Genomic DNA, 174,226 nt, shown 5'->3' with positions numbered 1-174,226 from the left:
GAAGGCCTCCGGTCAGTGAAGCGGTTCCTAGACAGCTCCACTTCACAACCGGAGGCCTTCGCCTGTCTCAACGACAGGCCGATATCAACTCACCGGTGACAACGTCCCCGGGCATCACAACTAGGGCGTGTCTGACAATTCCCGCTCGTCGCGAGCGGCGGTCGGGTGCGCGCGATGCAAGGCGGAGGAGGACGGTCGTAGCCTGCTACGGCCGACGACGACAACGCGGCAGCGTGCTTGCCCGGGCGTCGCGCAGCAGAGCACGGGCTTGTCAGACACGCCCTAGCCGCGACTCCACCGACGCAGCTGGGCGGCAACGGCCTCCAGCGTCATGTGCCCCTGCGCGACGCTGCGGACGAAGACGTCGCCGTCCTCCGGAGAGGAGGCGGCGACGTCCTCGTCGTTGAGAATGAGGAAGTACCGCATGGCCACCCAGGCAAGGCGCTTGTTCCCGTCGATCAGGGCGTGGTTGCGGGCCAGTGACTCGAGCAAGGCGGCCGCCTTGGTCCAGGTGTCGGCATAAGCGTCCTCACCGAATGCGCTGGCCCGCGGACGCGCGAGCGCTGACTCGAGCAAGCCCACGTCCCGAACCAGGACATCTGCCGGGGCCACGGCGGCCTTGGCCACCGCCATGAGGTCTTCCAGGTCGAGGTAGACCGTCACTTGGCCAGCAGGTCGAGCAGCGCGGCATCTTCGGCAACGATCCGCCCGAGCACGGCCTCGCGTGTCTCCGCCTGCCGGCGTGCCGCGCTCTCGATGGCGCGGACGGCAGCCTCTTGCTTGCTGATGTGTTGCGCATCCGCCAATGCTTGGAGGGTCGCGTCCTGTTCCTCGGTCAATCGCAATGTCATGGCCATGGATCGATGATACCGCCGTGATACCACTCGTTACCGGTCGAGCGTCCAGTCGACAGGGTCGGCACCCTGCGCGACGAGGGCGGCGTTGGCGCGGCTGAAGGGGCGCGATCCGAAGAAGCCGTTCGACGCCGAGAGCGGCGACGGGTGGGCGGATTCGACGAGGGGAACGTCCCCGAGCAGCGGGGCCAGGTTGCGGGCATCGCGTCCCCAAAGGATCGCCACGAGCGGACCGCCGCGGGCGGCCAGGGATCGGATGGCCTGCTCGGTGATGGCCTCCCATCCCTTGCCGCGGTGCGAGGCCGGCTTGCCCGGCGCGACGGTGAGCGACCGGTTGAGCAGCAGCACCCCGTGGTCGGCCCACGCCGAGAGGTCACCGTGACTGGCCGGCTCGATGCCGAGATCGACCTGCAGCTCCTTGTAGATGTTGCGCAGCGACGGCGGCAGCGGGCGGACGTCCCGGTCGACGGCGAACGACAGCCCGATCGCGTGCCCCGGTGTCGGGTAGGGATCCTGCCCGACGATGAGCACCCGGACGTCGACGAAGGGCCGGGTGAAGGCCCGCAGCACGTGCTCGCCCGCCGGCAGGTAGGTCCGTCCGGCCGCGATCTCGGCCCGCAGGAAGTCGCCCATCGCGGTGATGCGGTCGGCGACCGGCGCCAGCGCCTGGGCCCAGCCGGGATCCATGATCTCGGTCAGCGGTCGTGCGGTCACGGCCGCTCCAGGGCGAGCTCCGGGACGCCCGGCGGAACGAAGCCCATGACCTGGCCGAGGAAGGAGAGCGCGGCCTGCAGGCTGTCGACGATCGTCTCGTGGCGCCGGAAGCCGTGCGACTCCCCCGCGTAGGCGCGGTAGGCGTACGGCAGGCCCTTGGCGACGAGCGCGTCGCGGAACCGCTCGGCCTGCGACGGCGGGACGATCGGGTCGTCCAAGCCCTGTAGCAGCAGCACGGGGCAGGAGAGGCCGTCGACGTTGTTCAGCGGCGCGCGCTGCTCGTAGAGCTCCCGCGCCTCGGGGAGCGGTCCGATCAGGCCGTCGAGGTAGCGCGACTCGAAGTCGTGGGTCTCCTGCGCGAACTGCAGCAGCTCGGCGACGCCGTAGTAGGAGATGCCGCAGGCGAAGACGTCGCTGGCTGTGAGCGCGCTGAGCACGGTCCAGCCGCCGGCCGAACCACCCTCGATCGCGAGCCGGGCCGGATCGGCGATGCCGGCGGCGGCGAGGCCTTCGACGGCGGCGACGGTGTCCTCGACGTCGACCACGCCCCACTGGCCGAGCAGCCGGTCGCGGTATTCGCGGCCGTATCCGGTCGAGCCACCGTAGTTGACGTCCACCACCCCGATGCCGCGGCTGGTGTAGTAGGCGACCTGCAGCGACAGCGACGGAGTCACGCTGGAGGTCGGCCCACCGTGGACCAGCGCGACGAAGGGCGGCAGCTCACCGGCGGGCGCCTCGTAGTCGGCGTTGCGGGGGCGGTAGACCACCGCATGGACCTCGCGACCTGACCGGCCGGTGAAGGTGTGCTGTTCGGCCTCGGGCAGGTAACCCGGCGCCGGCAGCGCCTCGACGTCCAGGCCGAGCCGGACGTCGCGCAGCCGGCCGGTGGGCAGGTCCAGCTCCCGCAGTCCGGACGGCACCCCCGCGCCGCCGGTGGTGAGCAGCACGGTGTCGCCACGGCCGCCGGAGAGCCCGATGGCCGCGTGCGCGCCGAGATCCAGGTCCCGGTACTCACCGCTCGCGGGGTCGAGCAGGGCGAGCGTGTCGGTGCCGAAGCGCCGCACCGTGAGCAGGCTGCCGTCCGGCCGGAGCGAGTACCAGCGCGTACCCAGGCTCCAGAGCGGACCGCCGATCTCGGCCGCGACCGGCGCCACCGGGCTCGCCTCGCCGCCGACGACCGGGACGGTGACGAGGTTCCAGAATCCGCTGCGGTCGGTGAGCGCGTAGAGGGTCTCGCCGTCGCGCCACTCCGGCTGCAGCACGGACTCCGTCACGCTCCCGAGCAGGGTGCGCGGCGGACCGGCCACGCCGTCGACGAGGTCGGCCACCCGCAACTCGGTGCCGTCCCACGGCATTTGCGGGTGCTCCCACGCGATCCAGGCCAGCCTGGTGCCGTCGGCACTCGGGCGCGGGTAGGCGAGGAAGTGCGAGCCACTCACGATCGAGCGCGGCTCGCCGCCGGCCAACGGCACCACCGCGATGTCGCGAGTCAGTGAGCCGTCGGCGGCGTGTCGCTCGCGCACGCACCAGATGTCCTCGCCGCGCAGCTGCAGGTCGCCATAGCGCCAGGCGCCGGGTGCGGGCGGCTCGGGCGTGATCGCCACCGGGGTGCCACCCGGTTCGTCGAGGCGGTACAGCCGCTGGTCGGTGAACTCGGCGAAGACCAGCAGGCCACGGTCGTCGGCGGTCCAGGCGCCGCCGCCGTACTCGTGGACCCGGCTGCGCGCGTTCCACGGCGGCGGCAGGACGTCCTCGGCGCCACCGCCGGCGGCCGCCCGCCGGACCGCGTACCGGCCGCCCTGGTCCGGACGCAGCTCCGACCACCAGATGTCGTCGCCGACGTAACCGCCGCCGCCGACCGGGTGGCCGACCGAGGCGAGCGCGTCCGCCGAGATGGGCGAGCGCCAGCTGCCGTAGGGCGCGACCGTCATGATCCGACCGCCTCCCGGATCCGCGCGACCGCCTCGGCGACCGCGACGTTCTCGCGGCTGTCGGTGCGGCGGTCCCGCAGTTCCACGACACCGTCGGCCAGTCCCTTGCCGACGATGACGATGGTGGGGACGCCGAGCAGCTCGGCGTCCTTGAACTTCACGCCCGGTGAGGTCTGCCGCCGGTCGTCGAAGAGCACCCGGGCGCCACCGGCCTCGAGCTCTCCGGCGATCCGCTGCGCCTCGGCGAAGACGGTGTCGTCCTTGCCGGTCGCGACCACGTGGACGTCCGCGGGCGCGACCGAGCGCGGCCAGCAGAGGCCCTTCTCGTCGTAGGTCTGCTCGGCGATCGCGGCGACCGCACGGGTGACGCCGACGCCGTAGGAGCCCATGGTCACCGTCACCGGCTTGCCGTTCTGGTCCAGCGCCTGCAACCCGAAGGTCTCGGCGTACTTGCGACCGAGGGCGAAGACGTGCCCCATCTCGATGCCGCGGGCGATCTCCAGCGGCGACTGGCAGCGTGCGCAGCGGTCGCCGTCGCGGATCTCGACGGCGCCGATCTCCCCGTCGGGGGTGAAGTCACGGCCGCGGACGACGTGGGCGGCGTGCTTGCCGGGCTCGTTGGCGCCGGTGATCCACTCGCTGCCCTCGACGACCAGCGGGTCGACGAGGTATCGGATCTCCAGGTCGGCGAGCACCTGCGGTCCGATGTAGCCCTTGACCAGGCCGGGGGCCTTGGCCAGATCCTCGGGGCCGGCCTGCTCGACGAGCGTCGGCTCCAGCTGGCCGCCGAGGCGCTTGAGGTCCACCTCGCGGTCACCGGGGACGCCGACGACGAGCAGCTCCCATTCCTCGGCTCCGGGGGCGAGGGTCCGCAGCACGACGTTCTTGAGCGTGCTCGACGCCGACGCCTCGATGCCCAGCTCGGTGACCTTGGCGACCAGGGTGTCGATGGTGGGGGTGTCCGGGGTGTCGAGCACCTGCTGGGCGGGGTGGTCCTGCGGATCGACCGGCTCGGGCGCGGCGATGACGACCGCCTCGGTGTTGGCCGCGTAGTCGCAGTTCGTGCACTGCACGAAGGTGTCCTCGCCGGAAGGTGCAGGGACGAGGAACTCTTCGGAGGCCGACCCACCCATGGCACCGGAGACCGCGAAGACGATCTTGTAGGTCATCCCCATGCGGGTGAAGATCCGCTCGTAGGCGTCGCGGTGCGCCCGGTAGGACGCCTCGAGCCCCTCGTCGGTGAGGTCGAAGGAGTAGCTGTCCTTCATGACGAACTCGCGGCCGCGCAGGATCCCGGCGCGCGGCCGGGCCTCGTCGCGGTACTTGGTCTGGATCTGGAACAGCGAGAGCGGATAATCCTTGTAGGAGGAGTACTCGCCCTTGACGAGCAGCGTGAAGAGCTCCTCGTGGGTGGGGGCGAGCAGGTAGTCGGCGTCCTTGCGGTCCTGCAGCCGGAAGAGCGTGTCGCCGTAGTCGTTCCAGCGACCGCTCTGCTCGAAGATCTCGCGCGGGATCAGGGCCGGGAAGTGCACCTCCTGCGAGCCGATGGCCGCCATCTCCTCGCGGATGATCGCCTCGACACGAGCCAGCACCTGCATGCCGAGCGGCAGCCAGGAGTACATGCCGGGGGCCACCCGGCGGACATATCCGGCGCGGACCAGCAGCTTGTGGCTCGGCACCTCGGCGTCGGCGGGATCGTCGCGCAGGGTGCGCAGGAACAGGGTCGACATTCGTAGCACCCGCTCAGGCTAGTGGGACGGGAATGCGCTTGCGCCGCGCGAGAGGCTGGCCTCATCGGCACGGCGCCACGGGCGCCGATCGGGACGACAGCGAGGAGGTGCCCCCTGTGACGACCACAGCCCGGGTGGCCCTTCGGTCCGCCCCCGTCCTCACGCACTGACCCGGCCACGGGCAGCGCGTCCTGCCCCTCCCGGAGATCGCAGTGCCCTACGACCCGACCCTGTACCACGACCTCGCCGACGACCCCGACTACGAGACGCCACCGTTCTCGACCTGGCCGCAGGCCCACCACGGCCCCGAGCCCCGGCCGGAGTGGGTCGTCACCGACAACAACGCCCTCGACACCGACCTCGGCGTCCTCAAGACCGGCAAGGAGGCCGACGTCCACCTGCTGCGGCGGGCGCTGCCGAAGACGGACGGCGTCCTGCTCGCAGCCAAGCGCTACCGCACCACCGAGCATCGGATGTTCCATCGCGACGCCGGCTACCAGGAGGGTCGCCGGACGCGCCGGTCCCGTGACCAGCGCGCCGTCGCCCGCGGCACCGGGTACGGCCGGGAGGTCGCCGCCGGCACCTGGGCCAATGCCGAGTTCGCGGCGCTGGCTCAACTCTGGGCCGACGGCGTCCCGGTGCCGTACCCCGTGCAGCTGCTCGGCACCGAGCTGCTGCTGGAGTTCGTCGGAACGCCCGACGGGGTCGCCGCGCCGCGGTTGGCACAGTGCCGGCCGACGACCGCCGAACTCGCCGACCTCTACAGCCAGTGCGTCGACGCCATGATGCGGATGGCCGCCGCCGGGTACGCACACGGCGACCTGTCGCCCTACAACCTGCTGGTCCACGACGGTCGGCTGATCGTCATCGACGTCCCGCAGATCGTGGACCTGGTCATCAACCCGCAGGGCGCGGCCTACCTGGAACGGGACTGCCGCAACGTCTGCACCTGGTTTGCCGCCCGGGGTCTGGACTCCGTCGAGTTCGACCACCTCTTCGGCGACCTCATGGCCGAAGCGGTGCGACGCTGGTGACCCGGGTAGCGTCACAGGCGTGGCGACGAACAGCGACGCGGCAGATGCGCAGTACGACCTCATCATCATCGGCTCGGGATCGGCGAACTCGCTGATCACGCCCGAGCTCGACACCTGGAAGATCGCCCTCGTCGAGGAGGGGATCTTCGGCGGGACGTGCCTGAACGTCGGCTGCATCCCGACGAAGATGTACGTCTACCCCGCCGATGTCGCGGACAAGGCCGCGCACAGCGGCCGGCTGGGCCTCGCCGAGGCGACACTGGACGCGGACTGGCCGGCGATCCGGGACCGCGTCTTCGGCCGCATCGACCCCATCTCGCGCGGCGGCCGGGACTACCGCGCGACCGGCACCGAGAACGTCACGCTCTACGAGGCACACGCGGAGTTCGTCGCGCCGAAGACGATCCGGCTCTCGACCGGCGAGACCATCAGCGGCGACCGCATCGTCATCGCCACCGGATCGCGGCCGGTCATCCCGCCGCCGATCGCCGAGGCCGACGTCCCGTTCCACACCTCGAACACCATCATGCGCATCCCGGAGCTGCCGCGGCGCCTGGTCATCGTCGGCGCCGGCTACATCGCCGCCGAGTTCGCCCACGTCTTCACCGCCTTTGGCACCGAGGTCACCGTGGTGTCACGCTCCAGCCTGTTGCGCGAGCAGGACGAGGAGATCAGCCGCCGCCTCACCGACCTGGTCCGCGACGCGTGGGACCTGCGGCTCGGCGTCGACGTGACCGGAATCTCGGGGACGACCGGTGACATCACCGTCGAGCTCTCCGACGGCTCGTCGGTGCACGCCGACGACGTCCTCGTGGCGGCGGGGCGGGTGCCCAACACCGACCGGCTCGGCCTGGACAAGGCCGGCGTCGAGCTGCACCCGGACGGCCGGGTCAAGGTCGACGAGTACCAGCGCACGTCGGTGGCGGGGATCTTCGCCCTCGGCGACGTCTCCAGCGACTACCAGCTCAAGCACGTCGCCAACCACGAGACGCGGGTGCTGGCCCACAACCTCGCCCACCCCGACGACCTCCGCGCCTCGGACCACCGCTTCGTCCCCTCGGCGGTCTTCACCCACCCGCAGCTGGCCTCGGTGGGGCTCACCGAGCAGCAGGCGCGGGCCTCGGGGCGGCGGTACGTGTCAGTGGTCCAGGACTACGCCTCGGTGGCCTACGGCTGGGCGATGGAGGACACCACCAGCGTCTGCAAGCTGCTGGCCGACCCGTCCACCGGGCAGCTCCTCGGTGCCCACATCATGGGCGAGCAGGCCTCCACCCTCATCCAGCCGATCATCCAGGCGATGACCTTCGGACTCGGCGTGACGGAGATGGCCCGCGGCCAGTACTGGATCCACCCGGCCCTCACCGAGATCGTCGAGAACGCGCTGCTGGCCCTCGACCTGGACTGAGCGCTGAGGGCGGCCGGATCGTCCGACGCGGGAGGGGCCGGCTGGCCCTACGCTGCAGGGGTGGGCAGCAACTACCGCCTGACGACGCTCGGGACCAACACCGAGCTGCTCGAGCTGCCCTTCGACCTGCCGCTGGCCGAGTGGCCCTACGAGCGGTTCGTCCACGTCCCCCGCGGCATCTCGCGCCACGTGGTGCGCTTCGTTGAGCTCGCCGGCGAGGTCTTCGCGATCAAGGAAGCCACCGACCGCTACGTGCTGCGCGAGCACCAGCTGCTGCGACAGCTCGCGGAGCACTCCGTCCCGGTCGTCGAGGCCTACGGCACGGTGACCGAACGCATCGGCGCCGACGGCGAGGAGCTGGGCGGCCTGCTCTTCACCCGGCACCTGCAGTTCTCGCAGCCCTACCGATCGCTCTTCACCGGCCGCAGCCTGCCGCACCTGCGACAGCGCCTGATGGACGCGCTGGCGGCGCTCTTCGTCCAGCTGCACCTGGCCGGCTTCTACTGGGGTGACTGCTCGCTGTCCAACGCCCTGTTCCGGCGGGACGCCGGCGCGCTCGCCGCCTACCTGGTCGACGCCGAGACCGGTGAGATCCACCCCACCCTCTCCCCCGGCCAGCGCGACCAGGACCTGGACATCGCCACCCTCAACATCGTCGGCGAGCTGCTCGACCTGCAGGCCGCCGGCGTGCTGGACGCCAAGATCGACGCCGTCGAGACCGCAGCCACGCTGCGCCCCTGCTACGACTCGCTCTGGCAGGAGCTCACCAGCGAGGTCGTCGTCCCCGCCGGCGAGAATTTTCGCATCCACGCGCAATTGCGGCGGCTCAACGAGCTCGGCTTCGACGTGGGCGAGCTGACCATCAAGACCGAGCCGGACGGCCTGCGGGTCCGCTTCGGCACGCAGGTGGTCGAGCCAGGTCATCACCAGCGCCGACTCTTCGAGCTCACCGGGCTGCGGGTGCAGGAGAATCAGGCCCGGGCGCTGCTGGGCGATCTCTCCCGCTTCAAGGCCAAGTGGGAGTCGGGCACAGAGGGCTCGGTGCCCGACGACCTCGCCGCCCGCCGCTGGTTGGACGAGAAGTTCTACGGCACGCTCGGGCTCGTCCCGCCGGAGCTGCGTGTGAAGCTGCCGGACGCCGAGCTCTTCCACGAGATCAACGAGCACCGCTGGCTGCTGTCGGAGAAGAACGGCCACGACGTGGGACGCGCCGCGGCCGTCGCCTCGTACGTCGGCACCGTCCTCGCCGACCTGCCGGACACGCGGGTGGATCTCTCGCAGGGCCCGCCCACCGAGGAGTTCACCCCTATCTTCGACTAGCGTCGGCAGCGTGAGCGACACCTACACCGGCGAGGTCGAGGTCGGCGGCGGCATGGACGTCCGGCGGTTGCCGGGCCTCACCATCGCCAAGCTGGCCGTGGGCCCGATGAACAACAACGCCTACCTGCTGCGCTGCACGCAGACCGACGAGGGGCTGCTCATCGACGCGGCCAACGAGGCCGACCGGCTGCGCGAGCTCGCCGAGTTCGAGGGTCCGGCCGTCTCGGCGATCCTCACAACCCATCGCCACCAGGACCACTGGGAGGCGCTCGCCGAGACCGCGGAGTTCGCCGGCGCCGCGGTGTACGCCGGTGCCGACGACGCCGACGAGCTGCCCGTGGCCGTCGACGAGCGGCTGCGCCACGGCGACACGGTCACCGTCGGCGACGCCGAGCTCGAGGTGATCCACCTGCGCGGCCACACGCCGGGGTCGGTGGCGGTTCTCTACCGCGACCCCGAGGGCACCGGCCACCTCTTCACCGGCGACTCGCTCTTCCCCGGCGGGGTGGGCAAGACGTGGTCCGGCGAGGACTTCGTCTCGCTCGTCGACGACGTCGAGACCCGCATCTTCGGCGAGCTAGCCGACGACACGTGGTTCTACCCCGGCCACGGGAACGACTCGACCCTGGGCGCCGAGCGTCCGCATCTGGCGGAGTGGCGGGCGCGGGGCTGGTAGCCCGGTCAGGGGCGCCCCGAGGCCCTGGTCTGCCAGACCGTCGCCGACACTGCCGCCCTTGGAAAGTTTCGGCCGGATCTGGTCGGCCAAACAAGGCGACCCAAACCTGTGTGCAAGGTCTGCAGCCCGAGATGGGGGATGGCGTAGCCACCCATGACCTTCGGTTTGCCATGGACCTCTGGACTTCGACGGCCGGCGTCATAACGTGCCGTCCGAGACTGGCATGCCTGCAAGATGCTGACGGTCTGGCAAGAGCCTTCGTACCCTGATCAGGAGGACATCTACGCGCCCTGAAGATTGGCTGCTGGTGGAGCAATGTCGAACAGGAGGGGTGAAACGGCCACTCTAGAAATCGTCATTATCCGACTCGTTTTGCCAGCGAACAATCAAAACTTCAGGCATGACTTCTGAAATGAAGTTCATCAATATTTCGTCCTTCATGGGATTCATTTTCTCGGACGTGGAGGCTAGCGTGAATGTCAACCTGCGCTTGCTGACCGCATAACTTGTGCCCACAATTTCGAGGCCCAAATCCCTCGCCTTCGCCCGGATCTCCCGAATCGCACGACCGCGCTGCTGTTGCTCGAATTCTCTCATCGGGGAGAAATCCATCGACTCAGATTTCTCGGTTCGTTCGAGATTGCGAACGATTGTCAGCAGCTCGTCGAGCTTCTCGCTGTCGGAGCGCGTTGCTGGCCGGGTCGTTTTCCCAGACCCTCGAACTTGCTCAAGTTTCGGCGCCAACTTGGGCCACCACAGATCGAATTGTTGCCTCAACGTGTCGTCATCGAGTTTGTGTTCAGAATGCACGTTGAGCGTCTTGACCAACTGCCAGGTTCCTTCTTCGTCAGCGACGCAAGCATTGAACTGGCCTAACGGTGGTTGCAAGTCGCCTGCCGTTCGGAAGTCAAGCAAGTACGGGATCACCCGACCCTCATCGCCCAAGTGCCGCGACATTGCACCGGCTTCGAACATAAGCCACGGCGCGTTCGCGTTTCCTGGAGTCACACAAAAAATGCCAATGGTTCGATCGTTGAGAGACTTGCTGATCTCTTCTAGCCATTTCGTGCCTCGCTCCATGTCAACCGAGATCCAGGGGTCCGCGCTCTGGATGACGCCCTTCAACCACGGTTTCAAAGCTTCGGCAGTCTTCTGACTGCGCTTGCCAGACCAGCTAAGGAAAATCTTCACGCCGCAAGGATGACAGTGCTGGCGCTCACTCACCAGTAGTCGGTGCGGTGCATGCACTGAGACGGGCAACATTGCCGGACTGATCTTCACTTCGACACCTACCCGTCTAGGGCTTTTATGTCGACGAATCCCAGCAGCGGGTCCGCCCGACCGTAGTTCTTCCGTGGGACCCGGCCGTAGCTCAGCAACGGCCACCGGCAGCGCCCGTCAGTCCGCCCCCGGCAGCGCGGCCGAGAGCGCACCGAGCCACATCGCGGTGAGATGGTCGACGACGCGGTCGCGGGTCATCGGCAGCCGGCCGGCAAGCACGGCCTCGATGACGTCGGCGGAGCCTCCCATCAGGAAGAGCGCGGTCGCCCGCGCGTGGCGGCGCTGCGCGAGGCCCATGCCGTGCAGCAGCGGCAGCGTGTCGATGGTGACGTCGGCGAGCTCGGTGACGAGCTTGTGCCGCCGCTCCCGCAACGGTCCGTGGCCGGCGGCGGCGACGAGGAGCAGGTTCGCCAGCCGCGGGTCGTCGGCGACGACGCCGTAACCGGCGGCGACCGCCGCCCGCACCTGGGCGGCCGCGTCGTCCGGCGGTGCCGCCCGCAGCGCCGTCACGGCGGCGACGGCGACCGCGTCGGTGACCGTGTCCACGGCGGCGACGAGCAGCGCGTCCAGATCCGGGAAGCTCTCGTAGAAGTAGCGCGGCGTCAGCCGCGCCCGCGCGCAGACCGAGCGGACGCTCACCCCGGCCAGGCCGTCGACGAGGAGCGCGTCGGTAGCGGCGGTGATGAGCTCGACGCGGCGCTGTTCGCGGCGCTCGTCGGCCGATCGTCCGCGGTACGGGCGACTGGCGGCCACGGCGGCTCCTTCCGGGAGAGATAATTGACAACGGTCGTTGTCAGACTATGGTCGGGCCGCAGATCGCCGCAACCTTGCGGACGACCGGCCGGCGAGAGGTTCCGACCCATGACCGTCACCACCGCGAACGCCATGCCCGGTCACCGCGGGCTCCCGCTGATCGGCGACACCGTCGCCTTTGCCACCGGCAGGATGACCGCGTCACTGCGGAACGTCGAACGCTACGGCCCGGTGTACTGGAATCGGGCCCTCGGCCGAACCTGGGTCAACACCGAGAGCCCGGAGGCGTGCGGGGCGGTGCTGCAGGACCGAGACCGCGTCTTCGACGCCAGCGGCTGGTCGCTGCTCATCGGGCCCTTCTTCCGGCGCGGACTGATGCTGCTCGACGGCCAGGAACACCACGCACACCGGCGGATCATGCAGGGCGCCTTCACCGCGCAGCGGTTGGCCGGCTACCTGGAGCCGATGAACGAGACGATCGACCGGGGGCTCTCGGCGTGGCAGCCGGGCGAGCGCGCCTTCTACCCGGCGATCAAGCAGGTGACGCTCGACGTCGCCACCCGCACCTTCATGGCCGCCGACGCCGACGCCGAGGCCGACCGGCTCAACACCGCCTTCGTCGACGCCGTCCGCGCCGGCACCGCCCTCGTGCGCGCCCCGGTGCCGGGGCTGCGATGGGCCAGGGGACTCACCGGCCGGCGGATCCTCGAGGAGTACCTGCGGCCCCGCATCGCCGCAGCCCGCGCGAGCGACGGCACCGACCTGTTCACCGCCCTCTGCCATGCCCGCGACGAGGAGGGCGCCGGCTTCGACGACGACGACATCGTCAACCACATGATCTTCCTGCTCATGGCCGCCCACGACACCGCGACCATCACGATGACTGCGATGTCCTACTACCTGGCACACCACCGGCAGTGGCAGGACCGCGCCTATGCCGAGTCCCTGGCACTGGGCGAGCACGTCGGCTACGACGAGCTGGAGCGCCTCGTGGCCCTGGACCTGGTGATGAAGGAGTCGCTGCGCCTCGTCACGCCCGTGCCGGGGCTGGTGCGGCGCGCCCGGGAGGAGACCGAGCTCTGCGGTTTCCGGGTCGCGGCCGGTAGCTACGTCGCCGTCCACCTCTGGGGCCTGCACCACCAGCCCGACGTCTGGCCGGAGCCGGAGCGATTCGATCCCGACCGCTTCGCCGAGCACCGGCGTGAGGACAAGGTCCATCGCTTCGCCTACCTGCCCTTCGGCAACGGCGTCCACAAGTGCATCGGCATGTTCTTCGGCGGCATGGAGGTCAAGGCCGCCATGCACCAGCTGCTGCGGCGGTATCGGTTGGAGGTGCCGGACGGTTACGAGATGCCACTGGACTGGTCGTCCCTGCCGCGACCCCGCGACGGGCTGCCGGTGACCCTCGTACCCCGCTGATCTTGGGCGTGCGTTCGAGTCGAGCGGGCCGCGCCGTCCGCTCTGGCACGGATCGTCCCGATCCGCGCGCCGGGACGGGCAGCCCTGCCCGTCGCGCCGGCTTGACGGCTCGTGACCGCGCTGCGAAGCATGATCGTCGAGACCGGGCGAGGAGGAGCACGACAGCGATGAGCAACGACGGATACGGCGAGCCGCAGTACCCGGCCGACCCGTACCCCGGCCCCGCCGGCTCACTCGGTGCAACCCCCCTCCCGCCGGCGAAGCCGCCGCTGATCCCACCGTCGCAGCGCGGCATCTTCGCCGCACTCGGCGTCGTCGTGATCGCGGGCCTCGTCGTCATCGTCCTGGCCGTCACCGGCGTCTTCTCCAGCGACCCGGCCAGCGGGAACTCGCCCCGGACCGCGGTCGAGGACGCGCTCTACGCCAGCAAGCGGCAGAACCTCGACGACCTCAAGCGCGTGGTCTGCGCCCGCGACCTCAGTAACCCCGAGCTCAGTGACGTCGTCGGCGACGAGCACGCGCAGAGCTACTCCATCGGCGAGGTGAGGCAGGCCGGCGACCGGGCCACGGTCGACGTCCGGGTGACGACGAGCAAGAACACGACGTCGACCTCGCTGCCGGTGCTGCGGGAGCAGGGCAGCTGGAAGGTCTGCTTCAGCGAGATCGACGACCCGACCGGCGGGTCGAGTTCGGGGGCGTCCTCCGGCCCGACCTCGGGATCGTCGTCGCCGGCGCCGACCTCGGACTCCCCGTCGGTCTCGGTCTCCACGCCGACCATCAACTTCTGCGCGTCGGCCAAGGACGCCGTGACGACGGCCAAGTACTTCGCCAGCTTCGTCGGCCTTGACCTCGTCACCCAGGCGGCGACCTGCGTCTACGAGAACGGCATCAGCAGCAGTGACCTGCGCGCCCTCACCGGCGACCTCTACTCCCCCGAACAGTTCACCAGCAGCGGGTCGACGTACTCGTTCCGCTCCGCGACCGGGACGAGCACGCTGGACGTGGTCGTCGAGAAGAAGTCGGACGGCAAGTACTACGTCGTCGCGGCGCGCAAGCGCTGAAGCACCGCCCGCGACCGCACGGGTAGCCTGCCCGTCGTGACTCGCGGCGCGCTCTCCTCCGTGCCCGCCGCCGGCAACCGGCGCGCGACGCCGATGCCGGCGCAGCTGAAGTTCTTCCACGGGCCGATGGACTGCGGCAAGTCGACGCTGGCACTGCAGATCGACCACAACCACGCCCGGCAGGGCCGCCACGGCCTGTTGCTGGTGCGCTACGACCGGTCGGGCGGGGCCACCATCACCACCCGGGTCGGGCTGGCCCGGGCCGCCATCGAGCTCATCGACGACACCGACATCCGCCGGCTCGTCCGCGAGCACTGGGCAGCCGGCCGTCGGGTCGACTACCTCATCGTCGACGAGGCCGGCTTCCTCACCACCGAGCACGTCGACCAGCTCGCCGAGCTCGCCGACGACTTCCACGTGGACGTGTACTGCTTCGGGCTGGCCACCGATTTCCGCACGCAGCTGCTCCCCGGCGCCAAGCGGCTCTTCGAGATCGCCGACGAGACGATCCCCGTCCATGTCGAGGTGCTCTGCTGGTGCGGCCGGCCGGGCGTCCTCAACGCCCGCGTGGTGGACGGCGTCATCGCGCGCGAGGGCGACACGGTGGTGGTGGCCGACACCGCCGCCGCCGACCACAGCGAGGCCGCCGGGGATCACGTCGAGGCCGATCCCGAGCGGGCACCCGAGGTCCATTACCAGGTGCTCTGCCGCACCCATCACCGTCGCGGCGACCTCGGGACGTCCGCGCCGGGACGCGGTCAGCTCACTCTCGACGACGCCTGACGCCGGCTGCCGCGACGACGTGCGCGACCACCGACGCCGTGGCGCCGACGGCGAGCGCCACCGGCACCGCGCCACGAGCCCGGCCCGACCTGATGCCGGCCACCACCACCGCGGCGTCGACGGCGTCGGAGGCGGCGCTGCCGAGCAGCCACGCCGGCGCGTCGTCGCCGGCTCGCGCCGTCCCCACGGCGAGGGCGCCGTCGCGAACGCCGAGCATCCGGGTCAGCCAGGTGACGCGTCGTGCGGTGGCGGTGTCGGCGCCGAAGAGACGGGCGACGGGGACCGGGGCGGCGAGGCAGGCCGCAGCCACCACCGCCCGGGCGGCGCCGAGTTCCGACGCAGTCGGCCAGCGCAGGTCCGATCGGGCCACCGTTTGCCCCCTATATGTCCGATTTTGGCCGCATCTGCTCTGGCACATGCCTGAGCAGCGCTGGGCGGAGCGGGTGTTAACACCCCGACCATAGGGGAATCATCACCGGACCTGGCACGTTGGCCAGGTGTCGGCACATCGCACGAGCGAGGAGGTGCCCGAGATGGCAGATCGAACTTTGCGGGGCAGTCGGCTCGGCGCGGTCAGCTACGAAACCGAGTACGGCGCGGAGCCTGCACCCAGGAACGTCGCCGCCTACAGGTGCGAACGTGGTCACGAGTTCAGCGTCCCGTTCTCCGAGGAGGCCGAGATCCCCGCGACGTGGGATTGCCGCCTCGACGGCAGTACGGCGAAGCTGATCGACGGCCCGGAGCCCGAGGTCAAGAAGACGAAGGCACCGCGTACTCACTGGGACATGCTCATGGAGCGCCGCACGATCGCCGACCTGGAGGAGGTCCTGGCCGAACGCCTGGACGTCCTGCGGGCGCGGCGCGGCCAGAAGAGCGCCTGACCGCACCACCCATCATGACGAGAGCCGCCCCGGCCGACCGGGGCGGCTCTCGTCGTCTCCGGGGTCGTCTCCGCCGGCCGGCTACGCCTCGCACTCTCGGCCGCCCAGCGCCGTCTCAGAAGAGTGAGAGCTGCTGGTTCGCCGGCTTGGGCGCAAGTTTCGGTGGTCGCCGAGGAGGTGCCGTGGGCCACCAGCGGCGCTCGGCGTCGGTGCCGGCGCCCGTGTCGGCATAGACCGGGGCCGGCGGCTCGGCATCGACCTCGGCCAGCACCCGCACCGCGGCGGCGGCGGAGTAGGTGAGCCCGAAACTGCGGTACACCGCCTCGACCTCCCCCGCAGGCAGCGGCAGCACGCCGGGCCCGGCGTCGAGGTCGAGGCCGAGCTCGAGGTCGGCGTGCATCGTCATGACCTGGCAGTTCAGTGACCACGCCTCCCGGGCACCGGGGGCCGCGAGCCGGTTGCCCGCGCCGCCACCGAGCCGGCGACGGACCTCGTCGAGGTCGGCGAAAGCCGCGGTCGCAGTACCGAACTCGGCCAGCAGCCGCGCGGCGGTGCGTGGTCCGACGCCGCGCACACCCGGCAGGTTGTCCGAGGGATCGCCGCGGAGCGCGGCGAAATCCCGGTACTGCTCGGGTCGCACACCGAGCAGCGTCACCAGCCGCTCCGGGGTCATCAGCGGGGAGGCCTCCACCCCACCGTCGATGATCCGCAGCACCGAGGTCGAGTCGTCGATGAGCGCGAAGGCGTCCCGGTCGCTGGTGACCACCACCGTGCGCAGGCCGCGCCCGCGCGCGAACGCCGCCGCGGAGCAGAGCACGTCGTCGGCCTCGAGCCCGGCGGGGACGACGACGGCGACCCCCAGATCGCGTAACGCCGTCGCCGCCGTGGCGAGCTGGCCGACCAGGGACTCCAACTTCTCACCGCGGTTGGCCTTGTACTGCGGCCACCGCTCCCGGCGCACCGAGGCATCGGGGTCGTCGAAGCCCACCACGACCGCGACCGGACGGATCCGGTCGACGGCGTGGACGAGCTGCGTCAGCAGTCCCCGGACGGCCCAGGCGTCCCGCCCGGTGTGGGCCTGCGCATGGAAGCTCCGGTGCACCAGCGAGTTGCCGTCGACGGCCAGGACGACGCCCGGCTGCGCTGCACTCACGAGCTCCACTCTGCCACCGGCCGCCGACACCGCGGCCACGCGACCCGCTTCCCGGCTGTGACTTTTGGGTAAGCCCCGGCTGAATAGTTAGCCAAGTGAACAAAAGCGGGGTTCGGACGGATGAGTGAGCAGCGGGCGCACTGGCAACAGCGCAACGTGACGAAGGCGGCGGTGCTCACCGCCGTGGGTGGCGTCCTGTTTGGCTACGACACCGGCGTGGTCGGGGGCGTGTTGCCGAACATCTCCGACGAGTTCGGCCTGGACTCCCCCTTCACCAAGGGGCTCGTCGTCGCCATCCTGCTCGCCGGCGCCGCGGTCGGCGCACTGGTGGCCGGCCGGGTGGCCGATCAGCTCGGCCGGCGTCGAGCCATCCTGCTGACGAGCATGGTCTTCGTCGTCGGCCTGCTGCTCTCGGCGCTCGCGCCGTCGCTCTGGGTCTTCTGGATCAGTCGCTTCCTCATCGGTGTCGGTGTCGGCTCCACCTCCTTCGTGGTGCCGCTCTACATCGGCGAGATCGCCCCGCCCGCGCGGCGCGGCGCGCTGGTCTCGCTGAACCAGCTCTCGGTCACCATCGGCATCCTGGTCAGCCAGCTCGTCGCCTACGGCCTCGCCGGCCACGGCGACTGGCGGGTGAGTGTCGGGCTGGCGCTGCTGCCGGCGATCGTCCTCGGCGCCGGCGTCGTCCGGGAGCCGGAGAGCCCGGCCTGGCTGCTGCGCCAGGGCCGCGAGGACGAGGCGCGGAGCGTGCTGCACCAGTTGCGCGAGACCGACGCCGAGGTCGACGACGAGATCACCGACGTCCGCCAGGGCGCACGGGAGGAGCGGAAGGGGTCGATCCGGGACCTGCTGGCTCCGGCGCTGCGACCTGCCCTGCTGCTCGGGGTGATCCTGGCGATCGTCCAGCAGATCACCGGCATCAACACCGTCATCTACTTCGCGCCGACGGTGCTGGAACAGTCGGGTCTGGGACAGTCGGCCGCCCTGCTGGCCCTGGTCGTGGTGGGCGCGACCAACGTGATCATGACCCTGGTGGCGATCCGCCTCCTCGACCGCGTCGGTCGCCGGCCCCTGCTGATCTGGGGCATGTCGGTGATGGTGATCGGGCTGGCCGCGTTGGCGGTCACCTTCGCCGTCGGCATCAGCGGTGGCGGCGCGGTGATCGCCACCGTGGCGCTCGCCGTCTATGTCGGCGCCTTCGCGGTGAGCCTGGGCCCGATCCTGTGGCTGCTCATCGCCGAGATCTTCCCGTTGCGGGTGCGGGGGCAGGCCGCCTCCATCGCGACCATGGCGAACTGGGCCGCGAACCTGGTGGTGGCGGTCTCCTACCTGTCGATCATCTCCGCGATCGGCGAGGTCGGGACCTTCGCGCTCTACGGGGCCATCACGGTGCTGTCGCTGGTCTACGTCGTCGCCAAGGTGCCCGAGACCAAGGGACTCAAGCTCAGCGAGATCGAGGCCGAGCTGGCCCCGAAAACGGAGCCGCGGGTGCCCACCGCCGCCTGACAGTGGTGATCCGTCAGTCGGTGCGGCGGTTGCGGAAGCGCTCCCTGCGGTACTCGATGCCCCAGCGCGTCACCCGGACCAGCGCCTCGCGCACGATCTCGCCGCTCATCTTGGACTCGCCGCGCTCGCGTTCGGTGAAGGTGATCGGCACCTCGACCACCCGGTAGCCGGCGCGCAGCGCGCGGGTGGCGAGGTCGATCTGGAAGCAGTAGCCCTGCGACTCGACATCGCGGTAGCCGATGCCCTCGAGCACGCCACGGCGGAAGGCGCGGTAGCCGCCGGTGACGTCCTTGACCGGGACGCCGAGCGCCACGCGGGAGTAGAGGCTGCCGCCGCGAGAGATCATCCGGCGCTGCCAGGGCCAGTTGACGACGCTGCCACCGGGCACCCAGCGCGAACCCAGGACGAGGTCCGCCTCGGTCAGCGCGGTCAGCAGCCGGGGCAGCTGCTCCGGCGCGTGCGAGCCGTCGGCGTCCATCTCGACGAGGACGTCGAAGCCCGCCGCCAGCCCCCACCCGAAGCCGGCGATGTAGGCCGCGCCCAGTCCGGCCTTCTCGGTGCGGTGCAGCACGTGCACGTGGTCGTCGACGTCGGCCATCGCATCGGCGAGCTTGCCGGTGCCGTCCGGGCTGCCGTCGTCCACGACCAGGATCTCCGCGGCCGGCACCGACTCACGGACCCGTCCGACCACGATCTCGATGTTCTCGTGCTCGTTGTAGGTCGGGATGATCACCAGCACCCGCCAGGGGGCGGGCTCGGAAGCGGACGTCACGCGGGCACCTTCTCATCCTGTTCGGGCGGGACTGTCGATTGGTCGGTTCGCCGTCGTCGCAGGCCGTCGACCCCGACGGCGAGCGCTCCCAGCAGGGCCAGGGCGGTGAGCGCGTACTCGGGCCAGGCCCCGATCCGAGTGGCGAGGGTCTGCGAGCTGCGTACCGGGACGGTGTCGAGGAGCACGGCGGAGGTGAAGAGCGCCCCGGAGCGTTCGCGGATGTCGCCGTCCGGCCCCACGACGGCCGACTCACCGGAGGTCGAGACCTGCACGGTGCTGCGACCGTGCTCGACGGCGCGCAGCTGGGTCATGGCCAGCTGCTGGTAGGTCTCGGCGGTGTAGCCGAAGGTGGCGTTGTTGGTCTGCACGACGAGCAGCCGGGCCCCGGCGGCGACCGAGGACCGGACCAGGTCGTCGTAGGCGACCTCGAAGCAGATGACGTCCCCGAGCGGCACCGGGCCGCCGCGGAGCAGGCCGTTGCCGCCGCCGGCCACCATGTCGGTGACGTTCTTCGCGTCCGAGCTGACGAACTCGGCGGCGGCGCGCAGCGGGATGTACTCGGCGAAGGGCACCGGATGGCGCTTGACGTAGCGCGCGCCCGGTCCTGTGGTCGGCGACCAGAGGATGCCGGCGTTGCGGCGGTGATGGGCGCCGGGTCCCTGCAGGATCGCCCCGACGAGCACCGGCGCGCCGACTGCCTTCACCGCGCGGTCGATCTCGCGGTAGGCGGCGCGGTCCCGGTAGGGGTCGATGTCCGAGGAGTTCTCCGGCCAGAGCACCAGGTCGGGACGCGCGACGGCGCCGCTGCGGATGCGGGCCGCGAGGCCGAGCGTCTGCCGGACGTGGTTGTCCAGGACCTCGCGGGCCCGGTCCTGGAAGGCCAGGCCGCGGTTGGGCAGACCACCTTGGATCACGGCGATCCGCAGTCCCCGGTCGCCGGCCGTGTCGGGCGAGAGCACCGCGCCGGCCGCCACCCCGAGCAGCGGGACAGCCACCAGCACGGCACCCCCGCTGACCAGCGTCCGGGCACGCAGCGGCCAGACCGCGAGGGCCGCGGCGGCGAGGCCCGCGCCGGCCACGGCCACCACGAAGGTCACCAGCGGGGCGCCGCCCAGCGCCGCGAACCACTTCAGCGGCGACTCGGCCTGACTGAAGGCCAGCCGGCCCCAGGGGAAGCCACCGAAGGGCAGCCGGTCGCGCAGGAACTCCTGCCCCACCCAGGCCGCACCCACCCACAGCGGCCCACCGGGCAGCCGGGCCAGCAGGGTCAGCGCGGCACCGAGCACCGCGAAGAAGGCCGCCATGGCGGCGCCGAGGAGCAGCCACGGCGCGGGGCCGACGTAGATGCCGGTCCAGTGGATCAGCGGCAGCATGAACGCCAGGCCGTAGAGATAGCCGAGCCAGGCACCGGTGCGGGCGCGGCGACCGTCCACGGCGACCGAGAGTCCGGCGACGGAGACGAAGGCGGCCGGCCACCACCCGAACTCGGGGAAGGCGAGCACGCCCACTGCTCCCCCGCCGACCGCCGCCAGGGCGGCCCAGCGCGCGGCGAAGGGCGCCGACGGGGCCGGACGCACCACCCGTGACCCGGTGCGGGGCGCCGCAGCGTGGCCGGCGTCGCCGCGCAGCCTGTCCCTCACCACCGTCACCGGGTCAGTATCGCTGTCGCGCTCCGATCCCGGCTGCCTCGCTCGGGCAGTCCTCATCACCGGTCGGCAGCGCCGTGGATGGTGGTGCCCCGCAGGACCGTCTGCCGGCACCGCGGCAACGGACCCTCGGCGGCGACGTCCGGCAGGCCGCTCGGTCTGGTCGGCAACCCGGCCGCCGACCAGACCGCGTACGTCGCGGGCGCTCCGACGGCCAGCACGCCCTCGCCGGCCCGGCCCGCGGCGGCCCAGCCGCCCCGGCTGTGCGCGGCGAAGGCGGCCTCGACCGGCAGCGACGCCGCCGGATCGTGGTGCGTCGCCGCGGCCCGGACCGCCGCCCACGGACCGAGCTCGGTGACCGGGGAGTCCGACCCGAAGGCCAGCGGCACCCCGACGGCGGCGAGGTCGCCGCAGCGGTTGAGCGCCAGCGCTCGCTCGCTGCCGTCGGCCGCCCGTCCCAGCCGCTCGGCGTACATGCCGTCCGCCCCGCCCCAGAGGGCGTCGAAGACCGGCTGCATCGACGCCACCAGCCCGCTCGCCGCCAGCCGGCCGGGGTCGCGGACGTACTCGGCGTGCTCGATGCGGTGCCCCGCGCCGGCGGAGCGCCCCAGCCGGGCCGAGGCGAGCTCGTAGGCCGAGAGCACCTGGTCCACGGCGGCATCGCCGATGGCATGGAACCCGGACTGCATCCCCGCGGCGACGCAGGCCTCGATGTGCGCGGCCAGTGCCTCGATGTCGAAGCGGACCCAACCGGTGTCGTCCCGATCGGCGTAACGCTCGTGCAGCGCCGCGGTGCCCGAGCCCAGCGATCCGTCGCAGAAGAGGTCCCCGGCCGCACCGACAGCACCGAGCTCGCGGGCCCGTTCGACGCCGAAGAGCTCGCCCCAGTAGCCGACGACCTCGCAGACGTCGCCGGCCGCGGCGAGGGCGAGCAGCCCGGTGAGGTCCTCCTCATGCGAGATCGAGGGGCCGGCCATCTCGTGGACGCTGGCGATCCCCAGGGCCGCCGCCTGGCCCAGCGCGGCCCGCTGCGCCTCCTCACGCTGGCTGCGGGTCAGCGCCGCGAGCGCGGCCCGCCGGACCGGGTCGTGGGCGTCCGGCTCGCCCACCCAGCCCTCGCCCCGGAACCCGGCCAGCTGCCGCACCCCCGGAACCGTCGCCAGCAGCGCCGACGACGCGATCGCGGAGTGGATGTCGACCCGCGCCAGGTAGACGACCCCGCCGTAGGCGGCCCGGTCCAGCTCCGCCGCGGTCGGCGGTCGGTGCTCGGGCCAGTCGGCCTCGTTCCAGCCACCGCCGAGGATGGGACGGCCGCCGTTGCGTCGGGCGGCACGCTCCACGGCGTCCAGCACCTCGCGCAGCGACCGGGCGCCGCGCAGGTCCAGGCCGGTCGTCGCCAACCCAGTGTCGGTGGTGTGGACGTGGGCGTCGACGAAGGCCGGCGTGACCAGATCGCCGGCGAGGTCGCGGGTCACCGACACGTCGGCGTAGCCGTCCGCGCCGTCCTCGTCGCCGAGCCAGACGATGCAATCGCCGTCGACGAGCATCGCGGTGACGGGGGCCGGATCGGATTCCGGCCGACCGGTGTGGATACGGCCGTTGCGCAGCAGGGTCGCCATCCGAGCGAGTCTGCCAGCGCGGCGGTAGCGTTTGCGGCACAATCCGAGCAGGTCGGCGAACGGAGGGCGATGGTCGCCAGTATCGAGGACGTCGCACGTCGTGCGGGGGTCTCGATCGCCACCGTGTCGCGGGCGCTGCGCGGGCTTCCCGACGTCGCCGCCGCCACCCGGGACCGGGTGCTGGCCGCCGCGGCCGATCTGGACTACGTGGCCTCACCCTTCGCCGCCCGGCTGGCCAGCGGCCGTACCACCACCGTCGGATTGGTGGTGCCGTTCGTGAACCGGTGGTTCTTCTCCGAGGTCATCGCCACCGTGGAGGGGGCGCTGCGGCGGGAGAACTTCGACCTGCTGCTGTACAACCTCGGCGATCCCGGCGGCCGCAGCCGCTTCTTCGACGTCATGCCGATGCGTAAGCGAGTCGACGGCGTCATCGTCGCGAGCCTCGACCTGGACGAGCCGGAGTTCGACGCCCTCGCCGACCTCAACCTCCCCGTCGGCCTGCTCGGCATCGAGCGGGAGGGGACGCTCTCGGCCGGGATCGACGACGTCGCCGCCGCCCGTACCGCCGTCGACCACCTCACCGGGCTCGGCCACCGGCGGATCGGTCTCATCGGCGGCGACACCGACGACCCGATGCGCTTCACCCCGCCGCTGCACCGCCGCGCCGGGTACGTCGCCGCCCTCGAGGCCGTCGGGGTGGCACCGGATCCGGAGCTGGAACAGCTGGGCTTCTTCACCGTCGACGGCGGCATCGAGGCTGCCCAGCGCCTGCTGGACCTCCCCGAGCGGCCGACGGCCATCTTCGCCGAGAGCGACGAGATGGCCTACGGCGCGCTGCGCGCCATCGACGACGCCGGGTTGCGCGTCCCGGACGACGTCTCCGTAGTCGGCTTCGACGACCAGCCGTTCTCCTCGCTCGCCCGACTCACCACCATCCGACAGCCGGTCGCCGAGCAGGCGCTGGACGTCACCACGCGGCTGCTCGCCCTCATCGCCGGTCGCGACGCCGACCCCGACCGCAGCCCGGCGGTGACGCTCCCCACCGAGCTCGTCGTCCGTGCCTCCACGCAGGCACCGGGGTCCGCGCCGTGAGCCTGATGCTGGTCGACGCGGCGGGACTGTACTTCCGCGCGTTCTACGCCGTCCCCGAATCGGTGACGGCCCCGGACGGCCGCCCGGTCAACGCAGTCCGGGGTTTCCTCGACATGGCGGCGTCGCTGATCGAGAAGCGCCGCCCGACGCGCTGGGTGGCCTGCCTGGACCTCGACTGGCGGCCGGCCTTCCGGGTGGAGCTGATCCCCAGCTACAAGGCGCACCGGGTCGCCAAGGACGGTGGCGAGGAGGTGCCCGACACCCTCTCGCCGCAGGTGCCGCTGCTGCTGGACGTCCTCACTGCCTTCGGGCTGGCCTGCGCCGGCGCCGAGGGGTTCGAGGCCGACGACGTCATCGCGACCCTTGCCGAGCGCGACACCGACATCGTCGAGGTCGTCACCGGCGACCGGGACCTCATCGCGCTGGCCACCGACCGTGTCACCGTCCTCTACACCGGACGTGGGCTGGCGAAGATGGAGACCCTCGGCCCCGCCGAGGTCCAGGCCAAGTACGGCATCCCCGCCGCGAACTACGCCGACTTCGCCGCGCTGCGCGGCGATCCCAGTGATGGTCTGCCCGGTGTCCCCGGCGTGGGTGAGAAGACGGCGGCCGCTTTGGTGGCCCGCTTCGGGACCGTCGAGGAGATCGTCGCCGCCGCCGAGGCCGGGGACGACGGCTTTCCCGCCGGTGCCGCCGCCAAGATCCGCAAGGCGCTGGACTACCTCGCCGTCGCGCCCGCAGCGGTCCGGGGCCGCACCGACGCGCCGGTGGCCGAGGTGGAGGACGCACTGCCTGTCCGGCCCCGCGACGAGATCCGTCTCGACGCCCTGGCCGAGCAGCTCGGCATCCAGAACTCGGTGGCCCGGATGCGGAAGGCGATCGACGCCGCACTGACGTGATCGCCGGCGCGACTGCTCAGCCCGTGCCCTCGTAGGTGTACTCGCCGTTGTCCTTGTTCTGGATGGTGACGGTGAACTTCTTGCCGCCGCCTGCCGTGCACTGGAACGTGGCGTCGTCGCGCGTCATCTCGAAGTCCTTGCCGCCGTTGCAGGAGACGTCCTCCGAGCCGGTCTGCCGGGCGATGGTGTCCTCGACGGCGGTGTGCGACAGGCTCTTGTCCCGGCCGATGAGCAGTACCGCCACCACCACGGCCGCCGCGATGACGACCACGGCCGCGCCGAGCGAGATCCAGAGCCCCTTGCGCGACTTGGCCGGCGCCGGAGCGGCGTAGGGGGAGCCGTACTGGCCCTGCCCGTACTGGCCCTGCCCGTACTGGCCCTGCCCGTACTGGGCTGCGCCGTACTGACTGCCCCCGTACTGGCCACCCCCGTACTGGCCACTGCCGTACTGCTGTCCGCCGCCGTACTGGTCGCCGCCCGGCTGGCCAGAGCCGTACTGACCGCTGCCGTATTGACCACTGCCGTATTGGCCACTGCCGTACTGCTCTCCGCCGCCGTACTGATTGCCGCCGTACTGCTGTCCGCCGTACTGGCCGCTGCCGTACTGTCCGGCGCTCGGCTGGCCGCTGGCGTACGGGTCGGCACCCGGCTGCGAGCTGCCGTACTGGCCGTACTGACCGCCCCCGTAGTGGTTGCTCCCCTGGTACCCGCCGTACTGGCTGTCGCCGTACTGGTTGCCAGCGGAACCGCTGCCGTACGGGGCGTCCTGCTGCCCGTGGCCGGGGGTGCCGAAGGTCTGCGTGGACTGCGAGGTCTGCGCGCCGTAGCTCTGGCCGCCCCCACCCGCGGGCGGCTCGTAGGCCGACGTGGGCTGATGCGCGTCCTGCTGCTGCGGGTTGCCGGAGGCTACGCCAGGGGCCGCGTCGGGACCTGGCTGCGGGGAGGGGCGGTCGTCGCTCCGGGCCGCGTCACCGGGCCGGTTGATGTCTGCCGAGCCGGGGCTGCTCCAGGTGGCGTCGCCGTCGTGGCGTCCACCGCTCTGCTCACTCATCGTCGCCTGCACCTCACGTGTCGTCGCTGCCGGACCACGCTATCGCTTCCACCCGTCTGGCGGATTCGGGAGTGCTGATCCCGCTGAGCGGGACCGGCGCTCCCGGATCGGGGTCAAGGCTGCATGCTCTGGGCCACCACACCGTGCCGGACCGCGGCGGCGGCCTGCCGCGCCGTGGTCGCCACCCCGCTACCGCCGGACGCCGGGGCGGAGGCGAGCTGGTCGAGCAGGTCGAGAAGCTGCTTGCACCAGCGGATGAAGTCCCCCGCCGACAGCTCGTTGCCGCGCTGCGAGGCGGCCTCCAGCACCTTCTCCAGCCGCTCGTGCCGGGCCCAGCGGTACACCGCCCAGACGAAGCCCTGCTCCGGGCGGCGGCTGGCCGGAAGCTGCCGTGACCCCTCATCGTCGGCCAGCTCGCCCCAGAGTCGTTCGGTGGCCGCGAGGGCATCGCGGATCGCCGGGGTCGGCAGCTTGTCGACGAGCAGCTCGTCGCGCCGCGGTTCGTAGACCAGGGTCGAGACGACGGCGGCGAACTCCGCGGCGTCCAGACCCCGCCAGGCGCCGTGGCGCAGGCACTCGGCGGCGAGCAGGTCGGACTCCGACCAGATCCGCGCAAGCTGCCGCCCGGCCGGCGTGGCGTTCTCGCCGACGAGGTAGCCGCGCTCGGTGAGGAGCTCGGCGATGCGGTCGAAGCTGCGTCCCAGCGACCCGGTCCGGCCCTCGATACGCTGCCGCAGCCCTTCGTTGTCCCGGACGAGACGGCTGTAGCGCTCGCCCCACCGGGCATGCTGCTCGCGATCGGTGCACTGGTGACAGGGGTGGGCCCGCAGCGCGCGCCGCAGCCGCAGCACCTCGGCGTCCTCGTCGGTACTGGAACCGCCCCGTCGCGGCCGGCGACCCTCCGGCGGCGGGATGTCCAGCGCCCGGATGCTGGAGGCGAGATCCTGGCGCTCCCGCGGCGAACGGGGGTTCACGTGCTTGGGCACCCGCACCGAGCCGAGGACGTCCACGGCCTCGGGGAAGTCGACCAGCGAGAGCCGTCCCGACCAGCGCGCCTCGGTGACCACCAGGGGTCGGGGGTCGTCCCGCGGCTGCACGCCGGGGTCCAGGACCACCGCGAGCCCCGAGCGCTTGCCGCGCGGTACTCGGATCACGTCGCCGCGCCGCAGCGTCTCGAGCGAGGCCGCGACGGCACCCCGACGCTGCGCGGCGCCCTCGCGCGCGAGCAGCGCCTCGCGGTCCGACAGCGCACGCCGCAGCTCGGCGTACTCGGCGAAGTCACCGAGATGGCACTGCATCTGCCGGGCGTAGTCGCGGGCGGTCTCGTCGTTGCGGCGGATCTGCGCGACGAGTCCGGCGACGCCGCGGTCGGCTTGGAACTGGGCGAAGGAGGCCTCCAGCAACCCTCGCGCCTCGGAGCGTCCCATCTGGTCGACGAGGTTGACGGCCATGTTGTAGGACGGACGGAACGACGAGCGCAGCGGATAGGTGCGGTTCGAGGCAAGACCGGCAACCCGCTGCGGGTCGACCTCGGGCGACCACAGCACGACGGCGTGACCCTCGATGTCGATGCCGCGGCGTCCGGCCCGTCCGGTGAGCTGGGTGTACTCCCCCGGCGTGATGTCGGCGTGCGTCTCGCCGTTGTACTTGTTCAGCCGCTCCAGCACGACGGTGCGCGCGGGCATGTTGATGCCCAGCGCCAGGGTCTCGGTCGCGAAGACCGCCCGCACCAGGCCCCGGACGAAGAGCTCCTCGACGGTGGCCTTGAACGCCGGGATGAGCCCGGCATGGTGGGCCGCGACACCGCGGCGCAGCGCGTCGCGCCACTCCCAGAACCCGAGGACGTCGAGATCCTCCGGCGGTACCGAGTCGGTGAGCTGGTCGACGACCTCGTCGATCTCGTGGCGCTCGGCCTCGTTCGTCAGCCACATCCCGGCGGCGACGCACTGTTTGGCGGCGGCGTCGCAGCCGGCGCGGCTGAAGATGAACGTGATCGCCGGCAGCAGCCCCTCGCGGTCGAGCCGCGCGATCACCGACGGCCGGTCCGGCGGGTGCCAGCCACGCGGCCGGTGTCCGCCGCGCCCGGGCCGACCCCGGTTCGGCAGCGGGTCCAGGTAACGGGTGCGGTCGGCGACATGGCGCAGCAGGCCAGGGTCTAGCGTCGTGCCGTCGCCGCCGAAGAGGTCGAACATCCGCGGTCCCACCAGCACGTGCTGCCACAGCGGGACGGGACGCTCCTCGTGGACGATCACCCTCGTCTCGCCGCGGACCGTGACGAGCCACTCGCCGAACTCCTCGGCGTTGGAGACCGTGGCCGACAGCGACACCAGCCGCACCGCCGCCGGGAGGTGGATGATCACCTCCTCCCACACCGCGCCGCGGAAGCGATCCCCCAGATAGTGGACCTCGTCCATCACGACGTAGCCGAGGCCGGCGAGGGCGTCGCTGCCGACGTAGAGCATGTTGCGCAGGACCTCGGTGGTCATGACGACCACGGGAGCGCCGGCGTTGATCGCGTTGTCGCCGGTCAGCAGCCCGACCTGCGACTGGCCGTACCGGTCGACGAGGTCGTGGTACTTCTGGTTGGAGAGCGCCTTGATCGGGGCGGTGTAAAAGCACTTCTGCCCGGCGGCGAGGGCCAGGTGAACCGCGAACTCACCGACGATCGTCTTACCCGCGCCGGTGGGGGCGCAGACCAGCACCGAGTGGCCGTCCTCCAGCGCCTCGCACGACTCGGCCTGGAACGGGTCGAGCTCGAAGGGATACCCCATCCGGAAGTCCGCGAGCACGGGACGGCTGCGCCGACGCCGAGACGCGGCGTACCGCTCGCTCGGCGATGCCATGACTCCAGCGTAGGCATGGGGTGGGCATCGGCCGGCCGGGCCACGCCGGAACCGGCTCCGACCCGTCCCTCCCCCGCGGGCGCGTGGCGGGTCAGGTGATGTCGGACCAGGCGTCCCGGCGGGCGCCCGGCGCGGCGCGACCCTCCGGTGCCCGGTCCAGGGCGGCCGGGAACGGGTCGATGACGGAGGGGACGTCGTCGTCGGGGTGCTCGGCGGCGCGCTCGGCCGCCTCCAGGGCCTTGCGCTCGGCCTTGCGCTTGTCGTGGACGTGCGCGACGAGTACGGCGATCTCGAAGAGGATCACCATCGGGATCGCCATCGCGCACATCGTGAACGGGTCGGGCGTCGGGGTCGCCACGCCGGCGAAGAGGAAGATCAGGAAGATCGCGGGTCGCTGCGACTTCTTCAGCAGCTTCGCCGGCAGGGCACCGGCGAAGTTGGCCATGACCAGGATCAGCGGCAGCTCGAAGGCGGCGCCGAACATGACCAGCATCAGCGTCACGAAGCCGATGTAGTCGGTGACCGTCAGCTGCGCCGCCGTCCCGTCGCCGGCGGCCTCGAGCAGCAGCTTCAGCCCCTTGCCGAGGACGATGTAGGCCAGCGACATGCCGGCGGCAAAGAGGAGCGTCGACAGCGCGATGAACCACAGCGTGTACTTCCGCTCGTTCTTGCGCAGGCCCGGCGTGACGAAGGCCCAGATCTGGTACAGCCACAGCGGGCCGGTGAGCACCGCACCGGTGATGACCGAAACCTTCAAGCGGGTGGTGAGACCGTCGAGCGCGCCGAGGTAGATGAGGGTGCACTGGCCGTCGCTGTTGGTGTACCGATACTGCTTCGGCACCCCGCAGTACGGGTCCTTGAGGATGTCCAGCACCGTCGGGTACAGGAACCAGCCGACGACGCCGCCGACGGCGACGATGACGAGGATCGCGACGATGCGGCGGCGCAGCTCGCGCAGGTGGTCCATGACCGACATGCGGCCGTCGGGTGTCTTGGGCGGCCGGGGTTTCTTCACCTTCTTGCGCCGGGTGGTCGCGGCATCCTTGCCGCCGCGCGACGCCGTGGACCGGGCCATCACCGACTCGGCGCGGCCGCGGCGAGCCGGGTCTGGACCTCGGCGAGCTGCTCGTGCAGGGCAGCCAGGTCCCCGTTGAGCGCCGTCAGCTCGGCCAGGTCACGCTGCAGGCGCTTGGCCTTCCAGCTGACCTCGTAGGCGCAGTAGCCCAGGACGACGAACGCCACGACGGCGGCAGCGGCCCAGGCGACGATCGGGATCCAGCCCATGGGCAGCACTGTACTTCGCGCCGATGACGATCTCCGGTGGCGGCTCGGCTCGCCGCTCAGGTGTACGCGGCCAGCGCGCGGGCGGCGTTGTCGCGGACGTCGTCGGCCAGCCAGCGCGGCTCGAGCACCTCCACCTGTCCGGCCGAGCCCAGCACGAGGGCGCGGACCCACGCCGGGTCGGCCACCCGCAGCGCCACCACCAGCGACTCACCGTCCTCGGTGACCGACTCGGTCGGGTAGTAGTCGCCGACCCATGCATAGGCCGGGCCGAGGCGCAGGTCCACCAGCAGATGCTCCGACGCCGGCTGGAAGACGCCCTCGGCGAGGTCGCGCAGCTCGATGTCGTCGGGCACCTGCGCCGGCTCGTCCAGCAGCCGCGCGTCGTCGATGCGGTCGGCGCGGAACATCCGCATCCCCTCCGCCTGCCGGCACCAGGCGTCGAGGTAGGTGTGGCCGTCGGCGGTGATGACCCGGACCGGGTCGACGACACGCTCGCTGGTCTCGTCGCGGGTGGCGCTGTAGTACCGCAGCCACAGCGCCCGGCCGCTGGCGACCGCGCGCTGCAACAGCGGGACGAAGCGCTCGTCCTCGTCGAGTTCGACGGCGACGGTCTCGTCCGGCACCGCACCGCCGGCCGCGGACTCGACCTTGGCCAGCGCACGCTGCACCGCGTCGGTGTCGGCCAGGCCGGGGGTCTCGGCCAGCGTCCGCAGCGCGACGACCAGGGCCAGCGCCTCCTCCGTCGTCAGCCGCAGCGGACGGGACATGCCGGCGTCGAAGATCACCGACACCGACTCGCCCTCGAAGGAGAGGTCGATCAGCTCGCCGGGGCCGTGACCGGGCAGGCCGCACATCCACAGCAGCGTGAGGTCCTTGCGCAGCTGCTTGTCGTCCACGCCGAAGTCGGCGGCGGCCTGCTCGACGCTGATGCCCGGCCGCGCCTGCAGGTACGGGACCAGGGCCAGCAGCCGGGGCAGCCGCTCCTCGTTGCTCGTCGCCGCCATCACCGCACCCCCGCCGCCGCGCGCAACCGGCTCACGACGGCCTCGACGAGCTCCGGCGGTTCGAGGACCCGGGCGCTCGACCCGGCCGCGGCGAGGACGCGGGCGAGCCAGCTGACCTCGGTGAAGCTGATCATGAGCACCTCGGCGCCGTCGGGACCTCGCTCCACGGCATCGTCGGCGATCCGGCGCAGCTGGCCGGCTCCCGGCCCGGCGACCCGAACCCGGGCGGTGCGGGTGTCCTCCGGGGAGCGGCCGGCGACGAGGCCGAGGAGGTCGACCTGCTCCGGCCGGACGAAGGCGTCACCGGCACCGACGGTCCGGACCTTCCCGACGATCCGGGAGAGCCGGAAGCTGCGGGGCTCGCCACGGTCGCGGTCGAAGCCGGCCACGTACCACCGTCGCCGCCACGACAGCACCCCCCACGGTTCCAGGGTGCGCTGCACCGGCTCGTGGTCGGCCGGCTTCTGGTACTCGAAGCGGACGACGGTCGCGGTGCGCGACGCCTCGAGCAGCGGCGGCAGACTCGGATCGCTGGCGTCCAGCTGCGGGACCGCACCGGGGGTGTCAGCCTCGCTGACGTCGGTGCCGGCGGCGCGAAGCTTGATCAGCGCCTGCCGCGCCGGCTCCCCCAGCGTCGCCGACTGCCAGAGCCGGGCGGCCAGACCGACGGCGGCGGCCTCGTCCGCGTCGAACTCGATCTCGGGCAGCTCGTAGTCACCGCGACGGATGCGATAGCCGTCCTCGGTGTCGAAACCGGAGTTACGGCCGGTCTCGAGCGGGATGCCGAGCTCGCGCAGCTCGGCCTTGTCCCGCTCGAACATGCGCTTGAAGGCCTCGTCGGTCGCCTTCGAGCCGTCGGCGGACTCGTAGCCGGGGACGGCGTGCCTGATGCGCTCGGCGCCGAGGAACTGGCGGGTGGCGAGCAGGCAGATCACCAGGTTGACGAGTCGTTCCGCACGGCGAGCTGCCATGTCCTCGAAACTAAGGCCTGCGGTTGCTCGCCGCCGTCGCGACACCCCCGCTGCCATACCGGCAATTCTGCCGGACGCGTCGATCCCGTCGTCACATCGAGGCGATGAGCTTCTCCACGCGCTCGTCCACGCTGCGGAACGGGTCCTTGCAGAGGACGGTCCGCTGCGCCTGGTCGTTCAGCTTGAGGTGCACCCAGTCCACGGTGAAGTCCCGGCGCCGCTCCTGAGCACGCTTGATGAAGTCGCCGCGCAGCTTGGCGCGGGTGGTCTGCGGCGGCACCGACTTCGCCTCGAAGATCGACAGGTCGGAGACGACCCGCTCGACTGCACCCTTGTTCTGCAGCAGGTAGTAGAGACCGCGGGTGCGGGAGATGTCGTGGTAGGCCAGATCCAGCTGCGCGACGCGGGGCGAGCTCAGCGGCAGGTCGTGCTTGGCCCGGTAGCGCTCGATGAGCTGGTACTTCGTCGCCCAGTCGATCTCGCGGTCGATGAGCGAGAGATTCTGCGACTCGATGGCGTCCAAGGTCCGGCCCCAGAGTTCCAGCACCCGCTTGGACGACTCGTCGCCGGCGGCGTCGGCGTCACCGTGCCGCGCGACGAAGTCGACAGCACGCGAGTAGTACTCGCGCTGGATCTGCAGCGCCGAGGCGCCGCGTCCGGCGGCGAGCCGGACCGGACGGGTGCCGGTGAGGTCGTGGCTGATCTCGCGGATCGCCCGGATCGGGTTCTCCAGCATCAGGTCCGGGAACTGCACCCCGTGCTCGATCATCCGCAGCACCAGATCGGCGGAGCCGACCTTGAGGAAGGTCGTCGACTCGTTCATGTTCGAGTCGCCGACGATCACGTGCAGCCGGCGGTAGCGCTCGGCGTCGGCGTGCGGCTCGTCGCGGGTGTTGATGATCGGCCGGCTGCGGGTCGTCGCCGACGAGACGCCCTCCCAGATGTGCTCGGCGCGCTGGCTGACGCAGAAGACCGCGCCCCGCGGTGTCTGCAGCACCTTTCCGGCCCCGCAGATCAGCTGTCGCGTCACCAGGAAGGGGATCAGCACGTCGGCCAGCCGACTGAACTCGCCGTGGCGGCCGACCAGGTAGTTCTCGTGGCAGCCGTAACTGTTGCCGGCGGAGTCGGTGTTGTTCTTAAAGAGGTAGATGTCGCCGGCGATGCCCTCGTCGTGCAGCCGCTTCTCGGCGTCGACGACCAGCCCCTCCAGGATCCGCTCGCCGGCCTTGTCGTGCGCGACGAGGCTGCTCAGCGAGTCGCACTCCGCGGTGGCGTACTCGGGGTGGCTGCCGACGTCCAGGTACAGCCGTGAGCCGTTCTTGAGGAAGACGTTGGACGAGCGCCCCCAGGACACCACCCGCCGGAACAGGTAACGCGCCACCTCGTCCGGGGAGAGTCGGCGCTGACCGTGGAACGTGCAGGTCACGCCGTACTCGTTCTCGATGCCCATGATCCGCCGCTGCACGAACCCAGCCTATCCGCGTCGCGGGCTCCGCGCCGGTACTTCGCCGAGCCGGCGTGAACCGTCCGTGAGGGCGGATTTGTTCGTTCTGGACACTTTTGCGCGGCCCGGGTGAGGGTGACCGGACATCCGCTGCACCCAGCCCGCAAAGGAGCGGCACCATGACGAGCACCCCCGACCGTCCCTCCCCCGCCACCGGCCAGGTTCCCCGCCGTCATCTCCTCGGCGCCGCCGCCGGAGCCTCGGCTCTCGGCGCCGCCGCCGCCGTGGGACTGCCGGCCCTGGTCGGGTCAGCACAGGCGGCGCCACCCACCCGGCCAGAGCCGCCGTCGGGATCCGGCGGCCGCAGCCGGCTCGACCCGCCGCTGCCGGCCGACGAGCGCACGCCCGGCCACGGCCGTCTGGACCGGGCCGGCGAGCGGCGGATCGACGCGCTGCTTCGTCGCATGACACTCGCCGAGAAGCTCGGCCAGCTGCAGCTGGTCAACACCGCGGAACTGGCCAGGACCGGGCTCGCGGGCGCCGGACCTGTCGGCGGCCTCTTCAGCGTGACCGACTCCGCGGTGCTGGACGAACTGCAGCACCAGGCGGTCACCAAGACCCGGCTCGGCATCCCCTTGATCTTCGGGCTGGACGTCATCCACGGCTATGTCACCAACTTCCCCATCCCCCTCGGCACCGCCAGCAGCTGGGACCCCGAGGTGGCGCGCACCGATGCGCGCATCTCCGCCGCCGAGGCCCGCGCCTCCGGCCAGCACTGGACCTACGCGCCGATGATGGACGTGACCCACGAGCCGCGCTGGGGGCGCATCGCCGAGGGCAACGGCGAGGATCCGTATCTCACCGCACAGTTCGCGGTGGCGAAGGTCGAGGGCTACCAGGGGGACGACTACAGCGCCCCGGATCGGCTCGCGGCCTGCATGAAGCACTACGTCGCCTACGGCGGCACCGAGGGCGGCCGGGACTACAACACCGTCGACGTCTCGCGGCAGCGGCTGCACAACCTGTACCTGCCGCCGTTCCTGGCCTCGGTACGCGCCGGCGTGGCGACCGCGATGGCGTCCTTCAACACCATCTCCGGCGTACCGGCCCACGGCAACGCCTACGCCCTGCGCGAGGTGCTCAAGGATCGCTACGACTTCGACGGCTTCGTGGTCAGCGACTACACCGGCATCCAGGAACTCATCAACCACGGTCTCGCCGGCGGCGGGGCCGACGCCGCGGCGGCCGGACTGACGGCCGGGGTGGACATGGAGATGGTCTCCACCAACTACGTCGACTACGGCAAGGCGCTGCTCGCCGCCGGCCGGGTGACGCAGCGCCAGCTCGACGACGCGGTCCGCCGGCTGCTGCGGATCAAGCTCCGGCTGGGCCTCTTCGAGCGGCCGTACACGGACCCGAAGCGGGCCGTCACCACCATCAGCGGTGCGCACGCCAGGGCCGCTCGCACGGCTGCCAGCCGCTCGATGGTGCTGCTGCGCAACGCCGACGACACCCTGCCCTTCGGAGCCTCGGTGAAGCGCATCGCCCTCATAGGCCCGCTGGGGCGGGCGACGACGGACCTCAACGGCACCTGGGCCGGGCTCGGCCCCGTGACGCCCCCGGTGACGATCGAGCAGGGGCTGCAGGCGGCCGGCAAGACGGTCAGCTACACCAAGGGCTGCGACGTCACCGGGGACGACACCTCCGGCCTCGCCGCCGCTGTCGCCGCCGCCAGGGCCGCCGATGCGGTCGTCCTCGCCGTCGGCGAGACCGCGGAGATGAGCGGCGAGGCCGCCGCCCGCAGCGACATCGGCCTGCCCGGCGTGCAGTCGCAGCTGGTCGCCGCGGTGGCGGCGGTGGCGCCGAAGACGGCCGTGGTGCTGATCAACGGCCGACCGCTCACCATCGGCGATGTGCTGGCCGTGGCCCCGGCCGTCCTCGAGGCCTGGGCACCGGGCTCGCAGGGCGGCAATGCCATCGCCGACGTCCTCACCGGGGCGGTCAACCCCGGCGGCAAGCTGCCGGTGTCGTTCCCTCGCGCGGTGGGTCAGGTGCCGATCTACTACAACCACGAGAACACCGGACGCCCCGCCGATCCGGACAACAAGTACACCTCCAAGTACCTGGACCTGCCGAGCGGACCCCAGCTGGAGTTCGGCTTCGGGCTGTCGTACACGACCTTCGCGGTCTCGGGGCTGCGACTCAGCTCCCACCGGCTGTCCCGGCGGGACGGGAAGATCACCGTCAGCGCCACCGTGCGCAACACCGGCTCGCGAGCCGGCGACGAGGTCGTCCAGCTCTACCTCCGCGACCCGGTCGCCTCGATCGTGCAGCCGGTACGGCGGCTCCGCGGCTTCGAGCGGGTGACGCTGCAGCCGGGCGAGTCGCGGACGGTCCGGTTCACGCTGACCCCGAGCGATGTCGGGTTCTACGACGCCGACGCCCGCTTCGTCGTCGAGACCGGGACGATCGAGATCCACGTCGGCACCAGCTCGGACGACACGCCGCTCACCGACGAGATCAAGGTCGTCTGATCGAGCCCTCGCGCATCGCTTTACAAACTGATGCCTCGTGTCTAACGTCTGGATGCATCGAACGTCGATGTCAACCAACGGAGGTTGCGGTGCGCGAGGGATCTCTCTCCGGAAGTCTTGACCAGGTGTCGGTGGCACGACCGGACTGGCGCGACGGCAAGCGCTACCTGTGGCTGCTCGGCACCGTGGTGCCGCTGTGGCTGTTCCTGGGCTGGGGCCTGGTGAACCTCACCGGTCTGAGCGTCTTCTGGTGGACCGGCGCGATCGTGTTGTACGTCCTCATCCCACTGCTGGATCTCGCCATCGGCGACGACCCCACCAACGCCCCCGAGGAGGCACTGGCCTGGCTGGAGCAGGACAGGTACTACCGCTGGGTGACGTACCTCTTCCTGCCGTGCCAGTTCGTCGCCTTCTTCGCCGCTTTCTGGCTGATGACGCGCCACGGCGGGCTGCCGGTGATCGACAAGATCGGCATCATGGTCTCGCTCGGAATGCTCAACGGCGTCGCCATCAACACCGCCCACGAGCTCGGCCACAAGCGCGAGCACCTGGAGCGCTGGTTCGCCCGCATCGCGCTCGCGCCCTGCGGCTACGGCCACTTCTTCATCGAGCACAACCGCGGCCACCACGTCCGGGTCGCCACCGCCGACGACCCCGCCTCCAGCCGTCTCGGCGAGTCGTTCTGGGGGTTCTGGCCGCGCACTGTCGCCGGCAGCGTCGTCAACGGCTGGCGGTTAGAGAAGGTGCGGCTGCGCCGCATGGGCAAGCGGACCTGGACGCTGCGCAACGACGTCCTCAACGCCTGGGCGATGACGGTCGTGCTGTGGGGCGTGACGATCGCGCTCTTCGGCATCGGCGTCCTGCCCTACCTGCTCGGGCAGGCGGTGCTGGCCTTCAGCCTGCTCGAGGCGGTCAACTACCTGGAGCACTACGGCCTGCTGCGGCAGACCACCGAGCGCGGCCGTCCCGAACGGGTCACCCCGCGGCACAGCTGGAACTCCAACCACCTGACGACGAACCTGTTCCTGTACCACTTGCAGCGACACAGCGACCATCACGCCAACCCGACCCGGCGCTACCAGTCGCTGCGCCACTTCGACGAGTCGCCGCAGCTGCCGGCGGGCTACGCGGCGATGATCCTGCTCGCCTACGTCCCGCCGCTGTGGCGCCGCGTCATGGACAAGCGGGTGCTGGCCCACTACGGCGGCGACATCACGCTGGCCAACATCCACCCGCCCAAGCGCGACGAGATCCTGGCGAAGTACGGGGCGGGCGCGGCACCGTCCTCGCTCGCGGCGTAACCGCCGAATGGCACTCTGGACCCATGGCCAGCTACACGTGTGAGGTCTGCGGCTACGTCTACGACGAGTCCCGCGGCGAGCCCCGTGAGGGATTCCCGGCGGGCACGGCGTGGGACGACGTCCCCGACGACTGGACCTGCCCTGACTGCGGAGTCCGGGAGAAGGTCGACTTCGTCCCGGCCGCGGCCCCGGCGTGAGCGCCCGGCAGCCGTACGCCACGGCGGCCCGTGCGCTGCTGCGCGAGACGATCGTCGGCGCCGTGGACGAGCTGACCCGCACCCGCGGCTGGGCCGCCACCACCATGGCCGACGTCGCCAAGGCGGCCGGCGTCAGCCGGCAGACGCTCTACAACGAGTTCGGCTCACGGCCGGCGCTGGTCGAGGCCTACGTCGCCCACGAGATCGACGTGATCATGGACGAGGTCGGCAAGGCCGTCCGGCTTCACGACGACGACGCGCACCTGGCGCTGCGCAGCGCCTTCGAGCTCTTCCTGAAGCTCGCCTCGGACGAACCCATCGTCCAGATCGTGGTCGCCGACGCCGAGACCGACTCACTGCACCGGCTGCTGACCAGCATCGGGCAGCAGCTGGCCTCCGAACGCGTCGCCACCCTCATCGTGGAGATCTGGCCGCAGGTGGGTGAGGCCGACGCCCGGTTGGTGGCGACCTCGCTGGTCAGGCTTGCGATCAGTCACGCGCTGGTCCCGGACCCGGACGCCGACGCCGACCCCGGCGTGGTCGCCTCGGGGGTGGGACGCATGCTCGCCCCGTTCGTCGACCAGATCCTCGGCCGGGACGGCTGAACCGGCTCAGGGGTTCAGCTGCAGGACGGGGCTGCCGTCGGCGAGCGTGATCTGGACGGCCGAGATGTCGGCCCGCGGCACCTCGGTACCGCCGGTGAACTCGGTGGGCTCCTCGCCGAGGGTCCAGCCGCCGGCGTCGAAGCGCTGGTGGTCCCGGTCGATGACGACCAGCTTGTAGGCGGTGCCGCGCTTCAGGCTCTCGGTGTAGCGGCACTGCAGCCTGATCTCGGTGCCCCAGCGCCGTGCGACCAGGGTGGCCGAGGCCGAGACCGGCACCGATCGCACCGGGGTGAAGGCGCGCGCCGTCCCCGCCTCGGGGGCCGTCCCGCCCGTGGTGTCCGAGCCCGGCCAGACCGCGACGAGCACCGCCGCGGCGCAGGCCGCCGCAGCCACCGCGACACCACCGAAAAGCAGGCCCCGCCGCCGGCGCTCCCGGCCGGCGCGGCGCAGCAGTCCGGGAAGCAGCGTCTCCGGCAGCACCGTCTCGGGCAGCACCATCTCGGGCAGCACCGTCTCGGGGGAATCCTCGTCGAGGCCGGCACCCGGTTCGGCTGCGGCGTCGCCGAGCAGCGCCAGCGTGCCCCGCGCCTCGGCGACCCGGTCGCGGCAGGCGTGGCAGTCCAGCAGGTGCTCCTCGAAGGCACGCCGCTCGTCGGTTTCGAGGGCGTCGAGGACGTAGGCGACGTCGTCGTGCAGGAACGGGTCGGGGCGTGGTCCGCTTGCGCTCATCGCACCTCCCCCAGCTCGTCGAGGGCCAGACGGAGCGCCCGCAGCGCGTAGTGCGTCCGGGACTTGATCGTGCCCGGTGGGACGCCCAACGACGCAGCCGCCTGGGCGACGCTGGAACCTTGGAAGTAGCACTCGTGCAGCACAGCACGATGCTCGGGCGAGAGCGTCCGCAGCGCGGTCATGAGCACATGACGGTCGACGGTGTGGTCGGAGGCGTCCGGGACGGGCTGCTCGGGCAGCTCGTCGGTGAGCCGCTCGTGGCGGCTGCGCGCGGTGCGCCACTCGTCGATGACGATGCGGCGGGCCACGGTGAAGAGCCAGCCGCGGGGCGAGCCCGCATCCCGGCTGAGCACCGTGGGGTTGCGCCAGGCCCGCAGCAGCGTCTCCTGCACGATGTCCTGCGCCCGCGCCCGGTCACCGTTGACCAGGCCCATCGTGTAGCTCCAGAGCGCCGGGGCGTGCTCGTCGTGCAGCGCCCGGAGCAGGCTGGCGTCGGTGTCGCCGCCCCGTGTCGTCGCCGCCATGCCGTCCAGTGTCTCGTGCGGACGCGGGTCGGCCAACGCCGTAGCCACGCCGGATCCGCCCACGTCCATCCATACGTGTCGGCTGTGCGATCGGTTCACGTGAACCGATCCGGTGAACCGGGACGGCGTTCCCTGCGTTGTCGCAGGTATGGCCCTTGATCCCGCAGTCACCCGTCGTTCCCTGCTCGTCGGCGGTGCCACCGTCGCCGGCGTCGCCGTCCTCGCCGCCTGCTCGGGTGGTTCCTCGGGCGACGGCAACGGTGCCGAGTCGGGAGCGGAGTCCGGCACCGGCTCGGCCACCGCACCGTCCGGCGCGGCCCCGAGCACGGGCTCGGGTACCGCCGTTGGTGCCGCGTCGAGCGGCTCGTCCGGCGGCGCCTCGTCCACGGTGCTCGCCACCCTCGCCGATCTGAAGGTGGGACAGCCGGAGACCGTGGACCTCCCCGGTGGCAAGAAGGGGCTGCTGACCCGGGTCTCGCAGACGGCGGTCGCCTGCTTCAGCACCGTCTGCACCCATCAGGGCTGCACGGTGAAGCCGGACGGCACCACGCTGGCCTGCCCGTGCCACGGCTCCACCTTCAACGCCGAGACCGGCGCCGTCACCGGCGGTCCCGCACCGTCGCCGCTGCCGCGCATCGACGTGAACATCGTCGACGGCAAGGTCGTCCCGGTCTGAGAGCTCCGGTCCGAGGGCTCGCGTCAGCGAGCTCCGGTCAGTCGGTGGGGGGCGTCGCGTCGTCCACCGGCGGCGCCGGGGACTCCGGCTCGCCGGCTGGCGCCGCCTCGGGCAGCAGCGCAGTGAGCGCGGCGCCGGAGTAGCGGCGGAACTTTCGCTTGCCGCGGTTGCGGTCCAGCACCGCGACCTCGAGCTGAGCGGCGCCGATCTCGCGGCTGCCGTCGGCTGCGCTGGTCAGCGCCCGGACCGTCGAGGCGAGCGCATCGGGCAGCGACTCCCCTGCGACGTAGACCTTCTTCACCTCGGCGGTGAGGGTCTCGGCGTTGCCGCCCATCACCAGGAACTCGGGCTCGTCGGCGATGGTGCCGTCGTAGGTGAGGCGGTAGATCTGGTCCTCGGCCGGCGTCTCGCCCACCTCGGCGACACAGATCTCCACCTCGTAGGGCTTCTGCTGCTCGGTGAAGATCGCGCCGAGGGTCTGCGCGTAGGCGTTGGCCAGCCCGCGGGCGGTGACGTCACGGCGGTCGTAGCTGTAGCCGCGCAGGTCGGCGAGCCGGATGCCGGCGACACGGAGGTTCTCGTACTCGTTGTACTTGCCGACGCCGGCGAAGCCGATGCGGTCGTAGATCTCGCTCACCTTGTGCAGCGCGGAACTCGGGTTCTCGGTGACGAAGAGGATGCCGTCGGCGTAGGTGCGCACGACGGCGCCGCGGCCACGGGCGATGCCCTTGCGCGCGAACTCCGAGCGATCGCGCATGATCTGCTCGGCCGAAGCGTAGAACGGCATGCTCATGCGTGTAGTCCCCTCAGCTGCCCGGACGGGCTTCGCGCTCGGCGATGATCTGGCGGACGACCCCGTCAAGCTCGTCGTCCGGGATGCGGGTCGTGCCCTCGGCAGTGGCGGTCATGACGACCGGGTAGATGCGCCGGGTGATGTCCGGACCGCCCGTGGCCGAGTCGTCGTCGGCGGCGTCGTAGAGGGACTCCACCGCCACGCGGACGACCTCGTCACGGGTCATGTTCTCGCGCCACAGCTTCTTCAGCGCGCCGCGGGCGAAGAGCGAACCGGAACCGACGGAGTGGAAGTACCGCTCGCGGGAGCAGGAACCGGTGACGTCGTAGCTGAAGATCCGCCCCGCGGTCGCCGGGTCGGCGGCTTCGGGGTCGTAACCGGCGAAGAGCGGCACGACGGCCAGGCCCTGCAGCGCCATGCCGAGGTTGCCGCGGATCATGGTGGCGAGCCGGTTGGCCTTGCCGTCCAGGGTGAGGTCGGTGCCCTCGATCTTCTCGAAGTGCTCGAGCTCGACCTGGTACAGCCGCACCATCTCCAGCCCGAGACCGGCGACACCCGCGATGGCGATGAGGGTGTAGTCGTCGGCGGCGTAGACCTTCTCGATGTCACGCTGCGAGATCAGGTTGCCCATCGTCGCGCGCCGGTCACCGGCCATGACGACGCCGTCGGCGTACTGGGCGGCGACGATCGTGGTCGCGTGCGTCACGGGAACTCCCGGCGGCGGGGCTGCGGGGAGCAGGCCAGGCGCCGCGGCGGAGAGGAAGTCGGCGAAGGACGACGATCCCGGCGCGGTGGCGTACCGCAGCACGCCCGCGTCACCCATCCCGTCGAGACGTCCGGTTCGATCGATCGTCACCCTCGCTCCTCACGCGTCGGCTTTGACTCGACCCTACCCGGGGGCGGCGACGCCTCTCGGGCGGCCGGGTCCTCGATGCGCGTGCCGGAGCGGGGGCTGGCTTACTGGCCGCCCTTCTGCACGAAAGCCCTGACGAAGTCCTCGGCGTTCGTCTCGAGCACGTCGTCGATCTCGTCGAGGATCGCGTCGACGTCCTCGGTGAGCTTCTCGTTGCGCTCGGCGACGTCGGAGTTGGTCTCGACCGTGGCCTCGACCTCGTCGTCCTGCTTGCGCTGGGACCGTGACTGACCGCTCTCGTGGGTGGGCATTGCAGCCCCTCTCTGTGACGTGTCCCGCCACCCTAGCTCGCGACAGGGACACCGCACCTGCCGCCGCCCCGGGGTGTCGATCGCCACAGCGGGGTAGACCGGCTCGCATGGCACGCATGCTGATCGGCCCGGTTCTGCGCTACGTCGGCCGGACGGAGGCCACGGTGTGGGTCGAGGTCGACGAGCCCTGCGACGTGGAGGTGCGCGCGGGTGAGCGGAGCGTCCGGGAACGCAGCTGGAGCGTCGAGGGACATCACTACGCCCTCGTCGTCGTCGACGGTCTCGAGCCGGGCACCACGACGCCCTACGACGTCCGGCTGGACGGCGAACAAGTCTGGCCCGACCCGCGCTCGACCCGACCGCCGAGCAGCATCCGGACCGAGGCCGACGACCGGCCCGTCCGGCTGGTCTATGGGTCGTGCCGTTACGGCCGCGGCGCCGTCAAACTCGCCGACAAGCACTTCGATCCCGACTCGCTGGCCGCGTACTCCCGTGCGCTCGCGACGGCCGCCGATCCGCAGTGGCCGGACGCGATCATCATGCTCGGCGACCAGGTGTACGCCGACGAGACTTCCGAGGCCACGCAGCGGCGCATCCGGGCCCGGCGCGACGTCAGCACCGGTGCCGGCGAGGAGATCGCCGACTTCGAGGAGTACACCTGGCTCTACCTGGAGTCGTGGACCGATCCCGACGTGCGCTGGCTGATGTCGACGGTGCCGTCGTCGATGATCTTCGACGACCACGACGTGCGCGACGACTGGAACACGTCCCACCAGTGGCGTTCGGAGATGCAGCAGACCGACTGGTGGCAGGAGCGCATCGTCGGCGGGCTGTCGTCCTACTGGGTCTACCAGCACCTGGGCAACCTCTCCCCCGCCGAGCTGCGCGACAACGAGCTGCTGCAGCTGATCCGCAGCTCCGACGAGGCGGACGCGACCTGCGCGCTGCGCGATTTCGCGACGCGCGCCGACAGCGAGGCCGACGGCCACAAGGGTGCACGCTGGTCCTATCGGCGCGACTTCGGCCGCGTTCGGCTGTTGATGATCGACTCGCGCTGCGGCCGCATCCTCGCCGACGGCGCCCGGTCGATGGTCGACGAGGACGAGTTCGCCTGGATCACCGAGCAGGTAGACGGTCGCGAGCAGGCCTACGATCACCTGCTCGTCGGGACGTCGCTGCCGTGGCTGCTGGCCCGCGCACTGCACGACATCGAAGCTTGGAACGAGGCGCTCTGCTCCGGGGCCCGTGGTCCCCGCGTCGCTCGCTGGTCGGAGAAGCTGCGTCGTGCCGCCGACCTGGAGCACTGGGCCTCCTTCCATCAATCCTTCGAGCGACTCGGCCGGCTCATCACCGCGGTGGCCGCCGGGGAGCGCGGGCCCGCGCCGGCCACGGTCTGCATCCTCTCCGGCGATGTCCATCACGCCTACATCGCCGAGGCGCGGCTGCCGGCGGAGGTCTCGTCGCGGGTCTTCCAGCTGACCTGCTCGCCGCTGCACAACTACGTGCCGACGTACATGAAGGTCACGTTCCGCATCTCGTGGAGCCGTGTCACGGAGCGGGTCGTCCGGTTCCTGCTCGGTCTCGTGCTGCGCGTGCCCCGCTCGGAGATCGTCTGGTCCCGCCTCTCCGGCCCGTTCTTCGGCAGCGAGATCGCGGAATTGGAGCTGACCGGCCGGCGGGCCGAGACGGTGCTGCGCCGATCGGCCGCGGAGACCGATCCCGACGAGCTGCGACAGGTCGACCGGCAGCTGCTGGCCGGGTGACGCCTCACCGCGCCAGATCGGCGACGAACTCCCCCAACTGGCTCAGGTTGCGACACTCGGTCATCGGCACGATGCGGCCGTAGTCCGACGCCCGCGAGTCCCCGGTGTCCCAGGCGGCGCGGCGTTCCGGGTTGAGCCAGTGCGCGTGCTTGGCCCGGCCGGCGAGGTCGGCGAGAACGGGCAGGGCGAGACCACCGTAGTTGGAGCGCGCGTCGCCGAGGACGAGCAGCGAGGTCCGCGGTCCCACGGCATCGGGGAACCGGCCGGCGAAGAGCTCGATCGCGCGGCCGTAGTCGGTGCGTCCCAACAGCCAGGTGACGTCGGCCTCCGCGGCGAGGTTGGTGACCGTCTCGACGACATCGGCGCCGGGACGGAAGAAGCGCGTGATCTCGTCGAGCTCGTCGACGAAGCCGAAGGCACGCAGCCGGCTGAACTGCTCGCGCAGCGCGTAGACCAGCAGCAGCGTGAAGTGGGCGAACGAGGTCACCGACTCGCTGAGGTCGCAGAGCACCACGAGATCGGTCTTGAGCGGACGGCGCGGCCGGTGCCGGGTGGTCATCGGCACGCCACCGGTGGAGAGCGCGCTGCGCATGGTGGCCCGGAAGTCCAGCTGGCCGCGGTTGCCGTGGCGTTCGTCCTGCGCGAGGCGCGCGGCGAGGCGACGGGCCAGCGGCTGGATCTCACGACGCATCGCTGCGAGATCGGTGCGCGTGGCCCCCAGGAAGTTGACCTTGTCGACGGCGGGTCGAGCCGCGGTCCGCGCCACCCGGGCCGCGTCGGAGTCCTCGGCGAGCCGGCGGGCGACATCGGCTCCGACGCGTTGCCGGAACCGCTCGGTCCGCTCGGTGATCATGGTCCGGGCGCGCCGTTCGGCCAGCCCGCCCTGCTCGCCGCCGGTGAGCACCTGCCGCAGCAGCCCGGCCATCAGCGTCTCCGGCGAAACCCGGCTCAGAACGGCGAGCTGGGAGTAAGTGGTGCTCCCGCGGCCACGGCCGGGCACGACCCCGAACAACTCGACTGCCTCCCGCGCGACGGTGTCGAGCAGTCGCTCGTCGCCGTCGCGCAGGTAGTCGGCGAGATCCTCCCGGATCCGGTCACGATCTGCGTCCTCGAGCGGACCGCGCGGCGCCGCCTCGGGCGGCGGCGGCGCAGGCGGACGATCCGAGAGCGGCCGCACCGAGGCGCCTGTCACCGCGGGGTAGAAGACGTCGAAGACGGCGTCGAAGACCGGTCGGTGCAGCTGCCGCTTCACCATGGTGCCGGCCAAGGCGGCGCGCAGCGTCTCCCGGTCGCCCAGCTCCACCACCGTAGCCGCGCGTATCGCGTCGATGCTCTCGGCCACCGACACGATCACCCCGGCCGCGCGCAGCGCCGCCACGAAGGCGACATGCCGTTCCAGCAGCGTGCGCGGGGTCTGCGCCGCCGCGGCAGGCGGGACGGCCGGCGGGGTCACGAGGTCAGTCCCAGCTCCTTGGTGGCGCGGGTGTGGTCGGAGTGGTGCTTGAGCACCACACCGAGGGTCTGCGCGATCGCGGCCTCGTCGAGGTCGTCGATCTCCAACGCCACCAGGGTCCGGGCCCAGTCGATGGTCTCGGCCACCGAGGGCAGCTTCTTCAGCTCCATCGACCGCAGCGCCGCCGCGGTCCGCACCACCTGCTCGGCCAGCTCCGCCCGGACGTCGGGAACCTGCGAGACGATGATGTCTCGCTCCCGCTCGGCCGCCGGGTAGTCCAGGAACAGGTAGAGGCAGCGGCGCTTCAGGGCCTCCGAGAGTTCCCGGCTCGCGTTGGAGGTCACCACCACGAAGGGCGTGGCGGTCGCGGTGACGGTGCCGAGCTCCGGGATCGTCACCTGGAACTCGGACAGCACCTCGAGCAGCAGCGCCTCGACCTCGATGTCGGTCTTGTCGGCCTCGTCGATGAGCAGCACCGTCGGCCCGTCCCGGCGGATCGCGGAGAGCAGTGGGCGGGTGAGCAGGAACTCCTCGGTGAAGATGTCGTCGTGCGTCTGCCGCCAGGTCGCGGTGGCGTCGCCGTCGCGGCCCACCTCGGATTGGATCCGCAGCAGCTGCTTGCGGTAGTTCCACTCGTAGAGCGCCCGCGCCTCGTCGAGCCCCTCGTAGCACTGCAGCCGGATGAGTTCGGCCGCGTGGGCCTGCGCGATCGACTTCGCCAGCTGGGTCTTGCCGACACCGGCCGGCCCCTCGACCAGCAGCGGCCGTTCCAGCCGGGCGGCGAGAAAGACGGTGGTCGCCGTCGCGGTGTCGGCGAGATAGCCGACCTCGGCGAGCGCCGACTGCACGTCGGCCGGGGAGCTGAACACGTCCCTCATCCTCCCCGAGAGCTCTCGTCGCTCCCTCGGCGGGCGGCCCGCCCGCGCTCACCTCGGGACACGCACGCCGTCGGCGATCCGGGTGAGGGTCTGCTGCGACCAGCGGGTGGTGTCCAGCCGAACGGTCACGGCCACGCCGCGGCGCACGAACCAGAACACCTCGTCCGCGCTGCGCCAGCCGGGGTGGCCGTTCACGCGCACCCGCCGGTAGAGGGCTTCGGCCGGGGGTCGCTCCTGGTAGGCGATCACCCAGTCGTGCGTCGTCTCGGGGTCGGCCAGCGGGGATCCGCGCAACACGTCGACACTCAGGTCCACCCGCCACCCGGTGCGGCTGCGAGACTCCCAGTCGCGGGAGACGAAGGCGACGTCGTCGAACTCGTAGGCGAAGTCGCTCGGGGCGCCGAGGCCGTCGGGAAGGTAGCCGACCCGAGCCCCGCCCACCGTGGTTCCGGTGGGGAGAGCCGATGCACCGGCGGCGGGAACGAGCGCGGCGCCGGCCATCACGGGTGAGCCGGTGGCGGCGGCAGCGGTGCCCACCGAGGCGAGGGCGAGGAGGGCAGCGACAGCACGACGCGGCGAACGGGACATGGGCATCTCCAAGCAGTGTGATCGGCCGCTCCCTGCGGCCGGGCAGTCCCCACCCTGAAGGAGGTCCGGCCGACCTCGCCGCGCGCTGATGCCCGCTGTGGACGACACGCCGAGCTGTGGATCGAGCCCGGCCACATGTCGGCGTTCGGTGCTATCCCTGACCCCACCCATTCCGGGGCGGGGGCCGGTCGGTGGCAGCACAAGCGGCGCGGCAGGAGTTCCACCCCGGGGCCGGCGGGCATGCGGGCACGCTCTGCCGCCGACCGTCAGTACCCGAGCTCGTGCAGCCGGTCGTCGTCGATGCCGACGTGGTGGCCCACCTCGTGGACCACGGTGGTGCGGACCTCGGCGACCACCTCCTCCTCGGTGTCGCAGGCAGCGAGAGTGGCGAGCCGGAAGATGGTGATCTGATCGGGCATCAGGCCGGCGTAGTCCGACATCCGCTCGGTGAGCGGGACCCCCTCGTAGAGTCCGAAGAGACCCGGATCGTCACCGTCCTCGACCTGCACCACGACATTGCGCAGCAGGCGCGCGAATTCGGCCGGAAGCGTGTCGAGCGCCTCGCCGACCATCTCCTCGAAGCGCGCGCGGTCGATCTCGATCACGAGCGCCTCAGGTCGACGCCTTCGCGCACTGCGGGCAGAGGCCGAAGAGCTCGACGGTGTGGTCGACGTCGATGTAGCCGTGTTCACGGGCGACGTCGCCGGCCCAGCGCTCGACCGCCCGACCCTCGATCTCCACCGTCCGTCCGCAGCGCCGGCAGACGAGGTGATGGTGGTGGCCGTCGCCGGGGTCGCCGCAGTAGCGGTAGGTGGCCTCCCCCTCGGGCGTGTGGATGACGTCCACGACACCGTCGTCCACCAGCGACTGCAGGTGCCGGTAGACGGTCGACAAGCCGACCGTCTCACCGTCACCACGAAGCACGGCATAGACGTCCTGCGCGCTGCGGAAACCCCCGGCGCGCTGCAGCGCCTCGCGTACCGCTCCGCCCTGCCGGGTCGCCCGCTGCCTCGTCGCCGCCATCACCCCACCTTAGCGGTAATGATTACGAACAGTGCCTAAGCGAACTCGCTGACCGGGGGGCAGGCGCAGACCAGGTTTCGGTCGCCGAAGGCGCCGTCGATGCGACGGACCGGCGGCCAGTACTTGGACCGCTTGTCCACACCCGGCGGGAAGGCGGCGAGCTCGCGCGGATACGGCGAACTCCACTCGCCGGTGACGCACTCGGCGGTGTGCGGCGCGTTGCGCAGCGGGTTGTCCTCGACCGGCCACTCCCCCGCCGCGACCCTGTCGATCTCGCCCTTGATGGCGATCATGGCGGCGACGAAGCGATCGAGCTCCTGCTGGTCCTCGGACTCCGTCGGCTCGACCATGAGCGTCCCCGCCACCGGGAACGACATCGTCGGGGCGTGGAAGCCGTAGTCGATCAGCCGCTTGGCGACGTCGTCGACGGTCACGCCCGTCGCCTTGGTGATGCCGCGCAGGTCGAGGATGCACTCGTGCGCCACCAGGCCGTGGGTGCCGGTGTAGAGCACCGGGAAATGCCCGGCGAGCTGCTTCGCCACGTAGTTGGCGGCGAGGATCGCCGCCCCCGTCGCTGCGGTCAACCCGGCGCCACCCATCATCCGGATGTAAGCCCAGGTGATGGGCAGGATCGCCGCCGAACCCCACGGCGCGGCCGAGATGGCACCGCAGCCGTCGACCGGACCGGCGCTGGCCTGCAGCGGGTGGTTGGGCAGGTACGAGGCGAGGTGTGCGCGCACCGCCACCGGCCCGACACCGGGACCGCCACCGCCGTGCGGGATGCAGAACGTCTTGTGCAGATTCAGGTGCGAGACGTCGGCGCCGAACTTGCCGGGGCGCGCCAGGCCGACCATGGCGTTGAGGTTGGCGCCGTCGACGTAGACCTGGCCGCCGGCGTCGTGCACCAGCGCGCAGATCTCGCCGATGTGCTCCTCGAAGACACCGTGGGTGGAGGGGTAGGTGACCATGATCGCGGCCAGCCTGTCGGCGTGCTGCCCGATCTTGGCGCGGAGGTCGCCGAGATCCACCTCCCCCTGCTCGCCGCCGGTCTTGACGACGACCACCTTCAGGCCGGCCATCACCGCCGACGCCGCGTTGGTACCGTGCGCCGACGCCGGGATGAGGCAGACGTTGCGTTCGTGGTCGCCGCGCGCCTGGTGGTACTGGTGGATCGCGAGCAGCCCGGCGAACTCGCCCTGGGCGCCGGCGTTGGGCTGCAGCGACACCGCGTCGTAGCCGGTGATCTCGCAGAGCCAGCGCTGCAGGTCGTCGATGAGTTGCGCGTACCCGTCGAACTGCCCCTCCGGCGCGAACGGGTGGACGTTGGCGAAGCCGGGGTTGGTGACCGGCTCCATCTCGGTGGTGGCGTTGAGCTTCATCGTGCAGGAGCCGAGCGGGATCATGCCGCGGTCCAGCGCGTAGTCCCGGTCGGAGAGCCGCCGCAGGTACCGCAGCATCGAGGTCTCGGAGTGGTGCGAGGTGAAGACCGGGTGCGTCAGGAACTCCGAAGTCCGGTTCTCGACGCTGTCGACGGTCTCGTCGAGGGCTGCGACGTCCGCGCTCACCCCGAAGGCCGTCCAGACCGCCTCGACGTCGGCACGGGTGGTCAGTTCGTCGCACGCGACACCCACGGTGTCGGCGTCGACGAGACGCAGGTTGATCCCGGCCTCGACCGCCGCGGCGACGATCGCGTCGGCCCGACCGGGGACGGAGGCGGTGACGGTGTCGAAGCGCGGGACGTCGGCGACGGCGACGCCCCCCTCGGCCAGCCCCGCCGCGAGGATCTGCGCGAACCGGTGGACACGCCGCGCGATGGACCGCAGCCCCTCCGGACCGTGGTAGACGGCGTACATCGACGCCATGACGGCCAACAGCACCTGCGCGGTGCAGATGTTGGAGGTGGCCTTCTCACGACGGATGTGCTGCTCGCGGGTCTGCAGCGCCAGCCGGTACGCCGGCGCGCCGTCGGCGTCGACCGAGACTCCGACCAGACGTCCGGGCAGCTGTCGCTCGAGCCCGGACCGCACGGCCAGGTACCCCGCGTGCGGGCCGCCGAAGCCCAGCGGCACGCCGAAGCGCTGCGTCGTGCCGACGGCGATGTCCGCACCGGCTTCGCCCGGCGAGGCGAGCAGGGTCAGGGCCAGCAGGTCGGCAGCGACGATCGCCTGCGCCCCGCGCTCGTGGGCGGCGGCGACGAGCGGCGCCAGTTCACGGACCCGGCCGGACGCGCCCGGGTACTGGACCATGACGCCGAAGACGCCGTCGAGGTCGGCCGGCAGCGGCTGGTCGAAGTCATGCGTGACGACCGTCAGCCCGAGCGGGACGGCGCGGGTCCGGACGACGTCCAGCGTCTGCGGCAGCACGTCGGCATCCACGACGAAGGTGTCGCCGTTCTTGGCGGCGCGATGCGCCAGCGCCATCGCCTCGGCGGCCGAGGTGCCCTCGTCCAGGACGGAGGCGCCGCAGACCGGCAGTCCGGTGAGGTCCTCGACCATGGTCTGGAAGTTGATCAGCGCCTCGAGCCGGCCCTGGCTGATCTCGGGCTGGTACGGCGTGTACGCCGTGTACCAGGCCGGGTTCTCCAGGACGTTTCGCCGGATCACCGGCGGCGTGAGCGTGCCGTGGTAACCGAGCCCGATCATGGACGTCAGCACCCGGTTGCGCGAGGCCAGCTCCCGCAGCTCCGCGGCAGCCTCGGCCTCGGAGACCGCCGCCGGCAGCGCCAGCGCCAGCTTCTCCCGGATCGAGGCCGGCACCGCGTCGGCGAGCAGATCGTCGAGCGTCGTGTAGCCGAGCGTCTCGAGCATGTGCTGCCGACTCGTGTCACGGCTGGTGCCGATGTGTCGATCGGCGAAGGCGTCGGCGTGTTCGAGATCGGACAGCGACGGACGGGGCTGGCTCATCAGACTCCGCAGGGCCGGGCCGGACGCGCGGTCGGGTGACCGGAACGCGCCCCCGTCTGTCGCGCTCGGCCCTGCACCGCGGCCGTGCCCTTCAGAGTGGCCTGCGCCGCGCGGTCCTGGTGCCTGAGAGGTTCCGGGGATGTTGCCCCTTCGGCGCCGGTCGTCTGCGATGACGCCGGCTCTCCCGCGTGGGTTCGATCAGCCGGCTACGACGTTACCAGCGAACCCGCCGTCCGGCAGGTCAGCCCGCGACTCCCCGACAGCGATTCCGAGCAGGCAGGCACGACCGGAGGCACCGCACGGTGATGCCAACCCGCAGCAGTGGCCCTAAGCCGTGGCAGAGCGCCGCTGCCGGCGCTGCGACAGCTCGTCGGCGGCGGTGGTGGTGACGACCTCGTCCTCGGCGCCGGCCCGCTCGCTGGGCAGGTGCTCCAGCGAGCCACGCAGCTCACGCAGCGCACCGCTGACGGCGATGCCGAAGACGCCCTGGCCGCCCTGCAGCAGGTCGACGACCTCTTCCGACGAGGTGCACTCGTAGACGGTGGTGCCGTCCGACAGCAGCGTCACCCGCGCCAGGTCGTCGACCCCGCGCTGACGCAGTGTCTCCACGGCGACGCGGATGTTCTGCAGCGAGACGCCGGCGTCGAGGAGCCGCTTGACGACCTTCAGGACGAGGATGTCCTTGAAGGAGTAGAGCCGCTGACTGCCTGATCCGGAGGCGCCTCGGACAGTGGGTACCACCAGTGAGGTGCGCGCCCAGTAGTCCAGCTGCCGGTAGGTGATGCCGGCGGCGGCGCAGGCGGTGGGGCCGCGGTAACCGACGCTCACCGCACCCTCGGACGAGGGGTCGTCGACGGCCGCGAACAGTGCTTCCTGCACCGGCATCTCGTCCATTGCGCATCCTCATCCGGCGGGAATCCGCCTACCGTGACCACTGTGGAGTGCCACCGCCGGAATTCCACTGCGGTGATTCGCCTGCTGCGACGGTAAGCGTGGGGGGCAGCTGTGGTCAATGCGACGCGCCGCGTTGCCTAACCCTCAACTGGAGGTCGAGCTCACGATCCCCCGCCCGAGGCGAAGTCCTCGGGAGTGATGGTGTCGAGGAATTCGCGGAACTTCTCCACCTCGTCCTCCTGCTCGTCCGGGATCTCGATCCCGGCGGCGTCGAGCACCGCGTCGGAGCCGAGGATCGCGACGTCGGAGCGCAGCGCGAGCGCGATCGCGTCGGAGGGGCGGGCGCTGACGGTCACTCCACCACTGAACCGCAGCTCGGCGTAGTAGATGTCGTCGCGCATCTCGGTGATGTGGACCGCCTCCAGCTGCACGCCAAGGGCGGAGATGACGTCACGCAGCAGGTCGTGGGTGAGCGGCCGGACCGTCTGCACGCCCTGCTGCTGGAACGCGATCGCCGAAGCCTCGACGGCGCCGATCCAGATCGGCAGGTAGCGCACGCCGTCCTCCTCGCGAAGCAGGACCACCGGCTGGTTCGCGGGCAGCTCGACCCGGACCCCGACCACGCGCATCGGATGCACGATTCGACCTCCTGTCTCGGCTGCTCACCGCTCGCGACCTGCGTGATGCTCGTTTCGACGCTACACGCCCGGGACCACCGCGGGGCTGCTCCCGGTGGACGGTCAGGGACCGCCGACGACCTCGCGCAAGCCGATCTGCACCAGCGCCGCGTGCAACCGGACCGAGAGCGCAGCCAATTCGCGGACGGTCTCCTCGGCCCGGGCACGTGCCTCGCCGCCACGCTGCTTGCCCATCGGGCCGACGACCTGGGCGAAGAGCCCGACCTCACGTTCGGCGGCGGTACGGAAGGCGCGCAGGTGGCGTCCCTCGAGGCCGAAGTGGGCCAGATCGGCGACGATCTTGGCCACGGCGAGGGCGTCGTCGTCGTAGTGACCGCCCGGCAGCGCCTTGATCAGCCCGAACTGCTCGAGCTCGCGCAGCTGCTCGGAGCGCAGGCCCGCAGCGTTCTGCAGCTCGTCGCGCGACATACGCATGGCGGCCGGGGCCGGGCGGAAGTGCTCGGCAGTCGGGGCGTTGTCCTCGATGGCGGCGATGGCGACGTGCGACGGCCGCGGGGTGGCGGCGCCGTCGGCAGAACTGGTGGTCGTCCCCGGCGGGACCAGGCCACGGTCGATCGCGTCCAGCTGGTCCTTGATGACGCGCAGCGGCAGGTAGTGGTCCCGCTGCTGGGACAGGACGTAGCGCAGCCGCTGCACGTCACCGGCGGCGAACTTGCGGTAGCCCGACGGCGTCCGCTGCGGGTGGACCAGCCCCTCACCCTCGAGGAAGCGGATCTTGCTGATGGTGAGGTCGGGGAACTCGACCTTGAGGCTGGCCAGGACGTCGCCGATGGTGAGTGTCGCCCGGCTGACGGACGTATCGCCGGAGGCTGCGCCGAGGGGGGTCACGCGTTGCTCGCCCCGGCACCGGTGCGGACGGCGGCGGTGAGGTAGACGAGACGGAACTTGCCGATCTGCACCTCGTCACCGCCGGAGAGCGGTGCGGCGTCGATGCGCTCACGGTTGACGTAGCTGCCGTTGAGCGAACCGACGTCGTGGACGGTGTAGCCGCTGCCCTCGCGGCGGAACTCTGCGTGACGGCGACTCACCGTGACATCGTCCAGGAAGATGTCGCTGTCCGGGTGGCGACCCGCCGATGTCACGTCCTGGTCGAGCAGGAATCGGCTGCCGGCGTTAGGGCCGCGCTTGACCACGAGCAGGGCGGAGCCGGGCGTGAGCGCGTCGACGGCGCCCTGGTGGGGCTCGACGCTGAACTCGGAGTCGGTGTCGGGCAGCGACCCGGTGGTGGGGTTGATCGTCGAGGTGACGTCGGCCCCGCCCGAGGCCGCGACCGGGAGCGCAGCGCCGCAGTTGCTGCAGAAATGGCTGCCGGCCTGGTTCTCGGTGCCGCAGGCGGTACAGAACACGCGTCAACCCTTCGTGTCGGTGACGGACGATCGCAGGGAACGCCGTTGCAGGTGCATCGGGACTTGCTCGGGACTTGCACTGGTGAAGCGGTGCCGGCCCGTGGCCAGCGTCGCACGAGCCTAGGACGGGCTCGCGGCGAGGGTCAATCGAAGGATGAGACTTCGATCAGCCGGCGAGGGTGCCGTAGGCGGCCGCGTCGAGCAGGTCCTCCAGCTGGCCGTCGTCGGTGACCTCGAGCTCGAAGAGCCAGCCGTCGCCGTAGGGCCCGGAGTTGATCAACTCGGGGTCGTCGTCCAGCGCCTCGTTGCGCGCGGTGACGGTGCCGCTGATCGGCGCGTAGATGTCCGAGACGCTCTTGGTCGACTCGATCTCGCCGACGGCCGACCCCTGCTCCACCGTGGCACCCACCTCGGGGAGCGAGACGTAGACGACGTCGCCGAGCGCTTCCTGCGCGTAGTCGGTGACCCCGACACGCACCGTGGTCGACCCGTCCGACGAGCGCACCCACTCGTGCTCCGCGGTGTACTTCAGGTCGTCCGGAACCTCGGACATGGCGGCTACCTCCGAATGTTGTGATGCCGTCGTCGTGCTGTCCTGTGCTGCTGCGCAGACCCTACCCACCGCGCACGACCACGCCCCGTCCGGGCGCGCCTCACCGTGGCTTGGCGTAGTCGGGGCGGGGCAGTGCCCGGGTGACGCGGATGGTGACCTTGCTCCGCTCGTCGACCGTCAACTCGCCACCGGCGGCACGCACCGCCGCCGCGATGCCGCCGGGGATGTTCAGCGCGGTGTCGAGAGTGGTGGGGTCGCCGATGGCCTGCACCCGGTAGGGCGGGGTGAGCGTCGTGCCGTCGACACTGACGGCTCCGGCGCTACCGCCGAAGTAGGTCGTGGTGCTGACCCGCAAGGACGTCGTCGCGTCGCCGAACTGGATGGCCTCGGCACCGGCGCCTCGCAGTTCCTGGACCACGTCGAGCAGGTCCTCGCCGGAGAGGCTGCCGCGGGGGTCGGTGACCGCAACGACCACACCGGGGCCGGTGGCCGGCAGCGTCCCCAGCAGCACCCCGAGCGAGCGCGCCTCCTGCTGCGCCTGCTGCCGTGCCACGGCGGAGCGGTCGTCGCTGTCCTTCAGGCGGCGCAGGGTGTCCTGCAGTTCGCCGATCTGCTGTCGTAGCCGGGTGGAGCGCGCGTTCTGGTTGTCCAGGATGCCGATCAGATCGTCCTCGCGCAGGCCGCTGAGACTGTCCGCGGAGGAGTTGGCCTGCACCTGGACGGCGATGGCGAAGCCCAGCAGCAGGGTCAGCACCCCGATCACCGCGGCAGAGGCGTGCCTGCCGGAGAGCCAGGTGCGCGGCGCGGGGCGGACCGGGTCGACCTCGGCCTGCTCCTCGGCGTCGTCTTTCTGCTCACCCATGCGCAAAGACCTCAGGCCCGGAACACCAGGCGACGGATCGCCGCGGCGTTGCCGAAGATCCGGATGCCCAGGACGACGACGACCGCGGTGGACAGCTGCGCACCGACGCCGAGCTTGTCGCCCAGGAAGACGATCAGCGCGGCGACGAGGACGTTGGAGATGAACGACACCACGAAGACCTTGGCGTCGAAGATGCCGTCCAGCCGGGCCCGCACGCCACCGAAGACGGCGTCGAGCGCCGCGACCACCGCGATGGGCAGGTACGGCTCGAGCCAGGTCGGCACCGTGGGCCGGAAGATGAGGCCGAGGACGATGCCGACGACCAGCGCGACGGCGGCGATCATCGGCTGGGTCCCGAGCTCGGCGAGGCGGTGGCGCTCGGCCGGGACTTCGCGGCGGTCGACGGCGCCGGCGAGGCGTAGCGCAGCGTGAAGGCGGCGCTGGCCGGCACGGTCACCTCGCCCTTGTTCTCGAAGGAGAAGCGGATGCCGGAGGCTCCGCGCAGCGTCTGGTACTTGCTGGCCACCGTGCTCTGCGCGAAGTCCACGGCGAGCTGGTCGCCGTTGCCGATGGCCGTGATCGTGTAGGGCGAGGTCAGCGGCTGGAAGTCCACGAGCACGGCCTCGCCGGCGAAGCGGATGGCGCTGGTCGGGGTGAGCCGGACGCCGTTCACCGCGATCGCCTCGGCGCCGTCGGACCAGAGCTGGTTGACCACTGCGCGCACGTCACGGTCGGTGAGGATATGCGTGGCCGCGATCGGGACCGAACCGCCGCGCCCGTTCTGCGCCGTCGGCGAGGGTGCCGGCGGCTCGCCGAGGGTGACGACCAGACCGGGGCCGCGGGCGGCAACCTGGCCCGCCGCCAGCTGCGCCCGCGCCAGCGAGCGCGCCAGGGCGCCCGAGGACGGCAGCGCCGAGGCCTGCAGCCGGTCGAGCTCCTTCTCGCCGCGATCGAGCTCGGCGGCCAGGCCGTTGGCGGTGTCGCGGGCATCCCGGACGCGGTCGGCGAGACGGTCGTGCACCTGCTGGGCCTCGGGCGCGCCGCGGTTGGTGTGGATGTAGGCCACCACCAGCAGGAAGCCGATGAGCAGCGCCCCTGCCGCGGCCAGCGGCGGATCGACGATGCGTCGCCGGGATTCTGCGCGCCCCTCGGAGCCGCGCTGCTCGCGTCGGCGCGCCGCGGCGGCGTAACCGGGGTCCAGGGTGTTCGTCGCCAGGTCGATCAGCAGCTGCGCGGAGACGAACCCCGGCGGTCGCGGTGGCTCGGGACGTGAGGCGGGCGGCGCACCGTCGGCCTCGCGGTCGGTGCTCACGCCGACGCCCGTACCGGATTGCGTATCAGCCCGGTCACCTGCCGCAGGTAGACCGCGCCGGCCCAGAGGTAGAGCGCCGTGCCCCAGATCGTGAAGGCCCACGCCGCCGCCCGCGCGATGTCGGCCAGCAGCCCGTGATAGGTCCCGAGCAGCAGCAGCGGAAAGGCGTACAGCAGGCAGAACGTCGCGGCCTTGCCCAGGTAGTGGACCTCCGGCGGCGCGTAGCCGGCGCGACGCAGCAGCGGCAGCGCCAGACCGAGGACGAGATCCCGACCGACGATGACGACGGCCAGCCAGAGCGGCACGATGTCGCGCAGCACCAGACCCGCCAGCGAGGCGAGGATGTAGAGCCGGTCGGCGGCGGGGTCCAGCAGTGCCCCGACGCGGCTCATCTGGCCCAGCCTGCGGGCCAGCACTCCGTCGAGCCAGTCGGTGAAGCCCGAGACCGCGAGGACGAGCAGCGCCCACAGGTCGGCCTCCGGCCCCAACAGCAGCCAGAGGAAGAGCGGCACGCCGAGCAGCCGCAGCACCGACAGCAGGTTGGGGATGGTCCAGATCCGGTCCGTGGTCCCGGCGGGGAGAGCTTCGGCCGTCACCCGACCTCCCGACCTGCTGCCTTCACCCGCCGTGCTGCCGACGGTGCGGTCCTGCCGAAACATCGATCTTGTCGGGACGACAGGATTTGAACCTGCGACCCCTTGACCCCCAGTCAAGTGCGCTACCAAGCTGCGCCACGTCCCGCGACGTGTTCACCATACCGGTCGCCTCGTGAGCGGTTTCAGCGCGGCTTCTTCTCCCGGACCCTGACCGAGATCTCGATCGGCGTCCCGGTGAAGTCGAAGTCCTCGCGCAGCCGACGCTCCAGGAAGCGCCGGTAGCCGGCCTCGAGGAAGCCGGTGGTGAAGAGGACGAAGCGCGGCGGCCGGGTGTCGGCCTGGGTGGCGAACAGGACCCGCGGGGCGCGACCGCCGCGCGCCGGCGGCGGGGTCTGCGCGACGACGTCGGTGAGCCAGCTGTTGAGCCGGCCGGTGGGGATGCGGCGGTCCCACGACTCCAGCGAGGTGCGCAGTGCGTCGGCGAGCCGGTCGACCGCCCGCCCGGTGCGCGCCGAGACGTTCACCCGCGGCGCCCAGGTCAGCCGGGCCAGGTCCCGCTCGATCTCCCGCTCGAGCTGGAACCGCCGGTCCTCGTCGACGAGATCCCACTTGTTGAAGGCGAGCACGAGCGCGCGGCCGGCCTCGACCACCTCGGCCACGACCCGCTGATCCTGCTCGGTCAGCCGCTCCCCCGCATCCAGCAGGACGACCGCCACCTCGGCCGCCTCGATGGCGGCGGCCGTCCGCAGCGAGGCGTAGTACTCCATGCCTGAGGCCTGGTGCACCCGTCGGCGCAGTCCCGCGGTGTCGACGAAGCGCCAGGTCTCGCCGCCCAGCTCGACCAGGCTGTCGACCGGGTCGACCGTCGTGCCGGCGACCGAGTCGACGACCGAGCGGTCCTCGCCGGTGAGCCGGTTCAGCAGGCTGGACTTGCCGACGTTCGGCCGGCCGACGAGGGCCACGCGGCGCGGTCCGCCGACCTCCTCGCGCTCGCGGGGCGCCTCGGGCAGGGCCTCGAGCAGGACGTCGAGCAGGTCGCCGCTGCCGCGGCCGTGCAGACCGCTCACCGGGTGCGGCTCCCCCAACCCCAGCGACCACAGCTCAGCGGTGTCCGGTTCGAAGCGCTCGTCGTCGATCTTGGTCGCGACGAGGACGACCGGTCGCTTGCCGCGGCGCAGCGTCTTGGCGACGGTGAGGTCGGTCTCCGTGGCGCCGGTACGACCGTCGACGACGAACATCACGACGTCGGCCGTCGCCACGGCACGTTCGGCCTGCGCCGAGACCATCGCCTGCAGGCCCTGCGCGTCGGGCTCCCAGCCGCCGGTGTCGACGAGCGTGAAGCTCCGGCCGTTCCACAGCGCGTCGTAGGCGATGCGGTCGCGGGTGACACCGGGGACGTCCTGCACCACGGCCTCGCGGCGGCCCAGGATGCGGTTCACCAGGGTGGACTTGCCGACGTTGGGGCGCCCGACGACCGCCACCACCGGGGTGGTCGGCTCGGTGTCGCTGCCGGACCCGGGCGAGGTCACGACCCCACGGTCATCTCGTACAGCCGCTGCACCACCTGGTCGATGTCGAGCTCGGTGGTGTCCAGTTCGACGGCGTCCGCGGCCTGCGCGAGTGGGCTCGCGGCGCGGGAGGAGTCCAGCCCGTCGCGGCGGGCGATATCGGCGGCGATGGCCTGCACATCGGCGTTGAGCTCCCCGGCCCGGCGCCGGGCGCGCGCCTCGGGGCTGGCGGTGAGGAAGACCTTCGGCTTCGCGGTCGGCCAGACGACCGAGCCGATGTCGCGCCCCTCGACCACGATGCCGCCGTCGCCGATGAGCTCGCGCTGCGCGGCCACCAGCTGGGCGCGGACCGCGGGCACCGCGGAGACTGCCGAGACCGCTGCCGTCGTCTCGCCCGAGCGGATGGCCTCGTCCACCGGCTCGCCGTCCAGGGTCACCGACGCGCGCTCGGGGTCGGTGGAGATGTCGATGGCCGCCTTCTCCACCACCTCGGTGATGCCGACGCCGTCGTCCAGCCCGACGCCGGCCCGCAGCACCGCCACCGTCGCGGCGCGGTACATGGCACCGGTGTCGAGGTAGCGGGCGTGCAACCGGGACGCCAGCCGGCGGGCGACGGTCGACTTGCCGGTGCCGGAGGGACCGTCCAGCGCGACGACTGCGGTGAAGTCCTGCTCGTCCGTGCTCACGCCGGAAAGTCTACGGATCGGGCTGGCTGCCCTCGGCGAGCCGGTGCAGCCCGACGAGCTCGTCACGGGTCAGCTCACGCAGCGTGCCGGGGCGCTGCGTGCCCAGTCGTACCGGACCGATGGCGGTCCGGACCAGGCGCTGTACCGGATGCCCGACGTGGGCGAGCATGCGCCGGACGATGTGCTTGCGCCCCTCGTGCAGCACGATCTCGACGATCGCGTGGCCGCCGTGGTCCTGGATGACGCGGAACTCGTCGGCCCGCGCCGGGCCGTCGTCGAGCACCACACCGGCCAGCAGCGACCGGGACGCGGCCCTGGGGAACGGCGCCGCGACGGTGGCCAGGTAGGTCTTCAGCACGCCGAAGGACGGGTGCATGAGCCGGTGGGCCAGATCGCCGTCGTTGGTCAGCAGCAGCAGGCCCTCGGTGTCGGCGTCCAGCCGCCCGACGTGGAAGAGCCCGTCGGCCTCGATCTCGGGGTGCTCGCGCAGCAGGTCGCCGAGGCTGGGACGTCCGCGCTCGTCGCTCATCGTGCTCACCACGCCCCGCGGCTTGTTGAGGACGAGATGCACCAGGTCGCTGCGCACGATCACCCGGTCGCCGTCGACGTGGATCACCGCGGTCTGCGGGTCGACCCGCGCCCCGAGCTGCGCGACCTCGCCGTCGACGGTGACGCGGCCGTCGGCGATGAGCTCCTCGGCCTTCCGGCGGGACCCGATCCCGGCACCGGCGAGCACCTTCTGCAACCGGATCCCCTCGGCCGCCTCGCTGCCGGGCTCAGGCATCGTCGCCGAGCGCGCCGTCCACCCCGTCGAGGGAGTCCAGCGCGGCGAGGTCGGGCAGCAGTGGGGCCAGCGAGGGCAGCTCCTCGACGCTGGTGAGGCCCATCTTCTCCAGGAAGAGCTCGGTGGTGCAGAAGAGGCCACCGCCGGTCTCCGGGTCGCTGCCCACCTCCACGACCAGGCCGCGGGCCAGCAGCGTGCGGACGACACCGTCGACGTTGACGCCGCGGATCGCCGACACCCGGGCCCGGGTGACCGGCTGCTTGTAGGCGATCACTGCCAACGTCTCCAGCGCGGCCTGCGACAGCCGGGAGCGCTGGCCGTCGCGCAGGAAGTGCTCGACGACGTCGGCGTGCTCGGCGCGGGTGAAGAGCCGCACCCCGCCGGCGATCTCGCGGACCTCCATGCCGGCGTTGCGCTCGTCGTAGGACCGGCGGATCTCGTCGACAGCGGCGCGGACGGCATCGGTCGTCTGCTCGAGACTCGCCGCCAGGGCGGTGACCGTCACCGGCGACTCGCTGACGAAGAGCACCGCCTCGACCGCCGAGCGCAGCTGCTCGGGGTCGGCGAGCCGCGCCGCCAGCACGCCCGGCAGCCGGGACTCGTCCTCGCCCTCGACAGGTACGTCGATGTCCGCGGCCACCACCTCGGCCTCGGCCGCCGGAGCGATGGCGTCCAGCGGGTCGGTGACGGGCGGCGGGTCGGGATGCGTGCTCACGTCGGTCTGTGCGTCGGTCTGTGCGTCGGTCACTGGTACTCCTCGTCCGCGGCGGTGGCCACGGGATCGTCGGTGGCATCGGCGCTGCCGGTCCAGCGCACCCGCAGCTCCGTCAGCGCCTCCACCTGGTCGAAGCTCACCGAGCCTTCCCGGTAGAGCTCCAGCAGACCGAGGAACCGCGCGACGACCTCCAGGGTCATCTCGCAGTCGGCGACGAGCGCGCGGAACGTGGCCGAACCCTGCCGGCGCAGCCGCTCCCGCATGAGCTGCATGTGCTCGGCCACGCTGACCTGCACGTTGTGGACGTGGTCGGTGCCGACGACCGGCACCGGTTTCGGCGCGAGCGCGCCGGCGGCGATGATGGCGAAACGCTCCGGGCTGACGCCGATGTCCACTTCGGGCAGCAGGTTCGCGAAGCGCTCCTCCAGCTCGACGGCCCGGCCGTGCCGCTTGGCCTGCCGCTGCTCGAGCTCGTGCAGGTGGGCCGCGGCCAGCTTGTAGGCGCGGTACTGCAGCAGCCGGGCGAAGAGCAGGTCACGCGCCTCGAGCAGCGCGAGGTCCTCTTCGTCCTCGACCTCGGCCGCCGGCAGCAGCCGCGCCGCCTTGAGGTCCAGCAGCGTGGCCGCCACCACCAGGAACTCGGTGGCCTTGCCGAGGTCCCAGGTGTCCATCCCCGCCAGGTAGCTGATGAACTCGTCGGTCACCTGGGACAGCGCGACCTCGGTGACGTCCAGCTGCCGCTTGCTGATGAGGTTCAGCAGCAGGTCGAACGGACCCTCGAAGTTGTCCAGCCGGACGCGGAAGGCGCCGTCGTCCGGCGTCTCGCTCGCGCCGGTCTCCGTCGGCGTCAGCTCGGCCAGGGCGACGGCGGTGTCGCCGTCGGCGTCCATCGGCAGCGTGGTGTCCGAGCTCATGAGCGGGCGATGACCTCGCGGGCCAGCGCGCGGTACTGCTTGGCCCCCGTGGACGAGGAGGCCCAGGAAGTGATCGGCTCACCGGCCACCGTCGTCTCGGGGAAGCGGACCGTGCGGGTGATCACGGTGTCGTAGACCTTGTCGCCGAAGGCGTCGAGCACCCGCTGGAACACCTCGCGGCCGTGCAGCGTCCGGCCGTCGTACATCGTCGCGAGGATGCCGTCGAGCTGCAGCTGCGGGTTGAGCCGGTCCTGGACCTTGTCGATGGTGTCGATCAGCAGCGCCACGCCGCGGAGGCTGAAGAACTCGCACTCCAGCGGGATGATCACCCCGTGCGACGCGGTGAGGGCGTTGACGGTGAGCAGTCCGAGCGAGGGCTGGCAGTCGATGAGGACGAAGTCGTAGTGCGGCAGCACCGGCGCCAGCGATCGGGCCAGCGTCTGCTCGCGACCCACCTCGGTGACGAGCTGGATCTCCGCGGCGGAGAGGTCGATGTTGCTGGGGAGCAGGTCCACGCCGGGTACCGAGGTCTTGCGGATGACGTCGTCGACGCCGACCTCGCGCTGCATCAGCAGGTTGTAGCTGGTGACGTCCAGCTGGTGCGGCTGCACGCCGAGCCCGACGGAGAGGGCACCCTGCGGATCGAAGTCGACCAGCAGCACCCGGCGGCCGACCTCGGCGAGGGCGGCTCCCAGGTTGATGGCCGACGTCGTCTTGCCGACGCCACCCTTCTGGTTGCACAGCGAGATGACGCGGGCGGGGCCGTGCCGCTCCAGGGGCGCCGGCTCCGGGACCTCGCGCTTGACCCGGGCAACGGCGGGATCGACGGCCTTCACCCGCTCGACGGCGAAGAGCGCGTCACCCTCGGGACCGCCGGGCGTCGTGTCGCTCACTGCCCGCTGCCCCCTCGGTGCGTCCCTGTCCACCCGGCCGGCGCCGGGGCTGATCGGACGCCGACGCTACACCGCGGCCGGGTCATCCCGTGCTGCCGCGTCCGGCCCGCGGGTGGGCGCTGGCGTACACCTCGCGGAGCGTGTCGACGGTGACCAGCGTGTAGATCTGCGTCGTCGTGACCGACGCGTGGCCGAGCAGCTCCTGGACCACGCGGACGTCGGCGCCGCCCTCCATCAGATGGGTCGCGAAGGAGTGCCGGAGCGTGTGCGGTGAGACCTCGGCGGTGATGCCGGCGCGCTCGGCCGCGGTGCGCAGCACGACCCACGCCGACTGTCGCGACAACGGACCGCCGCGGGAGTTGAGGAAGACCTTCGGCGTCCCCCGCCCGGCCGCGACGAGGTCCGGGCGGGCCCGGCTGAGGTAGGTCTGCAGCGCGCGGGACGCGTACGACCCGACCGGCACCCGACGGTGTTTGCCACCCTTGCCGCGAAGCAGGACGGTGCCCCCCACGGTGCCCGCGTCCGGACCGAGGTCCAGGTCGTCGACATCGAGACCGACCGCCTCCGAGATCCGGGCGCCGGTGCCGTAGAGCACCTCCAGCAGCGCCCGGTCGCGGCGCGCCAGGGCCGTGTCGGCGTAGCCGGCCGCGTCCAGCAGCCGCTCCACGTCCTCCAACGGGATGGCCTTCGGCAGCCGGCGGGGCGGGGCCGCGGGACGGACCTCGCGGGAGACGTCCACCTCGACGAGCCCGTCGCGCAGCGCGAAGCGGTGCAGGCCCCGGACCGCGACCACCGCCCGCGCCGCCGAGGAGGCCGACAGCGGCGAGTGGTCCTCGTCGCCCTGCCGGAGGTAGGAGAGGAACCCGCCGACGGTCTCGGCCTGCACCTCGGCCAGCGACTCGTGGCCGCCCGCGGCGAGGTAGTCGACGTAGCGCAGCAGATCGCGACGATACGAACTCAGGGTGTTCGCGGCGACGCCGCGTTCGACGGCGAGGTGGTCCAGGTAGGTCAGGACGACGTCTGCCGGGGCGGTGCGGGTGACCCGCGCGACCATCAGCGGCGCCAGGGCGCGTCGGCCGGCCGCAGGTCCCGCCAGTCCGTGGCCCGGCCGTGGACCGCCGCGAGCAGCCCGGCGACCGCGATCGAGTTCGTGATGCCGCCGGTGAGCGCGCGCCGGACGGCCTCGCTCAGCGACTCCCGCTCCACCGTCATGGACGCCTCCTCGTGCTCGCGGACGAAGTCGCTGTCGGCCTCGCGCAGGTCACGGGCGAGGAAGACCCGGACCTTCTCGTCGGTCATCCCCGGCGACGAGTGCAGGTCGACCAGTGTGTCCCAGCGAGCCGCCTCGAGCCCGGCCTCCTCCACCAGCTCCCGCCGGGCGGCGGCCAGCGGCTCCTCCCCCGCCACGTCGAGCAGCCCCGCCGGCAGCTCGTCGAGCCGGGCCCGGACCGGGTGCCGGTACTGGTTGACGAGCACGACCCGACCGTCGTCGTCCAGCGCGACGATCGCGACGGCGCCGGGGTGGCCGACGATCTCCCGCGTCGCGACCGAGCCGTCGCTCATCCGGACCTCGTCACGGCGAACGCTGATCACCCGGCCGTCGAAGAGCGTCTCGGAGGAGAGCACCTCGTAGTCGTCCTGCTCCCCCACGGATCAGTCCTCGGCCGCGTCGGTGTCGGGGATCTCGACCGGCAGCCGCTCGGCGGCGCTGTAGGCCAGCGCTGCCTTGACGAAGCCGGCGAAGAGCGGATGCGCCCGGGTGGGACGGCTCTTGAGCTCCGGGTGGGCCTGGGTCGCGACGTAGTAGGGGTGGACCTCGGCCGGCAGCTCCACGAACTCGACGAGGCGCCCGTCGGGCGACTCGCCGGAGACTACGAGGCCGGCCTTCTCCAGATCCGGCCGGTAGTCGTTGTTGACCTCGAAACGGTGCCGATGCCGCTCCGAGACCGAGGTGGAGCCGTAGGCGAGCGCGACCTGCGAACCCGCCACCAGCGTCGCCGGATAGGCACCGAGGCGCATGGTCCCGCCGAGATCCGCCTCGCCGGCGACGGCCGCGACCTGGCTGGCCATCGTCGCGATCACCGGGCTGGGGGTGTCGGGGGCGAACTCGGCGCTGTTGGCGTCGGTGATGCCGGCGAGGTTCCGCGCGGCCTCGATGACCATGCACTGCAGTCCCAGGCAGAGCCCCAGGGTCGGGATGCCGCGCTCGCGAGTGTGCTTGAGCGCGCCGACCTTGCCCTCGATGCCGCGGATGCCGAAGCCGCCGGGGATGACGATGCCGTCGAGTCCGGCGAGGGCGGCCGCGGCACCGGCCGGGGTCTCGCAGGAGTCCGACGGAACCCACCGGATGGCGACCTTGGCGCGGTTGGCGAAACCGCCGGCGCGCAGCGCCTCGACGACCGACAGGTAGGCGTCGGGGAGGTCCACGTACTTGCCGACGAGGCCGACCGTCACCTCGGCCCGCGGCGTGTGGACACGGTCGAGCAGGTCGCCCCACACCGTCCAGTCGACGTCGCGGAACGGCAGGTCGAGGCGCCTGACGACGTAGGCGTCCAGGCCCTCGGCGTGCAGCACCTTCGGGATCTCGTAGATGGACGGGGCGTCGACGGCCGCCACGACCGCCTCGGCGTCGACGTCGCACATCAGCGCGATCTTGCGCTTCACCCCGTCCGGCAGCTCCCGGTCGGCGCGGCAGACGACGGCGTCGGGGGCGATGCCGATGCTGCGCAGCGCCGCCACCGAGTGCTGCGTCGGCTTGGTCTTCAGCTCGCCGGACGGCGCGAGGTAGGGCACCAGCGAGACGTGCAGGTAGAAGCAGTTGTCCCGGCCGACCTCGTGACGCACCTGGCGGGCGGCTTCGAGGAACGGCAGCGACTCGATGTCGCCGACCGTCCCGCCGATCTCGGTGATGACGATGTGCGGTGCCAGGCCGTCCGGACCCGGCTCGGCCATCGCCCGGATGCGGTCCTTGATCTCGTTGGTGATGTGCGGGATCACCTGCACGGTGTCACCGAGGTACTCGCCGCGGCGCTCCTTGGCGATCACGCTGGAGTAGACCTGGCCGGTCGTGACGTTCGCCGAGCCGACGAGGTCGGTGTCGAGGAAACGCTCGTAGTGCCCGATGTCCAGGTCGGTCTCGGCGCCGTCCTCGGTGACGAAGACCTCGCCGTGCTGGAACGGGTTCATGGTGCCGGGGTCGACGTTGAGGTACGGGTCCAGCTTCTGCATGGTGACCCGCAGCCCACGCGCCTTGAGCAGCGTGCCGAGGCTGGAGGCCGTCAGGCCCTTGCCGAGGGAGGACGCCACACCGCCGGTGACGAAGAGATGCCGTGTCGTATGAGAGCCCTGAGGCGATCGATCCACGGACGTTCACGCTAACACGACGTCGCCGATCACGAGGACGGCACGCGCGACGCGCGATGGCGCCGTCGGGTTGCGGAGGTCCCGGTCAGCTCGGACGTTCGTCGACGACGTCGCCCTCGACGACGGGGACCTGCCCGTCCGGCCCGTCCAGGACGGCGGTCGCCGCCGTCACCCGGTAGGCCTCGTCCGCGGTGAGCAGCCCCGTCGCGTGCATCTGCCGGATCAGGCGTGCCCGGGCGTAGGAGTTGGGCGCGAAGGGTGCGGCGGCGCTGACGACCACCGTGGCGAACTGCCGGGCGGTGGCCACGGCCTTGGAGTCGGGGCGGACCGAGGTCACCACCTCGACCTCGCTGCGGGGCCGGATCAGCGGGGCGATGGTCTCGGACACCTCGGCGAGACGCTCGCGTACGAAGGAGGCGAGCGCGCTGAGGGCGGCGGGTGGTGTCGGAATGTCCATGGGCGGACTCCCCACGTTAGCGAGCCGGAGTCGGGAAGAGCGCGTCGGCTCCCTTTCCGGTGCCGTAGTCGCCGAACTGGGACTTCAGCGCCGCCGCGAGCGCCAGCGTCGTCGACACCTGGCCGAAGGAGGTGTTGGCGTCGTCGACGGTGGAGAGACGGTTGGCACCGGTGCCGCCGTCGCGGACGCTGGCGACCAGGCCACCGTCCGTGGCCGAGGTGCCGTCACCGGCCACGACGACCTTGCCACCGCCGGCGACAAGGGCGTCGACGAGGTCCTTCTGTCCGTTGGCGGCGTAGCTGTCGGTCTTCAGCTTGCCGCGGCCCAGCACGACCACCGTCGTGCTCGGGGTGACGCCGCTGCCCTCAACCGCCACGAGGCGACGCTCGGCGAAGGCGGTGACAACCTGCTTGGCGTCGCCGGCCTGCCCCTTGCCCAGCAGCACGTAGCTCAGCAGCGAGGCCCCCAGCTTGCCGGCGTCGTTGGTCTCGGGAGCGTTCCACGTCACCGGCCGCACCGGCCCGGTGGCGAGCGAGTTGATCTCGTCGCCACGACTGGAGTCCAGGTAACCCTTGGTGATGTCGAGGTCGCCGCTGACCTTGCCGCCGGCGGCCGCGATCTGCTCGCTGACGCCGTCGCGCATGCCCGGCGTCGTCCCCGGCAGACTGATGAGCAGCACCGAGGTGCCCTTGAGGGTGTTGGCGACCAGCTGCGAGCCATAGGTGGTGGCGAACTCGCCGGCGTCGTCGACCTGGCCCTGCAGCGTCTTCACCTCGGCCGCGAGGTCGTCGCGCTGCGTCTTCACGTCGTCGAGCTGGTTGCGCAGGTCCTTGGTGATGGGTCCGTTGAGGGCGGTGGTGCCGACGACGATGCCCAGCGCGAGTGCGAGGAAGACCGCGACGATCGAGACGATGTGGTAGCGGAACGAGATCACGAACTACTCCGGAACGGCTAGGAGAACAGGTTGCCGACCCAGTCCACGGCGCGATCCACGTCGTCGGACAGGGTGGTCAGATAGGTGCGTCCGGCGTCGGACACGGCAAGCGCCGCGGTGACCGCGACCAGGGCAGCGATGACGAGCAGCAGCAGCGCCGCGGCCGAGATGCGGTTGCGGTAGAGCCGGTTGACGGTGGCCGCGTCCACGAGCTTGGTGCCGACCTTCAACCGGGTGAGGAAGGTCGACGCCATCCCGGCGCGGCCCCGGTCCAGGAACTCGGTGAGGTCGGTGTGACTGCCGACCGCCACGATGAGCTCGGCGCCCTCGGCGTCGGCGAGCAGCAACGCGGCGTCCTCGCTGGTGCCCGAGGTCGGGAAGGTGGTGGCGGCGATGCCGAGGTCCTGCACCCGTAGCAGCCCCGGCGCGCGACCGTCGGGATAGGCGTGGACGACGACCTCGGCTCCGGTGCCCAGGGCAGTGTCGGAGACGGCATCCATGTCGCCGACGATGAGGTGGGGCTTGTGACCGGCCTCGACGAGCGCGTCGGCACCGCCGTCGACGCCGACGAGCACCGGCTTGTACTCGCGGATGTAGTGCTTCAGCGACTTCAGGTCGCGCTCGTAGTCGTGGCTGCGCATCACGACGAGGACGTGCCGGCCGCGCATGTCGGTGCGGATCTCGGGGATGCCCTCGCCCTCGAGCAGCATGCGGCGCTCACGGGACATGAATTCGCCGGTGTTGACGGCGAAGGCCTCGAGCTGGGACGTGAGCCCCGCCTTGGCCTCGAGCATCAGCGCCTCGACGGTCTCGATGTCCTGCGCGGTACCGGTCACGACGGGGTTCTCACCGAGGTACAGCGTGTCGCCGTCGATGCGGACCTTCGCGCCCTCCTTCACCGCCGCGAAGACCTCAGCGCCGACGTTGTCCAGCAGGACAACACCGTGCGAGACGATGAGCTGCGGTCCCAGGTTGGGGTACCGGCCGGAGATGCACGGCTGGGCGTTGACGATGACGGCGGGCTTGGCCGCCAGCAGCGTCTCGGCGGTGGCGCGGTCGAGGTCGACGTGGTCGATGATCGCGACGTCACCGGGGTTGAGCCGTCCGGCGAGACGGGTCGTGGCCCGATCGAGCCGGGCGACCCCGCTGACACCGGGCAGCGTCTCGTTGCGACGGCGCAGCGTGGCGAGCTTCATGGGCACCGATGCTGCCACCGGGGCGGCGCCGCGCCGGGTTGCGCCACGCGGTTCCCCGGTACTTGTGAGATCGGTATGTGCGCCGCGCGGTCGGGGTCAGTGGCCCGCGTCGGCGAGCAGCTCCGCGGCGTGCTCGCGCGCGGTGGCGGTGTCGGAACCGGCGAGCATGCGCGCCAGCTCGCCGACCCGATCGGCAGCGGTGACGACCCGGACGTCGCTGGCGGTGACCCCACCGTCGGCGGTGTCGCCGGGCTTGTCGACGACGATGTGCCGGTCGGCGAAGGCGGCGACCTGGGCGAGGTGCGTGACGACCAGCACTTGGCGCTCCTGGGCGAGCCGGGCCAGCCGGCGCCCGACCTCGACCGCGGCACGGCCGCCGACCCCGGCGTCCACCTCGTCGAAGACGAGCGTCGCGACCTGGTCCGGTCCGGTGGCGGCCGCGACCAGGCAGACCTCGACGGCCAGCATCACCCGCGAGAGCTCACCGCCGGAGGCACCTCGGGCGATGGGCAGCTCGGGCGCGCCCGGATGTGGGCACAGCAGCAGTTCCACCTCGTCGACGCCGTCCGCGGTGGCGCCCACCGCTGCCCCGTCGACCGTCAGCTGCACACCGCCTGCCGGCGGGCGCGGCCGGACCTCGACCCGTACCGTCGCGTTCGGCATGGCGAGCCCGGCGAGCTCCGCGGTGACGGCGGCGCCCAGCTCGGCGGCGGCCTCCCGCCGGCGTGCCGAGACCCGGGCGGCCTGCGCCGCCGCGGCGGCGGCGGCCTCGTCCTGGCGGGTCCGCAGCGCGGCGAGGGCCTCGTCGGAGACGTCGATGTCGGCCAGCCGGGCACGCGCCGCGTCGGCCCAGCGCAGGACGGCGTCGAGGCTGGGTTCGGGCTCGTCGCAGTACTTGCGCACCAGCGCGTTCAGCGCCGCCCGCCGCTCCTCGATCTGCTCCAGCCGGGCCGGGTCGGCATCCAGGCCGTCGGCGTAGGCACCGAACTCCGCCCCCAGATCCGCGGCGAGGGCGCCGAGTCCGGTGAGGCGTTCGGCCAGCGCGTCGAGGTCGGTGTCCTCACCCTGCGTGGCGACGAGCGCCCGACCTGCGACGGCGAGCAGTTGTGCGACGTCCACGGCCTCCGGCGACGGGTCGGCCGGGTCGCCGAGCAGGGCGTCGTGCGCGGTGCGGGCGGCAGTCGTCAGCGCCTCGGCGTGACCCAGCCGGGCGGCGAGCCGGTTGAGCTCCTCGGCCTCGCCGGGCTCGGGGGCCACCGCCTCGATCTCGGCGACGCCGTGGCTGAGCAGGTCGCTCTCCCGCCGCAGCTCGGCCGCCCGTTCGGTGCGCTCGCGCAGCTCGGAGTCGGCCCGGCGCCAGGCCTGGTAGGCCGCCCCGTAGGCGGTGAGTTCCGTGCCGGCGAACTGGTCGAGGGCCGCCCGCTGCGCCGCCGGACGCACCAGCCGCAGCTGGTCGGACTGCCCGTGCACGGCGATCACCTGCTCGGCGAGCTCCCCCAGCAGCGAGATCGGAGCCCCGGCTCCCCCGACGTAGGCGCGCGAGCGTCCGCCGGAGTTGACGACGCGCCGCAGCACGACCTCGGCGGTCGGGTGTCCGTCACCGGCCGGGTCGGGACCGTCCTCGTCCAGCTCGCCGCCGGCGTCTCGGACGCGGTGCGCAGCAGCGGAGGCCGCCGGCACCACCAGGCGCCCCTCGACGCTGGCCTGCTCGGCCCCGGTCCGCACCCGAGCCGGGTCGGCCCGGCCGCCGAAGAGCAGCAGCAGGCCGGTGACGACCATGGTCTTGCCCGCACCGGTCTCACCGGTGACGGCAGTGAGACCGGGCCCGAGCGGGAGGGTGGCGTCGTCGATGACACCGAGGCCGCGAATGCGCAGCTCCGCCAGCCCGCCGATCGGAGCGGATCCGACCTCGGAGTCGGGGCGGCGCCGGGTGGTGGTGCGCTGTCCCCGACCGGACGGCGCCGCGCCCGGCGAGGCGGACCGCGCCGTGCCGCGCGGGGCGCGGGTCTGCTTGCCGGTGGCCACAACGCTGCAGGCTAGCTGTCACCGGTGACAAGCCGGCGCGGCCGTCCACAGCTCAGGACGGTGGTGTCGGCCACGGCCGCCGGCGGGATGTGGCGTCGCGCGCCGGCAGCCGGACGTCAGCTGTCCGCGTCGTCGCCCTCGCCCGGCGGTGACGACGCCTCGCGCAGGCTGCGCACGGGGAGCTGGAACTTCGAGACCAGGCGGTCGGTGAAAGGGGTGTCGTCCAACCGGACGACCTTCACCGGCAGCGCTCCCTTCCGCACCCGCACCCGGGCCCCGGCCGGCACGGCGAAGGAGCGCCGCCCATCGCAGCTCAGGATCGCCTCGTGCTCGGCACTCACCAGGTCGATGTCGATCACCGACCGCGGCGCCACCACGACCGGTCGGGCGAAGAGGGCGTGGGCGGCGTTCGGCACGATGAGCATCGCGTCGACATCGGGCCACATGATCGGTCCGCCGGCGGAGAAGGCGTAGGCCGTGGAGCCGGTCGGGGTGGCGCACATCAGCCCGTCGCAGCCGAAGCGCAGCATCGGCCGCTCGTCGACGGCGACGGAGATCTCGAGCATGCGCTCGCGGTTGGTCCGTTCCAGCGACGCCTCGTTCAGCGCCCACGCCCGGTGCTCGACGGCGCCGTCGAGGATGATCTCGGCCTCGATCGTCACCCGTTCCTCGACCCGGTACTCACCGGCGACGAGGGCCGCCAGCCGGGCGTCGAGATCCTGCGGCTCGGCCTCGGCGAGGAAGCCGACGTGGCCCAGGTTGACGCCGAGCATCGCCACCCCCGCCGGCCGGGCGAGCTCGGCGGCACGCAGGAAGGTCCCGTCGCCGCCGAGGGCCAGGACGAACTCGCAGCCGTGTGCCGCCACCAGCGCATCGTGTGCCGAGACATGGCCGCCGCTGCACGAGCCCGCCTCCTCGGCCAGCATCCGGACGTCGAACCCGGAGGCGCGCAGCTGCGCCGCGGCACGTTCGGCCAGGGCCACGATGCGACCCCGCTCGGTGTGGACGACGAGCAGGACGGCGCGGGTCTCGGTCATGCGGGTCGACCGTTCATGTCTGCTGCTCCGTCCGAGGTCACGATCGCGTGGATTCCGTCGGCGTCGAGGGTGGCGGGCACGCCGTGTCGCAGCCACAGGAAGAATTCCACGTTGCCCGAGGGCCCCGGCAGCGGACTGCGCACCACGCCCTGCACGGTCCAGCCGAGGTTTGCCGCCACGCCCGCGACGTGCACCACCGCGTCGGCGCGGTGCTGTGGATCTCGGACTACCCCCTTGGCCCCCAACCTCTCCTTGCCCACCTCGAACTGCGGCTTGACCATCGGCAGCAGATCGCCGTCGGTGCGGGTGCAGGCCGCCAGGGCCGGAAGCACGATCGGCAGCGAGATGAAGGAGAGATCGGCGACGGTGAGGTCGGCTGCCCCGCCGATCGTCTCGGGCTGGAGTGTGCGGACGTTGGTGCGGTCGTGGATCTCGACCCGCTCGTCGGTGCGTAGTGACCACGCCAGCTGGCCGTAACCGACGTCGACGGCGACCACCCGGTCCGCGCCGGCGCGCAGCAGGACGTCGGTGAATCCGCCGGTGGAGGCGCCGGCGTCCAGACAGCGCCGCCCAGCGACCTCGATGCCGGGGAAGGCCGCCAGCGCACCCGCCAGCTTGTGACCGCCTCGCGAGGCGTAGTCCGGATCGTCGTCGTCGGCCACCACCCGCACGGAGGCATCGCCGTCCACGGAGGTCGCGGGCTTGGTGGCCGTCACGCCGTGCACCTGGACCCGACCGGCGCCGATCAGCTCCACGGCATGCTCACGCGACCGGGCCAGGCCGCGCCGGACCAGTTCGGCATCGAGCCGGGCGAGCCGTCGCGCCATGTCGCCTCCCTCTTCTCGCGCTCCCGGATGTCGTCCCCGTATCGGCCGCTGCCGGCCCGCGGCCGCCCTGAGCCCGGGGTCCTCAGGCGTCGTCGATCTCGGAGAGTGCCTGCTGCAGCGAGGCATGAACCCGGCCGAAGGCGTCCGGGTGTTCGGCGAGCGGCCGCTGCGCCACGCCGTCCAGCTCGGCCAGCGCGGCGGCCACGGCGGGGTTCTTCGCTGCCGGTCGCGCAGCGGACGACGTCCCCGGCGTCGGCGGGCCGGGGCGTGGCGCGCTCGCCGGTGACGGGACATCGAGATGTGCCGGGCGCGGGCCGGGCACACCGCCGGGCAGACCGCCGGATCCCGCCGGCGGGCCGGGCCGGGGCGCCGACGCCGGTGACGGGGCGGCGCCGGGACGGGGCCCCGGTGTCGGCGCCGAGGTCGGTGACGGCGCGGCGGCCGGACCCGACGGACCCGGCACCGCCGGTACGCCGGCGTCGGGCTCGCGACGATCGTCAGCCGCGGCAGCGCGGTCGTCTCGCGGTTCCACAGGCTTCCTCTCCCGTCGACGTCATGGCAGCGGATCCGACCGTACCCGCCAGCCGGCTCGGCAGGTGCTCAGGCGAGGCCGAGACGGGCCAGCGCCGCGTCGGCGGCCTCGTCGGCGGCGACCACGGACTCCGGCGCCGCCGCGTGCTCGGGCTGGTGCGCTCCCCACCACGCTGCGCTCAGCGCGCGCACCGCGTCGAGGTCGTCGCGGTCGAGACGCCCCGGACCGGTGGCGGATCCGGGCTCCGCTTCGGCCGAACCGGCAGGCGGCTGCGCACCCGAGCCGAGCCGCAGCCCGCTGTCCGACGCCGTGACCTCCCACCGGCCGCAGCGTGAAGTCCCCTGCTGCTGCGTCGGCGCGGTGTGGGTGTCGAGCAGCGCCGAGACGTCGGCGCCGAGGTAGCTCGGCCGCAGCGCGGACGGCGCCGCCAGCAGATCCGGCACGTCCGTCACTCCGGAGAAGACGAGCAGGCTGGGACAGCCGACCGCGTTGGCACCCTCGATGTCGGTGTCGAGCCGGTCGCCGACGACGATGGGACGCTCGGCCCCGGTGCGGATCATCGTCTCGCGATGCATGGTCGGGTCGGGCTTGCCGGTGATGACCGGCTCCTTGCGCGTCGCCAGCCGCATCGCCGCCACCAGCGAGCCGTTACCGGGCAGCGGGCCGCGGGGCGAGGGGACCGTCGGATCGGCGTTGGTCGCCACCCAGAGCGCGCCGTTGTTGATCGCGACTGCTCCCTCGGCGAGCAGGGCCCAGTTCATCTGCGGCGAGTAGCCCTGCACCACCGCTGCGACCCCGTCACCCCAGCTGTCGGTGGCGACGAGTCCCCGCTCGGCGAGCGCCTCGTAGAGGCCGGTGGTGCCGAGGACGAGGACGGTGGCACCGGCCGGCAACTGCTCGGAGAGATAGCGCGCCGCTGCCTGCGACGACGTGATGACTTCCGACGCGTCTGCCACGATGCCGAGCTCGGTCAGATGCTCCGCCACGACCCGGGGTGGCCGCGCCGCATTGTTGGTGACGAAGGCGAGCTGCATCCCCGCGGAGCGGGCGCGGCGCAGCGCTTCCGGAGCGCCCGGCACAGCGTTCTTGCCGACGTAGACCACGCCGTCGAGATCGAGCAGTGCCACATCGTGGGCCTCTGACAACGCGATCTCGCTGTTCTGCAACGTGGCACTCACGGACTGGATGATTCCACGGCGCGGGATTTGCGTACGATCGCCCACCATGACCTCGGCAACCGACAATGACGTCTCCACCGGTCTGTCCCTGGCGCCTTTTCGTGGACTGCGCCCCACGGCGGACGGGCCGGAGCTGGCCCGTCGGCTCTGCCCGCCGTACGACGTCATCGATGCCGCGAGGCGGCAGGAACTGCTGGCGGCGGACCCGGCGAACGCGGTGGCCGTCATCCTCCCGGAGCCGAGCGAGGCCGGTTACCGAGACGCGGCGCAGACCTTGCGGCAGTGGGTCACGGACGGGCTGGCGGTCGTCGACGAAGCGCCGGCGCTCTACGTCTACGAGCTTCGCGAGTCCACCGGCCATGTCACCCGGGGTCTGCTGGGCGCCGTCGAGCTGCGGGACCCCGCCGACGGCGTGATCCTGCCGCACGAGAACACGATGGCGGGGCCGGTGGCCGACCGCCTGGCCGTGATGACGGCGACGGAGACCGACCTCGAACCCATCTACCTCGTCTACGAGGGCGGCGGGGCGGCATCACGACTCGTCGCCAGCGTCGGCGACGCCGGCGTCATCGCCGAGGCGACCACCGATGACGGCACCACCCACAAGCTGTGGCGCATCACCGACGCCGAGACCCATGTCGCCGTCGCCGGTGATCTGGGAACGCGTAGTGCGCTGATCGCCGACGGTCATCACCGCTACGCCACCTACCGCGAGCGCCAGCGCCGCCACGCCGCGGACGGCGCCGGACCGTGGGATCGGGGCCTCGCGCTACTGGTCGACACGAGCGAGTACGGGCCGCAGGTCCACCCCATCCACCGCACCATCTCCGGCCTGGACCTGCCCACCGCGATGCGGGCGTTGGCGGGAGTGGCGGAGGTTCGCGAGGTCGTGGATGCCGAGCGCGGCCTGGCCGAGCTGGCACAGGCAGACGGCTTCGCCATGGTCCTCACCGACGGCGAGGCCTTCCGGCTCGTCGTCGACACACGTGGTGCGCTCCGGTCAGCGGCCACGCGGCCGGACGACGACCCCGTTCTCGCCGCACTGGACGTCACCGTGCTGCACCGCGGCGTAGTCGAACGCGTGTGGGGACTCAGCGACGACGTGGAGACCGTCGGGTACGCCCATGATGTGGACGAAGCCATGGCGCAGGCCGCCCGGGTCCACGGCATCGCCGTACTCGTCCGCGCTACCCCCGTGACCGACGTCGCAGCCGTTGCTGCCGCCGGCGCTCGCATGCCGCGGAAGTCGACACTCTTCACGCCGAAGCCCGCCTCCGGCCTCGTGATGCGACGCCTCTCCGACCAGCGCTGAGCGGACAACCTGGACGACGGAGCCGCCGACCGAGCCACCGGCGGAGGGATCAGAGCAGCGCGGCTGCGCGGTCCACAGCGTCCAACTCCCCTTCGGGGTCGATCGCCGCGGAGGCGGCGAACCAGCTCGCGGCCTCCTCACGTCGCCCGGCGGCTTCGAGGGCATCGGCGTACGCGTACCAGAGCCGCATCGAACCGGGCCTCGGGCTCTCCCGGTCCAATCCACCGCGGGCCAGCACAGCCAAGGCCGCGTCGAGCTGCCCCAGATCGCGACGAGCGCCGGCAACGACGATGAAGAGCTCGATCCGGGCTTCCCGGTCCAGCTTCGCCACCTCGGGGTCGCTCAGCAGCCGAAGTGCCTGCGCCGGACGGCCCAGCGCCCGCTCGCAGTCAGCCATCACCGCGAGATTCCTGGCATCGCCGGTGATCCTGCGCGCCGTCCGCAGCTCTGTCAGCGCCTCGGCGTATTCGCCGGCGTGATAGGCGGCAACGCCCACCGCTTCACGAACAGCGCCGACTCTCGACGCGCGAGACCGCGCAGCCCTGGCCAGCTCCAGCGCACGAGGCGCGTCGTCCTCGAGCGCCTCGCCTGCAGCGACGAGGTACTTGCCAACAGCATCAGCATTGACCTTGCTCAGCGAGCGCAGCTCAGCACGGACCGAACGATCCAAGAGCATGACGTCCGCGTCCTCCGGCACCGGAGGCAAGCCATCGCGCAGCGCGCGATCCGAGCCTTGACCTCGGTCGCGAGACGCAAAGTCACGGCGTTCGGGACGCGGGCCACGGCCGACCTGGTCGCGCCCCCGGCCGTCCGGTCGAGGCCGACCATCCTGCCTCGACCGTTCGCCCCGTCCGTCACGATCATCGCGACGGGGACGCCCAGCCCCGCCGAACCGATCACTCCGAGCGGAACCTTCGTGGCGGTCACGCGCCGGACGACCGGACGAGCCGTGCGCCGAACCCGCGCCGCGGGAACCGCGACCGGCGCCGTCAGCTGCTCCTCCACCGTCACGGCCGGCCCCGCTCCGCGTACCGAACCCGCGGGAGTCACTCCCCCGACGGAACCCCTCCCCAGAGGAACGCGGCGGACCCCCGCGCTTGCCGCCCCGAGGAGCACTTCCCCCGGAGCTACTGCCACCGGAGCGGTACGGACGAGGTGAGCCACTGGAGGCGCGGTCTGACATAACTATCCATCCCTGATCAAGACTGTTAAATGCGACGAGGGCCGTTCGGAAAATCCGAACGACCCTCGTCGTCAAAGTGTGTCCGGCGACGTCCTACTCTCCCACGCAGTGGCCCGCGCAGTACCATCGGCGCTGAGAGGCTTAGCTTCCGGGTTCGGGATGGGACCGGGCGTTTCCCTCTCGCTATGGTCGCCGAAACTCTATGGAGATATGGTCCGCACCGTCTCGCAAAGAGACGGGGACCGTACCTCGGGAACCGCACAGTGGACGCGTAGCAGTGCCGACCGAAGTCGACAAAGATTGTGTGTGGCAAGTCCTCGGCCTATTAGTACCAGTCAGCTGCACGTGTTACCACGCTTCCACTTCTGGCCTATCAACCCGGTGGTCTAGCCGGGGGCCTTACTCCATAAAGGATGGGAGATCTCATCTTGAAGCGAGCTTCCCGCTTAGATGCTTTCAGCGGTTATCCCTTCCGAACGTAGCTAACCAGCAGTGCTCCTGGTGGAACAACTGGCACACCAGAGGTTCGTCCGTCCCGGTCCTCTCGTACTAAGGACAGCCCTTCTCAAATCTCCTGCGCGCGCGGCGGATAGGGACCGAACTGTCTCACGACGTTCTAAACCCAGCTCGCGTGCCGCTTTAATGGGCGAACAGCCCAACCCTTGGGAGCGACTCCACCCCCAGGATGCGACGAGCCGACATCGAGGTGCCAAACCATCCCGTCGATATGGACTCTTGGGGAAGATCAGCCTGTTATCCCCGGGGTACCTTTTATCCGTTGAGCGACACCGCTTCCACTTGCCAGTGCCGGGTCACTAGTCCCAGCTTTCGCTCCTGCTCGACATGTCTGTCTCGCAGTCAAGCTCCCTTGTGCACTTGCACTCGATACCTGATTGCCAACCAGGCTGAGGGAACCTTTGGGCGCCTCCGTTACATTTTGGGAGGCGACCGCCCCAGTCAAACTACCCATCTGACACTGTCCCTGATCCGGATTACGGACCTAGGTTAGACACCCAATTCGACCAGAGTGGTATTTCAACGTTGACTCCACGAACACTGGCGTGCCCGCTTCACAGTCTCCCACCTATCCTACACAAGCCGAACCGAGCACCAATATCAAACTATAGTAAAGGTCCCGGGGTCTTTCCGTCCTGCCGCGCGTAACGAGCATCTTTACTCGTAGTGCAATTTCGCCGAGTCCATGGTTGAGACAGTCGAGAAGTCGTTACGCCATTCGTGCAGGTCGGAACTTACCCGACAAGGAATTTCGCTACCTTAGGATGGTTATAGTTACCACCGCCGTTTACTGGCGCTTAAGTTCTGAGCTTCGCACCGAAGTGCTAACCCGTCCCCTTAACGTTCCAGCACCGGGCAGGCGTCAGTCCGTATACATCGTATTGCTACTTCGCACGGACCTGTGTTTTTAGTAAACAGTCGCTTCTCGCTGGTCTCTGCGGCCGGCCAACGCTCGGGCAGTAAATGCCGTCACGCCAACTGGCCCTCCTTCTCCCGAAGTTACGGAGGTATTTTGCCGAGTTCCTTAACCATGGTTCACTCGATCACCTTAGTATTCTCTACCTGACCACCTGTGTCGGTTTGGGGTACGGGCCGCTCAGAGCTCGCTAGAGGCTTTTCTCGGCAGCATAGAATCATCGAATTCGCCGCAATCGGCTATGCGTCACGTCTCAGGCTGATGTCGCGCGGATTTACCTACACGACGCCCTACACGCTTACCCCGGTGTTACCACTGACCGGTACGACTATCTTCCTGCGTCACCCCATCGCTTGACTACTACCAGTTCGGGTCGCGCGATCCACCATGTCAGAGTCGAAACTCATCTTGGCTTCTGGCGCTTAGCATTGCTGGGTTCGTCATGGGCGCTCTTCTGCGGGTACGGGAATATCAACCCGTTGTCCATCGACTACGCCTGTCGGCCTCGCCTTAGGTCCCGACTTACCCTGGGCGGATTAGCCTGGCCCAGGAACCCTTGGTCATTCGGCGGAGGAGGTTCTCACTCCTCATTCGCTACTCATGCCTGCATTCTCACTCGTGTGCCGTCCACGGCTGGGTTACCCCGCCGCTTCCTTCGGCACACGACGCTCCCCTACCCATCCATGCACCTGGCCGGCAGTCCGTAGACGGCCGACGGGCTATAGCATGAATGACACAGCTTCGGTGGTGTGCTTGAGCCCCGTTACATTGTCGGCGCAGAATCACTTGACCAGTGAGCTATTACGCACTCTTTAAAGGGTGGCTGCTTCTAAGCCAACCTCCTGGTTGTCTGTGCGACTCCACATCCTTTCCCACTTAGCACACGCTTGGGGACCTTAGCTGGTGTTCTGGGTTGTTTCCCTCTCGACTACGAACCTTATCGCCCGCAGTCTCACTGCCGCGCTCTCACTTACCGGCATTCGGAGTTTGGCTGATTTCGGTAAGCTTGTGGGCCCCCTAGACCATCCAGTAGCTCTACCTCCGGCAAGAAACACGCGACGCTGCACCTAAATGCATTTCGGGGAGAACCAGCTATCACGAAGTTTGATTGGCCTTTCACCCCTACCCACAGCTCATCCCCTCAGTTTTCAACCTAAGTGGGTTCGGTCCTCCACGCGGTCTTACCCGCGCTTCAACCTGGCCATGGGTAGATCACTTCGCTTCGGGTCTAGATCACGCGACTCAACGCCCTATTCAGACTCGCTTTCGCTACGGCTGCCCCTCACGGGTTAACCTTGCCACGTAACACTAACTCGCAGGCTCATTCTTCAAAAGGCACGCTGTCACGACTTTGCGCAAGGCAAAGCGACGCTCCAACGGCTTGTAGGCGCGCGGTTTCAGGTACTATTTCACTCCCCTCCCGGGGTACTTTTCACCTTTCCCTCACGGTACTTGTCCGCTATCGGTCACCAGGGAATATTTAGGCTTAGCGGGTGGTCCCGCCAGATTCACAGCGAATTTCACGGGCTCGCTGCTACTTGGGGTAACGCAAAGGAGGCGTCGAGTTTTCGTCTACGGGGGTATCACCCTCTGTGCCGGACCTTCCCAAGTCCTTCGACTAACTACGACGCTTTTTTACTCCTCGTTGGTTCGGCAGAACCAACACTGCGGCCCCACAACCCCACATACGCAACGCCTGCCGGCTATCACGCGTATCTGGTTTGGCCTGTTCCGCTTTCGCTCGCCACTACTCACGGAATCGCGGTTGCTTTCTCTTCCTGTGGGTACTGAGATGTTTCACTTCCCCACGTTCCCTCCGCATGCCCTATGTGTTCAGGCATGGGTAACAGGACATGACTCCTGTTGGGTTTCCCCATTCGGAAATCCTCGGATCAAAGCTCAGTCGGCAGCTCCCCGAGGCTTATCGCAGCCCCTTACGTCCTTCTTCGGTTCCTGGTGCCAAGGCATCCACCGTGCGCCCTTATTAACTTGGCCACAAAGATGCTCGCGTCCACTGTGCAGTTCTCAAGGTACGGGCGACCACGTGCGGTGGCTCATCGCGTACACCATGCGGTGCCGTTCGATGACCGACGTGGTCGGACGTTCGGCTCGGTCCAAAGACCAAAGCCGGAGGGTCGGTTACCCGCTCCCTCAGGACTCAACAGCGTGCCTACGCCAGCGCGAAAACGACTCAGAGGTTCCTGCGACCGAAGTCGCTGTACTGACCGGACGTCACTCGAACTGAGCGAACTAGTTAGTGTTCCACCCTTGAGCCACTCGCGCAGGACGTTCGCCTGCGAACGAGTGTTGGACCGAACTCCGTAGAGCCGGCCTTAGTGCTCCTTAGAAAGGAGGTGATCCAGCCGCACCTTCCGGTACGGCTACCTTGTTACGACTTCGTCCCAATCGCCAATCCCACCTTCGACGGCTCCCTCCACAAGGGTTGGGCCACCGGCTTCGGGTGTTACCGACTTTCGTGACGTGACGGGCGGTGTGTACAAGGCCCGGGAACGTATTCACCGCAGCGTTGCTGATCTGCGATTACTAGCGACTCCGACTTCATGGGGTCGAGTTGCAGACCCCAATCCGAACTGAGACCGGCTTTATGGGATTCGCTCCACCTTGCGGTATCGCAGCCCTTTGTACCGGCCATTGTAGCATGTGTGCAGCCCTGGACATAAGGGGCATGATGACTTGACGTCATCCCCACCTTCCTCCGAGTTGACCCCGGCAGTCTCCTATGAGTCCCCGACATTACTCGCTGGCAACATAGGACGAGGGTTGCGCTCGTTGCGGGACTTAACCCAACATCTCACGACACGAGCTGACGACAGCCATGCACCACCTGTGCAAGGCCCAAAAGGACCCCGTATCTCTACGAGATTTCCCTGCATGTCAAGCCCAGGTAAGGTTCTTCGCGTTGCATCGAATTAAGCCACATGCTCCGCCGCTTGTGCGGGCCCCCGTCAATTCCTTTGAGTTTTAGCCTTGCGGCCGTACTCCCCAGGCGGGGCGCTTAATGCGTTAGCTGCGGCACAGACCACGTGGAATGTGGCCCACACCTAGCGCCCAACGTTTACGGCGTGGACTACCAGGGTATCTAATCCTGTTCGCTCCCCACGCTTTCGCTCCTCAGCGTCAATATCGGCCCAGAGACCCGCCTTCGCCACCGGTGTTCCTCCTGATATCTGCGCATTTCACCGCTACACCAGGAATTCCAGTCTCCCCTACCGAATTCTAGCTTGCCCGTATCGGCTGCAGGCCCGGGGTTGAGCCCCAGGTTTTCACAGCCGACGCGACAAGCCGCCTACGAGCTCTTTACGCCCAATAATTCCGGACAACGCTTGCACCCTACGTATTACCGCGGCTGCTGGCACGTAGTTGGCCGGTGCTTCTTCTGCAGGTACCGTCACTTTCGCTTCGTCCCTGCTGAAAGAGGTTTACAACCCGAAGGCCGTCATCCCTCACGCGGCGTCGCTGCATCAGGCTTTCGCCCATTGTGCAATATTCCCCACTGCTGCCTCCCGTAGGAGTCTGGGCCGTGTCTCAGTCCCAGTGTGGCCGGTCGCCCTCTCAGGCCGGCTACCCGTCGTCGCCTTGGTAGGCCGTTACCCCACCAACAAGCTGATAGGCCGCGGGCCCATCCCTAGCCAGTAACCCTTTCCACTGCTGCAGATGCCTGCAGCAGTCGTATCCGGTATTAGCCCCGGTTTCCCGGGGTTATCCCAGTGCTAGGGGCAGGTTGCCCACGTGTTACTCACCCGTTCGCCGCTAGGACATCCCCCCGAAGGGAGAGCCTCGCTCGACTTGCATGTGTTAAGCACGCCGCCAGCGTTCGTCCTGAGCCAGGATCAAACTCTCCGTGAATGTTTATAGACACCAGCTAGAGAGCTGGAATGTCGACACAGAAAGTCGCCGTTCCTGAAAAACGGCTTCAATCACTGGTCATACGAGCTGACTGTTTAGCTTTGCCCGAAGGCATTGCTGAACGGAATTATCTTGCTCGATGTACCAAAGGAATCTCTTCCGTGACCGCGAACGATCACGAGACGAGAGTTATAAATATGGCACTAACTTTCGGCACGCTGTTGAGTTCTCAAGGAGCGGATGCGCACCGTCCGCGGCCGCTAGGCCGGTTCCGGGGCAACCCGAGATACATTAGCTGGTTGGTTCCGCACAGTCAAACACGACCTGCACCACCCAGACTCCCACTTGGTCGGGGCGCAGATAACATCCTGCCTCGTGCTTGGGGGAACTCCATCAGCCCGGCTCCACCAGCGTCCCGCGGCCTCTCGGCCTCGGCCCGCTTCGGTGTCTCCGTCGCGCTGACAGAGAGAACATTAGCTAGCGGGCCTCGCAACGTCAAATTCCTGGTGAAGACGCGTCGAGGCCTTAGATTTCGGGGGTTCCAGCCCTGATGCACCCCGATCTGATCGGCCGGAAGCCAGATCCGACTTGTGTGACGCCGACCACTCAAGGCTGAAAACCCCGGTTTTGCTGGGCCCCAGGACCTCACACCAGTCGTACGAGGCGTCGCTTGCCGTTGCTCAGGACCGCGTCCACGAGCTGCTCGCGCGCCAGGTCGTAGTGCCCGGAGGGGATGGCGACGCCATCGACCTTCACAGCCCCCGCATCGATCGCGCGCCGCGCTTCGCTGGAGCTGCCGGCGATCCCTGCGGCGACCATGAGCGCAGGGAGGTGCACCGGGTCGTCCGTCCCCAGCGGATGTTCCGGCACATCGGTGGGGATCTCGCGGCGCTTGAAGATCGCGTCGAAACGGCTCTCGGCGGCCGCGGCCTCGTCCGGGCCGTGGTAGAGCGCGACAACCTCGCGGGCCATCCGTCGCTTCGCGCCGTTGGCTCTCGCTCCCCCGGCGGCCACCTCGGCCTCAAGTTCGGCTACCTCGCGGGGATGGAGGGCGGTACAGAGCCGTGCGTAGAGCCCCACCACCGAGTCCGGGATGCTCATCAGCTTGCCGAACTGCTCGGCAGCCGGCTCCGCGATCGCGACGTAGTTGCCGAGCGACTTGCCCATCTTCTCGACGCCGTCGGTCCCCACCAGCAGCGGAACCGTGAGCACGGCCTGCGGGGCCTGACCGCGGGAGCGTTGCAGCTCCCGTCCGACGAGGTTGTTGAAGGTCTGGTCGGTGCCGCCCAGCTCGATGTCGGCGCGGATCTCCACCGAGTCGATCCCCTGGAGCAGCGGGTACACGAACTCGGAGAGGCTGATGGGCTGGTTGGACTTGAAGCGGCGCGCGAAGTCGTCACGTTCCAGCAACTGAGCCACCGTCACTTGCCGCGTGTAGCCCAGGATGTCGGCGAGACTCATGGTGCCGAGCCAGTCGGCGTTGTTCACGACCTCGGTTCGCTCCGGATCGAGGATGCGCATCAGCTGGTCGAAGTAGCCGCGGGCGTTGGCGATCACGTCGTCGGCGGACTGAGCCACCCGGGTCGCCGTCCGTCCCGACGGATCCCCCACCTGACCGGTGAAGCCACCCACCACCAGGACGGCCGTGTGACCCAAGTCCTGGAACTGCCGCAGCTTGCGCAGGACGACAGCGTGGCCGAGCGTCAGGTCCGTCCCCGAGGGGTCGATGCCGAGCTTGACCCGGAGGGGCCGATTCTCGCGCCGCGCGGCGAGAAGGCGCTCCTTCAGGCCGTCGGCGGGGAGGATCTGAGCGGCCCCGGAGGCCAAGATCTCGTAGGCATCGTCGAGGTCGTCCGGCAGGGAATCAGGCTGTTCGGTCGTCACACCCCTCAGTCTGCCGGGCCTCGAGGCGCCCGTCTCCGTCCACCCGCTTTGAAGGCCGACACCGACCCGGCATCGGCGAGCCAGAACCGCCAAGGACGCTCGGTGGCAACCGAGATCCCGACCCGCGGTCCGGTGGCGACTCCGTGCGGACGCCGGGAACGGACGTCGGACAACCGCACCGGCGACTCGGGGTCGGTCAGGTCCCGATCGTTGTCCGCTCCGGTGAGACCGAGACAGTTCGCCAGCCGGGCGGGGCCGCGGGCCAGATCCACGTCACGACGGCAGGCGGGGCGGCGTGCCCGGGCGACGTCGTGACCGGCGACGACCTCGCCGGCCCGGAGCAGGACGGCCGCCGCAGTGCCGTCCGGGCCGCAGACGACGTTGGCGCACCAGTGCATGCCGTAGCTGAAGTAGACGTAGAGCCGCCCCGGCGGTCCGAACATCACCGCCGTCCGCGGCGTCGGTCCGCGAAAGGCGTGGGAGGCCGGGTCGTCCCGACCCTCGTACGCCTCGACCTCCGTCAGCCGCACGGCCACCGTCGCGCCGCCGAGCTCCGAGGTCACGACGGCGCCGAGAAGGCGCGGCGCCACCGTGACAGCGGGCAGGGCGAGCCGGTCGCCGACGTCAGCCACCGGCGCCCGGCGCCGCCCCGGTGTCAGTCGACACCGGACTCCAACGCCGCGTGGTCGAGCGCGGTCTCGTCGACGGTGCGGTCCGGCGTCCCCTCGGTGGGGTACTCGGTGACGTGCTTGGCCTCCCCCGCCGGCAACGAGCCGAAGAGGGTGCCGTGCTCGACGAGCACCTGCCCCTCGTCCAGCGGCTGGGTCGCGTAGAGCTCCAGTTTGGTGCGCGAGTCGGCGATGTCGAGGTTGCGCATGGTGAGCTGGCCGATCCGGTCGGCGGGACCGAAGGCGGCGTTCTCGGTGCGCTCCATGGACAGCTTGTCCGGGTGGTAGCTGAGCGCGGGGCCGCGGGTGTCGAGCACGGTGTAGTCCTCGCCGCGCCGCAGTCGCAGCGTCACCTCGCCGGTGACGAGCGAGGCGATCCACCGGATGATCGACTCGCGGAGCATGAGCGACTGCGGGTCCAGCCAGCGTCCCTCGTAGAGGAGCCGGCCCAGCCGCCGTCCCTCGCCGTGGTAGTTCGCAATCGTGTCCTCGTTGTGGATCGCATTGAGGAGCCGCTCGTAGGCGATCCAGAGCAGCGCCATGCCCGGTGCCTCGTAGATGCCGCGGGACTTGGCCTCGATGATCCGGTTCTCGATCTGGTCGGACATCCCAAGGCCGTGGCGGCCGCCGATGCGGTTCGCCTCATGCACGAGAGCGACCGGGTCGTCGTAGTCGGTGCCGTTCACGGCGACGGGACGGCCGCGTTCGAAGCGGATCCGGACGTCTTCGCTGTCGATGCTCACGGACGGGTCCCAGAAGCGCACACCCATGATCGGCTCGACGGTCTCCAGCGAGACGTCCAGATGCTCCAGCGTCTTGGCCTCGTGCGTCGCGCCCCAGATGTTGGCGTCCGTCGAGTACGCCTTCTCCGAGCTGTCGCGGTAGGGCAGGCCGTGCTCGGTGAGCCACCGGCTCATCTCCGCGCGCCCGCCGAGCTCGGCGACGAAGTCGGCGTCCAACCACGGCTTGTAGATACGCAGGTCCGGGTTGGCCAGCAGCCCGTAGCGGTAGAAGCGTTCGATGTCGTTGCCCTTGTAGGTGGACCCGTCACCCCAGATGTGAACGCCGTCGTCCTTCATGGCTCGCACGAGGAGCGTGCCGGTGACGGCACGTCCCAACGGCGTGGTGTTGAAGTAGGCACGGCCGCCGGACCGGATGTGGAAGGCGCCGCAGGTGAGCGCGGCCAACCCCTCCTCCACCAGCTCCTTACGGCAGTCCACGGCTCGGGCCAGCTCGGCGCCGTAGGCCATCGACCGCGCCGGGACTCCGCTGATGTCCGGCTCGTCGTACTGACCGATGTCGGCGGTGTAGGTGCAGGGCACCGCGCCCTTGTCGCGCATCCAGGCGACGGCGACGGAGGTGTCCAGACCGCCGGAGAAGGCGATGCCGACGCGCTCGCCGACGGGCAGGGAGCTCAGAACCTTGCTCACGAGATGTCGATGTCCTTCAGGTCGTGTGCGGGTGGGGTGGTGTGGGGCAGCGTCAGGAGGTGGTCGGCGAGCGCGCGGCCACCGAGCGGATCGCGCGCTACCACCAGGATGGTGTCATCACCGGCGATGGTGCCGAGGACGTCGGGCAGGCCGGCGCGGTCGAGCGCGGACGCGAGGTAGTGCGCGCCACCGGGCCTGGTGCGCAGGACGACGAGGTTGGCGCTCACCTCGGCACTGGTGAGCAACTCCCCCACCAGCCGGGCCAGCCGCTGCGGCGTGGCGTCGCCGGCCGAACGCGCGGTGAGCGGCGAGCCGTCCTCCGGGACGACGTAGACCGGCAGGCCGCCGTCCGGCGTCCGGAGCTTGACGGCACCGAGTTCGTCGAGGTCTCGCGACAGCGTCGCCTGCGTCACGTGCACGCCGGCGGCGTCCAGCAGTGAGGCGAGTTCCGCCTGCGATCGGACCTGCTGGGACTCCAGCGTGGCCACGATGCGGGCGTGCCGCGCCGCCTTCGACGTCACCGGGCGGTCACTGACCGTCATGATCGTTCCAGCAGGAAGGTCAGCAGCGCCTTCTGCGCGTGCAGCCGGTTCTCGGCCTCGTCCCAGACCACCGACTGCGGCCCGTCGATGACCTCGGCAGCGATCTCGCTGCCCCGGTAGGCGGGCAGGCAGTGCAGCACGATGGCGTCCGCGGCCGCGCGGGCGACCGCGGCCTCGTCGAGGGCGTAGCGGCGGAAGGGAGCCTGTCGGTCGTCCTTCTCCGCCTCCTGTCCCATCGAGACCCAGGTGTCGGTCGCGACGGCGTCCGCGCCGTCGAGGGCGGCGTGCGGATCCTCGGTGACGAGGACGCTGCCACCGGTACCGGCTGCGATCCTCGTCGCGGCATCGACGATCGTGGGATCGGGCTGGTACCCGGCCGGGCCGGCGATCCGGACGTGCAGTCCGGCCGCCGCCCCGCCGAGCAGGTAGCTGTTCGCCATGTTGTTGGCCGCGTCGCCGAGGTAGGCGAAGGTGAGGCCGGCGAGGCGCTGCTTGTGCTCGCGGATCGTCAGCAGATCGGCGAGGATCTGGCAGGGGTGGAAGTCGTCAGTGAGGGCGTTGACCACCGGCACGGGGCTCAGCTCCGCCATCTCCTCGAGACGGTCCTGACCGTAGGTGCGCCAGACGATGGCGGCGACCTGCCGCGAGATCACCCGCGTCACGTCCGCGACCGACTCGCGTGTACCGATGTCGGCGAGGCGGCCGTCCACCACGACGGGCGAGCCGCCCAGCTCGCTGACGCCGACCGAGAAGGAGAGCTGCGTGCGCAGCGTCTGCTTGTCGAAGATCAGCGCGACGCTGCGCGGACCGGCGAGGGGCCGCCGGGCGAAGCGATCAGCCTTCAGCTCGTCGGCGAGGTCGAGCACGCCGAGCAGTTCGTCGGGCGAGAGGTCGTCGTCGCGCAGGAAGTGTCTAGGCATGGGCCGACTCCGTCGCGGTGACCTCGGCGAGGGCGGCGGCGAGCAGGGGAACGGCCTCGTCCACCTCGGCCTCGGTGAGGATGAGCGGCGGCGCGAGGCGGAGGGCGTCGGGTCTGACGGCGTTGACCAGCAGGCCCCGCGCCCGGGCCGCGGCCTCCACGGCGGCAGCCCGGTCGGCGGTGAGGGCGAGGGCGCGCCACAGTCCCGAGCCACGGACACCCGCGACGAGAGGGTCGGCGATGCCGCTCAGCCGGTCGGCGAGGTGCTCACCGACACGCTTGACGTTGTCGAGCAGGTGGTCCGAGGCGATGGTCTCCAGGACGGCGAGCGCCGCGGCGCAGGAGACGGGACTGCCCCCGAAGGTGCTGCCGTGGTCGCCGGGCGCAAAGAGCTCGCCCGCCGCGCCGATGCCGATACAGGCACCGATGGGCAGGCCACCGCCCAGGCCCTTGGCGAGGGTGATGACGTCCGGTCGGACGCCCTCGGCCTGGCTGGCGAACCAGTGTCCGGTACGGCCGATACCGCTCTGCACCTCGTCGACGATCATGATCGCCCCGGCGGCGTCGCAGATATCGCGCACTTCTGCGAGAAATCCGGTGGGGGGTGGGACGACGCCACCCTCGCCCAGCGTCGGCTCGACGATGACGGCCGCTGTGGCGTCGCTGACGGCAGCCCGCAGCGCCTCGCTGTCGCCGTAGTCGACGAAGGTCACCGGACCGGGCAGCGGCGCGAAGGGCTCACGTTTGGCGGCGTTGCCGGTGACGGCGAGCGCCCCCATGGTGCGGCCGTGGAAGCTACGGTGGCACGACACCACCTCGCCGCCGGGACGGTGTTTGCGGGCCAGCTTGAGCGCGGCCTCGTTGGCCTCGGCGCCGCTGTTGGCGAAGAAGACCCGGCCGGGCAGACCCAGCAGTTCGACCAGCCGTTCGGCAAGCCGCACCCCCGGCTCGTGCATGGCGAGGTTGGAGGTGTGCGCCAGCGTCGCAACCTGCCGCGACACCGCGTCGACCAGGGCGGGATGCGCGTGGCCGAGCGCGGAGACCGCGATGCCCCCGACGAAGTCCAGGTACTCCGCGCCGTCGACGTCGGTGACGCGGACCCCACGGCCGCTGGCCAGGGCCAGGGGCGGGGTGCCGTAGTTGTTCATCATGACGGCCTGCCACCGTGCTGCGGTGCTCATGCGTGTGCTCCTTTGCTCGGCAGAACCATGGTGCCGATACCGCTGCTGGTGAAGATCTCGAGCAGCAACGCGTGCTCGACGCGGCCGTCCAGCACGTGGGCCCGCGGGACACCGCCCTCGACTGCCCGCAGGCAGGCCTCCATCTTGGGGACCATGCCGCTGGCCAGGCCGGGCAACAGCACGGCCAGGGCCTCGGCGTCGATCTCGCTGATGACCTCGCTGCTGTCGGGCCAGTCCGCGTAGAGCCCTTCGACGTCGGTCAGCACGATGAGCTTCTCGGCCTCGAGACCGACCGCGACGGCCGCGGCCGCGGTGTCGGCGTTGACGTTGTAGGTCAACCCGTCCAGTCCCCGGGCGACGGTGGCGATGACGGGGATCCGGCCGGCGTCGAGCAGGGCGTGGATGGCTGACGGATCGACGGCGACGACGTCCCCGACCTGACCGATGTCGACGGGCTCGCCGTCGACGACGGCGTGGCGGCGCTCGGCGGTGAGCAGGCTGGCGTCCTCACCGGAGAGTCCGATGGCGAAGGTGCCGTGGTCGTTGAGCAGATTGACGATCTCGGCGTTGACGTCGCCGGTGAGGACCATGCGCACGATGCGCACCATCTCCGGCGTGGTGACCCGAAGCCCGCCCTTGAACTCCGACGCCATGCCGAGCCGCGCCAGGTGTTCGGTGATCTGCGGCCCGCCACCGTGGACGATCACCGGCTTGAGACCGGCGTAGCGCAGGAACATCACGTCCTCGGCGAAGGCCTGCTGCAACTCGGGGCTGGTCATGGCGTTGCCGCCGTACTTGACCACGATGATCTTGTCGTGGAACCGGGAGAGCCACGGCAGGGCGTCGACGAGGGTGGCCGCCTGGTGCCGGGCGCGTTCGATGTCGCGGGTCATGAGCTGTAGGCCGAGTTCTCTTCGACGTAGTCGTGGGTCAGGTCGTTGGTCCAGACGGTGGTGCCGGCGTCGCCGGCGTGCAGGTCGATCGCGATGCTGACCGCACGGCCGGTGAGGTCCACGCCTTCGCGGGGCTCGCCGGCGGCACCGCCGCGGCAGATGCGCACGCCGTTGATGTCGACGTCGACCCGATCGGGCTCGAAGGTGGCCGTCGTGGTGCCGATGGCAGAGAGGACCCGTCCCCAGTTCGGGTCGTTGCCGAAGAGCGCGCACTTGAGCAAATTGCTGCGGGCCACCGCGCGTCCCACCTCGAAGGCGTCGGCCTCGCTCGCCGCCCCGCGGACGTCGATGGTGATCTCCTTCGATGCGCCTTCGGCGTCGGCCAGCAGCTGCAGGACGAGATCGTGGCAGATCTCGTCGACGGCCTCAGCGAGTTCGGCCTCCTCGGCCGTGATCCCGCTGGCTCCGCTGGCGAGCAGCAGGACGGTGTCGTTGGTGGACATGCAGCCGTCGGAGTCGATGCGATCGAAGGTCCGCGGCATCGCGGCGCGCAGGATGCGATCCAGCGTCGCGGCATCGGCCACCGCATCGGTCGTGATGACGCAGAGCATCGTCGCGAGGGCCGGGGCGAGCATGCCGGCGCCCTTGGCCATGCCGCCGACGGTCCAGCCGTGGCGGGTGACGCAGGCCGTCTTGGCGCGGGTGTCCGTGGTCCGGATCGCCTCGGCGGCGTCGTCCCCGCCCCCGGCGCTGAGCCCGGTCGCGGCCGCGTCGACGCCGCTCAGCAGCTCTGGCATCGGCAACCGGACACCGATGAGACCGGTCGAGCAGACGGCGACGTCGACGGCGCTGAGCGACAGCACCTCCGCGACGTGCTCGGCGGTGCGGTGGGTGTCGGCGAAGCCGTCCGGGCCGGTACACGCGTTGGCACCACCGGAATTGAGCACGACCGCGCGAAGCCGGCCGTCGGTGAGGGCCTGCTGCGACCAGACCACCGGTGCGGCGCGAAAACGGTTCGCGGTGAAGACACCGGCGGCGGCGTCGAGCGGGCCGTCGTTGACGACCAGCGCCACGTCCGGCGCACCGGTGGTCTTCAGCCCCGCCGCGACGCCTGCGGCACGGAAGCCCCGGGCTGCGGTCACGCTCACGGCGCCACCCCGTCCACGGCGAGGCCGGCCGTCTCGTCCAGGCCGAGCATCAGGTTGGCCAGCTGCAGCGCCTGCCCGGCCGCGCCCTTGCCGAGGTTGTCCAGGGCGCTGGTGACGATGATGCGGCCGGTGTCCCGGTCGATCACCGCCTGCAGGTGGGCGCTGTTCGATCCGAGGGTCGCCGAGGTCCGAGGTTGCCGGCCCTCGGGCAGCACGTGGACGAAGGGCTCGTCGGCGTAGGCGTCGAGCAGTACCGCCCGGACCTCCGCCGCGCTCGGCCGACCGACGGGGCGCAGCGCCACCGTCGCCAGGATCCCCCGGGGCATCGGCAGCAGCGTCGGGACGAAGGTGAGGCCGGTGAGCCCCGTCGCCTGCTTGATCTCCGGCGTGTGCCGATGCGCACCCACCTTGTAGGCGGTGTGGTCCCCCATGACCTCGCTGCCGAGCAGGTTCACCGCCGCCGCGCGCCCTGCCCCGGAGGTCCCGCTGGCCGAGGTGACGACGGCATCGTCGGGATCGGCTATCCCGGCCGCGACGAGCGGGGCCACGGCGAGGATCGCGGTCGCGGCGTGGCAGCCGGTGTTGGCGACCTGAGTGGACGAGACGATCTGCTCCCGCTGTCCGGGGAGCTCGGGCAGGCCGTAGGTCCAGGCCGGCGCGTACTCGCCGCCGTAGTAGCGGGCGTGGGCATCGGGGTCCGTGAGCCGGTGGTCCGAGCCGAGGTCGACGACGCGGACGCCCGCGGGCAGCTCCGCCGCCAGTGCTGCCGAGGCGCCATGGGGCAGGGCGAGGAAGACGAGATCGGCGTCGGCCAGGACGTCCGCCGACGTCGGCGCGAAGGTCAGCTCGGCCAGCGAGCGCAGATGGCCGTGGACATCGCCCACCCGTTGACCGGCGTTGCTCTGCGCGGTCACGGCGGCGATCTCGAGGCCGGGGTGAGCCGAGACGAGGCGCAGCAGCTCGCCCCCTGCGTACCCGCTCGCGCCGGCGACGGCGATCCGGAATCCCATACGCAGGATTATGCAGTACCCCGCAACTTCATACGCGAGCGGGTCGGGCCAGGATGTACCGGTGACCCCGCCCCCGCTGGCCGAGCGCCTGCGTCATCTGGAGCAGGAGGCGGTGGCGCGGCTTCAGCCCGCCGTCGCCGACTACGTCGCCGGCGGTTCCGGAGACGAGATCAGCCTCGACGCCGCGGAGTCAGCATGGCGACGGCACCGCTTCGCGCCCCGGGTGCTGCGGGACGTCTCCGCTGTCGACACCCGGGTGTCGCTGTTCGGTGTCGAACTGCCCTCCCCCGTGGCGGTGGCCCCGGTGGGGTACCAGCAGCTGCTGCACCCCGACGGCGAGGCCGCCGTCGCAGCCGGTGCCGGGGCGCACCTCGTGGTGACCTCGGCGCGGGCCGATGTCGCGGTGGCGACGATTGCCGCAGTGCGGGCGGGACGGCCGTGGTGGCAGCAGCACTACGTGACCGCCGACCGGGGCGTGGGCGACGCGCTCACCGACCGGGCGGTCGCGGCTGGGGCGACGGCCGTCGTCCTCACCGGTGACACGCCGTACGTCGCGGCCAAGCGGCGTCAGGGGCGGCTGCGTACGCTGCCCCCCGGCGCCGAGCAGGCCCCCGCCACGCTCGCCGACATCGACCGGCTGGCCTCGCGCACCGGGCTCCCGGTGCTGGTCAAGGGGGTGCTGCGAGCCGACGACGCCCGCGCGGTGGTCGACGCCGGCGCCGCGGGGATCGTGGTGAGCAACCACGGCGGCCGGCAGCTGGACCGGGCCGTGGCCCCCGCCGATGCCCTCGCCGGCGTCGTGACCGCGGTGGGCGGCGAGGTCCCGGTGCTGGTGGACGGTGGAGTGCGCAGCGGCCATGACGTGCTCGTCGCTCTCGCCCTCGGCGCCACCGCCGTCCTCGTCGGACGTCCGATCGCCTGGGCCCTCGCCGCCGGTGGGGCCGACAGGATCCGGGACGTCCTCGACGCCTACACCGCCGAGACGGCCCACGTCATGGGCCTGGCGGGGTGCGCGAGCAGGTCCGAGGTGACCCTCGACCTCCTCGTCGGGTGATCAGCGCAGCCGCGCGCCGTGGCGCTCGACTGCGGCGGCCACCGCCGCGTCGCGAGCCGATGTCGCCTCCTCGACGGTGAGCGTGCGGTCGGGCGCACGGAAGCGCAGCGCGTAGGTCAGCGACCGCACCCCGGAGCCGAGCCGGTCGGCGTCGGCGTACACCGCGAAGAGCCGGACGGACTCCAGCAACGGTCCCGCGGCGTCGCGCAGCGTGGCCGCGACGTCCCCGGCCGCGACGCCGTCGTCGACGACCAGGGCGACATCGAGCAGCACCGGCGGGAAGGCCGAGATCTCCGGAGCCCGTGCCGGCGCCGGGACATCGAAGGCGTCGAGATCGAGCTCGACCGCGCAGGCGCGCTCGGGCAGGTCGAGCGCGGCGACCACCCTCGGATGGAGCTCACCGGCGTGTCCCACGACGGTCTCGCCGAGGCACAGCTCGGCGCACCGGCCGGGATGCCAGGGGGCCAGGGTGGCCGGACGCACCGTGAGTTCGGCTCGCGCCGCGGTCGCGACGGTGCGCGCGAAGGCGATGGCGTCGGACCAGTCCGCCGGGCGGGCCTCGCCCCACCACCCGCGCGGCTCCCGGTTCCCGGTGAGGACGGCCGCGATGTGGGTGGGCTGATCCGGCAGTGCGGCGTCCAGCGCGGCGATCTCCTCGTCGCTCGGTCGCGCCGCGATGCCGGGGAGGGCGGGCGGCGCAGCAGCCGGCCGCGGGAGGAAGACCAGACCGGTCTCGAAGAGCGCGAGATCCCGGCAGCCGCGGCCGAGGTTGCGTGCCGCCACGCCGAGCAGCCCGGGCAGCAGCGAGGTGCGCAGCTCGGGCTCGTCGTCCGAGAGCGGGTTCACCAGTCGAGCGGCACGGCGCCGCGGGTCGTCAGCGGCCAGACCGAAAGTGTCGTGGACAGCCGGTGAGACGAACGGGTACGCCAGCACCTCGGTGTACCCGTCGCCGGCGACGGCCCGGGTGACGGCGCGACGCAACTGCTGCCGTCCGGTGAGCCCGCGACCGGCCGGCGCCGACGGCAACAGGGACGGCAGGCGGTCGTACCCGGCGAGGCGGACGACCTCCTCGATGAGGTCGGCGGGGACGAGCAGGTCCGGACGCCAGCTGGGCGGCTGCACCTGCAGCACCTCGCCACCGTCGACAGTGCAGCCGACGGCCTCGAGGTGGGCGACGACGTCCTCGCGCGGGATCGACATGCCGGCCAGCTGCTCGGAGCGCTGCCAATGCATCGTGATCAGGGGGGCGGGTGGGACCTCGCCCACCACGGTGTAGCCCGCGACGTCGGTAGCGCCGCCGTGCTCGACGAGCAGCCGCACGCACCGCTCGAGCGCCGAGCCGGCGATCTCGGGGTCCACACCGCGCTCGAAGCGGCGGGCCGCCTCACTGGGCAGCTTGTGGCGACGGACGGTGCGCGCGACCACATCGGGCAACCAGGTGGCGGCCTCGAGCAGGACGGTCGTGCTCTCGCTGCCGATCTCCGTCGACGCCCCGCCCATGACGCCGGCGAGCGCCACCGGCCCGGAGTCGTCGGTGACGACGACATCGGTGGCGGCCAGCGTGCGGGTCTGGTCGTCCAGCGTGACGAGCTTCTCGCCCGCGGTGGCGTAGCGGACGCCGATGCCACCGCGGAGCTTGTCGCGATCGAAGGCGTGCAGCGGCTGTCCGGTCTCGAGCATGACGTAGTTCGTCACGTCCACGGCCAGCGAGATGGACCGGATGCCGCACTGCCGCAGCCGGGTGGCCATCCACTCCGGCGACGGGGCCGCCGGGTCGAGGCCGGTGACGGCGCGCGCCGAGAACCGCAGGCAGGCAGCCGGGTCGATCGTCACCTCGCCGGCACCGCCGTCGACGGTGGGCAGTGGCAGCGTGACGTCCCGGAAGGGCACGCCGAGTGCCGCCGCCGCCTCACGGGCCAGGCCACGGATCGACATCGTGTAACCGCGGTCGGTGGTGACGGCGACGTCCAGCACGGCGTCGGTGAGACCGAGCAGCGGCAGCGGGTCGTCGCCGGGCTCGGCACTGCCCGCCGGCAGCACCAGGATGCCGTCGTGGTCGTCGCCGATGCCAAGCTCGCGGACCGAGCAGATCATGCCGTCGCTGACGTGGCCGTAGGTTTTGCGCGCGGCGATCGCAAATCCACCGGGCAGCACGGCACCGGGCAGCGACACCACCACGAGGTCGCCGGGGCCGAAGTTGTGGGCGCCGCAGACGATGCCGCGGGGAGCACCGTCGACGTTGTGGGCGCCGACGTCCACCTGGCACCAGTTGATCGTCTTGCCGTTCTTCTGCGGCTCCGGCTCGGCCGAGACGACGCGGCCGACGACGATGGGACCGCTGAGCTGGTCGGCGCCCGATTCGACGCTCTCGACCTCCATGCCGACGCCGATGAGCGCGTCGGCGAGCTGGCGCGGGGTCAGTCCGGCGGGCAGGTCGACGTACTCGGCGAGCCAGCTGATCGGCGCCTTCATGCTTCCACTCCGAACGCCTGCGTGAATCGGAGATCGCCCTCGACGATGTCGTGCATGTCGGCGACGCCGCTGCGGAACATCAGCGTCCGCTCGATCCCCATGCCGAAGGCGAAGCCGGTGTAGCGCTCGGCGTCGATGCCGCAGGCGGCGAGCACGCGCGGGTCGACCATGCCGGAACCGCCCCACTCGATCCAGCCCTCGCTGCTGCAGGTGCGGCAAGGGCGGTCGGGGTTGTCGACGGAGTCTCCCTTGCAGACGAAGCAGAGCAGGTCCAGTTCGGCCGACGGCTCGGTGAACGGGAAGTAGTGCGGGCGCAGTCGGGTCACCATGTCGGGGCCGAACATGGCGCGGGCCATGTGGTCCAGGGTGCCCTTGAGGTGGGCCATCGTCAGGCCCTCGTCGACGGCCAAACCTTCGAGCTGGTGGAACACCGGGGTGTGGGTGGCGTCCAGCTCATCGGTGCGGAACACCTTGCCGGGGCAGACGATGTAGATCGGTGGTTCCTTGGCCAACATGGCGCGGATCTGCACCGGCGAGGTCTGCGTCCGCAGCACCACGCCCGAATCAGCGGAGCCGACGTAGAAGGTGTCGGAGAGCTCGCGCGACGGGTGCTCCGTCGGCGTGTTCAGGGCGTCGAAGTTGAACCAGCTGCCCTCGGCCTCCGGTCCCTCGGCTACCTCCCAGCCCATCGCGACGAAGACGTCGCTGATGTGCTCCATCACCGTGGTGAGCGGATGGCGGGCACCGGCGGGACGGCGGTCGGTCGGCATCGTGACGTCCACGGCCTCCTCGACGAGGACGCGGGCGTCGCGCTCGGCTTCGAGCTCGGCCTCGCGGGCGACGAGCGCCTGCTTGACGCGACCGCGGGCAGGGCCGAGGCGCTTGCCTGCGGCAGCGCGCGCGGCCGGGGGCAACGCCCCGATCTCGCGATTGGCCAGGGCCAGCGGCGAGCGGTCCCCGGCGTGGGCCAGGTTGGCCGCCTTGAGCTCGTCGAGGGTGGTGGCGGCGGAGATCGCGGCGAGGGCGGCCTCGACATTGGCGTCGATGGCGTCCTGCTGCAGGGCGGCGACCTCGACCGGGTCGAAGTTCTGACTGGTCATCTGTCTCTCGGGTGTCGGGCGGACACGCCCGGCTGTCAGCTCAGGCGCGCGGACGGAGAGCGGCCGCAAGCCGCGCGGCGAACAGCGCGTCGGACCGGGTCATGCCTGCAGCCTATCGCGGGGTGTCGGGCGGGTTCACCGGCACACGAACCAGTCGCCGAGTGGTCGATTTCTCGCCCGAGTGGCCGCGACGCGGCGACCACTGGGGACCGAAATCGACCACTCGGCCTGGGGTGGCGAGGGTCGTTCACGTGGCGAGGGTCGTTCACGTCGCGAGGGCGGCGTAGCGGCCGGCGTCGGCCAGCAGGCTGTCATGGGTGCCACGCTCGACGATGCGGCCGTGATCGACCACGGCGATCTGGTCGGCGTCGCGGACCGTCGAGAGCCGGTGGGCGATGGTGATGGTGGTGCGTCCGCGGGACAGTTCGTCGAAGGCGAGCTGCACGGCGCGCTCGGTCTCGTTGTCCAGGGCGCTGGTGGCCTCGTCCAGGACGAGGATCTTCGGGTCCCGCAGCAGCGTGCGCGCGATCGCGAGCCGCTGCTTCTCGCCACCGGAGAACCGGTAGCCGCGCGAGCCCACCATGGTGTCGTAACCGTCCGGCAGTCGCGAGATCAGCTCGTGGATCTGTGCTGCCTTCGCGGCCGCCACGATCTCGTCGTCGGTGGCGTCCGGCTTGGCGTAGCGCAGGTTGTCGCCGACGGTCGCGTGCAGCAGGTAGGTGTCCTGACTGACGACCCCGACCAGCGCCGCGACGTCGGAGAGTCGCAGGTCGCGCAGGTCCACACCGTCGACGGTGATGCGGCCGCCGGTGGGGTCGTAGAGGCGCGAGGTCAGCGCGGCGAGTGTGCTCTTGCCGGAGCCGGTCTCACCGACCAGGGCCAGTGTCGTGCCGGCGGGGACATCGAGGTCCACGCCCGCCACCGCGGCCGAGTCGCTGCCGGGGTACTCGAAGGTCACCGACTCGAAGCGGACATGGCCCGCGACGGTGTCGAGGTCGAGGTCGACCGGCTCGGCCGGGTCGGCGACGTCGACGGGCAGGTCCAGGTACTCGAAGATGCGCGCGAAGAGGGCCAGCGAGCTGGTGACCGTCACGCCGACGTCGAGCAGCCCCATCAGCGGCATGAACAGACCGGACTGCAGCGTGGTGAAGGCGATGATGGTGCCGATGCTCATGGAGCCGGCGGTCATGGGCAGGCCGGCGCTGAGGTAGATGACGGCGGGAATCGCGGCGAAGAGCACCCGCATCACCGCCATCCGCCACCGGCCGGCGAGATCGGAGCGGAGCTCCAGGTCGATGAGCCGCGCCGACGAGGCGGTGAAGCGGTCGATGAGCGCGGGGCCGGTCCCCATCGTCTTGGCGAGCTGGACTCCGCTGATGGAGAGCCCCTCGTCGATGGTGACGTTGAGGTCGGCGAGCTCGGCCTGGCGCTGCGCCGTGACCTGCCGGCGCATGCGGGCCACGCGGCGGGTCAGCAGGATCGACGGCGGCATGACCACGAGGGTGATCAGCGACAGCTGCCAGCTCAGCGCGACCATGGCGACCGCGGTCGCGACGACCGTCGTGAGGTTGGCGGCGATGCTGGTGGCCGTCGACGTGACGACCGACTGCATCCCGCCGATGTCGTTGGTGATCCGTGACTGGACCTCGCCCGTACGGGTGCGGGTGAAGAAAGCCATGGACTGCCGCTGCAGGTGACCGAAGACGTCGACGCGCAGCGTGTGCATGACCTGCTGTCCGACCTTGGTGCTCACCCAGGTCTGCACGACGCCCAGCACGGCGGTGATGCCGGGGACGGCGACCATCCCGGCGGCAAGCCAGACGAGCAGCGTGACGTCCTGCCGCGGCAGCGCGGTGTCGATCACGGCCTTGAGCAGGAACGGCGACGCCATGCCGAGCACGGCGGCAACCACGATGATCGCGGTGACCAGGCCGAGCTGGGCGCGATACGGACGGAACAGTCCGCCGATTCGGCGCAGCGAGACGCCGCGCGCCTGCGCCTTCTCGGCGGCGGTGGGCTTCTTGGCGGGGCCACCGGGGCGACCACCACCGAACATGGGGCTCGTCATACGCAGACGACCTCTCTCTCGGGACTCGGGGACATTGCTGAGGTTACCTCACAATGAGGCTGAACAACAATGTTCGGTAGGCTGTTCCCATGGCCGACCGGGATGCCGAGCTCGAGGCGCTCACCAATGCCTTCTGGAGCGTCGCCCGCCGGATGCGTCACGGCACGCAGCAGACGCTGGCGCCCTTCGACCTCTCCCCCGCCCAGTCGCGCGCGCTCGGCACGCTGATGCGGCGCGGCTCGATGCGGCCGGGCGCCCTGGCCGACAAGCTCGGCATCGCACCGCGCTCAGCCACCGAGGTCGTCGACGCCCTGGAGTCGCGCGGACTCGTCGAACGGACACCGGACCCGTCTGACCGGCGGGCAACGTTGGTGGTGCCGACCGACGCGGGCCGCGAGCTGATGTTCAAGATCCGCGAGGCGCGGATGGCCGAGAGCGACGAGCTCTTCGCCCGCCTCAGCGCCGCCGATCGTGCCGAGCTGATGCGGATCCTGCTCGCGCTGGAGGACTAACCGGCGCGGGTGGCCACCCGGCGCAGCTCGGCGCAGAGGTCCTCGCCGGCGGCGAGCAGTCCCGGCCGCAGCGAGTGGTCGACCAGCAGAGCACGGAAGGCGTCCGGCACGGTGACGTCGTGGTCCGGGCGGTGGACGACCTCGATCCGGTCGCCGGCACTGATCGTGCCGGGAGTGATCACCCGCAGGTAGGCGCCGGACCGGCCGTCCTCGGTGAACCGGCGCAGCCAACCGCGCACCTGCATCGCCTGCCGGAAGGTCTGACACGGAATGCGTGGCGCGGTCACCTGCAGCTCGACCGCCCCGATCCGCCACCGTTCGCCGAGGACGGCGGCATCGACAGCCAGCCCCTGCGTCGTGAGGTTCTCGCCGAAGGCTCCGTCGGGCAGCTCCCGGCCGAGGACGTCCTGCCAGTGGTCCAGCACCTCGCGGGCGAAGGCGTAGACGGCCTGGTCGTCGCCGCCGTGATGGCGCTGATTGCCGATGCGATCCCCGACGAGTCCACTGCCGAGACCGCCGCGCTTGGGACCGGGCGCGCGCACGTCGACCGGTCCGGCGACCGATCGCTTGCCGATCCCGGTGTCCTTGCCCCGCGGCTGCGCGACGAAATCCGGTGCGAGGTTGACGGAACGGACGATCACGACGGCGACCGGTGGGCGCGGGCGCTGGCATAGAGGCAGACGGCCGCGGCGACGGCGAGGTTGAGGCTCTCGGCGCGGCCGTGGATCGGGATGCGGACGCCGGCATCGGCGGCGGCCAGCACCGGCTCGGGCAGGCCGTGGGCCTCGGTCCCGAAGAGCCAGGCGGTCGGTCGCCGGAGCGTCCCGTCGTCGGCGAGCGCGTCGAGGTCCTGCTCGGCGTGTCCGGTGGTGGCCAGCGTGAGCAAGCCGGCCGCGGAGGTGTCCGCGACGACGTCACCCACCCGCGCCTCCACTACCGGCAGATGGAAATGGCTGCCCGCGGCGGCGCGCACGACCTTTCCGTTGTACGGATCCACGCCGCCGTCCAGGACGACGGCGTCGGCTCCGGCGGCGTCCGCGGTCCGGATGACGGTGCCGAGATTGCCGGGGTCGTTCGGCTCGACCAGCACGGCCAGCAGTCGCGGCCGGCCGGCGAGGACGTCGCCCAGCGTGGTGGTCGGCCGGGCGCAGACAGCGATCAGCCCCTGCGGGGTGACGGTCTCCGACAGCGCGGCGGCGTCCTTGACCGAGATCTCCGCTGCATCGGCGGTGAGCTCGGGGTGGCGATCCATCGCCTCGGCGGTCGCGAAGCTCTCGAGAACTGCGTCCGCGGCGAGCGCCTCGCGGACCGCCTGCGCCCCTTCGACCAGGAAACGCCCGGTCTCGCGCCGCGCGGTCCGTCGGGTGAGACGGCGCGCGGCCGCGAGCCGGGCGTTGCTGCTACTGAGCAGTTCAGGCAGCCGGGGACTGGGCGGCGGCGCCGCCGATGCCCTCGGCCTGGACCGCGGCGCGGCTGATCTCGACCAGCGCGGCGAAGGCGGCCGGGTCGCTGACGGCGAGCTCGGCGAGGACCTTGCGGTCGGTCTGGATGCCGGCCAGCCGCAGACCCTGCATGAAGCGGTTGTAGGTCATGTCGTTGGCGCGGGCCGCCGCGTTGATGCGGGTGATCCACAGCTGGCGGAAGTCGCCCTTGCGCTGCTTGCGGTCGCGGTACTGGTAGGTCGACGAGTGGAGCAGCTGCTCCTTCGCCTTGCGGTAGAGCCGCGAGCGCTGGCCGCGGTAACCGCTGGCTGCTTCGAGGGTCGTCCGGCGCTTCTTGTGGGCGTTCACTGCCCGCTTGACGCGTGCCACGGTGTGTTCCTTGCTCTCGGGCGTCGCACGCGGAGCGCGCGACGCGGGGGTTCAGCGGGAGACGGTCTACAGACCGAGCAGCTTCTTCACGCGACGGGTGTCGGCGGCAGCCACGGGGCTCGTGCCGGTGAGACGACGCTTGTGGCGCGACGTCTTGGACTCGAACTTGTGCTGGACGTTGGCGCGCTCGCTGCGGATCTTGCCGGTGCCGGTCACCCGGAAGCGCTTCTTCGTCCCGCTGTGGGTCTTGTTCTTGGGCATGAGGGTTCCTTCGTCGGTGGTACTGGTGCTCGGGTCTGCTACTCGGCGGGGGCCGCGTCGGCCGGTGCCGGTGCGGCATCCGGGCGCGGCATCTTCACGGCCTTGGTCGATCGGTGAGGCGCGACGACCATGACCATGTTGCGCCCGTCCTGCTTGGGCGAGGACTCGACGAAGCCGAGCTCCGTGATGTCCTCGGCGAGACGCTGCAGCAGCCGGAAGCCGAGCTCCGGGCGGGACTGCTCGCGGCCACGGAACATGATCGTGACCTTGACCTTGTCGCCGGCCTTGAGGAACCGCTCGACGTGACCCTTCTTCGTCTCGTAGTCGTGCGAGTCGATCTTCGGCCGCAGCTTCATCTCTTTGATGACGGTCAGCGTCTGATTACGGCGGTTCTCGCGGTCCTTCTGGGCCGCCTCGTACTTGAACTTGCCGTAGTCCATGAGCTTGCAGACTGGCGGACGCGCCATCGGTGCGACCTCGACGAGATCCAAGTCCGACTCGGCGGCGAGTTCCAGGGCCTTGCCGATCGGCACGATGCCGACCTGCTCGCCCTCGGGACCGACGAGGCGTACTTCGGGAACACGGATCCGGTCGTTGATCCTGGCTTCGGAGCTGATGGGACCTCCTACGGTCTGTCTGTGGGGTGGCGGTGCCCGTCCATGTGAAAGGCCCCGCTCGCTGGTGCTCGCGGGGCCCTCGTGGACTTCCGACCGGTCCTGGCACGCGTCGGCGTACCCGACGTGCCGGCACGGCCGGACGTCGTGGACCGGACCCGGCGCGCCGGTGATGCTGCGGCTCGGGTGGGAGGCTGGAGGGCTTCCGCTTGCACACCCTGTCGGTGAAGGCAGGGCTGGTCGCGTCCCAGCATAGCCGATCACCGGGCTGACCCCAATTCCCCGCCGCAGAGTTGTCGTACCCCGTGGGCAGGATGTCGGCATGCACTCCTTCTCACCCGCCACGCAGGCCTGGCTGGACGGCGCCTTCGCCGCGCCGACAGCGGCCCAGACGGGCGCGTGGGACGCGGTCGCCGCCGGCGATCACACCCTCGTCGTGGCCCCGACCGGCTCGGGCAAGACGCTCGCCGCCTTTCTCTCCGCGCTGGACCGGCTCGCGGCCGAGGCCGCCCCCGAGGATCCGCAGCGGCGCTGCCGAGTCCTCTACATCAGCCCCCTCAAGGCGCTGGCCGTCGACGTGGAGCGCAACCTGCGCGGTCCGCTGGCCGGGATCCGCCAGGCCTCGGCGCGGCTCGGCCTGCCGGAGCCGGAGGTGTCGGTCGCCATGCGCTCGGGCGACACGCCTGCCGACGAGCGTCGGCTCTTCGCACGACGGCCGTCCGACATCCTCATCACCACCCCCGAGTCGCTCTTCCTGCTGCTCACCTCGGCCGCGCGGGAGTCACTGCGGGGCGTGGACACGGTGATCGTCGACGAGGTCCACGCCGTCTGCTCGACCAAGCGCGGGGCGCATCTGGCCGTCTCCCTCGATCGGCTCGACCGGCTGCTGGACCGCCCGGCCCAGCGCATCGGGCTCTCGGCGACGGTGCGGCCGGTGGACGAGGTCGCCACCTTCCTCGCGGGCGGGCGGCACGTCACGATCGTCCAGCCCGAGTCCACGAAGACGGTCGAGCTCCAGGTCGTGGTCCCGGTGGAAGACATGTCCGCGATCGGCGAGCCGAACGACGATCTCACCGGTGCCGCCGCCGGATCGCAGCGCCGGACCTCGATCTGGCCCCACGTCGAGGAGCGGGTCCTCGACCTCGTCCAGGACCACCGCTCCACCATCGTCTTCAGCAACTCCCGTCGGCAGGCCGAGCGGCTGACCTCCAGGTTGAACGAGCTGGCCACCGAACGGGCAGGCCTGGAACCAGCGACGGACGCCTCGCCGGCGCAGCTGATGGCCCAGGCGGGTTCGGGCAACCCGGCCGGGGAGATCACGGTCGCCAGGGCGCATCACGGGTCGGTGTCGCGGGAGCAGCGCTCGATCGTGGAGGAGGAGCTGAAATCCGGACGGATCCCCGCCGTCGTGGCCACCTCGTCCCTCGAGCTCGGCATCGACATGGGTGCCGTGGACCTGGTCGTGCAGATCGAGTCGCCGCCGTCGGTGGCCGCCGGGCTGCAGCGCGTGGGTCGCGCCGGGCACCAGGTGGGCGCGGTGTCGCGGGGCGTCATCTTCCCCAAATTCCGCGGGGACCTGCTCGAGTGCGCGGTCGTCGCCGAACGGATGCGGGACGGACAGATCGAGTCCATGCGCTACCCCCGCAACCCTCTCGACGTGCTGGCCCAGCACATCGTGGCAATGCTCGCGCTCGAGCCGATGACCGTCGACGAGGTCGAGGAACTCGTCCGGCGGGCAGCGCCGTTCGCCGGGCTGCCGCGCTCCGCCCTCGAAGGTGTGCTGGACATGCTGGCAGGCCGCTATCCCTCCGACGCTTTCGCCGAGCTGCGCCCGCGCATCATCTGGGATCGCGTCACCGGTGAGCTCACCGCCCGCAAGGGGGCGCAGCATCTCGCCGTCACCAGCGGCGGGACGATCCCCGACCGGGGACTCTTCGGCGTCTTCCTCGCCACAGGCGAGGGTCCCGGCCGACGGGTCGGCGAGCTGGACGAGGAGATGGTCTACGAATCGCGGGTGGGCGACGTCTTCCTGCTCGGCTCGTCGTCCTGGCGCATCGAGGACATCACCCACGACCGCGTGCTCGTCACCCCGGCGCCCGGCGAGGTCGGCAAGATGCCGTTCTGGAAGGGCGATCAGCCGGGACGACCCGTCGAGCTCGGCCGCGCGCTCGGCGCCTTCCTGCGTGAGCTGGCCAGCTCTCCCGCCGATCAGGCGACCGCCCGCGCCAAGGCTGCGGGGTTGGACGAGTGGGGAACGTCCAACCTGCTCGCCTATCTCGCCGAACAGCGCGAGGCGACGCATCACCTGCCCGACGACCGGACGGTGCTGGTCGAACGCTTCCGCGACGAGCTCGGCGACTGGCGGCTGGTCATCCACTCGCCGTTCGGCGCGCCGGTCAACGCGCCGTGGGCGCTGGCCATCGCGGCCCGGCTCCGGGAGCGCTACGGCCTCGAGGTCTCGGCGATGCACAGCGACGACGGGATCGTGCTGCGGCTCCCCGAGACCGACGCCGAGCCGCCCGGTGGCGACATCGCGATCTTCGAGGCGGACGAGATCGAGGCCATGGTCACCGGAGAGGTCGGCGGCTCCGCGCTCTTCGCCTCCCGGTTCCGCGAGTGCGCGGCGCGCTCGCTACTGCTGCCCCGCCGCGACCCACGCCGCCGGACGCCGCTGTGGCAACAGCGCCAGCGTGCCAGTCAGCTGCTCCAGGTCGCCGGCGAGTACGGCGACTTCCCGGTCGTGCTCGAGGCCATGCGCGAGTGCCTGCAGGACGTCTTCGACGTCCCCGGCCTGGTCGGGCTGATGCGCGATGTCGCCTCGCGCCAGGTCAAGCTGGTCGAGGTCGAGACACCGTCCGCCTCGCCCTTCGCACGGTCGCTGCTCTTCGGCTACGTCGGCGTCTTCCTCTACGAGGGCGACGCGCCGCTGGCCGAGCGACGGGCGCAGGCGCTGTCGCTGGACTCGGCACTGCTGGCCGAGCTGCTGGGCGCCACCGACCTGCGCGAGCTCCTCGATTCGGAGGCGATCGAGCAGGTCGAGGCCGAGATCGCCCGTCTCGCCGAGGATCGCCACGCTCGTGGTCCGGACGGCGTCCACGACCTGCTGCGGGCCGTCGGCGACCTGACCACGGCCGAGGCGGTGGCGCGCGGTGCGACACCGCAGGATCTCGCCGCGCTGGAGGAGGGCCGGCGCGCCATCCGGGTCCGCATCGCCGGCGACGAGCGCTGGCTGGCCATCGAGGACGCCGGCCGCGTTCGCGATGCGCTCGGCTCCGCACTGCCCGTCGGGGTGCCCGAGGCCTTCACCGAGCCAGTGAAGGACCCTCTCGGCGACCTGGTCTCGCGGTACGCGCGCACCCATGGTCCGTTCGTGGCGGCCGACGTCGCGGCGCGGCTGGGGCTCGGTGTCGCGGTGGTGTCGTCGGTGCTGGCGCGACTCGGGGCGTCGGGGCGGCTCGTCCAGGGCGAGTTCCGTCCGGGGGGCATCGCCACGGAGTGGTGCGACGCCGAGGTGCTGCGCGCGATTCGTCGCCGCTCGCTCGCCGCGCTGCGCAAGGAGGTCGAGCCGGTCCCGCCCGAGGCGCTGGCACGCTTCATCCCGTCCTGGCAGGGGCTGGGCACGCGATCGTCCCGCGGCGTCGACGGGCTGCTGCGCGCCGTCGAGCAGTTGGCCGGCGTCGCGGTGCCGGCGAGCGCGCTCGAGACGCTGGTGCTGCCCAGCCGCGTCACCGGCTACTCCCCCGCCCTGCTCGACGAGCTGACGCTCTCCGGCGAGGTGGTCTGGGCCGGGGCCGGATCGCTGGCCGGCAAGGACGGCTGGATCACCCTCGCGCCGGCCGATCTGGCGCCGCACATCCTGCCGGCGCCCGACGAGGTGGACGACCCGCTGGCACGGTCGCTTGCCGACGCCCTCGGCAGGGACGAGGCGCTCTTCTTCAAGGCCCTCGTCGACCGCGCGATGGCCACCGCCGAGACGTTCGAGAACGACGAGGCCGTCATCCGCGCGGTCTGGGACCTGGTCTGGGCCGGCGTGCTCACCAACGACACCCTCGCTCCGATCCGCTCCCTGCTCGACGGTGGCAGGCGCACCGCGCACACCCGCAAGCCCCGCGCCCCGCGGAGCCGATACGGCCGCCACGGCGGTCTGACCGCGCCGGGCGGCGGTCCGAGCAAGCAGCGCCCGACGCCCTACGGCATGGGCGGCCGCTGGTCGGCGGTGCCGCCGCGTGACGAGGACCCCACCCGACGCGCGCTGGCGGCCGCCGACGTCCTGCTGGACCGGTACGGGCTCGTCACCCGCGGGTCAGTGGCCGCCGAGCGGGTGACAGGCGGTTTCGCCGCCGTCTATCCGGTGCTGAAGGCAGCGGAGGAGTCGGGTCGCGCCCGCCGCGGGTACTTCGTCGAGGGGCTCGGCGCGGCGCAATTCGCTCTCCCCGGCGCCGTCGACCGGCTGCGCGGCGAGGCACGGCCGCTGGACGCCCGCGCCGCCGAGGGCGTCACCGCGCTGGTCCTCGCCGCCACGGATCCCGCGAACCCGTACGGAGCCGCGCTGCCGTTCCCGCAGGCCCCGAGCGGCGACGACGGCAAGCGCGGTCACCAGGCGGCGCGCAAGGCAGGCGCGCTGGTGGTGCTGGTCGACGGCGCCTGCGTCCTCTACGTCGAGCGGGGCGGACGGACGCTGCTCTCCTTCACCGAGGATGCCGCCGTGCTGCAGCCGGCGGCCGACGCGCTCGCCCTCGCCGTGCGCGACGGGGCCCTGGGACGGCTACAGGTCGAGAAGGCCGATGGCGCCCCAGTGCTCGCCTCGACCCTCGGCGACGCGCTCACCCGGGCCGGCTTCCGGCCAACCCCTCGCGGTCTGCGGCTCCGCGCGTGACGACCGACCTGCGCACGGTCGAGGGCCGTCGCGTGTTCCGGAGCCACGGTCCCGGCCGAGGGAGGTGCTCGTCGTGCCCGAGGGCGACACCGTCTGGCTGACCGCGCATCGGCTGCACAAGGCGCTGTCCGGGCGCGCGTTGACGACGTCGGACTTCCGCGTGCCCGCTCTCGCCACCGTCGACCTGCGGGGGCGCACCGTCTCCGACGTGATCTCGCGGGGTAAGCACATCCTGACGCGCCTCGACGGCCCTGGCGAGCAGCTCACACTGCACAGCCACCTGCGCATGGACGGCTCGTACTACCTCTCGGCGCGCGGCAAGCCCACACCGCGTCGTCACCCCGACCACATGATCCGCGTACTGCTCGGTAACGACGAGTGGTTGGCGACCGGGTACCGCATCCACGACCTGGCGCTGGTCGGCCGCGCCGACGAGGGGACCTTCGTCGATCACCTCGGCCCCGACCTGCTGGGACCGGACTGGGACACCGAGCGGGCGCTGGCGAACCTCCGGTCCGAGCCCGACCTCACCATCGGCGAGGCCCTGCTCGACCAGACCAAGCTCGCGGGTGTCGGCAACATGTACAAGGCCGAGGTGCTCTTCATGACCCGGGTCCACCCGTGGACCAGGGTCGACGACGTGGCCGACCTGCCGGCCGTGGTGGCCATGTCGCAGCGCGTCCTGCTCATGAACCGCGACCATCCCGAACAGTCGACCACCGGCTACACGCAGCGTGGCCGCGAACACTGGGTCTACGAACGGGGCGGTCAGCCCTGCCTGCGGTGCCGCACCACAATTCGGCGACGCGATCAGGGACTGCCGCCCCGGCACCGCGGCACGTACTGGTGTCCCACCTGCCAGCCTGCGCCGCCACGGGAGGGGCGCTCGGTCTGAGCGGCAGGCGAGTCGGCGGGTCGGGTGAGCGACAGGCGCGCGTCGGGTCTGAGCGGCAGGCGCGCGTCGGGTCTGAGCAGCCGCGCGTCGGCGGGTCGGGTCTGACCGGCAGGCGCGCGTCGGGTCTGAGCAGCCGCGCGTCGGCGGGTCGGGTCGGAGCGGCAGGCGCGCGTCGGGTCTGAGCAGCCGCGCGTCGGCGGGTCGGGTCTGAGCGGCAGGCGCGCGTCGGGTCTGAGCAGCCGCGCGTCGGCGGGTCGGGTCTGAGCAGCGGGCCCGCGTCGGTGGGTCGGGTCTGAGCAGCAGGCGCTCGTTGCCGGATCGGACGTGAGCGCCGTCGGTCAGCGGCGGCGGGCGGCGCGCAACTGCCGGACGATGCGCCGCTGCTCCGCCTCCTCCCAGGCGCGGAGCAGACGTATCTGAGCCCGGATCTGCTCGTCCAAGGTGGCGCGGGCACCGATCAGCACCTCACCGGCCTCGTCGACATTGCGTCGGGCTGCCTCACGCAGCTGATGCAGGGGCGCCGCGGCGGCGGTGAGTGCCTGACGGATGTCGGCCAGCCCCGCGGCGGTCTGTTCGAAGGCGGCGAGATCGGGGTCGGCGTCGCGTCGGGCGTCCTGCGCGGCCCGCCGGGCAGCCGCCTCGGCGTCCTCCGCCTCTGCAGCCGCGGCGGCCAGAGTCGCGAGCTGCTGCTCGCAGGCCCGCCGGACCTCGGCCTGGCTCACCAGCGCGCGACCGGCGGCCGACGCAGCGAGGCGGCGTTGCTCGTCCAACCGGACGATGGCCTCCCGAATACCAGCCCGGACCACCTCGGCCGAGGGGACGCTGCGACTGCGGCGGCCGAACACGGGTGGCGGTACCTCGGTGTCTGTAGGTCGGTGGACGACGACGGGCCAGCGGTGGGTCGGCGTCAGTGAGTCGGTGTCGCCGGTTTCGGTGGCGGACAGGACCGGCGCAGCACCGCCGGGAGGCGACGCGGAGACAGCTCAAGCAGACCGAGGGGCCGCCGGCGCCGTCATCCCCGCACCGGCAGCGCCGGAAACCCCAGCGTCGGAAACCCCAGCGTCGGAAACCCCAGCGTCGGAAACCCCAGCGTCGTGAGCGCCAGCGCTGCTGAGGGCACCGTCCGGGACGGCGGCGGCAGGGGCAGCCACCGGCAACCCGGCCACGAGCACCGCGACGTCCTCGGCGATCCGGTCGGGCGTCGCCGGGGTCAGCAGGAACGACGCCAGCCAACGCAGCACCGTCTCCGTACCGCCGCGACCGGCCTCGCCGAGAAGGTCGGCGACGCCGTCGCGGGCCAGCTGCCAGGCCGGCTGCGCCACGTCGATGCGGGCGAGCGAGGCGAGCGCGGCCGGCTCCACCGCGGCCAGGCCACGGACGACCTCGTTGCGCGAGATGTCGCGCGCCGCCCCGGCGAGGGCGTCGGCGAGTGGCTGGGCGCGGTGGGCGTCGATGAGCTGCTGCACCTGATCCAGGACCAGGGCGGCGAGAACGGCGTCGCGGGTGCGGAAGTGGTTGTAGAGCGTCGCCTTGGCGACACCGGCGAGCGTGGCGACCTGCGCCATCGCGATCTTCGTCCCGGTGGCAGCGACCGCCCGGCCGGCACCGAGCAGCAGCGCGGCGCGGGTGCGACTCATCGCGTTGCCGGCACGGGTACGGGTCCCGGTGACCCGGACCGGAGCCGCCGAGGCACCCAACCTGGCGGCCTCGTCCGGCCGCCCGTCCACGGGGGCCAGCTCGGCGGCGACGGTGGGCCGGAAGAGCGTGTCGAACAGCGGGCTTGCCGAGGTGGTCATGCGAGCCTCCAGGCCGGGCGGACGACGGCGCCGTGTGAGGCGGAAGCTACCCCCGGTGCGGTGCACACCGCCGGATCTCCTCCGGCCCGTCGGCGGATCTGGTGCTCATGTTACTGATGTGACGAAAGGTGTCGTCAGGCGGCGACGGTGGGGAGCCTGCGCACCCGGCTCGTCGTCACGGTTCCGCCCGGCACGACGGCCGTCGACGCGGCCGCGCCTGATCCGACGGCACCGGCCGCAGCATGCGACACCGCTGCGCTCGGCACGGTGGGCTCGCCGCTCCCCGATCCACCCACACCGGTGGGGACCGGCGCCGCGGCGATCCGCGCCGGGCCGGGAATGGCGGCGACACGATGGGCGTAGGCCAGCTTCTCCTGGCGGCGAAGCGTGTCGCTGACCTCGGTGAAGAGCTCGGAGAGCTCCACGTCCAAGGCGCCGCAGATCGCGGCGAGAAGCTCCGAGGAGGGCTCCTTTTGGCCTCGCTCGACCTCCGACAGATAACCGAGGCTGACGCGGGCCGTGGCGGAGACCTCGCGCAGGGTCCGCCGCTGGCGCATGCGCAGGCCGCGAAGCGTCTCCCCCACGACCTGCCGAAGCACGGGCAGCTGTGCGGTCATCGGACCCACTCCCTCGCTCGTCGATCTCCTCGTCCGTCACTCACCGTACCGGCGAGGGACCGCGGCGAGGCGATGCCCGGACGGGGTCCGCTGTGGGCGAACAGTCTGATGCCGGTGGCCACCATGCACGATCAACGAGCGGCGACGACCGAAGATTCCCGGCGCAGCCGCAGGGCGCGAGCCACATAGTCGAATCCCGTGGCGAGGGCGACCACGATGGCGGCGACCATCACCACCCACGCGATGCCGTGCAGCCAGCCCCACGGCGGCAGCACGAACAGCCCGATGGCGACGCCTTGGAGCAGGGTCTTGATCTTGCCGCCGCGACTGGCCGGGATGACGCCGTGGCGGATGACCCAGAAGCGCAGCAACGTGACGCCCAGCTCCCGGGCCAGGACCACCACCGTCACCCACCAGGGCAGATCACCGAGCAGCGACAGCCCGACGAGGGCAGCCCCCACCAGCGCCTTGTCGGCGATGGGATCGGCCAGCTTGCCGAACTCGGTGACGAGGTTGCGCTTGCGGGCGATGTCGCCGTCGACGGTGTCGGTGATGCACGCGAGGGCGAAGACTCCCCAGGCCACGACCCGCCAGAAGGTGTCGTGACCGTCGGAGGCGAAGAGCATGCCGACGAAGACCGGGACAAGCGCCAGCCGCAGCACCGTCAAGGCGTTGGCGATGTTCCACGCCGACACGTGGTCCGGGGGGTCGCCGATCGGATCCTGTTGCAGCGGCGGCAGCTGCGCCTCCGCCGCGGCGCGTGCCCGGGCGGCAGCGTCGGCGTACCGCTCAGCCCGCTCGGCGTAGCGCTCCGCGCGCTCGGCCCGCTTGGCCGCCCGCTCGGCCGTACGGTCGCTCGTCGGATCGACCATCGCCTCCCTCGCGTGGTCGAGAGCCGCGCGAGGATTGGTGGCGGTGTCGCCAGCGCTGCCGGTGGCGGAGCGCAGCGCGACCTCGTCCGCCGCGTCGTGAGGCGCGCCGACGGACGGATCGGGCGGGGTCACCAGGGCTTTCCGGAGATCTGGGCGATCAGGTCCGCACCCTCGGAGTCGATGACGAACGCCGGCACGATCATGCCGCGGGCGTACTCGCCGCCCTCGCCGACGAGTCGCACCGAACCGTCGACCTCCGGCCCCTGGTGGGCCGCCCGTCCGATGATCTCCAGCCCCTCGGGCGTCTCGTCCAGCTCCTCGACGAGCACCTCGACGCGGGTGCCGACACGGTCTTCGGCGCGCTGGCTGACGAGCTCGTCGGCCAGGCTCTGGATGCGCTCCTTGCGGGCGGCGATCTCGTCCGGGTCGATCTTGTCGGTGAAGTCGGCGGCCTCGGTCCCGTCCTCGTCGCTGTAGCCGAAGACACCGATGGCGTCCAGCCCCGCCTCGGAGAGGAACGCCTCGAGTTCGGCGACATCGTCCTCGGTCTCGCCGGGGAAGCCGACGATGAAGTTGCTGCGGGCGCCGAGGTCCGGGGCGAGCGCCCGCGCGCGCCGCAGCAGGTCCAGGAACGGCTCGGTCCCGCCGAAGCGCTTCATCCGTCGCAGCACGGTCGGGCTCGCGTGCTGGAAGGAGAGGTCGAAGTAGGGCGCGACGCCGGGCGTGGCGGCGATCCGCGACGTGAGATCGGGGCGCATCTCGGCCGGCTGCAGGTAGGAGACCCGGACTCGCTCCACACCGTCGATCGCGGCCAGGTCGGGCAGCAACGCCTCGAGCGCCCGCAGGTCGCCGAGGTCCTTGCCGTAGGACGTCGAGTTCTCGCTGACCAGGACGAGCTCTCGGACGCCGGTGGAGGCGAGCCACGCCGCCTCGCCCAGCACGTCGGCGGGTTTGCGCGAGACGAACGAGCCGCGGAAGGAGGGGATGGCGCAGAAGGTGCAACGCCGGTCGCAACCGGAGGCGAGCTTGAGATACGCGACGGGGTTGTCGTCCAGGCGGCTGCGGGCGATCGTCGGACCCCAGGCGTGGCCGGGGACGGCGACCTCCTCGACCGCCGGCTGCCGCTGGACGGGCGATACCGGCAGCAGCGTTCGCCTGTCGCGGGGCGTGTGCGCCGCGACCGGACGGCCCGCGGCGACGTCGTCGAGGCGGGCGGCGATGTCGGCGTAGCTGTCGAAGCCCAGCACCGCGTCGGCCTCGGTCAGCGCGTCGGCCAACTCCGTGCCGTACCGCTCGGCCAGGCACCCGACGGCGACGACCTTGCGTCCCTCGTCGGCTGCTGCCATGACGGTGTTGATCGAATCCTGTTTCGCCGACTCGATGAAGCCGCAGGTGTTGACCACGACCACGTCCGCGGTGTCGGGGTCGTCGCTCAGCGCCCAGCCGCCGGCGCCGAGGCGGCCGGCCAGTTCTTCGGAGTCGACCTCGTTGCGCGCACACCCGAGGGTGACGAGCGCGACACTGCGTTCGGCCGATGACACGAGTTGCAGGTTACTCGCGCCATGGCCGGGTCTGTTCCATTGCAACACTCGACGACCGTCACCGCGTTCTTCAGCCGTGAATGCGATGACGATGTCCGCGGCCGGGCGCGCCGGCCAGCCGTCGACGGCGGGGGGCCAAGCAGTGCATGGTGAGATATCAAGTGACACGCTCGCGCATTTCGCCCGGCAGCACGGCCTCGCGCTGCTGCGGTTCGCCTATCTGATTAGCGGTGACCGGCATCGGGCCGAAGACCTGCTGCAGGACGTTCTGCTGGCCATGTACCGCCGCTTCGGCGACCAGGTAACGGTCGCCGATCCGGCGGCGTATGCGCGGCGGGCCCTGGTCAATGCCAACGTGAGCTGGGCACGCCGAGCGGCGAGTGGTGAGATCGCCGTCGCGGAGTTTCGCGATGACATCCGTGGTGCCGCGTGCCGGGACCCCGGCTCCGGTCCTGCCGAGCGGGACGCGCTCTGGCAGGCGCTGCGGTGTCTGCCGGAACGGCAGCGGACCGTCTTGGTGATGCGCTTCTACCTGGATGCCAGCGACCACGACATCGCGCGCACCCTCGACTGCCGTCCCGGCACCGTCCGCAGCCTCGCGTCGCGCGGGCTCGCGGCGCTGCGCTCATCGACCCTATGCAACGGAGCGACCTCATGACAGCCGATCTGAGTATCGAGGACCAACTGCGCGCCATGCTGCGCGAGCGAGCTGCCGACATCGAGACAGTCCCGCAGGCCGTGCAGCCGGAGATTGCCGACGACGCCGACGGGGCGCTCCACCTCGGTGCGCCCACCGCGCGCTGGCGGCCGTCCGCCCACCGGGGCCGGGCTCTCGCCGCCGCGGCGGTGGTGGCGCTGGTTGCGGTGGGGGTCGCCGTCGCCCTCCCCGACCACGACCGCGGCCGTCCGGTCGGCCGCACCCCCGATGCAACGAACGCCACGCTGGCGCCGACCGCGACGGTCACCGAGTGCAGGGCGGACCTGCCTCACGGCTGGGAGGCGCTCTCCGAGGGGCTGGGCGGCGGCGACCAGATCAGCGATGTGCCGCTCGCCGTCCGCGGCGACGGGGCGGTTCTCGTCGCACGGGACACCGGCGGATCACGCTCGGTGGAGCTGCTGACCGGCAGCGCCACCGACACCGTGCTCCGACTGCCCCGTTCGTCGGACCTGCTCGCGGCCTTCGGGGGCTTCTGGGGAAGGAAGGCGATCATCGGACTGGTCCGCTCCCCCGCCGGCAGCAACGGTGCCGGCATGCCACTGATGCAGATCCGGGTCGTGGACCTCGCCACTTCCACCACCGTTCATACGATTAGCACCATGACCGACCGGGACTTCATCGACGGCGGTCGATCGAGCGACACCATGGCGGTCACGAACAGCAGCGTCTACTGGGACAGTCGGGTGCGGTACACCGCTCGCACCAATTCGGTGCTCTCCTACGATCTGAGGACGGGAGCGACCAGCACGCTGCGTTCGGGTGCGCGCGTTCGCCTGTTCCCGTCCGCCGGTGGCCTGGCCGCCGGCCCCGCCGACGGGTCCGGCCGCTTCGACATCCTGGTCCCGGCGGCGGACGTTCCCGCCGACGTCCGTGCCGTCACCGACGAGCGCAGTCGAGTCACCCTCAGCACCGATGGCACACGCTGGGCATGGTATTCCGCCGGCAACGGCCGCCTCGGCTGGTACGACGGCACTCGTCTGCGCTGGATCACCGGCAAGAACACCCCGACAGTCCAGGACGCACCCGGCAACGTCACCGTCGTTGGTCGGTACCTCATGTTCCGCAGCGGCCGTGACGGGGGCAGGTCGGTCGTCGTAGACGCGACGACGGGCGCGACCGCGACGCTGCCGAGCAGGATCGGGATCGTCGGCGGTGCGGGGACGCAGGTCGTGACCGGCATCGACACCGGCAAGGACAACGGTGTCGTCGGCCGGGTCGACACCGCCACGTTGCCGGTGCCGACGTGCTGAGTTACCGAGGTGCTGCGTTGCCGAGCCATCCCGCCGTAGCCGGATACAGGGTCACTACGATGGCCACGTGCCGATCGTCCGCCGTGCCCGCACCGCGGATGTGCCGCAAATCAAGGCCCTGGTGGACATCTATGCCGGCTCCGGGCGCAAGCTGCTGGCCAAGGAGCTCGGCACGCTCTACGAGGACGTGCAGGAGTTCCGGGTCGCCGAGATGGATGACCGCGTCGTCGGCTGCGGTGCACTGCACGTGCTGTGGTCCGATCTCGGCGAGGTCCGCACGCTCGCCGTCCACCCGGACTACGTGAAGCACCGCATCGGCACGGCCGTCCTGGGCGAGCTCATCGCGCAGGCCCGCGAGCTGGGGCTGGCGCGGCTGTTCGCGCTGACCTTCCACACGTCGTTCTTCGGCCGCGCCGGCTTCACCGAGATCGAGGGCACGCCGGTCGATCCGTCGGCCTACGAGGCGCTGCGCCGCTCCTACGACCCCGGCGTCGCCGAGTTCCTGGGCCTCGAGTACGCCAAGCCGAACACGCTCGGCAACACCCGGATGCTGCTGCATCTGCGGTGACGATCGCCGCCGCTCCGGGCGTGTCTCACGTGTCACAGCAGTAACTGTCGATAGCGTCCCTGTCACAAGGAGGTGAGGGTGATGGCCACTCTGGACCGGATCGATCCGCCGTTCACGGCGTGGAGTCCCACGGCTGCGGGTATCGCGACCGAGGACGAGGTGTACGTCGGCCGACACCGCAAGCCCGGCAGCGTGAAGCGGCTCTCCTTCACCGCGATGTTCCACACCGGTAAGCACCGCGCCCGCTGACCCACTCCCCCGCTCGACCCCCGGCCACCTGCCACGCAGGTGGCCGTTCTGCTGTCTCAGCTGTCCCTCGCCGTCCGCCGAGACGAGACGGGGCGGCCATCGGGTGGGCGACACGGCCATGCTGCGGCGGCAGTGGCGATGCGGCGACGGCCCGGCACAGCGACGGCTGCACCGGGCCACCACGTCGGCGCGGGGGACGCCGGAGGGAACGGCTACTCGGTACCGGTGCCGCGCATCGCGTCGGCCGCGTCGTGGTCGGCCAGACCCTCGTCCTCGTCGGGGGTCACCAGGTCGGCAGCACTGCCGCCGTTGCGCAGCGTGTACATGAGGCCGGCGAGCTCGTCGGGCGTCACCAGGACGTCGCGCGCCTTCGAGCCCTCGGAGGGTCCGACGATCTCGCGCGACTCCATGAGGTCCATCAGCCGGCCGGCCTTGGCGAATCCGACGCGCAGCTTGCGCTGCAGCATCGAGGTCGAGCCGAACTGGGTGGAGACGACGAGCTCGACGGCGGAGAGGAACAGATCCAGGTCGTCGCCGATCTCCTCGTCGATCTCCTTCTTGGCCGCCTGCGGCGCGGTGACGTCCTCGCGATAGGTCGGCTGCAGCTGCTCCTTGCAGTGGTCGACGATGGAGCTGATCTCGCTGTCGGTGACGAAGGCGCCCTGCATACGGGCCGGCTTGGAGGCACCCATCGGCAGGAAGAGCGCGTCGCCCTTGCCGAGCAGCTTCTCCGCCCCCGGCTGATCGAGGATGACGCGGGAGTCGGCGAGCGAGGAGGTCTTGAAGCCGAGCCGAGACGGCACGTTGGCCTTGATGAGGCCGGTGACGACATCCACGGACGGTCGCTGGGTCGCGATCACCAGGTGGATGCCGGCGGCGCGGGCGAGCTGCGTGATCCGCACGACCGAGTCCTCGACGTCGCGCGGGGCGACCATCATCAGGTCGGCGAGCTCGTCGACGATGACGAGCAGGTACGGGTAGGCCTGGTAGACGCGCTCCGAGCCGGGCGGGGCCTTGAGCTCGCCGTTGTGGACCTTGCGGTTGAAGTCGTCGATGTGGCGCACGCCCGAGGTCTCCATGTCCTCGTAGCGCATGTCCATCTCGCGGACCACCCACTGCAACGCGTCGGCGGCCTTCTTGGCGTTGGTGATCACCGGAGTCACCAGGTGCGGGATGCCCTGGTAGGCCGCGAACTCGACCCGCTTGGGGTCGATGAGCACCATGCGGACCTGGTCCGGGGTGGCCCGGGTGAGCACCGACAGGATGAGGGTGTTGATGCAGGACGACTTGCCGGCACCCGTGGCGCCCGCGACGAGCAGGTGCGGCATCTTGGTCAGGTTGGCGACGACGAAGCCGCCCTCGACGTCCTTGCCGAGCGCGACCAGCATCGGGTGGTTGTCCCGCTGGGCCACGTTGCTGCGCAGGACGTCACCGAGCATGACGACCTCGGGGTCGGTGTTCGGGATCTCGACGCCGACGGCGCTCTTGCCGGGAATCGGGCTCAGAATGCGCACTTCCGCGCTTTTCACGGCGTAGGCGATGTTGCGGGTCAGGTTGGTGATCCGCTCGACCTTGACGCCGGGGCCGAGCTCGACCTCGTACCGGGTGACCGTCGGGCCCCGGTTGAAGCCGGTGACGGCGGCGTCGACGTCGAACTCGCTGAAGACCTGCTGCAGCGAGGCGATGACCTCGTCGTTGGCCTTGGTGTGCTCTAGGTGCGGCGGGCCGGCGGCGAGGTCCTTGATGGACGGCAGCGTGTACATGCCCGCTCCGCCGGCGAGCTCCAACTGCACCGGACGGTCGATGGGCGGGAGCTCCGGTTCGGCAGGCTTGGCCACCGTGCGGGGCTTGCGCGGCTTGACGATCTTGGTCTCGGGTGCGATCTCACCGGGGTTGTCCAGCTCCGGGACACCGGGGATCTCGGAAGTCGTGGTGTCGGCGTCCGACTCCGGCGGCGGGGTACGGCGGCGACGCGAGGGACGTGCCGGGGCCGCGTCGACGCCGGCGGCGTCATCGACGTCGAGCTCCTCCTCCGACGGCTCACCGTCGGCCCCGGCTCGGAAGCCGAGCAGGGTGGCGGCGTAGTCGACGAGGACGCCGACCGGGGTGGCGGTCACGACGAGGATGCCGAAGGCCCCCAGCAGCGCCAGGATCGGCACGGCGATGATCGGGCCGAGCCCATTGCTGAGCGGGGTCCCGACCACGAAGCCGAGCAGCCCGCCGGCCTCCTCTCGGCCGGCGAGCTCGGCCGGGTTACCGGCCCAGACGTCGAAGAGGCCGACGACCGAGAGGGTGACGGCGACGCAGCCGACGACGACGCGGCCGCGGCCCTCCGGCACTGGCGCCTGGCGCAACAGATGAACCGCCGCACCGACGAGGACCAGCGGCAGCAGGATGGCGCCGTTGCCGATCAGTGCCCGCGTCGCGGTGTCCAGGGCGGCGCCGACCGGCCCGGCGGCGTTGAACCAGACCGCGACGGCCAGGATGGCTCCGAGCGCGAAGACGGCCAGCCCGACGCCGTCCCGGCGGTGCTCGACCGGCAGGTCACGCGCGGTGGCGGCGTTGCGTCCCGCTGCGCGGAACAGACCGCCGACCGCAACGGCTATCGCCCGCCAGATCGCGGCGAGCCCCCGGCCGAGAGCTGCCAGCGGGGACGACCCCGAGCCCCGGCCGCCGCCAGCCGTCGACCGGCGCGAGGTGGCACCGCGCGAGCCGGCTCCCGCTGTCTTCCGCGCGGCGCCCTTCCGTGCGGCGGCCTTGCGCGCCGGCGCCTTGCGAGCAGTGCCGCGCCCGGCGGCCGGCATGCGACTGGTGCTGTCGCCGGCGCCGCGGGACGAGCGGCGCGGGCGCGTCTCGGTAGAGCTGTCCACCCTCCTAACCTAACCGTCAGGTTGAGGGTTGCCCCGGAGGCTCGCGGCCGGGCGCGTCCGCTCAGGTGATGCGCAGCCCCGCAGCCGTGAGGTCCTCACGCAGGTGGCTGAGCTCGTGCTCGGTGGCGTCGGTCAGCGGCAACCGCACCGGGCCGACATCCATGCCCCGCAGCCGCAGCCCGGCCTTGACCAGGATGGTGCCAGCCGTGCGGAAGACACCGGTGTAGATCGGCAGCAGCTGCCGGTGCAGCCGTAGCGCCTCGGCGGTGTCGCCCCGCTCGAAGGCCGCAATGAGGTCGGCGGTCTCGTTGCCACAGAAGTGGGTGGAGGTCCCGATGACGCCCGCGGCACCGACGGCCAGCAGCGGCAGCGTCATGGCGTCCTCGCCGCTGTAGTAGACGAGGTCGGTCTCGGCCATGACCTTGGCGGCGGACACCGGGTCGTTCTTGGCGTCCTTGACCCCGACGATGTGCTCGTGACCGGCGAGCTCGAGCAGGGACTCGGTGAGGATCGGGATGCCGGAGCGGTGCGGGATGTCGTAGAGGAGCACCGGGAGGTCGGTCGCGTCGGCCACCGCCCGGAAGTGCGCGACGACCCCGGACTGCGGGGGCCGCGAGTAGTACGGCGTCACGCAGAGCAGGCCGTGCGCGCCGGCTTTGGCGGCGGCCTGCGCCAGATGGATCGAGTGGACGGTGTCGAAGGTGCCGACGCCGGCCACGACGTGGGCGCGATCGCCGACGGCCTCGACGACGGCGGCGAGCAGGTCGGCCTTCTCCACGTCGGTCGTCGTGGGCGCCTCACCGCCGGTGCCGCTGATGACCAGGCCGTCGTTGCCGCCCTCGTCGACCAGGTGGCGTGCCAGCTGCTGCGCCTTGTCGAGGTCCAGCGCTCCCGAGACGTCGAAGGGGGTGACCATGGCCGTGAGGACACGACCGAAGGGGCGCTGGGCGTCGAGTGGCACGGCTGAGAGTTTACCGGCGAGACGATCGGTGTTTCAGCCCTCGCTGACCATCGGGCTCGAGGCGACCTCGGTGCCGTCCGGCAGCGCGGTGATCTCGAAGTCGGCGAAGGCGTTGCCGGCGATGCGCTGCAGCTCCCGCAGGCAGGCGATGGCGAGGGCGCGGATCTCGACGTCGGCGTGCTCGGAGGCGCGCATCGCGACGAAGTGGCGCCACGCGCGGTAGTTGCCGGTGACGACGATGCGGGTCTCGGTGGCGTTGGGCAGCAGCGCCCGCGCCGCCTGCCGGGCCTGCTTGCGCCGCAGCGTGGCGTGCTCGACGTCGGCGAACTTCTTCTCCAGCCCCTCGAGGAGCTCGGTGTAGGCCGCGACGGCGGCCTCGGACGCCGCGACGAACTTCTCGTGCAGCTCCGGGTCGTCGGCGATGACGTCCGGCTCCACCATGGCGGCGTCCTTCTCCGGGACGTAACGCTGGGAGAGCTGCGAGTAGCTGAAGTGCCGGTGACGGATCAGCTCGTGGGTCAGCGAGCGGGAGATACCGGAGAGGTAGAAGCTCACCGACCCGTGCTCGAGCACCGACAGGTGTCCGACCTCGAGGATGTGCTGCAGGTAGCCGGCGTTGGTCGCGGTGGCGGGGTTGGGCTTCTTCCACGACTGGTAGCAGGCCCGGCCAGCGAACTCGGCGAGCGCCTGACCGCCGTCGGCGTCGGTCTCCCACGGGACGTCGGCCGGCGGCTCGAAGTGCGTCCAGGCGATGGCTTGGACCTTGAGCGGGACGATGTCGGGCACGGCGGACTCCGGGATCGACGGACGGGGAGCGGGTGCGAGCCTAACCCGCCGCCAGGGCGGAGCCGGCCTCCGCCACGGCATCGGTCAGCGCGGCGGCCAGATCACCCCGGCCCATGACCTCGATCCGGGACAGCCCGAGCCACGTGGCGGTCTCCCCCAGCTCTGCGGCGAGCTCGCGGGCGGTGTGACGCGGGTCGTGGCCGGGTTCGAGCCAGGCGCTCTGCACCCGCAGGACATCCTGCTGCCGGTCGGCCTTCAGATCGACCCGTCCGGCCAGGCTCTCGTCCAGCAGGAACGGCAGGACGTAGTAGCCGTACCGCCGCTGCGCCTCCGGCGTGTAGATCTCGATGCGGTAGTGGAAGTCGAAGAGCCGTAGCGCCCGGTCGCGGAACCAGACGACAGGGTCGAAGGGTGAGAGCAGGGCGCGGGCGCGCACCGCACGAGGGATGCGCGCGTCGTGCCACAGGTAGCTCGGCGGCCAGCCCTCGACCGTCACCGGCAGGAGCTCGCCGGCCTCGACAAGCTCGGCGACGGCACGCTTGGTGTCGCTGTGGGAGAGCCGGTAGTAGTCGCGCAGATCCGGTTCGGCGGCGACGCCGTGCGCCCTGGCGGCGAGCCGGACCAGCTCGCGCTTGGCGTCCTCGGGCTCGGGAGTGGGGGCGGCGAGGACCTCCGGCGGGATGACCCGCTCGGTCAGGTCGTAGTAGCGCTCGAAGTTGACCCGCTTGGCCGTGGTGATCTCGCCGGCGAAGAAGAGCCATTCCAGGGCAGTCTTGCCGTCCGACCAGTTCCACATGTGCCCCGGTCGCGGCGCCGGTCGCGGGATCTCGGTGTCGCTGGCGACCACGGGTCCCTTCTCGGCTACCAGCGTCCGGACGTCGTCGATGAGTGTCGGGTTCTCGCGGGCGATGCGTCGGATGCCGGGCCATGGCTCCACGTGAGCGCGCGCCATCCGCCAGCGCACCAGCGGGTGGTGCTCGACCGGCAGCAGGCACGCGGCGTGCGCCCAGTACTCGAACATGGCCGGCCGGACGCGCCGCGCGGTGTAGCCGGTGTACCGGTCCAACAGCTCGTGCGGATAGGCCCCGAGCCGGGCGAAGACCGGCAGGTAGTGGCTGCGCGAGAAGACGTTAACCGAGTCGATCTGCAGCAGTGACATCCGGTCGACGGCACGACGCAGATGGCGGGTGTCCACCCGCCCCGGCGGCACCGGGTCGGCGAATCCCTGCGCGGCCAGCGCGATACGACGGGCCTGCGCCAGCGTGAGCCGGCGGGTCGGAGCAGGGACGCGGGCGACCATGAACGCGACCCTACGACCGGGCTCCGACAACGGCCGGCCCCGTCCGCGGGGCCGGTGGTGGCCGGGTCGGCCGGGCCGCGGGGTTGGCCCCACGCCCGCGCGGTCGGCCCCACACCCGCGCGGCGAAATGGTCCGCCGGGCCGCGCTCGCATGGGGCCAACCCCGGCCGGGGCGGCCCGGGCCAACTCCTGCCGGGCCGCGCTGGCATGGGGCCAACCCGGCCGAGGCGAGCCGGGGGGTCCCGGCGTCGACCGGGGACCCCTCCCCCGTCTTTCGGGCTGCTCGTCGGCGGGATCGTCCCTAGGGTCGTGCGCATGACACAGCCACCCGCCGAACCGCCGGAGCAGCCGTCGCCGGGCGGCGCACCGCAGCCGGACCAACCGCACCAGCCCGAGCACGCCTCGGGCCCTGCCGGCGAGCAGTCCGGCCACGGGCATTCCGGCTATGCCCCACGCGGTGACGGACGGGACGGTCAGGGTCAGCCGGGCTACGGCGGTGCCGGCTCATCGCCGGACGCCCCACCCGGATACGGCCCGCCGGGCCCGTCGCCGTACGGCCCCTCTGGTGACGGCTAATCCGGCTACGGCTCCCCGGCTTATGGGCCACCCGGCTACGGCTCCCCGGCTTATGGGCCACCCGGCTACGGTCCCCCGGCTCACGACGAACCCTCATACGGCCCGCCGGGGTACCGCCAGGGCCCGCCCGGTTACTACGAGGGCCTGCCCGGCTATGGGACCGGCGGCTGGCCTCAGCGCGATGCCGGTTCCCCGTATCCCGGCGACGGCCAGCCGTGGCCGGCGGGTGCACAGCAGGGGCCGTCGGCCTCGGCGGGGTTGCGGATCGACCTCGGCGCGCGGGCACGGCAGCGTCCGCTGCCGCGAGCCGGCGCGTCACTCGCCGCGGTGGGCGGTGGGCTGCTCGTGCTCGGGGCGCTGGTCTGGGCCGGTGGCTATCTCGTCGAGGGTCTCTTCGGCGGCCTCTTCTCCGACCGCGGCGACCGCCCGAGCGCCGACCACAAGTACCTGGGGGTCGGCCTTTTCCTGGTGCTGGCCGTGCTGGCCTTCGCGGTCCTGATCAGCGTGCGCCGGGGCCCGGTCGCGTCGGCCGCGACCGTGGTGGCGGCGACGACGGTCCCGTTGGTGATGCTGTTCCTCACCGTCGACGTCGGTCCCGAGCCGTTCAGCGTCGATGCCGTCTTCCTCGTCTCGATCCTGGTGTGGCTGGTGGCGTACTTTCTGGTTCCCGGTGCCCGGGGACGGACGACGTTCCTCGCCGCCTCGCTGATCGCGGTGGCGGGCTACATCGGTCTCAAGGTGGTGGGCGACGACGCCTTTCGCTTCGCGGTCAGCAGCTCGTTCGGCTCGTCGCGCACCCCGGAGCCGGAGACGCTAGGCAGCGGCGTCGTGGGGCTCGCCCTGGGGCTCGGCTACTACGCCGCCGCACTGGTCCTGGACCGTCGCGGCCGGCACGGTGTTGCCACGGCCTTCGTAATCGCCGGCTTCGTCGACACCCTCGGCGGGATCACGGCCTTGGGCAACGATGCCGGCGTGGCCGGCACGGGCGTCGTCCTGCTGCTGGTGGGCGCCGTCCTCGCCTGCTACGGCGGCTGGGCCGAGCGGCGGTTCACCACCTGGGTCTGGGCCGCCGCCGTCGGCATCGGCGTCGTGATGCTCGTCTTCGACATCGCCTCCTTCGACAGCTATGTCGCCGCCGGCGCGACGATCATGGCGGCGGGCGTGGCGGTCGCGGCGGCAGCGGTTCCCTCGCAGCCGCGCGGGGTGAGGCTCCCGACATCGAGCAGGCCCCCTCCGCCGGGGCGGCAACCGCGACCTGACGCGGCTGCGGTTAGGGTCGGGCCGTGGCAGATGTCAGTGTGCGCACGGCCCGACCGGACGACGCCGACGAGATCGGCCGCATCCAGGTGACGACCTGGCAGACCGCGTATGCCGAGGTTCTGCCCGCCGCCGTCATCGACGCTCTCGACCCCGAAGCGGCGGCGCAGGCATGGCGCGCGGCCACCGAGGCCCCCCCGTCGCCGCGACATCACGTCCTCGTGGCGCTGGAGCAGCAGTGGCGTGTCGGCTTTGCCGCACTGACCCCTGCCGACGAGCTGCAGCCCGAGGATCCGCGACCCGACACCACAGGCGCCCTCGCTGCGCTGCTCGTCGAGCCGCGATGGGGCCGCCGGGGCCACGGCTCGCGGCTGCTGGCCGCCGCGGTGGACCATGCCCGCACCGACGGCGCGACGGATCTGATCATGTGGATCCCCGAGGCGGACGCGGCGAGCAAGGCTTTCCTGGAGTCCGCCGGCTGGGTCGCCGACGGCTTGGTCCGTGCCCTGGACACCGGCGCCGGCGAGCTGCGCGAGATCCGGCTGCGGACCGAGCTGGACGCCGCGGGGTGACGAGGCACGGTCGCGCCGGCAGTGGCGTGGCGGCCGCCCTTACCGCGACGCTGGTCCTGCGCCAACCACCCGCTACCGGCAGGATGTCCGCATGAGGTCTGTCTGTACGCGAGACAGGCTCACCGGACTGGCGTCCGGCATCTTGACACTTGCGTTCCTCAGCCAGGCGATCTGGCTGTCATGGCAGGACGAGCGCGCCTGGCGCTGGCTACGAGTGACCGTCGCCGTTCTGGCCGTCGTCGCCGTTGCTTCTCTCCTCGTCCTCTACCTGCCGAGGATGTGGCGGCGAAATCGGGCTCGAGGGGACTCCTGAAGATGGCGTTCACAGGTATCCCGGCCGTGGCGCTGGACTTCTACGAGGACCTGGAGAACGACAACTCCAAGGGCTTCTGGACGGCGAACAAGCACGTCTACGACGAGGCGGTGAAGGCGCCGATGACGGCGCTGGCCGCCGCGCTGGAGAAGCAGTTCGGCCCGGGCAAGCTCTTCCGGCCCTACCGCGACGTCCGATTCAGCAAGGACAAGACGCCGTACAAGACGCACCAGGGTGTCTGGTTCGACGAAACGTCGGTGTACTTGCAGGTCTCCGCGGCCGGACTCTTCCTGGCCGGTGGCTACTGGCGGACGTCCAGCACGCAGGTGCAGCGGTTGCGGCGGGCCGTGGACGACGACATCGCCGGGCCCGCGCTTGCCACGATCGTCGCCGGTCTGCGACGCAAGGGCTGGCAGGTCGGCGGCGAGCAGCTGAGCCGGGTGCCGTCAGGCTTCGACTCCGGCCACGTCCGCGCCGACCTGCTGCGGCACAAGACGCTGACGGCGGGCAAGGAGCTCGGCTTCCCCGACTGGCTGCACACGGCCGAGGCACGGACCAAGATCGCCGCGCAGTGGCGGACCTTGGCGCCGTTGACTGCCTGGCTCGACACCCACGTCGGCGCGGACTGAGCGACCCGCAGGCGGCTTCAGAGCGTCTCGAGGAAGTCGGCGAGATCGGTCCAGAGCGCGATCCGCAGCGGCAGCGGCATGCCGTTGTTCGCGCCGGACGGTCCGGGCAGGACGAAGGCGGGAATGCCCCCGACCGTCCACGACAGCTCGCCGTACCCGCGGGGTAGCCGCTCCCCTGCCGCCCGGGCGTAGGACGAGGCGGCCGTCTTGCTGACGAAGGCCACCGCCGGCGGTTCGGCTTTGCGCAGTTTCGCGTGAAAACTGCGCAGGTCGAAGACGGGTGGTTCGCCCTTGACGGCGTGCTCGGTGCGGACGAGATCGGTCAGCCCGACGCCGTGGTCGGGAAGCTCGCGATCATGCTCGGGGCTCAGCTCGGTCGGCGTGAAACCGGCGGCGTGGAGCAGCGTCCAGAACTTGTTGCCGGCACCGTCGTAGTAGTGCTGCCGCTCGGCCCGGTGCCACGCCGCGATCGTGCCGGCGATGACGACGCGCAGGCCGGGCCGCAGCAGGTCGGGGAGCACGCGTCAGAGGTCGAGCAGGGCTTCCAGGCCGACCGTGAGGCCGGGGTGCGACATGACCTGCCGGACGCCGAGCAGCACGCCCGGCATGAAGGAGACCCGGTCCAGCGAGTCGTGCCGGATCGTCAGCGTCTCGCCTTCGGCGCCGAGCACGATCTCCTGGTGCGCCACCATGCCGGCGATGCGCAGCGCGTGCACCCGCACCCCGTCGACATCGGCGCCGCGCGCACCGTCGCGGGCCTGCGTCGTCGCGTCGGGGGCGGGCGACATGCCTGCCTCGGCCCGCGCGGCGGCGATGAGCTCCGCCGTCCGGACGGCGGTACCGCTCGGAGCGTCGGCCTTGTTGGGGTGATGCAGCTCGACGACCTCGGCCGACTCGTAGAAGCGGGCCGCCAGCTGCGCGAACTTCATCGACAGGATGGCACCGATGCCGAAGTTCGGCGCGATGAGGACACCCACCTGCGGCGCGTCGGCCAGCCAGCCCCGGATCGTCTCCAACCGCTCGGCGGTGAAGCCGGTGGTGCCGACGACGCTGTGGATGCCCTGGTCGATGGCGAAGCGGATGTTGTCCATGACGACGTCCGGGTGCGTGAAGTCGACCAGCACCTGCGAGCCGGCGTCGGCGACGCTGAAGAGCCAGTCACCGGCGTCGACCATCGCGACGAGATCGAGGTCGTCGGCTCCGTCGACCGCCCGGCACACCTGCTGTCCCATGCGGCCGCGCGCACCCAGCACACCGACCCGGACCGGCTCGCTCACTCTGTCATCCTCTCGAGCCGCGTCCGCGGCCGCTGACGTGCCGGCATCTCAGCCGACCGCACCGTCGAAGTCGTGCGCACCGAACGGTCCTACCACGGTCAGGCACCGCGGTCGCGACAGCACCTCGCGCGCGACGTCGGTGGCGTCGGCGACGGTCACCGCGTCGATCTGGGCGAGCACCTCATCCAGCCCCTGGACGTCGGCGTAGGCGAGCTCGCTCTTGCCGATGCGGGTCATCCGGGATCCGGTGTCCTCCAGGCCCAGGACGAGTCCGCCCCGCAGCTGTCCCTTGCCCCGCTCGACCTCGGCGGCGGTCAGCGCGCCGCCGGCGACGGCGTCGAGCTCGTCGCGCATGATGGCGAGCACCTCGTCGGCCTTGCCGGGCTGACAGCCGGCGTAGACGCCGAACTGCCCGGCATCGGCGTACCCGCTGCTGTAGGAGTACACCGAGTAGGCCAGACCGCGTTCCTCCCGCACCCGCTGGAAGAGCCGTGAGCTCATCCCGCCGCCGAGCGCGGAGGAGACGACACCGAGCGCGAAGCGGCGCGGGTCGTGCCGCGACAGACCGTGGCAGCCGAGCAGGATGTTGGCCTGCTCGGTGTCGTCGGCGACGACCCGGACCGCCTCGGTCGGCCGGGCCGGCGGGCGCTGCGCGCTGGGCCGGCATGCCTGCGGCTGCTGCTGCGGGTCGAGCCGATCGCCGAAGGCCTGCCGGACGAGGCGGACCACCGCCTGATGGTCGACGTTGCCCGCGACCGTCACGACCATGGCGTCGGGCGTGTAGCGGCGCCGGTAGTAGCCGGCGATGCGGCGCTGTGTCAGGTCCCGGATGGACTCCTCGGTGCCGAGGATGGGGCGTCCCAGCGGGGTGTCGCCGAAGAGGGCGGAGGAGAACTCGTCGTGCACCAGATCGCTGGGGTCGTCGTCGCGCATCGAGATCTCCTCGAGCACGACGTCCCGCTCGACGTCGACGTCACGGGCGGCGATGGTGGCGTTGAGGACGACGTCGCAGACGATGTCCACCGCGACGGCGAGGTCCCGGTCGAGGACCGTCGCGTAGTAGCAGGTGTGCTCCTTCTCGGTGAAGGCGTTGAACTCCCCGCCGACGTCGTCCATCGCGGTGGCGATGTCCAATGCGGTGCGGCTGGCCGTGCCCTTGAAGAGCAGATGCTCCAGGAAGTGGCTGGTCCCGGCCTGGGCCGGGGTCTCGTCCCGCGACCCGGTCGGGACCCAGACGCCGACGCTGGCGCTGCGGACCCCGGACATCGCCTCGGTGACGACGCGCAGCCCGCCCGGCAGAACGGTGCGGGTGAGGGTGCCCCCGCCGGTGGCGTGCGCGAGGCGGCGCGTGACGGCGCGCGGTGCGGATGGCATCAGTCGATCCTACGGGCGCAGCGTCGCCCCGATCAGCGCGGCAGCCAGGCGTCCGGGGCCTCGTTGAGCCGGGTGACGTGCTCGGGCAGCTTCCCGTCGAGCACCTGGGCCAGCGTGGTCTCGTCCAGGACGAGCCGCAGGCTGGAACGCACCGCCACCCACACCTCGGGGAGATGCTCGGCGACGCCGGCGTAGGCGGTCTCGTGCGGTCGCAGTCCCCGGACCTCGGCCAGCGGCCCGTCGACCGCGCGCAGGATCGAGCCCAGCGTGATCTCGGCCGCCGGCCGGGCGAGCGCGTATCCGCCCTCCGCGCCGCGCTGACTGCGCACCAGCCCGGCGCGCCGCAGTTCGCCGAGGATCGCCTCCACGAACTTGCGGGGCATCCCCTGCTCGGTCACGACCGTGTCGATCTTCACCAGGGCGGGCTCGCGCGCCGCCAGGCTCAACAGGGCACGGACGGCGTAATCGGTCTTGGCCGAGATCTGCACCCCGCCATCATGCCCAATCAGGTAGGGAACGAGACAAGCGACCCGCCGGTCTCAGTCGGCGAGCACGCCCTGCCGCTCGGCCGGCACGTGCTCGGCCGACCGTCCCGCCGCGAGCAGCCAGACCCTGGCACCCTCCTGCAGCCGCAGCGATTCGCTCTGCCCGCGCGTCAACTGCGCCCAGGTGCCCTCGCCAGCGCCGGGCGTGTCGAGCTCGGCACGGATCTCGAAGCCGACGCGCTGGATCCGGCTCACCGTTGCCTCGATCGCGTCGCCGGCGGGGGCGGTGAGGATCTCGATGTCGTGCGGCCGCACCAGCCGGCCGTCCAGCCGGGTGACCGGGCCGAGGAAGGACATCACGAACTCGTTGGCGGGCTCGTCGTAGAGCTCGTCCGGGGTTCCCACCTGCTCGATGCGGCCGTCGTTGATGACGACGATCTCGTCGGAGACCTCGAGGGCCTCCTCCTGGTCGTGGGTGACGAAGACGGTGGTGACGTGGACCTCGTCGTGCAGTCGGCGCAACCAGTCCCGCAATTCCTTGCGGACCTTGGCGTCCAGCGCGCCGAAGGGCTCGTCGAGCAGCAGCACTTTCGGCTCGACGGCGAGCGCGCGAGCCAGCGCCATCCGCTGCCGCTGTCCACCGGAGAGCTGGGCGGGGAGTCGGTCGGCGAACTGCTCGAGATGGACCAGCTCCAGCAGCTCCCGGACCCGGCGCTTGATTTCGTCCTTGGGCCGCTTGCGGATCTCCAGACCGAAGGCGACGTTGCGCTCGACACTGAGGTGCGTGAAGGCCGCGTAGTGCTGGAAGACGAAGCCGACGTCACGGCGGCGGGCCGGCAGCGTGGTGGCGTCGACACCGTCGATGTGGACGGTGCCGGTGTCGGCGCTCTCCAGCCCGGCCACGATGCGCAGCAGTGTCGACTTGCCGCCGCCACTGGGCCCCAGCAGGGCGGTCAGCGCCCCGGAACGCACGCTCAGACTCACGTCGTCGAGCGCGACGAAGTCGCCGAAGCGCTTGCCCACGCCTGCGATCTCGATCCCCATCAGGATGTCCTTCCCCGGCGGCGGATCAGCGCCGCGATCACGATCGCCACCACGGCGATCAGCATGAGCACGAAGGCGACGGCGTACGCCGCGTCCGGATTCTGGTCGGCCTCCAGATAGGTGCCGACCCGGACGGCGGCCGTCTCGTTGTACCCGGCGACGCCGCCGCTGGTGACGACGAGCACCGCGCCGTACTCGCCGACGCAGCGGGCGATGCAGAGCACGATGCCGTAGGTCAGGGCGATGCGGATGGTCGGCAGCGTGATGCGGCGGAACCGGGTGAAGGCGTTGGCACCGAGGGAGGCCGCGGCCTGCTCCTGCTCCAGCCCCGCCTGCGCCAGCACGGGGACGATCGCCCGCAGCACCAGCGGCAGCGAGACGAAGACCGTGGCCATGATCAGGCCGGGACGTGCACTGGAGAAGTCGGTGCCGACGACGTCGGCGAACCAGCCACTCGGGCCGTAGACCAGCAGCAGCGCCAGACCCACGATGATCGGCGAGATCGCCACCGGCAGGTCGAGGAAGGCGTCCAGGAACCGCTTGCCCGGGAAGCGGTGCCGCACGATGAGGATTGCCAGCGCCACGCCGAGGACGGTGTTGATGACCACCGCCCAGGCCGCGACGATCAGCGTGTTCTGGAAGGCGGTCTGCGTGTCGGGGTCCGACAGGGTGTCGAAGAACTGCTGCAGTCCCGGCTGGAAGGTGCGGTAGGCCAGCACCGCCACCGGGAAGAGGACGAGCAGTCCGACGTAGAGCACCGCGATCAGCCGCAGCACGCGGCCCGCGCCGGTGGTCCGCCGGCGCACCGGGGCCCGGCGTGCCTTGCCGGTGACGGTGCCGGGGGTGACGAGATCAGCCACGACGCGCCGCCGTCCGCTTGACGATCTCGAGCAGCAGCAGCACCACGATCGCGACGACGAGCAGCACGAACGCGATGGCCGCCGCCTGCTGGGTGGCGGCCTCGGCGTTGTCGGCGACCTGGAGCTTGCCGTAGATGATCGCCGAAGCGATCTGGTTGCCCCTGGTGTTGCTGGAGATGAAGACCAGCGAGCCGTACTCCCCGATGGCGCGGGCGAAGGAGAGCGCCGCGCCCGAGAGCGCCGCCGGCAGGATCTGCGGCAGCACGATGCGCCGGAAGACGGTGGCGTCGGAGGCACCGAGCGAGGCGGCAGCCTGTTCGGCGTCACGGTCGAGGTCCAGCAGCACCGGCTGCACGGTGCGCACCGTGAAGGGCAGCGTGACGAAGAGCAGGGCCACCAGCAGGCCCGGCGCCGTGCCGCGCAGGGTCACATCGATCGGACTGTCGTCGCCGTAGAGCGCCAGCATGACGATGCCGGCGACGACGGTGGGCAGCGCGAACGGGATGTCGATGATCGTCTCGACGAGTCCGGCACCGCGGAACCGCTCGCGGACCAGCACCCACGCCACCAGCGTGCCCATGACGGCGTTGATCACCGCGACGGCGGCAGAGAGCCAGAGCGTCAGCCGTAGCGCCTCGGCGGTCTGCGGCGAGGTGATGGCGTCGACGAAGTCGCCGAAGCCGGCCCCGAAGGCCTTGCCGACCACGGCGGTCAGCGGCAGCAGGACGAGCAGGCAGAGCCAGAGGACGGAGACACCGAGCGACAGGCCGGACCAGCCGCCGAGCGGCAGTCCCGTCTTGGCACGGCCCGAACGCCGACGCGCGACCGTGCCGGCCGTCCCGTCGACGTCGTCGGGAGCGGCCGGCACGTCGCCCTGCGAGGGGGCGAGGGTCACGTCAGCTGGACCCCTCGATCTTGGTGTCGATGCCGTTGTCGCCGAAGAACTTCTCGTTCACGGACTTCCAGCCGCCGAGCTGATCGACGGTCACCAGCTTCTCCGGCGTCGGGAAGGGGTTGCTCGGGTCGTTGGCGCCCTTGACGGTGCCGACCTTGACCCCCTCGGTGACCGGGCGGAAGCCGGTGCTGGCGAAGATCTGCTGACCCTCGTCGGTGAGGACGAACTTCAGGAAGTCCTTGGCCGCCGTCGAGGCCTTCTTCGTCACCGCGGCCGGGTTCTGGATGAGCACGGTCTGCGGCGGGACGATGTAGTCCAGGTCCGCACCCTTGGCCCGGGCGGTGATGGCCTCGTTCTCGTAGGAGATGAGGACGTTGCCGGTGCCGGCCTCGAACTGCTGCGTGGCGACCGAGCCGCTCTGGGCCTTGCTGACGATGCGGCTGTAGAACTTCTTCAGGTACGCGGTGGCCTGCGCCTCGGTGCCGCCGGAGGCGGTGACGTGCGACCAGGCGGCGAGGATGTTCCACTTCGCCGATCCGGACGACGCCGGGCTCGGCGTGACGATCTTGACGCCGGACTTGGTGACCAGGTCGTCCCAGTTCTTGATGCCGAGCGGGTTGCCCTTGCGGACGACGATCACGACGACGGAGTCGGAGACGATGCCCTTGGTGGGGCCGCTGTTCCAGTCCTCGGCGACCTTGGCCGGCACCAGCTTGGTCATGTCCGGCTCGACCGAGAAGCCGACGTAGTCGGCCTTCTGCCCGCCGGCGACGTTCTTGCTCTGCGTGCCACTCGGACCGTACGAGGCGCGGATCGTCACGCCCTTGCCGGCGCTCGTCTTCTTGAAGGCGGTGGCGAGCGCGTCGTAAGCCGGCTTGGGCACGGAGTACTCGACGAGGTTGATCGACTTGGCCGACGACCCGGAGTCACCACCACAGGCGGACAGTCCCAGCGTCGCGGCGGAGGCCAGGGCGGCCACGGCCACCCATCGGCGCGAGCGGGTACGGGTCAGCGTCATCGGCTCTTCCTTCAATGTCTGCCGAAATGGCAATGTCGATCGGACTTATAGAGATTACCAAGAGACCGGCAGGTAGGCCCTGCTACCGGCACCACGGCGTCACGATGCGACATGCCTCACGCCGACACGCGGGACGAAACCGGACGACCGGTACACGGGTGACGGTCGAGGCGGTAGTGATCGTCAGGTCGAGGCGGTGAGGTCGGACTCCGGCGACGCCACGGCGCGCGGGCGATGCAGCGTCTCCGGCGCCCGCGCCACCAGCGCCACCGGAACGAGGCAGACGACGGCGCTGAGGACGAACGTCGGTGCGTAGCCACCCTGGTCGGCCACCCAGCCCGCGACGACGGGACCGAGCACGGACCCCAGGTCCCCGGCCATCTGGAAGACCGCCACCACCGTGCCGCCGCGGCCGGCGACGACATCGCCCATGATCGCGCCCGGTGCGACGGAGTCCGCGGCGCCGGCGACACCGAGCAGGACGGAGGCGACGAGCAGCCCGCCGAGGAACGAGAGCAACGGCAGCAGCAGGAAGGCCGTCGCCGCCACCAGCAGCCCCACCACGACCACCGGTCGCCGTCCCCGGACGTCCGCGACCTTGCCGACCGGCAGCAGCAGCGCGCCGCTGACCAGGCTGGTGACGAGGAAGGCGGCGTAGGCCCAGGCGTGGTCCAAACCGAGATCGTCGCTGACGTACTGCGGCACGATCGACGTCCGCGCCCCGATGATCGCGAAGGCGCCGGCGAAGGCGGCGGCGAGGGCGCCGACATAGGCCCGATCCCGCAGCGCCGCGCGCAGCGTCACCGGCGACTCGCGCACACTCTGCCGGGCAGCCAGCTCGCTGCCGCGGAGCGCGCTCAGGCCGAGGACGCCGGCGACGACAAGCGTGCCCGCGTAGAGGAAGAACGGGGCCCGCAGCGAGAAGGTCGCGACGGTGCCGACGGCGGGACCGGCGATCATGCCGAGCAGAAAGGATCCGGCCCAGACGCCCTGCGCGCGGCCGCGCTGGTGATCCGGGGTGACCCGCACCAGCAGGCTCACCGCGCTGACGCTGAACATGATCGACCCGACGCCGCCCGCGCCCCGCAGCAGGAGCAGCTGCCAGTAGGTCTGCGACAGTCCGGCCAGCAGGCTGGAGACGGCCACGATGCCGATCCCCGAGGCCAGCAGCAGCCGCTCCCCCACCGCGTTGACCATCCGCCCGACGAACGGCGCCATCAGCAACCGCATCAGCGCGAAGGCGCTCACGACGAGCCCGGCCAGGGTCCGGCTGACGCCGAATTCGCGAGCGAAGAGCGGCAGCGCGGGGGCGACCAGGCCGAATCCGAGGGCGACCATGAAGGCCACGCCCGTCAGCGCGCGGACCTCTACGGGGAGTTCGCGCAGCGACGCCCCGATCCGCAACCGCACCCCGTCACGATAGGCGAGGCCTTGCACGAACGCAGTTGTGGGCTTCCGGAGCATGGAGGTCACCAAGCTCGCCGTCTTCGCCCCACACCCTGCGCCAGATCGTGAACGTCAAGGGCGACTGACCCGCGGGTTACTGCGCTTCCCCTGTCGTGTGGTCGATTCTGCGCGGCACAAACGACCACACGACAGGGGAAGGTGGAGACGACGAAGGGCCGGGACGCGCGCAGCGCGTCCCGGCCCTTCCTCGAAGAGGATCAGCTGGTGGCGGGAGCCTCAGCCGGAGCGTTGTCTGGGGTGGCCTCGGACTTCGCCTCCTCGTCGACCAGACCCAGCGAGATCTTGCCGCGCTGGTCGATCTCGAGGATCTCGACCTGGATCTTGTCGCCGACGTTGACGACGTCCTCGACCTTGCCGATGCGCTTGCCGCGACCCAGCTTGCTGATGTGGACGAGACCGTCCTTGCCGGGGAGCAGCGAGACGAAGGCGCCGAAGGCGGCGGTCTTGACGACCGTGCCGAGGAAGCGCTCGCCCACCTTGGGCATCTGCGGGTTGGCGATCGCGTTGATGCGGTCGACGGCGGCCTCGGCCGACGGTCCGTCGGCGGCACCGACGTAGATCGTGCCGTCGTCCTCGATGGTGATGTCGGCGCCGGTCTCGTCCTGGATGGCGTTGATCATCTGGCCCTTGGGGCCGATGACCGCGCCGATCTTGTCGACCGGGATCTTCACTACGGTGACGCGCGGGGCGTACGGGCTCATCTCGTCCGGGCCGTCGATGGCCTCGGCCATGACGTCCAGGATGTGCAGGCGCGCGTCGCGGGCCTGCTTGAGCGCGGCGGCGAGCACCTCGGACGGGATGCCGTCGAGCTTGGTGTCCAGCTGCAGCGCCGTGACGAACTCCTTGGTGCCGGCGACCTTGAAGTCCATGTCGCCGAAGGCGTCCTCGGCACCGAGGATGTCGGTGAGCGCCACGTACTCGGTCTTGCCGTCGACCTCGTCGGAGACCAGGCCCATGGCGATGCCGGCGACCGGCGCCTTGAGCGGGACGCCGGAGTTCAGCAGCGCGAGCGTCGAGGCGCAGACCGAGCCCATGGAGGTCGAGCCGTTCGAACCGAGGGCCTCGGAGACCTGACGGATCGCGTACGGGAACTCGTCGCGGCCCGGCAGCACCGGCAGCAGCGCCCGCTCGGCGAGCGCGCCGTGGCCGATCTCGCGGCGCTTGGGCGAGCCCACTCGGCCGGTCTCACCGGTCGAGTACGGCGGGAAGTTGTAGTTGTGCATGTAGCGCTTGGTGCGGTTCGGCGAAAGCGTGTCGAGCTTCTGCTCCAGGCCCAGCATGTTCAGCGTGGTGACGCCCAGGATCTGGGTCTCGCCGCGCTGGAAGAGCGCCGAGCCGTGCACCCGCGGGATGACCTCGACCTCGGCCGAGAGCGTGCGGATGTCGGCCAGACCGCGGCCGTCGATGCGGACCTTGTCGCGCAGGATGCGCTGCCGGACCAGCTTCTTGTTCAGCGCGCGGAAGGCGGCGCCGATCTCGCTGTAGCGGTCCTCGAAGCGCTGACCCAGGGTGTCCTTGACGGACTCCTTGATGTCGTCGAGCTTGTTCTCGCGCTCCTGCTTGTCGGCGATGGTGAGCGCGGTCGCGACCTCGGCCTCGACCTCGTTGCGGACCGCGTCGTAGACCTCGTCGGAGTAGTCGAGGAAGACGGGGAACTCCTGGACCGGCTTCGCGGCGCTCGCCGCGAGGTCGGACTGCGCCTTGCAGAGGGCGGCGATGAACGGCTTGGCCGCCTCGAGACCCTCGGCGACGACCTCCTCGGTCGGCTTGGTCGCGCCACCGGCGATGAGCTCGATGACGCCCTCGGTCGCCTCGGCCTCGACCATCATGATCGCGACGTCGCCGTTGTCCAGCGTGCGGCCGGCGACGACCATGTCGAAGGAGGCGCGCTCCAGCTCCGAGTGCGTCGGGAAGCCGACCCACTGACCGTCGATGAGGGCGACGCGGGTGCCGCCGACCGGGCCGTTGAACGGCAGGCCAGAGATCTGCGTCGACGCGGACGCCGCGTTGATGGCGAGCACGTCGTAGGCGTGGTCGGGGTTCAACGCCATGACGGTGATGACGACCTGGACCTCGTTGCGCAGGCCCTTGATGAAGGTGGGGCGCAGCGGCCGGTCGATGAGGCGGCAGGTGAGGATCGCGTCCTCGGACGGACGACCCTCGCGGCGGAAGAACGAGCCGGGAATGCGGCCCGCGGCGTACATCCGCTCCTCGACGTCGACCGTCAGGGGGAAGAAGTCGAAGCCCTCGCGGGGCTTCTTGCCGGCCGTGGTGGCCGACAGCAGCATGGTGTCGTCGTCCAGGTAGGCGACGACGGAACCGGCGGCCTGCTTGGCCAGCCGGCCGGTCTCGAACCGGATGGTGCGGGTGCCGAACGTGCCGTTGTCGATCACGGCCTCGGTCTCGAACACACCGTCTTCGTGAACCTCTGTCACAGAGGTCTCCTCTCGTACGTGCCGGAGCGCACAGGCGACGTACGAGCGATTCACACCGCTGACCCCACTGGGGCCCGGTGCCGGTCTTCGATCGAAGCGGTCGGGGATCGTCCCCGCCCGCCACTACCGAGGACCGGCGTCAGTGCTCGGATGTCGCTGGTGGACGCGCGTGCGTCCGGCGATCGGTTGGTGTTTGTGCAGTTGTCCCTACGAAGAGAGGGAGCGACCCGTCCGGGTCGCTCCCTCTTCCACTACCGGCGCAGGCCGAGACGCTCCACGATGGAGCGGTAGCGGTTGATGTCGGTCTTCATGAGGTAGTTCAGCAGCCGGCGGCGCTGACCGACGAGCAGCAGCAGGCCACGACGGCTGTGGTGGTCGTGCTTGTGCATCTTGAGGTGCTCGGTGAGGTCACTGATGCGCCGCGACAGCAGCGCGACCTGGACCTCGGCCGAACCCGAGTCGCCGTCCTTGGTGCCGTACTCGGCGATGATCTGCTTCTTGACATCCTGGGCCAGGGGCACGGACGACTCCTCGTGATCTCGGTGCAGGCGCGCTCCACCGGTCTGAACCACGGTGGATGGGTGAACGCGCATGCGTCTGCGGGCGTCATGAACACGCCTCGTGGGCAAGGTTACCAGGACGCCCGGTGTGCGCCTGCCACCGCGCCGGGTATGTCCGTCTGCGTGAAACCGTTCGTCCTCACGCAGGATTCGCCGCTGTCGCCCGCTGACGCCTGGCAGCGCATCACCGACTGGCCCGCGCACGGTCGACACGTGCCCTTCACGACCATGCGGGTGCAGCCGCCGGGACCGAGTTCGGTGGGAACGGTCTTCACCGCGCGGACCGCACTGGGTCCCATCGGCTTCGACGACCCGATGGCGATCACAGTCTGGGAGCCGCCGGCCGACGACCGGCCGGGTCGCTGCCGGCTGGAGAAGCGCGGTCGACTGATCCACGGCTGGGCCGAGATCACCGTCTCGGCCCGCCCCGGCGGCTCCCGTGCGACTTGGACAGAGGTCGCCCGGCCCCGGGGGCTGCCTCGCTTCGCCGATCCGCTGGCCCGCGTCTCGGCGCGGCTGCTCTTCGGCCGGGTGCTGCGCAAGTTACTGGCGGGCTGACCCACGCGCGTCGGCCGCCGCCCGCGCCTTGCCGACGCCGACCAGCACCGTCGCCACCACGACCGTGCCGGCGAGGAGGGCGACGACGTAGCCGGCGAAGTCGGCGTCGCCGTAGCGCAGCGGGATGTCGTAGGCCGAGAGGTCGGCGGCGTTGTAGTAGACGAGATAGGCCAGCGGGAAGACGAGCCAGGTCAGCACCGACCACCACGAAACGTTGAGCAGATTGCGCCCCACCAGCACGACGTCGAGGGTCACCGCGATCGGCGTGATGAGGTGCTCGAACTGCGAGTGGACGGTGCCGAAGTCACTGTCGAGCAGCGCGGCGTAGACCACGAGCACCAGCAGCAGGGTCACCGCCAGCGCCCCGCGCCACCAGGGCGAGCGGGGCTCGTGCCAGCGGCGGCCGGTGACCAGGGGGTAGAGCAGCAGGCCGAGGTAGATCACCGCGGTGGCGAGGCTGGCCTGCTGGCTCAGCTCGCTCAGGGCCTCACCCAGCCCGCGACCCCGCACCGCTCCGATCACGCCGATGGCGCCGCAGGCCACGATGACGGCGCGCCAGAGGGCGGTCCCGGCGAGCGACCGGGCGTCGGCCGGCCGCCGGTGGTCGATCACGGCCCGGCCAGCTCGCGGGTGCGCGCGACGTCGGCGTCCATCTGGGTGACGAGCTCCTCGACCGAGTCGAACTTCGTCATCCCGCGCAGGTGGTGGGTGAACTCGAAACCGAGGTTCTCGCCGTAGAGGTCCCCGCTGAAGTCCAGCACGAAGGCCTCGACCCGTCGCTGCCGCACGTCGAAGGTGGGGTTGGTGCCGACGGAGATGGCGGCGGTGCCCAGCGCCGCGCCGGCGACAGTGCGACCCCACTCGTCGAGCCGGACCACGCGGCCGGCGTAGACACCGTCGGCGGGGACGGCGGCCCACTGGTCGGTGCGCAGGTTCGCCGTCGGGTACCCCAGCTCGCGGCCCCGCTGGTCGCCGCGCTCGACGACACCGTCCACCCGGTGCGGCCGTCCCAGCACGGCGGTGGCTGCGGCCATGTCACCGGCCTGCACGCAGGAGCGGACGTAGGTGGCGCTCATCGGGGTGTCGCCCTGCTGCAGCAGCGGGACGCCGTGCGCCGAGAAGCCGAAGGTGCGGCCGAGGCGGGCCAGCATCTCGACGTCGCCGGCCGCCCGATGGCCGAAGCGGAAGTTGTCCCCCACCACCACCGCCGAGGCGTGGAGCCGGTCGACGAGGACGTCGTGGACGAAGCCGTCCGGCGGCTGCTGCGACAGCTCGAGGGTGAACGGCAGGGCGAGGAAGACATCCACGCCCAGCTGCTCCACGAGCTCGGCGCGGCGCACGATGCTGGTGAGCACCGGCGGATGCGAGCCGGGGCGCACCACCTCGGCCGGATGCGGCACGAAGGTGATGAGCGCGCTCGGCACCCCACGTTCGGCGGCCAGCTCGACCGCCTGACCGATGATCGCCGCGTGACCGCGGTGCACGCCGTCGAAGACGCCGATCGTGACCACGCAGTGGCCCCAGCCGCCGGGGATTGCCTCGAGTCCGCGCCATCGCTGCACGGCCTCAGGGTAGCGACGGGCAAGCTGGAGGCGTGGCCGACTCGTCCCGCCCTCGTCCGGATGCCGTGACCTGGCTGGGTCACGCCGGGACGACGATCGATCTGGACGGCACCCGGCTGGTGACCGACCCGATCCTGCGCGACCACGTCGGCCCGCTGCGCCGCCACGGTCCGCCTCCGTCCGAGCAGGCCTGGCGGCGGCCGGACGCCGTCCTGATCTCCCACCTGCACCACGACCACCTGGACCTGCCCTCGCTGCGGCGGCTGGGCACGGACGTGACGATGGTGGCCCCAGCCGGGGCCGTCCCGCTCTTCCACGGCTTCGCCGATGTCCGAGAGGTCGATGTCGGCGACGAGTTGCGGGTGGGCTCGCTGGTCGTCACCGCACTGCCGACCCGGCACCCCGGCGACCGGGTCGGGTCCGGGTTGGTCGCCCCCGCCCTCGGCTACCTGATCCGCGGCACCCGACGGATCTGGTTCGCCGGGGACACCGGCGCCTTCGCCGGCATGCGGGACCTGCGCGGCGAGGTGGATCTCGCGCTGCTTCCGGTGGGCGGCTGGGGACCGTCGCTGGGACCGCACCATCTCGACCCGCGGCAGGCTGCCGGGGTGGCGGGGCTGGTCGCCGCACGGGCGGCGGTGCCGATCCACTGGGGGACCCTGCTCGTGCCGGGGCTGCGGCGGCTGCGCCCCGACCTCGCCGTCCGTCCCGGTGAGCTGTTCGCGCGGTGGGCGGCTCAGGTCGCCGGCGAGACCGACGTGACCGTACTCCCGCCGGGTGGGTCCACCGGGATGCCGTAGCTCACCGACCGGAAGTGGTCGTAGAGCGTGATGATCAAGGTCAGCAGCAACAGCAGGAAGAGCGCCGAGAGCCGGTCGACGGTCACCGCCGGCCGCAGCAACACCAGCACCTCGAAGATGACCGCGTTGATGACGACACCGATGGCGAAGCGCACCGGCAGGACGGGCGGGATCAGTCGCCGCTCCTCGAGCAGCTCGGTGACGCCGGCGTTGAGGACGACGGTGACGACGACGCCCAGCGCCAGCGCCCCCGCGCCGGCCGTCGTGGGCAGGATGTGTCCGAAGATCACCACCACCAGCGAGATCAGCACCGCCTTCTCCCCCGTGGTCCAGAGCAGCGTGCGCAGCCCCTCGGGCCGGGTGTCGGGTCGCTTGCGGGCCTGATGCCGGTCGACGCTCGTGGTAAACGGCCAGTCGGGGGGCGGCACCCGGCGCCGGGCACGAGCGACGATGGCCGACCCGGCCCCACCCGCCGCCACCGCGACCAGCGCGGCGAGGAGCGGGTGTGCCGTCACCTCGTCGGTGACGTCCAGATGCAGCACGTGGATCCACGTCTCCTGCGGCAGCTTGACCACCACCACGATGACGGCAGCCAGCCGCAGCAGTTGCCGGTCCGACAGCCGGGTCGGACGCCACCGGGTGCGGACCGCCTCGTAGGCGATGACGAAGTACTCGAAGGCGTTCGGGAAGATCAGCAGCAGCGGGCTCCAGCCGCTGTACTCGAAGGCGACGGTGCCGACCAGCCGCCAGTACCAGAGCACCCGACCGATGCCGAACGCGACGTCGTCGTGCCAGTTGCGCATCGTCGCGGTGTAGGCGATGACGAGGTAGTAGACGTCCAGCGCCTTGTCGTAGCTCTGGTACTCGGCCAGGACAGCCGAGACGTCGAACCACTGGAAGACCGTCTGGTCGATGCCGTCAACCACCAGAGACGCCAGCAGGGCGGGTAGCGGGAAGCGCGGGATGAACAGCGGGACGGCCAGGCGCAGCACGACCACGGCCGCGAAGACCACCTGCTGTTCGAGTGTCATGACCGCAGGGTCAACCGCCTGCCCGAAACGCCGGGGCGAGGGCGAGGGGGCTGTCCGGCCAGCGTTCGTCCAGCGCCGCCAGCAGGTTCGTGGCGAGCTCCGCGGCGGCGGGCAGCACCGCGTTGGCCGCGACGCGCCGCAGCCGGTCCAGCACGAGCGCGCGTCGCTGCGGCGACGGACGGTCGAGCTCCACCTGGTGGTCCAGCTCGGGTTCCGGGCCGAGGGCGAAGTCCAGGGAGAACGCCGCGCTCATCAGGCACCAGCCCACCGCGGCGGCCTCGACGTCGGCGACGAAGCCGTCCTCGGCGACCGCCGGCAGCTCGGCGGCAGCGATCTCGCGGTAGCGGGCCATCGCCCGGTCACGGACCTCGGCCGGGATCGCCCACGAGCACCAGCAGGTCGGCCACGGCACGAGCAGGTAGGCGACGTCCCAGGCGATGTGCGCCCACTGCGCGCCCTCGAAGTCGACGAGCACGATGCGCTCGCCCACGCGCACGTTGTTGTCCGGACAGGCGTCGGCGGGGGTCAGCGCGGCCAGGGGCGAGTCGGGGCTGAGCCGATCGAGCAGACCGGTGAACTCGGTCAGCGCGCCGGTCGGGATGGTGACGCCGAGGGCGCCGCAGTGCCGGTCGAGGAGCCGCTCGGCCTCGCGCACGTGCTGCGGCAGCCAGGACTCGGCGAGGTCGTCGCCACGCCGGGCGAGCTCCGCGGCAAAGCCCTGCCGGCTGCCTCGGGTGGCCAGGTGCAGTTCGGCGACCGCCTCCGCCCAGCCGACCACGGCGGCGGCCGCGTCGACCGGGTCGTCGCCGAGCAGGGCGTCCGCCACGCTGCTGCCCTCGCCGAGATCCTCCAGGACGAGCAGGTCCTCGGCGGCGGCGAGCACTGCGGGGACCCGGACGGCGCCGGGGACGCTGGCCAGCGCGGCGGGCTCCCGGCGCCGGCCGTCCCCGTCGAGGTAGCGCTTGAGCACCAGGCCCCGCTGCGCGCCGTCGCGGTCGGTGGCTCGCAGCCGCAGCACGGTGCTGCGATCACCCGAGGCCAGCGCGCCGACGACCTCCAGCTCCTCGCCGGGGAGCAGGTCGCGCACGTCGGCCAGGTTCCGGTCCTCGAGGTCATCGCTCACTGCTCAGTCCTACCCGAATCCGGCGCGGCGACGCGGGAGGCGACCTATCCGGCGGCCGCGAAGACCAGTACCGGACGGGCCCGGCCGTCGGCCTCGCGCAGCAGCGCCACGGCGCGGCCGTCGCCCGTGATCGCGCCGTGGACACCGTCGATCCCGCGACCGTCGAGGCTGCGGCCGAAGGAGAGCTCGCGGGCCTCGTCCTCGTCGATCCGGCGCACCGGCAGCGCCGTCCGGACGGCGTCGGCCAGCGGCAGCACCACCGGGTCGGGGAGGTCGGCGAGCGCGTCGAGGGTGCGCGCGCTCTCCAGGCCGAAGGGACCGACCCTGGTCCGCCGCAGCGCCGTCAGGTGCCCACCGGTGCCGAGCGATCGGCCGAGGTCACGGGCCAGCGCGCGGATGTAGGTCCCCGAACTGCACTCCACCGTCACGTCGACGTCCAGCAGCTCGTCGCGGCGTCGCAGCTCGCCCGCCTCGAAGCGGCTCACCGTGACGGGGCGGGCGGCGAGCTCGACCTGCTCGCCGTCGCGGACCCGGTCGTAGGCGCGTCGACCGTCCACCTTGATCGCCGAGACGGAGCTCGGCACCTGCTCGATCGTCCCGGTGAGGGGACGCATCGCCGCCCTCACCTGCTCGGCGGTGACGGCGGCGGCCGAGGCGCCGCCGACGATCTCCCCCTCGGCGTCGTCGGTCGTCGTCGCCGCCCCCAGCCGGATCGTCGCGGTGTAGGCCTTGTCGGTGAGGACGAGGTGGTGCAGCAACCGGGTGGCGGCGCCGACACCGACGACGAGCACCCCGGTGGCCATCGGGTCCAGCGTCCCGGCGTGGCCGACCTTGCGGGTTCGCGCGATCCTGCGCATTCTCGCCACCACGTCGTGGCTCGTCATGCCACCGGGCTTGTCGACGATCACCAGACCGCTGGTCACGGGAGGGGCGGGAGCGCGGGACACGAACCGACCCTAGTGACCCGTGACGAGCCAGGCGTCTCCGCGGACCCGGTGGAGCATGCCGACCAGCCGCACCAGGACGAAGGCGGCCAGCCCCGCCCAGACGCCGGCGATGCCCCAGTCGAACCGCAGCGCCAGCACGTTGAGCGGGGCGAAGGCCAGCACCGCGGAGAGCACCGTGATCGTGCGCAGGAAGCGGACGTCCCCGGCACCGATGAGCACGCCGTCCAGGGCGAAGACGACACCGGCGGCGGGGAGCATCGCCACGAAGAACGGCCACAGGATGTGCGCTTGCGCGACCACGGCCGACGACGAGGTGAACAGGCCCGGGATGAGCCAGGCGAAGGCCCCGAAGACGGCGGCGAGGAGCAGGCCGGCGTAGAGCCCCAGTCGCGCGACCTGCCACGACATCGCCCGGGCCGCGCCGACATCCGCACCACCGAGGGCGGCGCCGACCAGCGACTGTGCCGCGATCGCGAAGGAGTCCAGCAGCAGCGCGGTGAAGTTCCACAGCTGCAGTCCGATCTGGTGGGCGCCGATCTGCGCGGTCCCCATCCTGGACGCCACCCCGGCGGCGGTGAGAAAGGCGACCTGGAAGGCGGCGGCCCGGATCACGAGGTCCCGGCCGACGACGGCCTGGGCGCGGATGACAGTCAGCTCCGGTCGCAGGCTCACCCCGGTCCGGCGCAGGGCGGCCAGGAAGAGTCCGGCGCCGACGGCCTGGGCGGCGACATTCGCGACGGCCGAGCCGACGAGCCCCCATCCGGCGGGATAGACGAGCAGCGGGCAGAGCGCGGCCGAGAGTCCGTTCGCGGCGAGGACGATGACGACGGGGGCGCGGGTCCGCTGGATGCCGCGCATCCAGCCGTGGCCAGCCAGCACGAGCAGCACGCCCGGCAGCCCCAGTACGGCGACCCGGAACCACTGCTCGGCCGCGCGTTGGATCTCCCCGTCGCCAGCGAGCAGGCCGGTGAGCGGGCCCGCGAGAAGCCAGCCGACGACGGCGACCACGGCGCCGATCGTGGCGGCCAGCCAGGATGCCTGCACCCCCTCGCGGACCGCGCCGGCGGTGTCACCGGCGCCGTAGGCGCGGGCCGCGCGGCTGGTGGTGCCGTAGCCGACGAAGGTGCCGACGACGGTCAGCAGCGTCATCAGCGCGGCCCCGACGCCCAGGCCGGCGAGGTCGCGGGCACCGAGGTGACCGACGACGGCGGTGTCGACGAGCAGGTAGAGCGGTTCGGCGGCGAGCACCCCGAAGGCCGAGGCCGACAGCGCCAGCAGCCGGCGGGTGGGAGCCGTCGCGGCGGTGCCCGTGCCGGCGAGACGGTCAGACACCGGCGTCGGCGATGTCGGTGACCTGCCAGGCACCGCCCACCAGCAGCACGTTGACGCGTAGTCGCTGATCGGCGACGACACTGGTCCTGCCGTTCTCGGTGCGGCTGCCGGTGGCCGCCACCAGCACGATGACCCGGTCACCGCGGGCCTGCTCGATGGCGACGGCGGTGGCGCGGCCGGTGAGGTCGTAGCCCCCCTGCCGCACCCGGCGGGCCGCGGCGGGCAGCGAGGCCTGCAGCTCCGAGCGCAGCGGATCACCCGTCGCGGCCAGCGCCGCCGCCTCGTCGGAGTCGAGCGAGTCGCGGCGCAGGGTCAGCGCCGCCACCACGTGACGGCGCGCCGTCTCGGCGGCGTCGGCGACGCGGGCGGAGCCGGCGGGCACACCGGCATTGGCACCGGCGTCGAGCCGACTGATGAGGTAGCGACTGCCGACCCGCTGCATGGTCGCGGTCAGCGTGAGCGCGCTGTCCTGCGGGTCCGAGTCGCCCCGGACCACCGTCTGCACGCCGAAGATCAGCACCTTCGCCGTCCGCAGGTCCGACGACATCTCGCCGATCCCCGCGGCCGTCTGCCGGAAGGTCTGCACGATCCGTTGCGCCCGGGCCTGCCGGCCGAGGCTCCCCTCGATCGCGGCGCGGTACGCCCGGCGATAGGCACCCGTGGTGACCCCGTCGGCCGCGCGGAGGGCGAGGTCCAGCGAGCGGTAGTCGTAGGTCGTGACGGCGCCGACGCCGGCGGCGGCACCGGCCACGAAGGCCCGCGCAGCTGCGGCTGCCGAGCCTGCGGTGCCGGTCCTCGCGGCGGCCTGCGGCGTCGCGTCGTGACGGCGCAGCGCGACGACCGAGGCGATGATCGCGATCGCCGTGAGCGCGACGGCGACGACGAGCAGGACCGGTCCGCGCAGCCACCATCGCGGCGGGGCGTCGCGGGCCTCCTGCGCGCGCCGGGACGACCGGGTGGCGGGGGCGGCGGCGCCCGGACGCGGACGGCGCCGCGGCTCGACTGACGCCTGGTCGGTCCCGGCGTCGGCCGCGGAGGTGGTCCCGGAGTCGGCCGCGGCGTCCGTCGCGGTCTCCGTCGCGGCGTCGGCCCGGTGGTCGCTCACTCGTCCTCGTCGACGACCCGGGGCTTGCGGTACGGGTCTGCCTCCCCGGCCGGGACAGCCCCCTTCCGGGCCGCCTCCAGCTTCGCGTCCTCGGCCGCGGCGCGGGCGAGCAGATCCTCCAGCTGCCGGGCGTTGTCGGGCAGCGCATCGAGGGTGAAGGTCAGGGTCGGCGTGAAGCGGACGCCGGTCTGCCGTCCCACCTCGCTGCGCAGCACGCCCTTGGCCGACTCCAGCGCGGCGGCCGAGGCAGCGCGGTCGTCCTCGTCGCCGAGGACGGTGTAGAAGACGGTAGCGTCGTGCAGGTCGCCGGTGACGCGGACGTCGGTGATGGTCACCATGCCGAGCCGCGGATCCTTGATCTGCCGCTCGATCACCGTGGCCACGATCTGCTTGATGCGCCCGGACAGTCGCCGAGCGCGCGCCGCGTCAGCCATGACGTTCTCCTTCTCCGCGGAATCGAACTAGTTGAGGTCGTCGTCGTCGAGCACTCGCGTGCGGGTCGACAGCAGCTCCACCTCGGGGCGCCCGGCCACGAGGCGCTCGCACGCCGTCAGCACCTCAACGACGTGCACGCGGTCCCCCGCCACCAGCGACGCCGACACCTCGGCGCGCCGGTGGAGATCCTGATCCCCCGTCTCTGCCGCCGAGACCCCGTACTTGCGGACCAGCTCCGCCACGATCGGCCGCACGACCGACCGCTTCTCCTTCAACGACCGGACGTCCCCGAGCAGCAGGTCACAGGTCAAGACGCCCACCACCACCGCACTCACCCACTCTCGGGTTGGACAACCACGTCATGACGAGCGGAGCGCAGTCGGTGGCGTGCCGTCCGCGAGCCTGGATGGGCCTGGCCCCCCGAGCGAAGCGCGGGGTGGTTGCGAGCGGACGGCACGCCACCGACGAAGCGAACCTCAGACGCGCGGCTTCTCGCGAAGCTCGAACGTCTCGATCACGTCGTCGATCTTGATGTCGTTGTACGACCCGAGACCGATACCGCATTCGTACCCGTCCCGGACCTCGGTCGCGTCGTCCTTGAACCGCTTGAGCGACTCGACGGTGAGGTTGTCGGCGACGACGGCGCCGTCCCGGATCAGCCGCGCCTTGGCGTTGCGGCGGATCAGGCCGGTACGCACCAGCGAGCCGGCGATGTTGCCGATCCGCGGCACCCGGAAGACCTCCCGGACCTCGGCGGTACCGAGCTGCACCTCTTCGTACTCGGGCTTCAGCATGCCCTTGAGCGCAGCCTCGATCTCCTCGATGGCCTGGTAGATGACCGTGTAGTACCGGACGTCGACACCCTCGCGCTCGGCCGCCTCCCGCGCCTTGCCCTCGGGCCGGACGTTGAAGCCGATGACCACCGCGTCGGAGGCGACCGCGAGGTTGATGTCGTTCTCGGTGATCGCACCGACACCGCGGCCGATGACGCGCAGGCTCACCTCGTCCTTGGCGTCGCCGAGGTCGATGTTGACCAGCGACTCCTCGAGCGCCTCGACCGAACCGGCCACGTCGCCCTTGATGATGAGGTTGAGCTGCTCGACCTTGCCCGCGGCGAGCGCCTCGGTCCAGTCGGCCAGCGACACCCGCCGGCTGCCGGCAGCCAGCTGCGCATTGCGCTCGCGGGCCTGACGACGGTCGGCGATCTGCCGAGCGACGCGGTCCTCCTCGACGACGAGGAAGGAGTCGCCGGCACCGGGCACGGAGTTCAGACCCAGCACCTGGACCGGACGCGACGGAGTCGCGACGTCCACGTTGTCGCCGTTCTCGTCCAGCATGGCGCGGACCTTGCCGTAGGCGTCCGAGGCGACGACGGAGTCGCCGACCCGCAGCGTGCCGCGCTGCACCAGCAGCGTGGCGACCGGACCGCGACCGCGGTCGAGCCGGGCCTCGATGACGATGCCCTGCGCGTCCTGCTCGGGGTTGGCCCGCAGGTCGAGCGCCGCGTCCGCGGTGAGCAGCACGCCTTCGAGCAGGTCGTCGATGTGCTGGTTGGCGCGGGCCGAGACATCGACGAAGAGCGTGTCGCCGCCGTACTCCTCGGCGACCAGCCCGTACTCGGTGAGCTGCTGGCGCACCTTGGACGGGTTGGCGCCCTCCTTGTCGATCTTGTTCACCGCGACGACGATCGGGACGTCGGCAGCCTGGGCGTGGTTCAACGCCTCGATGGTCTGCGGCATGACGCCGTCGTCGGCGGCGACGACCAGGACGACGATGTCGGTGGTCGCCGCACCACGGGCACGCATGGCGGTGAACGCCTCGTGACCCGGGGTGTCGATGAAGGTAATCGGACGGTCCTGGCCCTCGTGCTCGACGTGGACCTGGTACGCACCGATGTGCTGGGTGATGCCGCCGGCCTCGTCCTTCATGACGTTGGTCTTGCGGATCGCGTCCAGCAGGCGCGTCTTGCCGTGGTCGACGTGACCCATGACGGTGACGACCGGCGGGCGGGCGATGAGGTTCTCCTCGTCGCCCTCGTCCTCACCGAAGGAGAGGTCGAAGCTGTCGAGCAGCTCGCGGTCCTCGTCCTCGGGGCTGACGACCTGGACGGTGTAGTTCAGCTCGGCACCGAGCAGCTGCAGGGTGTCCTCGTTGACCGACTGCGTTGCGGTCACCATCTCGCCCAGGTGGAACATGATCTGGACGAGCGAGGCCGGGTTCGCGTTGATCTTGTCGGCGAAGTCCGACAGCGAGGCACCGCGGGGCAGCCGCAGCACGTCGCCGTTGCCGCGCGGGACCTGCACGCCGCCGATCGACGGGGCCAACATGTTGTCGAACTCCTGGCGACGCTGCCGCTTGCTCTTGCGGGCGCGGCCGGCGGGGCCGCCCTTGCGGCCGAAGGCGCCGGCCGTCTGGGCACCGCGACCACCACGGCCGCGGCCACCGCCGCCACCGGAGCGGAACGGGGCGCCACCCGGACCACCGGGACCGCCACCGGGGCCACCGCCACCGGGGCCGCCGCGGAATCCGCCACCGCCGCCACCGGGACGACCGCCGGGACCACCCGGACGGCCACCGGGACCACCCGGACGGCCACCGGGGCCACCCGGACCACCACGACCGCCGGGGCCTGCCTGCCGGCCCGGCATCATGCCGGGGTTCGGGCGGGGCGGCATCATGCCGGGATTGGGGCGCGGACCGCCGGGGCCGCCACCGCCGGGCGCGGCCGGGCGGGGACCGCCGGGGCCGCCCTGGCTGCCACCGGGCGTACCCGGCTGCTGCGGGGCACGAGGCGCGGCGGGACGGGCGGGGGCGTTGGCGCCCACACCGAAGGGGTTGTTGCCGACGCGCGGGCCGGGACGCGGTCCCGGCGCGGCCGGACGCGGCGCCGCCGGGGCGGGAGCCGACGCCGCCGGCTGCTCGGGAGCAGCCGGGGCAGCGGGAGCGGCCGGTGCGCTCGGCACCGGCGGAGCCGGGGTCCGGGCTGCGGCCGGAGCCGGGGTCGCCGCCGGGGCGGGCGCGGCGGGAGCGGGCACGGCGGGCTGCGCCGGGCCGGGCACCGGGCCGGGCGTCGCCGCAGGCGCGGCCGGAGTCGCCTGCTGCGCGGGGGCAGCGGCGGGCGACGGCGTCGCGGCAGGCTGCTCGACGGGTGCGGTCGCCTTCTTGGCGGGCGCCTTCTTCGCCGGCGGAGCGGCGTCGGGGAAGGCCTCGCGGAGCCTGCGGGCGACGGGTGCTTCCACGGTGGACGAGGCGCTCTTGACGTACTCGCCCATGTCGCCGAGCTTGGCGAGGGCTTCCTTGCTGGTGATTCCGAGCTCTTTCGCAAGAGCTGATACGCGGGTCTTGCCGGGCACGTGTCTCCTTCGATGAGACCGTGCGGCGACACCGCGCGGTCCCTTAGTGGGTGGACCTACTCATTGCTGGCGCTTCATCGAACGCTCATTGCTCGTATCTCCTACGGGTTTTCGCCGCCGCACCGAACGTGTCGGCGTCGCTTCCGTCTGACGTCTCCGCAACGTACTCGCCCACCCGCGTCGCGCTCACCGTCGCGGGCACCCGAAGGGCCCTGGCGAATGCGCGGCGCCGAACGGCCAGTTCGACACACGACCCGTCGGGGTGCACCCAGGCACCTCGTCCGGGACGTCGCCGTCGCGGATCGGGCACCAGCTCGAGCGGGTCAGAGGCCGTCGGGCTGCTGTCCCGTGCCACGACGACACGGAGCAATTCCTCGGCCGGCACCCGTCGGCGGCACCCCACACAGGTGCGAATAGGGCCTTCGCGTAACGCCATTGCCCCATTGATCCCCTGTGAGACGCCGTCGACCACGCGACGACCGTCGTTCAGTCTACTCCCCGGCGTCGGGCGTGTCGGACACCGCCGCGTCGGCGCCGGACGGCTGGTCACCGGGGACCTCGCCATNGACCACGCGACGACCGTCGTTCAGTCTACTCCCCGGCGTCGGGCGTGTCGGACACCGCCGCGTCGGCGCCGGACGGCTGGTCACCGGGGACCTCGCCGTCACTGTGGATGTCGATGCGGGCGCCGGTGAGCCGTGCCGCCAGCCGAGCATTCTGACCCTCGCGACCGATGGCGAGGGAGAGCTGGAAGTCCGGGACGACGACCCGCACCGCCATCACGGCGGGGTCCACGACCTCGCTCTGCAGCGCGTGAGCCGGGGAGAGCGCGTTTCCGACGTAGGTCGCCGGGTCGGCGTGCCAGTCGATGATGTCGATCTTCTCGCCGTGCAGCTCGGCCACCACGTTGCGGACGCGCTGGCCCATGGGACCGATGCAGGCCCCCTTGGCGTTGAGACCGTCGACCGACGTCCGGACGGCGATCTTGCTGCGATGGCCGGCCTCGCGCGCCACGTTGACGATCTCGACGCTGCCGTCGGCGATCTCGGGGACCTCGAGGGCGAAGAGCTTGCGTACCAGGTTCGGGTGGGTGCGGCTCAGCGTCACCTGGGGGCCGCGCATGCCGCGGGCGACGCCGACGACGTAGGCCCGCAACCGGGAGCCGTGCGGGTACTCCTCGTTCGGCACCTGCTCGGACTGCGGCAGGATCGCCTCGACCTTGCCGATGTCCACCACGACGACGCCGCGCTGGTTGGCCTGCGCGTCGGCCTGGACGATGCCGGTGACGATGTCGCCCTCCCGGCCGGAGTATTCACCGAAGGTCTGGTCGTGCTCGGCGTCGCGGAGTCGCTGCAGGATCACCTGACGGGCCGTCATGGCCGCCACCCGACCGAAGTCGGTGGGCGTGTCGTCGTACTCCTCCTCCAGCTCGCCGTCGGCGGTGAACTCCTGCGCCCAGACGATCACCTCGCCGCTCTTGCGGTCGATGGCGACGCGGGCGTGCGGCATCGAGTGCGGCGTGTGCTTGTAGGCGGTCAGCAAAGCAGTCTCGAGCGCGTTGATCAGCGTCTCGAAGCTGATCTCCTTCTCGCGCTCGATGCTGCGCAGCGCAGTGAGGTCGACGTTAACCATGTTCGGCCTCCGTGGGATCGGCGGACCGCTCGTCGGCCACGCGGTTGAACTCGACCTGCACCTTGCCGCGGCCGAGGTGGGGCCAGGGCACCGTCTGCTGCCGTCCCTTGACCTCCAGCGTGACGCCATCGTCGTCACTGGCCAGGACCCGCCCGGTGATCGCCTTCCCGTGAGCCTCGGTACTGACGAGCCGCCCGCGGGCGCGACGCCAGTGGCGTGGCTCGGTCAGCGGCCGGTCGACGCCGGGCGAGGTGACCTCGAGCGTGTAGGAACCCGCCAGCGCCCGGGCGAGGTCACCGTCGGCCTCCTGACCGGTGTCGAGGGCGTCGGAGACGACGCGGCTGACCTGCGCGACGGCATCCAGGTCGATCCCGCCGTCGGCGTCCACCACCACGCGCACGATGCTGCGGCGGCCGGCTTGGGAGACGGCGATGTCCTCCAGGTCGTAGCCCGCGGCAGTGACGAGCGGATCGAGGAGGTCCAGCAGACGTCCGCGGAGTGCGGCCCCGGACGCTCCGGCTGACGCGGGCGGCGGCATGGCAACACTCCTTCTGTGACGGCCGGCGGGAACCGGGCCTGTTGTGCAGTGCCGGGGAAGTTTATCGGCAATCGGAGCGGCGCGAGACACCCCCGCCGACCCGAGCGGCACCGGCTCGGGCGTCTGCCAGGATTGGCTGGTCATGGGTGAGGCCACGGGTGAGACGGACGCGCCGCGCGACGACGAGCGCCCGCCCCGGCCTCGGCCCGCTCCCCCGGTTGCACCGGACTCGCCCGACTCGCCGGCAGCGGCTGCGGTGCCGCCTGACCCGCCGACCGACCCGCCGACCGGGACGGCGCCCGACCCGACGCCCGACCCGACGCCCGACCCGACGCCCGACCCGACGCCCGACCCGCCGACCGGGACGCCGACCGGGACGCCGACCGGGACGCCGACCGGGACGGCGACCGGGACGGCGACCGGGACGGCGACCGGGACGGCGACCGACCCGCCGACCGACCCGCCGACAGGGACGGCAGGAAAGCCGTCGGGGCACCATCCGGGGGAGTCGGCGGTCGAGACGACCGCGCCGCTCCCGGTCACCCCGACCGGCCCGACCGGCCCGACAGACCCGGCTGACCCCACGGACCCGGCCGTCGGCGAGACCTCCGGACCGCGCCATGCCGCCCCCGAGGCCGAGCGCGGCAGGCATCCCCGACGCTGGTTCCTGGGTGGCGCCGCCGCCGTCCTGGTCGCCGGTGGCGCGGGCGTGGCCGCAGCCGTCGTCCGCTCCCCTTCCCGGCCGGACCGCAACCCTGCCCCGGCTGCGCTGCTGGCGGCGGTGGCGGCCGAACGGGCGCTGCTCGCCGACCTGGACGCGACGACCGGCGGCGACGAGCAGGTCCGATCGAGGCTCACCCAGGTACGCGCCGACCACGCCGCACACCTCACGGCGCTGACCGCCCTCGTCTCGCGCTACGACTCGCCGCGGCAGCAGCAGAGCGGCGTGACTTCGGCCCCGGCGACACGCTCGTTCGCCGGCGGCACACCCCGAACGCTGGCGCAGCTGCAGGCGGCGGAGCAGCGCGCGGCGACCGCGGCGGCGTCGCATGCGGCCGCCCTCTCCGGCCGACTGGCCACCCTGCTCGCGAGCATCTCGGCCTGCGAAGCCGGTCACGCGGAGCTGCTGTCGTGAACGCCGTGACCGACAACCTGCAGGCCGCCCTCGCCGCCGAGCACCGGGCCGTCTTCGGCTACGCGCTGCTCGGACCGCGCCTGAGCGGGACCGATCGCGACCGGGCAGCGTCCGACTACGCCGCCCACGAGAGCATCCGCGACGAGACCGAGACGCTGCTGGCCCGGCGCGGGGTGACCCCGGTGGGGCCACGACCCGACTACCCCGATCTCTTTCCTGTCGCCGACGCCGCCGCGGCCCGGACCGTCGCCCGCCGGCTGGAGGACACCACCGCCGCTGCCTGGCGCGCCGTGTATGCCGCCGCCGCGTCTGGCGCCGCGGCACGGTCGGTGAGGTCCGAGGCGCAGCGCCGTCTCACTGCAGCGGCGGTCCGCTCGGTGCGCTGGCGTGCGGTGATCGACCCCGACCGCGCCACCACCCCGTTCCCCGGCATCTGACGGCGCGATCCGGGAGCGCCGATCCCGCCTGGCGGGACTACCGCTCCCCGATCGGCGGGCGGGTCAGAAGAGGATGGTGCTCAGCGTGCCCACCTCACGCATGCCGAGCCGGTCGTAGAGCCGGCGAGCAGGCGTGTTGAAGTCGTTCACGTAGAGGCTCACCGTCGGCGCGAGGGTGAAAGCGTGCGCGAAGACGGCCGCCAGAGCGGGGGCGGCGAGACCGCGGCCGCGCAGATCCGGCCTGATCCAGACGCCCTGCACCTGGCAGGTGTGTCGCGAGATCGCGCCGATGTCGGCCTTGAAGACGACCTTGCCGTCGAGGTCGAACCGGGCGAAGGCGCGCTGCTCCCGGATGAGACCGCCGAGCCGGCGGCGGTACTCGCCGCTGTGGCCGCCCGCCCGGAAGGGAGAGACGCCGAGCTCCTCGGTGAACATGGCTGCCGCGGCCGGCAGGTACGCGTCCAGCTCGGCGGCGAGCACCGGGCGGACACCGGCGTCCACCTCGGTCGGGGCGGCCGCCGCGTCCAGGACCAGCAGCGGCTGCCGTTCGCGCACGACCCGCGGCTCCTCCCAGGAGTGCCGCAGCTCGGCCCAGAGCCCGGCCACGCTGTCGCGGGGGCCGACGATCGAACTGCAGACCCGCGCCTCGGCCGAGAGGCGCCGACCCAGCAACTGCCACGCCTCGGCGTCCCCGGCGACGGGGAGCAGGTTGCCGCCGTGGAAGGCGGCTGCGGCCAGACGATCCTGGTCGTCCCTGATGCCGAGGACGGTGCCGCCGAGACGTCGCGGCGACAGTGACGTCACCGCGTCCAGCCGGTGGGCAAGCACGACGTTGACGATCGGGTCCTGCTCCACCAGGCGGCGCAGCTCGTGACGCTGGGTGTCGGCGAGCATGCCCACGGTCCGCGCCGGTCGGGCTGGCGGGCTGTCGGCGCCGGTCGCCGCAGCCGCCGTCCGAGACGGTCGACGTAGCAGTGAGCTCACATCGAGGACGCTACGGCACGTCCGGGGGCGGCTGCGGCATGCTCAGCCACCACTCACGGTGCCGACCGCCTGGTACTCAGGCGCCCCTGCCGGTGGAGTTCTGCAGACGCTCGATCTCCTCACTGGCCTCGGCCTTGGTGAGGTCGTCCTTGACCTCCTCCCCCGCCTCCTGCGCCAGCGTGTGCAGGTAGGAACGCTGCGGTCCGGTCATCGGCTCGTCGCCGGTCACCCACTCCTCGGTCGGCTTCTCCGCCTGCGGCGTGGCGTCGTCCTGGTCGGCCATGGTGCCTCCTCGTTCGAATTCGGTGTTCGAACGGAGCCTGCCCCGTTGCCGTCGTCCCTAACCGGTGGAAGGCGGCCCGAATCCCGAGTCGTCCCCGGGGAGTCAGGTGACGGAGACGCTGGGCTCACCGGAGGCGACGCCAGCGGCGCCCATCTCCTCGGCCATTCGGAGCGCCTCCTCGATGAGGGTCTCGACGATCTGGGATTCCGGGACGGTCTTGACGACCTCACCCTTGACGAAGATCTGCCCCTTGCCGTTGCCGGAGGCGACACCGAGATCGGCCTCGCGGGCCTCGCCCGGACCGTTGACGACGCAGCCCATGACCGCGACCCGAAGCGGCACCTCGATGCCTTCGAGGCCGGCCGTGACCTTGTCGGCGAGCGTGTAGACGTCGACCTGCGCGCGACCGCAGGACGGGCAGGAGACGATCTCGAGACGGCGCTGCCGCAGGTTAAGCGACTCCAGGATGGCGAGGCCGACCTTGACCTCCTCGACCGGCGGCGCCGAGAGGGAGACGCGGATGGTGTCGCCGATGCCCTGGCTCAGCAGCGCACCGAAGGCCACCGAGGACTTGATGGTCCCCTGGAAGGCCGGGCCGGCCTCGGTGACACCGAGGTGCAGCGGGTAGTCGCAGGCCTGCGCGAGCAGCTCGTAGGCGCGGACCATCACCACCGGGTCGTTGTGCTTGACCGAGATCTTGAAGTCCCGGAAGTCGTGTTCCTCGAAGAGCGCCGCCTCGTTCAGCGCTGACTCCACCAGCGCCTCGGGCGTCGCCTTGCCGTACTTGGCGAGCAGTCGCTTGTCCAGGGATCCGGCATTGACGCCGATCCGCAGCGAGACGCCGGCGTCGGCGGCGGCCTTGGCGATCTCGCCCACCTTGTCGTCGAAGGCCTTGATGTTGCCGGGATTGACCCGGACGGCCGCGCAGCCGGCGTCGATGGCGGCGAAGACGTACTTGGGCTGGAAGTGGATGTCCGCGATCACCGGGATCTGCGACTTCGCGGCGATTGCCGGCAGCGCCTCGGCGTCGTCGGCCGACGGGCAGGCGACCCGAACGATGTCGCAGCCGGCGGCGGTGAGCTCGGCGATCTGCTGCAGCGTGGCGTTGACGTCGGCCGTCAGGGTCGTGGTCATGGACTGCACCGACACGGGGGCGTCGCCCCCGACGGCCACCGAGCCGACCCGGATCTGGCGGGACTTTCGGCGGGGTGCGAGAACCGGCGGCGGGGCGGTGGGCATGCCGAGATTGGTGGTCACGTCTGTTAATTATCCCCTTCGCAGGATGCCGGCGGTCAGGAGCCGAAGAGTTCGATCGGACTCACGATGTCGGCGTAGAGCGTGAGCAGCGTGAGGACGATCAGGATCGAGGCGATGCCGTAGATCACCGGCAGCATCGAGGCGGTGTCGACGTAGATCTGTTCGCGCACCGGCGTGACGCGTTGTCCGTCGGCGCCGAAGACCGGCGGGGCCGACCGGGACCGCAGCCGGGCCCAGCCGCGGCGGATCGCCTCCACGATCGCGCCGGCGACGTGTCCGCCGTCCAGGGGTAGCAGCGGCAGCAGGTTGAAGAAGAACAGCAGCAGGTTGACGCTGGCCAGCAGGCCGAGCAGCGAGACGATCTTGTCCTTGGTGGTGATCTCGTGCGTCTCGGCGAGCTCGCCGCTGATACGGCCGATGCCGACGACACCGACAGCGCCGGTGGGATCGCGCTTCTCACCCTGGAAGACGGTGCCGAAGAGATTCGAGATCTTGTGCGGGTAGCTGGCCAGGGCGTCGAGGCCCTGCTTGATCTGGCTGCCGATCTCGCCCGGCACCTCGGTCAGCGACAGCGTGTCGTAGTAGCGCGGGATGACCGGCTCGACACCCAGGTAGCCGGTGGTCGCCAGCTTGGTGCCGCCCGAGCCGTCGGCGACGCGCTTGACGTTGCGCACCGGGGTGATGGCCAGCTGCCTGGTGGCACCGTCCCGCTCGACGGTGAGCGTCAGCCTGCGGTCGGCGGCCGGCTCGATGCGAGCCACGAAGGCGTCCCAGCTCGTCACCCGGGCGCCGTCCACGGCGAGCACCTTGTCGCCGGGCTGCAGCACCTTGTAGGCGGGCGCCTGCGACCCGGCGGGGCACTTGTTCGGGTCGACGTTCGTCGCGTTCGCCGAGACGACGCACTTGGTGATGGCGTTGATGGTGAGCGTCGGCGGCCGCTCCTTGGAGATGCCGATAGTGGTGAGGATGATGACGGTGAGCACCAGGTAGATGAGCAGGTTCATCGACGGCCCGCCCACCATGACGATCATCTTCTTGCCGGGGGTGAGCCGGTAGAACTGGCGGTCCTCGTCGCCGGGGGTGACCTCGGAGCGGCTGACCTGGCGGAAGTCCTCGACGGCGCTCGCCAGGCGCCGGGGCCAGCGTGAGCGCTTGCCGTCGGCCCGCGGCGGGACCATGCCGATCATGCGGATGTAACCGCCGAGCGGGATCCACTTCAGGCCGTACTCGGTGTCGCCCCGCTTCCGCGAGAACATCGTCGGACCGAAGCCGACCATGTACTGCGTCACCTTCACGCCGAACTTCTTGGCCGGCACCATGTGCCCGATCTCGTGCAGCGCGATGGAGAGCAGCAGCCCGAAGGCGAAGACGAGCACGCCCAGCGTGTAGAGCAGCCATGACGGCATGTCGGGCCTCGGTTTCCCTTCGTGCGTCGGACGTCCCGTGCGGTCAGTCCGGTCGCCGGCCCGCCACCAGCGCCTGCGCGCGGCCACGGGCCCACTGTTCTGCCTCTTCGACGTCAGCCACGGTACCGGGATCACCCACGGCGTCGTGGCGTTCGCTCAGCCACTCGTCGACTACATCGGCGATGGTGTCCACGATCTGAAGGAAGCCGATGCCGCCGTCGTGGAAGGCCGCCACCAGAAACTCGTTGGCGGCGTTGTAGACGGCCGGGGCGCAGCCCCCGACGGCACCGGCTCGCTTGGCCAGGGCCACGGCGGGGAAGGCGACCTCGTCGAGCGGTTCGAAGGTCCAGCTCTGCGCGGTGGTCCAGTCGACGGGCGCAGCGGCGCCGGCAATGCGATCGGGCCAGCCGAGCGCGAGGGCGATGGGCAGCCGCATGTCCGGCGGCGAGGCCTGCGCCAGCGTCGAGCCGTCGTCGAACTCGACCATCGAGTGCACGACCGACTGCGGGTGGACGACGGCCTCGATCCGGTCATACGGGACGTCGAAGAGCAGGTGCGCCTCGATGATCTCCAGGCCCTTGTTGACCAGCGTGGCCGAGTTGGTGGTGACCAGGCGACCCATGTCCCAGGTGGGGTGGGCCAGGGCCTGCTGCGGCGTGACGTCCGCCAGCTCGGCGCGGGACCGGCCCCGGAACGGACCTCCACTGGCCGTCACCAGCAGCCGCCGGACCTCCGCCGCGCGGCCGGCCCGCAGGCACTGCGCAAGGGCGGAGTGCTCGGAGTCCACCGGGACCAGCTGGCCCTCACCGGCGAGCCGGGTCACGAGCGGACCGCCGGCGATGAGCGACTCTTTGTTGGCCAGCGCGACGACGTGACCGGCCGACAGCGCGGCGAGGGTGGCACGCAGCCCCTGCGCGCCGGCGACGGCGTTGAGCACGGTGTGGCAGGGCCGGGCGGCCAGCTCGGCGGTGGCCTCGGGACCGACGTGCAGCGAGGGCGACGGCACGTCGCCGGGCCAGACGGCGTCCAGCTGCTCGCGCAACGCGTCGACGGCGTCGGCGCGGGCGATGCCGACCGCAGCGACCCGCAGCCTCGCGGCCTGCCGGGCCAGCGCGGCCACGTCCGACCCGCCCGCCGCGATCGCGACGATGCGGACCCGGTCGGGAGCCAGCGCGGCGATGTCGATCGTCTGCGTGCCGATCGAGCCGGTCGAACCCAGCAGGACGACCTCACGGGGACTCACCCCCGCATCCTCGCACCGGCCCGCAGTGCCAGGACCACCACCGGCGGCCAAAGGGCCTGCTGCGCGGCGACGAGGCGTTCCCAGAGGCCGCCGACCCCGCCGTCGACCCGCGCGTAGAACATCGTCAGCAGCACGATCGACAGCGCCGTGACGGCGAGCGCCACCTCGGGTCGCACCGCCCACGACCAGCCACGGCGGGCCGTGGTGGCCGGCCACAGCGCGAGCAGCAGGAACGTCGCGCTCGCCGACCAGCCGTGCAGGGTCGAGCCACCGGCGTGAGTCGGGAACGCCGCCACCAGGAGCGTCGTGACTCCCGCCAGCGCGAGCACGCCGCGGCTGGCCGGTCGCAGCGCGGTCAGTCCCGCCGCCGTCACCAGGTAGGCGAGGCCGAGCAGGATCAGCGCAGTGGTCATCACCCAGCGGTGGGGTGCGCCCGTGGCGGCCAGATCGCTGATCGTGTTGCGGACAGCGCTGAAGTCGTCGGTGCGCAGTGCCTGCGCCAGCGTCCACCCGCCGATGAGGACGACCGGCGCCGCGAGCGACGACAGCACCGCCCACCACGGCGGACGCGCCGCGGCCGTCCGGCTCATGCGAACAGCGACTTGCCCCACCAGTCGCCCGGCCCGCTCAGACCGGGCGGGCAGGCCCAGAGGCCGCTGCCGGTGTGCCGGATGTACTCGTTGAGCAGGTCCGAGCTCCCGAGCCGCCGCTGGATCGGGATGAACTGCTTGCGCGGGTCCTTCTGGAAGGCGATGAAGAAGAGCCCGGCGTCCAGCAGACCGGTCTCCGGATCGATGCCGTCGGTGTAGCTGTAGCCCCGACGCAGCAGCATCTGCCCGTCGTTGGAGGCTGGCGCGGCGAGCCGGATGTGGGCGTTGGCGTCGATGACGAGCTGCCCGTTCCGCTTCGCCGCCAGCTCGACGGTGTCGAACTCGTGCTTGCCGGTCAGCGGGGCCCCGGAATTCTTGGTCCGGCCGAAGACCTTCTCCTGGTCGGCCAGGAAGTCGGTGTCCCAGGACTCGATCAGCATCCGGATGCGACGCGCCACCAGGTAGCTGCCGCCCTCGAGCCACGGCTGGTCGGTCTCCTCACCGACCCAGACGAAGCGATCCATCTGGTCGAGGTCCTCGTCCTTGACGTTGTTGGTGCCGTCCTTGAAGCCCATGAGGTTGCGCGGCGTGTCCTGGGCCTTCGAGGTTGACGAGGTCCGGCCGAAGCCGAGCTGGGACCACCGCATGACGGCGGTACCGCGGGCCAGCCGGGCGAAGTTGCGGATGACGTGGAAGGCGACCTGCGGGTCGTCGGCGCAGGCCTGCACGCAGAGGTCGCCACCGCTGCGGCTCGCCTGCAGCGTGTCACCGGGCAGCGCCGGGAGGTCGACGAGGGCGGCCGGGCGCTTGTCGGCCAGCCCGAAACGCTCGTCGAACAGCGACGGCCCGAAGCCGACGGTGATGGTGAGGTTCGATCCGGACAGCCCCAGTGCCTCGCCGGTGTCGATCGGCGGACGCTCCGGGGAGACCTCGACGGCCCCCACCTGCAGACCCTTGGTCAGCTGGCTGGCCGCGGCTGCCCACGTGCCGAGCATGACCTGCAGGCTCTGCGCGTCGGTCGCGGTGACATCGAAGGCGGCGAAGGCGAGGCGATCCTGCGCGGGGGTGGCGATGCCGGCCTGGTGCTTGCCGAAGAACGGCACGTACCCGGCCGAGGCGCCCGTGCTGCCGGAGCCGCCGTCGCCACCGGGCGCGGCGCCGGCCTCGGTGGCGCGGGCGATGCCGAAGCCGGCACCGCCCGCGGCGACGACGCCAGCGGTGCCGAGGGCGGTCCCCAGGAAGCGACGCCGGTTGGGTCCGCGACGCCCGTCGTCGCCGCCGATTGCCGATTGCCTCATGACGTCGTGCTCATGATCAGGCGTTCGCCACCTTGCTCGAGACCTTGGACAGCGGCTCCTGCACGTTCTTCACGGCGGCGGCGAAGCCGCGCTTGTCCGCGGCGGTGAGCTGGTTGTAGAGCTTGTAGCCGGACGGGTTCGCCGTGGTCTTGTACTTGTCCAGCAGTGCGCTCAGGGTGGCGAAGCGGCTCTGGATCGTGGTGCTCAGCGTCTTGTCGATGGTGTCGAGGGCCGGCTGCAGCTGGGCGAAGGCCTGCTCGGCGCCCTCGACGTTGGCGGCGAAGTCGAGCAGGTCGACGCGCGAGTAGCGCTCCTCCTCGCCGGTGATCTTGCTGGCCGCGACCTCGTCGAGCAGCCCCTGCGCGCCGTTGGCGAGCTCGGTCGGCTTGTAGGTGAGCTTGGCGGTGAGTCCCTGCAGGCGCTTGATGTCGGCGACGAGCTTGTCGCCGTAGTCGCCCATCCCCTTGAGGCTCTTCTGCTGAAACAGCGACTTCTCGATGCGGTGGAAGCCGCGCCACTGCGAGGCCGGGACGTCGCCCTCGCGGATGTCGATGTCGGCGTCGATCGAGTCCTTGCCGATGACGAAGGACTCGGCGACCGGCTCGATGCGCTCGTAGAAGGGCCGAGCCGCCATGTAGGCCTGCTGCGCCGCAGCGAGATCCGTGCCGTGCAGCGCCGTGTTGAACTTCGCGACGGCCGTGACCAGCGCCGACACCTGGGTGTTGACGTAGTTGGCGTAGCCCTTGGTGCCCTGCGCGAGCAGCCCGGCCACGGTGGTGTCACCGCCGCCGGCGGCCTTGCCGGTGACGGTGAGCGGGCGCTTCTCCGGCGTCGCGCCGGGGCAGTACAGCTGGTAGGTGCCGGCAGTGAGCTCGACGGTGAAATTGCCGCTGAAGCCCGGCGGCAGGTTCTCCTTCTCCCCCACGATGCGCTCACCGGCGAGGATCTCGACCTCGCTGACGGCGGCGGCGTCCTGGTTCTTGACGTTGACCGTGACAGCCCCGGCCGCCAGCGTGGTGTGGTCGGCGACGCAGCCCTTGGCCTGGGTCACCACGACGTTGGTGACCTTCGACGTGCCCGAGGCCTGCGTGGCCGACGAGGTGCCGTTCGAGCTGCCGTTCGAGCCGGTGTCGCCGGAGGACGAGCAGGCGGTCAGCGACACCGCGACGGCGGCGCCGAACGCGAGGGTGATCCCGGCGGTGCGGGGGCGGGCGGTGAGGGTCATCGTCGTCTTCTCCGTGCGGCTCGGTCCACTGAGGCGAGGTGAGCCTAACCTAACTGATTCCTACCGTCGGACCAGGTCCGGCGCGGTCCGTGCCGGGACGGCCGCCGGGACCGGACGACGCGTCCGGCCGCGCAGCGCGAAGCCGATCACGACAAGCAGCGCCAGGATGGCGACCGCGATGCTCCAGCCCGCCACAGTGCGCAGCAGCGCACGCCGGTCCAGGGCGTCGTGATCGCTGCGGGCGGCGCGTTCGGCCGCCGCGACGACCCCGGCCGGCAGCGAGCGCGTCGCCGTCGCCACGGGGCGGGCGAGGGCGGCGTTGTTGCTGGGGGTGCCGGCCGTGGCCGTGACGACCTCGCGCCAGGTGAGGTCCAGCACGCGCGAGGTGCGGTTGTCCAGCCAGGCGGTGACGGTGATCTGCGCGTCGTAGCTGAGGGGGATCGTCCCGCCGCGGGTCTGGATGCCCACCGGCACCCGGCCGCCGTTGAGGGCCGCCACCGTAGCCGGGCTCAGGGCGGTGGGGCGACCGGCTGCGGCCGTGCCGGGCATGGTCGTGACGTAGCGCGTCGCGGGGATGTCGGTGGGGTTGCGGCCCCCGTCGGTCGCCTCGAGGCGCAACGCGACGGTCTCGGCCGTCGTCCCGGCGACCGGCTCCTGCCGCTGCGTACTGACCGTGGCGAGCTGCGCGTCGCGCTCGACGACCCGGGCACTCACCCGGCCGGCCTGCGTGATCGGGTCAGCCGGCGGCGCGTCGGGCGCGAGCAACGGCAGCACCAGCGCCGCCAGCGCCGCGACGACACCGACAGCGATCCCGCCCCGGACGACGGCCCTCGTCGGGACCGCGCGGCCGGGTGGCCAGACGACATAGATGCCGACGGGGACGAGGTAGGCGAGCCAGGCCAGGACCTCGACGAGCACCGGACGCGGCTGCAGGCCGAGCATGCCGGTGAGCAGCGACGCCTGGACCGTGCCGGGTTCGACCAGCCAGGTGAGGTCCACGACCCGCGACTGCCCGATGTCCAGCCAGCCCGCCTCGTGGGCGGTGTGGAAGGCGTTGACGACGAGGCCGGCAGCGACCAGGACGAGGACGAAGCCGGTGACGCGGAAGAACTTGGAGAGGTTCAGGCGCACGCCGCCGCGGTAGATGCCGTAGCCCAGGCCCACCGCGATGGCGATGCCGAGGACGGCCCCGACACCGGCGCTGGCCCCGGCGGAGGTCTCGTTGAAGGCGGCGAGCAGGAAGACGACGGTCTCGAGTCCCTCGCGGATGACGGCCAGGAACGCCATCAGCACCATGGCCCGGCCGACGTTGCCGGCGCCACCCATGGCGTCCCCGGCGAGCCCCTCGAGCTGGCCCTTGAGGTTGCGCGAGTTCCGGCGCATCCAGACGACCATGTAGGTCACCATGCCGACGGCGAGGACCGCGATGACGGTCTCGAGCCCCTCCTGCTGCCGCTGCGGCAGGTTCTGCGAGTAGAGCCGCAGCGCGATCCCGGCGGCGAGGCAGAGGACGATGGCCAGTCCCACGCCGAGCATCACCCAGCGGAGCAGGTCGCGACGGCCCTGCTTGCGCAGGAAGGCGGCGATGATGCCGACGATGAGCGCGGCCTCGAGGCCTTCGCGCAGGCCGATCACGAAACTGGGGAGCATGCGCTCGACTTCCTCACTGACACTTAGGTAAGGCAGGCCTTCGCAGACTAACCGAGAGGACGGGCGTCTCCGCAAGCCGCAGTCGCTACGGTGACTTGGTGATTTCGCAGGGTGCCGGCGGGGACCTCGTGCCGGATCTCGTGCTGGACCTCAACGCCGACCTCGGTGAGGGGTTCGGCGTCTGGCGCCTCGGCGACGACGAGGCGCTGCTCGACCTCGTCACCAGCGCGAACGTCGCCTGCGGCTTCCACGCCGGGGACCCGCTCACGCTGCGCCGGGTCTGCGCCGGTGCCGCCGCACGCGGCGTCGCGATCGGGGCCCAGGTCTCGTACCGCGACCTCGCCGGATTCGGGCGGCGGCGCATGGACGTGGCTCCCGACGAGCTCACCGCGGACGTGCTGTACCAGTTGGCCGCCCTCGACGGCATCGCGCGCAGCAGCGGCAGCGCCGTCACCTACGTCAAGCCCCACGGTGCGCTGTACAACACCGCCGCCGACGATCCCGAGCAGGCCCGGGCGGTGGCTGCCGCTGTCGCGGCCTACGACCGTGACCTGCCGCTGCTCGGGCTGCCGGGCAGCGCTCTGGCGGCGGCCGCCGCCGAGGCCGGGTTGCCTTTCGTCGGCGAGGCCTTCGCCGATCGCGGTTACACGGCGCAGGGTCGTCTCGTCGGTCGCCGGCAGGCCGACGCGGTGATCACCGACGCGGCGTCGGTGGTCCGGCGGGCACTCGGCCTCGCCCGGCACGGTCACGTGACGGCGACCGACGGCACATCTCTCGACGTCGCGGCGCGCTCGCTCTGCCTGCACGGCGACACGCCCGGAGCCGTCGCGCTGGCGCGGGCGGTGCGCGCCGCGCTGACCGACGCCGGCGTCACCCTCGCGCCGTTCGCGCCGCCGCCCGGAGCCGTCCGGCGATGACCACCCCGGAGGCGGCCGCCGGCACCCGCGTGCTCCCCTACGGCGAGGCGGCCGTCCTCGTCGAGACCGACCGGCCGTTGGCCTACGCGGCGGCGGTACGGGGCGCGGCCCCCACCGGGCTGCGCGACGTGGTCCCGGCGGCCGGCACCGTGCTGGTCTGTGCCGATCCCGGCACACTCGCCGGCGTGGTGGCGGCCCTGCAGGGGCTCGACCCCGTCGACGCGTCGGCGAGCCTCGCCGCGACGGAGGTGGTGTTGGACGTCGTCTACGACGGGCCCGACCTCGCCGCCACCGCAGCGGACCTCGGCCTCGCACCCGACGGGTTGGTCCGGGCCCACGCCGCGGGGGTCTACACCTCCGCCTTCTGCGGCTTCGCCCCGGGCTTCGCATACCTCACCGGCCTGGACCCGGCGCTGCATGCCGCACGGCTGGCCGAGCCACGCACCCGGGTGCCCGCCGGTGCCGTCGGCATCGCCAGTGAGTTCACCGGCGTCTACCCCCGCCCCTCCCCCGGCGGCTGGCGCCTGCTCGGCCACTGTGCCGCGGTGCTCTGGGACGCCGACCGGGACCCGCCGGCCCTGCTCGCGCCGGGCACGACGGTGCGGTTCCGACCGGCATGACGCTGCTCGATCTCCTCTCCGCCGGCCCGTCGACCCTCGTCCAGGACGTTGGGCGCGCGGGCTGGGCCCACCTCGGCGTGGCCCGCTCCGGCGCCTTCGACCTCGCCGCGCTGCGGGCGGCGAACCGACTCGTCGGCAACCGGGCGGACGCCGCCGGGCTGGAGATCACCCTCGGCGGACTGCACCTGCGCAGTGACCGGGCGGTCACGGTGGCGCTGACCGGAGCGCCGTGTCCCGGCATCGACCCGGGTGTCGCCGTCACCTTGCCGGCCGGCGGCGAGCTCCGGCTCGGCGTCCCGTCCACCGGCCTGCGGAGTTACCTTGCCGTGCGCGGCGGGGTGACGGCCGCGCGCGTACTCGGCTCGGCTGCCACCGACACCCTGGGCGGCCTCGGCCCGCCGCCGCTGCGGGCGGGTGACCGCGTCGCCGTCGGCACCGCCGTCTCCGGCGACGTCAGCGGCGCGCTCGTCGCCTGTCCGGCCCGGCCGGCGGCGCTCCGGCTCCGCCTCGGACCTCGCGACGACTGGTTCACCCCGGCGGGGATCCAGAGGCTGCTCGCCACGACCTGGCGCGTCCGCGGCGAGAGCGATCGCATCGGCGTCCGGCTCGACGGACCGTCACTGCAACGGGCCCGCGCCGGCGAGCTGCCGAGCGAGCCGGTCCTGCCGGGGGCGGTGCAGGTGCCGCACGACGGCCGGCCGCTGATCTTCGGGCCGGACGCGCCGGTCACCGGCGGCTACCCGGTCGTCGGAGTGGTGGCCGACCTCGGCGCCGTCGCACAGCTCCGGCCGGGCGACCCGGTCCGCTTCACGCTGCGGTGAGGTCCCCCGCGTCGGGTGTGGCTCAGGAGCCGAGCAGCGGGTGCAGGGCGTAGTAGACGACCGCGGCGACCGCGGCGGCCGCGGGGATGGTGAGCACCCACGCCACGACGATGTTGCCGGCGACACCCCAGCGCACCGCCGAGAAGCGGCGCGTGGCCCCGACACCCATGATCGAGGTGGAGATGACGTGGGTGGTCGACACCGGTAGTCCGTAGTGCGCGGTGGCGAGCATGACGCCGCTGGCGACCGTCTGCGAGGCGAACCCGCTCACCGGGGTGAGGGAGATGATGCGCCGGCCCAGCGTGCGCATGATGCGCCAGCCACCGGAGGCCGTGCCGGCCGAGATCGCCAGCGCGGAGGAGACGATGACCCAGAACGGGATGTCGTCGTTCTTGTTCAGATCGCCGTGGATGACCAGCGTCAGGAAGATGACGCCCATCGTCTTCTGCGCGTCCTGGGTGCCGTGGCCGAAGGACATCGTGGCCGCCGAGAGGATCTGCGCCCAGCGGAAGTTGCGGTTGGCCCGGACGGCGTTGGCCCGCCGGAAGATCCACAGCAGCGCCACCATGAACAGGTAGCTCAGACCGAAGCCGATGAGCGGCGAGGCCACCATCGGGATGAGGACCTTGTCCAGCAGCACGCCCCAGTGCGCGCTCTCGGCCCCGGCCAGCCCGGCTCCCAGCAGCGCGCCGATGAGGGCATGGGACGAGGACGAGGGCAGGCCGAAGTACCACGTGCCGAGATTCCAGACGATGGCTCCGACCAGGGCGGCGAGCACGATGACCAGGCCGGATCTGCCCACCTGGATGTCGACGATGCCGCTGCCGATGGTCTTGGCCACCTCGACGGAGATCAGGGCACCGAGGACGTTCATCACCGCGGCCATGCCGAGGGCGATGCGCGGCGTCAGTGCCTTCGTCGAGATCGACGTGGCGATGGCGTTGGCGCTGTCGTGGAAGCCGTTGGTGTAGTCGAAGCCGAGGGCGACGACGATGATCACCACGACCAGTGCGGTCTGGCTCACGAGAGGTCAGGACTCCTTGACCGCGATCGTCTCGACGGCATGGGCCACGTGCTCGAGCGCGTCGGCGGCCTCCTCGAGACCGTCGGCGACCTCACGCAGCTTCACCATCGTCAGCGCGTCGTAGTCGCCGCTGAAGAGCTTGGAGAGCAGCTTGCGGTAGACCCGGTCGGCCTCGTTCTCCAACCGGTTCACCTCGATCCAGTAGGGCTCGAGGTCGCGCAGCGTCTTCAACCGGGACATCGCCTCGGCCGTCTCGTCCGCCGACCGCTGCAGCAGCACGATCTGCTCGTTCATCAGCGGTGGCAGCCGGCCGACGTCGGCCAGGACGATGAAGTCCGCCGCCCCCTCGACCGCATCCACCACGTCGTCGAGCGCCGAGGCGAGGCGATAGATGTCCTCGCGGTCGTAGGGCGTGACGAAGCTGGTGTTGAGCTGCCGCATGATGCGGTGGGTGACGGCGTCGCCGGCGTGCTCACGCTCACGCAGTTCCTTCGCGATCGCGGCGCGGTTGGCGTTGGGGTCGTTCAGCCCGCTCAGCACGGTGATGGCGTCGGCGACGTTGCGTCCCGCCTCCGTGAACATGGTGTAGAACGCGTTGTCGCGCGGGGTCATGCGGAAAGCCACGGTGCTCCTCGATGCCGGGTGGAGCCGGTCGCCGGCCCGCCTCGGGGAGCCTAGCCACTGCCGTTGGCCCGCCGTTCACCCTGTCGTCATCGAACCGGGTGCGAACTCTCAGCGACGGCGCCGGCGGCGGGGTTTGGCGGGCTTGACCGCCTTGACGGCCTTGGTGGTCTTCTTGGCCGTCTTCTTCGCCACCCGGGCGGTGGCGCGCTCCAGCTGACCGTCGGCGTTGCGCAGCCGCTTGACGACGAGGACCAGGACGAGGCCGCCCGCGGCCGCCACCACGGCCTGCCCCTGCGGCGTGTTCAGCTTGGCGCGCAGGCTCTGCTTGGCGTTCTCGGCGACCCGCTTGGGGCTGGTGCGGTAGGCGAGCTGGTCGACGGCCGAGGCCAGCTCCGCACGCGACCGCTCGATGTCACGCTTGATGTCGTCGGCGCTGCGCTCGGCCACGGGACGTCCTCTCCTCGGTGCGACATGCTGCTCGCATGTGCAGGCAATCAGCCTAGTGCCGAGGAGGCCGTCATCGTCTGCGACCCGTGCGGCAAGGTTGACCCGGCACGCTGAACACCTCGGAGAGGAGCCACATGACCACGTCCCGCCTGTCGCCGGGCGACCCCGCCCCGGACTTCACCCTGCCCGATGCCGAGGGCAACGACGTCTCGCTCGCGGATTTCCGCGGCCGGAAGGTGATCGTCTACTTCTATCCCGCGGCGATGACGCCGGGCTGCACGAAGCAGGCCTGCGACTTCCGGGACAGCCTCGACTCGCTGGCCGCCGCCGGCTATGCCGTCCTGGGTGTCTCGCCGGACAAGCCGGCGAAGCTGGCGAAATTCCGGGAGCGCGACGCGGTGACGTTCCCGCTCCTGTCCGACCCGCAGCGGACCACCCTCACCGCCTACGGCGCCTTCGGCGAGAAGACGATGTACGGCAAGACGGTCACCGGCGTCATCCGCTCCACCTTCGTGGTGGACGAGGCCGGCACGATCGAGGTCGCGCAGTACAACGTGAAGGCCACCGGACACGTCGCTAAGCTGCGCCGTGACCTCGGGCTCGACTGACCTGCCGGCGCTGCGGGCCGCCCGGGAGGCGGCGGCCCGCCGCGTCAGCGAGCTGCGCCACGAACTGCAGGACGTGATCGACTCGGCGTCGTCGACCACCGGCGACGACGAGCACGATCCCGAGGGCGCCACCATCGGCTTCGAGCGGGCGCAGGCGCAGTCGCTGCTCAATCGTGGTCGACGGCGCCTCGCCGAGCTGGACGGCGCCCTCGAACGTGCCGCCGCCGGCGAGTACGGACGATGCGCCGTCTGCGGCGGACCCATCGGCGACGAGCGGCTGGCCGCACGGCCCGGCACGGACCGCTGCGTGAGGTGCGCGTCCTAACCGGACCGCGGTCGGCGTGGCCCGCGGCGGGGCCGCAGGTCCGTGCCGCGCGGGCGGCCGGTCACGTCCCGGTACCCACCCTGTTCTCGGCGACAGCCTTCTTGTAGAGCGCCGTCACCTTGTCCTTGAAGGCTCGCTCCGTCGTCGCGTCCAACTGGTCGATCGCAGGCAGTAGCTTGACGACGAGTTCCTGCATCTGCTTCGCCGACAGCTGCTCCTCGACCGGCAGGGTCGAAGCGCTGACCTGCCAGTTGTCGCGAGATCTCGCGCGCTCGAGCACCTTCATTCGCAGCGACTTGCCCCATCCTTCCGGCCAGGGCCTGCCGAGTCCCGCGAAGTACTCCACGAAATTCTTCCGCGACTCCCAGTAACGGGTCTCCAGATCCGACGACGCGTCATTGACGGCAGGACCGTACGGCTGCTTGATGATGGGAATGATCATGGCGAAGAACTGGTCGATCCGGGCCGCCGCAAAGCTGCCGACAGCTGCCTGGAACGCCGCCAAGCCTTGCGCGGCGTAATCGGCGTACGAGCCCCGTGGCGGCGCCGCGAACACCTGCAACAGCCGGTCGCGTTGGAGCAGAGGTCGCTCGACCTCGACCTCGCGAAGCTCTCCCGGCTCCAGGTCCCCGTAGATGGGATTCATGATCATGTCGATGATGCTCACGTACTCGGTCTGAAAGGTGAAGCCGGGAACGTGCTCGCGGAAGTGGTCCATCAGCCAGGGTTCCCAGTACTGCTCGGTGGCCGGACCCCTGCGCGACGTCAGGATCATTCCGTTGGCTGTGCTCACCTTCCAGCGGACATACCGAGGTGCGCTCTTCTCCGGATTCCGGAAATGCGTCGAAGCCCATACCGCACCGACGGCGTCGTACGTCTCCTTCCGGAACTGCGGAGACCGCCAGAACTGTCCGAAACTCTTCAGCAGCGGTCTCATGTCCCGAATCCTCCTCGTTTCAGCAAAGCGAGATCACCGCCGGCCTCTTCGACCCGTTTCAGGAGCTCCATAGCGGCCTCGGTGTACCACTCCTTCACGTCCGCCTCGAAAGCCTTGCGGTCCTCCATCAGCTCCGGGTGCTCCCGAACAGCGCGTTGCAGAACCGGGCGCAGCTCGTCCCTGAGCGAGTGCAACAGCGCCTTCGCCCACGTCTGCTTGTTCGCCGCAATCGCGGCGTTGATGTCCTCGGCGAGGACCGACCCGGCTTCTGCCCACAGTTGATCGTCCGTCGGCTCGGGACCGCTCGTCGGTCCCGTCCCCGGCGCCTTGCCCGGTGATTGCTCCGCCACCGTCCCCGATGGTTTTTCGGACGCCGGCACGCCGGGGGCGGCTTTGATCCGGACCACGACGTCCTGGCGCACCTTCTCCAGGGTCTCCGAGGTCACGGCCTTGCCCAGGGCCTGCTGCAGCGCTCCGGGGAGTTCCTTAGGCATTTCGAGAGGCTTGCCCGGTACCGCCGCGTCCTTGAGGACGTCGACCGCCACCTGCTCTCGGATGGCGTCAACCGCTTGCGTGGCGAACCAGGTGGCGGCCCTTGGTGTCCATGCCATGCCGTCTCCCCGGTCCTATCTCGCGCCGGCCGAGGCACGTTGCCAGGCCGCCGGGTCCGACAGTTTCGTCACCATCTCGCGGCGCCACGCTTGATCGAACTGGGTGACGATGTCGGCGTCGGACATCCGCAACGCCCTGCCTTCCTTCATCGCCTCCACGAGCGCCCGTTGATAGGCCTTCTCACCCTCGGCCGACGCGAAGAAATCCCCGGCCGCAGCCGCGACACGAGAGGTGACCTGCGGGATGCTGACGGCCGCGGGGGCGCGATCCTGGTCGCCGTCCTCAACCGCCAACCCGTCGACCACGCGGACAGCGGTGTCGAGCTTGAAGGCAAGCTGCGCCGCCTTGACCGTGGCCTTGCGGTCACCGGTCACCTTGCCCACCGCGATGCGGACGGCCCGGCCGTCGGGGGTCTGCAAGGTGCAGGTGCCTATCGTCAGCGCCCGCGGCTTCTTGCCCTTCAGCGTGGCGTGCCAGGCCTTCGCCTCGGTCTCGTTCTTCGAGACCAGGAACAGGGACACTGTCTTCTTGTCCGACAAAGCGATATCAGCCGCCGCGACGAACCAGAGACCTTTGCCGTTCATGGTCTTGGCAATGGCACGCAGGTCTTTGGACATCGCGATCTGAACGTCCTTGGACGGGCTCTTGTCGAGCACCTCCGGCGTCAGCAGTGGCATTTTTACCGAGCCTTTCGTCGGACAGACGGGAATAGCAGACAGGAACATGGGCGCAGGAATCTGCCCATTCCTGACTGCGAAACGAAGAACATGGAGGCGGACGTCGAGAGTCGACGGTCGTGACAGACGCGCCCGGGGGCGATATGACGAGTAGACGAGACCATAGGGCCGGTTCAGTCCGGTTGCAATACTTTGCGGCAATCGGACGCGGCGTCCGCACCATCCCTTTCGCGCGACCGCGTGATCAACCCATCGGGTCGGCCGAATCGATGTGCGCTACCTACCTGCCGCTCCACACCGGTGGTCGCTTCTCGACGAAGGCGCGCATGCCTTCTGCGGCATCGCGTGAACCGAGGGCTGGTGCGGCGATGTTGTTCTGCCGGGCGAAGGACTCGTCGGTCGGCCAGTCACCGCTCTCGTCCACGATGCGTTTGCTCAGCGCGACCGACAGCGGCGCGTTGGCAGCGATACGTCCCGCCAGGTCGAGCGCCGCCGCCAGCGCGGCGCCGGGCGTCACCACGCGGTTGACGAGTCCGATGGCGGCGGCACGCTCGGCGCTGATCGGATCGCCGGTGAGGACCATTTCCAGGGCGAGCGCGCGAGGCAGCCGCTGCGCGAGCCGCAGCACTCCCCCGGCTGCGGCGACGAGACCGCGCCGCGGCTCGGGGAGCCCGAACTGCGCCTGCGCGGAGGCGACGATGAGGTCGGCTGCGAGGGCGAGCTCGCAGCCACCGGCGAGCGCGGGCCCCTCGACCGCCGCGATGAGCGGGGTGCGTGGTGGCCGCTCGGTGAGGCCGAGCAGACCGCGCCGCAGCGAGAACGGGAACTCGCCACGGCTGCCCGCCCGGAGATCCATACCGGCACTGAAGTAGCCGCCCGCCCCGGTGAGGACGGCGACCCGGATGTCGTCGTCGGCGTCGATGTCGTCCACGGCGCGTTCCAGCAGCAGGGCGGTCCGCGGGTCGATGGCGTTGCGGACCTCCGGCCGATTGAGCGTGATGACCGCGATGCCGTCCCGGCGCTCGACGAGGACGGGCGCCGCCGGTGCCGCGGGCAGTTCGACCCGATCGCCACCGGCGAGGGCAAAGTCGTCGCGTCCGGTGACCGTGACCGGACGGTGCAGCGGGTCCTGCCCCAGCAGCAGCTGCACCAGGTCGGGCCGGACGACCCGCAGCAGCGCCCGGTCACCGGAGGGCGTGAGGACGCTGACGGTCGCCGCGGTCGGCTCGTCGTCCCGGTCGTAGGCGACCGTCCAGGCCTCGACGACGGCCGGGCCGGTGTAGGCGGAGAGCACGCGGCGCGCGGTGGGCAGCGGTACCGCCGGATGCAGGTGGCGATACTGCCGTGCGGGCGGTCGCGCCGAGTAGACCCCGATCGCGTGCTTGGTGAGGAACCAGCCCAGCGAGGTCGTCAGACCGTAGGCGTCGGGCTCGTCACGCAACCGCTGCACCAGATTCGCCACCGCGTGCGTGCCGTAGTTGTTCCCGGGGCCACCGCCGAAGGTGAGACCGCCGGTCACCGTCAGCGGACGGTTCGGGTCGTCGACCGCAAGCCGCAGCGCGGCCGCGCCGATCTCGACCGCGGACGGGAAGCAGGCGTAGAGGTCGACGTGCTCGACCTCCTCGACGGTGATCCCGGCGTGGGCGAGCGCGGCGTCGCCGATGGCGCGGATCGCCGGGGAGGCGGTGAGATCCGCTCGCTCCGAGACGAACCAGTCGTCCTGCGCGGCCGCGCCGGCGTGGACGAAGACCCAGCGGTCCTGCGGGACTCCCGCGGCCTCGGCGGCGGCGACACTGCAGAGGATCAGACCCGCGGCGAGGTCCACCTGCAGGTTCGCGCACATCAGCTTGCGATACGGCGTGGCGATCATCCGGTTCTCCGGCCCGGTGGCCGCGATCTGCTCGGCGGTGCGCCGCTGCGGCTGCCAGGCATGCGGGTTCGCTGCCGCCACGTCGGCGAACCGGCTCCAGAGCTCGGCGATGCGGACGTCGTGCTCGGCGGCGGTGGCACCCCGCTGGCCCCGGATGGCCGTCTCGATCAGGGCGTACATGAACTTGGGCTGTCCGAGCCCAGCGGCGGACTCCGCGTCGTTGCTGGCCTCGCGCTCGTCGCCTATCACCCGGCTCGGCGCGACGCTCTCGTCCTTGGCGGGCCACGGCGGCGTCTCGCCCCGTCGCTGCAGTGCGGCCAGGGTGGCGCCGGCCTCCGCGCCGCTGACGAGGACGACCTCGGCCCGCCCGGCGGCGATGGCGTCGGCCGCATCGTTCACGCTGAGCTGGCCACCGTCGCCACCGAAGCGCGCGGAGACGACGGTCTCAGCGGGGTCGGCGCCGACTGCCGCCGCCACCCGCGCCGCCTGGTCGTCGTAGGTCCAGGAGGTGGAGGCCACGGCGTAGACGGCGTCGGCCGCCGCGAGCAGGTCGTCCTGAGCCCCGGCGTCCTCGGCCGCCGCGCGCAGGGCGCGGACGCTGAGGGTGACGGGATCGCCGGTGACGTCCGGCTCGCGCTGCGTCACCTGGCCGACACCGACGACGACCGGGGTGCGCGGGTCGAGATCGGTCCCGGTGCGCCGGTGGCGTACCGGTCCGGTGGTGACGCGCCGGGTCCGGCGGCCCGCGCTGAGACCGGCGAGGTCGGCGAGCGCGGTGCTGACGGCGTCGTCCACCGCCGCCATGACGCTCGCGCCCATCGGGCCGCGCACCGCGTCGCCGCGCAGACCCAGCTCCACCCGCAGCAGGACTCCGGCCCGATCCGGCGTGACGGTGACGGCGAGGTCCATCCCGACGCCGACCCGGCTGCTCCCACGCCAGCGCATCGCGGTCTCGTCCAGGGCAGTCACCCGCCACTCGACCTCGGCGGGGATGCCCATGATCTTGACCTGCTGCACGAACTCGGCACCGACCGTGGCCGCGCCGGGCGGTGTGCTCCAGGCGGCGTGCAGTGGCAGCCAGTCGGCCCACCGGCCGGTGTCCCGCAGGATTGCCGTCACCGCGGCGGCCTCGACCGGGAGGGACCTCTCGGCGGCGGACGTCCGGTCTGGGGTGCTCTCGGCGGTCACGGATCTCCTCTGGTCGACGTCATAAACCGTCATCGCGTACGGTAACAAGATGCGTCGAACCCAGCAGCAGCGCCGGGAAGGTACTCGCGCGCTGCTGCTCGACGCGACGCTGGCCTGCCTGGTCGAGCGCGGCTACGCCGGGACCACGGTCGGCGAGGTCCTCGACCGGGCCGACGTCGCCCGCGGCACGCTGCTGCACCACTTCCCCACCAAGACCGCCCTGCTCGTCGCCGCCGTCGGTCACATCGCCAAGCAGCGTGCCGCCCTCTGGCGTCGCGAGGCAGCGCAGTTGGCCACCGGGCCGCGACGGCTCGACGTCGTGGTGGACGCCCTGGTGGACCTCGCCTGGCGCGACCTCAACAGTCCTGCGTTCTTCGCGGGCCTGGAGCTCTGGGTGGCCGCTCGCACCGAGCCGGAGCTGCAGGCGGCCTTGGCCCCGGTGGAGGCCGGACTCTTCGACAGCATCCGGGAGACCCTGCTCGGCGTGCTGGGTGAGGACTTCGCCGGTGACCGACGGGCGAGCACCCTGGTCCAGTTCACCGTCGACCTGCTCACCGGACTGTCGCTGTCGACCATCCTCACCGGAGCCGGCGGGGTCGACGGCGGACGACAACTGCTGCTGCGACGCTGGAAGCGGGCTCTGCTCGTCCTCTTCGGCGACCTCGATGCCGGTGCCCTGACCGGGAGCCGCTGAGGCTCTTACCGTCCGTGCTGACGGTCAGCGCCGGACGACGAAGAGCCCGTTCACCAGCTTGCGCACCCCGCCGGGCGCCGTCATGAGGTTCTGCACTGCGAGCGCCTTGCCCGGCCGCTTGGCCACCAGGGTGCTGGAGCCGCTGCCGTCGAAGACCAGCGCCGAGGAGCAGCGGCGGGCCAGCAGGTAGGAGGTGAGGGTTGCGTACGTCATGCCGGCGCGGCCGGGCCGGTCACCCTCGACCACCCCGAGGAGGAGCGTGCGGCGATCGCCCAGCACGCAGCCGAAGGTCTCGGGCTTCTTCTTGTTCCCGTAGACGTTGATCCCGGTCCGGTCGTCGTAGCGCTTGCCGTTGCGGACGAGCTGCCGTGCTCCGCTGAGCAGAGTGGTGATGCCGGGGACGCTGTAGCCGGCCGAGGCGGTGATCGTGCTGCCACGGACCAGGGCGCTGCGGATCCAGGTCTTGGTCGCTCCCGCGCAGGAGATGAGCGCGTGGGTGCCGCGGCCGGCGCGGGTGAACCGCTTCTCGCTGTAGGCGATCGTCCCGACCCGGTAGCGGCTCGAGCCGAGGTCGGTGAGCCGGACGACGGCGCAGGTGTGCTTCGGCCCCGGCGGCTTCTGCAGCGACGAGCTCAACTGCAACGGATCGACCAGGGTCATCCCGCCGTTCTCGGCGTTCTCGATCGAGTTGACCGAGGTGATCTTGTAGCTGCGCGCCTTGCCTCGGGCGTCGGTGGCGTAGACCTTCCCGTGGAAGCCGGGGTTGCCGACGGCGGCGCGGCCGTCCTTGGTCACGTAGAGCACGGCGTTCTTGCCGACCAGGGCCGACTTCAGGATGCGGCCGTCGCGACTCAGTCCGCCGCGCGGGACCGCCGCCGGGTCGAAGAAGTAGAAGGTGTCGCCGTTGATGCCGGCGACGGCCTTCTCCTGCCGGGCCAGGGCCAGCCCGGTCAGCCGGGGCGCACCGATGACATTGCCCGGGCTCGCCGCCTGCAGCCGGGTGTGGGCGTCGAGGCGGACCCGGAGCGTCCAGATGCGCTGCGCGCCCTGGTACTGCAGCAGCGAGTGCGTCAGCGTGACGCCCGGTGCCAGCGTGGTCGTGCTGGTCCGGGCGCTCGCGGCCCTCGCCTCGGCCGGAGGCGCCACGGGTCCGGCCTGGACCAGGCCGACGGTCAGCAGTGCGGCTGCCGACAGCGCGCAGCACGAGAGGGCGGGACGTCGCATCGGGGGCTCGCGTTCGTCTGGCTTACGGGGGGGTGGATCAAGTGTGCACGACCGAACACGGCGCGTACAGCGTCGCTGTGAAGTGCCGGCGGCGGGATTCGAACCCGCACTGTCCAGGACCTAAACCTGGTCTCTCTACCCAGTTGGAGTACGCCGGCTCCGATTGCCGCCGCACCAGGTAGCGGTCTGGGCGTGGCAGTTGGGACACAGGATACGAAGGTTGCCGAGCCGGTTGTCGGTCGGATCGCCGTTGCGATGATCGAGTTGCAGCGCCATCGGCTTGCCGCACCAGGTGTCCAATCCGCAGGTCTCGCAGCGCGGCTGTTTCAGCCCGGCGGCGATCAGGCGACGCCGTAGCCCGGCGCTGTTCGAGTACGTCGAGTTCTGGACCAGGATGTCGTCCAGCGGCATCGCGGCGAAACCCCGGCCGGTGGCGACGCCGCGAGACCAGGCCTGTCCCCGGAAGTGCGCCGTGTCGAGCCCGAGGCGACGGATGTGTGCGATCAGCAGTCGGTGCGTGCCCCCGCTCGGGCGATAGCCGAGTCGACGATGGACCTCGGCCATCGTCATGCTCGTGGCCACAACTTGAGCGAGATCGTCGTCCGTCCACGACCGCCGAGGCGCCGGCCTGCCGGAGACCGGGGCCGCGATGTGGCCGGCGTCGAGCCCCAGCCGTGCGATGTGGCGACGCAAGGATGCGTACGTGCCGCCCCCGACCGACAGATCGAG

The 174,226-nt window shown here is 71.3% G+C and carries 164 protein-coding genes, 2 tRNA genes, 3 rRNA genes, 1 pseudogene and 1 riboswitch (1 of these 171 only partly in view); of the genes and pseudogenes, 40 read left to right on the top strand and 130 right to left on the bottom strand.

Annotated elements, in window-relative coordinates:
* Nucleotides 1-282: 282 nt before the first annotated feature.
* Genes AC0NZQ_RS20965 through AC0NZQ_RS20945 form a run of 5 tightly spaced genes read right to left on the bottom strand, consistent with a single transcriptional unit; the run spans nucleotide 283 to nucleotide 5,229 of the window.
* Nucleotides 283-663 (bottom strand): type II toxin-antitoxin system death-on-curing family toxin, encoded by a 381-nt coding sequence (locus AC0NZQ_RS20965; protein WP_474532020.1) that lies wholly within the window; start codon nucleotides 661-663, stop codon nucleotides 283-285.
* Nucleotides 660-857 (bottom strand): CopG family transcriptional regulator, encoded by a 198-nt coding sequence (locus AC0NZQ_RS20960; RefSeq protein ID WP_474532019.1) that lies wholly within the window; start codon nucleotides 855-857, stop codon nucleotides 660-662. Before AC0NZQ_RS20960 ends, AC0NZQ_RS20965 begins: the two co-directional genes overlap by 4 nt.
* 30 nt (nucleotides 858-887) lie before the next feature.
* Nucleotides 888-1,568 carry a uracil-DNA glycosylase gene (locus AC0NZQ_RS20955; RefSeq protein WP_474532018.1) on the bottom strand — a complete coding sequence of 227 codons (681 nt, stop codon included), beginning with the start codon at nucleotides 1,566-1,568 and terminating at the stop codon, nucleotides 888-890.
* The gene (locus tag AC0NZQ_RS20950; RefSeq protein WP_474532017.1) at nucleotides 1,565-3,499 is read right to left on the bottom strand and encodes a dipeptidyl-peptidase 5; all 1,935 of its coding nucleotides are present in this window, start codon (nucleotides 3,497-3,499) and stop codon (nucleotides 1,565-1,567) included. Before AC0NZQ_RS20950 ends, AC0NZQ_RS20955 begins: the two co-directional genes overlap by 4 nt.
* Nucleotides 3,496-5,229, bottom strand: coding sequence for a proline--tRNA ligase (locus AC0NZQ_RS20945; RefSeq protein WP_474532016.1), 1,734 nt, complete (start codon nucleotides 5,227-5,229; stop codon nucleotides 3,496-3,498). Before AC0NZQ_RS20945 ends, AC0NZQ_RS20950 begins: the two co-directional genes overlap by 4 nt.
* Nucleotides 5,230-5,435: 206 nt before the next feature.
* On the opposite strand from AC0NZQ_RS20945, the gene AC0NZQ_RS20940 reads away from it, so the two are divergent.
* From AC0NZQ_RS20940 to AC0NZQ_RS20925, 4 genes are read left to right on the top strand one after another with little or no spacing between them, the layout of a single operon-like run.
* Nucleotides 5,436-6,263, top strand: a complete 828-nt coding sequence (locus tag AC0NZQ_RS20940; RefSeq protein WP_474532056.1) for a serine protein kinase RIO — start codon at nucleotides 5,436-5,438, stop codon at nucleotides 6,261-6,263.
* Between the two features lie 19 nt (nucleotides 6,264-6,282).
* Complete coding sequence (locus tag AC0NZQ_RS20935) at nucleotides 6,283-7,668, top strand: mycothione reductase (protein WP_474532015.1); 1,386 nt, start codon at nucleotides 6,283-6,285, stop codon at nucleotides 7,666-7,668.
* Nucleotides 7,669-7,728: 60 nt separating this feature from the next.
* Nucleotides 7,729-8,988: a DUF4032 domain-containing protein gene (locus AC0NZQ_RS20930; RefSeq protein ID WP_474532014.1), complete on the top strand. Its 1,260-nt coding sequence runs from the start codon at nucleotides 7,729-7,731 to the stop codon at nucleotides 8,986-8,988.
* Between the two features lie 52 nt (nucleotides 8,989-9,040).
* Nucleotides 9,041-9,664, top strand: a complete 624-nt coding sequence (locus tag AC0NZQ_RS20925) for an MBL fold metallo-hydrolase (RefSeq protein ID WP_474532055.1) — start codon at nucleotides 9,041-9,043, stop codon at nucleotides 9,662-9,664.
* Nucleotides 9,665-10,009: 345 nt separating this feature from the next.
* On the opposite strand, the gene AC0NZQ_RS20920 is transcribed toward AC0NZQ_RS20925, so the two are convergent.
* On the bottom strand, nucleotides 10,010-10,888 hold the full coding sequence (locus AC0NZQ_RS20920) for a TIR domain-containing protein (RefSeq protein WP_474532013.1): 879 nt from the start codon (nucleotides 10,886-10,888) through the stop codon (nucleotides 10,010-10,012).
* A gap of 174 nt (nucleotides 10,889-11,062) precedes the next feature.
* A complete protein-coding gene (locus tag AC0NZQ_RS20915) occupies nucleotides 11,063-11,698 on the bottom strand; it encodes a TetR/AcrR family transcriptional regulator (RefSeq protein WP_474532012.1) in 636 nt (211 codons plus the stop codon).
* A 108-nt stretch (nucleotides 11,699-11,806) separates the two neighbouring features.
* Between AC0NZQ_RS20915 and AC0NZQ_RS20910 the strand changes: the two genes are divergently transcribed.
* The 3 genes from AC0NZQ_RS20910 (at nucleotide 11,807) to AC0NZQ_RS20900 (ending at nucleotide 14,961) form a co-directional block, all read left to right on the top strand.
* On the top strand, nucleotides 11,807-13,117 hold the full coding sequence (locus tag AC0NZQ_RS20910; protein ID WP_474532011.1) for a cytochrome P450: 1,311 nt from the start codon (nucleotides 11,807-11,809) through the stop codon (nucleotides 13,115-13,117).
* A 167-nt stretch (nucleotides 13,118-13,284) separates the two neighbouring features.
* Complete coding sequence (locus AC0NZQ_RS20905; RefSeq protein ID WP_474532010.1) at nucleotides 13,285-14,178, top strand: Rv0361 family membrane protein; 894 nt, start codon at nucleotides 13,285-13,287, stop codon at nucleotides 14,176-14,178.
* A 93-nt stretch (nucleotides 14,179-14,271) separates the two neighbouring features.
* Nucleotides 14,272-14,961 (top strand): thymidine kinase, encoded by a 690-nt coding sequence (locus AC0NZQ_RS20900; RefSeq protein ID WP_474532054.1) that lies wholly within the window; start codon nucleotides 14,272-14,274, stop codon nucleotides 14,959-14,961.
* Here AC0NZQ_RS20900 and AC0NZQ_RS20895 read toward each other — a convergent pair.
* A complete protein-coding gene (locus tag AC0NZQ_RS20895; protein ID WP_474532009.1) occupies nucleotides 14,942-15,331 on the bottom strand; it encodes a hypothetical protein in 390 nt (129 codons plus the stop codon). The two genes, AC0NZQ_RS20900 and AC0NZQ_RS20895, sit on opposite strands and share 20 nt — an antisense overlap.
* A gap of 163 nt (nucleotides 15,332-15,494) precedes the next feature.
* On the opposite strand from AC0NZQ_RS20895, the gene AC0NZQ_RS20890 reads away from it, so the two are divergent.
* Nucleotides 15,495-15,842: an RNA polymerase-binding protein RbpA gene (locus tag AC0NZQ_RS20890; RefSeq protein WP_474532008.1), complete on the top strand. Its 348-nt coding sequence runs from the start codon at nucleotides 15,495-15,497 to the stop codon at nucleotides 15,840-15,842.
* A 115-nt stretch (nucleotides 15,843-15,957) separates the two neighbouring features.
* Here AC0NZQ_RS20890 and AC0NZQ_RS20885 read toward each other — a convergent pair whose 3' ends face one another.
* Nucleotides 15,958-16,995, bottom strand: coding sequence for a 5'-3' exonuclease (locus tag AC0NZQ_RS20885; RefSeq protein ID WP_474532007.1), 1,038 nt, complete (start codon nucleotides 16,993-16,995; stop codon nucleotides 15,958-15,960).
* Nucleotides 16,996-17,115: 120 nt separating this feature from the next.
* Between AC0NZQ_RS20885 and AC0NZQ_RS20880 the strand changes: the two genes are divergently transcribed.
* Nucleotides 17,116-18,498, top strand: a complete 1,383-nt coding sequence (locus AC0NZQ_RS20880; protein ID WP_474532006.1) for a sugar porter family MFS transporter — start codon at nucleotides 17,116-17,118, stop codon at nucleotides 18,496-18,498.
* Nucleotides 18,499-18,511: 13 nt separating this feature from the next.
* On the opposite strand, the gene AC0NZQ_RS20875 is transcribed toward AC0NZQ_RS20880, so the two are convergent.
* Genes AC0NZQ_RS20875 through AC0NZQ_RS20865 form a run of 3 tightly spaced genes read right to left on the bottom strand, consistent with a single transcriptional unit; the run spans nucleotide 18,512 to nucleotide 22,535 of the window.
* Nucleotides 18,512-19,270, bottom strand: coding sequence for a polyprenol monophosphomannose synthase (locus tag AC0NZQ_RS20875; RefSeq protein ID WP_474532005.1), 759 nt, complete (start codon nucleotides 19,268-19,270; stop codon nucleotides 18,512-18,514).
* Nucleotides 19,267-20,919: an apolipoprotein N-acyltransferase gene (gene lnt, locus AC0NZQ_RS20870; RefSeq protein ID WP_474532004.1), complete on the bottom strand. Its 1,653-nt coding sequence runs from the start codon at nucleotides 20,917-20,919 to the stop codon at nucleotides 19,267-19,269. The genes AC0NZQ_RS20875 and lnt overlap by 4 nt, the downstream gene beginning before the upstream one ends.
* A gap of 56 nt (nucleotides 20,920-20,975) precedes the next feature.
* The gene (locus tag AC0NZQ_RS20865; protein ID WP_474532003.1) at nucleotides 20,976-22,535 is read right to left on the bottom strand and encodes an amidohydrolase; all 1,560 of its coding nucleotides are present in this window, start codon (nucleotides 22,533-22,535) and stop codon (nucleotides 20,976-20,978) included.
* Nucleotides 22,536-22,604: 69 nt separating this feature from the next.
* Here AC0NZQ_RS20865 and AC0NZQ_RS20860 point away from each other — a divergent pair, with 69 nt between their 5' ends.
* Together AC0NZQ_RS20860 and AC0NZQ_RS20855 are read left to right on the top strand one after the other, a co-directional pair.
* On the top strand, nucleotides 22,605-23,627 hold the full coding sequence (locus tag AC0NZQ_RS20860; RefSeq protein WP_474532002.1) for a LacI family DNA-binding transcriptional regulator: 1,023 nt from the start codon (nucleotides 22,605-22,607) through the stop codon (nucleotides 23,625-23,627).
* Nucleotides 23,628-23,632: 5 nt separating this feature from the next.
* Nucleotides 23,633-24,526, top strand: a complete 894-nt coding sequence (locus AC0NZQ_RS20855; protein ID WP_474532053.1) for a 5'-3' exonuclease — start codon at nucleotides 23,633-23,635, stop codon at nucleotides 24,524-24,526.
* 16 nt (nucleotides 24,527-24,542) lie between these two features.
* Here the strand turns inward: AC0NZQ_RS20855 and AC0NZQ_RS20850 are convergent, their stop codons facing one another.
* The 7 genes from AC0NZQ_RS20850 to pafA all read right to left on the bottom strand — a co-directional run bounded on the left by AC0NZQ_RS20850 (nucleotide 24,543) and on the right by pafA (nucleotide 33,144).
* Nucleotides 24,543-25,577 (bottom strand): hypothetical protein, encoded by a 1,035-nt coding sequence (locus AC0NZQ_RS20850; RefSeq protein ID WP_474532001.1) that lies wholly within the window; start codon nucleotides 25,575-25,577, stop codon nucleotides 24,543-24,545.
* A 113-nt stretch (nucleotides 25,578-25,690) separates the two neighbouring features.
* On the bottom strand, nucleotides 25,691-28,420 hold the full coding sequence (locus AC0NZQ_RS20845) for a DEAD/DEAH box helicase (protein ID WP_474532000.1): 2,730 nt from the start codon (nucleotides 28,418-28,420) through the stop codon (nucleotides 25,691-25,693).
* 91 nt (nucleotides 28,421-28,511) lie between these two features.
* Nucleotides 28,512-29,495: a twin-arginine translocase subunit TatC gene (gene tatC, locus AC0NZQ_RS20840; RefSeq protein WP_474531999.1), complete on the bottom strand. Its 984-nt coding sequence runs from the start codon at nucleotides 29,493-29,495 to the stop codon at nucleotides 28,512-28,514.
* On the bottom strand, nucleotides 29,495-29,704 hold the full coding sequence (locus AC0NZQ_RS20835) for a hypothetical protein (protein WP_474531998.1): 210 nt from the start codon (nucleotides 29,702-29,704) through the stop codon (nucleotides 29,495-29,497). The genes tatC and AC0NZQ_RS20835 overlap by 1 nt, the downstream gene beginning before the upstream one ends.
* A gap of 56 nt (nucleotides 29,705-29,760) precedes the next feature.
* Entirely contained in the window at nucleotides 29,761-30,708 is a 948-nt protein-coding gene (locus AC0NZQ_RS20830; RefSeq protein WP_474531996.1) for a helix-turn-helix transcriptional regulator, read from the bottom strand.
* Nucleotides 30,708-31,679, bottom strand: a complete 972-nt coding sequence (locus tag AC0NZQ_RS20825) for a helix-turn-helix transcriptional regulator (RefSeq protein WP_474531995.1) — start codon at nucleotides 31,677-31,679, stop codon at nucleotides 30,708-30,710. Before AC0NZQ_RS20825 ends, AC0NZQ_RS20830 begins: the two co-directional genes overlap by 1 nt.
* Nucleotides 31,680-31,770: 91 nt before the next feature.
* Nucleotides 31,771-33,144, bottom strand: coding sequence for a Pup--protein ligase (gene pafA, locus AC0NZQ_RS20820; RefSeq protein WP_474531994.1), 1,374 nt, complete (start codon nucleotides 33,142-33,144; stop codon nucleotides 31,771-31,773).
* Between the two features lie 158 nt (nucleotides 33,145-33,302).
* On the opposite strand from pafA, the gene AC0NZQ_RS20815 reads away from it, so the two are divergent.
* The 4 genes from AC0NZQ_RS20815 to AC0NZQ_RS20800 all read left to right on the top strand — a co-directional run bounded on the left by AC0NZQ_RS20815 (nucleotide 33,303) and on the right by AC0NZQ_RS20800 (nucleotide 37,760).
* Nucleotides 33,303-35,657: a glycoside hydrolase family 3 N-terminal domain-containing protein gene (locus AC0NZQ_RS20815; protein ID WP_474531993.1), complete on the top strand. Its 2,355-nt coding sequence runs from the start codon at nucleotides 33,303-33,305 to the stop codon at nucleotides 35,655-35,657.
* A gap of 89 nt (nucleotides 35,658-35,746) precedes the next feature.
* Nucleotides 35,747-36,958, top strand: a complete 1,212-nt coding sequence (locus tag AC0NZQ_RS20810) for an alkane 1-monooxygenase (protein ID WP_474531991.1) — start codon at nucleotides 35,747-35,749, stop codon at nucleotides 36,956-36,958.
* Between the two features lie 23 nt (nucleotides 36,959-36,981).
* A complete protein-coding gene (locus tag AC0NZQ_RS20805; RefSeq protein WP_474531990.1) occupies nucleotides 36,982-37,155 on the top strand; it encodes a rubredoxin in 174 nt (57 codons plus the stop codon).
* Nucleotides 37,152-37,760 (top strand): TetR/AcrR family transcriptional regulator, encoded by a 609-nt coding sequence (locus tag AC0NZQ_RS20800; protein WP_474531989.1) that lies wholly within the window; start codon nucleotides 37,152-37,154, stop codon nucleotides 37,758-37,760. Before AC0NZQ_RS20805 ends, AC0NZQ_RS20800 begins: the two co-directional genes overlap by 4 nt.
* 6 nt (nucleotides 37,761-37,766) lie before the next feature.
* Here AC0NZQ_RS20800 and AC0NZQ_RS20795 read toward each other — a convergent pair whose 3' ends face one another.
* Both AC0NZQ_RS20795 and AC0NZQ_RS20790 read right to left on the bottom strand, forming a co-directional pair.
* Nucleotides 37,767-38,489 (bottom strand): zf-HC2 domain-containing protein, encoded by a 723-nt coding sequence (locus AC0NZQ_RS20795; RefSeq protein ID WP_474531988.1) that lies wholly within the window; start codon nucleotides 38,487-38,489, stop codon nucleotides 37,767-37,769.
* Entirely contained in the window at nucleotides 38,486-39,013 is a 528-nt protein-coding gene (locus tag AC0NZQ_RS20790) for a sigma-70 family RNA polymerase sigma factor (RefSeq protein WP_474532052.1), read from the bottom strand. Before AC0NZQ_RS20790 ends, AC0NZQ_RS20795 begins: the two co-directional genes overlap by 4 nt.
* A gap of 148 nt (nucleotides 39,014-39,161) precedes the next feature.
* Between AC0NZQ_RS20790 and AC0NZQ_RS20785 the strand changes: the two genes are divergently transcribed.
* The gene (locus AC0NZQ_RS20785; protein WP_474531987.1) at nucleotides 39,162-39,689 is read left to right on the top strand and encodes a QcrA and Rieske domain-containing protein; all 528 of its coding nucleotides are present in this window, start codon (nucleotides 39,162-39,164) and stop codon (nucleotides 39,687-39,689) included.
* A 37-nt stretch (nucleotides 39,690-39,726) separates the two neighbouring features.
* Here the strand turns inward: AC0NZQ_RS20785 and prcA are convergent, their stop codons facing one another.
* From prcA to AC0NZQ_RS20770, 3 genes are all read right to left on the bottom strand, one after another.
* Nucleotides 39,727-40,482 carry a proteasome subunit alpha gene (gene prcA, locus AC0NZQ_RS20780; RefSeq protein WP_474531986.1) on the bottom strand — a complete coding sequence of 252 codons (756 nt, stop codon included), beginning with the start codon at nucleotides 40,480-40,482 and terminating at the stop codon, nucleotides 39,727-39,729.
* A 13-nt stretch (nucleotides 40,483-40,495) separates the two neighbouring features.
* A complete protein-coding gene (prcB, locus tag AC0NZQ_RS20775) occupies nucleotides 40,496-41,305 on the bottom strand; it encodes a proteasome subunit beta (protein ID WP_474532051.1) in 810 nt (269 codons plus the stop codon).
* A gap of 134 nt (nucleotides 41,306-41,439) precedes the next feature.
* The gene (locus tag AC0NZQ_RS20770) at nucleotides 41,440-41,646 is read right to left on the bottom strand and encodes a ubiquitin-like protein Pup (protein ID WP_474531985.1); all 207 of its coding nucleotides are present in this window, start codon (nucleotides 41,644-41,646) and stop codon (nucleotides 41,440-41,442) included.
* A 107-nt stretch (nucleotides 41,647-41,753) separates the two neighbouring features.
* Between AC0NZQ_RS20770 and AC0NZQ_RS20765 the strand changes: the two genes are divergently transcribed.
* Nucleotides 41,754-43,409, top strand: a complete 1,656-nt coding sequence (locus tag AC0NZQ_RS20765; RefSeq protein ID WP_474531983.1) for an alkaline phosphatase D family protein — start codon at nucleotides 41,754-41,756, stop codon at nucleotides 43,407-43,409.
* Between the two features lie 4 nt (nucleotides 43,410-43,413).
* Here the strand turns inward: AC0NZQ_RS20765 and AC0NZQ_RS20760 are convergent, their stop codons facing one another.
* The 33 genes from AC0NZQ_RS20760 to AC0NZQ_RS20600 form a co-directional block, all read right to left on the bottom strand.
* A complete protein-coding gene (locus AC0NZQ_RS20760) occupies nucleotides 43,414-44,862 on the bottom strand; it encodes a VWA domain-containing protein (RefSeq protein WP_474531981.1) in 1,449 nt (482 codons plus the stop codon).
* Entirely contained in the window at nucleotides 44,859-45,740 is an 882-nt protein-coding gene (locus tag AC0NZQ_RS20755; protein WP_474531980.1) for an AAA family ATPase, read from the bottom strand. Before AC0NZQ_RS20755 ends, AC0NZQ_RS20760 begins: the two co-directional genes overlap by 4 nt.
* Before the next feature lie 48 nt (nucleotides 45,741-45,788).
* On the bottom strand, nucleotides 45,789-46,334 hold the full coding sequence (locus AC0NZQ_RS20750; RefSeq protein WP_474531979.1) for a hypothetical protein: 546 nt from the start codon (nucleotides 46,332-46,334) through the stop codon (nucleotides 45,789-45,791).
* Nucleotides 46,335-46,594: 260 nt separating this feature from the next.
* Nucleotides 46,595-46,933, bottom strand: a complete 339-nt coding sequence (locus tag AC0NZQ_RS20745; RefSeq protein WP_474531978.1) for a metallopeptidase family protein — start codon at nucleotides 46,931-46,933, stop codon at nucleotides 46,595-46,597.
* A 7-nt stretch (nucleotides 46,934-46,940) separates the two neighbouring features.
* A complete protein-coding gene (locus AC0NZQ_RS20740) occupies nucleotides 46,941-47,351 on the bottom strand; it encodes a Fur family transcriptional regulator (protein ID WP_474531977.1) in 411 nt (136 codons plus the stop codon).
* A 35-nt stretch (nucleotides 47,352-47,386) separates the two neighbouring features.
* Entirely contained in the window at nucleotides 47,387-50,254 is a 2,868-nt protein-coding gene (gcvP, locus tag AC0NZQ_RS20735; protein ID WP_474531976.1) for an aminomethyl-transferring glycine dehydrogenase, read from the bottom strand.
* Between the two features lie 101 nt (nucleotides 50,255-50,355).
* A riboswitch (glycine riboswitch) is annotated at nucleotides 50,356-50,451 on the bottom strand.
* A 130-nt stretch (nucleotides 50,452-50,581) separates the two neighbouring features.
* A complete protein-coding gene (locus AC0NZQ_RS20730; RefSeq protein WP_474531975.1) occupies nucleotides 50,582-51,148 on the bottom strand; it encodes a MerR family transcriptional regulator in 567 nt (188 codons plus the stop codon).
* 161 nt (nucleotides 51,149-51,309) lie between these two features.
* On the bottom strand, nucleotides 51,310-51,786 hold the full coding sequence (locus AC0NZQ_RS20725; RefSeq protein ID WP_474531974.1) for a bifunctional nuclease family protein: 477 nt from the start codon (nucleotides 51,784-51,786) through the stop codon (nucleotides 51,310-51,312).
* Nucleotides 51,787-51,888: 102 nt separating this feature from the next.
* On the bottom strand, nucleotides 51,889-52,674 hold the full coding sequence (ftsR, locus tag AC0NZQ_RS20720) for a transcriptional regulator FtsR (protein WP_474531973.1): 786 nt from the start codon (nucleotides 52,672-52,674) through the stop codon (nucleotides 51,889-51,891).
* A complete protein-coding gene (gene odhI / locus AC0NZQ_RS20715; protein WP_474531972.1) occupies nucleotides 52,671-53,192 on the bottom strand; it encodes an oxoglutarate dehydrogenase inhibitor Odhl in 522 nt (173 codons plus the stop codon). The genes ftsR and odhI overlap by 4 nt, the downstream gene beginning before the upstream one ends.
* Before the next feature lie 166 nt (nucleotides 53,193-53,358).
* On the bottom strand, nucleotides 53,359-53,745 hold the full coding sequence (gene gcvH, locus AC0NZQ_RS20710) for a glycine cleavage system protein GcvH (RefSeq protein ID WP_474531971.1): 387 nt from the start codon (nucleotides 53,743-53,745) through the stop codon (nucleotides 53,359-53,361).
* 100 nt (nucleotides 53,746-53,845) lie between these two features.
* Entirely contained in the window at nucleotides 53,846-54,607 is a 762-nt protein-coding gene (locus AC0NZQ_RS20705) for a DUF881 domain-containing protein (protein ID WP_474531970.1), read from the bottom strand.
* Nucleotides 54,608-54,618: 11 nt separating this feature from the next.
* Nucleotides 54,619-54,951, bottom strand: a complete 333-nt coding sequence (locus AC0NZQ_RS20700; RefSeq protein WP_474531969.1) for a small basic family protein — start codon at nucleotides 54,949-54,951, stop codon at nucleotides 54,619-54,621.
* Nucleotides 54,948-55,919, bottom strand: coding sequence for a DUF881 domain-containing protein (locus AC0NZQ_RS20695; RefSeq protein WP_474531968.1), 972 nt, complete (start codon nucleotides 55,917-55,919; stop codon nucleotides 54,948-54,950). Before AC0NZQ_RS20695 ends, AC0NZQ_RS20700 begins: the two co-directional genes overlap by 4 nt.
* Nucleotides 55,916-56,515 carry a cardiolipin synthase ClsA gene (gene clsA, locus AC0NZQ_RS20690; protein ID WP_474531967.1) on the bottom strand — a complete coding sequence of 200 codons (600 nt, stop codon included), beginning with the start codon at nucleotides 56,513-56,515 and terminating at the stop codon, nucleotides 55,916-55,918. The genes AC0NZQ_RS20695 and clsA overlap by 4 nt, the downstream gene beginning before the upstream one ends.
* A 71-nt stretch (nucleotides 56,516-56,586) precedes the next feature.
* Nucleotides 56,587-56,660, bottom strand: a tRNA-Pro gene (locus tag AC0NZQ_RS20685).
* Between the two features lie 37 nt (nucleotides 56,661-56,697).
* Entirely contained in the window at nucleotides 56,698-58,044 is a 1,347-nt protein-coding gene (der, locus tag AC0NZQ_RS20680; protein WP_474531966.1) for a ribosome biogenesis GTPase Der, read from the bottom strand.
* The gene (cmk, locus tag AC0NZQ_RS20675) at nucleotides 58,041-58,709 is read right to left on the bottom strand and encodes a (d)CMP kinase (protein ID WP_474531965.1); all 669 of its coding nucleotides are present in this window, start codon (nucleotides 58,707-58,709) and stop codon (nucleotides 58,041-58,043) included. The genes der and cmk overlap by 4 nt, the downstream gene beginning before the upstream one ends.
* Before the next feature lie 10 nt (nucleotides 58,710-58,719).
* Nucleotides 58,720-59,493 (bottom strand): pseudouridine synthase, encoded by a 774-nt coding sequence (locus AC0NZQ_RS20670; protein WP_474531964.1) that lies wholly within the window; start codon nucleotides 59,491-59,493, stop codon nucleotides 58,720-58,722.
* Complete coding sequence (gene scpB, locus AC0NZQ_RS20665; protein WP_474531963.1) at nucleotides 59,486-60,241, bottom strand: SMC-Scp complex subunit ScpB; 756 nt, start codon at nucleotides 60,239-60,241, stop codon at nucleotides 59,486-59,488. The genes AC0NZQ_RS20670 and scpB overlap by 8 nt, the downstream gene beginning before the upstream one ends.
* Complete coding sequence (locus AC0NZQ_RS20660) at nucleotides 60,238-61,122, bottom strand: segregation and condensation protein A (protein WP_474531962.1); 885 nt, start codon at nucleotides 61,120-61,122, stop codon at nucleotides 60,238-60,240. The genes scpB and AC0NZQ_RS20660 overlap by 4 nt, the downstream gene beginning before the upstream one ends.
* Complete coding sequence (locus AC0NZQ_RS20655) at nucleotides 61,119-61,958, bottom strand: ParA family protein (RefSeq protein WP_474532050.1); 840 nt, start codon at nucleotides 61,956-61,958, stop codon at nucleotides 61,119-61,121. The genes AC0NZQ_RS20660 and AC0NZQ_RS20655 overlap by 4 nt, the downstream gene beginning before the upstream one ends.
* Nucleotides 61,959-62,097: 139 nt before the next feature.
* Complete coding sequence (locus AC0NZQ_RS20650; protein ID WP_474531961.1) at nucleotides 62,098-63,069, bottom strand: site-specific tyrosine recombinase XerD; 972 nt, start codon at nucleotides 63,067-63,069, stop codon at nucleotides 62,098-62,100.
* Entirely contained in the window at nucleotides 63,069-63,665 is a 597-nt protein-coding gene (locus AC0NZQ_RS20645) for an NUDIX domain-containing protein (RefSeq protein WP_474531960.1), read from the bottom strand. The genes AC0NZQ_RS20650 and AC0NZQ_RS20645 overlap by 1 nt, the downstream gene beginning before the upstream one ends.
* A gap of 3 nt (nucleotides 63,666-63,668) precedes the next feature.
* Nucleotides 63,669-65,378: a CTP synthase gene (locus tag AC0NZQ_RS20640; RefSeq protein ID WP_474531959.1), complete on the bottom strand. Its 1,710-nt coding sequence runs from the start codon at nucleotides 65,376-65,378 to the stop codon at nucleotides 63,669-63,671.
* An 85-nt stretch (nucleotides 65,379-65,463) separates the two neighbouring features.
* Nucleotides 65,464-65,835: a hypothetical protein gene (locus AC0NZQ_RS20635; protein WP_474531958.1), complete on the bottom strand. Its 372-nt coding sequence runs from the start codon at nucleotides 65,833-65,835 to the stop codon at nucleotides 65,464-65,466.
* Nucleotides 65,836-65,851: 16 nt separating this feature from the next.
* Complete coding sequence (locus AC0NZQ_RS20630; protein WP_474531957.1) at nucleotides 65,852-66,769, bottom strand: copper transporter; 918 nt, start codon at nucleotides 66,767-66,769, stop codon at nucleotides 65,852-65,854.
* A 17-nt stretch (nucleotides 66,770-66,786) separates the two neighbouring features.
* Complete coding sequence (steA, locus tag AC0NZQ_RS20625; protein WP_474531956.1) at nucleotides 66,787-67,965, bottom strand: putative cytokinetic ring protein SteA; 1,179 nt, start codon at nucleotides 67,963-67,965, stop codon at nucleotides 66,787-66,789.
* A gap of 96 nt (nucleotides 67,966-68,061) precedes the next feature.
* Entirely contained in the window at nucleotides 68,062-69,990 is a 1,929-nt protein-coding gene (gene recN / locus AC0NZQ_RS20620) for a DNA repair protein RecN (RefSeq protein WP_474531955.1), read from the bottom strand.
* 116 nt (nucleotides 69,991-70,106) lie between these two features.
* Nucleotides 70,107-71,027, bottom strand: coding sequence for an NAD kinase (locus AC0NZQ_RS20615; RefSeq protein ID WP_474531954.1), 921 nt, complete (start codon nucleotides 71,025-71,027; stop codon nucleotides 70,107-70,109).
* Nucleotides 71,024-71,854 carry a TlyA family RNA methyltransferase gene (locus AC0NZQ_RS20610; protein ID WP_474531953.1) on the bottom strand — a complete coding sequence of 277 codons (831 nt, stop codon included), beginning with the start codon at nucleotides 71,852-71,854 and terminating at the stop codon, nucleotides 71,024-71,026. The genes AC0NZQ_RS20615 and AC0NZQ_RS20610 overlap by 4 nt, the downstream gene beginning before the upstream one ends.
* Before the next feature lie 82 nt (nucleotides 71,855-71,936).
* Nucleotides 71,937-72,386 carry a hypothetical protein gene (locus AC0NZQ_RS20605; protein ID WP_474531952.1) on the bottom strand — a complete coding sequence of 150 codons (450 nt, stop codon included), beginning with the start codon at nucleotides 72,384-72,386 and terminating at the stop codon, nucleotides 71,937-71,939.
* Between the two features lie 68 nt (nucleotides 72,387-72,454).
* A complete protein-coding gene (locus tag AC0NZQ_RS20600) occupies nucleotides 72,455-73,576 on the bottom strand; it encodes an HAD-IIA family hydrolase (protein WP_474532048.1) in 1,122 nt (373 codons plus the stop codon).
* 34 nt (nucleotides 73,577-73,610) lie between these two features.
* Between AC0NZQ_RS20600 and AC0NZQ_RS20595 the strand changes: the two genes are divergently transcribed.
* The gene (locus AC0NZQ_RS20595) at nucleotides 73,611-74,876 is read left to right on the top strand and encodes a DUF1015 family protein (RefSeq protein WP_474531951.1); all 1,266 of its coding nucleotides are present in this window, start codon (nucleotides 73,611-73,613) and stop codon (nucleotides 74,874-74,876) included.
* A 49-nt stretch (nucleotides 74,877-74,925) separates the two neighbouring features.
* On the opposite strand, the gene AC0NZQ_RS20590 is transcribed toward AC0NZQ_RS20595, so the two are convergent.
* The 13 genes from AC0NZQ_RS20590 to argC form a co-directional block, all read right to left on the bottom strand.
* Nucleotides 74,926-75,573 carry a tetratricopeptide repeat protein gene (locus tag AC0NZQ_RS20590; RefSeq protein ID WP_474531950.1) on the bottom strand — a complete coding sequence of 216 codons (648 nt, stop codon included), beginning with the start codon at nucleotides 75,571-75,573 and terminating at the stop codon, nucleotides 74,926-74,928.
* Between the two features lie 566 nt (nucleotides 75,574-76,139).
* Nucleotides 76,140-76,256, bottom strand: a 5S ribosomal RNA gene (gene rrf / locus AC0NZQ_RS20585).
* Nucleotides 76,257-76,365: 109 nt separating this feature from the next.
* Nucleotides 76,366-79,486: ribosomal RNA gene (locus AC0NZQ_RS20580) — 23S ribosomal RNA — on the bottom strand.
* Nucleotides 79,487-79,838: 352 nt separating this feature from the next.
* A 16S ribosomal RNA gene (locus AC0NZQ_RS20575) occupies nucleotides 79,839-81,358 on the bottom strand.
* Together the 16S, 23S and 5S rRNA genes form the textbook arrangement of a ribosomal RNA operon.
* A gap of 645 nt (nucleotides 81,359-82,003) precedes the next feature.
* Nucleotides 82,004-83,242 carry a tyrosine--tRNA ligase gene (tyrS, locus tag AC0NZQ_RS20570; protein WP_474531949.1) on the bottom strand — a complete coding sequence of 413 codons (1,239 nt, stop codon included), beginning with the start codon at nucleotides 83,240-83,242 and terminating at the stop codon, nucleotides 82,004-82,006.
* Nucleotides 83,243-83,247: 5 nt separating this feature from the next.
* A complete protein-coding gene (locus AC0NZQ_RS20565) occupies nucleotides 83,248-83,874 on the bottom strand; it encodes a DNA-3-methyladenine glycosylase (protein ID WP_474531948.1) in 627 nt (208 codons plus the stop codon).
* Between the two features lie 23 nt (nucleotides 83,875-83,897).
* Nucleotides 83,898-85,340, bottom strand: coding sequence for an argininosuccinate synthase (argG, locus tag AC0NZQ_RS20560; protein WP_474531947.1), 1,443 nt, complete (start codon nucleotides 85,338-85,340; stop codon nucleotides 83,898-83,900).
* The gene (locus AC0NZQ_RS20555) at nucleotides 85,337-85,882 is read right to left on the bottom strand and encodes an arginine repressor (protein ID WP_474531946.1); all 546 of its coding nucleotides are present in this window, start codon (nucleotides 85,880-85,882) and stop codon (nucleotides 85,337-85,339) included. Before AC0NZQ_RS20555 ends, argG begins: the two co-directional genes overlap by 4 nt.
* Nucleotides 85,879-86,802 (bottom strand): ornithine carbamoyltransferase, encoded by a 924-nt coding sequence (gene argF / locus AC0NZQ_RS20550; RefSeq protein WP_474531945.1) that lies wholly within the window; start codon nucleotides 86,800-86,802, stop codon nucleotides 85,879-85,881. The genes AC0NZQ_RS20555 and argF overlap by 4 nt, the downstream gene beginning before the upstream one ends.
* Entirely contained in the window at nucleotides 86,795-87,982 is a 1,188-nt protein-coding gene (locus AC0NZQ_RS20545) for an acetylornithine transaminase (RefSeq protein ID WP_474531944.1), read from the bottom strand. Before AC0NZQ_RS20545 ends, argF begins: the two co-directional genes overlap by 8 nt.
* Entirely contained in the window at nucleotides 87,979-88,875 is an 897-nt protein-coding gene (gene argB / locus AC0NZQ_RS20540) for an acetylglutamate kinase (RefSeq protein ID WP_474531943.1), read from the bottom strand. The genes AC0NZQ_RS20545 and argB overlap by 4 nt, the downstream gene beginning before the upstream one ends.
* Complete coding sequence (gene argJ / locus AC0NZQ_RS20535) at nucleotides 88,872-90,023, bottom strand: bifunctional glutamate N-acetyltransferase/amino-acid acetyltransferase ArgJ (RefSeq protein ID WP_474531941.1); 1,152 nt, start codon at nucleotides 90,021-90,023, stop codon at nucleotides 88,872-88,874. Before argJ ends, argB begins: the two co-directional genes overlap by 4 nt.
* Nucleotides 90,020-91,033, bottom strand: a complete 1,014-nt coding sequence (argC, locus tag AC0NZQ_RS20530) for an N-acetyl-gamma-glutamyl-phosphate reductase (RefSeq protein WP_474531940.1) — start codon at nucleotides 91,031-91,033, stop codon at nucleotides 90,020-90,022. Before argC ends, argJ begins: the two co-directional genes overlap by 4 nt.
* A gap of 61 nt (nucleotides 91,034-91,094) precedes the next feature.
* On the opposite strand from argC, the gene AC0NZQ_RS20525 reads away from it, so the two are divergent.
* On the top strand, nucleotides 91,095-92,087 hold the full coding sequence (locus AC0NZQ_RS20525; RefSeq protein WP_474531939.1) for an alpha-hydroxy acid oxidase: 993 nt from the start codon (nucleotides 91,095-91,097) through the stop codon (nucleotides 92,085-92,087).
* Here the strand turns inward: AC0NZQ_RS20525 and pheT are convergent, their stop codons facing one another.
* The 3 genes from pheT to AC0NZQ_RS20510 all read right to left on the bottom strand — a co-directional run bounded on the left by pheT (nucleotide 92,088) and on the right by AC0NZQ_RS20510 (nucleotide 97,727).
* Entirely contained in the window at nucleotides 92,088-94,559 is a 2,472-nt protein-coding gene (gene pheT / locus AC0NZQ_RS20520) for a phenylalanine--tRNA ligase subunit beta (protein WP_474531938.1), read from the bottom strand. It abuts the gene before it with no gap.
* Nucleotides 94,556-95,659: a phenylalanine--tRNA ligase subunit alpha gene (gene pheS / locus AC0NZQ_RS20515; protein ID WP_474531937.1), complete on the bottom strand. Its 1,104-nt coding sequence runs from the start codon at nucleotides 95,657-95,659 to the stop codon at nucleotides 94,556-94,558. The genes pheT and pheS overlap by 4 nt, the downstream gene beginning before the upstream one ends.
* A gap of 265 nt (nucleotides 95,660-95,924) precedes the next feature.
* Entirely contained in the window at nucleotides 95,925-97,727 is a 1,803-nt protein-coding gene (locus AC0NZQ_RS20510; protein ID WP_474531935.1) for an ABC transporter ATP-binding protein, read from the bottom strand.
* 89 nt (nucleotides 97,728-97,816) lie between these two features.
* Between AC0NZQ_RS20510 and AC0NZQ_RS20505 the strand changes: the two genes are divergently transcribed.
* Nucleotides 97,817-98,239: a MarR family winged helix-turn-helix transcriptional regulator gene (locus tag AC0NZQ_RS20505; protein WP_474531934.1), complete on the top strand. Its 423-nt coding sequence runs from the start codon at nucleotides 97,817-97,819 to the stop codon at nucleotides 98,237-98,239.
* On the opposite strand, the gene AC0NZQ_RS20500 is transcribed toward AC0NZQ_RS20505, so the two are convergent.
* The 5 genes from AC0NZQ_RS20500 to infC form a co-directional block, all read right to left on the bottom strand.
* A complete protein-coding gene (locus tag AC0NZQ_RS20500) occupies nucleotides 98,236-98,880 on the bottom strand; it encodes an MOSC domain-containing protein (protein ID WP_474531933.1) in 645 nt (214 codons plus the stop codon). The two genes, AC0NZQ_RS20505 and AC0NZQ_RS20500, sit on opposite strands and share 4 nt — an antisense overlap.
* Nucleotides 98,877-99,659, bottom strand: coding sequence for a TrmH family RNA methyltransferase (locus tag AC0NZQ_RS20495; RefSeq protein WP_474532047.1), 783 nt, complete (start codon nucleotides 99,657-99,659; stop codon nucleotides 98,877-98,879). The genes AC0NZQ_RS20500 and AC0NZQ_RS20495 overlap by 4 nt, the downstream gene beginning before the upstream one ends.
* The gene (gene rplT, locus AC0NZQ_RS20490; RefSeq protein ID WP_474531932.1) at nucleotides 99,652-100,050 is read right to left on the bottom strand and encodes a 50S ribosomal protein L20; all 399 of its coding nucleotides are present in this window, start codon (nucleotides 100,048-100,050) and stop codon (nucleotides 99,652-99,654) included. The genes AC0NZQ_RS20495 and rplT overlap by 8 nt, the downstream gene beginning before the upstream one ends.
* Nucleotides 100,051-100,116: 66 nt before the next feature.
* Nucleotides 100,117-100,311, bottom strand: coding sequence for a 50S ribosomal protein L35 (gene rpmI / locus AC0NZQ_RS20485; protein ID WP_474531931.1), 195 nt, complete (start codon nucleotides 100,309-100,311; stop codon nucleotides 100,117-100,119).
* 38 nt (nucleotides 100,312-100,349) lie between these two features.
* A complete protein-coding gene (infC, locus tag AC0NZQ_RS20480; protein WP_474532046.1) occupies nucleotides 100,350-100,928 on the bottom strand; it encodes a translation initiation factor IF-3 in 579 nt (192 codons plus the stop codon).
* Between the two features lie 319 nt (nucleotides 100,929-101,247).
* Here infC and AC0NZQ_RS20475 point away from each other — a divergent pair, with 319 nt between their 5' ends.
* Together AC0NZQ_RS20475 and AC0NZQ_RS20470 are read left to right on the top strand one after the other, a co-directional pair.
* Entirely contained in the window at nucleotides 101,248-105,801 is a 4,554-nt protein-coding gene (locus AC0NZQ_RS20475) for an ATP-dependent helicase (protein ID WP_474531930.1), read from the top strand.
* A gap of 73 nt (nucleotides 105,802-105,874) precedes the next feature.
* Nucleotides 105,875-106,696, top strand: a complete 822-nt coding sequence (locus AC0NZQ_RS20470) for a DNA-formamidopyrimidine glycosylase family protein (protein WP_474531929.1) — start codon at nucleotides 105,875-105,877, stop codon at nucleotides 106,694-106,696.
* Between the two features lie 338 nt (nucleotides 106,697-107,034).
* Here AC0NZQ_RS20470 and AC0NZQ_RS20465 read toward each other — a convergent pair whose 3' ends face one another.
* From AC0NZQ_RS20465 to rimO, 5 genes and pseudogenes are all read right to left on the bottom strand, one after another.
* A complete protein-coding gene (locus AC0NZQ_RS20465) occupies nucleotides 107,035-107,541 on the bottom strand; it encodes a hypothetical protein (RefSeq protein WP_474531928.1) in 507 nt (168 codons plus the stop codon).
* A gap of 138 nt (nucleotides 107,542-107,679) precedes the next feature.
* Nucleotides 107,680-108,492: a TetR/AcrR family transcriptional regulator gene (locus tag AC0NZQ_RS20460; protein WP_474531927.1), complete on the bottom strand. Its 813-nt coding sequence runs from the start codon at nucleotides 108,490-108,492 to the stop codon at nucleotides 107,680-107,682.
* A gap of 233 nt (nucleotides 108,493-108,725) precedes the next feature.
* Nucleotides 108,726-109,097, bottom strand: a pseudogene (locus tag AC0NZQ_RS20455) (helix-turn-helix domain-containing protein); the annotation flags it as partial.
* Between the two features lie 143 nt (nucleotides 109,098-109,240).
* Entirely contained in the window at nucleotides 109,241-109,849 is a 609-nt protein-coding gene (gene pgsA, locus AC0NZQ_RS20450) for a CDP-diacylglycerol--glycerol-3-phosphate 3-phosphatidyltransferase (RefSeq protein WP_474532045.1), read from the bottom strand.
* Between the two features lie 260 nt (nucleotides 109,850-110,109).
* Entirely contained in the window at nucleotides 110,110-111,522 is a 1,413-nt protein-coding gene (gene rimO / locus AC0NZQ_RS20445; protein ID WP_474531926.1) for a 30S ribosomal protein S12 methylthiotransferase RimO, read from the bottom strand.
* Between the two features lie 85 nt (nucleotides 111,523-111,607).
* Here rimO and AC0NZQ_RS20440 point away from each other — a divergent pair, with 85 nt between their 5' ends.
* From AC0NZQ_RS20440 to AC0NZQ_RS20425, 4 genes are all read left to right on the top strand, one after another.
* The gene (locus AC0NZQ_RS20440; RefSeq protein WP_474531925.1) at nucleotides 111,608-112,180 is read left to right on the top strand and encodes a SigE family RNA polymerase sigma factor; all 573 of its coding nucleotides are present in this window, start codon (nucleotides 111,608-111,610) and stop codon (nucleotides 112,178-112,180) included.
* The gene (locus AC0NZQ_RS20435; RefSeq protein ID WP_474531924.1) at nucleotides 112,177-113,490 is read left to right on the top strand and encodes a hypothetical protein; all 1,314 of its coding nucleotides are present in this window, start codon (nucleotides 112,177-112,179) and stop codon (nucleotides 113,488-113,490) included. The genes AC0NZQ_RS20440 and AC0NZQ_RS20435 overlap by 4 nt, the downstream gene beginning before the upstream one ends.
* A 67-nt stretch (nucleotides 113,491-113,557) precedes the next feature.
* On the top strand, nucleotides 113,558-114,058 hold the full coding sequence (locus tag AC0NZQ_RS20430) for an amino-acid N-acetyltransferase (protein ID WP_474531923.1): 501 nt from the start codon (nucleotides 113,558-113,560) through the stop codon (nucleotides 114,056-114,058).
* Nucleotides 114,059-114,139: 81 nt separating this feature from the next.
* Entirely contained in the window at nucleotides 114,140-114,307 is a 168-nt protein-coding gene (locus AC0NZQ_RS20425; RefSeq protein WP_474531922.1) for a hypothetical protein, read from the top strand.
* Nucleotides 114,308-114,519: 212 nt separating this feature from the next.
* On the opposite strand, the gene AC0NZQ_RS20420 is transcribed toward AC0NZQ_RS20425, so the two are convergent.
* From AC0NZQ_RS20420 to AC0NZQ_RS20405, 4 genes are all read right to left on the bottom strand, one after another.
* Nucleotides 114,520-117,111, bottom strand: a complete 2,592-nt coding sequence (locus AC0NZQ_RS20420) for an FtsK/SpoIIIE family DNA translocase (protein ID WP_474532044.1) — start codon at nucleotides 117,109-117,111, stop codon at nucleotides 114,520-114,522.
* A 127-nt stretch (nucleotides 117,112-117,238) separates the two neighbouring features.
* Entirely contained in the window at nucleotides 117,239-118,138 is a 900-nt protein-coding gene (gene dapA / locus AC0NZQ_RS20415) for a 4-hydroxy-tetrahydrodipicolinate synthase (protein ID WP_474531921.1), read from the bottom strand.
* Between the two features lie 33 nt (nucleotides 118,139-118,171).
* Nucleotides 118,172-118,924 carry an FAD-dependent thymidylate synthase gene (gene thyX, locus AC0NZQ_RS20410; protein ID WP_474531920.1) on the bottom strand — a complete coding sequence of 251 codons (753 nt, stop codon included), beginning with the start codon at nucleotides 118,922-118,924 and terminating at the stop codon, nucleotides 118,172-118,174.
* A gap of 40 nt (nucleotides 118,925-118,964) precedes the next feature.
* Entirely contained in the window at nucleotides 118,965-120,224 is a 1,260-nt protein-coding gene (locus AC0NZQ_RS20405; RefSeq protein WP_474531919.1) for a winged helix-turn-helix domain-containing protein, read from the bottom strand.
* A gap of 314 nt (nucleotides 120,225-120,538) precedes the next feature.
* On the opposite strand from AC0NZQ_RS20405, the gene AC0NZQ_RS20400 reads away from it, so the two are divergent.
* The 4 genes from AC0NZQ_RS20400 (at nucleotide 120,539) to AC0NZQ_RS20385 (ending at nucleotide 123,570) form a co-directional block, all read left to right on the top strand.
* Entirely contained in the window at nucleotides 120,539-120,799 is a 261-nt protein-coding gene (locus AC0NZQ_RS20400; protein WP_474531918.1) for a hypothetical protein, read from the top strand.
* 258 nt (nucleotides 120,800-121,057) lie between these two features.
* On the top strand, nucleotides 121,058-122,149 hold the full coding sequence (locus AC0NZQ_RS20395; protein ID WP_474531917.1) for a hypothetical protein: 1,092 nt from the start codon (nucleotides 121,058-121,060) through the stop codon (nucleotides 122,147-122,149).
* A complete protein-coding gene (locus tag AC0NZQ_RS20390) occupies nucleotides 122,083-122,628 on the top strand; it encodes an N-acetyltransferase family protein (RefSeq protein WP_474531916.1) in 546 nt (181 codons plus the stop codon). Before AC0NZQ_RS20395 ends, AC0NZQ_RS20390 begins: the two co-directional genes overlap by 67 nt.
* A gap of 315 nt (nucleotides 122,629-122,943) precedes the next feature.
* Complete coding sequence (locus tag AC0NZQ_RS20385) at nucleotides 122,944-123,570, top strand: DUF2461 domain-containing protein (protein ID WP_474531915.1); 627 nt, start codon at nucleotides 122,944-122,946, stop codon at nucleotides 123,568-123,570.
* A 17-nt stretch (nucleotides 123,571-123,587) separates the two neighbouring features.
* Here AC0NZQ_RS20385 and AC0NZQ_RS20380 read toward each other — a convergent pair whose 3' ends face one another.
* From AC0NZQ_RS20380 to rpsO, 11 genes are all read right to left on the bottom strand, one after another.
* Nucleotides 123,588-124,091, bottom strand: a complete 504-nt coding sequence (locus tag AC0NZQ_RS20380; RefSeq protein WP_474531914.1) for a mismatch-specific DNA-glycosylase — start codon at nucleotides 124,089-124,091, stop codon at nucleotides 123,588-123,590.
* Between the two features lie 3 nt (nucleotides 124,092-124,094).
* Nucleotides 124,095-124,847, bottom strand: a complete 753-nt coding sequence (gene dapB / locus AC0NZQ_RS20375; protein ID WP_474531913.1) for a 4-hydroxy-tetrahydrodipicolinate reductase — start codon at nucleotides 124,845-124,847, stop codon at nucleotides 124,095-124,097.
* Nucleotides 124,848-124,895: 48 nt separating this feature from the next.
* On the bottom strand, nucleotides 124,896-126,221 hold the full coding sequence (locus AC0NZQ_RS20370) for a M16 family metallopeptidase (RefSeq protein ID WP_474531912.1): 1,326 nt from the start codon (nucleotides 126,219-126,221) through the stop codon (nucleotides 124,896-124,898).
* A 32-nt stretch (nucleotides 126,222-126,253) separates the two neighbouring features.
* On the bottom strand, nucleotides 126,254-126,709 hold the full coding sequence (locus tag AC0NZQ_RS20365; RefSeq protein WP_474531911.1) for an RrF2 family transcriptional regulator: 456 nt from the start codon (nucleotides 126,707-126,709) through the stop codon (nucleotides 126,254-126,256).
* A 51-nt stretch (nucleotides 126,710-126,760) separates the two neighbouring features.
* Nucleotides 126,761-127,750: a sulfate/molybdate ABC transporter ATP-binding protein gene (locus tag AC0NZQ_RS20360; RefSeq protein ID WP_474531910.1), complete on the bottom strand. Its 990-nt coding sequence runs from the start codon at nucleotides 127,748-127,750 to the stop codon at nucleotides 126,761-126,763.
* Entirely contained in the window at nucleotides 127,750-128,610 is an 861-nt protein-coding gene (locus AC0NZQ_RS20355; protein ID WP_474531909.1) for a sulfate ABC transporter permease subunit, read from the bottom strand. The genes AC0NZQ_RS20360 and AC0NZQ_RS20355 overlap by 1 nt, the downstream gene beginning before the upstream one ends.
* Complete coding sequence (gene cysT / locus AC0NZQ_RS20350; protein ID WP_474531908.1) at nucleotides 128,603-129,505, bottom strand: sulfate ABC transporter permease subunit CysT; 903 nt, start codon at nucleotides 129,503-129,505, stop codon at nucleotides 128,603-128,605. The genes AC0NZQ_RS20355 and cysT overlap by 8 nt, the downstream gene beginning before the upstream one ends.
* Before the next feature lies 1 nt (nucleotide 129,506).
* A complete protein-coding gene (locus tag AC0NZQ_RS20345) occupies nucleotides 129,507-130,523 on the bottom strand; it encodes an extracellular solute-binding protein (RefSeq protein ID WP_474531907.1) in 1,017 nt (338 codons plus the stop codon).
* A 183-nt stretch (nucleotides 130,524-130,706) separates the two neighbouring features.
* On the bottom strand, nucleotides 130,707-131,933 hold the full coding sequence (locus tag AC0NZQ_RS20340) for an MFS transporter (protein WP_474531906.1): 1,227 nt from the start codon (nucleotides 131,931-131,933) through the stop codon (nucleotides 130,707-130,709).
* 254 nt (nucleotides 131,934-132,187) lie between these two features.
* Nucleotides 132,188-134,425 (bottom strand): polyribonucleotide nucleotidyltransferase, encoded by a 2,238-nt coding sequence (locus AC0NZQ_RS20335; RefSeq protein WP_474531905.1) that lies wholly within the window; start codon nucleotides 134,423-134,425, stop codon nucleotides 132,188-132,190.
* Between the two features lie 251 nt (nucleotides 134,426-134,676).
* Nucleotides 134,677-134,946 carry a 30S ribosomal protein S15 gene (gene rpsO / locus AC0NZQ_RS20330; protein ID WP_474531904.1) on the bottom strand — a complete coding sequence of 90 codons (270 nt, stop codon included), beginning with the start codon at nucleotides 134,944-134,946 and terminating at the stop codon, nucleotides 134,677-134,679.
* An 87-nt stretch (nucleotides 134,947-135,033) separates the two neighbouring features.
* Between rpsO and AC0NZQ_RS20325 the strand changes: the two genes are divergently transcribed.
* Nucleotides 135,034-135,543, top strand: a complete 510-nt coding sequence (locus tag AC0NZQ_RS20325; RefSeq protein ID WP_474532043.1) for an SRPBCC family protein — start codon at nucleotides 135,034-135,036, stop codon at nucleotides 135,541-135,543.
* Here the strand turns inward: AC0NZQ_RS20325 and AC0NZQ_RS20320 are convergent.
* Both AC0NZQ_RS20320 and AC0NZQ_RS20315 read right to left on the bottom strand, forming a co-directional pair.
* A complete protein-coding gene (locus tag AC0NZQ_RS20320; protein WP_474531903.1) occupies nucleotides 135,529-136,155 on the bottom strand; it encodes a hypothetical protein in 627 nt (208 codons plus the stop codon). The genes AC0NZQ_RS20325 and AC0NZQ_RS20320 overlap by 15 nt on opposite strands.
* The gene (locus AC0NZQ_RS20315; protein ID WP_474531902.1) at nucleotides 136,152-137,105 is read right to left on the bottom strand and encodes a bifunctional riboflavin kinase/FAD synthetase; all 954 of its coding nucleotides are present in this window, start codon (nucleotides 137,103-137,105) and stop codon (nucleotides 136,152-136,154) included. Before AC0NZQ_RS20315 ends, AC0NZQ_RS20320 begins: the two co-directional genes overlap by 4 nt.
* 32 nt (nucleotides 137,106-137,137) lie before the next feature.
* Here AC0NZQ_RS20315 and AC0NZQ_RS20310 point away from each other — a divergent pair, with 32 nt between their 5' ends.
* Nucleotides 137,138-137,905, top strand: a complete 768-nt coding sequence (locus AC0NZQ_RS20310) for an MBL fold metallo-hydrolase (protein WP_474531901.1) — start codon at nucleotides 137,138-137,140, stop codon at nucleotides 137,903-137,905.
* On the opposite strand, the gene AC0NZQ_RS20305 is transcribed toward AC0NZQ_RS20310, so the two are convergent.
* From AC0NZQ_RS20305 to rimP, 11 genes are all read right to left on the bottom strand, one after another.
* Nucleotides 137,842-138,936 (bottom strand): hypothetical protein, encoded by a 1,095-nt coding sequence (locus AC0NZQ_RS20305; protein ID WP_474531900.1) that lies wholly within the window; start codon nucleotides 138,934-138,936, stop codon nucleotides 137,842-137,844. The two genes, AC0NZQ_RS20310 and AC0NZQ_RS20305, sit on opposite strands and share 64 nt — an antisense overlap.
* 10 nt (nucleotides 138,937-138,946) lie before the next feature.
* Complete coding sequence (locus AC0NZQ_RS20300; protein WP_474531899.1) at nucleotides 138,947-140,059, bottom strand: phosphotransferase; 1,113 nt, start codon at nucleotides 140,057-140,059, stop codon at nucleotides 138,947-138,949.
* Between the two features lie 44 nt (nucleotides 140,060-140,103).
* On the bottom strand, nucleotides 140,104-141,006 hold the full coding sequence (gene truB / locus AC0NZQ_RS20295) for a tRNA pseudouridine(55) synthase TruB (protein ID WP_474531898.1): 903 nt from the start codon (nucleotides 141,004-141,006) through the stop codon (nucleotides 140,104-140,106).
* 9 nt (nucleotides 141,007-141,015) lie between these two features.
* On the bottom strand, nucleotides 141,016-142,338 hold the full coding sequence (locus tag AC0NZQ_RS20290) for an MATE family efflux transporter (RefSeq protein WP_474531897.1): 1,323 nt from the start codon (nucleotides 142,336-142,338) through the stop codon (nucleotides 141,016-141,018).
* Nucleotides 142,331-143,443 (bottom strand): hypothetical protein, encoded by a 1,113-nt coding sequence (locus AC0NZQ_RS20285; protein WP_474531896.1) that lies wholly within the window; start codon nucleotides 143,441-143,443, stop codon nucleotides 142,331-142,333. The genes AC0NZQ_RS20290 and AC0NZQ_RS20285 overlap by 8 nt, the downstream gene beginning before the upstream one ends.
* Complete coding sequence (gene rbfA, locus AC0NZQ_RS20280; RefSeq protein WP_474531895.1) at nucleotides 143,440-143,877, bottom strand: 30S ribosome-binding factor RbfA; 438 nt, start codon at nucleotides 143,875-143,877, stop codon at nucleotides 143,440-143,442. Before rbfA ends, AC0NZQ_RS20285 begins: the two co-directional genes overlap by 4 nt.
* Before the next feature lie 27 nt (nucleotides 143,878-143,904).
* Nucleotides 143,905-144,204, bottom strand: coding sequence for a DUF503 domain-containing protein (locus AC0NZQ_RS20275; protein ID WP_474531894.1), 300 nt, complete (start codon nucleotides 144,202-144,204; stop codon nucleotides 143,905-143,907).
* A gap of 150 nt (nucleotides 144,205-144,354) precedes the next feature.
* Nucleotides 144,355-147,231 carry a translation initiation factor IF-2 gene (gene infB, locus AC0NZQ_RS20270; RefSeq protein WP_474531893.1) on the bottom strand — a complete coding sequence of 959 codons (2,877 nt, stop codon included), beginning with the start codon at nucleotides 147,229-147,231 and terminating at the stop codon, nucleotides 144,355-144,357.
* Nucleotides 147,232-147,316: 85 nt separating this feature from the next.
* The gene (locus AC0NZQ_RS20265) at nucleotides 147,317-147,667 is read right to left on the bottom strand and encodes a YlxR family protein (protein WP_474532042.1); all 351 of its coding nucleotides are present in this window, start codon (nucleotides 147,665-147,667) and stop codon (nucleotides 147,317-147,319) included.
* A gap of 155 nt (nucleotides 147,668-147,822) precedes the next feature.
* Nucleotides 147,823-148,863: a transcription termination factor NusA gene (nusA, locus tag AC0NZQ_RS20260; protein WP_474531892.1), complete on the bottom strand. Its 1,041-nt coding sequence runs from the start codon at nucleotides 148,861-148,863 to the stop codon at nucleotides 147,823-147,825.
* Nucleotides 148,856-149,401: a ribosome maturation factor RimP gene (gene rimP, locus AC0NZQ_RS20255; RefSeq protein WP_474531891.1), complete on the bottom strand. Its 546-nt coding sequence runs from the start codon at nucleotides 149,399-149,401 to the stop codon at nucleotides 148,856-148,858. Before rimP ends, nusA begins: the two co-directional genes overlap by 8 nt.
* Before the next feature lie 142 nt (nucleotides 149,402-149,543).
* On the opposite strand from rimP, the gene AC0NZQ_RS20250 reads away from it, so the two are divergent.
* Both AC0NZQ_RS20250 and AC0NZQ_RS20245 read left to right on the top strand, forming a co-directional pair.
* Entirely contained in the window at nucleotides 149,544-150,536 is a 993-nt protein-coding gene (locus AC0NZQ_RS20250; protein WP_474531890.1) for a hypothetical protein, read from the top strand.
* Nucleotides 150,533-150,973 carry a ferritin-like domain-containing protein gene (locus tag AC0NZQ_RS20245; RefSeq protein WP_474531889.1) on the top strand — a complete coding sequence of 147 codons (441 nt, stop codon included), beginning with the start codon at nucleotides 150,533-150,535 and terminating at the stop codon, nucleotides 150,971-150,973. The genes AC0NZQ_RS20250 and AC0NZQ_RS20245 overlap by 4 nt, the downstream gene beginning before the upstream one ends.
* 63 nt (nucleotides 150,974-151,036) lie before the next feature.
* On the opposite strand, the gene AC0NZQ_RS20240 is transcribed toward AC0NZQ_RS20245, so the two are convergent.
* The 9 genes from AC0NZQ_RS20240 to efeU form a co-directional block, all read right to left on the bottom strand.
* Nucleotides 151,037-151,957, bottom strand: a complete 921-nt coding sequence (locus tag AC0NZQ_RS20240; RefSeq protein ID WP_474531888.1) for a GNAT family N-acetyltransferase — start codon at nucleotides 151,955-151,957, stop codon at nucleotides 151,037-151,039.
* Between the two features lie 76 nt (nucleotides 151,958-152,033).
* Nucleotides 152,034-152,240 carry a DUF3072 domain-containing protein gene (locus tag AC0NZQ_RS20235; RefSeq protein ID WP_474531887.1) on the bottom strand — a complete coding sequence of 69 codons (207 nt, stop codon included), beginning with the start codon at nucleotides 152,238-152,240 and terminating at the stop codon, nucleotides 152,034-152,036.
* 102 nt (nucleotides 152,241-152,342) lie between these two features.
* The gene (gene ispG, locus AC0NZQ_RS20230; RefSeq protein ID WP_474531886.1) at nucleotides 152,343-153,497 is read right to left on the bottom strand and encodes a flavodoxin-dependent (E)-4-hydroxy-3-methylbut-2-enyl-diphosphate synthase; all 1,155 of its coding nucleotides are present in this window, start codon (nucleotides 153,495-153,497) and stop codon (nucleotides 152,343-152,345) included.
* A 35-nt stretch (nucleotides 153,498-153,532) separates the two neighbouring features.
* Entirely contained in the window at nucleotides 153,533-154,903 is a 1,371-nt protein-coding gene (locus AC0NZQ_RS20225; protein WP_474531884.1) for a M50 family metallopeptidase, read from the bottom strand.
* A gap of 43 nt (nucleotides 154,904-154,946) precedes the next feature.
* A complete protein-coding gene (gene dxr / locus AC0NZQ_RS20220) occupies nucleotides 154,947-156,146 on the bottom strand; it encodes a 1-deoxy-D-xylulose-5-phosphate reductoisomerase (protein WP_474531883.1) in 1,200 nt (399 codons plus the stop codon).
* Nucleotides 156,143-156,736, bottom strand: a complete 594-nt coding sequence (locus tag AC0NZQ_RS20215) for a DUF998 domain-containing protein (protein WP_474531882.1) — start codon at nucleotides 156,734-156,736, stop codon at nucleotides 156,143-156,145. Before AC0NZQ_RS20215 ends, dxr begins: the two co-directional genes overlap by 4 nt.
* Nucleotides 156,733-158,034, bottom strand: coding sequence for an iron uptake transporter deferrochelatase/peroxidase subunit (gene efeB / locus AC0NZQ_RS20210; protein WP_474531880.1), 1,302 nt, complete (start codon nucleotides 158,032-158,034; stop codon nucleotides 156,733-156,735). The genes AC0NZQ_RS20215 and efeB overlap by 4 nt, the downstream gene beginning before the upstream one ends.
* A 16-nt stretch (nucleotides 158,035-158,050) precedes the next feature.
* Nucleotides 158,051-159,259 (bottom strand): iron uptake system protein EfeO, encoded by a 1,209-nt coding sequence (gene efeO, locus AC0NZQ_RS20205; RefSeq protein ID WP_474531879.1) that lies wholly within the window; start codon nucleotides 159,257-159,259, stop codon nucleotides 158,051-158,053.
* A 60-nt stretch (nucleotides 159,260-159,319) separates the two neighbouring features.
* Complete coding sequence (efeU, locus tag AC0NZQ_RS20200) at nucleotides 159,320-160,909, bottom strand: iron uptake transporter permease EfeU (RefSeq protein ID WP_474531878.1); 1,590 nt, start codon at nucleotides 160,907-160,909, stop codon at nucleotides 159,320-159,322.
* A gap of 128 nt (nucleotides 160,910-161,037) precedes the next feature.
* Here efeU and AC0NZQ_RS20195 point away from each other — a divergent pair, with 128 nt between their 5' ends.
* From AC0NZQ_RS20195 to AC0NZQ_RS20185, 3 genes are read left to right on the top strand one after another with little or no spacing between them, the layout of a single operon-like run.
* A complete protein-coding gene (locus AC0NZQ_RS20195) occupies nucleotides 161,038-161,826 on the top strand; it encodes a LamB/YcsF family protein (protein WP_474532041.1) in 789 nt (262 codons plus the stop codon).
* Nucleotides 161,823-162,446: a 5-oxoprolinase subunit B family protein gene (locus tag AC0NZQ_RS20190; RefSeq protein WP_474531877.1), complete on the top strand. Its 624-nt coding sequence runs from the start codon at nucleotides 161,823-161,825 to the stop codon at nucleotides 162,444-162,446. Before AC0NZQ_RS20195 ends, AC0NZQ_RS20190 begins: the two co-directional genes overlap by 4 nt.
* On the top strand, nucleotides 162,443-163,267 hold the full coding sequence (locus AC0NZQ_RS20185) for a 5-oxoprolinase subunit C family protein (RefSeq protein ID WP_474531876.1): 825 nt from the start codon (nucleotides 162,443-162,445) through the stop codon (nucleotides 163,265-163,267). The genes AC0NZQ_RS20190 and AC0NZQ_RS20185 overlap by 4 nt, the downstream gene beginning before the upstream one ends.
* A 22-nt stretch (nucleotides 163,268-163,289) precedes the next feature.
* Here the strand turns inward: AC0NZQ_RS20185 and AC0NZQ_RS20180 are convergent, their stop codons facing one another.
* From AC0NZQ_RS20180 to AC0NZQ_RS20170, 3 genes are all read right to left on the bottom strand, one after another.
* Entirely contained in the window at nucleotides 163,290-164,291 is a 1,002-nt protein-coding gene (locus tag AC0NZQ_RS20180) for an inorganic phosphate transporter (RefSeq protein ID WP_474531875.1), read from the bottom strand.
* 6 nt (nucleotides 164,292-164,297) lie between these two features.
* Nucleotides 164,298-164,915, bottom strand: coding sequence for a DUF47 domain-containing protein (locus AC0NZQ_RS20175; RefSeq protein ID WP_474531874.1), 618 nt, complete (start codon nucleotides 164,913-164,915; stop codon nucleotides 164,298-164,300).
* A 108-nt stretch (nucleotides 164,916-165,023) separates the two neighbouring features.
* Nucleotides 165,024-165,362, bottom strand: a complete 339-nt coding sequence (locus tag AC0NZQ_RS20170) for a DUF3618 domain-containing protein (RefSeq protein ID WP_474531873.1) — start codon at nucleotides 165,360-165,362, stop codon at nucleotides 165,024-165,026.
* 134 nt (nucleotides 165,363-165,496) lie between these two features.
* Between AC0NZQ_RS20170 and bcp the strand changes: the two genes are divergently transcribed.
* On the top strand, nucleotides 165,497-165,970 hold the full coding sequence (bcp, locus tag AC0NZQ_RS20165; protein WP_474531872.1) for a thioredoxin-dependent thiol peroxidase: 474 nt from the start codon (nucleotides 165,497-165,499) through the stop codon (nucleotides 165,968-165,970).
* Nucleotides 165,951-166,295, top strand: coding sequence for a TraR/DksA family transcriptional regulator (locus tag AC0NZQ_RS20160; protein WP_474531871.1), 345 nt, complete (start codon nucleotides 165,951-165,953; stop codon nucleotides 166,293-166,295). The genes bcp and AC0NZQ_RS20160 overlap by 20 nt, the downstream gene beginning before the upstream one ends.
* A gap of 61 nt (nucleotides 166,296-166,356) precedes the next feature.
* Here the strand turns inward: AC0NZQ_RS20160 and AC0NZQ_RS20155 are convergent, their stop codons facing one another.
* From AC0NZQ_RS20155 to AC0NZQ_RS20140, 4 genes are all read right to left on the bottom strand, one after another.
* On the bottom strand, nucleotides 166,357-167,232 hold the full coding sequence (locus tag AC0NZQ_RS20155; RefSeq protein ID WP_474531870.1) for a hypothetical protein: 876 nt from the start codon (nucleotides 167,230-167,232) through the stop codon (nucleotides 166,357-166,359).
* Entirely contained in the window at nucleotides 167,229-167,843 is a 615-nt protein-coding gene (locus tag AC0NZQ_RS20150; RefSeq protein WP_474531869.1) for a hypothetical protein, read from the bottom strand. Before AC0NZQ_RS20150 ends, AC0NZQ_RS20155 begins: the two co-directional genes overlap by 4 nt.
* Nucleotides 167,844-167,858: 15 nt before the next feature.
* Nucleotides 167,859-168,521: a hypothetical protein gene (locus tag AC0NZQ_RS20145; protein WP_474531868.1), complete on the bottom strand. Its 663-nt coding sequence runs from the start codon at nucleotides 168,519-168,521 to the stop codon at nucleotides 167,859-167,861.
* Between the two features lie 280 nt (nucleotides 168,522-168,801).
* Nucleotides 168,802-171,579 carry a crotonase/enoyl-CoA hydratase family protein gene (locus AC0NZQ_RS20140; protein WP_474531867.1) on the bottom strand — a complete coding sequence of 926 codons (2,778 nt, stop codon included), beginning with the start codon at nucleotides 171,577-171,579 and terminating at the stop codon, nucleotides 168,802-168,804.
* A 49-nt stretch (nucleotides 171,580-171,628) separates the two neighbouring features.
* Here AC0NZQ_RS20140 and AC0NZQ_RS20135 point away from each other — a divergent pair, with 49 nt between their 5' ends.
* Nucleotides 171,629-172,273, top strand: coding sequence for a TetR/AcrR family transcriptional regulator (locus AC0NZQ_RS20135; RefSeq protein ID WP_474531866.1), 645 nt, complete (start codon nucleotides 171,629-171,631; stop codon nucleotides 172,271-172,273).
* 24 nt (nucleotides 172,274-172,297) lie between these two features.
* Here AC0NZQ_RS20135 and AC0NZQ_RS20130 read toward each other — a convergent pair whose 3' ends face one another.
* The 3 genes from AC0NZQ_RS20130 to AC0NZQ_RS20120 all read right to left on the bottom strand — a co-directional run.
* Complete coding sequence (locus AC0NZQ_RS20130) at nucleotides 172,298-173,497, bottom strand: phosphodiester glycosidase family protein (protein WP_474531865.1); 1,200 nt, start codon at nucleotides 173,495-173,497, stop codon at nucleotides 172,298-172,300.
* Nucleotides 173,498-173,580: 83 nt separating this feature from the next.
* Nucleotides 173,581-173,655: transfer RNA gene (locus tag AC0NZQ_RS20125), tRNA-Leu, on the bottom strand.
* A protein-coding gene (locus AC0NZQ_RS20120; protein WP_474531864.1) for an HNH endonuclease crosses the window boundary here: on the bottom strand, nucleotides 173,633-174,226 show its 3' portion. The gene runs 33 nt beyond the window's last position; the window shows 594 of its 627 coding nt (coding positions 34-627); its start codon lies beyond the right edge, outside the window — the gene reads right to left on this strand; it ends in the stop codon at nucleotides 173,633-173,635. Before AC0NZQ_RS20120 ends, AC0NZQ_RS20125 begins: the two co-directional genes overlap by 23 nt.

Source organism: Jatrophihabitans sp. sgz311053, assembly GCF_056135305.1.
Note: the sequence above shows the minus strand (reverse complement) of the source record. Positions and strands in the feature narration are given on the sequence as shown.

Bases quoted from the DNA above. Each gene is read 5' to 3' on its own strand.
- rbfA (WP_474531895.1), bottom strand. From the start codon at position 143,877: ATGGCTGACGCGGCGCGCGCTCGGCGACTGTCCGGGCGCATCAAGCAG.
- AC0NZQ_RS20425 (WP_474531922.1), top strand. From the start codon at position 114,140: ATGGCCACTCTGGACCGGATCGATCCGCCGTTCACGGCGTGGAGTCCC.
- bcp (WP_474531872.1), top strand. From the start codon at position 165,497: ATGACCACGTCCCGCCTGTCGCCGGGCGACCCCGCCCCGGACTTCACC.
- rpmI (WP_474531931.1), bottom strand. From the start codon at position 100,311: ATGCCCAAGAACAAGACCCACAGCGGGACGAAGAAGCGCTTCCGGGTG.
- AC0NZQ_RS20130 (WP_474531865.1), bottom strand. From the start codon at position 173,497: ATGCGACGTCCCGCCCTCTCGTGCTGCGCGCTGTCGGCAGCCGCACTG.
- efeB (WP_474531880.1), bottom strand. From the start codon at position 158,034: ATGAGGCAATCGGCAATCGGCGGCGACGACGGGCGTCGCGGACCCAAC.
- AC0NZQ_RS20235 (WP_474531887.1), bottom strand. From the start codon at position 152,240: ATGGCCGACCAGGACGACGCCACGCCGCAGGCGGAGAAGCCGACCGAG.
- AC0NZQ_RS20785 (WP_474531987.1), top strand. From the start codon at position 39,162: ATGGCCCTTGATCCCGCAGTCACCCGTCGTTCCCTGCTCGTCGGCGGT.
- AC0NZQ_RS20705 (WP_474531970.1), bottom strand. From the start codon at position 54,607: ATGGGTGAGCAGAAAGACGACGCCGAGGAGCAGGCCGAGGTCGACCCG.
- AC0NZQ_RS20650 (WP_474531961.1), bottom strand. From the start codon at position 63,069: ATGGTCGCGCGGGTCACCCGCACCGCCCCGGCAGACGTCGTCCTGACC.
- AC0NZQ_RS20860 (WP_474532002.1), top strand. From the start codon at position 22,605: ATGGTCGCCAGTATCGAGGACGTCGCACGTCGTGCGGGGGTCTCGATC.
- rimP (WP_474531891.1), bottom strand. From the start codon at position 149,401: ATGCCGCCGCCCGCGTCAGCCGGAGCGTCCGGGGCCGCACTCCGCGGA.
- AC0NZQ_RS20850 (WP_474532001.1), bottom strand. From the start codon at position 25,577: ATGAGTGAGCAGAGCGGTGGACGCCACGACGGCGACGCCACCTGGAGC.
- AC0NZQ_RS20250 (WP_474531890.1), top strand. From the start codon at position 149,544: ATGGGTGAGGCCACGGGTGAGACGGACGCGCCGCGCGACGACGAGCGC.
- efeU (WP_474531878.1), bottom strand. From the start codon at position 160,909: ATGCTCCCCAGTTTCGTGATCGGCCTGCGCGAAGGCCTCGAGGCCGCG.
- AC0NZQ_RS20595 (WP_474531951.1), top strand. From the start codon at position 73,611: ATGACCTCGGCAACCGACAATGACGTCTCCACCGGTCTGTCCCTGGCG.
- AC0NZQ_RS20155 (WP_474531870.1), bottom strand. From the start codon at position 167,232: ATGAGACCGCTGCTGAAGAGTTTCGGACAGTTCTGGCGGTCTCCGCAG.
- pheS (WP_474531937.1), bottom strand. From the start codon at position 95,659: ATGACCAGTCAGAACTTCGACCCGGTCGAGGTCGCCGCCCTGCAGCAG.
- AC0NZQ_RS20670 (WP_474531964.1), bottom strand. From the start codon at position 59,493: ATGCCTGAGCCCGGCAGCGAGGCGGCCGAGGGGATCCGGTTGCAGAAG.
- AC0NZQ_RS20475 (WP_474531930.1), top strand. From the start codon at position 101,248: ATGCACTCCTTCTCACCCGCCACGCAGGCCTGGCTGGACGGCGCCTTC.
- AC0NZQ_RS20805 (WP_474531990.1), top strand. From the start codon at position 36,982: ATGGCCAGCTACACGTGTGAGGTCTGCGGCTACGTCTACGACGAGTCC.
- AC0NZQ_RS20400 (WP_474531918.1), top strand. From the start codon at position 120,539: ATGACACAGCCACCCGCCGAACCGCCGGAGCAGCCGTCGCCGGGCGGC.
- AC0NZQ_RS20135 (WP_474531866.1), top strand. From the start codon at position 171,629: ATGCGTCGAACCCAGCAGCAGCGCCGGGAAGGTACTCGCGCGCTGCTG.
- AC0NZQ_RS20510 (WP_474531935.1), bottom strand. From the start codon at position 97,727: ATGACGAGCCCCATGTTCGGTGGTGGTCGCCCCGGTGGCCCCGCCAAG.
- tatC (WP_474531999.1), bottom strand. From the start codon at position 29,495: ATGGCCCGGTCCACGGCGTCGCGCGGCGGCAAGGATGCCGCGACCACC.
- AC0NZQ_RS20215 (WP_474531882.1), bottom strand. From the start codon at position 156,736: ATGAGCCGGACGGCCGCGGCGCGTCCGCCGTGGTGGGCGGTGCTGTCG.
- gcvP (WP_474531976.1), bottom strand. From the start codon at position 50,254: ATGAGCCAGCCCCGTCCGTCGCTGTCCGATCTCGAACACGCCGACGCC.
- AC0NZQ_RS20900 (WP_474532054.1), top strand. From the start codon at position 14,272: ATGCCGGCGCAGCTGAAGTTCTTCCACGGGCCGATGGACTGCGGCAAG.
- AC0NZQ_RS20740 (WP_474531977.1), bottom strand. From the start codon at position 47,351: ATGGCGGCGACGAGGCAGCGGGCGACCCGGCAGGGCGGAGCGGTACGC.
- AC0NZQ_RS20610 (WP_474531953.1), bottom strand. From the start codon at position 71,854: ATGGCGCGACGGCTCGCCCGGCTCGATGCCGAACTGGTCCGGCGCGGC.
- AC0NZQ_RS20150 (WP_474531869.1), bottom strand. From the start codon at position 167,843: ATGGCATGGACACCAAGGGCCGCCACCTGGTTCGCCACGCAAGCGGTT.
- AC0NZQ_RS20385 (WP_474531915.1), top strand. From the start codon at position 122,944: ATGGCGTTCACAGGTATCCCGGCCGTGGCGCTGGACTTCTACGAGGAC.
- efeO (WP_474531879.1), bottom strand. From the start codon at position 159,259: ATGACCCTCACCGCCCGCCCCCGCACCGCCGGGATCACCCTCGCGTTC.
- AC0NZQ_RS20925 (WP_474532055.1), top strand. From the start codon at position 9,041: ATGGACGTCCGGCGGTTGCCGGGCCTCACCATCGCCAAGCTGGCCGTG.
- AC0NZQ_RS20945 (WP_474532016.1), bottom strand. From the start codon at position 5,229: ATGTCGACCCTGTTCCTGCGCACCCTGCGCGACGATCCCGCCGACGCC.
- AC0NZQ_RS20660 (WP_474531962.1), bottom strand. From the start codon at position 61,122: ATGAGCTCGGACACCACGCTGCCGATGGACGCCGACGGCGACACCGCC.
- AC0NZQ_RS20435 (WP_474531924.1), top strand. From the start codon at position 112,177: ATGACAGCCGATCTGAGTATCGAGGACCAACTGCGCGCCATGCTGCGC.
- argC (WP_474531940.1), bottom strand. From the start codon at position 91,033: ATGGGATTCCGGATCGCCGTCGCCGGCGCGAGCGGGTACGCAGGGGGC.
- AC0NZQ_RS20345 (WP_474531907.1), bottom strand. From the start codon at position 130,523: ATGACGCTGACCCGTACCCGCTCGCGCCGATGGGTGGCCGTGGCCGCC.
- AC0NZQ_RS20765 (WP_474531983.1), top strand. From the start codon at position 41,754: ATGGCACGCATGCTGATCGGCCCGGTTCTGCGCTACGTCGGCCGGACG.
- AC0NZQ_RS20770 (WP_474531985.1), bottom strand. From the start codon at position 41,646: ATGCCCACCCACGAGAGCGGTCAGTCACGGTCCCAGCGCAAGCAGGAC.
- AC0NZQ_RS20700 (WP_474531969.1), bottom strand. From the start codon at position 54,951: ATGATCGCCGCCGTCGCGCTGGTCGTCGGCATCGTCCTCGGCCTCATC.
- AC0NZQ_RS20750 (WP_474531979.1), bottom strand. From the start codon at position 46,334: ATGCCCATGTCCCGTTCGCCGCGTCGTGCTGTCGCTGCCCTCCTCGCC.
- AC0NZQ_RS20545 (WP_474531944.1), bottom strand. From the start codon at position 87,982: ATGAGCACCGCAGCACGGTGGCAGGCCGTCATGATGAACAACTACGGC.
- AC0NZQ_RS20360 (WP_474531910.1), bottom strand. From the start codon at position 127,750: ATGGGGATCGAGATCGCAGGCGTGGGCAAGCGCTTCGGCGACTTCGTC.
- AC0NZQ_RS20145 (WP_474531868.1), bottom strand. From the start codon at position 168,521: ATGCCACTGCTGACGCCGGAGGTGCTCGACAAGAGCCCGTCCAAGGAC.
- AC0NZQ_RS20190 (WP_474531877.1), top strand. From the start codon at position 161,823: ATGACCACCCCGGAGGCGGCCGCCGGCACCCGCGTGCTCCCCTACGGC.
- AC0NZQ_RS20790 (WP_474532052.1), bottom strand. From the start codon at position 39,013: ATGGCGGCGACGACACGGGGCGGCGACACCGACGCCAGCCTGCTCCGG.
- AC0NZQ_RS20185 (WP_474531876.1), top strand. From the start codon at position 162,443: ATGACGCTGCTCGATCTCCTCTCCGCCGGCCCGTCGACCCTCGTCCAG.
- AC0NZQ_RS20890 (WP_474532008.1), top strand. From the start codon at position 15,495: ATGGCAGATCGAACTTTGCGGGGCAGTCGGCTCGGCGCGGTCAGCTAC.
- AC0NZQ_RS20635 (WP_474531958.1), bottom strand. From the start codon at position 65,835: ATGGACATTCCGACACCACCCGCCGCCCTCAGCGCGCTCGCCTCCTTC.
- AC0NZQ_RS20730 (WP_474531975.1), bottom strand. From the start codon at position 51,148: ATGGACGAGATGCCGGTGCAGGAAGCACTGTTCGCGGCCGTCGACGAC.
- AC0NZQ_RS20830 (WP_474531996.1), bottom strand. From the start codon at position 30,708: ATGGCGGCGACGAGCAACGAGGAGCGGCTGCCCCGGCTGCTGGCCCTG.
- steA (WP_474531956.1), bottom strand. From the start codon at position 67,965: ATGAAGCTCGCCACGCTGCGCCGTCGCAACGAGACGCTGCCCGGTGTC.
- AC0NZQ_RS20960 (WP_474532019.1), bottom strand. From the start codon at position 857: ATGGCCATGACATTGCGATTGACCGAGGAACAGGACGCGACCCTCCAA.
- AC0NZQ_RS20795 (WP_474531988.1), bottom strand. From the start codon at position 38,489: ATGAGCGCAAGCGGACCACGCCCCGACCCGTTCCTGCACGACGACGTC.
- AC0NZQ_RS20835 (WP_474531998.1), bottom strand. From the start codon at position 29,704: ATGGGCTGGATCCCGATCGTCGCCTGGGCCGCTGCCGCCGTCGTGGCG.
- AC0NZQ_RS20265 (WP_474532042.1), bottom strand. From the start codon at position 147,667: ATGGCGTTACGCGAAGGCCCTATTCGCACCTGTGTGGGGTGCCGCCGA.
- AC0NZQ_RS20950 (WP_474532017.1), bottom strand. From the start codon at position 3,499: ATGACGGTCGCGCCCTACGGCAGCTGGCGCTCGCCCATCTCGGCGGAC.
- AC0NZQ_RS20615 (WP_474531954.1), bottom strand. From the start codon at position 71,027: ATGACCGAGACCCGCGCCGTCCTGCTCGTCGTCCACACCGAGCGGGGT.
- AC0NZQ_RS20855 (WP_474532053.1), top strand. From the start codon at position 23,633: ATGCTGGTCGACGCGGCGGGACTGTACTTCCGCGCGTTCTACGCCGTC.
- AC0NZQ_RS20440 (WP_474531925.1), top strand. From the start codon at position 111,608: ATGACGATGTCCGCGGCCGGGCGCGCCGGCCAGCCGTCGACGGCGGGG.
- AC0NZQ_RS20845 (WP_474532000.1), bottom strand. From the start codon at position 28,420: ATGGCATCGCCGAGCGAGCGGTACGCCGCGTCTCGGCGTCGGCGCAGC.
- AC0NZQ_RS20910 (WP_474532011.1), top strand. From the start codon at position 11,807: ATGACCGTCACCACCGCGAACGCCATGCCCGGTCACCGCGGGCTCCCG.
- AC0NZQ_RS20460 (WP_474531927.1), bottom strand. From the start codon at position 108,492: ATGACCACCTCGGCAAGCCCGCTGTTCGACACGCTCTTCCGGCCCACC.
- argB (WP_474531943.1), bottom strand. From the start codon at position 88,875: ATGACCCGCGACATCGAACGCGCCCGGCACCAGGCGGCCACCCTCGTC.
- AC0NZQ_RS20225 (WP_474531884.1), bottom strand. From the start codon at position 154,903: ATGCCGTCATGGCTGCTCTACACGCTGGGCGTGCTCGTCTTCGCCTTC.
- AC0NZQ_RS20815 (WP_474531993.1), top strand. From the start codon at position 33,303: ATGACGAGCACCCCCGACCGTCCCTCCCCCGCCACCGGCCAGGTTCCC.
- AC0NZQ_RS20905 (WP_474532010.1), top strand. From the start codon at position 13,285: ATGAGCAACGACGGATACGGCGAGCCGCAGTACCCGGCCGACCCGTAC.
- AC0NZQ_RS20505 (WP_474531934.1), top strand. From the start codon at position 97,817: ATGGCCGACCGGGATGCCGAGCTCGAGGCGCTCACCAATGCCTTCTGG.
- AC0NZQ_RS20370 (WP_474531912.1), bottom strand. From the start codon at position 126,221: ATGCCATCCGCACCGCGCGCCGTCACGCGCCGCCTCGCGCACGCCACC.
- gcvH (WP_474531971.1), bottom strand. From the start codon at position 53,745: ATGTCCGAGGTTCCGGACGACCTGAAGTACACCGCGGAGCACGAGTGG.
- AC0NZQ_RS20305 (WP_474531900.1), bottom strand. From the start codon at position 138,936: ATGACACTCGAACAGCAGGTGGTCTTCGCGGCCGTGGTCGTGCTGCGC.
- prcB (WP_474532051.1), bottom strand. From the start codon at position 41,305: ATGGGTGACGCGGGCGTGCTGCGGTACGCCACCGCGCCGGGATCGTCG.
- AC0NZQ_RS20405 (WP_474531919.1), bottom strand. From the start codon at position 120,224: ATGGTCGCCCGCGTCCCTGCTCCGACCCGCCGGCTCACGCTGGCGCAG.
- AC0NZQ_RS20825 (WP_474531995.1), bottom strand. From the start codon at position 31,679: ATGGCAGCTCGCCGTGCGGAACGACTCGTCAACCTGGTGATCTGCCTG.
- AC0NZQ_RS20420 (WP_474532044.1), bottom strand. From the start codon at position 117,111: ATGCCGGCCGCCGGGCGCGGCACTGCTCGCAAGGCGCCGGCGCGCAAG.
- AC0NZQ_RS20865 (WP_474532003.1), bottom strand. From the start codon at position 22,535: ATGGCGACCCTGCTGCGCAACGGCCGTATCCACACCGGTCGGCCGGAA.
- AC0NZQ_RS20880 (WP_474532006.1), top strand. From the start codon at position 17,116: ATGAGTGAGCAGCGGGCGCACTGGCAACAGCGCAACGTGACGAAGGCG.
- AC0NZQ_RS20755 (WP_474531980.1), bottom strand. From the start codon at position 45,740: ATGAGGGACGTGTTCAGCTCCCCGGCCGACGTGCAGTCGGCGCTCGCC.
- AC0NZQ_RS20555 (WP_474531946.1), bottom strand. From the start codon at position 85,882: ATGACGGTCAGTGACCGCCCGGTGACGTCGAAGGCGGCGCGGCACGCC.
- pheT (WP_474531938.1), bottom strand. From the start codon at position 94,559: ATGAAGGCGCCGATCAGCTGGCTCGCCGAGTACGTCGACCTGCCCGCC.
- prcA (WP_474531986.1), bottom strand. From the start codon at position 40,482: ATGAGCATGCCGTTCTACGCTTCGGCCGAGCAGATCATGCGCGATCGC.
- AC0NZQ_RS20325 (WP_474532043.1), top strand. From the start codon at position 135,034: ATGAACACGCCTCGTGGGCAAGGTTACCAGGACGCCCGGTGTGCGCCT.
- argF (WP_474531945.1), bottom strand. From the start codon at position 86,802: ATGCCTAGACACTTCCTGCGCGACGACGACCTCTCGCCCGACGAACTG.
- nusA (WP_474531892.1), bottom strand. From the start codon at position 148,863: ATGGTTAACGTCGACCTCACTGCGCTGCGCAGCATCGAGCGCGAGAAG.